Origin of the sequence: Bacteroides salyersiae, from assembly GCF_031172035.1 — a bacterium.
In the GTDB taxonomy this organism is placed as follows: Bacteria; Bacteroidota; Bacteroidia; order Bacteroidales; family Bacteroidaceae; genus Bacteroides; species Bacteroides salyersiae.
This window is the reverse complement of sequence record NZ_CP133452.1, coordinates 3,633,300-3,863,985: the sequence shown is the minus strand read 5'-3', so window position 1 is coordinate 3,863,985 and position 230,686 is coordinate 3,633,300. Positions and strand designations below refer to the sequence as shown.

173 protein-coding genes, 1 tRNA gene and 6 pseudogenes (1 of these 180 running past the window's edge) are annotated in these 230,686 nt (G+C 40.6%); 46 read left to right on the top strand and 134 right to left on the bottom strand.

Annotated elements, in window-relative coordinates:
- Window positions 1–21 precede the first annotated feature (21 nt).
- Window positions 22–1,470, top strand: a pseudogene (locus RB604_RS21475) (ATP-binding response regulator); the annotation flags it as partial.
- Window positions 1,471–1,721: 251 nt separating this feature from the next.
- Window positions 1,722–2,798: an endonuclease/exonuclease/phosphatase family protein gene (locus tag RB604_RS14350; RefSeq protein ID WP_055294643.1), complete on the top strand. Its 1,077-nt coding sequence runs from the start codon at window positions 1,722–1,724 to the stop codon at window positions 2,796–2,798.
- Between the two features lie 95 nt (window positions 2,799–2,893).
- Here RB604_RS14350 and RB604_RS14345 read toward each other — a convergent pair whose 3' ends face one another.
- From RB604_RS14345 to ettA, 3 genes are all read right to left on the bottom strand, one after another.
- On the bottom strand, window positions 2,894–4,294 hold the full coding sequence (locus RB604_RS14345) for a choice-of-anchor J domain-containing protein (RefSeq protein WP_005932254.1): 1,401 nt from the start codon (window positions 4,292–4,294) through the stop codon (window positions 2,894–2,896).
- A gap of 28 nt (window positions 4,295–4,322) precedes the next feature.
- The gene (locus tag RB604_RS14340) at window positions 4,323–7,004 is read right to left on the bottom strand and encodes a TonB-dependent receptor (protein WP_005932256.1); all 2,682 of its coding nucleotides are present in this window, start codon (window positions 7,002–7,004) and stop codon (window positions 4,323–4,325) included.
- Between the two features lie 216 nt (window positions 7,005–7,220).
- Window positions 7,221–8,915: an energy-dependent translational throttle protein EttA gene (ettA, locus tag RB604_RS14335; protein WP_025819076.1), complete on the bottom strand. Its 1,695-nt coding sequence runs from the start codon at window positions 8,913–8,915 to the stop codon at window positions 7,221–7,223.
- Between the two features lie 489 nt (window positions 8,916–9,404).
- On the opposite strand from ettA, the gene RB604_RS14330 reads away from it, so the two are divergent.
- A tRNA-Lys gene (locus RB604_RS14330) sits at window positions 9,405–9,477 on the top strand.
- Window positions 9,478–9,656: 179 nt separating this feature from the next.
- Here RB604_RS14330 and RB604_RS14325 read toward each other — a convergent pair.
- Window positions 9,657–11,945 carry an outer membrane beta-barrel family protein gene (locus RB604_RS14325; protein ID WP_055294641.1) on the bottom strand — a complete coding sequence of 763 codons (2,289 nt, stop codon included), beginning with the start codon at window positions 11,943–11,945 and terminating at the stop codon, window positions 9,657–9,659.
- Window positions 11,946–12,380: 435 nt separating this feature from the next.
- Between RB604_RS14325 and RB604_RS14320 the strand changes: the two genes are divergently transcribed.
- Window positions 12,381–12,599: a hypothetical protein gene (locus RB604_RS14320; protein WP_005932265.1), complete on the top strand. Its 219-nt coding sequence runs from the start codon at window positions 12,381–12,383 to the stop codon at window positions 12,597–12,599.
- Between the two features lie 93 nt (window positions 12,600–12,692).
- On the opposite strand, the gene RB604_RS14315 is transcribed toward RB604_RS14320, so the two are convergent.
- Window positions 12,693–13,394: a sensor histidine kinase gene (locus tag RB604_RS14315; protein WP_005932269.1), complete on the bottom strand. Its 702-nt coding sequence runs from the start codon at window positions 13,392–13,394 to the stop codon at window positions 12,693–12,695.
- 298 nt (window positions 13,395–13,692) lie between these two features.
- Window positions 13,693–15,465: a helix-turn-helix domain-containing protein gene (locus RB604_RS14310; RefSeq protein ID WP_055294639.1), complete on the bottom strand. Its 1,773-nt coding sequence runs from the start codon at window positions 15,463–15,465 to the stop codon at window positions 13,693–13,695.
- 273 nt (window positions 15,466–15,738) lie between these two features.
- Between RB604_RS14310 and RB604_RS14305 the strand changes: the two genes are divergently transcribed.
- From RB604_RS14305 to RB604_RS14290, 4 genes are all read left to right on the top strand, one after another.
- Window positions 15,739–17,085, top strand: coding sequence for an MATE family efflux transporter (locus tag RB604_RS14305; RefSeq protein ID WP_007480789.1), 1,347 nt, complete (start codon window positions 15,739–15,741; stop codon window positions 17,083–17,085).
- A gap of 97 nt (window positions 17,086–17,182) precedes the next feature.
- Window positions 17,183–17,857: an OmpA family protein gene (locus RB604_RS14300; RefSeq protein WP_005932275.1), complete on the top strand. Its 675-nt coding sequence runs from the start codon at window positions 17,183–17,185 to the stop codon at window positions 17,855–17,857.
- Window positions 17,838–18,542 carry a monofunctional biosynthetic peptidoglycan transglycosylase gene (gene mtgA, locus RB604_RS14295; RefSeq protein WP_021937049.1) on the top strand — a complete coding sequence of 235 codons (705 nt, stop codon included), beginning with the start codon at window positions 17,838–17,840 and terminating at the stop codon, window positions 18,540–18,542. Before RB604_RS14300 ends, mtgA begins: the two co-directional genes overlap by 20 nt.
- Window positions 18,543–18,555: 13 nt before the next feature.
- Complete coding sequence (locus tag RB604_RS14290; RefSeq protein ID WP_007480788.1) at window positions 18,556–19,806, top strand: type IX secretion system plug protein; 1,251 nt, start codon at window positions 18,556–18,558, stop codon at window positions 19,804–19,806.
- 161 nt (window positions 19,807–19,967) lie between these two features.
- Here RB604_RS14290 and RB604_RS14285 read toward each other — a convergent pair whose 3' ends face one another.
- The gene (locus RB604_RS14285) at window positions 19,968–21,743 is read right to left on the bottom strand and encodes a hydroxymethylglutaryl-CoA lyase-like TIM-barrel protein (protein ID WP_007480787.1); all 1,776 of its coding nucleotides are present in this window, start codon (window positions 21,741–21,743) and stop codon (window positions 19,968–19,970) included.
- 279 nt (window positions 21,744–22,022) lie between these two features.
- The gene (locus RB604_RS14280) at window positions 22,023–22,526 is read right to left on the bottom strand and encodes an RNA polymerase sigma factor (RefSeq protein WP_005932285.1); all 504 of its coding nucleotides are present in this window, start codon (window positions 22,524–22,526) and stop codon (window positions 22,023–22,025) included.
- Between the two features lie 244 nt (window positions 22,527–22,770).
- Between RB604_RS14280 and RB604_RS14275 the strand changes: the two genes are divergently transcribed.
- Both RB604_RS14275 and RB604_RS14270 read left to right on the top strand, forming a co-directional pair.
- The gene (locus RB604_RS14275) at window positions 22,771–23,331 is read left to right on the top strand and encodes a LemA family protein (RefSeq protein ID WP_055294637.1); all 561 of its coding nucleotides are present in this window, start codon (window positions 22,771–22,773) and stop codon (window positions 23,329–23,331) included.
- 24 nt (window positions 23,332–23,355) lie between these two features.
- Window positions 23,356–24,321, top strand: coding sequence for a M48 family metallopeptidase (locus RB604_RS14270; RefSeq protein ID WP_007480786.1), 966 nt, complete (start codon window positions 23,356–23,358; stop codon window positions 24,319–24,321).
- Window positions 24,322–24,432: 111 nt separating this feature from the next.
- On the opposite strand, the gene RB604_RS14265 is transcribed toward RB604_RS14270, so the two are convergent.
- The gene (locus tag RB604_RS14265; RefSeq protein ID WP_165353988.1) at window positions 24,433–24,846 is read right to left on the bottom strand and encodes a DUF3592 domain-containing protein; all 414 of its coding nucleotides are present in this window, start codon (window positions 24,844–24,846) and stop codon (window positions 24,433–24,435) included.
- 374 nt (window positions 24,847–25,220) lie between these two features.
- Between RB604_RS14265 and RB604_RS14260 the strand changes: the two genes are divergently transcribed.
- Window positions 25,221–28,118, top strand: a complete 2,898-nt coding sequence (locus tag RB604_RS14260) for a M16 family metallopeptidase (RefSeq protein WP_007480784.1) — start codon at window positions 25,221–25,223, stop codon at window positions 28,116–28,118.
- Between the two features lie 186 nt (window positions 28,119–28,304).
- Window positions 28,305–28,790: a DUF4251 domain-containing protein gene (locus RB604_RS14255; RefSeq protein WP_005932302.1), complete on the top strand. Its 486-nt coding sequence runs from the start codon at window positions 28,305–28,307 to the stop codon at window positions 28,788–28,790.
- A gap of 152 nt (window positions 28,791–28,942) precedes the next feature.
- Here the strand turns inward: RB604_RS14255 and RB604_RS14250 are convergent, their stop codons facing one another.
- Window positions 28,943–29,557 (bottom strand): trimeric intracellular cation channel family protein, encoded by a 615-nt coding sequence (locus RB604_RS14250; protein ID WP_055294635.1) that lies wholly within the window; start codon window positions 29,555–29,557, stop codon window positions 28,943–28,945.
- Window positions 29,558–29,663: 106 nt separating this feature from the next.
- Between RB604_RS14250 and wecB the strand changes: the two genes are divergently transcribed.
- Window positions 29,664–30,746, top strand: a complete 1,083-nt coding sequence (gene wecB / locus RB604_RS14245) for a non-hydrolyzing UDP-N-acetylglucosamine 2-epimerase (protein WP_055294633.1) — start codon at window positions 29,664–29,666, stop codon at window positions 30,744–30,746.
- Between the two features lie 17 nt (window positions 30,747–30,763).
- Here the strand turns inward: wecB and RB604_RS14240 are convergent, their stop codons facing one another.
- A complete protein-coding gene (locus tag RB604_RS14240; RefSeq protein WP_005932311.1) occupies window positions 30,764–31,651 on the bottom strand; it encodes a glycosyltransferase family 2 protein in 888 nt (295 codons plus the stop codon).
- Window positions 31,652–31,756: 105 nt separating this feature from the next.
- On the opposite strand from RB604_RS14240, the gene RB604_RS14235 reads away from it, so the two are divergent.
- From RB604_RS14235 to RB604_RS14220, 4 genes are all read left to right on the top strand, one after another.
- On the top strand, window positions 31,757–34,345 hold the full coding sequence (locus RB604_RS14235; protein WP_055294753.1) for a DUF5686 and carboxypeptidase-like regulatory domain-containing protein: 2,589 nt from the start codon (window positions 31,757–31,759) through the stop codon (window positions 34,343–34,345).
- Window positions 34,346–34,834: 489 nt separating this feature from the next.
- On the top strand, window positions 34,835–36,112 hold the full coding sequence (locus tag RB604_RS14230) for a replication-associated recombination protein A (RefSeq protein WP_055294631.1): 1,278 nt from the start codon (window positions 34,835–34,837) through the stop codon (window positions 36,110–36,112).
- Between the two features lie 37 nt (window positions 36,113–36,149).
- Complete coding sequence (locus RB604_RS14225) at window positions 36,150–37,616, top strand: glycoside hydrolase family 140 protein (protein WP_055294751.1); 1,467 nt, start codon at window positions 36,150–36,152, stop codon at window positions 37,614–37,616.
- Window positions 37,617–37,689: 73 nt separating this feature from the next.
- Window positions 37,690–38,646 (top strand): D-2-hydroxyacid dehydrogenase, encoded by a 957-nt coding sequence (locus RB604_RS14220; RefSeq protein ID WP_007480779.1) that lies wholly within the window; start codon window positions 37,690–37,692, stop codon window positions 38,644–38,646.
- A 119-nt stretch (window positions 38,647–38,765) separates the two neighbouring features.
- Here the strand turns inward: RB604_RS14220 and cydB are convergent, their stop codons facing one another.
- From cydB to RB604_RS14195, 5 genes are all read right to left on the bottom strand, one after another.
- On the bottom strand, window positions 38,766–39,914 hold the full coding sequence (gene cydB / locus RB604_RS14215) for a cytochrome d ubiquinol oxidase subunit II (protein ID WP_005932319.1): 1,149 nt from the start codon (window positions 39,912–39,914) through the stop codon (window positions 38,766–38,768).
- 32 nt (window positions 39,915–39,946) lie between these two features.
- The gene (locus RB604_RS14210; RefSeq protein WP_055294629.1) at window positions 39,947–41,515 is read right to left on the bottom strand and encodes a cytochrome ubiquinol oxidase subunit I; all 1,569 of its coding nucleotides are present in this window, start codon (window positions 41,513–41,515) and stop codon (window positions 39,947–39,949) included.
- 59 nt (window positions 41,516–41,574) lie between these two features.
- Complete coding sequence (locus RB604_RS14205) at window positions 41,575–41,802, bottom strand: DUF4492 domain-containing protein (protein ID WP_055294627.1); 228 nt, start codon at window positions 41,800–41,802, stop codon at window positions 41,575–41,577.
- A gap of 188 nt (window positions 41,803–41,990) precedes the next feature.
- Complete coding sequence (locus tag RB604_RS14200) at window positions 41,991–44,312, bottom strand: ABC transporter permease (RefSeq protein ID WP_005932327.1); 2,322 nt, start codon at window positions 44,310–44,312, stop codon at window positions 41,991–41,993.
- 13 nt (window positions 44,313–44,325) lie between these two features.
- Entirely contained in the window at window positions 44,326–45,000 is a 675-nt protein-coding gene (locus RB604_RS14195) for an ABC transporter ATP-binding protein (protein ID WP_007480774.1), read from the bottom strand.
- Window positions 45,001–45,505: 505 nt separating this feature from the next.
- Between RB604_RS14195 and RB604_RS14190 the strand changes: the two genes are divergently transcribed.
- The 7 genes from RB604_RS14190 (at window position 45,506) to RB604_RS14160 (ending at window position 54,118) form a co-directional block, all read left to right on the top strand.
- Entirely contained in the window at window positions 45,506–46,312 is an 807-nt protein-coding gene (locus RB604_RS14190; protein WP_007480772.1) for a metallophosphoesterase family protein, read from the top strand.
- A 22-nt stretch (window positions 46,313–46,334) separates the two neighbouring features.
- Window positions 46,335–46,955 carry a hypothetical protein gene (locus RB604_RS14185; protein ID WP_229103583.1) on the top strand — a complete coding sequence of 207 codons (621 nt, stop codon included), beginning with the start codon at window positions 46,335–46,337 and terminating at the stop codon, window positions 46,953–46,955.
- Window positions 46,956–47,047: 92 nt separating this feature from the next.
- Entirely contained in the window at window positions 47,048–48,388 is a 1,341-nt protein-coding gene (locus tag RB604_RS14180) for a sigma-54-dependent transcriptional regulator (RefSeq protein WP_122282014.1), read from the top strand.
- Window positions 48,385–49,698 (top strand): sensor histidine kinase, encoded by a 1,314-nt coding sequence (locus RB604_RS14175; protein ID WP_055294621.1) that lies wholly within the window; start codon window positions 48,385–48,387, stop codon window positions 49,696–49,698. The genes RB604_RS14180 and RB604_RS14175 overlap by 4 nt, the downstream gene beginning before the upstream one ends.
- Window positions 49,699–49,773: 75 nt before the next feature.
- Window positions 49,774–50,439, top strand: a complete 666-nt coding sequence (locus RB604_RS14170) for a Crp/Fnr family transcriptional regulator (RefSeq protein ID WP_055294619.1) — start codon at window positions 49,774–49,776, stop codon at window positions 50,437–50,439.
- A gap of 406 nt (window positions 50,440–50,845) precedes the next feature.
- Window positions 50,846–52,471, top strand: coding sequence for a hydroxylamine reductase (gene hcp / locus RB604_RS14165; protein ID WP_070102087.1), 1,626 nt, complete (start codon window positions 50,846–50,848; stop codon window positions 52,469–52,471).
- A 201-nt stretch (window positions 52,472–52,672) separates the two neighbouring features.
- Complete coding sequence (locus RB604_RS14160; RefSeq protein WP_005932350.1) at window positions 52,673–54,118, top strand: potassium/proton antiporter; 1,446 nt, start codon at window positions 52,673–52,675, stop codon at window positions 54,116–54,118.
- 162 nt (window positions 54,119–54,280) lie between these two features.
- Here RB604_RS14160 and RB604_RS14155 read toward each other — a convergent pair whose 3' ends face one another.
- Window positions 54,281–56,068: an alpha-1,3-galactosidase-related protein gene (locus RB604_RS14155; RefSeq protein ID WP_055294749.1), complete on the bottom strand. Its 1,788-nt coding sequence runs from the start codon at window positions 56,066–56,068 to the stop codon at window positions 54,281–54,283.
- Window positions 56,069–56,305: 237 nt separating this feature from the next.
- On the opposite strand from RB604_RS14155, the gene RB604_RS14150 reads away from it, so the two are divergent.
- Window positions 56,306–57,970, top strand: coding sequence for a long-chain fatty acid--CoA ligase (locus RB604_RS14150; RefSeq protein ID WP_055294616.1), 1,665 nt, complete (start codon window positions 56,306–56,308; stop codon window positions 57,968–57,970).
- 26 nt (window positions 57,971–57,996) lie between these two features.
- Here RB604_RS14150 and RB604_RS14145 read toward each other — a convergent pair whose 3' ends face one another.
- The 8 genes from RB604_RS14145 to RB604_RS14110 form a co-directional block, all read right to left on the bottom strand.
- Entirely contained in the window at window positions 57,997–59,595 is a 1,599-nt protein-coding gene (locus RB604_RS14145) for a glycoside hydrolase family 31 protein (protein WP_005932360.1), read from the bottom strand.
- A gap of 10 nt (window positions 59,596–59,605) precedes the next feature.
- Window positions 59,606–59,989: a DUF3037 domain-containing protein gene (locus RB604_RS14140; protein ID WP_021937034.1), complete on the bottom strand. Its 384-nt coding sequence runs from the start codon at window positions 59,987–59,989 to the stop codon at window positions 59,606–59,608.
- Entirely contained in the window at window positions 59,967–60,749 is a 783-nt protein-coding gene (locus tag RB604_RS14135) for a HipA family kinase (RefSeq protein WP_055294747.1), read from the bottom strand. The genes RB604_RS14140 and RB604_RS14135 overlap by 23 nt, the downstream gene beginning before the upstream one ends.
- A 269-nt stretch (window positions 60,750–61,018) precedes the next feature.
- Window positions 61,019–61,423, bottom strand: a complete 405-nt coding sequence (locus RB604_RS14130) for a hypothetical protein (protein WP_005932369.1) — start codon at window positions 61,421–61,423, stop codon at window positions 61,019–61,021.
- Window positions 61,423–61,794 (bottom strand): LytTR family DNA-binding domain-containing protein, encoded by a 372-nt coding sequence (locus RB604_RS14125; RefSeq protein WP_044094032.1) that lies wholly within the window; start codon window positions 61,792–61,794, stop codon window positions 61,423–61,425. Before RB604_RS14125 ends, RB604_RS14130 begins: the two co-directional genes overlap by 1 nt.
- A gap of 118 nt (window positions 61,795–61,912) precedes the next feature.
- The gene (locus RB604_RS14120; RefSeq protein WP_055294614.1) at window positions 61,913–62,935 is read right to left on the bottom strand and encodes a WG repeat-containing protein; all 1,023 of its coding nucleotides are present in this window, start codon (window positions 62,933–62,935) and stop codon (window positions 61,913–61,915) included.
- A 679-nt stretch (window positions 62,936–63,614) separates the two neighbouring features.
- On the bottom strand, window positions 63,615–64,028 hold the full coding sequence (locus RB604_RS14115; protein ID WP_309005549.1) for a hypothetical protein: 414 nt from the start codon (window positions 64,026–64,028) through the stop codon (window positions 63,615–63,617).
- A 221-nt stretch (window positions 64,029–64,249) separates the two neighbouring features.
- A complete protein-coding gene (locus tag RB604_RS14110; RefSeq protein WP_117921336.1) occupies window positions 64,250–65,149 on the bottom strand; it encodes an Abi family protein in 900 nt (299 codons plus the stop codon).
- Between the two features lie 627 nt (window positions 65,150–65,776).
- Here RB604_RS14110 and RB604_RS14105 point away from each other — a divergent pair.
- The 5 genes from RB604_RS14105 to RB604_RS14085 all read left to right on the top strand — a co-directional run bounded on the left by RB604_RS14105 (window position 65,777) and on the right by RB604_RS14085 (window position 71,681).
- Window positions 65,777–67,078, top strand: a complete 1,302-nt coding sequence (locus RB604_RS14105) for an ATP-binding domain-containing protein (RefSeq protein WP_181986398.1) — start codon at window positions 65,777–65,779, stop codon at window positions 67,076–67,078.
- Between the two features lie 4 nt (window positions 67,079–67,082).
- Complete coding sequence (locus RB604_RS14100; protein WP_117921351.1) at window positions 67,083–68,846, top strand: lantibiotic ABC transporter; 1,764 nt, start codon at window positions 67,083–67,085, stop codon at window positions 68,844–68,846.
- A gap of 35 nt (window positions 68,847–68,881) precedes the next feature.
- The gene (locus RB604_RS14095; RefSeq protein ID WP_009012760.1) at window positions 68,882–69,073 is read left to right on the top strand and encodes a hypothetical protein; all 192 of its coding nucleotides are present in this window, start codon (window positions 68,882–68,884) and stop codon (window positions 69,071–69,073) included.
- Between the two features lie 59 nt (window positions 69,074–69,132).
- On the top strand, window positions 69,133–70,542 hold the full coding sequence (locus tag RB604_RS14090) for a radical SAM peptide maturase (protein WP_077197364.1): 1,410 nt from the start codon (window positions 69,133–69,135) through the stop codon (window positions 70,540–70,542).
- A 92-nt stretch (window positions 70,543–70,634) separates the two neighbouring features.
- Window positions 70,635–71,681, top strand: a complete 1,047-nt coding sequence (locus RB604_RS14085) for a hypothetical protein (RefSeq protein WP_229111853.1) — start codon at window positions 70,635–70,637, stop codon at window positions 71,679–71,681.
- A 130-nt stretch (window positions 71,682–71,811) separates the two neighbouring features.
- Here the strand turns inward: RB604_RS14085 and mobV are convergent, their stop codons facing one another.
- The 45 genes and pseudogenes from mobV to RB604_RS13865 all read right to left on the bottom strand — a co-directional run bounded on the left by mobV (window position 71,812) and on the right by RB604_RS13865 (window position 113,254).
- A complete protein-coding gene (mobV, locus tag RB604_RS14080; RefSeq protein ID WP_309005542.1) occupies window positions 71,812–73,845 on the bottom strand; it encodes a MobV family relaxase in 2,034 nt (677 codons plus the stop codon).
- Window positions 73,846–74,034: 189 nt separating this feature from the next.
- A complete protein-coding gene (locus RB604_RS14075; protein WP_117921353.1) occupies window positions 74,035–75,057 on the bottom strand; it encodes a DUF6371 domain-containing protein in 1,023 nt (340 codons plus the stop codon).
- 122 nt (window positions 75,058–75,179) lie between these two features.
- Window positions 75,180–76,544, bottom strand: coding sequence for a DUF3987 domain-containing protein (locus tag RB604_RS14070; RefSeq protein WP_117921345.1), 1,365 nt, complete (start codon window positions 76,542–76,544; stop codon window positions 75,180–75,182).
- Window positions 76,545–76,548: 4 nt separating this feature from the next.
- Entirely contained in the window at window positions 76,549–76,920 is a 372-nt protein-coding gene (locus RB604_RS14065; protein WP_007897100.1) for a helix-turn-helix domain-containing protein, read from the bottom strand.
- Between the two features lie 109 nt (window positions 76,921–77,029).
- Window positions 77,030–77,797: a hypothetical protein gene (locus tag RB604_RS14060; protein WP_117921347.1), complete on the bottom strand. Its 768-nt coding sequence runs from the start codon at window positions 77,795–77,797 to the stop codon at window positions 77,030–77,032.
- 366 nt (window positions 77,798–78,163) lie between these two features.
- Complete coding sequence (locus tag RB604_RS14055) at window positions 78,164–79,285, bottom strand: site-specific integrase (protein ID WP_117921349.1); 1,122 nt, start codon at window positions 79,283–79,285, stop codon at window positions 78,164–78,166.
- Between the two features lie 128 nt (window positions 79,286–79,413).
- Window positions 79,414–80,364, bottom strand: coding sequence for a helix-turn-helix domain-containing protein (locus tag RB604_RS14050; RefSeq protein ID WP_117921355.1), 951 nt, complete (start codon window positions 80,362–80,364; stop codon window positions 79,414–79,416).
- A gap of 338 nt (window positions 80,365–80,702) precedes the next feature.
- Complete coding sequence (locus tag RB604_RS14045) at window positions 80,703–81,350, bottom strand: vWA domain-containing protein (protein ID WP_309005532.1); 648 nt, start codon at window positions 81,348–81,350, stop codon at window positions 80,703–80,705.
- Window positions 81,351–81,560: 210 nt separating this feature from the next.
- The gene (locus RB604_RS14040; protein ID WP_055294609.1) at window positions 81,561–82,091 is read right to left on the bottom strand and encodes a hypothetical protein; all 531 of its coding nucleotides are present in this window, start codon (window positions 82,089–82,091) and stop codon (window positions 81,561–81,563) included.
- A gap of 110 nt (window positions 82,092–82,201) precedes the next feature.
- Window positions 82,202–83,248, bottom strand: a complete 1,047-nt coding sequence (locus tag RB604_RS14035) for a YqiA/YcfP family alpha/beta fold hydrolase (protein WP_055294607.1) — start codon at window positions 83,246–83,248, stop codon at window positions 82,202–82,204.
- Between the two features lie 17 nt (window positions 83,249–83,265).
- On the bottom strand, window positions 83,266–83,403 hold the full coding sequence (locus tag RB604_RS14030; protein ID WP_229104178.1) for a hypothetical protein: 138 nt from the start codon (window positions 83,401–83,403) through the stop codon (window positions 83,266–83,268).
- A gap of 19 nt (window positions 83,404–83,422) precedes the next feature.
- The gene (locus tag RB604_RS14025) at window positions 83,423–83,890 is read right to left on the bottom strand and encodes a hypothetical protein (protein WP_055294605.1); all 468 of its coding nucleotides are present in this window, start codon (window positions 83,888–83,890) and stop codon (window positions 83,423–83,425) included.
- 3 nt (window positions 83,891–83,893) lie between these two features.
- On the bottom strand, window positions 83,894–84,328 hold the full coding sequence (locus tag RB604_RS14020) for a YkvA family protein (protein ID WP_005932439.1): 435 nt from the start codon (window positions 84,326–84,328) through the stop codon (window positions 83,894–83,896).
- 67 nt (window positions 84,329–84,395) lie between these two features.
- The gene (locus RB604_RS14015) at window positions 84,396–84,632 is read right to left on the bottom strand and encodes a leucine-rich repeat protein (protein ID WP_007480744.1); all 237 of its coding nucleotides are present in this window, start codon (window positions 84,630–84,632) and stop codon (window positions 84,396–84,398) included.
- Window positions 84,633–85,282: 650 nt separating this feature from the next.
- Complete coding sequence (locus RB604_RS14010) at window positions 85,283–87,595, bottom strand: TonB-dependent receptor (RefSeq protein WP_055294603.1); 2,313 nt, start codon at window positions 87,593–87,595, stop codon at window positions 85,283–85,285.
- Window positions 87,596–87,678: 83 nt separating this feature from the next.
- A pseudogene (locus RB604_RS14005) lies at window positions 87,679–88,809 on the bottom strand (PDDEXK nuclease domain-containing protein).
- 96 nt (window positions 88,810–88,905) lie between these two features.
- A pseudogene (locus tag RB604_RS14000) lies at window positions 88,906–89,406 on the bottom strand (mobilization protein); the annotation flags it as partial.
- A 466-nt stretch (window positions 89,407–89,872) separates the two neighbouring features.
- Window positions 89,873–90,601, bottom strand: coding sequence for an SIR2 family NAD-dependent protein deacylase (locus RB604_RS13995; protein WP_055294599.1), 729 nt, complete (start codon window positions 90,599–90,601; stop codon window positions 89,873–89,875).
- A 286-nt stretch (window positions 90,602–90,887) separates the two neighbouring features.
- Window positions 90,888–91,235, bottom strand: a complete 348-nt coding sequence (locus RB604_RS13990; protein ID WP_005932460.1) for a YkvA family protein — start codon at window positions 91,233–91,235, stop codon at window positions 90,888–90,890.
- A gap of 60 nt (window positions 91,236–91,295) precedes the next feature.
- Entirely contained in the window at window positions 91,296–91,589 is a 294-nt protein-coding gene (locus RB604_RS13985) for a hypothetical protein (protein WP_005932463.1), read from the bottom strand.
- Window positions 91,590–91,810: 221 nt separating this feature from the next.
- Window positions 91,811–92,239 (bottom strand): hypothetical protein, encoded by a 429-nt coding sequence (locus RB604_RS13980; protein ID WP_005932465.1) that lies wholly within the window; start codon window positions 92,237–92,239, stop codon window positions 91,811–91,813.
- Between the two features lie 43 nt (window positions 92,240–92,282).
- Complete coding sequence (locus tag RB604_RS13975) at window positions 92,283–92,786, bottom strand: GNAT family N-acetyltransferase (protein WP_055294597.1); 504 nt, start codon at window positions 92,784–92,786, stop codon at window positions 92,283–92,285.
- The gene (locus RB604_RS13970; RefSeq protein WP_005932471.1) at window positions 92,783–94,012 is read right to left on the bottom strand and encodes a radical SAM protein; all 1,230 of its coding nucleotides are present in this window, start codon (window positions 94,010–94,012) and stop codon (window positions 92,783–92,785) included. The genes RB604_RS13975 and RB604_RS13970 overlap by 4 nt, the downstream gene beginning before the upstream one ends.
- A gap of 11 nt (window positions 94,013–94,023) precedes the next feature.
- On the bottom strand, window positions 94,024–94,203 hold the full coding sequence (locus RB604_RS13965; protein WP_005932473.1) for a hypothetical protein: 180 nt from the start codon (window positions 94,201–94,203) through the stop codon (window positions 94,024–94,026).
- Window positions 94,204–94,220: 17 nt separating this feature from the next.
- Window positions 94,221–95,033: a M48 family metallopeptidase gene (locus tag RB604_RS13960; protein ID WP_005932475.1), complete on the bottom strand. Its 813-nt coding sequence runs from the start codon at window positions 95,031–95,033 to the stop codon at window positions 94,221–94,223.
- Window positions 95,034–95,576: 543 nt separating this feature from the next.
- Window positions 95,577–97,007, bottom strand: coding sequence for a DUF4407 domain-containing protein (locus RB604_RS13955; protein ID WP_007480730.1), 1,431 nt, complete (start codon window positions 97,005–97,007; stop codon window positions 95,577–95,579).
- Window positions 96,997–97,503 carry a hypothetical protein gene (locus RB604_RS13950; protein ID WP_007480729.1) on the bottom strand — a complete coding sequence of 169 codons (507 nt, stop codon included), beginning with the start codon at window positions 97,501–97,503 and terminating at the stop codon, window positions 96,997–96,999. The genes RB604_RS13955 and RB604_RS13950 overlap by 11 nt, the downstream gene beginning before the upstream one ends.
- Window positions 97,503–98,540, bottom strand: a complete 1,038-nt coding sequence (locus RB604_RS13945) for a zinc ribbon domain-containing protein (RefSeq protein WP_055294595.1) — start codon at window positions 98,538–98,540, stop codon at window positions 97,503–97,505. Before RB604_RS13945 ends, RB604_RS13950 begins: the two co-directional genes overlap by 1 nt.
- A gap of 7 nt (window positions 98,541–98,547) precedes the next feature.
- Window positions 98,548–99,984 (bottom strand): BACON domain-containing protein, encoded by a 1,437-nt coding sequence (locus tag RB604_RS13940; protein WP_005932487.1) that lies wholly within the window; start codon window positions 99,982–99,984, stop codon window positions 98,548–98,550.
- Between the two features lies 1 nt (window position 99,985).
- Window positions 99,986–101,407: a zinc ribbon domain-containing protein gene (locus RB604_RS13935; protein ID WP_021937029.1), complete on the bottom strand. Its 1,422-nt coding sequence runs from the start codon at window positions 101,405–101,407 to the stop codon at window positions 99,986–99,988.
- Between the two features lie 6 nt (window positions 101,408–101,413).
- On the bottom strand, window positions 101,414–102,205 hold the full coding sequence (locus RB604_RS13930) for an OmpA family protein (RefSeq protein ID WP_055294593.1): 792 nt from the start codon (window positions 102,203–102,205) through the stop codon (window positions 101,414–101,416).
- Window positions 102,202–102,969, bottom strand: coding sequence for a zinc ribbon domain-containing protein (locus RB604_RS13925; protein WP_055294590.1), 768 nt, complete (start codon window positions 102,967–102,969; stop codon window positions 102,202–102,204). Before RB604_RS13925 ends, RB604_RS13930 begins: the two co-directional genes overlap by 4 nt.
- Window position 102,970: 1 nt before the next feature.
- Window positions 102,971–103,429: a hypothetical protein gene (locus RB604_RS13920; RefSeq protein WP_147398873.1), complete on the bottom strand. Its 459-nt coding sequence runs from the start codon at window positions 103,427–103,429 to the stop codon at window positions 102,971–102,973.
- Between the two features lie 72 nt (window positions 103,430–103,501).
- Window positions 103,502–103,618 (bottom strand): annotated as a pseudogene (locus tag RB604_RS21470) (4-Cys prefix domain-containing protein); the annotation flags it as partial.
- A 31-nt stretch (window positions 103,619–103,649) separates the two neighbouring features.
- Window positions 103,650–104,561 carry a transglutaminase domain-containing protein gene (locus RB604_RS13915; protein ID WP_055294586.1) on the bottom strand — a complete coding sequence of 304 codons (912 nt, stop codon included), beginning with the start codon at window positions 104,559–104,561 and terminating at the stop codon, window positions 103,650–103,652.
- A 1-nt stretch (window position 104,562) separates the two neighbouring features.
- Complete coding sequence (locus RB604_RS13910; RefSeq protein WP_055294584.1) at window positions 104,563–105,831, bottom strand: protein kinase domain-containing protein; 1,269 nt, start codon at window positions 105,829–105,831, stop codon at window positions 104,563–104,565.
- Window positions 105,828–106,778, bottom strand: coding sequence for a protein kinase domain-containing protein (locus RB604_RS13905; protein WP_055294582.1), 951 nt, complete (start codon window positions 106,776–106,778; stop codon window positions 105,828–105,830). The genes RB604_RS13910 and RB604_RS13905 overlap by 4 nt, the downstream gene beginning before the upstream one ends.
- Entirely contained in the window at window positions 106,775–108,502 is a 1,728-nt protein-coding gene (locus RB604_RS13900; RefSeq protein WP_055294580.1) for a protein phosphatase 2C domain-containing protein, read from the bottom strand. The genes RB604_RS13905 and RB604_RS13900 overlap by 4 nt, the downstream gene beginning before the upstream one ends.
- 65 nt (window positions 108,503–108,567) lie before the next feature.
- Entirely contained in the window at window positions 108,568–109,278 is a 711-nt protein-coding gene (locus tag RB604_RS13895; protein ID WP_055294577.1) for a vWA domain-containing protein, read from the bottom strand.
- A 31-nt stretch (window positions 109,279–109,309) separates the two neighbouring features.
- Window positions 109,310–109,999 (bottom strand): vWA domain-containing protein, encoded by a 690-nt coding sequence (locus RB604_RS13890; RefSeq protein WP_204902161.1) that lies wholly within the window; start codon window positions 109,997–109,999, stop codon window positions 109,310–109,312.
- 55 nt (window positions 110,000–110,054) lie between these two features.
- Window positions 110,055–110,867 (bottom strand): M48 family metallopeptidase, encoded by an 813-nt coding sequence (locus RB604_RS13885; RefSeq protein WP_082430608.1) that lies wholly within the window; start codon window positions 110,865–110,867, stop codon window positions 110,055–110,057.
- A 4-nt stretch (window positions 110,868–110,871) separates the two neighbouring features.
- On the bottom strand, window positions 110,872–111,660 hold the full coding sequence (locus RB604_RS13880; RefSeq protein ID WP_055294575.1) for a M48 family metallopeptidase: 789 nt from the start codon (window positions 111,658–111,660) through the stop codon (window positions 110,872–110,874).
- 3 nt (window positions 111,661–111,663) lie between these two features.
- Window positions 111,664–112,011: a hypothetical protein gene (locus RB604_RS13875; RefSeq protein ID WP_021937023.1), complete on the bottom strand. Its 348-nt coding sequence runs from the start codon at window positions 112,009–112,011 to the stop codon at window positions 111,664–111,666.
- Window positions 111,998–112,657, bottom strand: coding sequence for an RNA polymerase sigma factor (locus RB604_RS13870; protein ID WP_021937022.1), 660 nt, complete (start codon window positions 112,655–112,657; stop codon window positions 111,998–112,000). The genes RB604_RS13875 and RB604_RS13870 overlap by 14 nt, the downstream gene beginning before the upstream one ends.
- Window positions 112,658–112,669: 12 nt before the next feature.
- Complete coding sequence (locus RB604_RS13865) at window positions 112,670–113,254, bottom strand: UpxY family transcription antiterminator (RefSeq protein WP_055294574.1); 585 nt, start codon at window positions 113,252–113,254, stop codon at window positions 112,670–112,672.
- Window positions 113,255–114,406: 1,152 nt separating this feature from the next.
- Between RB604_RS13865 and RB604_RS13860 the strand changes: the two genes are divergently transcribed.
- On the top strand, window positions 114,407–115,984 hold the full coding sequence (locus RB604_RS13860; RefSeq protein ID WP_055294571.1) for an AAA family ATPase: 1,578 nt from the start codon (window positions 114,407–114,409) through the stop codon (window positions 115,982–115,984).
- Complete coding sequence (locus RB604_RS13855; RefSeq protein ID WP_172680680.1) at window positions 115,959–117,335, top strand: VWA domain-containing protein; 1,377 nt, start codon at window positions 115,959–115,961, stop codon at window positions 117,333–117,335. Before RB604_RS13860 ends, RB604_RS13855 begins: the two co-directional genes overlap by 26 nt.
- 290 nt (window positions 117,336–117,625) lie before the next feature.
- Here RB604_RS13855 and RB604_RS13850 read toward each other — a convergent pair whose 3' ends face one another.
- The 8 genes from RB604_RS13850 to RB604_RS13815 form a co-directional block, all read right to left on the bottom strand.
- Complete coding sequence (locus RB604_RS13850; protein WP_055294567.1) at window positions 117,626–121,633, bottom strand: DEAD/DEAH box helicase; 4,008 nt, start codon at window positions 121,631–121,633, stop codon at window positions 117,626–117,628.
- 138 nt (window positions 121,634–121,771) lie between these two features.
- Entirely contained in the window at window positions 121,772–122,362 is a 591-nt protein-coding gene (locus tag RB604_RS13845; protein ID WP_055294565.1) for a YIP1 family protein, read from the bottom strand.
- The gene (locus RB604_RS13840; RefSeq protein ID WP_021937020.1) at window positions 122,359–122,643 is read right to left on the bottom strand and encodes a DUF2089 family protein; all 285 of its coding nucleotides are present in this window, start codon (window positions 122,641–122,643) and stop codon (window positions 122,359–122,361) included. The genes RB604_RS13845 and RB604_RS13840 overlap by 4 nt, the downstream gene beginning before the upstream one ends.
- 5 nt (window positions 122,644–122,648) lie before the next feature.
- Window positions 122,649–123,617, bottom strand: a complete 969-nt coding sequence (locus RB604_RS13835) for an alpha/beta hydrolase (protein WP_055294564.1) — start codon at window positions 123,615–123,617, stop codon at window positions 122,649–122,651.
- 206 nt (window positions 123,618–123,823) lie between these two features.
- On the bottom strand, window positions 123,824–125,545 hold the full coding sequence (locus tag RB604_RS13830; protein WP_055294562.1) for a T9SS type A sorting domain-containing protein: 1,722 nt from the start codon (window positions 125,543–125,545) through the stop codon (window positions 123,824–123,826).
- Between the two features lie 101 nt (window positions 125,546–125,646).
- Entirely contained in the window at window positions 125,647–126,993 is a 1,347-nt protein-coding gene (locus RB604_RS13825) for a RagB/SusD family nutrient uptake outer membrane protein (RefSeq protein WP_055294560.1), read from the bottom strand.
- A gap of 6 nt (window positions 126,994–126,999) precedes the next feature.
- Window positions 127,000–130,275 (bottom strand): SusC/RagA family TonB-linked outer membrane protein, encoded by a 3,276-nt coding sequence (locus tag RB604_RS13820; RefSeq protein WP_005932538.1) that lies wholly within the window; start codon window positions 130,273–130,275, stop codon window positions 127,000–127,002.
- 123 nt (window positions 130,276–130,398) lie between these two features.
- On the bottom strand, window positions 130,399–133,029 hold the full coding sequence (locus RB604_RS13815) for a zinc-dependent metalloprotease (protein ID WP_055294558.1): 2,631 nt from the start codon (window positions 133,027–133,029) through the stop codon (window positions 130,399–130,401).
- A 379-nt stretch (window positions 133,030–133,408) separates the two neighbouring features.
- Here RB604_RS13815 and RB604_RS13810 point away from each other — a divergent pair, with 379 nt between their 5' ends.
- Both RB604_RS13810 and RB604_RS13805 read left to right on the top strand, forming a co-directional pair.
- Window positions 133,409–137,032, top strand: coding sequence for a UvrD-helicase domain-containing protein (locus RB604_RS13810; protein WP_055294556.1), 3,624 nt, complete (start codon window positions 133,409–133,411; stop codon window positions 137,030–137,032).
- A 75-nt stretch (window positions 137,033–137,107) separates the two neighbouring features.
- Complete coding sequence (locus RB604_RS13805) at window positions 137,108–140,047, top strand: PD-(D/E)XK nuclease family protein (protein ID WP_007480689.1); 2,940 nt, start codon at window positions 137,108–137,110, stop codon at window positions 140,045–140,047.
- A gap of 10 nt (window positions 140,048–140,057) precedes the next feature.
- Here RB604_RS13805 and RB604_RS13800 read toward each other — a convergent pair whose 3' ends face one another.
- The 23 genes from RB604_RS13800 to RB604_RS13690 all read right to left on the bottom strand — a co-directional run bounded on the left by RB604_RS13800 (window position 140,058) and on the right by RB604_RS13690 (window position 174,000).
- Window positions 140,058–141,290 carry a hypothetical protein gene (locus RB604_RS13800; protein WP_229103575.1) on the bottom strand — a complete coding sequence of 411 codons (1,233 nt, stop codon included), beginning with the start codon at window positions 141,288–141,290 and terminating at the stop codon, window positions 140,058–140,060.
- A gap of 460 nt (window positions 141,291–141,750) precedes the next feature.
- A complete protein-coding gene (locus RB604_RS13795) occupies window positions 141,751–143,760 on the bottom strand; it encodes a glycoside hydrolase family 88 protein (RefSeq protein ID WP_229103574.1) in 2,010 nt (669 codons plus the stop codon).
- A gap of 51 nt (window positions 143,761–143,811) precedes the next feature.
- Window positions 143,812–145,851, bottom strand: coding sequence for a DUF2264 domain-containing protein (locus RB604_RS13790; RefSeq protein ID WP_005932561.1), 2,040 nt, complete (start codon window positions 145,849–145,851; stop codon window positions 143,812–143,814).
- Window positions 145,852–145,928: 77 nt separating this feature from the next.
- Entirely contained in the window at window positions 145,929–147,737 is a 1,809-nt protein-coding gene (locus RB604_RS13785) for a T9SS type A sorting domain-containing protein (RefSeq protein ID WP_227096892.1), read from the bottom strand.
- A 142-nt stretch (window positions 147,738–147,879) separates the two neighbouring features.
- On the bottom strand, window positions 147,880–148,920 hold the full coding sequence (locus RB604_RS13780) for a T9SS type A sorting domain-containing protein (RefSeq protein WP_005932567.1): 1,041 nt from the start codon (window positions 148,918–148,920) through the stop codon (window positions 147,880–147,882).
- 43 nt (window positions 148,921–148,963) lie between these two features.
- Window positions 148,964–150,583 (bottom strand): glycoside hydrolase family 76 protein, encoded by a 1,620-nt coding sequence (locus RB604_RS13775; protein WP_005932569.1) that lies wholly within the window; start codon window positions 150,581–150,583, stop codon window positions 148,964–148,966.
- 203 nt (window positions 150,584–150,786) lie between these two features.
- Window positions 150,787–151,911, bottom strand: a complete 1,125-nt coding sequence (locus RB604_RS13770) for a glycoside hydrolase family 88/105 protein (RefSeq protein ID WP_005932572.1) — start codon at window positions 151,909–151,911, stop codon at window positions 150,787–150,789.
- 18 nt (window positions 151,912–151,929) lie between these two features.
- Window positions 151,930–153,915: a RagB/SusD family nutrient uptake outer membrane protein gene (locus tag RB604_RS13765; protein WP_005932573.1), complete on the bottom strand. Its 1,986-nt coding sequence runs from the start codon at window positions 153,913–153,915 to the stop codon at window positions 151,930–151,932.
- Between the two features lie 12 nt (window positions 153,916–153,927).
- The gene (locus tag RB604_RS13760; protein WP_055294552.1) at window positions 153,928–157,395 is read right to left on the bottom strand and encodes a TonB-dependent receptor; all 3,468 of its coding nucleotides are present in this window, start codon (window positions 157,393–157,395) and stop codon (window positions 153,928–153,930) included.
- Window positions 157,396–157,517: 122 nt separating this feature from the next.
- The gene (locus RB604_RS13755) at window positions 157,518–158,714 is read right to left on the bottom strand and encodes a FecR family protein (protein ID WP_005932578.1); all 1,197 of its coding nucleotides are present in this window, start codon (window positions 158,712–158,714) and stop codon (window positions 157,518–157,520) included.
- A 136-nt stretch (window positions 158,715–158,850) separates the two neighbouring features.
- The gene (locus tag RB604_RS13750; RefSeq protein ID WP_055294550.1) at window positions 158,851–159,447 is read right to left on the bottom strand and encodes an RNA polymerase sigma factor; all 597 of its coding nucleotides are present in this window, start codon (window positions 159,445–159,447) and stop codon (window positions 158,851–158,853) included.
- Window positions 159,448–159,538: 91 nt separating this feature from the next.
- On the bottom strand, window positions 159,539–162,085 hold the full coding sequence (locus RB604_RS13745) for a helix-turn-helix domain-containing protein (RefSeq protein WP_309005505.1): 2,547 nt from the start codon (window positions 162,083–162,085) through the stop codon (window positions 159,539–159,541).
- A 334-nt stretch (window positions 162,086–162,419) separates the two neighbouring features.
- On the bottom strand, window positions 162,420–163,304 hold the full coding sequence (locus RB604_RS13740; RefSeq protein WP_005932587.1) for a F0F1 ATP synthase subunit gamma: 885 nt from the start codon (window positions 163,302–163,304) through the stop codon (window positions 162,420–162,422).
- Window positions 163,305–163,546: 242 nt separating this feature from the next.
- Entirely contained in the window at window positions 163,547–165,133 is a 1,587-nt protein-coding gene (gene atpA / locus RB604_RS13735; protein WP_007480675.1) for a F0F1 ATP synthase subunit alpha, read from the bottom strand.
- Between the two features lie 184 nt (window positions 165,134–165,317).
- The gene (locus tag RB604_RS13730) at window positions 165,318–165,878 is read right to left on the bottom strand and encodes a F0F1 ATP synthase subunit delta (protein ID WP_005932592.1); all 561 of its coding nucleotides are present in this window, start codon (window positions 165,876–165,878) and stop codon (window positions 165,318–165,320) included.
- Window positions 165,879–165,890: 12 nt separating this feature from the next.
- Window positions 165,891–166,388 carry a F0F1 ATP synthase subunit B gene (gene atpF, locus RB604_RS13725; protein WP_005932595.1) on the bottom strand — a complete coding sequence of 166 codons (498 nt, stop codon included), beginning with the start codon at window positions 166,386–166,388 and terminating at the stop codon, window positions 165,891–165,893.
- Window positions 166,389–166,459: 71 nt separating this feature from the next.
- Window positions 166,460–166,714, bottom strand: a complete 255-nt coding sequence (gene atpE, locus RB604_RS13720) for an ATP synthase F0 subunit C (protein ID WP_002560656.1) — start codon at window positions 166,712–166,714, stop codon at window positions 166,460–166,462.
- Window positions 166,715–166,799: 85 nt separating this feature from the next.
- Window positions 166,800–167,903 carry a F0F1 ATP synthase subunit A gene (gene atpB, locus RB604_RS13715; protein WP_055294547.1) on the bottom strand — a complete coding sequence of 368 codons (1,104 nt, stop codon included), beginning with the start codon at window positions 167,901–167,903 and terminating at the stop codon, window positions 166,800–166,802.
- Window positions 167,887–168,318, bottom strand: coding sequence for a hypothetical protein (locus RB604_RS13710; RefSeq protein WP_005932602.1), 432 nt, complete (start codon window positions 168,316–168,318; stop codon window positions 167,887–167,889). The genes atpB and RB604_RS13710 overlap by 17 nt, the downstream gene beginning before the upstream one ends.
- A 43-nt stretch (window positions 168,319–168,361) precedes the next feature.
- Window positions 168,362–168,607, bottom strand: coding sequence for an ATP synthase F1 subunit epsilon (gene atpC, locus RB604_RS13705; RefSeq protein ID WP_005932605.1), 246 nt, complete (start codon window positions 168,605–168,607; stop codon window positions 168,362–168,364).
- Window positions 168,608–168,730: 123 nt separating this feature from the next.
- Window positions 168,731–170,251, bottom strand: coding sequence for a F0F1 ATP synthase subunit beta (gene atpD / locus RB604_RS13700; protein WP_005932607.1), 1,521 nt, complete (start codon window positions 170,249–170,251; stop codon window positions 168,731–168,733).
- A gap of 900 nt (window positions 170,252–171,151) precedes the next feature.
- Window positions 171,152–172,318, bottom strand: coding sequence for a formate-dependent phosphoribosylglycinamide formyltransferase (gene purT / locus RB604_RS13695; protein WP_055294545.1), 1,167 nt, complete (start codon window positions 172,316–172,318; stop codon window positions 171,152–171,154).
- A 164-nt stretch (window positions 172,319–172,482) separates the two neighbouring features.
- Entirely contained in the window at window positions 172,483–174,000 is a 1,518-nt protein-coding gene (locus RB604_RS13690; protein WP_055294543.1) for a DUF4301 family protein, read from the bottom strand.
- A 233-nt stretch (window positions 174,001–174,233) separates the two neighbouring features.
- Between RB604_RS13690 and RB604_RS13685 the strand changes: the two genes are divergently transcribed.
- Entirely contained in the window at window positions 174,234–176,450 is a 2,217-nt protein-coding gene (locus tag RB604_RS13685) for a RelA/SpoT family protein (protein WP_055294541.1), read from the top strand.
- A gap of 112 nt (window positions 176,451–176,562) precedes the next feature.
- Window positions 176,563–176,922 carry a diacylglycerol kinase family protein gene (locus RB604_RS13680; RefSeq protein ID WP_005932620.1) on the top strand — a complete coding sequence of 120 codons (360 nt, stop codon included), beginning with the start codon at window positions 176,563–176,565 and terminating at the stop codon, window positions 176,920–176,922.
- A gap of 26 nt (window positions 176,923–176,948) precedes the next feature.
- Here the strand turns inward: RB604_RS13680 and RB604_RS13675 are convergent, their stop codons facing one another.
- The 3 genes from RB604_RS13675 to RB604_RS13665 all read right to left on the bottom strand — a co-directional run bounded on the left by RB604_RS13675 (window position 176,949) and on the right by RB604_RS13665 (window position 179,721).
- Window positions 176,949–178,136, bottom strand: coding sequence for an MFS transporter (locus RB604_RS13675; protein ID WP_055294538.1), 1,188 nt, complete (start codon window positions 178,134–178,136; stop codon window positions 176,949–176,951).
- A gap of 6 nt (window positions 178,137–178,142) precedes the next feature.
- The gene (panB, locus tag RB604_RS13670; RefSeq protein ID WP_005932625.1) at window positions 178,143–178,964 is read right to left on the bottom strand and encodes a 3-methyl-2-oxobutanoate hydroxymethyltransferase; all 822 of its coding nucleotides are present in this window, start codon (window positions 178,962–178,964) and stop codon (window positions 178,143–178,145) included.
- Between the two features lie 112 nt (window positions 178,965–179,076).
- Window positions 179,077–179,721, bottom strand: a complete 645-nt coding sequence (locus RB604_RS13665) for an HAD family hydrolase (RefSeq protein ID WP_007480663.1) — start codon at window positions 179,719–179,721, stop codon at window positions 179,077–179,079.
- Between the two features lie 127 nt (window positions 179,722–179,848).
- Between RB604_RS13665 and RB604_RS13660 the strand changes: the two genes are divergently transcribed.
- The 7 genes from RB604_RS13660 (at window position 179,849) to RB604_RS13630 (ending at window position 188,177) form a co-directional block, all read left to right on the top strand.
- Window positions 179,849–181,201, top strand: a complete 1,353-nt coding sequence (locus RB604_RS13660) for an MATE family efflux transporter (protein WP_055294536.1) — start codon at window positions 179,849–179,851, stop codon at window positions 181,199–181,201.
- Between the two features lie 153 nt (window positions 181,202–181,354).
- A complete protein-coding gene (locus tag RB604_RS13655) occupies window positions 181,355–182,785 on the top strand; it encodes a TolC family protein (RefSeq protein WP_055294534.1) in 1,431 nt (476 codons plus the stop codon).
- Between the two features lie 78 nt (window positions 182,786–182,863).
- A complete protein-coding gene (locus RB604_RS13650; RefSeq protein ID WP_005932633.1) occupies window positions 182,864–184,084 on the top strand; it encodes an efflux RND transporter periplasmic adaptor subunit in 1,221 nt (406 codons plus the stop codon).
- 85 nt (window positions 184,085–184,169) lie between these two features.
- Entirely contained in the window at window positions 184,170–184,916 is a 747-nt protein-coding gene (locus RB604_RS13645) for an ABC transporter ATP-binding protein (RefSeq protein ID WP_005932635.1), read from the top strand.
- A gap of 207 nt (window positions 184,917–185,123) precedes the next feature.
- Window positions 185,124–186,344: an ABC transporter permease gene (locus RB604_RS13640; protein ID WP_007480655.1), complete on the top strand. Its 1,221-nt coding sequence runs from the start codon at window positions 185,124–185,126 to the stop codon at window positions 186,342–186,344.
- Between the two features lie 28 nt (window positions 186,345–186,372).
- Complete coding sequence (locus RB604_RS13635; RefSeq protein WP_007480653.1) at window positions 186,373–187,443, top strand: sensor histidine kinase; 1,071 nt, start codon at window positions 186,373–186,375, stop codon at window positions 187,441–187,443.
- Window positions 187,444–187,478: 35 nt separating this feature from the next.
- Window positions 187,479–188,177 (top strand): LytR/AlgR family response regulator transcription factor, encoded by a 699-nt coding sequence (locus RB604_RS13630; protein WP_005932643.1) that lies wholly within the window; start codon window positions 187,479–187,481, stop codon window positions 188,175–188,177.
- Between the two features lie 352 nt (window positions 188,178–188,529).
- On the opposite strand, the gene RB604_RS13625 is transcribed toward RB604_RS13630, so the two are convergent.
- From RB604_RS13625 to RB604_RS13605, 5 genes are all read right to left on the bottom strand, one after another.
- Window positions 188,530–189,819, bottom strand: a complete 1,290-nt coding sequence (locus RB604_RS13625; RefSeq protein ID WP_007480651.1) for a DUF4302 domain-containing protein — start codon at window positions 189,817–189,819, stop codon at window positions 188,530–188,532.
- 14 nt (window positions 189,820–189,833) lie between these two features.
- Window positions 189,834–190,757 (bottom strand): zinc-binding metallopeptidase, encoded by a 924-nt coding sequence (locus RB604_RS13620; RefSeq protein WP_007480649.1) that lies wholly within the window; start codon window positions 190,755–190,757, stop codon window positions 189,834–189,836.
- A gap of 36 nt (window positions 190,758–190,793) precedes the next feature.
- Entirely contained in the window at window positions 190,794–192,314 is a 1,521-nt protein-coding gene (locus tag RB604_RS13615) for a RagB/SusD family nutrient uptake outer membrane protein (protein WP_007480648.1), read from the bottom strand.
- A 20-nt stretch (window positions 192,315–192,334) separates the two neighbouring features.
- Window positions 192,335–195,682 (bottom strand): SusC/RagA family TonB-linked outer membrane protein, encoded by a 3,348-nt coding sequence (locus tag RB604_RS13610; RefSeq protein WP_055294741.1) that lies wholly within the window; start codon window positions 195,680–195,682, stop codon window positions 192,335–192,337.
- An 85-nt stretch (window positions 195,683–195,767) separates the two neighbouring features.
- Window positions 195,768–199,559, bottom strand: coding sequence for a T9SS-dependent choice-of-anchor J family protein (locus RB604_RS13605; RefSeq protein WP_007480644.1), 3,792 nt, complete (start codon window positions 199,557–199,559; stop codon window positions 195,768–195,770).
- A gap of 322 nt (window positions 199,560–199,881) precedes the next feature.
- Here RB604_RS13605 and RB604_RS13600 point away from each other — a divergent pair, with 322 nt between their 5' ends.
- Window positions 199,882–201,678, top strand: a complete 1,797-nt coding sequence (locus tag RB604_RS13600) for a tetratricopeptide repeat protein (protein ID WP_007480642.1) — start codon at window positions 199,882–199,884, stop codon at window positions 201,676–201,678.
- Between the two features lie 120 nt (window positions 201,679–201,798).
- Here RB604_RS13600 and RB604_RS13595 read toward each other — a convergent pair.
- A pseudogene (locus RB604_RS13595) lies at window positions 201,799–202,361 on the bottom strand (RimK-like ATPgrasp N-terminal domain-containing protein); the annotation flags it as partial.
- 239 nt (window positions 202,362–202,600) lie between these two features.
- On the opposite strand from RB604_RS13595, the gene RB604_RS13590 reads away from it, so the two are divergent.
- Window positions 202,601–202,822 (top strand): hypothetical protein, encoded by a 222-nt coding sequence (locus tag RB604_RS13590; RefSeq protein ID WP_005932658.1) that lies wholly within the window; start codon window positions 202,601–202,603, stop codon window positions 202,820–202,822.
- A gap of 59 nt (window positions 202,823–202,881) precedes the next feature.
- Here RB604_RS13590 and pgl read toward each other — a convergent pair whose 3' ends face one another.
- Genes pgl through gnd form a run of 3 tightly spaced genes read right to left on the bottom strand, consistent with a single transcriptional unit; the run spans window position 202,882 to window position 206,618 of the window.
- Complete coding sequence (gene pgl / locus RB604_RS13585; RefSeq protein ID WP_007480635.1) at window positions 202,882–203,610, bottom strand: 6-phosphogluconolactonase; 729 nt, start codon at window positions 203,608–203,610, stop codon at window positions 202,882–202,884.
- Window positions 203,607–205,103 carry a glucose-6-phosphate dehydrogenase gene (zwf, locus tag RB604_RS13580; protein ID WP_044093992.1) on the bottom strand — a complete coding sequence of 499 codons (1,497 nt, stop codon included), beginning with the start codon at window positions 205,101–205,103 and terminating at the stop codon, window positions 203,607–203,609. Before zwf ends, pgl begins: the two co-directional genes overlap by 4 nt.
- Before the next feature lie 39 nt (window positions 205,104–205,142).
- Window positions 205,143–206,618 (bottom strand): decarboxylating NADP(+)-dependent phosphogluconate dehydrogenase, encoded by a 1,476-nt coding sequence (gnd, locus tag RB604_RS13575; RefSeq protein WP_007480631.1) that lies wholly within the window; start codon window positions 206,616–206,618, stop codon window positions 205,143–205,145.
- Between the two features lie 114 nt (window positions 206,619–206,732).
- Here gnd and RB604_RS13570 point away from each other — a divergent pair, with 114 nt between their 5' ends.
- On the top strand, window positions 206,733–207,899 hold the full coding sequence (locus tag RB604_RS13570; protein WP_005932668.1) for a dicarboxylate/amino acid:cation symporter: 1,167 nt from the start codon (window positions 206,733–206,735) through the stop codon (window positions 207,897–207,899).
- A 447-nt stretch (window positions 207,900–208,346) separates the two neighbouring features.
- Here the strand turns inward: RB604_RS13570 and RB604_RS13565 are convergent, their stop codons facing one another.
- The 21 genes and pseudogenes from RB604_RS13565 to rfbG form a co-directional block, all read right to left on the bottom strand.
- A complete protein-coding gene (locus RB604_RS13565) occupies window positions 208,347–208,442 on the bottom strand; it encodes a smalltalk protein (protein WP_007480625.1) in 96 nt (31 codons plus the stop codon).
- 127 nt (window positions 208,443–208,569) lie between these two features.
- Window positions 208,570–209,052 carry an HU family DNA-binding protein gene (locus tag RB604_RS13560; RefSeq protein WP_007480622.1) on the bottom strand — a complete coding sequence of 161 codons (483 nt, stop codon included), beginning with the start codon at window positions 209,050–209,052 and terminating at the stop codon, window positions 208,570–208,572.
- Window positions 209,053–209,742: 690 nt separating this feature from the next.
- Complete coding sequence (locus RB604_RS13555) at window positions 209,743–211,125, bottom strand: Tle-like phospholipase domain-containing protein (protein WP_007480619.1); 1,383 nt, start codon at window positions 211,123–211,125, stop codon at window positions 209,743–209,745.
- Between the two features lie 17 nt (window positions 211,126–211,142).
- The gene (locus RB604_RS13550; protein WP_147398878.1) at window positions 211,143–211,757 is read right to left on the bottom strand and encodes a hypothetical protein; all 615 of its coding nucleotides are present in this window, start codon (window positions 211,755–211,757) and stop codon (window positions 211,143–211,145) included.
- 507 nt (window positions 211,758–212,264) lie between these two features.
- Window positions 212,265–212,918 (bottom strand): sugar transferase, encoded by a 654-nt coding sequence (locus tag RB604_RS13545; protein ID WP_007480616.1) that lies wholly within the window; start codon window positions 212,916–212,918, stop codon window positions 212,265–212,267.
- Window positions 212,919–212,929: 11 nt separating this feature from the next.
- Entirely contained in the window at window positions 212,930–214,057 is a 1,128-nt protein-coding gene (locus tag RB604_RS13540) for a carboxylate--amine ligase (protein ID WP_007480614.1), read from the bottom strand.
- A complete protein-coding gene (locus tag RB604_RS13535; protein WP_007480612.1) occupies window positions 214,054–215,280 on the bottom strand; it encodes a glycosyltransferase family 4 protein in 1,227 nt (408 codons plus the stop codon). Before RB604_RS13535 ends, RB604_RS13540 begins: the two co-directional genes overlap by 4 nt.
- A gap of 38 nt (window positions 215,281–215,318) precedes the next feature.
- Entirely contained in the window at window positions 215,319–215,603 is a 285-nt protein-coding gene (locus RB604_RS13530) for a hypothetical protein (RefSeq protein WP_147398877.1), read from the bottom strand.
- Window positions 215,566–217,059 carry an acyltransferase family protein gene (locus RB604_RS13525; protein ID WP_055294532.1) on the bottom strand — a complete coding sequence of 498 codons (1,494 nt, stop codon included), beginning with the start codon at window positions 217,057–217,059 and terminating at the stop codon, window positions 215,566–215,568. The genes RB604_RS13530 and RB604_RS13525 overlap by 38 nt, the downstream gene beginning before the upstream one ends.
- Window positions 217,060–217,067: 8 nt before the next feature.
- On the bottom strand, window positions 217,068–218,513 hold the full coding sequence (locus tag RB604_RS13520) for a hypothetical protein (RefSeq protein WP_007480608.1): 1,446 nt from the start codon (window positions 218,511–218,513) through the stop codon (window positions 217,068–217,070).
- Window positions 218,510–219,733: a glycosyltransferase gene (locus RB604_RS13515; RefSeq protein ID WP_007480606.1), complete on the bottom strand. Its 1,224-nt coding sequence runs from the start codon at window positions 219,731–219,733 to the stop codon at window positions 218,510–218,512. Before RB604_RS13515 ends, RB604_RS13520 begins: the two co-directional genes overlap by 4 nt.
- Complete coding sequence (locus tag RB604_RS13510) at window positions 219,730–220,788, bottom strand: hypothetical protein (RefSeq protein ID WP_055294528.1); 1,059 nt, start codon at window positions 220,786–220,788, stop codon at window positions 219,730–219,732. The genes RB604_RS13515 and RB604_RS13510 overlap by 4 nt, the downstream gene beginning before the upstream one ends.
- A gap of 2 nt (window positions 220,789–220,790) precedes the next feature.
- Window positions 220,791–222,038, bottom strand: a complete 1,248-nt coding sequence (locus RB604_RS13505; RefSeq protein WP_007480603.1) for a glycosyltransferase family 4 protein — start codon at window positions 222,036–222,038, stop codon at window positions 220,791–220,793.
- A gap of 3 nt (window positions 222,039–222,041) precedes the next feature.
- Window positions 222,042–223,064, bottom strand: coding sequence for an EpsG family protein (locus RB604_RS13500; protein ID WP_172680679.1), 1,023 nt, complete (start codon window positions 223,062–223,064; stop codon window positions 222,042–222,044).
- Between the two features lie 101 nt (window positions 223,065–223,165).
- Window positions 223,166–224,236, bottom strand: coding sequence for a polysaccharide pyruvyl transferase family protein (locus RB604_RS13495; RefSeq protein ID WP_007480598.1), 1,071 nt, complete (start codon window positions 224,234–224,236; stop codon window positions 223,166–223,168).
- Window positions 224,236–225,960: a thiamine pyrophosphate-binding protein gene (locus RB604_RS13490; protein WP_007480597.1), complete on the bottom strand. Its 1,725-nt coding sequence runs from the start codon at window positions 225,958–225,960 to the stop codon at window positions 224,236–224,238. Before RB604_RS13490 ends, RB604_RS13495 begins: the two co-directional genes overlap by 1 nt.
- A 20-nt stretch (window positions 225,961–225,980) precedes the next feature.
- The gene (locus RB604_RS13485; protein WP_007480594.1) at window positions 225,981–226,838 is read right to left on the bottom strand and encodes an SDR family NAD(P)-dependent oxidoreductase; all 858 of its coding nucleotides are present in this window, start codon (window positions 226,836–226,838) and stop codon (window positions 225,981–225,983) included.
- Between the two features lie 10 nt (window positions 226,839–226,848).
- Window positions 226,849–227,766 carry a hypothetical protein gene (locus tag RB604_RS13480; protein ID WP_007480592.1) on the bottom strand — a complete coding sequence of 306 codons (918 nt, stop codon included), beginning with the start codon at window positions 227,764–227,766 and terminating at the stop codon, window positions 226,849–226,851.
- Between the two features lie 5 nt (window positions 227,767–227,771).
- Window positions 227,772–228,689: an NAD-dependent epimerase/dehydratase family protein gene (locus RB604_RS13475; RefSeq protein ID WP_007480591.1), complete on the bottom strand. Its 918-nt coding sequence runs from the start codon at window positions 228,687–228,689 to the stop codon at window positions 227,772–227,774.
- Window positions 228,686–229,348: pseudogene (locus tag RB604_RS13470) on the bottom strand (acyltransferase family protein); the annotation flags it as partial. The gene RB604_RS13475 and the pseudogene RB604_RS13470, both read right to left, overlap by 4 nt.
- A 336-nt stretch (window positions 229,349–229,684) precedes the next feature.
- A protein-coding gene (gene rfbG, locus RB604_RS13465) for a CDP-glucose 4,6-dehydratase (protein WP_007480585.1) crosses the window boundary here: on the bottom strand, window positions 229,685–230,686 show its 3' portion. The gene runs 78 nt beyond the window's last position; 1,002 of the gene's 1,080 nt are visible here — the last part of the coding sequence; the start codon falls outside the window, past its right edge; its stop codon occupies window positions 229,685–229,687.

Here is a 230,686-nt window from a genome sequence, read left to right as displayed (position 1 = left end):
TCATCCAGCCGGAAAATATCCAATCAGGAAGTCAGCACGGAAAATGCCATCGGTAAAAACGATTTCGATTATTATCCGCCGGAACTGGCCGAACAGAAACGGAAAGAGGACATGGAAATTGCAGCCACCGGAACAGGCAAACACTGGATATTGGAAGGCAAAGACGAAAACGGCAACCTCCTCATTCTGGACAAACAGAAGATAAAGGTAGACAGCAAAGACTTCTCACCGGTCATCATCAGCATCGAATGGGACATCACCCAACTGGAACTGATGAAACGCGAACTGCAGGCCTCCAAGGAGAAAGCAGAAACATCGGACAAGCAGAAATCGGCTTTCCTTGCCAACATGAGCCATGAGATACGTACTCCGTTGAATGCCATCGTAGGTTTCTCCCGCATCATCGCCGAAAGCGAAGATGCCGATGAGAGGAAAGCATACTACGAAATCGTAGACGCCAACAACGAACGGTTACTGCAACTCATCAACGAGATACTCGACCTGTCGAAAATCGAATCGGGCATCGTGGAGTTCTCCTCCGGCCCCGTGAAGCTGCACAAGCTCTGCAAAGAGATATACGATGCACACATATTCCGTACACCGGACGGAGTGGAACTGATCTATGAACCATCGGACGAGATACTTGTTATCGATTCGGACAAGAACCGCATCTTCCAGGTGATTTCCAACCTGATAGGAAACGCCTTTAAATTCACCAAAGAAGGGAGCATCAGCTACGGATACCGGCGGGAGGGCGAACGGATCGTTTTCCATGTGACGGACACCGGCACGGGCATTGCCCCCGACAAGGTGGGAAAGGTCTTCGAACGTTTCATGAAGCTGAACAGCACCGCACAAGGCACGGGGTTGGGGCTTTCCATCTGCAAAACGATCATCGAACGGCTGGGTGGCGGGATCTCCGTAACCTCGGAGCCGGGCAAGGGAAGCACATTCAGCTTTTGGCTACCGGCAAAGGAGGTAGAGAATCCGGAAGATACCTGTCCGGAGCTATTTGCCGATGCCCCGCCCGCAAACCCGGAAAACGGCAATCCGGGAGGTGTCAATTCGGGAGGTGTCAAGCCTACCCTCCTCATCGCCGAGGATACAGACAGCAATTACGAACTGCTGCATGCCATTCTCGGAAAGGTGTACAACTTGGTACGTGCCCGGGATGGCATGGAAGCCGTTACCTTATTCGATGAAATCAAACCGGATTTGATTCTGATGGATATCAAAATGCCGAATCTGAACGGACTGGAAGCTACAAAAATCATCCGCGAACTTTCTCCAAAAGTGCCTATCATCATGCAGAGTGCATTCGCCTACGAATACGACCGGAATGCCGCCAAGGATGCCGGTTGCAATGAATTCATAACGAAGCCGGTAGCGCAGGACAAGCTGAAGATGATAGTGAAAAGGCTGCTTTATTCAGTCGAAAGCCTTGTTCAGTTGAAAGCCTTATCCAGTTGAAAGTTGAGAGTTGAAAGTTGAAAGTTACTATGCAGCATGGCAGTATTTGTTCAGTTGAAAGCCTTGTTCAGTTGAAAGTTGAGAGTTGAAAGTTGAAAATTACTATGCAGCGTGGCAGTATTTATTCAGTTGAAAATTAGGAGTTGAAAGCTGCCATGCAATATGACAGTATTATTTAGTTAAAAATTAAGAATTAAGTAACGAACATAAAACTTCCCCTCCCTTCGGGGAGGGGGCAGGGGGAGAGGCCCATGGGAAAAAAAGCCGTATCAAAACTATTTTATCACCTATCCATCTTATCAACCTTCCTATTGGCAGGTATCACCCTTGCCGGAGCTTTCTCCGGCCAACTGTCTCCTGCCGGACACATCCGCTTTGCCTTTATCGGCTTGGCATTGCCCGTATTGCTGCTGATCAACTTCGCAGCACTCATCTATTGGGCTATGCGGCTACGTGTCTGGCTACTCATCCCCCTCATCGCCATCTTAGGCAATTGGGGATATCTGAGCCGGGTCATCCGGTTCTCTTCTCCGCCCCCCTCCCTCGCGGCATTCACCATCGCCACTTACAACGTAGATGCCTTTAATGGAGATCAGACCGGATATTCCTGCAAAGAAATAGCCCGGTATATGGAAGAACAGCACGCAGATATCCTCTGCATGCAGGAGTTCGGCAGCAATCGCGAATTCAATGTAGATAGTGTGAAAAAAGCCTTTTCCACATGGCCTTATTACTCTATTCCCCAAGCTCCCGCCGGAACACCGATCCTGCAACTCGCCGTATTCAGCAAGTATCCCATACTCAGCCAGCAACTCATCACATACCCCGACAGTAAAAACTGTAGCATGTGGTGCGACATCGACATCAACGGAAAACGTATCCGGATATTCAACAATCACCTCCAGACAACCGAAGTAAGCAGCAACAAACGGACGCTGGAAAAGGAACTTAAAAAAGACAATACCACCGGAACCGAACATGCCATCCTCAAACTCACCGACGGACTGGAAGAGAACTTCGTGAAACGTGCCGCCCAAGCAGAGCATATGCACAAACTGATAACCGCCTCCCCCCACCCCACACTGGTGTGTGGCGACTTCAACTCCCTGCCCTCGTCATATACCTACCACACCATGAAAGGCAACCGTCTGAAAGATGGTTTCCAAACCTGCGGCCACGGTTACATGTACACCTTCCGCTATTTCAAGAGACTGCTCAGAATCGACTATATCTTCCACAGCGAGGAGCTGGAAGGACTGGATTACTTCTCTCCGGAGCTGGATTACAGCGATCACAATCCGGTGGTAATGCGGATGAAGATCAAGTAAACGGAAAGGGTATCCCAACCCCTTATAAATGAAAAGCCCACGCTACAACTATCTGTAACGTGGGCGATTTCATTCTATGACTCTATGTGAAATCCTTACTTAGGAATGCCTACATATACATTATCAATCTGACAAGTAGTCGTGAGTCCGGTAGCGTTGTCGCCGATATAACGGAAACCGACGTAGATCGTCTGACCGATATACGATGCTAAATCCACACTATACGAAGTAAATGACTTGTCATTTGTTTTGTCTAAGTTGTCCGGAGTGACATCGACCCAGGTAGCCGAAGATATGCTTGACGGATCACCGTTGAAGTCGGTAGAAATCATCAGCGTAAACACATCTCCTGCCAGATATCTGTACTCAAAATCAAAGTTCAATACCATCTCCTTCTGCATGACCAGTGCCGGAGTAATCAACCATGTCTCCAACTCGCCGTTGTTATAGGCTGTGATATTAGCATATCTGTTATTCTGATACGATCTGTACTCCCAAGATTTTTCACCTTTCACCTTGCTGTTGCACCAGCCCTCCAAAACAACATTGTCATAATCTTTCCCTTTCTCAAAGTCTTCATTCACCAAGATATCCGGAATGTCGCTCGGAAGGGTCACAGTCCACGCACTCTTATCATTGTCTACCACCGCACGTGCCTCTTTCACGACAGTCGAAGTCTCTGATACTTCACGGGCAATATGGATGTTGTCCAACTGGATAGTGGTCGTTTTTGTATCGGCAGCACCCGAATATTTGAATGCAATATTGATAGCCTTTCCTTCATATGAAGATAAGTCCATCTCACCGGCAGGCCCTAACTTGCCATAGGCATTGTCCGGTTCTTTAGGGATGTCAAAATTTTCGGTGACATCCTCCCACGTAGTGTATTTGGAAGTCACATCCGAGCTTGAACCGGAAAAGTCTTCGGAGATGAATACTTGTAGACAATCTCCTTTGTAATATCCGACACAGACGTCAAAGCTCAATTTATCCCCTTTTACCACCGTATACTTGGGAGTGATAAGCCAGGCTTCGGTAGTTTCGGCATCACCGTTCGCCATCTGGGTATATGCATTTCCACTGTATATCTTGTTTATCCAAGTCTTCTCACCGGTAAAATAATTCATCCAGCCGTCAATCTCCGTATTGGCCCCATTTACAAAGTTTCTTTGAAAATCTTCATTAAAGCCTACTTCATCAGAATAAGATGTCTTAAGCAGATTATATTTAATGGTCGCTTCCGAACCCTTTTCTGCCGTATAGTAGGTAGAATTCATCCATTTCTCCAGATTTATCTTAGCAGGAGCCGTAGGATCATCGGAATTGTCTTCACCATCAAGAAATCCGCCTGTCGATGTGTAATCACCGGCGTAAGTCAATTCTAATTTCAATACGTTTCCCGGACTATATTCTTTCATTCCGTCAAATTCGGGTTCATGGTTACATGAAACGAATACAAGCGCCAACGCTGCAGTTGCCAATATTATTTTTTTCATACTTGTTATATTCTTTATTATCATAAAATTAGAATCTGATCTTCATACCCATAGACCAAGTACGACCGAAACCATAGAACACAGTTGCGTCTTTCCATCCGTGACCACCGGTCTTTGCACCATTGTCCGTAGCATCGGTAATATACTGCTCATTCAGCAGATTGTTGCAATTGGCTGTCCAGGTTGCATCGATACCGCCAAGATTGAACTTGTAGCTGATACCCGCATCAAAAGTAAAGAAAGAAGGGATACGCCAAGGTTGTGCCACATCTACCGGATCTCCATTCAAAGTGCTGGTAGTAATCAGACCTGCAATATCGTATTCAGAATAGTTACGTCCATTGAATAATCCGCCTACAAAGACACGAAGACCTTTCAGCACTTCATAATTCACATCCAGAGATGCCGTTGTCTGGGCAGCATTACCAATCTTCACCCCTTTTGTATTCATCAGCAACCGTGCATGCTCGTCCGAGCCGGGAGTTACCGGTTTCATACTTTTATCAACGGCCTGGCCTTGTCCGTCATACATATAACCCAATACATTGTCTTTCGTCATAGTCCAATCACCGAAAGAGAACATACCGTTGATTGTCAGCGAACGGACCGGACGCAGAGTGAAGTCCAACTCGATACCCTGGTGCAATTCACCCACACCGTTCAAGTATACGTAAGAACTTTCCTGCGATACCGACAGGCGCTTTTGAATTGTACGGTCGTCCCAAGTGGTACGGTACAGATTCAAATTGGCGGAGAAAATAGAAGAAACGAATCCGTAACCCAGTTCAAAAGAGAAAACACCTTCGTTCTTACAATTAGGATTGAGCGCATTGCTTGTCTGGGAATTAAGGAAAATACCACCTGAGAAATAAGGAGTACGGGAGTAATAGCCGATGTTGGCAAATACGTTATGATGGCTGTCGATATTATAGTTTACACCACCTTTTACTCCATAACCGACTTTCGTTTTCTTTGCAGACTTTTCATTGTCTGTATAGAAATAGCCCTTACGCCAGTTCGAAGCGGCATTCACGTTTCCGGATACGATAACGGATAGTTTATCCTGAGAATATTCAGCCTGTCCGAAAGCACCGTATTGTGCTATATAGCTGTCAAAGTTACGGTAAACAACGTCACCTACCCCTAAGCGCTCGTTCTGCCAGGCGATATCATCCTTTTTATATCCTACATTTTTTCTATCCGGATCGACAATAAAGTCTCCTCCCAACAGATCTACAATTTCAGCTTTGTGTCCGCCGTTATAGTAACGGAGGTCTATACCACCCTGCAGGTTCAGGTAATCATTCACCTGGTTGGTATAAGTTGAAAGAAGTCCGTACCACAAGTGAGTATTCATGTTTTTGGCCAAAGCGACTTTACTTCCATTGTCGGAAGCCGCGTTTTCTTCCATAATAGCAGCATAATTCATCGTTCCGTCTATCCTGCGATAAGTGGTATTCGGGATACCGGCTGTTGCCCCGTAAAGGCTGCTGGTATTACCTACACCCCGATATCCGAAGCCGTCGCCAATAGACATATACACGGAAGAAGAAAGGCTCGACTTGCGGTCGATATCCCAAACGTGATTCAAAGAAATCTGTGGCTTATGGTAAGAGTTATAGCTGGTACCGGTCATGCCTTTACCATTAATGTCATATCCGTAAGCAGCATTATAGCGATAGCCCAAACCTTGATTTACCTTCTTCTGCTTGTCCCACTCTTCGATGGTCAGCTCGTCATAACGCTTATTGTGAGTTTGGGGAGCACCCGTTGCTGTCAGAGACAGAGAATGACTGTCACCGATACGCTTGGATATATTAATAAACCAGGAATATGCGTCAAACTCACATCCTTGGATATATCCGTCACCCCATGTCTTAGAACCTAAAACAGAAAAGGCCCAGCCATCCTTTGTCAATCCGGAAGAAAGACTGAACAATACTTTATTATATCCGTCATTACCCATACCATAGGATAATGTACCGCCTTTTTGCGCATCGGTAGAGTTTGTTATAACATTGATAGAACCACCCACCGACGGGGAAGAAAGCTTAGAAGCACCCAATCCTCTTTGCACCTGCATAGAACGGGTTACATCAGACAAGCCTGCCCAGTTGGACCAGTAGATACCTCCCCATTCCATATCATTCATAGGGACACCGTTAATCATCACTCCTACATTGGAAGTACCGAAACCGCGGACGGTTACACGGGATTCACCAAAACCACCGTTGTCTTTGGAAGCATATACGCCTGGAGTGGATTTCAATATCTCCGGAAATTCTTGTGTTCCCAACTTTTCCGAGATAAATACCGGGTCGACCGTAGATACCGCCACCGGAGTTTTACGTGAAATGGCAATGGACGAAGTAATCGTCACGTCATTCAACATCACTGCATCCTGTTCCAGTTTCACAATACCTAAATCCACAGAAGCGCCTTTCTGCGTTACTTTCTTTTTCAGGTCCTTGAAACCTACATACTTAAATAGTAACGTTGCATTGGGAGCGACACTTTGCACAAAATGACCGTCAAGATCGGTGACAGTTCCTTGTGAAGTACCTTCCACCATAATGGCCGCACCAACCAATGGCTCACCGGTTTCTGCATCCACGACTTGACCTTTCACTGTAGTCTGGGCAAAAGCCGTAGCAGCAGAGCATACTGTCAGTATTGCAACCAGCAGAAAATGAATTAGATGTCTTCTCATAATTCTGTTTGTTAGTTAATAGATTTTATTAATTAATAATGTTTTGAAGCGCAAATATAATTAATAAGATTTAGAACTACATTACATTTCCATTTCAAATTTTAAGGATGGTCAACATTTTATTGCATTCTAAAACAAAAAAAGCCCCGCAGGCGATCTGCAGGGCTTTCTATTTAAAACTGAACGAGTTAGAAATCTATCAAACTGACATCGATATCAATCATTCATTAGCTTTCTATAACGTACACGCTTAGGCTCTTCATTTCCGAGACGTTTCATCTTGTTTTCTTCATATTCAGAATAAGAACCTTCAAAATAGAATACATTGGAATCGCCCTCGAAAGCAAGGATGTGGGTACAGATACGGTCGAGGAACCAACGGTCGTGCGAAATGACCACGGCGCATCCGGCAAAATCCTCCAGACCTTCTTCGAGTGCACGAAGCGTATTCACGTCGATATCATTGGTAGGCTCATCGAGAAGCAGCACATTGCCCTCTTCTTTCAATGCAATAGCCAGGTGCAAACGGTTACGTTCACCGCCGGAAAGCATTCCGCAGAGCTTTTCCTGATCGGCACCGGAGAAATTGAAACGTGAAAGATAAGCACGTGCATTGATATCACGCCCACCCATGCGAATCAGTTCGTTACCTCCGGAAATTACCTGATAAACAGTCTTGTTGGGATCGATATCCTTATGCTGTTGGTCTACATAGGCCACCTTTACAGTCTCTCCTACCTCAAATTCTCCTTTATCCACCGTCTCAAGTCCCATGATAAGCCGGAAAAGGGTAGTCTTACCGGCACCGTTAGGACCGATCACCCCGACAATGCCATTGGGAGGAAGCATAAAGTTGAGATCATCGAAAAGCAACTTCTCACCATAAGCCTTGGCTACATGTTTAGCTTCAATAACCTTGTTTCCTAAACGGGGACCATTCGGAATGAAAATTTCAAGTTTCTCTTCTTTCTCTTTCACATCCTCGTTCAACAGTTTGTCATAAGAGTTCAGACGAGCTTTACCTTTGGCCTGACGAGCCTTAGGAGCCATACGCACCCACTCCAGCTCACGTTCAAGAGTCTTACGGCGTTTGCTGGCAGTTTTCTCTTCCATTTCCATGCGTTTGGTCTTCTGGTCCAGCCAGCTGGAATAATTTCCTTTCCAGGGGATACCTTCGCCACGATCCAACTCCAGAATCCATCCGGCTACATGATCGAGGAAATAGCGGTCGTGCGTTACGGCGATTACCGTACCCTCATACTGTTGGAGATGTTGTTCGAGCCAGTCGATAGACTCCGCATCCAAGTGGTTGGTAGGCTCATCGAGAAGGAGTATATCCGGTTTTTGAAGCAACAAACGACAAAGAGCCACGCGACGGCGCTCACCCCCTGAAAGGTTTTCCACCAACTGGTCTTCGGGCGGACAACGGAGTGCATCCATCGCACGCTCCAGTTTACTGTCAAGATTCCATGCATCCGTAGCATCGATGATATCCTGCAATTCTCCCTGGCGCGCAAAGAGTTGGTCCATTTTATCTTGATCCTCATAATATTCGGGTAAGCCGAATTTCTGATTTATTTCTTCATATTCATTCAGAGCGTCTACAATAGGCTGTACTCCTTCCATTACGATTTCCTTCACGGTCTTCGTATTATCCAAATGAGGTTCCTGAGCCAGATAGCCTACCGAATATCCCGGTGAAAAGACCACCTCACCCTGATATGATTTTTCCAGTCCTGCAATAATCTTCAACAAAGTAGATTTACCCGAACCATTCAAACCGATGATACCGATCTTTGCCCCATAAAAAAAGGAAAGGTAAATGTTCTTCAGCACTTGCTTGTTATTCTGGAAGGATTTACTCACTCCCACCATTGAGAAAATAATCTTTTTATCGTCTACTGTTGCCATACAATATAATAATGTAAAATGTAATTTTGGGCAAATGTACACAAAATCTTCGATATTCATATCCGTCCCACTAAAAACAAAGTATTCTTCCCTACCCTCAAAGCATTCTTCTCCCCTCTCTCATCCACATTAACATCTTTAACAGTTCATCTTAAAAGACATTCCTCTCATTTGCAACAATCTATACTATTGCATAGTAATAATCTATATTTAACACTCCATTAAGTATATACTTTTAATATCTCGGTATAACGACCAATATAAGATGCTATAAATAAACATTTTATATTCAATTCTTATCATTTCCCGTCCAACCATAATCCTAAAAGTGCTTTTGCATCCAATCTGCTTAACTTGCTATTTCAACAACTATAAAATGAATGTATTGTCATAGCTATTCTAAAAAACATTCAAATTATTTTGGTATTTATAAAAAACTATCTATCTTTGCACCCGCAATCAGGAAATAACTGATTTGCAATAAGGATTGATTCAGTAGCTCAGCAGGTAGAGCACAACACTTTTAATGTTGGGGTCCTGGGTTCGAGCCCCAGCTGGATCACTGAAAATTAGAGAGTTACATAATAGTAGCTCTCTTTTTTTATACCTAAATTATGCTGGTTTACACGGGGAAATGTAAAAACGGATCAACGTAAAAACCTGAGGGATTTTCGAATTTACAAAAGTTAATCCCCAAGATTTCAAACTGAACCGAATTCAATCCCCTTGTATCCGTTTAAATTACATGCCGAAACGGGATGTATCTACCTCTTTTATTTCCTTTTTCTTATATCCGCCAAAACGAAAACTGAAATGCACCGTAAAAGTCCGGGAATAAGCAGCACTATTCATATCCAGATACTGTCCTTTGAAACGGACTTTTGTTTTGGGCATTCCTTCATTAAAAATGTCGTTACAGCGTGCCGACAAACTTATTTTATCATTGGCAAAATTCCATTTTACCCCAGCAGTAAGATCGAAAACGGTCCCTATATCAAATGTTCCTTGTATAGCAGGAGTCTGCACATTGCCAATTAACTCGAAAGAGAGGTTTTTATTGATTTTAAACGCGTTGTCCAACGAACTACTGAAGAGCCATTTTCTCCGGTCAAAGGGAATGTCAAAGAAGTTATCGCAACGTTGATGCATTTGCATCCCGGTCATAGTCAAACGGGAATCAAGCCAATTTCCCGCTTTGAAAGGAAGGATAAGGTTCACACCCCACAACTGCATGTAATTCCAATTCGTATTTTTGTAGATCAAGGCCAGTCTCTCCGTAGATTGGTACGGAGCTTGGACAAAATAGTCTGACGTATGCATAAAAAACAAATTGAAGATGTATTTTTGCTTCAAGATATAACTCCCATTTAAATTATAAGCTGTCATCGGTTTCAACCCCGGTGTCCCCCACAACTCCGTATATCCGTTGAGATAACCCACTGAAGACTGCATATCCCAATAACTCGGATAGGTTTTATCCGTAGACAATGAGAGTTGGAATATATGTTTCGGAGTTTTAAGATAAGTCAATGATGCTTGCGGATAAACAGCCCATTTATGATAATTACCAATAGTATAATATTCCCCCGTAGCAGATATGGAAAAGGAAGTTCCCGATGCATAATTCCGGCCTAATGAAACATAAAAACCGGCGGTCTGTTCTTTCAGGTCGGAATAAGTATCTTGCGTATAGATATCACCGGTCACCTGACTGTAAGTCTGAAAATCCCGGTCTTTCGCAAACCGGTAAGACACTCCATATCCCAAATTCCATTCTTTAGATAGCTGATGTTTTTGATCTGCATAAACAGAATACCGCTCAATCCTTTGCCCACCGACCATAGAGAAACGGCTCAGATCGCCATCCGTATAATCGGCCAACAGACTCTGATTGTTATTGGAAATATAACGGGTGTAATCACCACCGATATCAAGCCCAAAGCCCGAATGGTATTGCAACATGATGTTATTCATATGAGTATCAATATATTTGTCTACATTACTGGTCTGATAATTACCATTTGTCCGGCTATTGTTGTATTGGTCGGGAGTGTAGCTGCCGGTATATGCTATATTGATATTATTCTTATCGTCAAAGTTGTATTCAAATGCAGTTCTAAGATTATGATTCCAATATTTACTGCGCAATTGTTCGTTTTGTGTGATATCATATAGTTCGCCTTTCAATGTATGCCGGGAATATAGATCTATATATTCCATGTTTTTCACATTATTTGCCCCATACAATACGTCAAAAGCCATTTTAGGTGTCGATAAGCGAAAATTTCCTTTCATATTGCCACTGTTGAAGTACTTGTTCTTGTAGTCAGCGCTTATTTCCCCTTGAAAAGCGTAATCATTCGAGCGCTTTAAAACAACATTGACAACTGCGCCCCGTACATGATATTCGGGAGGGGCGCTGTACATTACTTCCACTTTCTCTACGCGGTTTATCGGAGTATTCCGCAAAAGGGTTTCAAGTTGCCCGGCATCCATCGTTGTAGGCTTCCCATTCAAGATTACAGTCAGACTTCCTGCTCCCGCCAAAGTCAATGTTCCCCTATCCTCTTGTATTCCCGGTAATCTCGTCAATGCTTCATAGGCATTATTCACCACATGGCTTTCTGCGAGAGCCGTAAGATTATATCCTAAACGCCCATCTTCCACTTTTACAAGAGGCCGTTCCGCTTTTACTACAACTTCATTTAAAGCATAATCTTTGGGCTGAAGCTGAATGATCCCCACACTCTTTCCCTGGCCCGTTATCTGTTTCGTTTGATATAAAAGATGCTGTATAATTAGTCGATATTCCTCCGGCTGGCTATTTAAAAGAAATGTGCCGTCGGCATTGGATATGGATGCACCTACATAGATAGAATCCATCGTTTGCAACACGATAGTTGCACCGTCTACCGGCTGTTGGCTGTCATCTGTAATTTTACCACTGATTGTCTGCCCCCAAACAACTGCCTGAAAATTATCTAAAACTATATACCCTATTATACACAAAATAATTCTGCTTAATCTCATATCCGCTCAGTTAAGTATTCAATATTTTCATCCAAAGCTATAGATTGGTGATGTGTTCTCAAATTTTAGCACAAATATTCGCACAAATATATATTGCATATCCATATATGTCGTGAATTATGCAAAAATAGGAAAGACAATTGCCAATTAAAAGCAATTGCAAAAATAAAACCTCAATAATCACCACTCTTTAAGTAATTTTCGGTTAAGATTATATTAATTATCAATATGCATAGTAGACAGCATGCGAAAGTACCCATTCTACTACACATAAGTAATATCCCTATTGGTCGCCCGGATCATACATTTCGTCATAAACAATAAGGGCGTTCGTCGAAAATAATTTTATAGAAACTTTTATTGATGTATCTTCGCGCCCTGAACAGAAAACAGAACATCCGATAACGAAACGATTCACAACAAAAATGTCCCAATATGCAAAAACAAATTCTGATTTTCCGAACCTCCATAAAGGATAAGCAAGATATGAAGCTCATCCAAACTCTTTTCATCCAATTTCCCCAAATACACAAATGGAACGTGGACTTGGAAGATTGGGAAAAAATCTTAAGAATAGAATGTCATGGAGTGACTTCAACCGATATATTGAATGCATTGCAGACAATTAACATTCATGCAAAAGAATTAGAGTGAATATTTTCTCTGCCAAACCTTTGATCGGGCATTGTGGCAGCAGAAAATCAAAAGAGCATTCATATTACCTGCTTTAAAATATAAATAGCACTTTTACAAGCAAGTGGTATAAGGATGTGTAAACCAAAACCGCGAACCCTTACCCGGTTCGGACTCTACGCCTATATCCCCACCAAATTGTTTTACTACAACCTGACACACAGAAAGCCCTAATCCGGCGCCTTGTGAAAAAGCATCCAATTTAACGAAACGTTCAAAGATCCTTTCTTGCTGTTCTTTTTCAACTCCGATCCCAGTGTCAGTCACATAAAACTCGATGTGTTTATTCTTCAATATATATCCTATCACGATATTTCCCCTAAGAGTAAATTTAATGGCATTAGCTACTAAATTTGTGATAACCTGATGTAATCTTTTCCTGTCAGTCACGATATGGCATTCCGGTAAATCATTCTCCACTGACAACTCAACACCAGCCGGCAATCTGAAAGACATAACACATGCAATATCCTTACATACAGAAGAAATCTCCACATCATCTTTTTCAAAATCAAGTTCTCCGGCATCTATTTGAGAAATATCGATAATATCAGACAGCAAACGTAAGAGTATATCATTGTTTTCGCGGATAATCTGAACGTATTCTTTCCGTTCACCCTCATTTTCAGCATCCACCAACAGATCTGAAAATCCAACGATCGCATTTAAGGGAGTTCTGATTTCATGATTTATATTGGCTAAAAAGGCACTTGTTATGTCAAATTCTTTTTTGTGGCTTTTCTTCTTCTTGTCCATACATTCATCAAATGTAATTATACAATATTATACGTAAAGAAAGTGTATTTGAGACGAATGCGGCTATAATATTTAAAACAAGATATTAAGATTTGTTCTAAAGTTATTAATAAAAATATTAACCTGTTATAAATCAAAGAAATATAAATGAATATTTATAAGATTCAAAGACATACAAATATCATTTTCAAGTATTCGGGCACATTAACGCCCCACGGAATGGGAGCTGATTTCCCGATGCTATTTTATAAATGTATTATCCAGCAACTATAAAAAGACAGCAATATTCTGTCAACAATTATTCCAGTTCGTTTTGGGCTTTTTTAAATTCAAACGGAGTCATTCCGGTTTTCTTTTTAAATAAGATATGAAAAGTAGGCATACTATTAAATCCGGATTCTTCGGCAATGGCCTTTAGTGTATAATTAGGATATTCTTTCAGTAACCTGATCGCATGGGTGATTCGCAAATCATTGATATATCCGCTTAAATTAGTTCCGGTGTTTTCTTTTATCATCTTGGCAAAACGCGCATTATTCATTCGCACTAACGGCACCAGATCTTCTCTGGCAAGTTCTGAAGAAAGATATAATTTCTCCTGCATGATGACTGTATTCAACTTATTGAATAATATTCTATTCTCTTGCTCTTCTTCATTCACCTCTGTATTATCTGATACATTTTGTACATCACTTGTTGATTGAACGGAACTTACAATACATGAAACTTTATCTTCTTTTATATCCACATTGCGATTACCATCCCCGGTCACTTTCTCTTTTTCATCAATGCCGGCAATCCGCTCATTGATAAGTTTGACCAAAGTCTGATTTTTATATTTGATAATACAGGTATGACGCCACATTCGCCATAGTATGAATAGAATCAGAACTGTAATGCAAGTGAAAAAGAAAATCGAGATATTCCTGACTTTCAATTGAAAAGCCTGCTCTTTAATAAACTCTTCCTTTTCATTCATTTTATGGACAGTGCTCAATTCCAATGCTGCGTTCTGTTTTTCACGAGTGTTCATACTATCCACTATTGTCAAAATCGACTCACGCAATTCCGCCACCTTTTTAAAGTCATGCAACCCGAGATAAGCCTTCACTTGTTTCTGCAAAACACTTAAATACTGCAAGTTTATAGTATCCTGATGTTGTAATACAGCCCTAAAATTTTCACATATATCAACAACTCTCGCATATTGTTTATTCAGTAACAGATATGGGGTCGCATCATATTGCCCGTCCGGCGTCAAGGCAGCTTTGGTAGACAGATATCGGTTAAAATACTTCTCTGCCTCCATATATAGCTTTTTGAAATGGCAGATATATGCCAATTTTGAATACACATAAGCATATTGCCGGTCAATATACCCTTCCGGAGTCTGATATAACGAATCTATCGCATGAATCAGTTTCTCCCGTTGCAGTCCTATCGCCAAAGCTTCATCATAGCGGGAGTCATCAAGCAGATACCCCATTTTTATCCCATAAAAATACGACAGCATGGCCGCCCCTTCCCTGTCTTTAATATTTTGCAATAACCGGATGGCCGTATCAAAATGTTCGTAACTTCTTTCTTTTAAAGAGAGCATCCTTTCATTTTCACCGATACAGAAAAGTAATTTACTTTCAGCCTTAATATCATTTTGTCTTTGAGCAAATTCAATACCCTGCATTGCGTACCTCATACTTTCTTTATATTCACTGAGCAGATTTGAAAGTTCGGCTAAGGCTATCGTCATTTGCAGCAAGTGTTCCGGATTATTTTGTGAAACAGAATCGAGGACATACGATTTCCGGGCATAATCAAACGCCAGTTTATTCATATACATATTACGATAAGCCATGCTACGCAAATCGCTAATAAGGTATGGCAACATGGTTCCCCGATTTTCCGCTTCATCCAATAGTTTCAATGCACGTTCCGGTTCTGCTATGTATATCTGCGAGATATATTCTCTTGTATACAACGAATCGTCACTCGCAACGTCTTTTGCCATTGATAATTGACTGTACAAAAACAGAAACGCAAAAGCATAAGATAAGATAGAGATGTATTTCATTAATTTCCATTATTGCGCTTCAAAAATAGAGCATATTTTCCAAATATTTAGTACGATTTGCCCGACCGGCCATTTAAAAATACTTAAACAGCTTGCAATTACCGGAATATTTCAACGCACTTCATCCTACATAAAAAAACATTATTCCATTAAAAAGACATTGTATCCATACTTTGGTATCAATGAAAAAAATCGCGGCAGGAATAGATATATCCGAGCATAGTTTTTCATATCTTTGCGCCTCATTTCATACGACAAGCAAAAGAATCATCCATGCAAGGAATAAAAAACTTAACCCACGGATCCATAAACCGTCAATTATTCAATCTGGCTATGCCTATTATGGCAACCTCCTTCATCCAAATGGCCTATAGCCTGACAGACATGGCATGGGTAGGGCGTTTAGGTAGTGAAGCAGTAGCAGCAATCGGTTCGGTAGGCATACTTACATGGATGTCCGGTTCTATTTCATTATTGAATAAGGTGGGATCGGAAGTTAGTGTCGGACAATCCATCGGAGCGCAAAATCAGGAAGACGCCCGTCACTTCGCTTCACACAATATCACGATCGCACTTCTTATATCCATATGTTGGGGAGCATTGTTGTTTATATTGGCAGGCCCTATTATACGTATCTACGAACTCGCTCCGCATATTACCGACAATGCCGTAACTTATCTCCGGATAGTTTCCACAGCGATGCCTTTCGTTTTTCTTTCGGCGGCTTTCACCGGTATCTACAATGCTGCCGGACGAAGCAAAGTTCCTTTTTATATCAGTGGGACCGGATTAATACTGAATATCGTGCTCGATCCGCTTTTTATTTTCGGATTCGGACTGGGAACTAATGGAGCTGCCTATGCAACCTGGATTTCCCAGGCAACCGTATGCAGTATCTTTATATATCAATTACGTTTCCGTGATGCACTTTTAGGTAGCTTTCCTTTTTTCACTCAACTAAAGAAAAGATATACGCACCGTATTCTGAAATTGGGGCTTCCGGTAGCTACCCTCAACACTTTGTTTGCTTTTGTCAATATGTTCCTGTGCCGCACGGCTTCGGAGCAAGGCGGGCACATCGGATTGATGACCTTTACTACCGGAGGGCAGATAGAAGCCATCACATGGAATACCTCACAAGGATTTTCTACAGCATTGAGCGCCTTCATAGCACAGAACTATGCAGCCGGAAGAACGGAAAGAGTTATAAAAGCATGGCACACCACTTTATGGATGACGGGAATATTCGGTACGTTCTGCACACTCCTGTTTATTTTCTTTGGAAATGAAGTATTTGCCATCTTCGTACCGGAACAGGCTGCTTATGAGGCAGGAGGCGTCTTTCTTCGGATAGACGGATACTCCCAACTTTTTATGATGCTTGAAATTACCATGCAGGGCGTGTTTTATGGTATCGGAAGAACAGTACCGCCTGCCGTCATCAGTATCACATGTAATTACATGCGTATTCCACTTGCCATTTTCTTCGTCCGTTTAGGTATGGGAGTAGAAGGTATCTGGTGGGCAGTTAGTGTAACAACCATTGCTAAGGGATCAATCCTGCTGATGTGGTTCATTATTATACGAAAAAAGGTTCTTTCCATCAACAAAATTGCATAGTTAGTTGTTTTTGAGAGAAAGGAACGACGGCATAACTAAATATTTTTTTATCTTTGTCCTCGTTTTAGAGTTTATCACTAATAAATTAATAAGAAGTATGAAAAAGATTAAGTTTATGGCCTTCTTCCTAAGTATGGCTTTAGTATTCGGAAGTTGTGGATCAATGAACAATACCGCTAAAGGTGGAATGATCGGTGGCGGTTCAGGTGCCGCTTTAGGTGCAATTATCGGTGGTATCGCCGGTAAGGGTAAAGGCGCTGCTATCGGTGCTGCTATCGGTACAGCCGTCGGAGGTACTGCTGGTGCATTGATTGGCCGGAAAATGGATAAGAAAGCAGAAGAAGCTGCCAAAATCGAAGGTGCACAAGTAGAGCAAATCACAGACAACAATGGATTGGCTGCTGTAAAAGTGACTTTTGACTCAGGTATCCTTTTCGGATTCAACTCTTCTACATTGAGCAATGCCGCCAAACAATCTTTGCGTGAATTTGCCGGTGTGTTGAAAAGCGATCCGACTTTAGATATTGCAATCATCGGACATACCGATAAGGTAGGTACGCAGGAAGCCAATCAGAAGGTTTCGAACAACCGTGCTTATGCGGTAGAAAATTACCTGCAATCTTGTGGTGTTCAGCCTTCTCAATTCAAAACAGTAGAAGGTGTAGGTTACTCACAGTATGACGAATCGTTAACAGCTGCTCAAAATCGTCGTGTAGAAGTATACATGTACGCCAGCGAACAGATGATAAAAGATGCGGAAGCCGGTAAGTAAAATACTTCGTATCATACGCAGTCTGCTGCTCTTTTTCTTCCTGTCAACCCTTGTTGCGGTCGTTATTTACCGGTTTGTTCCGGTATATGTTACCCCGCTAATGGTGATCCGGAGTGTGCAGCAGATAGCATCGGGAGATAAACCCACGTGCAAACACACGTGGGTTTCTTTCAATCAGATCTCCCCACATCTGCCTATGGCTGTTATTGCTTCCGAAGACAATCGTTTTGCAGAACATAACGGATTCGATCTCAAGGAAATAGAAAAAGCGATAAAAGAAAATGAAAGTAGAAAGCGAAAACGAGGTGCAAGTACTATCAGTCAGCAAACAGCAAAAAATGTTTTCTTATGGCCCCAATCCTCATGGCTAAGGAAAGGACTGGAAGTTTATTTCACCTTTCTTATTGAAACATTCTGGCCGAAAGAACGGATTATGGAGGTATATCTGAATTCCATCGAAATGGGAAAGGGCATTTACGGGGCACAAGCTGCTGCCCAATATAAGTTCAATACCACAGCCGCCAAATTAACAAAGGGCCAATGTGCATTAATAGCTGCTACGCTACCTAACCCCATACGTTTCGATTCTGCCCATCCGTCGCCTTACATACTAAAAAGACAGAAACAGATCATGAGATTAATGAATCTTGTACCCAAGTTTCCCCCGCCAACTACTCATCACTAAACCTCTTTTGTTTATGATAAAATATTGTTCACTTCTTTTCTCTCTGTTATGCCTGTCAGGCGGAATCAGAGCACAACGCACAGAAATTTACGCACCTCATATTCAGACGGTGCAAGTGGTAGCCAACAATGACATCAACGCTCCTGCCGTCATTACATTGGACAGTAATGATTATATCGAGCTCTCTTTCGATGAACTATCACATGAGTATCACCGATATCAGTACGTCCTCTCCCACTGTAATGCAGATTGGTCTGCTTCCGACCTTTCGGACATCGATTATCTGGATGGGTTCAACAATAATCCGATAGAAGATTACGAAACCTCCATCAATACAACGATGCCTTATACCCACTATCGCCTGACATTGCCCAATAATGAGGTACGCATGAAATTGTCCGGCAATTATCTCATAACAGTTTATGATGATTCGGACACCAGTAAACCTGTTTTCAAAACCTGTTTCCGGGTATTGGACAAGCAAGTCAGTGTATCGGCTACGGTAAGCAGTGATACGGAAATAGATCGCAACAAAGGTCATCAGCAAGTGAGTTTCAATGTCCGGCACAGAGGGTACAATATACGAAATCCACAACAGGAAGTAAAAATTCAGGTAATGCAGAACGGACGGACGGACAATATGGTAACCGGAGTACTGCCTACCTACGTCGGCCCGGACGAACTGCGCTATACACACAATAAAGCCCTGATATTTCCGGCAGGAAACGAATATCGCAGGTTCGAAACAGTCAGTACACGCTATGCTAATATCGGTGTGGAAAGTCTTCAATTCCATGATCCTTATTATCATGCGACGCTGTTTCCAAGCGATCCCCGTACCAGAAATTATAGTTATGACGAAGACCAGAACGGACGTTATCTGATTCGTTACGACGATGCTACGGATAATGAAATCGAAGCAGATTATTTCTTTGTACATTTCAGCCTTCCCTGGGAAGATCCTTTTATGGACGGCAAGTTATACCTGCAAGGAGAGTTTACGTATGACAACTTTAACCAGCAAACGGAAATGAAATATAATAAAGAAACATACGCTTATGAATCGGTACAATTGCTTAAACAGGGTGCTTACAATTATCAATATCTATATGTCCCCAATGGAAGTACAAAAGGGGAAACCGGTCCGGTAGAAGGAAATTACTATGAAACGGAAAACGAATATCTGATTTTAGTATATGCGCGTCCATTCGGCGAACGGTACGACAAATTGATAGGCATGCAACAAGTCAGATTCAGACCTTAGAAACGCTAACTCAATAAAGTATAGACCAAGAATTCTTCTAAGATAAAAAGCCGGAACAGGCTTTATCTTTCATCATTCAGGAGTTAAGGAGCAGCACGATAATCGTATCAGAATCTTTTCTCGATAGACCTTTTGCTTCCCTTAACTCCTGAATCCGATAATCAGGCAAATATATTGCTACGTTCGATATAAGCTATTACATCTCCCTTATTTAAAGTAGCTCCTTGCTGAGCACAAACTTCGACAACGCGGCCTGTAAATCCGGTTAATATTTTCTCATATTCCCCCCACGGAGTAGAAAGGTAACAAAAGACTTCATCATGTTGATATTTACGCCCGATAAACGGTGCGGTGGATGGTCCTTCTACGGAAACCTCCCAAAGTATCTGCCCATTGTCCGGTGCTATAATAGGATCGGCTTTGGCGCGTTTCAGTTTTTTTATTTCTTCCTCCGAATACCCGTTCTTAACCATGGCTGCATCCTTGGCACGTTGCAGATCTTCTTCAAATCGCTTCTTGGCGACACCGGATTTATAATCACGGTATTGCCGGTCATGCATAGCCAACTCGAAAAGTTCCTCGTCATCCGGCCCGTATTCCCAACCATTTTCATCCATCTCCTTTTTATAGTCTTCCAAGGCATCCGGATAATTTTCCTGTGGATCGGTGTCGATAAATTCGTATCCTTTGGAGTGTGCTAATTCGACAATTTCCGGTGCAAGATTACCCGGTAAACGGCCGCTCTTACCCAAAATCATATCCCAAGTATGGTTATCGATCATCGTCCAGCGTTCGTCCCCTTTCACCAACTGCATTAAATTCATCAACGCCACATTCTTCACATACTGGCTGAATGGGGTCACTAACGGAGGATAACCGAGTTTAGGCCACACATACTCCACTTCATCAAAAAGCATCACCAATAGATCATCAATACTCAGCTCCGGCTCGTTTTTACTCTTCAATATCATATTGATACCTGCATGAACACCTTTCAAATCGGCCATCATCGACCCCATCATGCCACCGGGAAGCCCGCATTTCAATAAAAGAGAAGACATCTGCTTATTGGTGGAATCCATGAAATATCCCAAAAAGTCGTCAATGAACTCCTGTGTCATGGCACGCGCTTTCATATAAGCCTTCATATTAATTTCAGGCACATCATATCCTTTGTCCTTGAGCATGGCCTGTACGGATATTACATCCGGATGAACCTTTCCCCACGACATCGGCTCCATAGCCACATCAATAATATCGGCACCATTCTCGCAAACTTCAAGAATGGAAGCCATCGACAGCCCCGGTCCGCTATGTCCATGATATTGGATGATCACTTCGGGATGCCTGTCTTTAATAGCTTTCGTCAACCTGCCCAACATACCGGGACGACCGATACCGGCCATATCTTTCAGACAGATTTCCGGTGCACCGGCCTCTATCAGCTTATCGGCAATATCGGTGTAATATTCTACCGTATGCACCGGAGAATGAGTAATACAAAGAGTAGCTTGTGGAATCATGCCGCCCTCAATTGCGTACTTAATAGAAGGAATTATGTTGCGTACTTCGTTCAGCCCACAAAAAATCCTTGTAATGTCCACACCTTGGGCATGCTTTACTTTATACATCAACCGACGTACATCCGCAGGTACGGGATACATACGCAGCCCATTCAAGCCACGATCGAGCATATGGGTCTGGATGCCGGCCTCATTAAAAGGTTTGGTAAATGCACGCACCGCCTTATTCGGATTTTCTCCATACAAAAGATTCACCTGCTCAAAAGCTCCTCCATTGGTTTCGACACGGGCAAAACAACCCATCTCTATAATCAACGGAGCAATTCGCATTAACTGATCGACACGGGGTTGATACTTTCCGGACGATTGCCACATATCCCGGTAAACAAGACTGAATTTAATTTCCTTTTTCATTGCCGTAATCCATAAAGTGATTTCACATAAAATTGGTTAACACATCTTCTTTCACAAATATATAGACTTATTTGACATAAAGACAATTTTTAGCAAGAAAAAATAAGCCTAATCGGATATGTTTTATATCATATTGTCACAAAATTAAAGGAGCAAAAAGGGGACTTTCCTTCTCACTCCTTACAATTAAGCAATAGCCGTTCCATTTAAAACATTAATTTGATAATTACACGACCGTTTGTCTTTCAGTTTAAAACTATATCTAATTGTACCTATTGATTATACAAAATCTTTCAGTTCCTGCTGTAGCCGTTGGCGTGTGAAAAATATACGGCTCTTTACAGTTCCGAGAGGCAAGCCAAGTTTCTCAGCTATTTCACGGTATTTAAATCCGGAAACATGCATTGAAAAAGGAATTTTATATTCTTTGGGAAGGGCATTGACTACACGATGCATCTCTTTAAGGTCATAGGCACCTTCGGTACTTTCAAAACCGGAATCCTGCGGCAGATTCAAATGGTAAAGATTATCTGTCTGGTCTACAAAAGTCTGGTCACGTACAACCTTACGGTAATTATTAATAAAGATATTACGCATGATGGTATACATCCATCCCTTAAAATTTGTATCCGGGATATATTTTTCCTCGTTATCCAAGGCTTTTAGTGATGTTTCCTGCAACAAATCATTCGCTTCTTCACGGTTAGCAGTCAGTTTATAAGCAAAACGTAGTAACTCTTCTTGAACTCCAATCAAATCCTTTCTGAAACTTAAACTTTTCATATCTAATGGTTTTTACGGTTAATATTTCGTTTTTTTCTCGATGTTGCAAGTTTAAAGGTATTTTCAGACTTCAATAGGGGGAAATCCGTCTTTCTTTGGGGTAAAAACTATCAAAAAACAGTTTTTGGGTGCTTTTTGATAGTTCTCAGGTGCTATTTACGAAAATTATCAGCTGTTTTATTGCAGGAATAGTTACTTTCTTCTACCTTTGGAATATTAATAACTCTAATAAATACACAAAATTATGACTTTATTGATCATTTTAGGAATCATCGTTGTACTTGGAATCATGATCGCCTCTATGTATAACTCACTGGTGAAGTTAAGAAACAACCGTGAAAATGCATTTGCAGATATAGACGTACAGCTTAAACAACGACATGACCTCATCCCACAATTAGTAGATACGGTTAAAGGATATGCCTCTCATGAAAAGGAGACACTCGACCGGGTGATTCAAGCGCGCAACGGTGCTATCAACGCTCGTACAATCGACGATAAGATCAATGCCGAAAATCAATTGACTTCAGCCCTTACCGGTTTAAAAATTACGCTCGAAGCATATCCGGACTTGAAAGCCAATCAGAATTTTCTTCAATTGCAAGAAGAAATCTCGGATATAGAAAATAAGTTGGCTGCCGTTCGCCGTTATTTCAACTCGGCAACGAAAGAGTTGAATAATGCAGTCCAGACATTTCCTTCCAATCTGATTGCCGGAATGTTCGGTTTCCATAAAGAAATCATGTTCGATTTAGGAACAGAACAGCGTGCCAACCTGGAACAAGCTCCCAAAATCAACTTCTAATTCCTCACGGAAAACAGATAAACTATGCAATACGTCGGAATTCAAACACAGCAGAGCAGAAACAATGCACGTTCTCTGTTTCTGTTGTTTCTCTTCCCTTGTCTGGTAGGAGTACTCTCCTATTTGTTCTGTTATTTATTGGTAATGCTCACTCAGGAACAATATGCAGACTACGACCGGATGGATATGATCAACGGAATATTTCTCCAATCCATACCTTATATAATAGGTGGCGTGACAATTTGGTTTCTTATCGCCTATTTTGCCAATACCAGTATTATAAAAGCGGCTACGGGTGCCCAAACCTTGGAGCGTAAAGACAACAAACGGGTCTATAATCTGGTAGAGAACCTCTGCATGTCACAGGGAATGAAAATGCCCAAAATAAACGTTATCAATGACTCTTCACTGAACGCCTATGCCAGCGGTATTAACGAACGGACTTACACCGTAACTCTCTCCCGCGGGATTATTGATAAACTGGACGACCAGGAACTGGAAGGTGTCATAGCACATGAACTGACGCATATCCGTAACCGGGATGTCCGGCTGTTGATTGTCTCCATCGTGTTTGTAGGTATCTTTTCGATGTTGGCGCAGATAGCCATACGATCTATTTATTACAGTTCACGGGCGCGCAGTAGCAATAGCAAAGGGAATGGAGCCATCGTATTAATTCTGATAGCCCTCATCGTTGCCGCTATCGGTTATTTCTTCTCGAGTCTTATGCGCTTTGCCATTTCCCGTAAACGTGAATATATGGCCGATGCCGGTGCTGCGGAAATGACAAAGAACCCGCTTGCTCTTGCCAGCGCCTTACGTAAAATATCTGCAGACCCGGATATAGAGGCTGTGAAACGGGAAGATGTGGCACAGCTCTTCATCGAGCATCCCGGTAAACAAGCTAAAAGTGGATTCAACGGACTTAGCGGATTATTTGCAACCCACCCTCCTATTCAAAAAAGGATTGAGGTATTGGAACAGTTTTAAATTCCGATACAACTAATATTCAGAAGTTATAAGAATATGATGTATGCTTATGCTATAAAAGTTACTCCTGCCAAACATAGTAGCATAAGGACTACTTTCAATATTCCTTTCTTAATTTTTATTTCTTTGAGCTTTTGTAATTACTATGCCTAAAAAAAGACAAAATGTACCAAATATCCACATACTCCCCCATATAAACCCCTCTTCAAAAGGTATTACAACCTCCTCTGTACGGTCAGGATAATACCATAATGAAATTTCACTTCCCTGGAATATAAAAGGATTGTACAATTGCATCCTTACATGACTGCTGTAACGTTTTGTTTTATATTCGATGCGGGCAGTATGCTTGTATCTTACTTTTCGGTTACGATATATTCTCTCCGTTTTCAAATCCGTTACAACTCCTACGGTATGCTCCATTCTGTTTGATTTATCATACAGTCTATAAAGGCTGTATGAACCTGCAATAAATGAAATACTGCCTATAAAAAGCAACAGAAATATAATAACCTTTGATTTCATATACATCACCATTCTTGAAGAGTGTAAAATTACAAAAAAGCCGTGATAATTCATTCAACTTAGGCTTGATCCTTTTTTGACGTAGAATATTTCTTTATCATACATATGAATCAGCAGTTGCTAAGTTAGTTTTGTAACTAACTAATAAACAACAGTATAGTATCCATTCTCCCTCTCCCACGGAGAGGGCTGGGGAGAGGCTGACTGTTTATCAGATTTGAACCCAATATCCGACTACAAATTCGCATTACACATCACTTTCAAACTTATATTTTCAAACAAAATACTATTTTTCCGAACTTTTCGTAGAGGTTATTGTGATTTTTTTATAGCTTTGCCTACATATACATAAAAACACTTTATTTAATTATTTTATGAAACTACTTAAATCTCTCATCCTTTTAGTTGCGATAGCAGTTTCCGTTCCGTCATTCGGACAAGGACTGAAAGCATTCAAGCTAAAAAACGGTCTTTCTGTATATATATGGGAAGACAATACCAAGTCTGATGTCTTCGGATTGGTAGGAGTACGTACGGGAGCAGTAAATGATCCGGCCGAATACACCGGACTTGCTCACTATCTGGAGCATGTAATGTTCAAAGGTACCGATAAAATCGGTACATTGGACTGGGCTGCCGAAGAACCTATTTATAAGAAAATCATCGCTAAATACGATGAAATGGCGAACGAAACCGATCCGGTAAAAAAAGAGGCCATCGGTAAGGAAATCAATGAACTGACTATCGAAGCAGGAAAAGTAAGCGTATCCAATGAATTCTCCAACTTGATGGAAAGCATGGGAGGTAAAAATCTGAATGCTGCAACCGGTATGGATTTAACTTTCTACCATAATTCATTCCCTACATTCCAGATCAATAAATGGCTGGAGATTTCATCACAGCGTTTCCTTAATCCGGTATTCCGTACTTTCCAATCTGAATTGGAGACTGTATACGAAGAATACAATCGCGGGCAAGACAATCCGGGACGCGTACAATACGATTTTATCCAAAGCAAAGCCTATGAGGGGCATCCTTATGCACGTTCAGTGCTCGGTTTACCCGAACATTTGAAAAATCCCCGCTTGAGCCAATTAATCAAATTCTATAATGATTGGTATACGGCAGAGAATATGGTGCTGATTCTGGTAGGTAACATCAATGCCAACCAGATCAGTGGACGAATAGCTTCTACCTTTGGCCGTCTTCCTCAAAGAGCGACTCCCGAGCGTAAAACCTATCCCGACCTGGATATCAAAGGCCGTACACAATATACTGCCAAAGTGGGCCGTTACCCATCCGTATGTTTAGTATACAAAGGAGTACCGGCAGGTCATCCGGATGAAAAGCCTTTGGAAATAGCTCTTTCACTATTAAGCAATAGCAGTGCAACAGGTGCGCTCGATAAATTATCTATTGATGGTGAAATCACAAACGGATATGCATCCTTGGATGCGAACCGCGAACAGGGCCGTTGCAAGATTTCGGTAACCCCGTTGTATGACGAAAACCAAAGACGCTTTGAATCCAACAAGAGTGCAGAGAAAAAAGCACTGAAAGCCATTCAGCAAATTGCCAACGGTGAAGTGGAAGACTGGATTATCGATGCCATTAAAAGCAATATGTGTCGTGAGTTCGACCGCGTCATGGAATCCAATGAGAATAAAGGGCTTATCCTCTTGCAAGCTTTCATTAACGAAGAAGATCTGGGACAGGTTCTCAACTACAAAGATGAGATCATGGCAATCAATATCGACGATATCAAGCGTGTGGCTAAGCAATATTTAAACAATGACTATCTGGCTCTTTATATAGAAAAAGGCAACTTGAGTAAAGATGCTAAAATAAAGAAACCGGGATACAAACCAATCGAACCTCCTGTTGGAAAACAATCTCTTTATGCACAGCAATTCAAGAGTTTACCGATCGGACAGGTGGAAGAAAAGTTTATGGATTTCAGTGAAGTTCAGACGAAACAAATCAACGACCGTTCCAAACTGTTTTACACATCCAACCCGGAAAATGAAGTATTCAGTCTGACTTTAAAATATGGTGCAGGCGAACGTGTTTTCCCGAAAGTCGGCATTGCCGCCAATCTAATGAACAACGCAGGAATCATGGGAATGTATGAACCTCAAGATTTGAAAAAGGAACTTAGTAAACTGAATGTCAGTTGTGATGTATTTGCGGGTGATGATTATCTGTACATATCTATGCGTGGATACGAAAACAATCTTCCGGAAGCCTGTCAATTGCTTGCCCGCCAGATTTTAATGCCGAAGCTGGACGAAAAACAATTAAGCCGTATTAAAGGTAGCATATTAGGATCACGCCAACAGCGTAAAGAAAATGTTCAGACGTTAGGTGCTGCATTGAATCAATATATCCGCTACGGAGAAAAATCTCCTTTCATAGATGAACTGACAGACAAACAAATTCTGGAATTACAGATCTCTGAATTGACCGGTGACATTAACCGTGCCTCAAATTATGAAGCGGAAATCTATTATACGGGTACATTGCCTTTCGATAATGTATACGAAATCCTGAGTAAAAATCTTCCATTGGTAGCTAATGAGAAACCGACAGATTCGCCACAAGTGAAACCGATTGCCCCGGTTACTGAAAACACTGTATATTTCTTACCAAACTCGGATGCAGAACAAGCTCAGATTTATTTCTTTATGCCAACGGCAAATTATGATAAGAAAGATGATGTACTACGTGATGCATTCTATCAATATTTCTCCGGTGACTTTAACGGATTGGTTTTAAGCGAACTCCGTGAAAAACGCTCAATGGTTTATTCGGCATACGGAGTAGTTACCACTCCTGCTCTTCCGGGATATCCGACTACCTTTATCGGGCAGATAGGAACGCAAAATGATAAAGCCAATGAAGCATTAGCCCTCTACATGGATCTGTTGCGCAACATGCCGGAAAACCCGGATCGTATGGATAACATTAAGAGCTATCTGCGTCAGGAAGCATTGACAACACATCCCGACTTCCGTGATAAAGCTCAATACTTCGAACAATACAAGAGAGTAGGTTATACACAAGACCCTGCCATTGAAAATGTACCAAAAATCGATGCTTTGACTTTTGATGATATAATGAAATATTATAAAGAAAATATCAAAGACAAACCGATAGCTATCGGTATCATGGGTAACCCTAAGGATATCAATGTAGACGAACTGAAGAAATTCGGTAAAGTAATAAAATTATCAGAAAAGAAACTGTTCAATTCTAAAGATGCTTTATTCTAAAATCCGGTAGTTTTACCTGATATCGGTTATAATTGATCCCCGTTTGTATGGTGTGCAAACGGGGATTTTTATATTAGCTCCCCTCCTCTTCGCTATGTTATACTTCTGTTTAATTTCATTAAATAAAGTGCAGTTAATCTGTATTTTAGTATCTTTGGACTGTTAGTAATAAAAAAGAGTAGCGATATGAAAACGAATCAACGTATTATTATCATCTTAATGTTCATGATGATGGCCGGCCTATCCGACATTTATGCTCAAAACAAGAGAGAGATAAAAGAACAGAGAGAGCAAGCTATCAAAGAGCAGATCATAGCCGAGAAGTATAAGATCAGTGTAAACACAGCCTACCCCCGTCGAGGGAGAACCGTTCATTTATCATCCCCTTATTCTGTGGAAATAAGGAATGACTCCGTTATTTCCTATTTACCTTTTTACGGACGAGCTTATTCAATTCCTTATGGTGGAGGAGAGGGATTGATATTTCAGGCACCACTCGATGAATACGAGATGGAAATGAATAAAAAAGGAACAGCAAAAGTTAAATTTACAGCTCGTAGCCCGGAAGATAAGTTCACGTTCAATCTTACTATCTATTCCAACGGTTCGGCAAGTATCAATGTCAATATGCAAAACAGAGAATCTATAAGCTTTTCGGGAGAAATGGAGTAAATAATGTGCCAATTTATCAATGTGCCAATGTGCCAATTGGCTGCGCTATCTTCTATTGGTACATTGATCAGATTGGCATATTGGCATATTATATCATTGGCATATTGGCACATTATATCATTGGCATATTGGCACATTATTTCATTGGCACATTATTCCTCCTCTCCTTTCAATATCGGAAGGCAAATTTGATATTTCACAGCCAGAATACGGGTTATGAACACACTGCATCCGCTTATAATTTGTGTGATCACCGTATCTATTCCTAAAAGATGACACAACCAGTAGACAATGCCCCCCACCACACAAGCCATTGCATAAATTTCCTTGCGGAATATCAAGGGGATTTCATTGATAAACACATCACGAATTACTCCACCGGCGGCACCGGTGATACTGCCCATGATAATAGCTACCCAAAAAGGATATCCCAACGCTATACTTTTTCCCACACCGACTACGGTAAATAAGGCAAGCCCTACACTGTCAAATATAAAAAAAGTATTGTGCAGATGAATTAAGTGTTTACCGAAAAAAATAACCCACAACAAAGCCATTCCGGTACAAATTAGATAGACAGGATCCGTCATCCACCCCGGAGTGATGTCCAGCAATACATCACGGATCGTACCACCTCCAATAGCAGTGGCCAACCCCACCACATATGCTCCGAACCAATCAAAACGCTTGGCAGAAGCTAAACGGATACCACTGATTGCAAAAGCAAACGTACCTATAAAATCAAGAATCTGAACAAATGTCGGCATATCTAAAGTTTTTTGTCTACAAAGGAACAAATAATTCCGCAAGAAAGCGTACATTTGTTTCTTGAAAATAGACGGAAGAACGATATAATATAGATAAAAGAACGATATGAAAATAACTATTGTTGCTGGAGCACGCCCTAACTTTATGAAAATAGCGCCTATCACGCGTGCCATCGATGCTGCACGGGCGCAAGGCAGAAGTATCTCCTACCGGTTGGTATATACCGGAAAGCGTGAGGATACCAGCTTGGATGCTTCCTTGTTTGCCGATCTTCATATGAAAGAACCCGATGTATTTTTGGGAGTGACCGACAGCAATGCCACTCAACTGGCTTCCGGCATAATGGTTGCATTCGACAAAGAGCTGACCGAGAATCCGACCCATATCGTTCTTGTGGTAGACGATCTCACAGCAACAATGAGTTGCGCCATCGTTGCCAAGAAACAAGGTATCAAGGTAGCGCACCTTGTTGCCGGTACCCGTTCGTTCGACATGAATATGCCTAAAGAAGTAAACCGGATGATAACGGATGGATTATCGGATTATCTCTTTACAGCCGGTATGGTAGCCAACCGTAACTTGAATCAGACGGGAACGGAAAAGGAAAATGTATATTATGTGGGAAATATCCTTATCGATAACATCCGTTACAACCGGAATCATTTTATCCGCCCGCTTTGGCTTTCCGTATTGGGAGTAAAGGAAGGAGACTATATACTGCTCACCCTCAACAGGCGTGTGCTTCTGAACAATAAAGAGAATCTGCGCCGGCTCATGGAAACGATCTTGGAAAAGGCGGCCGGTATGCCGGTTGTCGCTCCTGTCCATACCTACGTACGTGATGCTATCAAAGGGCTCAGCATTTCGGCTCCGAACCTGCACATCATGCCACCGCAAAGTTATCTTTCTTTTGGATATCTGATGAATAAAGCCAAAGGTATTATTACGGATTCGGGTAATGTGGCCGAAGAATCCACCTTTTTAGGAATCCCCTGCATTACACTTAACAACTACTCCGAACACCCGGAAACCTGGCGCATCGGAACCAATGAACTGGTTGGAGAAGACCCGGCGGCACTGGGCAAAGCAATGGATGTATTGATGCGGGACGAATGGAAACACGGCGAACTGCCCGAACGCTGGGACGGACGGACAGCCGACAGAATTGTACAGATTTTGTTGTCCTGATTCTTGCGTTCACGTCATTAATCAGGTTTCTTTTGAGATAAGAAATTACACAAATAACCTAATTTATAAAAAGCAAAAAGCTTCAACGAAGGTTTTCGGCTGGTAAGATTGCTTACCAGTCTTTTTTCAATCTGCCGGAACAGAAAAGCAACCAAAGGAGCCATTCCTAAACGTTTTACACAAGCATACCACCGCAATAGCTTGACATGCGAATGCATCTGTTCGATATGTCCGTCCAAATTACGGACCGCCCGGCGGATTTTCATCAGAAATTGCTCACTATTCTCTTCCACCAGATGATAGACCGGATTGTCGATGTGCAGAATCTCTACTCCGGCCTGCTCCAGTTGCATGCCAAACAGAGTATCCTCGTATCCCAGATGAAACGTCTCATCAAAACGGACTTTCAGAAAAGCATCCCGGCATATCATAAAATTCATACTGATAAATCGATTGTAAGGTTCCTTGTTTCTCTGCCCGGCAGATTGTTCTTCAACAGCCATTCCGTATTTATAACGCAATATGGCATTGGCAGGAATACTCTTACGCGGATAAATGAATCCGCCACAAACCACCCGGCCGGTACGCGCCACTTGCAGATATTCCTCCAAAAACGAATCCGATACGGGCATAACGTCCGAATCCAGAAACAACAGATAAGGATATCGGGCTTCCGAAGCCAGATAATTACGAATACGTGCAGGCCCTTGATTCTCTTCCTGTTGCAGATAGCGACATCCTTGCCACTCTGTCATTTTGCGATTTTGCTGACGAATGTTTTCGCATGACGCGTCATCTGCCAACAGAATTTCAAAAGGTATTCGCAAAGCGATTGCTTGTTTGTACATCTTTTCGATCAGAGACAAACAAACAGCATTGTAAGTAGGTATCAGTATAGAAATCATTATCAATCATAATTATAGGAGACAAAAGTAATACAAAAAAGGTTATTAAGAACAAACTATTCGAGAGTTATTTACTAACTTTGCCGACTCATGTTGAAGTATATGATGAAACAACGATATAAGAAGCACATTTTACTATTCTTGCTCGTATTTTCTGCCGCATCCTCTTTTGCGCAGTTAAAAGGAGTTATCACCGACTCGATTACGCACGAGCCTTTAATGTATATTTCGGTTTATTACGAAGGAAAAGGCGTGGGCGGAGTATCCAACGCCAACGGCGAGTATCAGATTGAAACGCGAAAAGGATGGAACGAAGTCACATTCTCATCTGTCGGTTACCGCACGAAAGTAATAAAAATCACTCCGGGACAAAAAGTATTGAATGTACAGATGGCTCCGGACGATGTGATGTTGACGGAAGTGGTTGTAAAACCCAAGAAAGAGAAATATTCGAAAAAGAATAACCCGGCCGTGGACTTTATGCGGAAAGTCATCGAGCACAAAAAGGCACAAAGGCTGGATGAGAACGAATATTACCAGTATGACCAATACGAGAAGATGAAGATGTCTCTCAATGACATCACTCCCGAAAAAATGGAGAAAGGAATCTATAAGAAATATTCATTCCTTCTGGATCAGATCGAAGTATCCGAAGCCACTAACAGTCTTATTCTTCCTATCTCGATACAGGAGACTGCATCACAAACGGTATTCCGCAAAGATCCGGAAAGCAAAAAGACAATTATCAAAGGAATGAATTCCAATGGTATCAATGAATTCTTTTCTACAGGTGACATGCTCGGAACGGTATTACAGGATGTTTTTACCAATGTGAACATCTACGATGACGAAATCCGTCTGCTGCAAAGACGTTTTACCAGCCCCATTGCCAAAGAAGGAATCAACTTCTACAAATATTACCTGATGGACACTTTGACGGTGGACAAAGATACGTGTGTACATCTGACTTTTGTGCCGCAAAATTCACAGGACTTCGGTTTCACAGGACACCTGTACGTACTGAAAGATTCTACCTATGCCGTAAAGAAATGCATAATGAACTTACCCAAAAAGACAGGTGTGAACTTTGTAAACCAACTGAACATCGTACAGCAATACGAGCAATTACCCAACGGGAACTGGGTATTGATGGACGACGATATGCTGGTAGACCTTGCATTGGTAAAATCGACGGGGGGGATACAGGTACAACGGGTGACGAAATACAGCAACTATAAATTCGACCCCATTGAGCCGCGTATGTTCCGCCTGAAAGGATCGGTTATAAAGGAGGCAGATATGCTATCTAAGAGTGACGAGTACTGGGCTGAAGTCCGCCAAGTACCGTTGAGCAAGACCGAAAGTACCATGGATGTATTCATGAACCGGATTGAACAGATTCCGGGATTCAAATATATCATTTTCGGTGCCAAAGCTGTGATTGAGAACTTCGTAGAAACTACCGGTCCCAAAAAGCCGAGTAAGTTCGACTTCGGTCCCATTAATACTACCATATCGAATAACTATGTAGACGGACTCCGCCTGCGACTCAGTGGTATGACGACTGCCCATCTCAATCCGCATTGGTTCGTAAACGGATATGGCGCCTATGGTTTCAAAGACCACCGTTGGAAATACAGTGGAACGCTGACTTATTCTTTCAATAAGCGCGACTATGTAGTATGGGAATTCCCCAAGCACTACATTTCCGCCACTTATAGTTACGATGTGATGTCGCCAATGGATAAATTCCTGTTTACGGATAAAGATAATGTATTCCTCTCTTTCAAAACAACTACCGTAGACCAGATGTCATACATGCGTGACATAACCGTCAACTACGAACTGGAAACTCAGACAGGTTTCGGCGTGAAAGGAATGCTCCGCCACCGTAATGACGAGCCGACAGGAAATCTGAAATACTATGCCAATAACAGCAGTGCCGATAAAATGCCACTGCCCGACGAGCAACCTATTCACGATATCACCACCACTGAAGTAAGCGCCACTTTGCGTTATGCTCCGGGTGAAGCGTTTGTCAACTCCAAGCAACGCCGTATTCCGGTATCACTGGATGCTCCGATCTTTACGCTGACGCACACTTCCGGCTTCAAGGGAGTACTTGGAGGAGAGTATAACTTTAACCGTACGGAAGCCAGTATCTGGAAACGATTCTGGTTGCCCTCTTCTTGGGGAAAGGTAGATGTCAGCCTTAAGGGAGGTGCCGAGTGGAATACCGTGCCTTTCCCGTTACTGATATTGCCGGAAGCCAACTTGTCGTACATCACTCAGCGTGAGACATTTTGTCTGATCAATAATATGGAGTTTTTGAATGACCGTTTCGCCTCCCTTTCCCTATCGTATGACATGAACGGAAAACTGTTCAACCGCATACCATTGCTGAAAAAACTTAAATGGAGAGAAATGGTTCGTTTCCGCGCCCTTTGGGGAACGCTGACGGATAAGAACAACCCTTTCAAGAGTGATAATCCCGAATTATTCCTCTTCCCGATGCGCGACGGACAATATACAAGCCACGTGATGGATCCGAAAATCCCTTATATGGAGGCGAGTGTAGGAGTTTATAATATTTTCAAACTACTGCACGTAGAATATGTACATCGTCTGACTTATCGTAATAATCCCGACATTAACAAATGGGGAATACGATTTATGGTGATGATGACGTTTTAAAACAGGCAGAGCCTTTTTCTTAGTTGAAAGTTGAGAGTTGAAAATTGCTATGCAGCGTGATAGTATAAATAATTGCAGACTGAGTGAGTAATTGCAGACTAAGTGAGTTAATTGCAGACCGGGTGACTGAGTAAGCGCTGACATTAGTTTTCAACTAAATGAGAGTTTTAACCGGTTGATGGTTATCTACGTTGCCACGCTGCATAGTAACTTTCAACTCTCAACTTTCAACTAAGGAAAGGACTTTCAACCGGATAAATAAGAGTTTTAACTAAATAAGAGTTTTAATCGATTGATGGTTATCTACGTTGCCACGCTGCATAGTAACTTTCAACTTTCAACTCTCAACTTTCAACTAAGGAAAGGACTTTCAACCGGATAAATAAGAGTTTTAACTAAATAAGAGTTTTAATCGATTGATGGTTATCTACGCTGCCACGCTGCATAGTAACTTTCAACTTTCAACTCTCAACTTTCAACTAAAAAAACGTGCAACCATTAGCAGAACGGCTTCGACCGAAGACATTAGATGAATATATAGGCCAGAAACATCTGGTAGGCCCTGGTGCTATCCTGCGGAAGATGATCGACGCGGGAAGGATCTCTTCTTTTATTCTTTGGGGACCTCCCGGAGTAGGAAAAACAACATTGGCTCAAATTATAGCCAATAAGTTAGAGACTCCTTTTTATACATTGAGTGCGGTGACTTCCGGAGTAAAGGATGTGCGCGAAGTAATCGACCGTGCGAAAAGTAATCGTTTCTTTTCGCAAGCAAGCCCGATACTTTTTATCGATGAGATCCATCGCTTTAGTAAGTCACAACAAGATTCGCTGTTGGGAGCAGTGGAGAACGGTACGGTGACACTGATAGGAGCTACTACCGAGAATCCATCGTTTGAGGTAATCCGTCCTCTTCTTTCGCGCTGTCAGCTTTACGTCTTGAAATCTCTTGAAAAAGACGACTTGCTGGAACTGCTGCAACGTGCCATTGCTACGGATGCGGTGCTGAAAGAGCGCCGGATCGAATTGCGGGAGACAAATGCCATGCTTCGTTTTTCCGGAGGTGACGCACGCAAACTGCTGAATATACTTGAGCTGGTAGTCGAATCGGAAGCAGAAGAGACCGTAGTCATTACCGATGACATGGTGACCGAACGATTGCAGCAAAACCCGCTCGCCTACGATAAAGACGGGGAAATGCATTATGATATCATCTCCGCATTCATCAAATCCATTCGTGGAAGTGATCCCGATGGTGCCATCTACTGGCTGGCCCGCATGGTGGAAGGCGGTGAAGATCCTGCTTTCATAGCACGCCGTCTGGTTATCTCGGCTGCAGAGGACATCGGGCTTGCCAATCCGAATGCCCTGCTTCTTGCCAATGCCTGCTTTGACACACTGATGAAAATAGGTTGGCCGGAAGGAAGGATTCCTTTGGCGGAGACCACTATCTACCTGGCTACAAGTCCTAAAAGTAATTCGGCTTACAGTGCTATCAACGACGCTCTTGCGCTGGTACGCGAAACCGGTAGCCTGCCCGTCCCCCTGCATCTGCGCAATGCACCGACCAAACTGATGAAGCAATTAGGATACGGACAAGAATACAAGTATGCGCATAGCTACGAAGGCAATTTCGTGAAACAGCAATTCTTGCCCGATGAACTGAAAAACAAACGTATCTGGCAACCGCAACATAATCCGGCAGAACAGAAACATGCCGAACGGATGCAACAGTTGTGGGGTGACCGATACAAAGAGAATAAATAAAAAATATCCCGCACTGAAAAAAAATACTAAAAACACCATGAGAATTGTCCGGCTGTTTGCCCTGCTCCTATCGTTTCTGAGCATAACATCATCTGCCTTTACACAAAACAAGAAACAAAAAAACTACATTCCCTGGAGCAATGGAGAACTTTTGGTTTCTGAAGAAGGACGATACCTGAAACATCGGAACGGTACCCCTTTCTTCTGGCTGGGCGATACCGGCTGGCTACTCCCCGAACGATTGAACCGCGATGAAGTTGAATACTATCTGGATCAATGCCAACGTCGCGGATATAACGTGGTACAAGTACAAACCATGAATGATGTTCCGTCCATGAACATCTACGGGCAATATTCCCTACCCGACGGTTTTAATTTTGCGAACATCAACCGGGAGGGCGTTTACGGATATTGGGATCACATGGACTACATAATCCGCACGGCTGCCCGAAAAGGAATTTATATCGGTATGGTATGCATCTGGGGAGGGCCTGTTAAAGCCGGAAAGATGTCGGTAAAAGAGGCACAGGCTTACGGAAAATTCCTATCTGAACGGTACAAGGACGAACCGAATATCATCTGGATTATTGGAGGAGATATCCGTGGCGATGTAAAAAGAGAGGAATGGGAGGCTTTGGCCACTACGCTGAAATCAATCGATAAGAAACACCTTATGACGTTTCATCCGCGAGGCAGAATGACTTCTGCAGAATGGTTCGCTGATACTTCCTGGATGGACTTCAATATGTTTCAGAGCGGACACCGCCGTTACGGACAGCGTTTGGGAGATAAAGAGTATCCCATTGAAGAAAATACGGAAGAAGATAACTGGCGCTATGCAGAACGTTGTCTCGCAACAACTCCTCTGAAGCCCGTCATCGACGGAGAACCGATCTACGAAGAAATCCCTCATGGCCTGCATGACGAAAACGAGTTGAGATGGAAAGATCATGACGTACGGCGTTACGCTTATTGGTCGGTTTTCGCCGGCTCTTTCGGGCATACTTACGGTAATAATTCCATCATGCAGTTTCTTAAGCCGGGGGTAACCGGCGCATATGGCGCAAAGAAGCCTTGGCAAGAGGCTATGAATGATCCCGGCTTCAATCAAATGAAATATTTGAAGAACCTTATGCTTACTTTTCCGTTCTTTATACGTGTACCGGATCAAACGATCATCGCCGGCACAAACGGAGAACGTTACGATCGTGCCATAGCTACACGTGGAGACGACTATCTGCTGGTATACAATTATACCGGACGACCGATGCAAATCGACCTCCGTAAAATCAGTGGAACCCGAAAATCCGCATGGTGGTATACAGCCAAAGACGGCAAATTGGAGTACATCGGAACGTTTGACAACGGCATACATGAATTTCAGCACCATAGCGGTTACAATAGTGGAAACGATCACGTACTGATTGTAACGGACAGTAGCCGGAACTATGTGCAGAAAGAATGGACCGAACTACCGGACGCACAACAAAAATGGATAAAATAATGGTTCAGAATGATCCATTCTGTCCGGAATAAAATATAAACCGACTCGAATAATAACCATTAAACGAACGAATATGAAAATTGTAGTATTAGACGGTTATGCCGCCAATCCCGGTGATTTATCCTGGGAAGGTCTGAAAACGTTGGGCGAATGCACGATTTACGACCGCACTGCTCCCGAAGAAGTATTGGAACGTGCTGCCGGTGCAGAAGCGATCCTTACAAACAAAGTAGTAATCACCGCAGAACAGATGACAGCCCTACCCGATTTGAAATATATCGGAGTACTGGCTACCGGATATAACATCATAGACATCAACGCAGCCCGCGAACGCGGAATTGTCGTTACCAATATCCCGGCATACAGTACCCCCTCCGTGGGACAAATGGTATTCGCCCATATCCTGAATATCACCCAGCAAGTGCAGCATCATTCTGAGGAGGTACGCAAAGGCCGGTGGACGAATAATGCGGACTTCTGTTTTTGGGATACTCCGCTCATCGAATTGCTTGGAAAAAAGATCGGCCTCATCGGTTTGGGACAGACAGGCTATAACACCGCCCGCATCGCTATCGGCTTCGGTATGAAAGTATGGGCTTATACTTCCAAGTCGCGTTTGCAACTGCCGCCGGAAATAAAAAAGATGGAACTCGACCAGATATTCCATGAATGCGACATTGTGAGCCTACATTGTCCACTGACGGAGCAGACACGGGAATTGGTAAATGCCCGCAGACTGGCTTTGATGAAACCGACCGCTATACTTATTAACACGGGACGCGGGCCGTTGGTCAATGAACAAGATCTCGCCGATGCACTTAATAACAACCAGATTTATGCTGCCGGAGTAGACGTATTGTCTACTGAACCACCACGTGCGGATAATCCGTTGCTTACGGCACGTAATTGCTACATCACCCCGCACATTGCCTGGGCTACTACTGCTGCCCGTGAACGGTTGATGGGAATTATGCAAGAAAACCTGAAAGCCTATATAGCAGGAAAACCGGTAAATAATGTGGCAAAATAATAAGTATTTCATCCTTATATTTACACAGACCTTTTACTAAAGGATAAATTACAACAGAAAAAGACGGATAAGCAACTTAGTACATTGCTTATCCGTCTTTTCATAATCAACTCACCTATTTAGTAAGCGTGACCGCCTTCGTCCATCTCTTCGGCATCGATCTTCTTCTTATCAATACTACGCCATGCATAAAATATATAAGCAATGACAAAAGGCACGAGAATAGACACATACGCCATTGTCTTGAGAGTAAACTGGCTGGAACAACTGTTGCTCAACGTCAGCGAACTCTGAATATCAGTAAACGATGGATAATAAGCAGTGTTATTATATCCGGCCGTAAGCAGTAAAGCAAGCACGGTAAGAATCGTACCGATCCCGGCAAACCATATTCCTTTATCAAACCCCTTTTTCAAAAGTGTACGCAAAATACCGAACAGTACCAACACCACTCCTAACAGAAAAATCCCTAAAACAACAGGCATCTCCAAAAAGTTCGTCAAATACTTATACGGCTCCATATACACCTCTTTCGTGTCCGGATTCACCGCATAACCGTCAGCGAGCAATGTGCGGATAACGAATGCCAAGAAAAAGATAAGAAAAAGCGCTGTATTTCCATATATAGAACGACGGCATTTTGCCACCAGCTCCTCATCGGCAATATTATTGATAAAATAAAGTGCACCCAGAATACGTGCCAAGAAAAATACAGCCAGTCCAAGAATAACATTCCACGGATTAATCAATGCATCCAGCCCGTGCCATCCATTACCCCATTGGCTGATGACAGGCATAATTGCATTCCCCATGTTCGCCTTGTTGATATAGAAATCGGAACCGGTAAAGAAAGTAGCTACGGCGCCACCCAACAATAACGGTCCTACCACTCCATTAATTACCAAAAACACCTGATATGTCTTTTTACCCAACAAATTGCCGGCCTTACTCTGAAACTCATAACTGACCGCCTGCAATACAAAGCTGAACAGGATAATCATCCAAAGCCAATATGCACCGCCGAAACTCGTACTGTAAAACAGAGGAAACGAAGCAAAGAAAGCGCCACCAAACGTCACCAGTGTAGTAAACGTAAACTCCCACTTGCGACCGGTGGAGTTAACCATCATCTTACGATGTTTTTCTGTCTTTCCCAAACAGAAAAGCAAGGAATTACCACCCTGCACAAACAACAGGAACACAAGTATGGCTCCTAACAGAGAAACTATCAGCCACCAATAATGTTGAAGAAATATATATGTACTCATACTTTTAGCAGTTAGAATTTAATAGTTAGAACTTAGTAACTGGAATCGTCTTCAGAAACCTTAGGGCCTTTCTTTATCTCACGTAGCATAATCCCTATCTCGGCAATCAGCATGACAGTAAAAAGTATCACAAAGATAAAGAAAGTAGCTTGCACAGACCCGACATCCAATTTAGAGATCGCAGCCGAGGTTGGCAACATATCGCGAATAGCCCAAGGCTGGCGTCCGCATTCAGCTACAACCCAACCGGCCTGTCCGGCGATATACCCCAACGGAATCGTCCAAAGGGCAATATATTGCATCCAACGCATTTTAGATAAATCCTTCTTGTATACAAAGAAAAGAACAACTATAAAAAACAGGATGAAATATCCTCCCAACATCACCATCACACGGAAAGCATAAAAATTGAGAGGGACATTGGGTATCAATTCGTGTACATCCTTAATATATCCATAACCAAAATACGGTACATTTTCCATCAACACGGAATAGGCAACCTTTGCATCCGCTTCATTGCCCACCGCTTTGGCAGCTTTATAGGCGTCCAGTGCGGCAATGGCAGTCCGTCCCCGTTCTATCTTCTCTGCTGCGGAAAGGGCAATCGTACCGTCTTTCTGCACATAACCTCCCTCGATAATATTGTTAATACCGGGTACGAAAGCATTCATCTCACGCTCTGCCAATAAGGAAAGCAATTTGGGGATTTCGATACGGAAAAGAAAAGGATCCACTCCATCGTCATACGATTTCTTTTCGGGATTCAGTATACCGACAGCCACCAGCCCTGCCCCCTCTTGTCCTTCATAATAGCCTTCCACGGCCGCCAATTTCATCGGTTGCGTCTGTGCAATCTGATAACCGGAACCGTCTCCTGTCCATAAAGAGAGTAAAGAAGCAACCAATCCAAAGATTGCACCGATCTTAATGCTCGACATGGCAAATTTCGTATCACGCTTCTTCAAAAGAAACCAACAACTGACACCTACCACAAAAATAGCTCCTAATACCCAACCGCTCAATACCGTATGAAAAAACTTATTGACCGCTACCGGAGAAAAGGCCACCGCCCAAAAATCTACCATCTCATTGCGGACACTATCCGGATTGAACTCCATGCCTACCGGATTTTGCATCCAGGCATTGGCAACAAGAATCCACCAGGCAGAAATCGTAGCTCCCAATCCGGTAAGCCAGGTAGAAGCAAGATGAAAACGTTTGCTTACCTTTTCCCATCCAAAAAACATGACAGCAATGAATGTGGCTTCCATAAAGAAAGCAAGAATTCCTTCGATTGCAAGTGGGGCACCGAAAATGTCGCCTACAAACCAAGAATAATTGCTCCAGTTGGTTCCGAATTCAAACTCGAGTATCAAACCGGTAGCTACTCCGACGGCAAAGTTTATACCAAAAAGTTTCATCCAAAACTTAGCGGTATTCTTCCAGAATTCCTTACCCGTTTTGTAATACAGCGTTTCCATGATACCCATCACTACTGCCAATCCGAGAGTGAGCGGAACAAAAATCCAATGGTACATGGCGGTCATTGCAAATTGGGCTCTCGACCAATCAATCAATGAGGTGTCAATACTTTCAATCATATTATTTTGTAGTTAGTTGTTAAAAATCAGTAGGAAAGGTACAGAAATGACACAACCGTTCAATCCGAAGGAGGAATAGCCCGCCGGATGAGTTCGTCTCCTACATATTCGCTCTTTTCTTTATCCGTGGAAAGATGTCCCAAATAATTAGGGAAGAAGAAGATCTTGAGTATGAAGAACATAATAAATAGTTTCACTATAATAATAAGCCATAGCGTACGACCGAGAGTCATACTGCGAAAGCCTTCAAGATAGAAGTTCCAGATATTCATAAGTGTATTCTTCATATATCAAAGCGTGTAGAAATTGATAACTGTCGCTAAAATACAATTTATATGAAGATTAACAAACAAAAAGAAGAAAAGGTTCAAAAAAATAGTGAGTAGTGACCAGTGATTAGCCGGCTGCGCTGTGATGCTGCATGGCACTAATCACCTATCACTAATCACCATTCCGGCTAATCACTTATCACTACTTATTCATTTTTAATACTGTTCACCGGATTCTCATTGGCAATATGCCAGGCTTTGAGCACCACACAAACGATAATCAATAATTGAATGAACAAAGCTGTACCTATAAAAAGTAACGGATTCAATTCTATTTGTTCAGCAAACTGATCGAGCCAAGCTCGTCCGGCAAAATAAGAAACAGCCGTACCGATTAGAATGGAGAGAACGGAAACATATAAGATATCACGTGTCAGCAAGCGCAACACATGGAAGGCTTCCGCCCCATTGACTTTACGAATGGCTATTTCCTTGCTTCTGCGTTGAGTCTCATCGTTCACATAACCTATTAATCCCATAATCACGATAAGCAGAATGAAACAAGAAGTTATCCAGACAGAATTACGGAAACGGTATACATCTTTATATAGGTCTTTTACCATATGATCTACCGACATGAAATGCAAGGATACATCGGGAAAAGTTTTCTCCATATACTCATTCAAGCGTTTTAAATTCTCATCAAACGGTTCTTTCAAACGGACATCAAATGTATGGTTAGCCTGTTCCTCAGTACCTATCAGGATAATGGGTGACTGAGCGGCATAAAAACTCTCGTTACGGATATCACGGAATACACCGACTACCGTTCCCGCTACATTGTTTACTCTTTTTCCCACAGCGCCATCTGTCCATCTCATCAGGCGTACAAGTTCTTCATTGACCAGCAAATCTCCCCCTTTCTTCATAGGAGTCCCCTCTATAATTTTGATACCCATTACTTCAGGATAATTGTAGTGGCAGTAATTAAAATTAAGCGTGGCAAGACGTTTACCGTCATTACTCATCAATCCTCGTGTCCAATACTGTCCAAGTACACTATGAGTAGCCACGGTTACTCCTTCCACCATCGGCTGTCGTCTCAACTCATCCTTTATATGCTCTACTCTTTCTTTCGGAAGCCAGCTCTCCGCTTCGGTCAACCCGGTTACATCGATTCCCATATCGCGATTCATCAGATGTCCGTACTGCAATAGTGTAACCAGCAACAGGCCAAGTACAAAAGACACCCCGGTGAACTGTACGAATAGCAACGAACGTTTCCATCCCTTCTTCCCGTCGGTATAACGGCGAAACACTTGTGTAACGGGAATACGTGAGAACAAACGTCCCGGAATCCCGCCTGCCAGTACGAAAAGAACAAGGATAGTCAGTAAGGGTACCCATAGCGTTCCCCAAGTGAAAAGGGAAGAAAGACGTACGGAAAGTAAATCTTCGATCATTTCCCGGGCATTAAAAATCAGCAGAAAACTTAATAACACGGAAAGTATTACAAGAATTCCCGTCTCGGCCAAAAACATACTGAAGATATTCGTTGAACTGGCACCGCTACATTTATGTACACCCACACTCTTTGCACGCCGGCTTAAGGTGGCAATAGAAATAAGCATATAGTTCATGATGGCAACAAAGAAGATGGCAAAGCCCAAAAAGCCATAGATAACCAAACGCTTTTGCACATCAGGGGAATCTAAATGGCGCTTCACAAGCGGAATAATACTGTAATCCATTTTCCAGTCGTCAATGGTAGTCTCGGTGTATTTTTCTATCACACGCTGGATGTTGTCATTTACTTTATCCATATCCGACTCACGGCGTAAACGCAGAAAAGTATAGAATACATCATTCCCATTCCAACCATTCCCTGCCTGATATCCTCCATTATTATTATAGATAGATACCACAAAATCGTGGGTCAGCATCGTATTTTCCGGTACATCTTTGTATACACCGCGAATCGTAAAAGTATTCTGTTTGTCGGCAGAGAGTATTTTACCGACAGGATCTTCATCTGCAAAAGTTTCACGGGCAAAACGCTCAGAAACAAAAACGCTTCCGGGAATAATCAAATCCTTCAGATTCCCTTTCAGCAAGGGGATACCGAAAACTTGAAAAAAGCAACTATCCACATAGATATAATCCACATCCGACAGCAACTTCTCTTCATAATAAATATTATACTCTCTCTCCGGAAGAACACAACTTGCATACTCCACCTCCTCAGGCATACTTTCGGCTACCGCGTTAGCTGTCGGTGCAAAGACCGTATAATCATAGTTGGTACCATCATCGCCCATTATCTCCCCTGTGCTAAGATTGGTTATCTGGGCACGTACCATTGCCAACCGTTCTGCCTCCGGGTAACAATTCTCATAACTCAGTTCAAAAACGATCTGTGAAAAGAGTAGAATACCGATGGTCAGCCCCAACGAAAGTGAGATCACTCTTATAAGATTGGAACCGCGCTCACGCAGTAATGTCCGTATACTATAATAAATTTGTCTCATAATATCTTACAATTTAAATGGTTACACTTGCCACGACACTACCATCAAAAAGATGAACCGTGCGATGGGCAAACGAAGCATCATGTTGGGAGTGTGTCACCATGATGATAGTCGTACCTTCTTTGTTGAGTTCCGTCAGCAGATTCATTACTTCGGCACCATTTTTCGAGTCAAGATTACCTGTAGGCTCATCGGCCAAAATCAGCTTGGGATTGGTGACCACCGCACGGGCAATAGCTACACGTTGCTGCTGGCCACCGGAAAGTTGCTGCGGAAAATGTTTGGCACGATGGCTGATGTTCATGCGTTTCAGCATATCCTCTACCATACGGCGGCGTTCGGTGGCCTTGATGCCTAAATAAGTCAGTGGTAACTCTACATTTTCGTACACGTTAAGTTCATCGATCAAATTGAAGCTCTGGAATACAAAACCCAATTTGCCCTTGCGTACACGGGTACGCTCTTTTTCTTTTAATCCGGCCACTTCTTCCCCCATCAGTTTATAAGAACCTTCGGTGGGATTATCCAGCAATCCGAGAATATTTAATAAAGTAGACTTACCACAGCCCGAAGGCCCCATGATAGTAACAAACTCTCCCTCTTTTACATCCAGATTCACATGATTCAATGCAACCGTTTCTACTTCAGAAGTACGGAACACCTTACTAATGTTTTCAATTTGTATCATACTGTTTTTTTATTTATAGGTTTTTATTATTCACTTTTTATACTATTTTCAGGAGCTCGATTGGCAATATTCCATGCTTCGGTAACCACACTCGACAGAATAATCAAAGAGCAACGTTTGAATCACATAATAAAATTGTCTCATATATCTTACAAAGTTAATTGTTCTTTTTTAGAAATAGAGAAGAAACGTTTCACAACGTCCCTCCTCCACCGGCTTATACATGAAGCCAGTTAATCTTAAAGAAATCATATTAATTGTTTATATTCCATTGCTTATTTTAAAGCAGAAAACATGCCAGAAACAGGAACTTTCTCATTTTCAAAAAGATATAAAATCGTAGACTTTAGCAGAGTGTCTAATAATTAGACAACACCCGTCTAATTATTAGACAATACTTCTGCAATATTGTTCTATAACTCTGAATCGGAAAAAAAGAGCATTGCCCATACGTTTGAAAACTATATCTTTGCTGAAAGTTTTCAATACATAAACGAAGTAGATTATGAAAAGAAAGAATATGAATGCCTTTCTGGCTTGTCTGTTCCTGTTTTCCGGATGCGATATAATAGATTACCATCCCTATGATGTACGTATCAAAGGAGAAACGGATATCAATGCCAAAAACATTGAAAAAATAGAAGCCAACTGTAAAGACAAAACTACCATCCGGTTCGTTGCTATGGGAGATTCGCAACGTTGGTATGATGAAACGGAAAAGTGCATAAACTCCATCAATGAAATGGAAGATATCGATTTTGTACTTCACGGAGGAGATGTAAGTGACTTCGGCCTTACTGATGAGTTCTTGTGGCAACGAGACATTATGAACGGTCTGAAAGTACCCTATGTCGTTCTGTTGGGTAATCACGATTGCTTGGGAACCGGTAAAGACACTTACATGAAAGTATTCGGACCGACCAATTTCGCTTTCATTGCAGGAAATGTAAAATTCGTCTGTTTGAATACCAATGCACTGGAATTTGACTATTCCGAGCCCATCCCGGATTTTAACTTTATCGAGAAACAATGGACAGAGCGGCAGGATGAATTCGAAAAGACAGTTGTAGCCATGCATGGCCGTCCGGGATCGGATGTATTCAACAATAATGTATCCAAAGTATTCCAACGCTACATTACCCAATATCCCGGACTTCAATTCTGCATCAATGCGCACGACCATAGATCTACTGCAGACGATCTTTTTGAAGACGGCATCATCTATTACGGAAGCGACTGCATGAAACGCCGCAGTTACCTACTATTTACCATAACCCCCGATAACTATACCTATGAAGTGGTCTATTTTTAAATATGCTCTCTGTGCAGGACTGATGCTTATATGGTTCAGCCCTGAAGTTTCCGCCCAACAAGCACCGACCGAACTAAACAGCAAATATGACAAACGCGTTCACCGTTATCGCAGAAACTGGGAGAAACTGATTCCGACACATACCAAAATCCAGTTTGCCGGAAATATGGGATTGCTCTCTTTCGGCACCGGATGGGATTACGGAAAAAAGAACCAATGGGAAACAGACATTTTCTTCGGTTTCGTTCCTAAATATGACTCCAAACATGCCAAAGCTACCATGACATTAAAACAAAACTACCTGCCATGGAGCTTACATTTAGGAAAAAACTTCTCCACCGAACCACTAACCTGCGGTCTCTATTTCAATACCGTATTCGGCAATGAGTTCTGGGTTCGAGAACCGGACAGATATCCGAAAGGGTATTATAATTTCTCCAGTAAGATACGTTCGCATATTTTCTTAGGACAACGATTAACTTATGACATCGACCCTAAACAACGGCATACAGCAAAAGCAATCACCGTATTTTATGAGCTAAGTACCTGCGACTTATACCTGATAAGCGCCGTTACCAACCGCTACCTCCGACCAAGAGACTACCTAAGCCTTTCCTTCGGGTTGAAACTTCAACTCTTTTAGTGACGAGGATTAGTGATTGGTGATTAGCGGTTGGCACTAATCACTTATCACTAATTATTATTATCTTTGTTCCCGTATTAACTTTCAAACTTATGAACAAACAGGGAACTATTCTTATTGTCGATGACAATAAAGGGGTACTGACAGCTGTCCAGCTACTCCTCAAAAACTATTTCACAAAAGTCATCACACTCGCTTCTCCCGTTACCCTGCCGGCAGTGCTACGCGAAGAAGCACCGGAAGTGGTTCTTCTCGATATGAATTTTACTTCCGGTATCAATAATGGCAATGAAGGTCTTTTCTGGTTGCACGAAATTAAAAAACTGCGCCCTGCTCTCCCTGTCGTACTTTTCACTGCATATGCCGATATCGATCTTGCCGTACGGGGCATCAAAGAGGGAGCTACGGATTTTATCGTAAAACCCTGGGATAACCAAAAACTTGTCGAAACATTGCAGACTGCCGTTACCCATACCAAAAGTGGAAAGAAGAAGAGTACAAATGAAGAAAAAACATCCGGTTCTTCCATGTATTGGGGGGCAAGTAATGCCATGCAGCAACTTCGCCAACTTATCGAGAAAGTAGCCATCACCGATGCCAATATACTCATTACAGGTGAAAACGGTACAGGAAAAGAAATGCTGGCAAGAGAAATACATGCTCTGTCTTCCCGAAAACAAGCAGAAATGGTAGCAGTCGATATGGGAGCCATCACGGAATCTTTATTCGAAAGCGAGCTATTCGGCCATGTGAAAGGCTCCTTCACCGATGCCCATGCCGACCGGATAGGAAAATTCGAAGCAGCCAACCGCAGCACCCTCTTTCTGGATGAGATAGGAAATCTCCCCTATCATCTGCAAGCCAAACTACTGACCGCCATCCAACGACGAAGTATCGTTCGTGTAGGAAGCAATGAACCACTGCCGATAAACATACGCCTTATCTGTGCTACCAACCGCAACCTTCAGGAAATGGTAGACCGGAGCGAATTCCGTGAAGACCTACTCTACCGTATCAATACCATTCATGTCGAGATTCCCCCTTTACGCGAACGGAAAGAAGATATCGTACCTCTGGCCGAACGTTTCATTACCCGTTTTTGCAAACAGTATGATAAAGCACCGATCAACCTTAGCCCGTCAGCCAAAGAAAAGCTGACTGCCCATCCTTGGTACGGGAATATCCGTGAATTGGAACATGCCATTGAAAAAGCAGTCATCATTAATGACGGAACCCTCATTCCCGCAGAGTTATTCCAGCTTCCCCGCCGTACAGAAATGCCCGATACCGCCGCATCGACTCTTGAAGAAATGGAAATGAGAATGATTCAAAAAGCTCTTGAAAAATGTAATGGAAATCTTTCTGCCGTAGCCACACAGTTAGGTATCACCCGGCAAACCTTATATAACAAAATGAAAAAGTTCGGTCTATGAACTCCATATCCAAATTATTAGTAAACCGATATTGGTTTCGCCTCCTGCTGAGTATCTGCCTGAGTGTAACCGCAACTTTATTCGGAGTAAATGGAAACTTTTTCTGGATGGGGCTGAGCATAGGTGCATTGGTCATCAGTATCTGGTGGCAATTGCGTCTCTACCGACATCATACCCGCCAAGTACTCTTCATGATCGACGCACTCGAAAACAATGACAACGCTTTCCACTTTCCCGAAGACCAGGATACAATAGAAAACCGGCAAATAAATCATGCCCTCAACCGGGTAGGTCATATGCTATACAATGTAAAAGCAGAAACGGCCCAGCAAGAAAAATATTACGAACTTATACTTAATTGTGTCAATACCGGATTGCTGGTTCTCAGTGACAGTGGTGCCGTTTATCAAAAAAACAATGAAGCTCTCCATTTACTCGGACTCAATATATTCACACATATACGACAACTCAGCCGCATCGATACCGGCCTTATGGAGCTTATCTCTTCTTGCCAGGCCGGAGATAAGCTTCAAACCACTTTCACCAATGAACGGGAAACGATCAACCTGTCCATCCGTGTATCGGATATAACAGTAAGGAAAGAACATCTCCGTATTCTGGCTCTCAACGATATACATACCGAATTGGATGAAAAGGAAATCGACTCCTGGATCAGACTGACCCGCGTACTGACTCATGAAATCATGAATTCCGTTACTCCGATCACATCACTCAGTGATACGCTACTCTCCCTCTCCAATACAAAAGACGAAGAGATACGCAACGGCCTGCAAACAATCAGTGCCACCGGAAAAGGACTGCTCTCTTTTGTAGAATCCTACCGTCGTTTCACCCGTATCCCGTCTCCGGAACCTTCCTTATTTTATGTCAAAGCCTTTATCGAACGAATGGTGGAACTGGGTAAACATCAAAATCCGGATGGAAACATAACGTTCCAAATAAATATCTCACCGGCCGATCTGATCTTATATGCCGATGAAAAACTAATTTCTCAGGTTGTCATCAATTTACTGAAAAACGCAATACAAGCAATAGGCAATCAGCCCGATGGATGCATCTCCATTCACGCTTACTGCAATGAATCGGAAGAGATTATGATAGAAATCAGCAATAACGGCCCTGTCATTCCGCCGGAAGTAGCCGAACATATATTCATCCCTTTCTTCACTACCAAAGAAGGAGGAAGCGGAATCGGACTTAGCATATCAAGACAAATCATGCGTCTGTCCGGAGGAAGCATCACTCTATTCCCGGGGAAGGAGACAAAATTCGTATTGAAGTTCAAATAGGATTCAATCAAAACGGTATTCAAACAAAAAAGATCTGCCAACTGTTCTATTTATACATTATAAATCATATAACTCATGACATCACTCATCAACAATCCGCTATTCAGTGGTATTTCTGCCGAAGTACTTTCCGATGATCTCAAGGATGTTAATTACCATACTAAGGTTTACCGGAAAGGAGACATTCTTGCCCGGCAAGGAGATATCTGTAACCGCCTTGTCATCCTTACTAAAGGAAGTGTACGCGGAGAAATGATCGACGATTCCGGACGTTTGATTAAAGTTGAAGACATTACCGCCCCAAGAGCTATCGCTCCGCTTTTCCTTTTTGGAAACGAAAACCGTTATCCGGTCGAAGTCACGGCCAACGAAGCAACCGAAGTAATCGAAATACCCAAAACGAGTGTATTAATGTTATTCAAAAAAAACGAGAGATTTCTGGAAAACTACATGAATCTATCTGCCAACTATGCCCATACTCTTTCAGACAAACTCTTCTTCATGTCTTTTAAAACGATCCGACAAAAGTTAGCTTCATATCTGCTTCGTCTGTCCGGACAACAACAAAGCGAACAAATTACCCTCGATCGTTCTCAACAACAGCTAAGCGATTATTTCGGAGTATCACGCCCTTCACTGGCACGAGAACTGGCTCATATGCAAGAAGACCGGTTAATTACGGTTGACCGCAAACAGATAACCATCCTCCGTAAGCAGGAACTAATCCGGTTGATTCAATAGACGCCTCTTGCACAGGAATATCCTGAACAACCCATATTCTCATCTAAAACTGTAAAACCAGAATATTTCCTTTCATATTTAGAGCCAGTTTAATTTTCCCCTTAAGGTTTTATCTGCTTATTTTGAGTATATTTTCGGTCTGTTTCCCTATTTTTTCACTCGTCAGATAGCCCGCTCCCCCCCTCTTAAAAGCAGAAAAACATCCTCAAAAAGAACTCTCAAAATAATGCCGAGCAAAATTTAAACAAGCTTATGCTTTCTTATAAAGCTGAATCACTTTACAAACATAGAAACTTAAACAAAATAAAAAAATCACGAGTTGTAACATTGGTTACAGAACCGCCTCAAACCATTCCTCTACTTTTGCGTTCAATTAATAACCTATAAATACGTAAAAATTATGAGTATGTTCTGTTATCAATGCCAAGAAACGGCAAAAGGCACCGGCTGTACGCTAAAAGGTGTCTGTGGAAAAACGTCCGAAGTCGCTAATCTTCAAGACCTTCTGCTCTTTGTTGTGCGGGGAATCGCCGTATACAATCAAAAATTACGTTGGGAGAAACGCCCTTCCGACGAAGCGGACCGCTTTATTTTTGACGCACTCTTTATCACCATTACCAATGCTAATTTCGATAAAGCTGCCATCATCCATAAAATTAAAGAAGGTTTAACACTGAAACATAAGCTTTCGCAGGAAGTTACTATCGAGAATGCTCCCGATGAATGTACCTGGAACGGCAGTGAAGAAGAATTTGAGGAGAAAGCCAAAACGGTCGGAGTACTCCGTACACCGGATGAAGATATTCGTTCTCTAAAAGAATTAGTACATTATGGTATAAAAGGGATGGCTGCATACGTAGAACATGCTTATAATCTGGGATACGAATCACCGGAGATATTCGCATTCATGCAACAGGCACTTGCTGAACTGACACGCGATGACATTACAGTCGATCAGCTAATCAGTCTTGTACTTGAAACAGGACGATACGGGGTTTCTGCAATGGCACAATTAGATGCAGCCAATACAGAAACTTACGGCAATCCGGAGATTTCAGAAGTAAATATCGGAGTAGGTAAAAATCCGGGTATTCTTATCAGTGGACACGATTTAAAAGACCTCGAAGAATTGCTGCAACAAAGCGAAGGTAAAGGTATCGATATTTATACTCACAGTGAAATGCTTCCGGCACATTACTATCCCCAACTTAAGAAGTACAAACATCTGATCGGCAATTATGGTAACGCCTGGTGGAAGCAAAAAGAAGAATTTGAAAGTTTCAACGGCCCTATACTGTTTACCAGTAATTGTATTGTTCCTCCCCGTCCGGACGCCAGTTACAAAGATCGTATCTACATCACCGGTGCTTGTGGCCTGGAAGGTGCTACTTATATTCCGGAACCCGAAAAAGGGAGTCAAAAAGATTTCTCTGCCATCATCGAACATGCCAAACGTTGTCAACCGCCCGTAGCAATAGAAAGCGGTAAAATTGTAGGTGGTTTTGCTCATGCACAAGTCATTGCACTGGCAGATCAAGTGGTAGAAGCCGTTAAGAGTGGAGCTATCCGAAAGTTCTTCGTCATGGCCGGATGTGACGGACGCATGAAGAACCGCGAATATTATACGGAATTTGCAGAAAAATTACCTAAAGACACGGTTATTCTTACGGCAGGCTGCGCCAAATACCGCTACAACAAACTGCCTTTAGGAGATATCAACGGCATTCCCCGTGTATTGGATGCAGGACAATGCAATGACAGTTATTCACTGGCAGTCATTGCAATGAAATTGAAAGAGGTATTCGGCTTGAAAGACATTAATGACTTGCCCATCATATACAATATTGCCTGGTATGAACAGAAAGCAGTTATCGTATTACTTGCTTTATTGTCTTTGGGCGTAAAGAATATACACCTTGGTCCTACCTTACCGGCTTTCCTTTCGCCAAATGTTAGAAAAGTACTGGTCGAAAATTTTGGAATTGCCACAATCAGCACTGCAGATGAAGATATTATGAAGTTCCTGAGCTGATTCCGGTCATGTAAGAAAAAGCCATACAGATTATACAAATATGCGCAGATTGCTATTCCCGTATCCAATGGAAACAGCATCTGCGCAATCTTTTTTTAGATGAAATACATCCAAAACGTACTTTCATTTGTTATCTAAATTGTGTAACTTCGCAGAGTGAACCCCCAAAGACTAATTTATAACTTTTATAATACATAGCCAATGTTATTCACTGCAGAAAATATCCTACTTGTAGGTTCTATCTTACTTTTCGTTAGTATTGTTGTTGGAAAAACCGGATATCGTTTCGGAGTACCCGCATTGTTATTATTCCTCGTTGTCGGTATGGCATTCGGAAGTGATGGGCTTGGTTTCCAGTTTCACAGCGCCCAAACAGCACAGTTTATCGGTATGGTAGCATTAAGTATTATCCTTTTCTCGGGAGGTATGGATACCAAATTTACCGAAATACGTCCCATACTTACTCCCGGTATTGTATTATCCACTGTCGGTGTGCTGTTAACCGCCTTATTTACAGGACTGTTTATATGGTGGATTTCCGGTATGAGTTGGAGTAATATCTATCTCCCACTTACCACTTCGCTACTATTGGCTTCTACAATGTCATCTACAGATTCCGCTTCCGTCTTTGCCATTCTCCGTTCACAAAAGATGAATTTGAAGTACAGTCTTCGTCCTATGCTTGAGCTGGAAAGTGGTAGTAATGACCCGATGGCATACATGCTCACTATCGTTCTCATACAATTTCTTCAGTCTTCGGGCATGGGAGCAGGTGCCATACTCGGTTCATTTGCCGTACAGTTCCTGGTAGGTGCTGCGGCCGGATACGGATTAGGCAAGCTGGCCATATTAATCCTGAATAAAATAAACGTCGACAATCAGGCACTCTATCCCATCCTACTGCTCTCATTTGTGTTTTTCACGTTTGCCATCACCGACCGTCTGCACGGAAACGGATATCTGGCCGTATACATTGCCGGTATTATGGTAGGTAACAACAAAATCATGTATCGCAAGGAGATTGCTACTTTCATGGACGGATTAACCTGGCTTTTCCAAATTATCATGTTCCTTATGCTCGGTCTGCTCGTCAATCCCCACGAAATGCTTGAGATTGCCTGTGTGGCGCTTCTTATCGGTATATTCATGATTGTTATCGGTCGTCCGCTCAGCGTATTCCTCTGTCTACTTCCTTTCCGGAAAATAACATTTAAATCACGATTATTCGTTTCGTGGGTCGGATTGCGTGGAGCGGTCCCCATCATCTTCGCCACTTATCCGGTAGTAGCCAATGTAGAAGGTTCCAACGTCATATTCAACATCGTATTCTTTATCACCATTGTTTCATTGGTCGTACAAGGCACCACAGTTTCTTACGTAGCCCGCTTACTCAATCTCTCTACTCCACTTGAGAAAACCGGAAATGATTTTGGCGTAGAATTGCCCGAAGAAATTAATTCCGATCTCCGGGATATCACAGTAACACAAGAAATGATTGAAAAAGCCGATACACTGAAAGAGATGAACCTTCCCAAAGGCACCCTCGTCATGATTGTGAAACGCGGTGATGAGTTCCTGATACCTAACGGAAGTCTTAAACTCCATGTCAATGATAAGTTGCTGCTTATCTCGGAAAAAAAAGAATAATAATGTGACAATGTGCTAATATGCCAATGTGCCAATTAGCTGCGCTATCATTCCGCACAGTAATTGGCACATTATTTATTGGCATATTATTTAATTAATACATTATTTGATTAATACATTCTCCAATTGGCATATTGGCACATTGACCAATTGGCACATTATTTACTCTATCTGTGCATTTGTAACCCGTTCCAGAAGGAAACGGCTTTTGTTCCAATGAAACGGTTTATACTCTGTATTTAATCGGATCGTGTTATTACGGAATATAAGTCCGTCCACTGATTTCGCATAAAGAATAGGAGCATCAAATGTATCGAATTCATTCTCTTCAATCACAATGCCTCCCTCAGTACCACCATGAAAATATTTTTGCTGTGATTTCAAGTCCGGTATCTCCGGATAAATGGAAATTACAGCATTGGTAAACTGGAACATATTTGTCAATGCATTGACAAAACGATTTTTACGGATAATCACATTCCGGCAAGCTCCCGTCTCATACCAACCGTTACAATCTCCACACAGCAATATAGCCGTTCCGGATGTATGGTCAAATAAATTATTTTCTGCAACCGTCTTCCTGGGAGTACTGAACAACGCACCCCGTGCACGGTTATTACGAACCACATTATCAGCAAACACAACTTCCGGTGTCCAAGTCAGGTTCTCTATACCAAAGCCACTTTCTTCATTAATAGCCGGATCGACAGGGTCACGAAACGTTATACTAAATTCACGTGCTCCTTGAATATCCTCTTTGTCGTAGGGACGAATATCTGTAATGCTATTCTGTTCACCAATAAGTTCCATTGTCGATGAACGGATAAACTGCACTTCATCTCCGGTTCTTCCCCATTCGAATCCCCAAGCTTGGTCGTGCATATAGCGTCCTATCAAAGTACGGTCATCCACCCGCTTTATCACTTTCAGATAAGTGCCGTGTACATTGATCGCATCATCCATCATCCCTTCATACAATCCGTTTCTTGAAATTATTTTTCCTTTACAGCCCGAGAAGTGAGTAGCATCGGCTTGAGTAGTAAAATAACGGGGATCGTCATTCCCTTTCAGGCAAACACTAAACCCATCCAACGTTATATTTTCACACAATTGTGCCAATAATCCCATCCCTTCGGCATAATGCACTTTCACATTCAATAATCGGGTATCTGTATCATGAGAAAGAAATATTCCGGGTGCAGGCCGGAAATAGGTCCGCAAGGCAATAACCGTTCCGGGCACGAGACGAGTGTCTTTCCAGCTCTTTATATTTAAACGACGCGGTGCCACTTGAACCACCTCTTTATTGGGATAATGCAAATCACTGGTATTATAAACGATATGGCGGCTTTTAGCTTCAAAAGCAATGCCACTGGAAGGCCGTAACATCCAGCCGTCTCCCAATGTCTCAAACACAGAATCCTTACTGACCCGATAATCCACCCATGGAGCTACCTCATACGTTGTTCCATTCTCCGGAGAATTATCTATAATCTGTATCTGCGTTATATGCGGATTTTCAAAATCGATACTAAAGTTTTTCAATACACAGTTCTCCGAGCGTAAAAGAGAAATCGGAAGCATCCGCCCATGAAAAATAAATTCAGAGCCTTGTCCGTCAAGAGTGAAATCCCTCATTTCTTCAATAGCAATTCCTACCTTCTTCGGGTTAGTTTGATCGTGATTGGAAATGTAATATTCACGAATGGTAGCATTTTTCTCATAAAAATGATACTGTCCCGCAGGAAACTGAAGTACAATTTTATCGCCTTCCCGGCAATCCTTTCTGATTCTGTCCAATACTTTCCGCAATACGGGCGAAGCATCTTTTTTTACATTGGCTTTCAAGCCAAAATCGGAAACATTATATACACGATCGGCAGCACAGATATCTACAGAAAATAAAAATCCCAATAAACCGACAGAAAGAAATACAAAAAATGTTCTCATAGCATTCAACATTACTCTTGTTTTGAGTTTAACAATATATTCGGATACAAATATATATTTTTTGTACATAACCCGACTAAACCAATCACTTTTTTTGTCTAAAATCAAGTACAAATGTTCTTTTTTTCGCTATTTCTATTCTCTCGTTAATTAACCGTAAAACTTTTCGAGAGAATGTAGTTTATGTTAATGATATATTAATTTTGCGCAGTTTTAAAATAAATGTGCAAAAACGTAATGGAACAACAACAAGGGTTCATAGACTTTATTGAGCAGAGTATTATAAAAAACTGGGACTTAAGTGCCTTGACGGATTACAAAGGAATCACCCTTCAATACAAGGATGTTGCCCGTAAGATAGCAAAGTTTCACATAGTACTTGAAAGTGCAGGTATTCAACCCGGCGATAAGATAGCCGTCTGCGGACGCAACAGTGCACATTGGGCCGTTGCCTTTTTAGCTACCGTTACTTATGGAGCAGTAATCGTCCCTATTCTTCACGAATTCAAAGCCGATAATATACATAATATTGTCAACCACTCGGAATCTAAATTGCTTTTTGTCGGTGATCAGGCTTGGGAGAATCTGAATGAAGATGCCATGCCGTTATTAAAAGGCATTGCCTCTCTAACAGACTTTTCAGCACTCGTATCCCGTTGCGACAAGTTGACTTATGCATTCGAACACCGAAACGAAATATACGGTCGCCGTTATCCGAAAAACTTCCGTCCGGAACACATTTCCTATCGTAAAAGCGCCCCGGAAGAATTGGTAATCATCAATTATACTTCCGGTACGACCGGTTATTCCAAAGGAGTTATGTTACCCGCCCGCAGTATGTGGTCCAATATCACCTACTGTTATGAAATGCGTCCTTTAAAAACAGGAGATACGGTCGTATCGATGCTCCCATTAGGGCACGTATTCGGTATGACGTATGACTTTCTTTATGGTTTCTCAGCAGGAGCGCATCTCTATTTTCTCACTCGGATGCCCTCCCCTAAAATCATAGCGCAATCTTTTGCCGAAATCAGGCCGAAGTTGATTTCATGCGTACCGTTAATTGTAGAAAAGATCATTAAAAAAGACGTATTGCCCAAACTTGACAATAAAATCGGCAAGCTACTTTTGCGTGTTCCCATTCTTAATGACAAGCTAAAATCAAGGGCACGGCAGGAAGCTATGGAGATATTCGGTGGTAATTTCAATGATATTATTATCGGAGGTGCCCCCTTCAATGCAGAAATAGAAGCTTTCCTGAAAAAAATAGGATTTCCTTATACCATCGCTTATGGAATGACAGAATGCGGGCCTATCATTTGCTCAAGCCACTGGCAAGATTTAAAGAAAGCCTCCTGTGGAAAAGCAGCCAGCCGCATGGAAGTAAAAATAGATTCTCCCGATCCAAACACGCATGCCGGTGAGATTATTTGCAGGGGAACCAATCTCATGTTGGGTTATTATAAAAATCCCGAAGCTACCGCTCAAATCATAGATAAAGACGGGTGGTTGCATACCGGAGATTTGGGTACAATGGACAATCAAGGTTATGTTACGATACGCGGTCGTAGCAAAAATCTGTTACTAAACTCCAGTGGGCACAATATCTATCCCGAAGAGATAGAGAGCAAGCTGAATAACATGCTATATGTCTCAGAATCATTGATCGTGTTACAAAACGATAAGTTAGTGGCACTGATATATCCGGACTTTGATGAAGCTTTTGCCAATGGTCTGCAACAACCGGACATTGAAAAAGCGATGGAAAACAACCGTATCGAGTTAAATCTTCAGCTACCATCGTACAGTCAGATAACCAAAGTCAAAATTCACTTCGAGGAATTTGAAAAAACAGCAAAGAAAAGTATCAAGCGATTTATGTATCAAGAGGCGAAAGGGTAATTCTTCCTTTCGTCTCTTTTTTAGTTTTATTTTATCTTCTCATAATAAGGTAAACGGTTCAAAGGAACATCCGTGTCAATTACTTTCGGACCTTTAAAAATTTGCCCTCTCTCATCTTTCCATTTACCTTTGGGCAGCTTCACCGTACGTTTTACTCCGGGAGTCACCATAGGAGCTACCAGATACTTGTCCCCCAACATATATTGATCTTTACAGTCCGTAAAGCCCTGATGGGGATACTCATACTCCATGGAGCGAACAATCGGCTCACCCGTTTCCGCTGCGCGTTTGGCCAACTCCAGAATATACCCGCTCATTTTCTGATGCAAATGGGCATAATGTGCACAAATATCAGCATTCTCTTTACTTAAAATCCTCCAAGGAGCTACAGAAAATTGCATCATAGGCATTAACGCATGTACCTGGCAAGAACGTACAATCAGTTCTTCATCAAACTCTTTTACATTGAGGAAAGCACTGTACTGCCCGCCCCCAATCATATCGGGACATGTATAATAATACCCCAGCAAACCGGCAGCCAACATATCCGGTATTAACATTCGTGTAGCATTCCATGAGTAATCCTTATCACCCAAACGCTGCACCAATGCCTGCCCCCCAAGCTTCCAGCATGCCCGCAATTCATTGTAAGGAAAACTCAAACCTAACGCTGCCCATTTTTCCATAAAGGTATTAGGAGTGGCATCCTTATCATAAAAATCATATTCTCCGGGCGTCATATAACTGATATCCGCACCATCGAATTTAAAACCGTCTATTCCGTATTTCTCCTGATTGGCACGAAGTTGCTGTTTCAGATACTCCATAGCTTCCGGATTAGTAGTGTCATAGCAGGCACTGAAGCCATTCCACCAATGGATAATGGCAGGCTGCCCCGTATCCTTCTTCTTCAAGAGATACCCTTTCTTTTCCAATATCCGAAATTCCGGACTATCTGCCGATACATAAGGCGCTATCCATAACATCACTTTAAATCCCATCCGGTGCAGCTCATCCGTCATCCCTTTCGGATCCGGAAATTTCTCCGGTTTAAAATCGAAATTACCGTAATACCTCTGCCAGTTATCATCAATCATAAATACCCCTTGCGGAAAGCCATTCTCCACTACCTTATGGGCATATTGCATAATATCCCGTTGATTCTGATCATACATCAGTTCTATCCAAGTGTTGTATTGTGGCAATGAGAAAAATTCCTCTTTCGGTATTTGCCCTGAAGAGGGAAAGTGCTTTTTGGCAACAGCTAATTGAGCTTCTTTCAAAGTCGTTCCGGCAGATACAGGTTCCAGTTTTTCACTATCCGAATAAACGATAAGATCTCCGTTTTTCATTTCAAAACGGAAAGGATTTTCCGCCCATATATATCGTCCGGCAGAAGAAATCATGCAAGGGACAAGCTGGTTATTACGATTGTTACGGGCTAAATCCTGTAATGCCAGCTGCTGTCCGAATGGCATCTGGTGTCCTAAAGCAACCACTCCTCCCCACCATCTTTCGTTTTTAAGCGGAGAAACCACAGTTGTAAACACATTTTGCCCGTACACAGCCAGGCTATTTCCCAATAAAATGAACAGTAATAATAGTAAAGTGTTTTTCTTTTTCATATATGATCAATTAAAGTACCAATTCATTAAATAGCTTGTCCAGTGTTTCCTCCAAGTCAACAGAAAAACCTACATGCGGACGGGAAGTCTGGATACACGAACTTCTCATAGCTGTCAGCCAGCGAAATCGCTCCGGAATATCCAATGCAGCAATTGTTCCTCCCGTTTTATGACCGGAACAGACCTTACTGAAAGCCTCCATATGTTCACGAAAATCGTCTATATCCAACTCCGGAGAGAAGACTCTCAACCTGTTTTCATTAATAGCATAGCGCATCTTTATAAAGTTAGCCTGCTTGGAAAACAGAATAACCCCCACATTGATAAACTCTTCGCGTTCTACTTTCGGTACAATGCGGATTACTGCATATTCATATAAGTGTTTTTCTGGCATCCTCTGCTTCTTTTACAAATATTTCGGAATGATGTATCCTTTCTGTTAGAAATTGAAAATAAATATCTCGTATATCTTGGGGAGTTTCCTCCTTATCTCTCCAATGCAACCAGTCATCGGGTATCAGTTCCACAATCTCACGAAGCTTTTCATCAGTCAATATCTCTTTGCATATTCTATCCGCTTCCTCCAACTCACTCGCTTCGGTCAGCAAGGCATGCTCCTTTATCTGTGTAAAAGGACTGAGCGCATGCTTCCTCCAGTTTACCCACGAATGATGGAAAAACAAAGATGCTCCATGATCTATCAGCCACAATTCTTTGTGCCACATCAACATATTCGTATTTTTTGCCGTACGATCTACATTGGTCAGCAAAGCATCCATCCATACTACCTGTGAGGCCAACTTAGCATCCACTCTGATCACTACAGGATCGAAAGGTAATGCTCCCGAAAGAAAATGCAATCCTAAGTTCAATCCACGGCTTCCCTGCAGGAGGTCTTGTATCTCCTCATCCCCTTCCGAACGGCCGAAAGCTTCATCCAGATTTAAAAAGACAATCTCCGGTAAACGCAGTTTCAGGGCACGCGCCACCTCCCCGCCTATCAGCTCGGCTATAAGGGCTTTTGTCCCATGTCCGGCTCCCCGAAACTTCACAACGTATTTGAATCCGTCGTCCGCTTCGGCAAGTGCAGGCAACGAACCTCCTTCACGCAAAGGCATGATGTATCTGGTTACATTTACAGTGCGTATCTCTATTTCTCTGTTTTTTACTGTCATAGTGTTCCTTTCTCTTCTGTTTGTCAGATATTAAGTATAACAGTCGGTCTTCCGAAAAAGTTCCTGTTAAAAACCAAATGGAATCGGGATACAAATATATAAATAAAACTGTTATTCTTCCCTATAGGCAAAAAGAGAGATGGTAATTGCTATACAACAAATCCTCTATCGGATGCCATATATGGTTCATTGTCCGAATAACGATTCATATAAATAGCTTTCTCACTGACTTTTTTACGCTTCTCAGATTAAACTGTTTCATGAACTTCATTCAATTTTTCTATTCGCAGACATTCATAAATCATCCTGTCAACAAAATCCCGTACGAACTGCTCTCCTTTCTTAAAAGAGAATTGTCTTCTTATCTGGTTAGGAGTACCCACAAAACAGTTCGAAGATGAGTTTCTCTCTCCGGTAAATTCAATATTAATGCAAACCAGGCAATATCCTCCTCTTTTAACTTCTCTAATGTACTGAAAAGAAAGAGAGTTATAACAATCCTCCATCTCTTCATTCTTCTCCACCAACACAATCTCCTTATCAGAAATAAGCCCTTTCCTATCCCGTTTCACAATCTCCAGAAGTCTAGTGTTCAATCGGGATACGATTTCACAAAGACGGGAATAATTAAAGTCATTTTTTCTCCTGTTCATCAGATATTCGGATATTTTTCCATCAGTTTCTTCATAAATGATTTACTAATTTGTAAATCCTCCGCTTTATCGAATGGTGGAAGCATCATACAATTATTTCCCTTTATCAAAACCAGATAACTCACATTTATAATCATTGACTGGCTGATTTGGATCAAATGAGGATGGTAGCTCAATATTTTTTCTGCATTTGTCGTTCTTTTCAATGCCAAAGAACGATGATTACATAAGGCAGCTTCCCACAACCTGTTCACGGAGTTATAACGAAAATAGCCGATATGTTCCAAACGCAATAATTGTATATTTCCGGTCATTGTAGAAGACAGGAATATATTATCCTGGTCTTTCGCTATATTAGTTAAGTATTCCATAATGAATACATCTTCTTTACGCTGCTCTTTCATTGTTTTATTTTGTTGGTTCCAATTTGTTCATACTCCATTTTCCAATTCAATCAATACACTATTCGTATTGTATCAAACTGTAAGCTCAAGATTTTACCACTTCTCCCTTTTCATTCAAAAGTACATCCGACTGTCTGTCAAACAATGTGGCTCTAAATAAATGTTTATTCACTGTACAAATGCCACTATAGTCAGGCGGAGTAACAAGCTTCCCCTTTTCGTCCATCAAGCCACGACAATTACCGACCGTATAACAATACAACCCGGTCGATGCCATTATTTCGGTACCATCGTCAAAGTATTTGCCCGTAGAATAATCCAACCGATCAATCATATCATACAACATTGGATTGAGAATCTCTCCCTTATATGACATCTGCATTCGCGATGCATCCCATCTGGAGACGATTGCATAATCCGAAGCCTGCGTAATATACCTATATTCAGCAGGTATTACGATGTGAAGCGAATCATCCATTAGTCCATACTTATCATTTTGTATAAAAACCCTCTTCCCGTACAATGGATTCTGGATATAGTCATATTGCGGCTTTACGACCCATTCACCTTTATTATTTATAATACCGCATTTACCCTCCTCATCGTACATACTGCAATATCCTTCATGAAACACAAAGTCCACACGCCGGCCATTATCTTTCAGATACGGATATTGAAAACCAATAACAACATCCCCCCGACGATTGATAAATCCTACTTTATCCTCTTTGACCACCGCGGCCAATCCCTCCGAAAATATCCAAGCATGAGTGTATTGTTCCGGAATCACCGCTTCTCCTGTAAAACGGTTAAAATACCCTCTTCTATAATTTTTCGAATAAATGACCAGCGAATCCGTATAAGCATCCGATGCAAACATCCAAGTTATCCCTTTTAGTGTTATTTCACCGGTTCGAAGATTTTTAATGCCATATGTGCCGTCACTATAAGAAATTGAACGGCACTCACTACTATACAATTCCCCCTCGTATTCGCGAACGCGACTTTCTCTATTATACACCTTAACCACAAGGACGGTTATTATGCAAAGACATAAAACGGCAATCGCTCCCAAAACCTTTCCCAATACTTTCATAATCTTTTTCATCGTATTCTGTATTTTTAAATTATAACCATATTATATACCTGTGTCTTTACTACTTTGTTTTCTGTTTTTACCTCTTTCATAATTGTATATTCTTTAAAATGTTATTGATTATATATCTTTATGATTATAGAGTATAAAAAGTAACCTTAATCTATCAGAGTTTATCGGTTTTTATTAAAAAATCCTTTCGGGCTATTTCTTGTTGCTGTAATCTTTCGGAATTATTTTTCCTGGTGCAAAATATATAGATAAAAGTGCGCATTGCAGGTAAAAATTCAATTTTCAAAAGTGCGTATAGGAGAAAGTTATGTGATTCATCCCAAGAATCTGATCGTAAAAGAAGGAGTGGTATATTTTCCTGCTTATATGATTTTCTGTTTGTATTGAAATTTCTTATTATTCCAATCTTTCAGAATTAAATTGACTGAAAGATACTGTTATCCTGGATTTTGTCATTTGCTCATTCACAAGTGTAGATATGCTATTATATCCGGCTTCTATCAATATATTTTTTAGTAACAGTACGTTCTTATCACCATTTATTTTCCTTAACTCGCATCTTCTTGTGTACCCAAACCAATGATTAGTACTCTTTTTGTCTGTACTGTTGCAAGCACAGACAAAAAGAGTATTAAAACTGCCAATATGTAGAGCTTTTACTTCTCAATCGCATTACCATTCAAATGTCATTCCGTTCTTTTGAGTAAGAGCAGAATACCTGTCGCATTTCTTCGTCCTCACAGTTATCTGCAAGTTCATCGAATTTCGCACGAGACATCACAGACCCACGAGCCATTGTAGCAGCTTCAACCAACCGGGCCGTCTTATTACCGGTTTCAAACGGGACGCTGATACCGTTGGTCATTGCAGACAACTCTTTGTACCATGCGGCATTAGTGATGGTTACCGTATCAATCTTTATCTTTTTTCGAGCTGCTTTCTCTGCTTCTTTCCGCCAATCTATCTGGTTACCCACCACATAATTCTCATAGGTATAACCCAAAGGATGGGGATCCGCATCCGAGATAAGCAGTATCGCTCGTGTGGAATTCTCACGCCAGGGAGTCTCTTCAACGATTTTCTTGATAACCAATTCATAAAATTCATCACCATCACCCCCGCTCGTATTTTTAACCTGAGTATCTATTATTAGTTGATTATCAGTGTTATACGCTCTAAACGGTAGAAAAGTGACCGTATGAATTCTGATTAGATACGAAAAGGTGAAGATTTAACGTATTTAACTTTCAATCACATCAAAATTGCAGAAAATATGGGTGATGTGGGGTGGTTAACAGTCTCTTCATATGTCTTTTATTGCCACAGAGGTTCATTTTCCCAACCAGAAGGGAATCCAAGAGCAGCCAGGTCTATCTCTGGAAACTTGCTGAACAAATTGTGCATTTTGTCAAGCATGTCATTGTTGGGAGAGATGATGTCAAGGAAATACTTGATGATGCACATGTTATAATATATTCTTCGCTTGTCCGCAGGAATAGTAATCCAAGGACGAGTCATGCCTCTCATATCATTTGGAATAATCTTGTTGACCTTATTCCAAACACGAGCATGATGACAACACGCATTGCGAGTAAGCGTAATCACAGAAAGCCAAGACTCAAACACTGGAGCATGAAGGCAGAAACGCTTGGCGATCTGCTTTTTGAGTCCTTTATCTTTCAAGTTCCTGTAGTACATATTCACGCTACCCATTGGGAGAAGTTCACCAAGAATCCATGCTGGTGGAAAAGGTTCTGTATATGTTCTTTTGAAGTGTTCTATAAAGTCTTCAGTAGAACGTTCATACTCCTTCGACAACATTGCCATACTATTGACGAAAATGGACTGATCACGAAAATGTGCAGAATTTGTAAGCCAATATATATCACCAGTCCGTTCAGCCGTCATATTCATTACGGCTTCTCTTACAGCAATTTCGATCTTCTCAATCTCGTTAAAAAGGAGTAAGCGCAACTTTTTGTCAAAGCGATAAAGCATCATCACTTTGTTAAATGTAGCACCTTCCTTATACAGATGAAGAATCTTTGGAGTCTTCAACAAAGGATGCATATACGCAGACAATCGATAATAGCCAATGCTCTCCAAATACAATTGAGCCTTTTGCCTATCATTAATTATCAATCCACGATTTTCCAATAAGGTTACAAGTTCTCGTGGAGTCTTGTAATCTTTTCCAAAATTTCTCTTTGTCATAGCTTATAAACAAAAAAGCCCAGCCTATTTAAGCATTGTAAAGAGGCTCGGCTGGAACTAACGCTGCAAAAATACAAATAATCATTGATAATACAAACTTTTTAGCAAGAAAAATCACGCAAAAGTGGAATTCTTTGACATATTTATATTTAATAATGTTAAATCAAACCTTAAAAATCATATTTTACCAGCCCAAAAAAGTGGTTTCCAAGATAAAAGTGTTATCTTTGTAACGTCTATACCCATACCGGAAGCCCCGATGGGCAGAGGTTGGGCAGACATACATATGGTAAAAGGCGTTTTTGTACGCTTTGGTTTTGACGCTATAAGAATCTCGCAAATTCAACGACAAGTCAAGAACAAAGCAACAAAGAACGCCTCATGAGGTGTATTATATACAGCCCTCATTGGCTTCGGACGATTCCATAGTTCGTTGTCAAGAGTGCTTTCTATATACTTACACTGGCGTGGGGCTTTCGGCGTTGCTCGTTTCGACTTGTCGGGCAATGCGAGAGCCTTTATAGCGTGGAACGAGTGACAGAATAGGCTCCGCGCTTTTTCGTATGTATTCAAAACATTAATCAGTCAAACAACACAGAGTGGAGCTGCTGTTCTAATGGAAATGGCATGAGATTAGAAAAGTGGTTTATATCAAACTTAGATGATTCTCAAAGAAAAATCATCGTTCAAAGTATAGACGAAGATATCATAGTACAAGGTGCTGCAGGTAGTGGAAAAACTAATCTTGCTATCCATCGTGCACTACAGGCAAAGAACAAAGGAAGTTACGCCATAGTTATTTTTACTGTGGCTTTGAAAAGAATGATAGCTTATGGAATGCAGGCTCTCGGTTTAGACAAAGAGCGCATTGCATACGAATGGGCTTGGACTCATCGTGGCTTTGACCTGACAGGAGATGTATTTTGGGAAAAAGGCAATAGGAATACCCTCTATCTGGTAAATGACTTAAATGTCAGAAAGTTTGAACGTACCGAAAAGGACAAAACGGCTTATGGAATAGATTTTGCAGATTGGGTGGATTACAAATTTTACTCAGCCTTTGGACGCAGGGTTAGTTGGTTTAAAGAAGTTCCATATCTATCAGGGTTTAGTGTGACTAATACTAATAAGTTCGAGTTGATTCCAAGTGGAACAATTTATAAGCAATCAGAAGATAAAATTGATTATCTTATTATAGATGAGGCTCAAGATTTTAACATCTCAGACTATCAAGGAAGGATAATACCTCATAAGGGGAAGAGTCTTTCTTTATTTGGAGATTCTGTGCAACAAATGAATTTTAAAGGAAGTTCAATAGATGAGATTGCTAACACTTTAGTCTACAAACGTCTCTCTTTGGATTACAATTATCGTCTACCAAAGACAATTGCTAAAGTTGCTCAGCAAATTCAAGATGTCAAGGTGGACTTGTTGACAAATAACATGAAAGATGGTGGCAATAGCGACTATCCTAATTATCCCAAACCGATTGTCACGAAATACTCATCTAGAGAGAAAGAATTGGAAGGCATATTAAATCGAATAAAAATGGAAGATTTAGATGATGTCGCAATTCTTGTTCCTGACGAGAGTGATGTACGTGAAGTAAATGATTTTCTGAATCAAAGAGGAGTAAATACACAAGTTCATTATCGAACTGGAAATGTAGTTCCGTTTAGAACTGTCAACACATTGGACTTTTCAAACAATGACCTACCATGCATCCTGACATACTATGCAGCAAAAGGGTCTGAATTTGATAATGTCTTTGTGCCTTTTGCTAATGAGGCGAACACTTGTAAAAGAAATGCTTTTTATGTGGCATGCACTCGTTCTTCACGCAATCTGTATATCTCCTACACAGGAAAGCGAACATCCTTTTTGAAAGATGTTTCAAAGGAAAATATAGTTGAAATTGAAAATAATTAGACCTATGTTTTATTATATAAGTACAAACTCATGGAACTTACTGGAATCTTTCGTTTCAGAAAGTATATCACCATTCTCTTTCTACCAAGTCAGAGGATATGGGAATAATTTGAGCCGTTATTTAGATGGAACAAATGAAAGGGCTAATTATCTAATTTTGTCAACAAAGGAAATTAATGGTGATTATGTCTTGAGAGTCAATGATGAAATTCTAGACAAATCAAATATAGCTCCTGTCAAAAATAGTAAAACTCTATTTACATACAATAAGACAATCTACTACAAAAAGGGAGCTGTTGCTTTTCTGTTCTCTTCAAGAGATTTACTGGAATCTCTTGTTGCAGAATCGCAAATATTGTTTGAAGTAAAATGTATTGAAAAGTACAAGTCTGAATTTATCGTAAAGACGAGCAATGCGTTGCCTATATCCACAGGAAAAATAGCAAACGCCATATCTTTTCAACTTCAAGAATATGTTGCACAAGACTGTATTTATGACAGATTAAAGGGAATGATTGTTGCCTTTACTCGTGCAATGGCGTTTGCAAAAAATCCCCAAGAACAAAAACTAATGTGTATATTGCGTGATTTAAAAAATTCATTTGCTGGATTAAATACACAAGTTATGGTTTCTGAAATCGCTGTTTCAAATGAGAGTAAATATATTTCTCTAATCCAAACAGCTAAAGGGATATATAATGGTACTGTTAAGACAAGGACAAACTTGTTTGATATTCTTATGCAACATTTCTCTGAAATTGTCAAATTGGCAAAGGCTCGTGCAGAAGAAATATCTCAGAATAAACAAGCAAATAGTACAGACAAAAGAGATTTCTTAATAACACAAAAGGATGCTCTAGAAAGCAAACTTTACAGCATGGAATGTCACGATGGTATTTCTGATTGGATAGAAGAACTTAATTCTATAAAAAAGAAAGAACGTGATAATGGTATCAAAATGGGGAAAAAACGTGAATATTTCAAAAAGGGAACTTGGGAATATGAGCGTAAGAAGTATCTCAAACAAGAAATCAAAAAATACGAAGATGAAAATTACGAATTTAAGTCCATAAAGCAGCAGATCGCAGATATAAAACAACAGATAACGAACATAGAATCAGGTTCATCTATGTATGATACGACTTTAGGAGCTTTGTTTGTCCGTGTTAGTGATATTATGAATGATCTTATCGGTAAAGCAAAAGTATCTGGTGAGGCAAACGGAAACATTGATTACTCTCGTTTCTCGCTAAAGAACTTAACTATAAGCATTGATGTACTGAATTCTGATGAAGAAAAAGTATTTCTTGATATCATAATGAATGAAGCTCTTATGTGCAAACAAAGAGGTTTGTCTGACGAAGTTGTATTGAACCTTATTGTTGAATCAGCCAACAAATATAAGTGCTTAGAATGCTCTAACACAGAAAAAGGTAAGCAAATACTTAGCACTCTTCGGGAATTTTGGTCATACAAGCACAACCAATGCTCATCATTTAGCATTCCCGTCAACTTGGTTGTATTGAAATCCTTGATGGCTTTCTTTATCAAACCTTTTGGTTTTGACCAAATTGACCGATATGCCCAAAATAGAGGCATTGATAGTAAAGAGTATGGATATATGCTCCGAGGGGCATTAATCGGTTATACAGCCTTTCCAAAGACTTTTACCGATGCACTTTATACCAACACGGATATATACATTCCTATGGATGAATATTTAACAGCGATACACAAGCAAGTCGAAACGCAACACCCCTGCGATTGACTTGTACACAACAAAAGGGGTTAAAAGAAATATTTATGGGAGTTTTAAAACTGTCTGTTATAGAAGAGCAGAACAAACAACTCAAAAATAGATTAAGAGTTGTTGGACAAAAAGGACATATTGTTCGCATTAGCAACTGTTATTGTCCTTGTGAGTGTTTCATCAGAGAAGGCGAAGTTACAATGTGCGACGATGTTGCCTCTGCTGGAAGTTGGAACATTGATTAAAGAATCACTAATTAAGGAGAGCCATTGTTTAACACTTTGGCTTTCCTTATTTTATGCATATGGAAGCTATAGTATTTCAAACTCAAAACGAAAATTATTATTTGTATAGTCCTTTGAAAAAGGCAATATTGCCATTATCAAAGAATATGTACGATATAATTTCAAACGACAGAAATGAAGGAGACGAAACCTTTCGTCAGTTAAAGCAATATGGATATCTTGACAAATATACTTCATCATTTGATAGTTATATAACAGGGAATACTATACAAGGAGTATTGGTAAAACTATCACAAATCATATTTGAGACAACAACACTCTGTAATCTTAGATGCGAATATTGTTGCTATAGCGAAGGATATGATACATTTGATAGCCGAAGAGGTATGTTGGGGAATCTGAAATTTGAAACAGCCAAAGGCATAATTGATTATTTGGCAATTCTTTTTCAGAAAGAACCTCTATCAAATGCACCTAAAGAACCTTTTGCCATTAGTTTCTATGGAGGTGAGCCATTGATGAATTTCGCTGTAGTGCGCCAAATTGTAGAATATGCAGAACGTATAGAATTTCGCAACCGTTCATTGTTTTTTACAATGACAACAAATGCAATGCTTCTATCAAAATATGCAGATTTTTTGTCACGTCACAAATTCAAAATGCTAATTAGTCTTGATGGCAACAAGGAAAACGACTCTTATAGAGTAACTCCTAAAGGGAATCCTTCGTTTGACATCGTAATGATGAACTTGAAGTGTGTTGAGAATTTATATTCAGAATGGTTCGCAACATTTCGCTATAATGCGGTTTTCACAAATAAAAGTGATGTAAGGGAAATTGTTGATTGGTTTAAGATGCAATTTAACACAACGCCGAATTTTAGCCCCCTTCATGTTCCTACAGAGGATGCAAAAGATGGAAACAGAATTCTATCTATGCTTAAAACTTTTGAAATTCCAGAGGATATAGAGTTGGTTCCAAGTTTAATCACTCAAAATCCGCTCTTTAATCGAATTTTGGTTTTTACTACAAGGCTGTTGAACAATTCAGTTAGCAAAGAGAGTGAGCTACTCGTAGATGAAAGTATAGAGAATAGCACCTTGCCAACTGGTACATGTATTCCATTTTCAAAACGACTTTTCGTAAGCTATAATGGGAAAATACATCCATGTGAAAAAGTCAATAGGGATTCACCGTTAGGATATATTGATAATAGTGGCTGTGTTCATATTGATTGCAATGAGGTAGCAAATGGATTTATGAAAAGAATCACAGAAGTTTCATCTTTATGCAAGAAATGCTACATGCAATTTTGTTGCACTAAATGTTCTTTTTGTTATAGCAATGGTAAATGTGATGAGTTTACTTCAAAAAGTAAATTCGCAAAACTATTGTCAGATGCTGTATCATACATAGAATCCCATCCTGACATAATAGAAGTGGTTGAAGAAAACATTATAATAAAATGAACAGACTGTACATAATTTTTCCACATTGCTATATCAAGGCAACATCAAAAGAATTGCTCATATATGATACAATAAAGTTTAGTAGCATATATATGAGGAATATTGTCGTCCCATATAAAGCCGTCAATACATTAAATCAGTGCGGTTATATAGATGATTGCGATGACAACAAGACTATTTTGCAAAAAATCGCCAACAACGGAGTCGGATATTTCATACAACCAAACAAGTCAATGCCTTATTTCCCCAAACGAGGATTACAAATAATGACCTCCTTAAATAAAGAAAACAAAGCTTTAGGGCACAACTTGGCATCATATACAAATATGATGTTGAAATCTATCACTTTTTTACTTAATAATACATTGTCTATAAATCTCAATTCATTTGCTTACAAGCAATTAGAGTATCCAAACGTTAATCATACAGAGATTGACATAGACACAATATTACTGCAACTTATTTCTTTTGACCTGGAAAGAATTGTCTTGTCTGGAGAAATTTCATGCGATAAGTTGGAAAGAATTTTAAATCTTGCCCAAACAAGAAACATACTTGTTGTTTTTAGAGTCCATTACTTGGCTTATCCTATTCAACATATACAAGATATGTTACGCAAGTATAGAACAATAATGGTAGAATTGCTTATCGATTCAGCTACCCCCTTAGATATTATAAACCTAAGAGAAGAAAGGTTAATCCTAAAATATATTGTAACAAATAATTCTGATTTAGACAAGCTTACGGGTGCAAAAGAAAATATAGTATTATGCCCTATATTCTTGGATGAAAAGAATATTACCCTACAGCCACAAATGGTTATAACCAAAGACGAGGTTCTTAAAATCAATCAAAATCTAAAAGACTGTTATTTGAAAGATTACATAAATACATCATACTTTGGTCATATAACAATCAATTATGACGGGATGGTCTATTGTGTAAATCAGCAAATTGAGTCTTTACAAAATCGAGACCTTGCTTGTATTATTAATAATTGGGTTGGTTCACAAGAATGCTATTGGTATTTCACACGAAATAAGAAATTGGAATGTAAGGATTGTGCACTTCAGGTTCTATGCCCTTCCATTTCAATTTATGAGCAACTAAAAATATACAAATGTCCTTGTAGGGTTTAGACTTCACTTTATTATACATGAAGCCTTGTTTTAGCAAAAAACGAGGCTTCATGTATTGTTTAGTCCAAATTCTCAGACGTAATATCTATCGTGTTTTTGGTATATAACTTATCCATACAAACAGAATCCTTTATCTTGATTGAGATTTCTTCTTTTCTTTATAGAATATACCCAATCCTAATTTTTGTGTTCCGTCCCAATTCGTAAGTTGGTCGGCGCAGCCATTGGAGCCACCAAGCGAAACGTATGTATCTGCACTACATGACATATGGTCAACAAAAGCGAGAAAGTTGTCAATGGCGTTGTCTGTGAATTGAACTTCATTCGTGGCGAAGAGTTTTGTCCAATTAGTGACACATTCTTGCTTGAAGTCTGTAAAACCATTCCACGACATACCAGATAAGAAACTTTTTGCTGCCGAATCTATACAGGCTTTAGAGTCCAATCCAATATTATGCTTTACAGCAGATGCCATAATGCCATAGTATATGGAAGCCGATTCTGTCTCGTTGAAGTTGACTCTGTCTGTTTTTGCAAAGGATGATAAAGCTTCGTGTCCCTCATGGATGAACTTGTCAAGCACTCCTATGTATCTATTTTGCCGAGCCATGCTTTCACGTTTGGCTTCGGCTTCTTTCCGAGCCTTTTCTTTTGCTTCTTTCTCCTTACGTGCTTCCACTCGTCTCCATGCGTCTGTCATTTCAGGCTCTTGCCAAATGGCATTCCAACGAGCCTTCAAATCATTGTACATTTCCATAAGTGTAGTATTATAACTTTTGGCACTGGCGAGTTCTTCCTTCGCACAGACAAGTTGAGTAGTCACTCGCTCCACAGCCTTCTCGTCAAGTTGAGAGATGCGTTGTTTGACTTTGTTGTTTTCAGTCTTTAGCGCATCATTCTCGGCACGAAGCGACTTGTTCTCCTCTATCTGCTTATTGAGATTCTGCGTATAGTAAGTGTATGTCTTGTTGACAGACTTGCGTACATCTTCATTCTGCTTGTCACGTTCTGCATTGATGGCTGCTACAAGAGCCTTGATTGCAGCGTAGATATTAGCCACACGCTCCTCACGCCATGTCTTTTGTCCTATAAGCGTAGGAATCGGGATAGCAAGTTCTTTCTTTACGGCATTCATCGCTTCTTGAACTGGAGCCTTGATGTTGAGAAAAGGAATGGTCAGTTCCTTCTTGTCGATTGTGGCGAGCACTGCATATTTCTCCACTTTGTCAAGAGCGACTTTCGCCTGACGTTCCGCTTCAAGCACCACCTTGTTCTTATGCTTGCGTCCTCGCTTTTCTTCCTCTGAAAGTTCATCATAGGAGAAGCCTCTTGCCAAGCCATACTTATGTCCTACCTTGTTGTAATAGTCAGTATGCAGTTGGGAAAGGTATTGTGATTTGTCCTTTGCTCGCTCTCCCCACACTTTGGCATAAGAGACCCTTTCAACAACACCCTTTGCCGCTTCCGATTTTGTGTAGTTGTCACGTTCTTCTTTTGGAAGTGCTCTCCATTCTTTGGTTGTAAGAACATTTTCTGGATTATCCTTGTGAATGTACTTGCTTCCGATGCGCCCACGTTTCTTTACTTGTTCAACAGGCACGGTCTGCACATGGGCATGGATGCTTGTCTCGTCACAATGCACATCAAAGCCGATGACATTCTCTTCTCCCCATTTCTCACATGCAAAGCGGTAGGTGTCCAATGCCCAGTCATAGATGCCTTTTTGCAATACAACCTTGCTGTGGTCAGCATTTGGATCTGATGTGTTGAGTTTCTGTTCACCAAAGGCAAGCCTGTTAAGCACATCATGGTCACCACAGAAGATGATGCCGACAGTGCAGTTCGGACTGTTCCTTGAAACTTGGTCGGGACGCTTGGCATCCATATACGGCTTGAAACCAAGTTCATCAAGTCTGTGCTGCAAGCGTTCATGCAACGGCACCGACTGGGAACCAAGAGGCACTATCTTTCCACCCTTGACTATCTCAAAGTTGAGTCTCTTGCGTGAGTAGTTATAATGGTTGTTCTTGTCTATGTCCGCGTTTTTGAGTTGGTAACGCTTCTCGTCCCAACCTCTGCGCTCCGCCTCGTTGCCCACTTGGGACGAGAACGATTTCTTGTCTGTGCCTACATGAATGGCGGCACGTGGTATGTTTCTTTCCATAAGAATTTCATTTGAGCTTGTAACGTAGTTCTTGTATAATTGGAGACAGGTCTCGGGCGGAGCCTGAGCATAATAGAAGGACTTTTTAAGTGAACATCGCAAGCATGTGAATCTAAAAGTCCCTATTATGTTTAGGACTTTTGTGAAAGTCCGTCACGCAAGCGTGCTCGCAGAACCTTACCCACTCTGCTATGACTCTTCCACCAACACCAACCCAAGACTGTCTATTAGATGCTGGAGAGGCGGATGTTGCTTTATCAGCCTTTGTAGCGCCATCTGTGGCGTTTCCGTCATCAGCAGGAAGTCGGCAATGTCAAGACCATTGGTCTTTTGTTCATCGGTGGCATTGTCTTCCAAGATGTTGCTGACAAGAACTTGCTTGCATATTGATTGCAGCAACGGAAGTTTGCTTTTCCACTTATCCGTTGCCCCAAGGTCTGGAACCAAAACAACCTCCCGACCGCTTAGGACTTCGACAGCATCTTTATTGAAACATCCGTTCATGCCTCCAGTAGCCAACCACACGAAATCAGACATGAAGTGTGTGGCAATGATGGCTGTCTTTTCACTCTCCACTATGGCTATAGTCTTGGTCGTGGTTTTATCTGTCAATAGATGTTCGCCAAAGAAGCACTGCCGAAGTGTAAAGTCTGGCAGTTTCAGTTCAGAGTGTACCCAAGTCACCAGGCTGTGTGGTTCCTTGATACGGTGACCTGTCTTGTCATCATACTTCATTATCTTGCCAGTGTGCACATTCCCATTGACATCTATCTGCCAAAAGATAGTTGAACCGCCCCATTTCTTTGAAGTGCCGACCTTGTACAAGGCAAACAGGCGTTCTGTCTCCTCTTTGCCAAAGACCGTTGAAATGTATCGGTACAAAGGATTGACAGAATAGCCATGCAGTGTTTGCTCCACCAGCTTGCTATCAATGAAAGTTGGAAGAGTTTTCTCTTTCCTGCACTCTTTGATTGGTGTTTTATATCTCCAATCATCATTGCAGTTGGTATCGGGATTGTCCTTGAAATAATCAGACGGAGAATAATGGTAGCCACAACTCTGTTCATGGTCACAACGCCCCACATTGTCAGGGAATACAATCTGTCCTTCCTCGTCAATATATCTTGCAAAGCAACGCTTACGCCCACATTGAGGGCAAGCATATCGGTTGCCCAGCTTGTATTTCTGTAGATGGAATCTATACTCACTCATAAGGCTCTGCACTTGTTGCACCTTGCACTTTCTGCACTTTTGCACTTGTTTGGCACAAAATGCAGCATCTTTTGTGCAAGAGTGCAAGAAGTGCAAAGTGCAAACGGTGCAAGGTGGTGATTCTACTTCTGTACTTTCTCATAATTGCCTTGCTTGTCTTTGATGATAAAGTTTCTCTGACAGAAGTCTTTGAGCATATACATGACAGTACGTCTTGCAAAACCGAAATCCGCTCCAGCCTTTACTGCTTCAGCAGTTACGAACTTGTTTCCCAACGAGTCAAGTACCTGTTTCTTCACAGGGTCGGTAGCCTCGGTTAAAACGAGGTCATCCATCCTTTTGTATGACTTCTCAAAGTAATCGCTCATCCGTATGGCTGCATTCACGGACTCCGCATCAACAAAATCCTTGTGAGACTCATCACAAGCCCAACGGAACAGTTGGAATATCAAGGCAAGCCGAGCCGTATTCAAAGGAACTTTTGCAGCACGCGAGTCTATCATTTTTTCATCCGTAATGGCATTCTGCCGTTCTATATCCTCATTCTGCCAATCATAGAATATGTCAATGGCTTCATCAGAGAAGTCAAGAACATTGAAGATGCCTTCCGTAAAAGGAAGAGCCACAGCCTTGTCTATGATCTCTTTCCATACACGGAATGGTCTTTCAATGATTGCAGCATCTTGTTTTGGAACCTTAACCCAAGGAGCAATCTTCAAACCTTTTGGGCATGTGATCAGAAAACGGTCAAGAAAACCATTCTTCTTGAATCCCATATCATAAAGTTCATGCACAATACCAGTCTGGATAGTTCCTACAATCTGTATGCAAGGATAGTCAATGCGTAAAGGACAATCAAGATTACAACGAGATACATCTACTGGCAAGCCATTGTGAGCCGACAGCATCTGTTGTACAAAAGAACTGTTGTTGTATCGGTTGATGGTGTTGAACAGCCCCATTATCTCATCCACCACAACTGCCACACCTCTGAGGTTGGCATCGTGATTGCGCATAAGAATCTCTGGCGTGAAGTCATTCATGATATTCTTATGCAGGACTGGTACAGGAGGTAACGATTCCCATTCCGTCCGTTTTTTGCCCTTGTTCCTCTCCACAATGGCTGCATACTCATTCTTTAGAGCCTTGAACTTATGGTGCTCCTCAGTATCAATGTCGTGCAACGGCTTGTAGGCAAAGTTCAAAGGTGGAGTCTTGCCGACTCCTGGTCTGCCAACAAGAATGACATATAGGATAGGTGAAGTAATCCAATTGCCTTTAATCCGGATATAGCAGGAGTTGCCGACGGCTGCTGCCATAGCGGATATAAGGGAAGTAGCGGTAAACTCAATGGAATAGTTCTCCGTCCTTGCCAAATCAAGAATCATCTGCTGCATCTTCTGGGGGAATACGTCAAGCGGAATTCCAGAAGTGGCTACGCCCGAAGCCTCCGAGCGTAGCTTGTTACAAATTTCAAGCGCATCCATGATATTACCAGTTTAAGGGTTTCGGCTTGCGCTTGTTTCCAGCAAGAATAGCTGCGTTCTCTTCCTCTGCCGTGAGAGGTACAGGATTCTTGCGGTTAGTCTCCAGCCACTTGTCAAGTTCATCTTGATAAAGGCAGTAACGCTTGCCCGGCTTGGTGGCAGGAATGCTGCCGTTGCCAAGTTTCATGTAGAGAGTTGCCATCGGCATTTTCAGGTATGCCGATGCTTCCTCCACACTCATAGGTATGTGCGTGTTCGCCTTGTGTGGCTTGTTCTGTGATTGCAGACTGATGATCATCTGCTTCATGCCCACCACTTCGTCCCGAAGCTGGGCAACGACCATTGGAAGGTCGTTGAAAGTTAATTCCTTTGTCATATACAAGTCATTAAAAAAAACTGGGGCAAAGGAACAGAATGATGCTTTCGTTACTCCCATTCGTGACAGTCATTTGTCATTCACGAAGGAATAACTCTAACAATGGGGATTATTCGGGATTTTCCTCCGTCACATCATGGAAATCATATCCACCATTGGCAGGCTCGTCAATAGGGATTATATCATTGGAACATGGGGCTTTCAGGTTCTTCAATGTGCTGTAGTCCAAGCCTTCAAACGGCTTTGGGAACATAGCTTTGATAAAGGATATTCGCATTGCCATTGTGTAATCACGCTTACCCAAACGCTCTGCGATATTCCACACGAAGTGCCTTAAAGGGATATTCTCAACATTTTCCTTGAAACGGTTTATTGCTGTCGGGGTATAGTTGGTGTCGTTGCTCCATTCCTTGACAGCCTCAATTACCTTGTACAAATCTTCCTCATACAGAAACCTTGACATGGTACGATGCACATAGTCAAGTACGGCTCTCGTTCGTTTTTCCTTTATCTCCTGTGCTTCTTTTTCTTGTGCCTCTACACACTTGGCATAGTCCTCATGACTGTATTGTGCTGATTCTGTTTGTGGTAATGTTTGCTTTGGCTGTTCTTGTTCTGTTGCTGGCTCTGCTTCTACAACGTTTTTCTTTGTCTTGCTGTTGCTACCAATGTTCATCAGTTCATAGGGACAATTCACCATGGAAATGAATATCGCCCAAAGCAGGATGTTGCTCCCTACAAAGATGATTGACTCGACAAACAGACTTTGGTGAAAGTCATTGCCTACATACATAGCCACGACAAGAGAGATGGCGAGAATTGCAGTACCAACAAAAGCGTAGATGGTACAATCTGAAGTTGTCTTGTTTTCTATCATTATTGTATTCGTTTTATTGTTATTCGTTCAAAAACTTCCACAAAGTTAGATGCAGAAGCATGTAAAAACCGCATTTACGTTCTCTGGCACTCTTTCTTTTAGGCTTTATTAGCGTTCTAATATGATATCAGACTCTGAATCATACTTTAAACTACTCATTAGTGTCAGTTGTTGCTGATTGTTGGCTACAAAGGTAAGGGCAAAGAAAAGGGATATTTGCAGTTCCTCTTTAATATCAACAGAAATTGGAATGTATTTGTCGAATTGGTTCTATCCACGACAGCAAATAGAACCAACAAAATGAGAAAAGGACTATTGGAACACTATCATTCCAACAGTCCTTTTCTGCGTGTTATTGTCAAATGGTTACTTCTTCAAGGTGATACAGCCAACCGAAGCACGCTTCTGGGCATCGGAAATCTTGGCATACACCTCTGTTGTTGCCACATTCTTGTGACCGAGATAACGCTGCACAACCGCAATACTTGTTCCTGCGTCCAACTGGAGACAGGCAAAGCTGTGGCGTGAGCAATGATAGGAGATATGCTTGGTGATCCCTGCATCTTTCAGCCAATTTTTCAGCGGTGCCTGTGTCATGGAGTCTTTGAAATCGGGGAACACCTTACCTCGTTTATCTGGTGAATAGCCTATCAGTTCCAAGGCTTCCTCACTGATTGGGTTATGCACGATGTCTTTTGTTTTCTGCATTCGTGTGGTGACATACATCACACCATCGCTGCCGTATGGCTGTATCTCCTCCCAAGTGAGTTTCTTAATGTCGCTCTTTCGCAATGCCGTTAGACAAGAGAACAGAAAGGCTCGCTTCAAGGCAGGAGCAGAGCATGGTGTGGATGCCAAGCGGATAACCTCGTCTTGTGAAAGATGCTCCTTGTCAGTCGGGATTGTCTCGATACGCTCCAAGAAACCGTTCGGGTTCTCCTTTATCTTGCGGTCACGATAGGCTGTGTGGATTGAAGCACGGAAAGTTGACCAGTAGTTGGCTGCTGAGTTTATATGCAGCTTTCTGTTCTTATGCAGTCCCTGTGGTGCTGTCAGCAGATACTCACGAAATCTGTTGCACAAGTCCACGTTTATCTCACCGAAGGTACACTTGCCTTGCGTGAAGGTACGAAAGTGCATATAGACGTGTTGCCACTTGGAGTTCTTCTTGTCTGCCAGTCTCTTGAAGTAGGCGAGGAAATCTCCTTTCATCTTCTCCTTGTCGAAGAAATCATAACGCTCGTTGACGATAGCCTCGAAGCGACGGCAGCGTATCGCCTCGGCTCTTGCCGTAAGGTTGAGGTTGTACTTATGTTCCATCTGGTTCTTCGGCTTGGCATAGATGTAGATGCCAAGCGACTCATGGCGGATGACTTTCATCGTGCTCTCATCACGATAGCCAGGATAATAGTCAAGATAATAGGACAGCATGTGTCCGTCCTTGATTTTGCGTGTACGCAATGATACGGTCTTGCAAATGTTGCTCATAACTGATATGTATTATTGATGATTATTCGTGGTGAAGTGTATCTTCACGGCTACAAAATAACTGAATGATACTTCCGTGACTCCCATTATTTGCAGTCATTGATGGATAATGCTGAAATCATTTGAAATCACAGTCCTTTGGCTGCTCTTTCTGCCATCGCTCGCTCCACATCTGTCTTCAAAAGCAGGTTCTTTACACCCACTTTTACCTTGCTGATATGGTGAACTTTCACTATATGGCAGATATTGGCACTTGTAAGACCATACAACTGCTGTACTTGTTCTGTAGTATAATAGCTGTCATCGCTCATTAAGTCAGTCCTGCGCAGTTCTTCAAGATGCTCCTTTGAGTAATAGGTACGACCGTACTCACGTTTAGTGGGTATCTTATGACGATATGCATATGCCCTGAGTGCCGACTTGCTCATACTGAAAGCATCCTCTACATCATCAGCAGTCACCCACTCGGTGATGCTGCGGATGTCAACGGCAGTACCGAAGAACTCATCAATATGCCGTTTGCTGTAATAGTTCTTGCCAGCGATACGGCACATCGGTATCTGGTTGCGCTTGGCGGATGTATAGAGCCAAGACTTCTTGACCTTATAAATGGACATCACTTCCTCGCCCGAATAATAGTCAAGCACCTCATTCTCCTCTTTCCCTTTTGTTGGTTCCTGGTTTTGTGTTGGCTTTTCTGTTTTTACCTTTTTACTGAGCTTGCTCTTGCTGGCAGGAACCACACGCTTGTAGGGATTACCCTCAAACATCTTCTCTATATCAGCCTTTCTAACTAATGCCATTCTGCTGCTCAATCTTGATGCCTTCAACTTGCCGTTAGCCACAAGTTTGTAGATATACTGTCGGGTGCATCCCATCAGAATGGCAGCCTTGGAGAAGGTAAGATACTCCTGATGTTGCAGTTCCATGATAGGCTCAATACCGTTAATCAAGTCCTGCTGTCTTTTCTTCCTAAGACGTTTTGCCTCTGCCTGACATTCCTCGGAACAGTATTTCTGCATACCGCTTCTTGGCACGAATGTCTTGCCACAAAATTCACATTTTCTTGTCGGTCTCATACTCTTTGATATTGCTATGTTCTCCATACTTTGAGTATTCCACCGATGGAGTAAACGGAAGTGAACCATTGACAACTTTTGTCAACCCAGTCCACGATATAACGCTTTTTGCCTATCAGCTTCAAATCTGTCCTCCATCGTAACCACTCGTAAACCCTTGTCAACTACGTTCACGATATGACAAAATAAAAGCTCCGCAAATTCTCCACGGTAGAAATACGCTGCAAAAATATGTGGAAAATCGGGAACTGCCAAAAAGCACTTAGAAAGTGTTAAAAATCAAAGAGTATTGAAAATCAAGACTTTATGGTTGGTTAGTCATAGTAAGTTATGGTTAGTTATAAGGGGCTAAATACAGTCTCACGAATAAATTTGATAAGATCATTCTCATTATTGGTTAACGTCATACACTGATAAGCATCGCCAAATTCGTGGGCGCTCTTCATGTCGCAATAATCCCCAAAAGCGACGATACCAAGCCGTAAATCGTCATTTTCCTTAAAGAGACGGGGTACGAGATCCGCCACTTCGCTACGTACTGCTTCAATATAAGCCGCCATCGAACCGGTCGTATCGAAAGCAATAACCATATCAAGTTTACCTATCTCCTTAAAAGTGACTTTTTCAAACGCTTTGGTTTCTTCCGTTGTCATTTCTACAGGATAGTTAGTGTCACCTCCCCAATACCCCATCGGGTGCAATTCGTTATTAAGTTTCTTAAAGTTACTACCAATTACCGGCATTGCCTTAAGCTTTTGCATTCTATCCTTTAACTCGGTTTTACTCTTGGCAAAAACAAAATTCCAATAATAACGACTTTCAGATGCATAGTCCTCACTATCGAAACACGGATAACGTTGAGATTCTTCTCCCACATACACACCATCTTTTGAAATACCCTTCAATGCATGCAGAATGATGTCGTTTACACCGTCAAACATCGCGCCATAAACCTGAATTTTTCCGTTGTAGTCAAACTTTTCCATAATCACTTATTTTTAAAATTATTCTATTCCCACAGAAGTGAGTGTATCACTAAGCAAAGCAGCGATGGCAACCGTATCATGCGTCCCTCTCTATTAACAATGCCGATATCATTTCAATTCGTGTTATCTAAAAGTATATTTTGCTATCTAAAATTAATTTCAATGTTTTATGATAAAAGAATACAAGAGGTAACCCGTTTCAATCAAATTTTATCGTTTAAAAAAAGAATTTACGCTTCGCAACACACTTTTCACATCATCCATCGGTTGAAACGGAACGATAATTTCAAGGTTTGTATTGATGATGCAATAAACTTTCTCCTCGTCATTGTCTTCCATACCGAATCCATCCTCATCCGCAAAGTAACGACCATCGGGATAGGTTGTCCAAACAAGAGCACAAAGTCCGTTTTTAAAATCATTGTAACGATTGAATCCGAATTCTACACGTTTACAGTCAACACAACAATGATAGTGATTGTGATGTCGATGGATACTATCATAATCGATGTCTTTATCTTCAACCAAGAGCTGCCCGTCCGCATTTACGAATTCACGTAGTTTGCCGGTCCGCATATTAACAAGTATGAAAGTTTTGCCTTTTCCCCAGAAAGCGGCGATATCGTTACCTAAGTCCCGGCCGTGATTATCACCATCCAAAGCCGGGATACCACAGGCTATGACATCTTTGTTATCTGTTATCTTGAAATGAGATTTAAAGTTCTCCATTTTTTTCTTCATATATCCTTAGATTATAATACACTCATAATTATTACTGTTTATTTTTTACTTATAGAGTACATTTTCTTAATTTATCTATCTTCTGTCGCCTCCATTTTTATTTTCTTTTTCTAACTTTGATGTTTGCCTATACCTATAATAATGAAAGTCTCAATTGTATTTTCAGGAAAGGCGTTATCATATGAAATTACATGTTCTATTTTCTCGGTATTACTGCAACCAACTATACCGAAAAGGAAGTTGGAATATGTTTGTAAAAATTTCTCATATCCAATCTGTCCGAAATTGGTTGCATGTTGTGTGGAAACCAACAAGTATCTACACCTATCACTGTTCTTTATCAATTCTGTTTCTAATTTATGCAACAATGTTTCATGATTGCCATCTTCTACACGTGCATAAATCGCGGTATAATTATCACATAACATCCGTAAATAACAAAGTTTTAAAGGATCGCTGCAGACCATTTTTTCTAAATCCCGAAATTTGGAATAGTATATCCGCTCAATCACATCTTTATCTGAAATAATTTCGCAGGAAAGCGGACTGGTAGCAATTCGTGATTGGATAGCAGCTACTTCATTCAAGATAATACGTTGCTGTTCGATAATCGGCAACACATACTTTCGAATGACATCCTCCGTTAATCGATGCCCCCCGGGAAATGAAAAATATTTAGTATAATGCTCACAATACTCTTCACGGCAATTTACCATATCATCACCTATACCAAATAGTGCAATCGTATTATCTCTCTCCTCATCTGAATAAGCCATACATTGTGTTTGCTCAAGTTCTTCGTAACGGTCACATAACTCCGGTGTAATTTCATATTCAGAAATACCATCCTGCCTTTCACTGAAGAATCTGTTGATGCCTAATTTACACCGCATTGATCGTGACACATGAAGAGATGGATTTACCAAAATCTTATATGTACCTTGAAGTTTTTGGGCAAACATTCCTCCCATGGAGGTACCGATTACGAGATTTATCTTCTCTTCTTTTACAAGTCTTTTCAACATCTCCAATGCCACCATTGGCTCAATAGGAAGGTCTGGAGAAAAGATGGTGTCATTTGGCAATAGGCGGCGCAAATGCTCTGCCGTTCCAGAATTACCGGATGAGGAAAGTCCATGTATATATAAAATCTTCATACTGTTTATACTTTAAGCTATTTGTACCAAAACTTCCGTGTAATTACCGTTACCAAATCGAATCCATTCACCTTTAAATCCCGTACTCCATTTTTACCACGATCATCGATAAGATAATCATCTTTGCATATATCATTCATTACTTTATTTTCCATTGCAGCTATGCTTTTAATTTCAATATCTATTACCACCTCGGTCACCTTCTTCCACACAAATCCTACAAACAAGAGTCTTTTCATCATATAGTTCCAAATCTAGTTGTTTAGGTCTGGAATTGCTCAACATTTTCTCACACCATACCAAGAAAGCACAATATTCATTATCAAATCTAAAGCTATACCAAAGAGGGAGGTTCCTTTTGCTCTCACTTTCTTTTCTCAAATCATCCGGGTTAGGGATTTTGAAATCTTTATCCGTTAACCGGACATATGCTGTATGAGAATAATGGCTGCTTTTTATAACTTCTACGACCTCTTTCCAAGGTGCAGTAAGAGGAAAATGGATGTGTTCATTATATCCTGATGCTTCCGGTCCCCATAAATTCTTTGCCTGACTATTACGCGTTGTTTCCAAGTAGTCAAATATATGCTTTATCTTCTCGATTCTACTGAGTTCATCCCAAGGTATAATAGCTTTCGTCATAAGTCATCCTTCTATTAATTCATACTCAACTCCGAACCATTCGTTTAATGTATCTTCAACCTGGGCATTGATTTCAGGTGTAATCTTATCCTTTATCTTCTTATACACATAGAGAACGGCGACACCTTCATCCAATACACCCAATAGTCGATATACGGCACTTGGTATCAAACTTACCGGAGATACGGTGTAGATGATTGCAGCATAAATCAATACCCTGTCTAATGTGGTCGTTTTTTCATCAACCATCACATAATAGAACTGTAACAGCGGCCGGGTTGCTGTTCGTCCGGCTTTCAGCGCATATGGCCGGATCTTGATATACAATTCATTAATTTTACCGCGCCAATCATAGTTCTTCACTTTCTTCAACAGTGAGTCAATCTCTTTGCCCATAATCCAATAGGCCAAAATCGTAATACAAATAATCGTCAACATATTCTTTCTTGCTTTAGTTTCTTATATAGAGTCTTGTTTATATGGATACCTATCTCCTATAGTCAATTTAATCCCAAAAACCGAATTTATCCAAAGATGTATTTTGCTCAAATACATTTTCCGAAATAACCAACTCCTTCGGTTTCTTTACACTTTGGAAAATCGGATGGCCAGCAAAAGCGGCTTCATCAATACTTACCATAGAATTAAACTCTATTCTACGCATGGATTCATTATGGTAGAAAGCCTCGCAGCCTATCTTCTCTAAAGATTTTGGAAATACGGCAGAACGTAGTTTAGACACTATGTATTTACAACCAGTTGTTACTCAATAATTTGTAAGTAATAAATCTGAAATATGGTCGTAATCTTTAATTGCGCATTCTAAAGGGTGAAGGTTTAACACTTTTATTGATTATTAACTCATTTAGAGCATTCGTATTGGCGGTTTCTTCTCTTTCCCATGCAATTTGCTTCTGATATTCCACTTCAATTTTGGCTTATCGTTTAAGTCGCTGTAAAGGTACTATATTTTGTTTAATCTATTCGATATTCCTTATCTTCGATTGTATTACCGATTTCTCAATATATTAAAGCGAGAGGAAGTGCAGCCCCAATCTATTATTTTGGAGAGAATGCAGTCTGCCGCTTACGAGCTTGCCTTTGTTAAAATAACAGTCCTCAGAAATGGGAGTACGTGCATAATCTGTTCTCGAATTAAGAACTATTATCTTCATTGTTGATTCTTTCTTTTTACCTAACTATTTCGTTGGTCGTTTGTCTCCGTTGCCGAATGGTCATATCAAACCAAGAAATGGAGAAAAGTTTGGGGCTGTTTACTCTCCAGAGGATGAAGAAACAGCCCCAAACACAGTTTACCACACTTGACCTTTATTCATTTAGCAGAACAACTGGTTACTTTGATATTCGACATCGGAAATAGTGGCTATATATTCAATATCTGTTCAATATCCCTGAATCCCTGTCTTTATTTTGCATTTTCAATTTTACATTGGATTTGTTTTTTCCGAATGCAAAGTTGTACACGAGGTTGATATAGACCATATTGGCATTATTAGTGATTCTTTCGGTTTCTGTCCGGTGTAGAAGTGGCGTTCCCGATACGAATGTAACCTGTTTCCATGAATCATAGAACGGGTATCTTATACCTCCAGTAATGGTCAGATTCTTTATCGGTTTATAAGACAATTCTACCGATGCCATGCTTGGAATATTTTCCATAGTCTGTCCGACAAGTGATTTCTTTTGAGTCTGATAGAACAACTGTAATCCCCATTTATTATATGCAAAATACACTGAGGGTATTATCGAATAGCCCGTATGATTCCACTCTGAATCGCCCAATTTATTTGTTTGGTGGAACACCTCAGAGTACAGTCTTAACCGTAGAATATTGTTTGAAAACGGATACCATTGCAGAAACAGGCTGGCTTTCATACTCTGTGCATTATCCAGATTGCCGAATGTCTCGATGATACTCGTGTCATCAGATTGGAAAATCGGAGCGATAGCATCTTTGGTATATGAGTATCTCACTTCCGCATTGATTACAAATTTCTTGAAGCCTTTGAAATAGGACAGCGAGAAATCGTGATTGTTGCTCGGTGTCAAATTGGGATTTCCTGCGAATATATAATTGGGGTCTTTGAAGTAAGGATTGTAAGTCAATGAAGACACTGACGGGTTTTCTGTATTTACCTCATAATTGAACATCAGGTCTGAACTTTCGTTTATGAAATATCCTAATTTCACCTGAGGGCGGAAATAGGTGAAGTTATAGGTCTTGTTTTCAATGGTTGTAAAAATGTTGTTGTTTACACCTGCACTTATACTGTAATTGAATTTTTCACCCATCATTCCAGTTATTCCCAAATAGGAGTAGATTTCATTAGTAGTTATCCGGTTGTTTGAAGGCAAATTGTTTTGAATGCTGTTGTTGTACATATATCTGGTTCCTGCATACAAGTTTTCTTTCTTCATTTTATAGTTATACAGTGCTTCTCCGATAACCGAATACTTGTCTGTATTTATTACCGTTACTGTTTCAAAATCCGTTTTCTCCTCCAGCAATTCTCTGTATTCATAGTCATAGTCGGATTTGTAGTATGTACCGACAAGATTCATTATAAGCTCATGTTTGGAGCCGAATGACTTGCTGAAATACATATCCATAACCGGATTGATGTATTTGTCTTTGTCTGAACTTTCGCCAGTTTTAATAGTTTCCACGCCATTGATTCTTGACATGATGTCCTGTATCGAGGAGCGTCTGCGATTTAATGAATTGAAAGATAGTTTTGCGCTAAACAGATAGTTGTCAATTTTTGAATTGTTGAAACTGATTTCAGCCATCTGCTGTTCGTATGCATACGGACTGTTACGTCCGTTTTTTGTCTTTTCATAATTAGCTCCTCCAACCGAATACGCCATTTCTTCATCCAATACTCGTTTGTCGTAGTTCCTGTAATTGATATTGTAAGTTACACCAATCTGCGAATTTCCCCAATTATATTTGAAGTTGACAACATTGTTGCCAAAACCAGTGGTTACGGCATTTTGGGTGTTGATACCTACCGCACCTCCATTGTGCCTTTCTTTGGTCACCACATTGATGACTGCACCCAATCCCATGTTGGAGTATTGTATGGGAGGTTGTGTATAATAATCTATTTTAGAGATGTTTTCCGGAGAGATAACGGAAAGGTCTGTCGGTGTTGACGGTATGCCGTTTATCAGAATCTTGACAGCTTTTCCGTCCACCGAATTTACATTCTGGTCGATAACCTGTATTTTGGGCAAGTGTTCCAATGCCGCCAATGCGCTGCTGTATTGTTCTTTTTCTATGTTGGTAAGTTTATATTCTTTTTTATCAGCAAACCTTTTGACCATGCTTGTGGTGATTACGACTTCATCCAATTGCATGGCATCTTCTGCCAAAATTATTTCTCCAAGATCAATGGATTGATTCAATGTCAGTTCCTGTCGGTAGTCCGCATAACCGATAAATAATATGTCAATATTGTATTTCCCTTCCTCCATTTCCTTGATTATGAATTGTCCGTTTTCATCGGTAATACCTCCTTTGTAATTCAGAGTATCCTGCACAGAACGCACTATAACATTTGCGCCGATGATAGGTTGTGCTTTCGCATCCTTGACAATTCCTTTAACAATATGCTGGCTCCATGTTGGCACAGAACATAAAAAACAACATAGCATCAGAAAAATGACATTTACTCTTCTCATGATTTTTATCGTTTTATTTGGGCTGTAAAACTACTCAAAAATTCCCGAAACGGGGCTGTAAACTGACTGACAGTTGTCTGACATTATACTGACAAATTGCTGTCAGACTCTAATTCTTTTTCAATTTCTTCAATGGACGGCAGACTACCACGGAAATCACTTGGTAAGGCTTGTCCTAATTCATAGTCGGAGATTCCAATAGGCTTCTGAATATCACGCAAAGCATATTCAGCCTTAATGCAGTCTTTACTCTTGCAAAGCAATAGCCCGATAGTACGGTTGTCTCCTTCACGGCAAAGAATGTCATCCACGGCAGAACAGTAGAAATTCAACTTGCCGATATACTCCGGCATGAACTCCGTGTCTTTCAGTTCAATCACCAAATACCTGTGCAGGAAAACATTGTACATCAATATGTCAATATAGTAATCATCGCCTGACACATTGATGTGATATTGTCGTCCCATAAAGGCAAAACCTGCACCCATTTCTACAAGGAATTTTTCCACATGCTTTACCAGACCGATTTCCACGTCACCGCTCGTTATATTGGTCGGTGAAAGTCAACATGTCGAATATATATGGGTCTTTGAGCATGGATTTCACATCGTTTGCTTCCGGGATTGGCAAAGTCTCCGTGAAGTTGTTTGCCAAAGCCCCATGTTTGCCATAATCATCAAGCCTGATGGCTTCTTGTAAATAGCGTGTATTCCAATGTGATGTGATACACTGCACCATGTACCAATACCGGACACGAACATCCTTGACCTGCTGCAAGAGTATCAGGTTATGGGTCCAGCCCAAATGTTTGATGGGAAGAGTAAAATTATACTTTTCCAATTGCGCAATCACTGATTGCATAATTGGAGCATCCGTCTCTTTCACTATCGTAAGCTCCTGATTATATTCGTTGAAAAACTGTATCATGCACTGCATATTGCGCACGGAGAAACCTTTTATCTCGGTATAATCGTTCCTCAAGTCCACAGCCAGCCGTTGCAAGGTCTTTTTGCCTCAACCGTCGGCATCTTGGCTTTGTTGTAACATTTCGCCGATGTCCCAATACATCCGCAACATCTCTTCATTGGCGGCATAGATTGCCCTTTGCTGTGCAACCAATACCCTTTGCTTGATTTTGCGGAGCAATGCCGCACATAACCACGAAAACTATCCGTAAAGTTTTCAATATCTTGCCTGTCTGTATTTTTAGCCATATTCTACATATATTTTTTACAAAGTTACTCTTTTCATTTGACTATACACCAATAAGCTCTCCGTATTTTGAGTGTATTTCTTCGTGAGGCTATCTTTTATCTTCTCATCGAAAAGCCTCTCTTCTGTTGCCGGTCATACTGCCCTTCCATCACGTTATCGACTTCTCGTCTGGCTTTGATTTGCTCCCGGTTATCCAAATTTCCTTTTTGCTTGGCAATGATATACAAGAAATCTCCGGCTGCACGGTGCGACTGTTTGTCGTCACCGAACAGGTTAAGGGCACTCTTGATGTCCGACACCTGTTCTGCATCAAAGCGTGGTTTGTAATAATCCTTTGCCAGACGGATAATGCCGTGTACTGCCTTGCGGAAGATGTCGCTTGTTTTGAGCAGCAGGAAACTGAGACAGCCGATAATGTGGTTTTGCCACGAAATCCGATTTTTGAGCCTCGTGGTTTCCTCCGTATGCGCAGCCTCCCGGCGGTTGAGTTCCGACAGGTGCTTGGCTTCCAGTTCCATCCGTTCACGGTGATGGTCGTTCTGCATGGTTTGGATTTTACATTGCAACCGCTCAATGGTTTCCTCATGCGTGGCTATGATTCAAAATAAGTATGCGGTTTGTACATATGATTGCCCAGCATAAGATATATTTTACCATTCAATCGATTCAATATACTCTCCCACAATAATATTTTAAGTTCTTTATAATAGAGCACTTATGCTCTTAAATCTTTCAACAACATTATCGCTGACTCATATTTTATTTTTCTATTAGCGAGTCATGCTCACTGCTAATTCAAATATTTCTTGATTGCTTTCATCGTTTTCTCCCGCAAGGTATACAGATGCTATTTCGATCCCCATCTTCCTCAGCCAATTAAAAGATTGTATGGCTGTCTTTGATGTATTCTTTGAAGTTCCTATTTAAATAATAGAACATAAAGACTCCGAGTTTATAACTCACCTCGCAACTTTTTTCATCAACAGTAGCGAACTTGGGTCGAATCTTAAACTCCTTCTCAATGAAGTCTGAAATCTCTTTATAGGTCTTACAGCTTTCATATTATTTAAGTTTTAATGTTGCTTTCAATTGTTGTAATCCGAGGCTTGCTCCGCTTTGGATATGGATACATTCTCGGTTGCACCCCTCAGGCAATGCGACCTCAGAAGGGTCAATAATGTATAATTCACATTTTGGCGGTATCATCTTCAAAAGTTCTGCAGCTGGATAGACCAACATCGTAGAGCCTACTACAATAAAAACATTTGCTTGCTTTGTTGCCTCTACAGACGCTTTCCACAGCCGTAGTTCGATATCTTCGTTGAAGAATATTACATAAGGTCGCAACTGTGAACCATCGGGTGCCTTATCACCAATATGAATATTAGGATTGTTATGGTCAATCTCATACGATTCATATGGATGTAATGTAGAAGCATTCTTCAACGCTTCACCGTGGAGGTGAATTACATTCGTTGAGCCTGCCCGTTCGTGAAAGTCATCGCCATTCTGGGTAATCACTGTCACCTCGTACTCGTCTTCCAACTCTGCAATAATGTAATGTCCTTCGTTAGGCTCTTTCTTCATAATCAAGCTGCGAATGAGATTGAAAAAATCGAGCATCCGCTGCCTCCGTTCGTTGCAGTCACTTCGTCTTCCACAATACCACGAACTGCGTGCGGCTACAGCCTCGATGTTGAGCGTATCCCACAAACCGCCTTTGCCACGAAAAGTGGGTAATCCACTCTCGCGGCTCATACCGGCTCCGGTATAGAAGACAAGTTTACACATACTATTTCTGTGGTTTATGCAACGACATTGTGTAGCCACATCTGATACATTTTGTGCCGGACAGAGGTCTTGCCCCAGGGTAAGTTTCCTCATACATAAAATGGTGGTTGTCTCTCACGTAATCGTGGTTGGGACATTTCAGTCCACGTACTTCTTTTACCTTCTTCATATGGATATTATTTATTGTTACTATACAGAAACTTTTCGCTCGAATTACTAACCCTTTTCTTTTATAGAGTAGTAATCCGAGCGAAATATATCTCTGTAAGAAAATAAATCTTACGATTTATGGAATAAGTGTAAACCATTGATTCAATATATCTTCCACTTGTGTTCTAATTTCAGGTGTCACACGATGCTTAACGCGGTTGTAGGCAATTGCTAAAGTCGCAACATTATCTGCCAAACCTAATATTCCGAACTTGTTTCGGCTCAACAAATCCTTTGGCAAAAGCTGATATGCCAACGCCCCAATGATAATTACTTTGTCTACAACCGGTGTCGTGGGAGCTTTAACCACATAATATAATTCCAAAACAGTACGCGTGGTCTCTCTTCCAGCCTTGACAGCGTATTGTTTAATATATTGCCAGAGTTGTTCTGGACTTCCAAAGACGTTGCTTAATATATCCATATATTCAATGTTTAAATTTCAGTTTACTATATAGATAAAAGAACACTCGGATTTCTATCTTCAGAAATCAAATCCAAGTTTACGACCTTTTCTGCGCCACTCCTCATCATCCTTTTCAAACTGATCAAGCATTTTCTCTGTATTGGAGATAAAATCATCTGTTTGATTGAGTAAAGCAGCAGTACGCAGACGAAGTTCTATACGCTGCCTCACAAACGATGACTCTGATGCACTTGCCCCGATAGCATTCATCACTCTGCGAAAGCAGGCGTCAGAGTTATCCAACTTAACTCCACACTGCTCAATAGCACGGTCTAATGACTTTTGTCTATCTGTCAAAATATTCCAACTCATATCATTTTATCTTTTTATTGTTAATCTAACAATCTTATATAGGCAGTACATCAAATATACCGGGGTTATGAAGAACCCTAAAAATATTGATATTGCAAGTTTAATCAAGAAATGCCCAAATATGGCTTCAAATGTAAACCATACGAATGTCATCGGTGCAAATTATGACAATCTACACATTGGGCTACAGCGGGTCGTGTTGGATGGTAATAACAATTCATTTAATCTATATTTCTTGAAACAACCGGATACCTGGCCAATCTATTAAATTCATTTTGAATCTTATCCATAACCAGTTTATCCAATTTGTTTTGTTGTATCATTCCCCAAAGCTGTGGTATCGCAAAAGGCCACCATACACATACTGTCAATGCCGTAGGGATAGCTTGCTGACCAAATATACCGACACTCGCTTTCACATATACATGTGGGACAGCTGGTGATATTCTGATTTTCAAAGCCGTCTGCAAGCCTAAAACCGCCTTAAACAGATTTCCTTTCTTAATTGAAATATCCCAATCTCCTGAAGGTAATTTAATCCCATCAACTTCATATCCATCATAACGCAAAGAAGACATTAAACTATTTGCAACCGTATCCGAATAAGGTGCTACATCACAGAATAACTTTGTCGATCTAAAAAGTCCCATACTTCGTTTTTTTTCTATTGATGATGTAAAGGAGTGAAATCTATCATTGGCCGGATTGTATCATTCTTTTTAAGAATACTTTATTTTTATCTGAACCGATAATTTCAAAATTCGCTGATTGCAAAAGCTTAATAGATATAACGTTGTCTTTGTAGACTTCACTCTGTATAAAATCACAACTCAAATTTTTCAAAATAAAGCTTACTGCTTCTAAGATGCACTCTTTCATTATGCCTTGTGAACGGTAAGCCGGATGCATAGCATAAAATAACGTCGGTTTGTCAGGTATATCCATTATGGCTATAAACCCCACAAGTTTAGCATTTAAATAAATCCCCCAAAGAAAGCCTTCATTACGAGTCACATAACAACTAAAAGAATATAAGAACTGTTTTATGCCATCTTCTGAAGAAACAAGATCATTCAATTCTCTGAGATAACGTTTGGTCGCATCGTCATCAAATATCTGCCGCAATATTGGAATGTCAGTATTATTGATACAACTCAATACGCATCTATGCGTTTGTATTTTAGGATATGCATTCATTTTATCAGGCCTCTTTCTGCCATCTCGCAATATAAAAACATGAAAATCTGTGCATATACCCGTTCATTATGACACAAGATATCCCATTGTTCATCCGAATATTCAACTGCTGTCAAACACATGTCGCACATTCGAATGGCTGGACAATATTTACAACGTTCAACACGCTTATGATAATATTCCTCTACAATCTCATTTGCACGTTTCCAATCTATACCATTCTTGACATTCCCAATTCGATATTTATCGGCTACTTTTTCACATATCCCAATCTGCATTTGAGAGTCAATATATATCTTTGAATTGATGGGCATACAAGTTGCCATTGGTACTGATTGTCCTGCGTCTATAATTGGACGATCTTTCCAATAAGCGAGGCATTCATCCAAAAAGATTTTAAGAACAACCCAATCTTGATGTTTCTCATATGCGTCTAATATATGTAGATAAAGTTGTTTTGTCTCTTCGTAGTCAACAGTTTTTACCCCATTGATAAAATTAGGGGATAATCCATGAATATTTGAAAGAACGAAACTTTTCAGCAATCCATCGCTATTCCATTCTCGTGCAATTTGGATAATGTCACTAAATGCCACCAATGTCATTTGCAATAACACACATGGAATATATTCAGGATAAGTCTCTTTTATATGGCTCAATGCACTATAAACTCTTTCATATGATCCATTCCCCATGATGTCAACGCGATGTTTATTATGAAAAACTTTAGTCCCATCGATTGAGATTGCCAACTCTACACTATTTATTGAAAGCCATTCAATTTTTTCATTATTTAGCAACACACCATTTGTTGAGATAGAAAAATCCACATTGTTTCCCCAACGCTCGCGCCCTCTTATTATTGCATATTGAATAAGTTGGTATTGCAACAGCGGCTCACCTCCATAAAACGCAATGCGTAAACGTCTATTCCCAGCTATCTGTTGGATAAAATCATATATAACATCAATGTCTCTACCTGTTAATGTATGACTACCGTGAATACGATTGTTTACATAGTCTCCGGAATAGCAACAATATGTACATCTGAGATTACATTGTTCTGTTATACCGATAATAAACATTTCTATTTCAGACATAGTATTGAACTGATTCAGAGGATTGAAACGCCAGGTATAATCACTTTCATCCGCAACTCCTCCTACTATTTCATTCGTTCTACGCAAATAGGAATAGATGTTTCCTCGAATGGTCTGAATATGCATATGAATTAATCTTAACTCCTTCTTCCACATTTATTTGCCGAGCAATGTCCGCATCTTAAACACTTTGCCTGACAGGCAGCCATGCCCATAGCCTGGATAGCTGCTTTCTTCTTATCCTCCTTTATTACATTATTATTAAGAATAGGAAGAATGCCACCATAACTTACTTGATTATTTACTTGTGTGTACATAACTTAATATTTAGTGGTTATACTCGTTTGATGATTCTATCATATTCTCCTGAACTATACCAATTCCATAATTCTCCTGCTCGGACAACTAACCACGGCATAGCTGCCGCATTAATGGATAGATATTTAATTATACTATCCATCATTCCCGAATGATTGTTGTTGAAATCCATTGCCTGCTGAATAAAAGACTTTATATGAATCCGGCCATAGCATTTCTTCGGCAGACCTGCCATTTTTATCATTGTAGTAAGAGCTACATTTATGTCTTGGCAACATAATAGACCTATACGATCCGCCGAAAAATCAGAGATACGATACCAATTTAATAATGGCATTTTTACTAAACTCATCCATATATTCAGATCAGAGTTCGCTATAGGCATATACATTGCTTCTGTAAACATATGGTATGATTTATGACCGCATTTTATATGTCCGAGTTCGTGTCCAATCATAAAATACAGTTCTTCAGGAGAAAGCAAATCCACAGTTCCTGATTGTAATATTATTCTCGGCTTTTGCTCTCCTACGGAAAATGAGCAAATATCATAATCCCAGTCAGTTGAACAGGCCGGTACATTTTTTATCTCAAGTAACCGACAAGCCTCCACAACATGTCTATGTATATTCGGTAAACTTTTATCTGTTACATTTATACCTTCCGCAGAATATTCAATTGCAGCATACTTTTCCATTATGCTACCGACCGTCTTATCAACTATTGATTTAAATCCTGGAATTTTTCTCAATTTATCCAATGTTGATTTGTCCTTAGGATGTAGAATGGCCGAAATATCTAATCCTTTTATTGTAGTTCTAAGTTTCATATCCTGGTGCTTCTATGATTATCAACCTCCACCCATAGAATAGTCTCCTTCAGCATACAATATACGCTTACGACATCGTGAACAACTGATTAAAGTGCGTGTTTCATTGGGCATTTCTGAAAGAGGATTGAGGGTACCACATTCCGGACACACAATGTAGTAAGACTTACAATGCTCACAATAGTGCAAATCTAATGTCCTAAAATCTGCTTTTTGTTTATTAGAGCGCGATTCACCAGACCAAAAATGGTCAACACCATTTATAATCGAACCGCAAATAGCAAGACCAAGTCCCTCTTTTGATTTCAAATCCTTGAACTTTGACCAAGGACGAAGTTCCCGCAAACACTTTTTACATTTGTGTGGCATATTATCTATTTATTTTTTGAATATCATATATAGTAAGTATTGTTCTGCCAATTTTGCGTTCCATACCATTCTTGGTTATAGGTACGCTTGTTTGACGGCTAATTTTCTGTTTAAGTTTGGTTATCCCCAATGCTCGTTTCCACGAGAATGAGGCTCTTGGTATTTTTATTTTGTTCATACTTCTTCAGTTTCAGGTGTAATCGGTTTCACCTTTGACATCTCACTATCTTTCCATTTGGCAATGGTAGCATCAGCAACCTCAATTTGAGCGTTCTTAACTTTTTCAAGAATATCACTCTTCAATTCGAGTTCTATCTGATGCTGTTTTTGAAGTTGTTCTTCACGTGTTTTCAACTCAATATCATGCATGTTACGAATGCGTTCCATATACTCATCAGATTCAAGGTATGCCATCACCTGTTTTTCTTCTGCTTGAATCATTCTATCATAAGAGCCGACAGGTGTAACAATCTTTACTACGGTAGGAAGAATTTCAATAATAAAAAACAGCAGGCGAATCATCCACAAAAAGAATAACTCAGTAGGCAAATTTCCATTCGCATCTCTTTTCCAAACTGCATATTCGAGAATACGATAGTTCTGTATGAAGTGATTTCCTTTATTTGATGTCTGCCGAAAATCCTGAATAATCTTTCCTCTCTCAGTAGCCAAAGAATCACGTGTATCCCGATTATGAGCCAAACGTTCAGATTCCCTTACATAGTCCGTGGTATTTTGAGCAATCTGTCCCTCTGCAATAGAGCGTTCCCCTTCAAGTTCTTTAATCCTTTTATTGATTTTATCATTCCATGCTTTCTTCTCATTTTCCATTGTGCGCCAATGTGGGCGTCTTAAATCTTTTAGACGAGTTATTTCACTAGTATATATAGCAGAGTCTATAGCGTTCTTTGCATTCGCCAGATTCCTTTGTGTGGCATTGATCTGATTATTATAATTGTTGTACTGGTTCTGGGCAGTTGTAAACGTATTTGTTGTTGGTTTATTCAATTTGTTTCGCTCTACCTGAATCTGTGCATTCAATGAACTGACATTGCCCCTTAAACCTATATTTAGGCTATCCAGTCTGCTCATCGTCGAAGTAGACAAATCAATCTCGCCACTCAAAACTCCTTCTTCTCTATGAGCACGTGTACTTTCTGATAGTTCCTTAGCCGAACTTTCATCAAAAAAGAATTTTTGTTCTGCGATGAAGTCCTCGAAAATAACCAACTCTAATGGAATCGATACCATAAAAGCAATGATGCATGCCAATGCAGAACGAGAGAGCAGGGGTACCCAGAACTTCTGTTTCTTGGCTGATGGATCTTTCTTTAATGTAATGACAAGACTCCGGTCGATACAGAAAATCAACAAAGACCATATTAAACCAAACAGCATTGCCCAGCCTAAACTTCCGGAAGATTCGTCGCCGCTCTGTGTAAAATACCACGCTGCAGATGTTCCCGCACAAAAAGCAATAAACGCAGTCATCAGAATTGTCGCACCAATGGCAGAAAACTTTTTATGGTCTGTTCTGCATTTTTCAAGAATATCCAATTCTGCTCCGGCAACAGTCCACAGAAATCTTTGAAATTTATTTCCCATATATCTCTTCCTTTTTATTTATACACAAGTATGTAGTATAACTTTTCTTATATAATTGTATCGTTAATGTCCAATATATCAGACTTACCAATATGCCAAAAGCCAAAGGCAAAATCATATTTTCAATTGACCAATAAATGTCAATTGCTTTCTTACCGTAGTTGGATAAGAGTGTCCAATCTAAATTTAGATAGATATATAGCATTGCAGGCAATAGCCCAATTAAAAGACATAGAAATGCTCCAATCCATTTTATGATTACAAGATGGTCTCTATAATCAATAAAATGTTTAATTGACGTATAAAGCAGCCATACAGATCCTACGCTCATTATCAAACCAATCGAAACAAATAATCTTATTGTCCAACTAGGTGCTATTATCGCAAGAATGGCATTTATACCTATGATAGCAAATAAAACGATGCTCAAAATCACCGTTGCATTGTGCAACAAGGCTTTGTACTCATTCGTAATATACTTATCAGCACTATTCATTATAGTTTTATCTTTAGGGATAAAATATTCTTCAATCTATTCCAAAGTCCCTTTTCAAACATCTTTTTTGTAATACCCTGTTCCGTTGGGGAGAGCATCCATCTATCCAAATCAGTCTCTTTAATAGATGTTATGAGTGGGGTTAAATCTATTTCGCAGTTTGGAATTTGCAATCTTGATAAACTGTCTGATACTTTGACATCAAGTTTCGGAAGTGAGCGTACTCCAACGCTTAACATTTGCTCCTTAATTGATATCGCATTGCTTGCTACCAAACGATATGTTATGGCCCTATTGGGGAATACTTTGATGGAAGTTTGTTGGGTAACATCAATATCATTAGGATAGAGCATTATATTATCTGCATTTGCAACGTTCCATCTTAACTCCACGGGTTGGGACTCTAAGGTGTGTGGCATATCTGACAAGAAATCATTGATAGCAACCTCTCTTAATACTCTAATTGTTATCTCCTTAGAAATTGATATTTGTTCATCAACTGCAAATACAATAAGAGTATATGTTGTATCTTTTGTAGGAGTTACTTCTAATTCGGTAAATATTGATACATCTATCTCATCGACATCAGACTTAAGCAAAATCTTTTTAGCATAATCCACACTCCAAGATAGTCTTGTCGTTTTGCCCGCCTTTATATTAGAGTGAGAAGAAGAAAAACGACGGATGCTTGGAGATGAGTATGGTACAACCTTCACTGATTGTTTTACCAAATCATAATCGTTATATACAATTAGGTAAAGTTCTAATGCCTTCTCAACAACCAGCTCTACATCTTTATACAATGTTACATCTTTGCCAGCCAGTTCAATCTTGGTATAATTTTCGGCATCCCACTCAATGTAGATTTTACTACCTATAACATATTGTAGTTCCTTAATCCGAAAATATTTGATCTCAGGCTTAAGAGATAAACCATTCTTAGTCGCCTCTGAAAACTCGTATCGACATTTGCGACAAAAGTTTGCAGCTATCGGATTTTCGGCATTACATTCGGGACATTTTTTCATTTCGCTCATAATGCCTTTAGTTATTGGTTAGAGTAAAGGAATAATATTGAGATTCTGCGACAGAAATTGCCGATGATGTAGAATATTCCCATATTTTACAATAGAATTTCAAATTGTGCTTACCAGTCCCAACTTCCAACTCATTATATGGCATGAATATTTCGACATCTGTATACGAACTGCTATCATAGTTAGGTTTTATTGTTTTGTGAGTTGCCGCTTGATTATCTGATGTAGCATAACTTCCATTAGTATCTTTGACCCTATTGCCATTCTCATAGTAGAAATATACGGCACAAGAACCATCTATACCCTTCATGTTTTGCACCGAGAAGTCTACAAGAATTTTCATTCCCTTCACACCATTTTTAAATACATTATGCTCAACTGTTACATCCTTAATTTGGCCTGTGATTTTTTGAGCAACCTGAATAAGATTGATTTTGACTTCCATTCCTTCAGATTTGACCTTAAACCAATCTGTACGCTCTGTTCGTTTAGGGTTCTCTTCATATGAAATAGTAAATGACTCCGTGCCTTGAGTAATAACCCTGAACCAAGATGACAAAGAGTTAATTTCGTAACTATCCGCATCTGTATTTACTTGATAAGTGATTTGTCCTGATGAAGCACTGAGGTTGCTATCAACAACTTTCTTATCATTAACCAATAATCGTTGAGGTTTATATACTGCTTGATCCAAGCACATTGTCACCTCGTCATTCCTGGTTTTGATACGAATGTTTGCAGTTCTATTGCTCTGTCTATTTTTAGTTGCCTTAATTATAAAATACGAGTCATTCTTTTCTAATGTGCACCATTTAGGCAAATCCAAGACTTCATATTCTGATGCATTTGTCTTGACATCATACATAAGAGAGGCTCCATGAGTTGGAATATTAACTGTTCGTCCCTCGTTGGAACCATTTATCAATAGATATGACTTATACCCGAAGATATTAGACAAGAATCTTTCTCCACTATAGTTGCGGTCCTCCAATCGATATGCATAATGGAGAGAAAAGGCTGAAATTATTATGAATACTATAAGGAGAATAATAGTAACTACATTTGTTGCTGATGTTACCGTTCTTTCTACGACCTTATCCTTGTAGATGGTTTGAGAATCATATACAACATTGACTTCTTTAACATCGAATGATGTAGTATTATCTACACGCAATAATATCATTTGGCTATCTTTTACAGTCGCGATAAACCTATTTTGTCCTGTTACATCTCGCCCATTAATAGTTACCTTATCCGCGTTTATTGCATTCCATTCAACAAGGAACTTTCCATTAGATTGTTTCTTTATAGCAAAGTTTTCAATATGACACATATGACTTTTCCCGGGCTTGGTATGCTCGGGAAACCGTGTACCACATTTTCTGCAATAACTTGCAGATTCTGGATTGGACGTTTTACATGAAGGACATTCCTTTGATGTCATGTTACTTTAAACTTGATGCAATAGTTTCACAATCCCAGAAGCCATAATTACACTTACGGCAGAAATTGGCATCTATTGGATTTTCCGCACTGCAATTAGGGCATTCTTTAGTGCCATTCTTATCGTTAATCTTGACCTTTTTATGAACTCGCCTCCATTGAGTTAACTCATAACGGAGCTGCTGATTCTTTTTAACAATCTCATCCAATGTTTTAAGTACCTCGGTCAATTTTTCACTATTCTGTTCTGAAGCAGACACACTGTCTTCAGAATGTTTAATGTGCTCCTGCAAAACAGGGATAAGCTTATTCAACTGCTCAACCATTGCTTCATAGTCACCGATAGACTTATTGACTGCCGATACAAGGTTATTTATATCAGCACTCAACGTTGCTGATACCCTTTCCATTGAATTGGATTGTGACTTAAGGCTGCTTTCAAGTAAAGTAATAATTCTTTGTATTTCAGATTGTGTCGTATTAAGAGTGTCTGAGCAATTCTGGCTTGTAGCAGCAGCCAACCTACTTTCAAAAGTACAAACTCTTTCAAGAAGTTGGTTAGTAAATGCATCATTACCCTCCAGTAATTGGTTATACTTCTCAATAATTGCTTTCCGTAATACTTCTATCATTTCAATTTTCATCTCATCTACGCTCTCTGGAACGTTATTCAGAAATGATTTTATATCATTAGCAACTTCATCAAGTTTCTCTTTCTCTGTTTTTAAATATGCTTGCACTGATTCAGAGTGAGAGAGCAATAACGTATTTATACGTCTGTTTATCTCCTCGTTCGTTTCTGCTAACACCTGTGTGACATTATGTACATACTCATCGGATAATATTTTTACCTGCTCTTTGTTTGATTCATATATCCTACTATAAAATGCGTCTAATTGGTGTATATAGTTGTTCAAAAACGATTTTATATTCGCTTCTTGATTTTGGGAAACCTTTATCAACTGTAACAATGATACTTTTATATCGTTCAAAACCAGTTCGGGAGATTTCTCATTGCCTACTGTTCTTCGATAAAACTCATCCTCTTCCTTTTCCTCATATGCGTAGATAATCTTTATAGCGACAGAACAAACTACCGCACCAATAATACCTATTATAGATGTGGTAAATGCTGGTATTATATTTTTCACTAAAGTATCGACATCACTCAGTGAGCTTGTGCCGCTGCTATCCAAGCTGACCACAATCGCAATAAAGGTTCCTAATATACCCAACGATGTCCACACGTTAGGCACATAGTTAAGCAGTTGTTTTGACCTTAACTTTGTAAAATACAATGCAAAGAAAACTGCTGTGATTGATAGTCCTGTTAATGTAACTATAAGATTCAACTCATCATTGATGGTAGAGATGTTTTCTGTTACTGAGTTTGACACTTCTTGTATGTTAATAGTTTCATCCATAGGTCATTACTTTGAGATTATTCTAAATTCAATTCTTCGTGACATTGGGTCTAAAGAGACATCATATATATTATTCTTCTGTACTCGATCTGAGAATGAGTAACCAACACTAATCACTTGCTTCTGGACAAACTCTTTTTGTTCGGAGCTTAAGTTGCAGTTATTAAATATATAACTATATACAAGGTTTGCACGTCCCGATGATAATTCGAGGTTTCGTATGTATCCGTAATCCGTTCCTCTCTCTCCATCCCATAAGGGGTCAGTATGTCCCTCAATGCGTAGCTCTATGTTTTTCCTGTTCTGTTCTTTCCATATTGTCATTGTCTTGGAAATTAAAGATGAACCAATATGTCGCAGATAATTCTTCAATTCTTTTTGCATTATTGGTTCGTTTCTTTGAACGAACAAATCTTTTCTGATATCCCTATTGGTCAATATGATACTACCCCTAATTGTATCAAAAGTGACTTTGACATACTCATCATATACAAATACATCGTGGTATCGTCGGATTAGATTCTTCAAGTTGTTTTGTTTCAGGGAATCTATAATATCCGCCTGTTGTTCCAAATCTAAACTTGCACGTTCGAGCGAAGCCAAAGCTTCTTCGTACAAATCTTGTTTTACAACAGCTTCCTGTTGTGCTTTTTCTGCCTCAGCAACCTTGTCGTTATAATGATTGTAAAGAATAGCACTCAATATAATGAATACAACAAGGAAACCAGACATTAGGTCTGTATAACTCATCCAAAAGTTATGCTCTTCTCCAAAATCTTTCTTAAAAAGTTTCTTCATCGCAATTTATTTCCTTTTACATCATAGTGATGCTCCGTTCCTTGTGTAGTTGCCGATGTTACTGAATTTGAAAATTGAACAATTGAATCGTACAATACTGGAATAATAATCTTACGATAGGTAAGACTATATAGACCTTTCTTGTTGCCTTTGCTAATTTGCAGGTGCTCGTTATCAAACTTCTCTATATTTGAATAACTTGAAGATAAAAGAACCTTATTCTTATTTTTATCAAACAGCCCTATCTTGGATTTACATGCAATGCGTACAATCTCTTTATTTACAAAGTTGCTCTCAATGTAGTCTGCATTGAGTTTATATCGCAACTTCTGTATCCACCACTTTACAATAAAGAGTGTACATAAACCTGCTATTGCTAAGCATCCTAACTCAACTATATATTGATGATATATAAAGACTTCTTCGTAAAACCAGTGGTCTATCTTATAAAAGACTGTTCCTGTTAATCCTGTTATTGTAGCAAACCACAATCCCACAAACAACAGACAAAGAAATAAAACAAATCTGTTCACAAAGCGAATCTTTACAACCGAAACAGGTTGGAACGATATATTCCTAAAAGTATCAAGTGTAAACGCTTCAGTACTTGTATTGTGACTTCTTGTAAATACTTTACTAATAGCTGAACGCATCATTTGCTTATATCTATTTGCAGGTGTAAATGCAGTACCGCATTTCCTACAAAACTTAGCGTTAGCAGGATTCTCTACACGACACTCTGGATTAGGGCATTGTATATTCATTTTATTTTAATATATTTCCTTTTAAATCTATATACGTTACTTCAGTTCCTTTATAACAAGCAAAATACCCATCTGCTTTCTCTATGCGATCATATTCACATGGAATAATTCTATTATAAACATCCTCCTTTCCATACCAGTGTTTTTCAATAGTCCAGTATAAAATACCCAGTTTGCCACCCCTTGCTATAAATAAATATTCAGAATCTTCTGCCTCTGACGGGTCTTCTACATATTCTGGCTTGTTAAACCAAAAGAACAACTTCTCAAACTCTGATATTGGTTTCAAATGCAACTCTGGATGTTTGAGGTGGAACGGTCTTGTATCCATTTCTTGACTAGATTCTTCTATTGTTATAATTGCCGCTCTATTCAACTGTGTACCGCACTTGCAACAAAATTTTGCTTCTATAGGATTTTCAGTTTTGCAAGCAGGATTATTACATATTTTTTTGTCCATTTTTAAAATTGTGAATATATAGTTCAAATTGTTTGATAAAATATATTTGTTATCTTTCAAGCTTGTTAACCTTTAAAACAACAACTGTTTACAAGAAACAATATACATTCTTTTTATATCTTTTGCTGTAAGTGCTATGCCACATTTCCTACAATATTTAGCATTATCAGGATTTTCTGGATTACATTCAGTATTAGGTCATTATATCATTGTCATAGTTTTATTTTATAAATCGGTGTGTATTAGATATAAACTCTAAAGTTGTGTCAAAATACTTCCTAGAAACCTTTATACCTGATTTTTTTATAAATTTTCCATTAATAAATTCATTGTCTGAATCCCAAGTAACATCCATTATTATCCAACGATTAGAATAAAATGCAATTGGAATAATATGGTTAGATTCAGCCATTAAATTTTCTTCTAATTCCCATCCTCCATTTGTTGAAATTCCTAATGAAAAACAACTGAGTCCTTTAGCAGGAATGCCTATAGCCAATAATAAAGCAACCATTAAATTTGTATAGCCTTGGCACACTGTTTTTCTGCTTTTCAAAACGCCCAAAGCAGAATGGTCATTTTTGACATATGTCCCATTATTTAAAGAATCAAAATCATAATAGATTTCTGATGCAACCCAATCATATATTGCAAGTATTTTTTGATAATTAGATAATAGACCAATTGTTATGTTTCTACTTAAAATCGCTATTTCTGGTTCAATAATTTTACTAGTTAAAGAAGGTATTTTAATCTTATTAAATAAATATAAATTATTTACATAAACTACCGTTTTAACAAATCGGTAACTTCCTTTGTAAAAACATATTGGAATATCTTTTCGGAAAAATAACCCAGAATAACTTGTTGTTATTCCTTTTTTTGTAGTTTGCATAAAAATCTGTATAAAATATATACCCTCATTAATCTTGGGAGGAAGATTAAAAATGCCAACACTATTATTTAATGATATAATAATCTGAAATATTTCTAATTGTGTGGAATTACATAATGATACTAAAATACTGGTATTCTTTAAAATAGATTGTCCTAAAGAAATTTTAAACCTATCACCAACAATGCTAAGCTTTGTAGCTTCGCTTTCAAAATATGATGTAATATAGTTTTTCATTTTATACTTTCTTTATACCACAATATGTGCAAAAAGTATCTGAACTTGAATAATATTTCCTACCACAATTTATGCAAAATGCTGAACTAGGGCGCATAGAATACTCGTAAGAACATTTATACTGTGAATTACTAGCAACAATATTTAAACTTAAACTTTCGTTTAGTTTAAATCTTGCAGTATTCTGATTTGTATATACATTGCCATTAATTGTTAAGTTAGAAATATTAGCAGAGAACCATGATATTTCCAAAAAATCTCCAGCAGCTGCTTCGTTAGGAAGTCTAGTTCGTAAAATAAAAATTGGTTTCTTTTTTTCTCTAAAAGGGTTACTCCTTAAAATATCATTATTTATAGATTCTAATAATGTAGCCATCCAATCTTCCATTAGAACACATGATTTATCTAGGTCAAATGTTTGTTCAAATAAATCCTGTATTTTATATGGGAGAAGATTAATGTAATAATGAGGTGGTGGAATAACTCTTAACTTTGATGCATTCTTTCCAAGAGGATATAAGTTATATCGCATAAAGTCTAAACGATCTGAAATTTCATCTCCACCTGGTGTTTTTAAATTTGATGAAGCAATAAAAGGATGTATACTAGTTAACAATTGATACGCGACAATAGCAAAGCTATATGTATCCCAATATTTAGAACAAGGTTTTTTCTGCGAGATATTATTTATTTCTTTCGGATATGCATATTCTTGTGTAAAAGCAGTAGGAGAATATAATAATAAGTCCCCTAACATTATCTGAATTGAGTCTAAGTCAATTAATGAAATCTGTCCTGCATCACTAAATAATAAATTCTGCGGTTTGAAATCTACAATAATATATCCATGATGATGTAGATTGCTAATAGCATTAGCAATATTGAATAATAACTTAAACCTATTTCTAATACCGTAATCCTTACGCCTATCAAAAATGGAATTATCATCTTTCAAGTATAAAGAATACAATGATTTACTACCACTAAAAGCCAGTGGCATTATAAAACCAACAGGTTGACTGTTGTTATAAACAAAATCTGTAGGCCAACATATTTTATATTGAGTATTTGAGGGAATTCTAAGCGGATGATTAATCATGTACTCAAGTTTATCTAATCTACTAAATACCTTATCTCCATGAAATAATTTTACGCAATAATTTTGGTATTTATTTGGAGATATAATTCTATAAACATTCCCTTCTCCACCAGATGCAAAGTAATTACTCTCTATCAGTATAGCAGTATTTTGCGAATCTCTTAATGTCATTTTTTATTCACTAAAGGTTCTAGAAACTTATATACTGTTTCTCCCCATTTACTAGTTAACGGGCGATTCTTTGGATTATTTTCAAAAGCAAGAATAAAAAGACTTTTAATTTCGCTAGGTAATAATAAAAACTTCTTATGAGGCTTTGGTATCACTGCAATTTTGCTTGAATGACAACCAAATGGGAAATAACCATTTATAATATTTTGACAAAGTTCAGTACAAGACGAATCTTTAGCACTTACCATAAAAGGATGGATGCCATATAACAATTGATAAAAAACTACAGCCATAGCAAATAAATCACATGTTACATCTAAAGTGTCCTTTCCTAATTTGGGATTTCTTTGTAGCTCTGGTGGTAAATATTCTACCGTGAATGCTGGAGCCATATATTTAATGCTATTATCTACTATTTGAACAGAGTCCAAATCTATCATTGATATTTTCCCATTTGCTGTAATCATTACATTATTAGGTTTAAAATCTACTAATACATATTTTGATGTATTATGAATATCATATATTGGCGTAACAATATTTACTATTAATTTTAACCGATTTATAAGTCCATCTCTAGAATTTCTATCATAAAACTGATGCCAATCTCTTGATAATGAACCATTAATTTTCCCCTTACATAGTTGATATAACAATTGAGATCCTTCAAAAGCTAAAGGCATAATAAATCCAACGAATCTTTTATTCGTATCATATAGTAAATCAGTAGGCCAACAAATTCTATAATTATTACTTATTAAATTTGCAGGTTTATGGCTAACCATATAAACGATTTTCTTGACCTTCTCATTATTTACTTTACCAGGATGATATAGCTTTGCGCAATAATTAGGCATTGAAGGAATCTTATATACAGAACCTTCACCACCCTTACTTAAAGGTGTATCACATATATTAATTTTCCCTGAGTTGCAATATAAAATCATCGTACTATCCCTATTAATATAGTTTTATCATCAATTTCTTTAGCGAGAGGATTATTATAACTAGTGATAAACTTTAATAGTCTTTTCTCTCTGAGATTAGAAGTCTCATCTATTATCGATAATGCATCATCTAAACCCTTTGAATATGGGACATTTTTTTCTTCTATTCGGAAATCCCCATTAGGTAAATCAACTTTATGATTCATATGCCACAAACCGCATTCACATCCATCAGACATTAACGAAAATGCTTTTATGCTAGTTCTCCCAACATAAGTTTCAGGAACATAAACACCAGACATCTTAAGATTAGGATAATTTGAGAATAAAATTGATGTGCTAAATATTGTTTGATTAGCTTCTTCTCCCTTGTGTGGTGTAATGACAGCTTGCCAACCTTCAGATGTTTTTACAGCTGCTCTACCATCTCCAATATGTGCAACTAAATATCCTTGTTTGGAATATGCAACAATTATAATCGTAGCAGCAAGACTCTTGAACTCAATTGATTGAGCTTCTGCTTGCTTCGACAATTCTATCTGAAACTTATGGAGCATTCCTCTAAATTCAATATCCCATTCTTTATTTTCCGGCAATGAACCATCAGGGTATGACTTTAATAAATAATCTTCTAGGTAATGTGTAAATGCTAAACAGACCGCCTTTGAACCATCAGCTGAGTATTTTGCTGAACCTGCACCATCAGAAACAATTGCAATTGACCAATATTCATTAATTCTTTTATAAGAATGAAAATCCTGGCATGGAGTAAAGTTTCTAATATGACCTTCTCCTTGATAGGAAATTCCTATTGCATATTGCTCATTCGTAAATTGGCGTATTCTTTCTTCTGGAGTAATAATAATCTCTATATATGTAGATACTATATCAGAATCTTTATAACCAGCTTTACATGTAAAAGCGGAAATCTTACAGCTTCTTTTAATAGTAAAAGGCTTTTCATATTTTAAAGAATTACGAGTGGGCAGTGTTCCATCTATTGTATAATATACATCAACTTCTTTATCATTAGGTAATATTGACACCACGCGATTATTCTCATTAATTATTGGTCGCGTCGAAATAAACGAATTAATGTTTTCTACTTTTTCGATACTTATCCCATCATCAAAAAAGCCTTTCCCTGTAATTACACAATTGTGATTAATCGTGAATGGCTTGGAATACTCAATGAATTCTCCAGTTCCAATTTTATATTGAAGCTTAGATTCAGGGTTAGAAATAAGTGTAACTTCAATATTATTGGTCTCTTTTTTATTTATTAAAATATGTAGTTCATGTATAATTTCTTCTCCTTTGCTTAAGTCGATATCTGTTATAGGTTGCTCTTCCTTTTCTACATTTGTTGTATTTGATTCGCTTTCAGTTGTAATAAAATTATTATCTTCAATGGAATGGGAATCTTCTTGTTGATTATCAATACTATCCGTTTGCTCTTCAACTATAAAAGTAGTAGGCATATTCTTATAATTTAATTTATTCTTATTTTTTTGTGACATAGCAATAAACGCAGACATATTTATCTTTATACATTTTTTTACATTAACATTAAAAATATTTATTAATAATGCAACGGCTAACATCAACAGTCCAAGTATGAATAATATAATTCCATAACAATTATAATCATAAATGAATGCCATAATAGATGCTATTATAAAACCTATTGACAAAATTGAAAATATAATATTCTTCTTTTTCATTTTTATATTTTAACAAAAAAGGAGGCTGAAGCATATACTTTTTTTACCTCAGCCTCTCAAATGTATTACTCCGTATCAGTTCCGATAACAAATCCTTGCGCCCATGTCGGCTGAGGAATAGAAACATTGCTATCGGTTAAATCGTCACTATTAACCACCACAGTGGCACTAGCTGAAAGCCATTGAAAAAATTCTGCAAAGTTAACTGCATCCATCCTCATTGCAGGGAATTGTGATGTGGTTAATTTAGACAAAACGTCATCATGTACCTCATTGCCAACACCTATCATAAAAAATACATATTTTTTAGCATCGGCATCTTCCTGAATTTTTTGAGCTATTCCATCAATGTCTTGATTTGCTGGATATGGGTCTCCGTCTGTCATCACGACAATCCAAGGACGATAATATGTTAATCCTTTAGATTTGTAATAGTCTTTTCTGTCCTTAATGACCTGCTGTGCTTCCTCAATAGCTCTAACTAACTGAGTCTGACCTGAAGCCTTAAGGGTCGGCATCTCAATTTCAGAAATTAAAGAAGGCTGTAACTCTACTTTAATTTCGGAGTTAAATGAGACAATTGCTATTTCAAGACGATCCCTTGCAGTCTCATCATTCATAATTTGCGACTTAAAAGTTTGAAGTCCCTGGTTTAATTGCCCAATTGCATTATCTGCATTCATTGAGCCTGATGTGTCCAAAACCAATACACATAAGCATTTCTGCTCATAGTTAATAGGCTCATTTTGCTCATACATTTCTGTTGCTGTTGCCATAATTGTTTAAAAATTAAATGATAAGTAATATTTAATTATTTGTTAACATTTTGTCTAACCATGCATCTGGATTGCCAATGGTCACAGTTCCATCTTGGGAAGATGAAATTGTAGACATACTATTACTTAGCCATTGGAAAAACTCTATGAATTTAACATATTGCATTTTCATTGGAGGGAAAGTCGGAGTTGACAAAATTCTAAGAACATTTTCATTGATATCGTCTCCTACACCTACTGGAATAAACACATATTTTTTTGATTCGGAATCATTATGAATTCTTGACGCAATACCATCTACATCCTGATCGCTATCAGGCTCCCCATCTGTCATCATAACTATCCAAGGACGATAATATGTTATTCCATGTGATTTATAATATAGCTTTCTGTTCTCCACAATACTAATAGCTTCTTCAAGTCCATCTACCATACAAGTTGAGCCATTGGTTTGAAGAGTAGGCATGGTAAATTCAGTTAATAATGCAGGGTCTTGAACAACATTAACTTCACTATCAAATGTAACAATACAAACTTCCAAACGATCTCTAGTGATTTCATCCTTTAGAAGTTCTTCTTGAAATCGTTGAAGACCAGCATTTAACTCTTCAATAGGACCATCATCCATTGAATAAGAGGTGTCCAAAACAAGTACACATAAACATTTTTGCTCGTAATTACTAGGCTCATTAAATTCATACATTTCTGTCGCTGTTGCCATAATCAAAAAATTAGATAAATATTATTAAACGTATTATACTTCACGCTCACCTAGATTAACCTATTATCTGCTTAGGTTCTCCACTTTGCAACCAATTCAATAATTCTGCTGCCCTCATCACTGTCCATGGATGAGAAGAGTCTGCAATGGATATAAATTTGATTATTTTATTCATCGCGTCATAATCCAATGCTTTAAATGTCTTGGCTTGTTCTATAAATCCCTCAACTTTAATATTTTGATATTCTTTTATTGGAAGACCAGCCATCTTTACTAACCCTTTCATTACAGCTGTTGGTTTCTGACAACATAGTAAACCTGCTCTATCTGCTGTAAACTCAGACATTCTATCCCAGTAATAAAGAGCATATTGCAATGGTGCTGCAGCAATACTTCCAAATGGAATGGAATCAATTGCCATATTAATAACCTGTGCCATCATATGGTATAACATATGATTACTTTTTATATGGCCACATTCATGACCTATGATGAACATTATTTCATCATCCTCACAAAGGTCTATCAATCCGGAGTTTAGTACAATTATCGGATTTTCAGATCCAACAGTAAATGCATTTATACCATATCCCCATTGAATATACAAATCTGGCACTTTAGGCAAATCTAAAATCTGGCAAGCATATTGCAAATACTCAAATATTTCCGGATAGTTCTCACTAGTAACTTTGAGATTACTTCCAGTATACTGCACCGTGTAAATTTTCTCAATGGTATGCTTTGTAATGAAATTGCCAACGAGGTCAACACCAGGAGTTCTCTGCAGCGCTCTCAATGCTTTTTGGTCAAATGGATGTTCATATTGTGAATGATCCAAGCCCTTTAGTATTTTTTTATTCTTTATCATACTATTATTGTTGAAGTGAAATAAATTGTTCTAATTGGTTAAGTCTATTATTATACATTGGGTGTATATTGCTCAACTCAAAATATCTTGCGATTTGATTTGTCTCTTTAATATTTGTGTTACATAACCTTGTGAATAAAGATTTAATGTGCAATATACTTTTTACACATATCAACCCAGCTCTGTCCGCAGTATATTCTGCACATCTATACCATTGATTGAGTGGAACATCTATCAAATCAGATACGATAGGCCCCAAAATCTCAGATTTGTTATTTAGATTATCTAATAATCCTTTAATAGTATGACACATTAGGTTCTTCTGAAGAATGTGCCCCAGTTCGTGACCTATCATAAATTTCAATTCCCCATCAGGCAAACTAATCACCGCCTTACAACTGATAAGAATGATTGGAGCATTGTCTGTTCCTACGCTTAATGCATTTATACCTTTGAGTTGATTAGTAATATATACTTCCGGAATGTCCTCAACATTCAAAGATTTATAGCAACTTTGAAGGACATCATATAAGTGTGGATAATTACTTCTGCTGACTAATTGCCCTGTTGATTTTATTTTTTTGATTTGCTCTTTACAGTATTTATCGGCAAATAATTGAAGTGTTTTACGAACCAATCCATTTGAAAGGATTGCATCCATATAATTATCGCAGGGATATGCATATGGAAGAGACATTTCTTTCTTTTGTGAAAGAAATTTTGAGGATTTCACAGATTCTACAATCTGTTCGGCCTTACTCTTTAACTTTGTATATCCTTCGGTTAAGGGCATATCTTACAATAAATCATCTAATTCAGTACTCATTCTACTTAACCTATCATATAATTCGCTTGCCTTGGCTTTCTGTGACTTATTTTTAGGTATGAATAATTTGTTTTGCTCAGGGGCAAATGCCGCTGCTGAATACGCAATTTCTGAGAATGATGATTCATTCATCGGAATGCAATTATCTGAAATTTCTAATTGTTCACCTAAATAATCAACTGTGTCATTGTCCATCAAGCATAGAATATGCTCATACGTTTCCGGGTGTTCGCACAAATATCTTCGAACGAAATTACGCTCTTCAGCGGTTACAGTTCCTTCTACATAACAGGCAATCAGTTCATCACTTATTTTCATACCAGTCTTTTTTAATCTGTTCTACAATAGCTTTGACCTCCTTGAGTGCCCTTGCCTTATTCATATCTACATAGTGAGCATCAGGAACGACTATCTTGCCGTCATAGAAGGTTACTTTATTCTCTTTCTTTCTTTTTGCAACCATCATTTCAGCAATCTCTTTGTGATTATATCCTTCAAGTTCTTTGATAAGTATGAAGCGATAGTCATCATTCTCTAATCGGTTGATGGCCTCCATGAGCATTACCAATTTCTGATTACCAGCTTCCGGTTCAGGTTCTGGCAACGGTTTATCTCCGCCATTTACCACAATAGAGCCATCTTTTCCCCCTAAACCTATCAATTCATCTTTCTTTTCCAAGAATAAATGCGATGCAACAGAGCAGAACCAAGTTCTGAACTTGCATTTCCACTGGAAGGATTTCAATGGTTGCCAGTCACCTCTTTTGCCTTTGAATTGTATGTATAGACAATTAATCAAATCTTCAAGATATGCCAACGAATCGTAATATCTCCACGCATAAAACTTCAAGTCACTCTCGTATCTGTCGTATAGCAGATAGAGCATAGCTTCTTCGTTTCCTGCAATAATGAGGTCAACAATTTCCTTGTCAGTCATGTCTTTGTATGATTTATATAAAATCATTTCAAATATTCTTTATTTAGCAGTTAAACAGTGCTTAGCAATTTTCACACAAGCATATCCTAATCCATCAATTAAAACTCCAACGATAGAATGTTTGTCGTCTGCCTCACTTACCACTCCTTCAAGACCTTTCAAAGAACCAGATGCTACATAAACTTTATCGCCAGCATGCAAGTCACTGATAATTGTGACTTCTGTTTCTGCATTTTCAAGCATAAATTTTAATCTGTCTATTTGATAGTCTGGGATAGAAGTAGCAAATTTTCGTTTGTCTTCATCACTGCCAGGTAAAGCTAAGAGTCTGAAGATATACGATTGATTGCGTAACCATTCTTCTTCGTTTACAGTTGCACGAACAAACACGACCATTGGCATAATAAGACGATTGACTTTTTTCTTTCGATCGCTCCATTGATGTATTTCTTGTTGTGTAGGGATATACGTTTCATAACCAGCCTTGCCCAATTGAGTAGCTGTTTTCTTCTCACAATTCATCTGAACAAGAACAGCAATCCAACGTTTTGGGTGCGCTTCGCGGTCGTTTGTCCCATTGGCAAACGATTTTTCTATCTCGTGGTATACATCTTGGACACCCATATTATTGTCATCTATTCTTCGTTGAAGTGTTTAATAAATTCTTAAAAAAGTCAATAACAAAACACTTGTCATCATTTTGAATCCGACTTTACTGATCCAATCAAAACACAAAAAAGCGCAGACCCAATTGTCATCCGCCTCCAGGTATCGCCAAACACCCACTGCACAAATGAACAATTTTGTCTACGCTTCGTTATATTATAAGAAGAGTCATAGTTACCTCTCATTCTCAGAAAATGAAAGGTAAGAATAGATACAAGTTATAATAATACGAGCTAAACAACCGTTGACTTATTTCTTGTGCAGTCTCATTAAATTTGGCGATTTTAGAGACAAGAATTAGCTTACGCTCGTTAACTAATATTTTTATTTCAAACAAATTCCTTCGAACTTGTCTATGCTCGCAAAATTAGATAAAAAAAAGAATTATACAAATAAAATCCTCATTATATCTAAAAAAATAAAAAAGCAGCATGAAAATTATCTTTCATTATTCATGCAGATGAAAATTCATGCTGCCTAAAAATTGTCCATGTGCAGTACTCTTCAATTTGGCGATTTTAGAGACAAGAACAATTAATTTATTACCATTCAAAAATCAGACACAAATATTAAAACGCTATAAAAGTATAACAAAAAGAAAACATAACAAAACACGATAAAAGCAAAATAGACTTAAACAGTCAAAAAGTGCGCTCAAGCATATCATATTAGTGTATATTCTGCAATAATTATAAAAAGACTATTCTTCAAACAAATGAATAAAACAAGAAAAAGATCGCATTAGTATCAGGTTTCGATAATTGATAAAATATCAACTAACACCATATTCCATCAACGAGAAAAAACGGTAGAAAGAATATACATGATACATGATTTAAGTCATATAATACTATAAATCAACCATTTCATAGAATCTATACCCTACATACAAAACATTAACTTTAACTGTACGTTAAAATTAATGTTTTGTCTTCAAGAAATGCATCTTTTAACTCCTTAAAATATAATTCTTGCCACAAAGAATAGAATAATAGAAAACGGGAATTAACAATGTTAAATGGGAAACACATAAATTCTCTGTAAAGACTACCGGTTTTATTCTTTTTCATCCTGAGTTTATTCTTATTTTTGCATTCAAATTGAAAAAACATGAGTTCGATCAAACCACGTATCCACAAACTTCTCGACGCTCTTAATGAGGGAGTATTTGAGAAAGAACACACCATAGCCCTTTCGTTATTGGCGGCCATTGCCGGAGAAAGTATTTTCCTGTTAGGTCCTCCGGGAGTAGCCAAGAGTTTAGTAGCACGAAGGCTGAAATATGCATTCAAAGAAAACAATGCATTCGAATACCTAATGTCACGTTTCAGTACTCCGGATGAGATTTTCGGGCCGGTATCGATCTCGAAACTTAAAGATGAAGATACCTATGAACGGATTACCGAAGGATATCTTCCCACAGCTTCAGTGGCTTTTCTGGATGAAATATGGAAAGCAGGCCCGGCCATACAGAACTCCCTGCTGACAGTAATCAATGAAAAGATATACCGGAACGGACAGTTTACAGTGAAAGTCCCGTTGAAAGTACTGATAGCGGCTTCTAACGAACTACCGGCAAAGGGAGAAGGGCTGGAAGCACTTTATGACCGCTTCCTTATCCGGCAATTTGTGGGCTGTATCGAACAGGAATTCGCTTTTGACCGGATGATTGCTTCGACAAAGGATACAGAACCGAATATACCGGAGAAACTGCCGATCGAACAGGAAGAATACTGCAAAATGCAGGCGGAGGCAGAGACAGTGACCCTGCATTATACTTTCTTCGAACTGGTGCATACCATCAAGCGGACAGTAGAGCAATATAATACGCAACGGGATGCCAACCTCCCTCCTATTTACATCTCAGACAGACGTTGGAAAAAGATCGTAGGACTGTTGCGTACTTCGGCTTACCTAAACGAATCACCGGCAGTAAACTTTGCCGATTGCCTGCTGATACCTTATTGTATATGGGATGAAGTGAGCCAACTCCCTATTGTGGAGAATATCGTGCAACAGGCTATTACCGAAAGTATAAATACATATCTGTTGGGAGAAAAACAATTGGAGCAGAAACTCGATGCTTTGAAAGAAGATATGAAAGCCGAACATAGCCTGCGGGAAATCAGTGACCCGGCCATTCAGGTGGTCGATACTTTTTATCACCGTATCGAAGGATACCGGATAGCCGGTAACCTGCTAATGTTCGCTTCCGACTACCAGAATCTGAAAAAGGACAGTAACCGGCTGTTTTACATCCAACAGGATAAATTCCGCCCGGTAAACAAGATACTGAAAACATATGATTTCGTAAAAAACCGCAGCATTGCCCAGAAAGACATCTATTCATTGCGAAAAGGAAACCGGTCCGTATTCGTCAACAACGAAGAGTATCCTCTGTTGTGCTATAAAGATTGCGAATCATTGCCCGAACCCAACGAAGAGACAAGCACGCCGTTTGAATTCCGCCTGCAAGAGGTGATCGACTTATTGCAGAACATGGAAACTGAATTCAAGAAACTCTCCGACCGGGAAAACGGATATGCCAGAGAGCATCTGTTTCTGAGCACCAGGCAAAAAGCCGATCTGAAACGTATATTGAACGGAACAGCCCATATCATAGAGAGTTACCGGAACGAGTTGCGTATCATCGCCCATGCCCATGAACAAGAGAACAGGGACTATTAGACTAAAGGAATTGCAAGACAGGTACTATGACCGCCTGCAAGAGATTGCCTACAAGGTGTATGATGAACAATTGCACAATCTCATTATCAGACCCGAAGAATTGGATATGGATATCCGGCAATACTTCCGGTATACGCTTCCCTCCTTGCAAGAGTTCTATTCGCGGTATGCCGCCCAATGGGAGTACTTCCATGAAACGGACGAAGCTTCGGATACAAAGTTTCTGCATTTTCTGAAGAACAGTGCTTATCCGCTTTCTATGAGGTACAATATGGTAGACCTCAATGTAAAATACTATCTGGAACGATTTCAGGCTCTCAAACCACGCTCGAAAGAATGGAAAGCATTACGAACGCTTTTCTTCGATAAATGGCACCGATTGTTATCCAACAATGAATTCAACTATCAAATGGAACATATCAACCGGCTGTCCGAAGAGTTCTACCGGTTACAGATATCGCTCTCCAAAAACCTTCCGATACGCGGCGATTCCCGCTTGGTATGGCTATTGAGAAACCATAAGCAGATAGCCGAACAGATTCTGGAATATGATGAAACAATCAAGAAAACGCCTGCCATACAAGAATTGATAGAGATATTGGGAAAACAACGCCAAGGGAGACAGAAACGCTTTAAAATGACTGCCGGCATTCGCAAAGAAGAAATCGTAACACATTCTACCCGAAGTGATATCACCGGCATCTGCGAAGGCAATGATCTCAACAGCCTGCTTCCCATCGAATATTGTTATCTGGCAGAGAAATCCTTGCAACCGATATTCTTCGAACGGTATGCCGAAAAAAAACTCCGGATGATAGACTATGCATCACGCGAACGACAACCCATGAATGATAAAAGGCTACCGGGCAACCAGGTTTCCGAGGAAGCCGAAGGACCTTTCATTGTGTGTATCGATACTTCCGGTTCAATGTCCGGCAAAAGGGAAAATTTAGCCAAATCGGCCCTGCTTGCCATTGCCGAACTGACGGAACAACAACATCGCAAATGCTACATTATCATCTTTTCCGACGATGTGGAATGCATCGAGATCACAGACTTAGGTACCAGCTTCGACCGGTTGGTAGATTTCCTGTGCCAATCTTTTCACAGTGGCACGGATATCGCTCCTGCCATTGCCCATACCGCCCGCATGATTGAGAAAGAGGGATACCGGGAAGCAGATTTTGTGATGATTTCGGACTTTGAGATGGCACCGATAGACAAAGAGCTATCTGCCGAAATCCAAAAGATAAAAGAGAACCAAACCAGAATATATGCCTTATGTATGGGAGATGAACCTCAACCAAGTTATTTGAACATCTGTGAACGATATTGGATGCTTCCTACATAGAAATCCATATCGTGATTTATGTCTGTGGCATAGAAAGAAATAAAATTGCGGATAAAACATTGGAAAAGAAGTCTCTTATAATTCGGTATAAACTTCCTATTGTCTGGTAGAAAACTTATATTCCCCCGTTTATAATCTACAACCACAAGTTTTGGTTTTATAACTACAAGTTCTGGTTTTACAATCAAAAATTTTGGTTTTACAATCAGAACTTGTGGTTATAGTTTTTCTCTCATTAAAGACTATTTTTCTTTCAATGGTTCGATACTTGTTTTAAGAAGAAGTAACTTTTAAAAGAGAGTGTCTTTTGATAAAATGTCAAGCAAATCCTTTCCGGTAAGCTTATGGCTCATATCAGTCCCCTCGAGCAACGAATCGGCAAGATCACGTTTCGTTTGATGTAAACGCACGATTTTTTCTTCAATGGTATGCTGCGCAATCAAATGGTACACGGTGACATTCTGTTGTTGCCCGATCCGATAGGCGCGATCGGTGGCTTGCTGTTCGATGGCAGGATTCCACCAAGGATCGAGATGAATGACATAGTTGGCTCCCGTAAGGTTCAATCCCAATCCTCCGGCTTTCAGGCTGATAAGGAATAACGGGCATTTTCCCTGCTGGAAATCATCTACCAGATGTTCCCTTTGCTTCAACGAAACGTTCCCGTCCAGATAAAGATATTGCTCTCCTGCTTTATCGAGTTCATGACATATCAACTGGAAAAATGACGTAAATTGGCTGAATACCAGCACCCGGTTGCCGCCTTCTTTTATTTCATTTACTAAGTCAAGGAACAGGCTGATTTTAGAATTCTCACCTTTCCATTGCTTTTCGATTAAGGCAGCACTACAAGCTGCCTGACGCAAACGGGTAATCTCGGCCAATGCATTCATGCTGACAGTGCCGCTTTGTTCCAGCATAGACTCGGCTTTCCGTCGAATTGCTTCATAAATGCCCATTTCGTCTTCAGACAATTCCACCGGTAACACGATTTCCATCTTGTCGGGCAACTCCTCAACTACCTCCGCTTTTGTACGTCTCAACATAAAAGGATGGACGATGCGCTTCAATTGCAACTGTCGCGCCTTGTCTCCCTCTTGTTCGATGGGAACAATATATTTACGATGAAACAGATCGTAGTTTCCTAACAGGCCCGGATTTATAAACCGGAACAGATTCCATAACTCACCCAGATGATTTTGTATGGGAGTACCCGTAAGAAGCAAACGATTAGCTGCCTGCAAACGCATTGCCACACAGGAAGTCTTTGTATCACGGTTTTTGATCGTATGCGCTTCGTCCAGACACACTATGTTCCATTCTTTTGCGGTCAAAGCTTCCATTTCGGTCACTAACAAGCCATAAGTAGAGAGAATCACGTCATACGCCCCAGAAGCTTCGAGCACCACAGACCGTTCGTCAGCTTCATTCAACACCACTGCCTTTAATGTAGGAGCAAATTTCCTCAACTCCTTGTACCAATTAGGAATGACAGAAGCCGGAGCTACAATCAGAGAAGCACCCTCTGCCGCCTTATATAAAAGATACGCAATAGTCTGAACTGTTTTACCCAACCCCATATCATCTGCCAGACAGGCACCGGCCCCCCAATTGTTGAGACGGGCTATCCAGCGGAAACCGTCTATCTGATAATCGCGTAAGGTAGCCTGTAAAGTGGCAGGTATGACAGGAACCAACTCTTTGCTGGCCTCCATCCTTTTCCATAAGTTTTCCAATGCTTCATCATACCCGATTTTCAACTCTCCGTTCCGGATCTCGTCCAACAAACCGGCATGAAAGGCCGACACTTGCATCTTCCCATGTTCTTTCACCGCTACCGATTCAAGCCGTTGCAATTGCTTACGGATCGCATCGCTCAAGCGCAGGTAATCCGTAGCATTGAGACGGATATATTTGCTCTTACTATGCCCCAACAATTCAAGGAACTCCGCCATCGTCATCACTGTTTGATCATCGATACGAACATTCCCTTCTATTTCGAACCAGTTTCCTACTGAATTAAGATGGATGTTCCATCCGGTAGAAGCAGGAGAAGTTTTAAGCCGTATTGTCTCTCCTTCGGGCCATTCTACAAAATAGCTCTCGGGCGATTGCTGTACATAATCAAGCAATGAGAGCAACTCGTCGGGATACAACACCACATTATTATCAGTTATCGACTTATTCATGGAATCTTCAATAAAACCCGTCAAAGCTTCGTAAGCTTCCCGCTCTTTCGAGAGCTTGCGTCTGACCTGATAACGTATTCCCTCTTTCTCATCCACCACAACGGCCAATCCCTTACCGGGTTCGAACAAACCTTTTCCTCCGGGTAATGGTTTGGCAAAGAAATATACGTTAAAACAATTGCCGTGAGGGTGTATCTGCAAACCTATTTCCACCTCTCCTACGATCGTATCGAGTGTGGAACCGCCATCGATGAGCGAAGAATGCACTTCTACCAGACGGCTGATTTTCGGAAAGAAAGCTTTCAGAAGATTTTCCGACTCCAATGGAAAAGACTGCAATGACAACAAGCGGTCATAAAACCTCCGTTGCTGAACGGTCATCGGTATCACAGCGTAATGCGTTGCGTTTTTTTGGATGATAACAGGGTTGGAAGTTGTCAAGTCCGTTTTAGGAACATTAGACGACAATACAAATCCGTTCTCTTTTTTTTCCACAATCAAGTAAGGTTTTTCCTCCGTCACTTTTACCTGTTCGAAAGGAGCGTGCCATCCGGTATAAATCCGGTCGCTCCCGATCAGATTCTCCAAAGCATCTGCTATAGACAAGGCATACCCTCCTCTATTCCGGCATTTTTCCAGAATGATTTTGTCCGTTTCATCCATACAGTCGAGCCCACCGGTTATATAACGATTCCACGACACCGCCTTTCCACTTCCCCACTTTCCGGAATTTAAGCGCAACTGTTCACGAACATCTATCTCTCCTCCAGATCCCCGTATCAGATACATTACACGTACCTGTTTCTCCGGAAGTTTGACTCCATCATTATCCATCTCTTGCAGCAGTTCTGTCATGACCAATTCCCACTTTTGCGCCAACCGGATGGAAGAAAGCACAGGTCGCGTACCGTACACAGCATTCAACGTACGCTTGCACTCCTCTGACAGAGGAATGTAAGCAGAAAGTTCATGCTTAAAAATAAGCTGGTGAGGGATAAATTCTGCCGGATCCAGACTTTTATAATATTCCGGATTAAAGTATTTTGCAAAAAGAAATCCTAAATACCGATAAGATATCTTGTGATAATACCCCCTCTGCTGAGTATGTAACAACCAGTCTATCATATAAATAGGCACTTCCCGGTCTCTACTGGTGCAACATTCGGCTATTATCCGGGCAGGCAAAAGACACAACTCTTCCATTACCACTTTTTTCCGTATAAACTGCCGAAGTTTGTTTTGACTCTCCTCCGACCCTTCACGCACATAGGCCATAATCAGATAAAAGCAGTTCAGGAAATTCATAAAAAGGTTCTTATGAAGCGACTTTTTATTACGCAGTTTCACAGCTGCCCCTAAATATACCAGTGCTCTGCCGTATTCCCCCCAATTAACGGCATGAATTCCTTCAAGCAACAATGCATATAATGTTTTTGGAATCCCTGTTTTATGTGCCTTGTATTCTCCATGCGAAAAATACCTGTAAAGCGCCAACATTTCAGTCAATTCTTTCCGGCAGCTATCCGACAAATCTTTTCTTTCCTCCAACAGTTGGGGAAGTTTATCATTCGTATCGAGAATATCATATTCTTGCAAATAAACGACCATTGCTTCAAAAAATCCGGCAAAAGTCTGTGCAGGAAAGCATCGTATAAGAGGTGTGAAATCCGGTTCCATTCCCACCGGAATAAAATAAGGTATCATGTTGCCGGTAAAATAGAAAGAAGGAATATTGATATCCTCTTTCCGAATACTCTTTTTCAGACCATCATACAGGGTGGAAAAACAAGCAGAACGCTCAATGTTTAATGATTCGAACAGGACCAACCACTCCGCACGACTGACAAACAGGAAATGTAATACCCGGTAATAATGTGCCGGAGTGATTTGGTAAATGTAGTCGTGAGAGCGCCAGTCGAATCCTTCAGACTGCAAAAAACTCCCGTTAGTCAATTCCTTGACATAAGAGGTGACTTTTGTTAATGCAACAGAAGAAATTTTTGCATATTCTTTGAGTGATTGAGGTTCAATGTTTCCACCTATAAAAGCACAAAAACAAAGTAGCTTTTGCCGGCTTTTATCGAGAGCTTCATACTTTTTATAATCCATGTTTTATGTTTTCTTTGTGAAATTGTCAACAAAGTAACAAAAAACATTTAGTAAGAGAGCAACGTAATCTATTTTTTATTATTTGAAACACAAATAAGTCTAAAAAAGATCATAACAGGCTATTCAAAATCAAACAGGTTATGAGTAAAACAGATTGATTGAAAATCGACAAAGTATATCTCCTCCAATGATTCCGACAAGAGCAATAATCCAAAGCCGGGACTGTTTCAAATTACAGGATACTTTGAGAGCCTGAAACATCCAGATAAGAGAAAATATTATAAACGGAAAACCGAGTAATGACAAGAAAATAGCCCAATGCAGATTAGGAATAGCCAGTATCTCAGTAGGTGCCATTGTAGAATCTACTTGTGCGATCGCTTGCATAGGGGGTAATAAATAGATCAGATTCATTCCGATCATCGGTAATTGAGCGAACAGGACAGTTCCGTAAACATCTACCATACGGATTTTGGAATGGGAAAATATCTTTCCACCTATATAAAACAGGGTTGCCGGAACTAACCACACCATCAGATGCTCTGCCCAATAACACCACCAAGCGGGATTGGGAGCAGGTCCGAAGTGTAATAATCCATGATAATGATAACCGGATAACCAACTCAGCAAGGTAGAGACAACCAAACCTAATGCTCCCCATAGTAATGCCTGTGTCCCTGCAATCCGAATAAACGGATTTACCACTTTTTCAATCTTCTGATTTTTCATTTTTCTTCCATTTTAATAAGTTTCTCAATCAAATCATCCAAAACATTCCGAACGGTAGGATAGCTTATTCCCATACTTTTCGCCATGTCTTTTAAGCTACCGCTCGACTTTACAAAAGCAAGAATAAACTGCTGTTCTTTCTCTGACAAACGGGCCAACAAAGGCAATTCAAAATCACCGCAAACTTCGGTACCGCATTCTCCGCAAAACATACGCCCTACTCTCAATGGAGACTCACATGCAGGACATTGCAGTGGCAAACGTTTTTTCAATTCATTCATATCGATTATTTATGCTTGTTTATAAAAGTGCTCAACGAAAAGATCAAGGTAGTATTCACCGGTAGAGAGGAATCAGAATAAGCGACTGACTGCTTCTGCGGATCCATCGTATCACAATCTTTCAGAACATGATTCATGGAGTCGATGAAGAGCAATCCGGCAGCAGGTTTAGCTTTCTTCAACAATTCGGCATCTTGTGTGCTAATTTGAATATCACGTTTACCTTGAACTATTAATACCGGTATTTTCAGAGTCGCAATGACCTCTTGAGGATCATACTTATACCATGAGATCAGATAGGGTTGAACCGAAGAACGGTATAAGGACTGCAAGTACATAGGAACCTGTTCTACCTGTTCCCCTTTTTTAAGAGATTCGTTAATGGCAGACACCTCTCTCCGGATCATTTCCGGCTGTGCGGATACTTGTTCTTCTATAATTTCATATGCCGGACGACCTGCTCCGGCCAATGAGACAAATGCTTTCACCTTTGGCTGATTCCGGCAAGCCAACATACCGATCAATGCCCCCTCACTATGCCCTATCACCGTGATACCGGTAAACCGTTTGTCGTTAGCTAAAAAATTCAACCAACCTTTCACGTCATTTACATAATCTTCAAAACGCAGTAGGGATTCCTCTTTTCCGGCTGCTGCACTGGTTGCTATGCCCCGCTTATCAAAACGAAGTGAAGCAATGCCATTTTCAGCCAATCCTTCCGCTAAATACTTCAATGAATTATTCTTTCCGTGAAGAAGAGGAGAATTACCATCCATATCCGTCGGTCCGGATCCTGCAATAAGCAACACTATCGGACAGTTTCTTTCTGTACTGGGAAGAATCAATTTACCTTTGATCACCCCGTCTTCGGTATTCAAGGTCACCGATTCTACATTCAATGGCATCAATTGTGCCTGACAAAAAAGACAGCAAACAGAAAACAAAATACCGAAAGTCAAGCTTACATGTTTCATATGATTGAAATTTTATATTGATTTACATCTGCAAATGTAGATATACTATTTAAATAATTAAACTATTTATTGAATAATATTAATCATTTCTTTAATTTTATTCAAGAAACATACAATATAACACAGGAATGAGAGAAATAAAAAAGGGCCGCCTTATTTAATTAAGGAGACCCTTTCATTGATTTTATACCAACAATAATAATACTCTACTTCTTAATTACCTTAGCAGTACTTGTACCATCTTCTGTAGTAAGCTTGATAATATATTGCCCACTTATCAAATCAGAAACAGGCAAACTCGAAACATTTTCAGCCTGCTTAACTGTTACTCCCATTAAGTTGATGATAACAACATCACAAGGAGTTGTGAAATTCAATACATCCACTACCGGATTAGGATAAACAGACACGCCAGCTCCCTGCTCAGTAGAAGAAATACCTGTAGCATTGCTAACTTCATTTAATGAGAAGATATTCTCAAGCTTTTGATCAGCAACCTGAGTTTGAGCAATAGCCAGTTTTGTACCGGAAGCTGCTACACCTGTAGCAAGATTTGCAGGGTTAGCTTGAGTCATTGTTCCGTTAGTAGTATCGATCCAGAAAGTAAGAGGAGTTTCAACTGCATGAGAAGCAATAACAGCAGTATGTCCTATCATATAAACATAATCACCACAAACTGTCATTCCACCAAATTCTTCTTTCTTTGAATTCGCATCACCTTCATTGACTTTTGAAGCTACGGCATTGTTCACATCCAAAGTATTTTTGTTTAAAACAGCAACATATAAATCATTAGTAGAAACAGCATCTATATTTTGGTCAAAAGCCAATTTAGCATTAAACGTACCACCAAGCAACAAAACATCACCTTTTACAAGCATTGATTTAATAAAACAATAGTTACCATAGGCATCATGAGTCGTGGAGTATTTTTTAGTCAATGAAGAACTACCATCAGCTAAATCAATAATAGACAAAATATGTCCATATTCAGTTACACCATTTTCTTGAGATAGATCGAATGCTTGTTCCTTAGAACCAATAGTCAATGTTTGCTTACCTGAAGCTACAAAACCGGAATATAATTTTCCCTCAGCAACTGCGAACGAAACAGATTGTACAGAAGATAGATCTGTACTTTTTCCACCTGTTACACCCATATTAGCTAAAATTCCGTCAACCTCTAACTGATCATTCAAAGAAAAGACAGCACCGGAAACTAAATCACCATACCAAAATCCCCCTCCGTCAAGATCAAAATAACCACCTTTAAAAGAGAAACCATTATTCTCTGTCAGTCCTTTATAAGAAGCCGAAGCATACAATTTTCCATCACTATACGCAATATTATTTATATCAAAACGATAATCGCCTGCCTCTGGGAAATATATACCAGTAGCCTCCAATTCCGGCAAAGGTTTAGACACAAAACTCTGTACAGCCTTTAATACACCATTAACATCATACTTGGCTACAAAACCGGCAGCTTGATCAGCAATAGGAGTACCATCCATTTTAATGCCCTCTTTCACTTGGGTATTACCATCCGTACTGCCGAATGTCAATTCATCTGCAAAGTTTCCGGCAATATATACATTCCCGGCACCGTCAGTGGTTATCGTCTTTATTGTTGCAGCACCTGTAAGAGCAACTCCCCATTTTTCAGCACCATCAGTACCATATTTTAATAAATATGAACTGGTAGCAACTGCTTCTATCTCTTTACCGCCAAAAGTAAAACTCTCGGTAAAAAGACCGGTTGCATACATATCTCCCTGTGCAGAAACAGCCACAGGATTACTATTATTTACATTTGCAACAGAGAGAATATCTGTCTGAGATTTCGTCCAACTGTTAGTTACAGTCGGCTGAGCTTGTACTGTCAGCATAGCCGCAGCACAAAAAGCAAGCAGTAATACTTTTTTCATAAAACAATCTTTTAATAATTAAACATATAGATAAATACATAGAGCCATCTTTGTTATGATTGAGAACCAAGTCGTCTCAATCACAACAAAAATGTTTTCTTTTAGTTTGCCAGCCCCGGATTCGCTTCTATTGCTTCACTGGGAATACGAATTGTGTAACGGGAATCGTTTTCTTCCAGAACATAGGTTGTCCCACTGTACGTTTTTTCCAGACGAGGACGGGTTGTCCGTCGTAAATCAAACCAACGATGTCCTTCAAAAGCTAATTCACGAGTACGCTCGTCGTATATTTCCTGCAATAATTCATCACGCCCCATTGCATTAATTGCCGTCTCCTTCTCTGTATAAGCAGCAGCTTTATAACGTTGTTTGATTAACGTCAACAGATAAGTCCGTGCCGCAGGTATAGCAGACTCTCCCGTCATTAATGCAGCTTCGGCAGCATTCAGATAAATTTCTCCAACTCTGAAAGAACAGGAATACTGATTGCTTCCGCCTTTAGCAACCAAAATATTGGAAACGGTTACTTGATTAAAATATTTCGATCTGCGCAAATCGCTCGAAGTATACATTTTCCATAAAGTAGTATTCACTTTCGCAGCACGTACGTATTGAGCAGTCATCACCTGTTCCAATGCCAGAATATTCTCCGGAGAATTATATTCATTCGGCAATACGGTAGAAGAAGACATATCCACCAATTGGTCATTCACCTGCAAAACTGCCTGTGATGCTTCGAGAGACTTTGCCCATTCACCCATATACAAGTACACACGAGAGCGAAATGCATTGACACTTAAGGTATTGAAACGATAGTTATATCCCAAATCCCATTGATCTACATTCAGATATTTTTCTGCCTCTGCAAGATCTGATAAAATAGAATTATACACCTCGGCAACCGTATTACGGGACAAGGTAACCTCCGTATCACTATTCAATTTCAACGGAATAGCTTTTGTAGTAGCGGGATCACAATTCGTGTAAGCTTCACCAAACAAATTGACTAACAAAAAGTGCATATAGGCACGAAGCATATAAGACTCGCCAACCATCTGGTTCACCTCGTCAACAGTCCCTTCCTCAATCATCTCTTTTGATTCAATGACATAATTGGCGATAAACGATGTATGATAGAACGAACGCCAACTGAATGCCGTCGTATTTTCCGACGGACTCACATCATTCCATATCCATATATCCTTGTAAGAATTCAAATCTTCGGCAGCAAGAGTTCCATCCATTATCATCTCGTCCGAACGAAAGGTAGCTAATCCTCTGTCACTTGGTACATAACTATATGCCTGAGTCAATAATGCCCTGAATTCTGCAGCGGTACGGGGAATCACCTTTCCTACCGGTTGTATATCCAGATATTTGTCACAACTGTATAAAGCCGCTATACAAAGCAAGGCACACAGTAGTTTTATATTCTTTAGTATCTTCATAATCTGTTAAAAATTCATGTTAAGACTGAAAGTAAACGACTTAGGTATAGGTTGTGCAAACTGATTACTCATGGTTTCGGGATCCAAGAAATTCTTATAATTAGCACCGAAAACAAACAGGTTGCGACCTTCGAGAGCAACGGTAGCCGAACGGATACCCAATGTATGCATAAGTGTTTCGGGAAGCTTATAACCAACCCGGATATTTTGTAACCTCACATGATCCGAACGCTTCACCCACGTATCCATCATCTGATAAGTGGAAAATATATCATAATGTGAATATTCCGCCGTACGCTTTGTATCAGACAATAATGCCGGAAAATCCGTATTGGTATTTGTAGGTGTCCATCTGTTCAATATATCCCGATTTGTATTCATTCCCCGGTCAAAGCTCGTCAGCGTATAGGACGGAGCTACTCTTGAATACATTTTCAAGTTAAATATAAAATTGACAACCACTTCAAACCTTTTGATATTGAACGTATTCACAAAACCTCCCGAGAACAGAGGATCACTCGAACCGATATATGAATACAAATTACGTTGTTCTTCGGCAGACAAGGTGCTGGCTCCTGCACTATTCAACTTCAACAGTTCTACCGCAGTTACTTTTTCACCCTCCTTATTATAAAACAAAGGATATCCTTCATCGTCCAATCCTGCCGATTTATAAGCAAAGAGTGCCCCTACCGGATAACCTTCACGTCCGGGTGTCGTCTGATTGGATGGTACTGTTTCACGCAAAACTTTATTCTGATTATATCCCAAATTGAAATTTGTAAACCAGGTAAAACCGTTGCGATTTATATTACGGGTGGTTAATGCCACTTCAAAACCGTCATTACGCATACTTGCCCAGTTGACATAAGTCGACATAAAGCCGGTTTCAAGCGGCAACATTTGCAAAGCAATCAAATCTGTACCTTTACGACGATAATAATCTACCGTAATATTCAGTGCATTGTTGAATAGAGCGATGTCCGTCCCGAAGTTCATTGTTTTTGTCTTTTCCCAACGTAAACGTTTGTTGGGCGGAGTTCCCAATACGATCATCTCTTCTGTCACATCCGGTAATATGCTGACATTATTATAATTTCCCATTACATATGACGAAGTACTCTTATCAATATTTCCCTGCACACCATAAGAAGCTCTAATGACCAGATTATCGATCTTCTTAAAGTCTTTCATAAACGGTTCATTGTTGATTCTCCAAAGTCCACTGAACGAATACAACGGCAGAAAGCGATATTTCTTAGAAACCCCGAATATGTCAGAACCATCAAAACGAACACTTCCTCCTACTGTATAGCGTTGAAGTAAGGAGTAAGAAGCCGTTGAAAAGAAAGAAGCATACGCATTTTCCTGATAGGTCTTAGTGTGCAACGGATACGAACGTGCCCAAGATTCATTCGGAAATATCACAGGCTTAGTGGTCAAAGTCTTACGGTCATAGCCATAACCTGTACTCGTCAAAGAACTATACCAGGTTTTCCTGATTTCCGTTCCGACCATCATTTCAAATTCATGAATGTCATTATAAGAATCACGATATTCGGCCTGACTCTTCCAGTTCACCTGAGAATTGCTGCTTGCCGTTTCCGTATGCTTCCCCCCGTCCGGCAAGAAAGACTGGTTGTTGAGAGAAGACATCGTTGTACGTTCTTTATCCTTACGCATTGCATAAGTATCGTGATCGGCAATCGATTCCTTAGATACGGCATCCAATTGCAGACCAACTTGTGATGTAGCTTTAAACTTATCATTAAACCGAAGTTCTACATCGAAAATAGCCGATAAGGCATTAGTGGTCTGTTCATACGAAGTATTATTCCGTTCTTCGAATACATTGAACTTCAAATCCGAATCCCCTTTTCCTTGAATATCGATGTCATAAACGTAATTGCCATCTTCATCAAAAGGCGTTTGATAAGGATTTGCCCTACGTGAATAATACACCGGATTGGAGAAACCATCCGAGTCTGTAAGATTGGATTTGTTAGTTCTGCGATTAGCAAATAAGGACGCACCGACTTTCAACATCTTATTGACTTTATAAGAAGTCTTTAAAACCATATTCAGACGATCGGCTTCCACACCTTTCACATTACCTTTCTCATCATAATATCCCAAAGAAGTATAATAAGTAGCCTTTTCAGAACCACCGGAAAGACTGACATTATATTCCTGATTGAAAGTACCACGGAATAGAATATCATTCCAATCCGTATTTATCGAACGCAAATTGGTAATCTCATTCTGGGCTTGCGTTGACAGTGCACTCCATCCCCCGTTCTTATAGGCATTTGTCAATCCATAACGGGAAATGATACGGGCTACTTCTCCTTTATTTTCACGATACGTATAGTCACTTTGCAACAAATCAAGTTCCAAGTTCACCTTTTCATCCGAAGTCAGCAAATTCAAACGATCGATATCAAACTTAGGAGAATAAGACAACTTGGTAGAGAAAGTAATCTGTGGTTTCCCTGCCCTACCGTTTTTAGTGGTAATCACGATGACACCATTTGCCGCACGTGCTCCATAAATAGCCGTAGCAGCAGCATCTTTCAAAACAGTGATACTTTCGATATCGGCAGGATTCAAACCGGCAATAGCCGACTGATAGATGTTGTCGATATCTTTCAAGTCTTCCATAGTCGGAATCTCCGTTCCTGTCATCGGCACCCCATCGAGCACCCAAAGAGGATCTTGTGTACCGTTCAAAGAAGCAGTACCACGAATACGAATCTTAGGAGCGGCACCGGGAGCACCCGAAGAAGCGATAGAGGACAACCCCGCTACCTGTCCGGAAAGTGCCTGGTCGATACTCATGACCGAACCGATCTTGTCATCGGTAATATCAAGCTTGGTAACTGCCGCCGTCAGTTTACGACGTTCGATAGTCTGGTATCCCGTTACAACAACCGCATCAAGCATATGTGCCGACGGTTGCAGTACAACCTCATAACTGTTTTTTCCGGCTGCCAGATGTATTGTTTGCGATTCATATCCCACATAACTGCACTGAAGGCTGGTCACACCTTCCGGCACATTAATAGTAAACTTTCCATCCATGTCCGTTATCACCCCCAAGGAAGTCTGGCTGCTGCCCGCTTTCTTTAAGTTTTCGGATGACACAAACACAGAGGCACCGATTAAGGGCTCTTTGTAATCACCGGCGATAACTACACCTGTAATTTTTCTTTCTGCCGCACTTGTTCCAAAGGCGATGACACAGCAAAGAGAAAATAGTAAATAACTGATTGTTCTTTTCATTAATACAATATAAGTAGTTAGTAGTCAGTAGTTAGTAGTTAGAATCTATGCAGCATATCAGCATGGTTCTGCTCCCGCCCCGAATGGATTCTAACTTCCAACTCCTATATTCTAATTTCCAATTTAGATTCCCAACGCAGTATTGATGCGCAGGATCATGTCTTTATAATGATACTTCGTAGCTACATCCGATGTTCCCAAACGGCTTTGAAGCAAGTCTTTGATACGAAGCAACTCGCCACGCTTCACAGAAATCGCATCCGATACGCGGTTTATCTGCGAGCCATAGAAATTCACCTCACGACGTGCTCCCATGCGGTCGGCATCCAATGAACGATGGGCGTATTCATCGCAACTGCAAACAGCCTGCTGATGATCCAGCAGGAAATGGTCGTTCATCAACTTCTTACTGAATTTCACACTTTCATTCTCGGCGGCAGCCGTAATCAAAGCATCCAAGAAATTCTTTTGCAAGGCACGTGTCATTACATCGGGAATCGCCCCACGCTCGGTCGTAGCAAAAATAGTACGGTGTAAACCGTCCATCAGTTCTACGGCCGTGAAAGCTTTCTTTCCATTTACCGATTCGTTTTCGAGCATGCGCATCAGACGCGTATTCGACAGCAAATCCCAAAGGATATAAGATTGCGCATTTTTCAGAACTTGTGTAGGCGCATTTTCAACGACTCCCATCGGAGTATTGCGAAGCAGATAAGTATACTCTCCCACCTCAGCATCGAACAGCCATTTCGGATAAGTCAACACTTCATCCAGCAGGAATTTCAATGCGGCCTGTTGCTTCTCTTTTTCTACGAACGTATACGTTTTCTGTCCGTCACCAACAATCGTATTCTCAAGATAAATGCCACCGATATTGGCCATTACATGATAAAGATAGTTGTTCCACTGATTGATAACAGCGTAATACAGACGGGAAGCCTCTTTATACGTCTGCCCCTTCTCACCGGTCGTAGTCCACTTTATTATTTCAGGAACCACACGCTTCAGATTTGCAATACCCAATTGAGAGGAACGTATGGCATCATCTCCCAGATCCTCATTCTGTGCACGCGGGTCTACGGCATCGCGCACATCCTGTGCTTCACTATATTTATAAAGACGGTCCGTATGACGGCTCAGGAAATCATAAAGCAAATCCTTTTCCGCTTCCGGTGTCTCCTTACCATACCAACGGTATCCATATTCAATGGCAAACAGATCATAAGGACCGATATGCGGTGAAAGTGCGGTTACTCCGTCACCCGGTTGAGCCACATAGTTGAAACGGGCATAATCCATGATAGAGGAAGAAGTAGAATTCATACGGTCGGTGAATGTCTTGGAACGCAATGAATCCGTAGGAAATGCCCATGACCCCATCATGTTGTGGCGTAATCCCAAAGAGTGACCTACCTCATGGCATGCTACAAAACGCATGGCGTCTCCCATCAACTCATCAGAGATCTTTACTCCACGGGCTTCGGGACGGATAGCGCCTGTCTGCACGGTAATCCATTCTTGCAACATACCGAGTACGTTGTGCCACCACATGATATCGGCTTCAAGAATCTCGCCCGAACGGGGATCGAGAATAGAAGGCCCCATAGCGTTGGCTTTGGTAGAAGCAGCATAAGTAAGTACGGAATAATTCACATCATCCATATCTATTATCATGCTGTCCGTCACTTCTTTGGCAATAATAGCATTCTTAAAACCCGCACGTTCGAAAGCAACCTGCCAGTCTTCTATACCTTGCTTGATGTATTTACGCCAACGATATGGAGTAGAATTTTCGATATAGAACACGATCGGCTTGGCCGGTTCTACCAACTCTCCACGCAAATAACGTTCGCGGTCTTCCGGTTTCGGTTCCAGACGCCAACGGGTAATGAATTGCTTCTCTTCTACCTTCTGCTGGCCATCGCTATAACTCAACAGCGGATTAGTGAAATATCCGACACGGGCATTATCCAAACGGCCTGTCATCGGCTTTTCCGGAAGCAACATCAGCGAAGAGCTCACCTCTACCGTAACATATACGGAAGTAGTTCCTTCGGTCACTTTCGTCGTCAGTTCGGAAGTAGCCACCACGTTATTTTCAAACGATTTGATGGAAAGAATACGAGACAGGTTCTTTATGGCAGACGTACCGAGATTGATATTGGTAAATACATTATTGATACTCGTCTCCGTCCCGTCGTAAATATCATTCACTTTAATCACCATCGCGGTAGAGTCGTTATTATACGCTTCTACTTTAAAACCGGCTATCAACGGAGAGATATAGTTGTTACGCACCGACTCACTGATAGCATCTTCGGCAGGCGAAAGCGGCAATACGCGACTTTGACGAATCAGCAATTTATTGGTTGCCTTATCGAGTTCAAAGCGCACCATCTGATTTTCATAATTCACTCCGCGATTGACTCCCGCTTCGTTCAGTTCTACGGGAACACGCTGCAATTTGTTCACAACCAACAGATCCCTTCCCAATAAATTCGATGGTACTTCAAAGTAATAATCGTTCTTCTTTTGGTATACATTAAACATACCACGCCGAACAATACTACCGTCTCCGGTCAGCTTTTCATACTCATTTTTAGATTTAATACTGTCGTTGGATTCTGTTTTTTTCTTCTTGCGGAACAATCCCATAGTGTCAGGGGTAGAAGTTCCGGCATACGATACAACGGAAGAAGCACACAAGAAAGTACCTGTGGCCACCGTAATTAGCAGGCTTGTTTTCAGTTTCATCAAGTTAATCTATCAATTATCACTGTTACTCTTTATTCTACTCAAAGAATAAAAGGGGGCTACAAAGATAATAAAACTATCAATATGAATAATTAAACGCGACAACTTTTGACGTTTTTTCTTAATTAAACCGAATTTTGCTTGCATTTTTATTCAAAGACGCACGTTTTCTGTTCACTGTTTAACATACTTTCCGGAAAACAAAGTATAAAAACAGACCCAAGCATACTTTGCGATACATATAATACTCCGCTACATATATTATAAAGTAATATTACATATATTATAAAGCAGCATTACATATATTGGTACTATTTTTACATCCACATGGCAGTAAAGTATAAAGATTTAAGCTATCTTTGTCTCAAATAAACATCGTATGGAACTCTTAGTATATAAAGCTTCCGCCGGTTCCGGTAAGACTTTTACCTTAGCCGTGGAATACATCAAACTACTCATTCTCAACCCTCGTGCTTACCGGCAAATACTGGCCGTGACCTTTACCAATAAAGCGACAGCAGAGATGAAAGAGCGTATTCTCAGCCAGCTTTACGGTATCTGGAAAGGGGACAAGGACTCGGATGCCTATCTGAAACGGATTATCGCAGAAACAGGAAAACCGGTGGAAGAAGTGCGGGAAGCAGCTAAAGTAGCACTGACCAATATGCTGCATGATTACAGTCGCTTCCGGGTAGAGACAATCGACTCTTTCTTCCAGTCGGTGATGCGAAACCTCGCCCGTGAACTCGAGCTAAGCCCCAACCTGAATATCGAATTGAACAACCAGGAAGTATTGAGCGATGCCGTGGATAGCATGATCGAAAAGTTAGGCCCTACTTCCCCCGTATTGGCATGGTTGCTGGATTATATCAACGAACGCATTGCAGACGACAAACGTTGGAACGTATCGGACGAGGTGAAAAGTTTCGGACGGAATATCTTCGATGAGGGATATATAGAGAAAGGAGAAGGACTCCGGCAAAAACTGATTGAGAATCCGGGACTCATCAAAAACTACCGTCGTGAACTGAAAGAGATGGAAACGGAAGCACTCGAACAGATGAAGGGATTCTACGATCAGTTTGAAGGAGAACTGGACGGACATGCCCTCAATGCAGACGATCTGAAGAACGGTTCGCGCGGCATAGGAAGTTATTTCCGCAAACTCAATAATGGCATATTGGGCGATGACATACGCAATGCAACAGTAGAAAAGTGCCTGACGGATGAGAAAAACTGGGCGGCTAAAAGCTCGCCACGCTATCAGGACATTCTTCAATTAGCTTCCGGAAGCCTCATGCCTTTATTGAATGAAGCAGAGAAGTTCCGTTCGAAAAATAATAAGATAGTAAACAGTTGCCGGCTTTCCATGCAACACCTGAACAAGGTGCAACTGCTGGCAAACATAGACGAAGAGGTACGCCGGCTCAATCGGGAGAACAACCGCTTTTTATTATCGGACACCAATGCCTTGCTCCATCAACTGGTAAAGGATGGCGACTCTTCTTTCGTATTCGAGAAAATCGGGACAAACATCCGGAATGTAATGATAGATGAGTTTCAGGACACAAGCCGCATGCAATGGGGAAACTTCCGGTTACTGCTATTGGAAGGGCTTTCACAAGGAGCAGACAGCTTGATTGTGGGAGATGTAAAGCAATCCATCTATCGTTGGAGAAACGGCGATTGGGGAATACTCAACGGGCTGAACGACCGCATAGAACACTTCCCGATACGGGTAGAAACCCTGAAAACAAACCGTAGAAGCGAAACCGATGTTATCCGGTTTAACAACGAAATATTCACATCGGCGGTAAACTATCTGAATGCAGTCTATAAAGAGGAGTTAAAGACGGATTGCGAAGCACTGCAAAAAGCCTATTCCGATGTGGCGCAGGAATCTCCCAAAGAGGAGAAAAAAGGGTATGTCAAAGTATCCTTTCTCGAACCGGATGAAGAGCATGATTACACCGAACAGACGCTTATCGGCTTGGGCGAAGAGGTGGAACGTTTACAGAACTCCGGAGTAAAGCTCAATGACATTGCCATTCTCGTGCGCAAAAACAAAAGCATTCCCCGCATTGCCGATTACTTTGACAAAACACTGCAATACAAAATCGTATCCGATGAAGCCTTCCGCCTGGATGCCTCATTGGCTATCTGTATGATGATAGATGCCCTGCGTTATCTCTCCGATCCGGAGAACCGGATTGCCCGGGCTTCGCTTATTACCAATTATCAGTTGCAGATAAAAGGATACGAAGGCAGCTTGGACAACCTGCTAACCGCTCCGGCAGAGACGCTATTGCCCGAAGCATTCATTAAAAAGATAGGGATATTAAGGTTAATGCCGCTTTATGAGTTACTGGAAGAGCTTTTCAGCCTTTTCGAAATGAACCGTATCAGCGATCAGGATGCCTATCTTTTCGCATTCTTCGATGCAGTGACGGATTATCTGCAAAGCAACTCATCCGAACTGGACGGCTTTATCCGCTTTTGGGAAGAGACGCTATGCGGCAAAACCATCCCCAGTGGAGAGATGGAAGGTATCCGCATCTTCTCCATCCACAAATCAAAAGGATTGGAATTTCATACGGTACTCCTGCCTTTCTGCGACTGGAAACTGGAGAATGAGACCAATAACCAGCTCGTGTGGTGTATTCCGGAAGAAGCCCCTTTCAATGAACTGGATATTGTGCCGGTGAACTACTCCGCACAAATGGGTGCTTCCGTCTATCAGAAAGACTATCAGCAGGAACGCTTGCAGTTATGGGTAGATAATCTGAATCTGCTCTACGTGGCTTTTACCCGTGCCGGAAAAAATCTGATTGTATGGAGCCGGAAAGGACAAAAGGGAACAATGTCCGAACTACTGACGGCAGCATTGCCCGAAGTAGCCCGTAAGAACGGAATTGACTGGAACGAAGACGAGCCCTATGAACAAGGGGAACTCTGCCCCTCTTCGAAGAAAGAAGAAAAAGTTTCGACCAACAAGTTGACGCGGAAGCCGGACAAACTCCCGGTAAGCATGGAATCTATGCGGCACGAAATTGAATTCCGGCAGTCCAACCGCTCGGCAGACTTTATCAAAGGAATAGATGAAGAAGAGTCGGAAGACCGTTTTATCAACCGTGGACGCTTGCTACATACCCTGTTCTCGGCTATTGAAACGGAAAAAGACATTGATACGGCCATAGAAAGACTGATCTTCGAAGGCGTTATCGGTAGCCGCAAAGTGGAAGAAGAGATACGGAAAGTGACTCATAAGGCTTTCTCCATGCCCGAAATACAAGATTGGTATTCGGGACGCTGGCAATTGTTCAATGAATGTGCCATTATATATAAGGAAGACGGGGTGTTGCAAACCCGCCGACCGGACAGGGTAATGATGCAGGACGGGCAAGTAGTGGTGGTGGACTTCAAATTCGGTAAACCGAACAAGAAGTACAACAAGCAGGTGCAGGGATACATGCAATTACTGACGAAGATGGGATACAGTAATATCAGGGGGTATTTGTGGTATGGGCCTCTCCCCCGGCCCCTCTCCGCAGGAGAGGGGGGAGAAGATACTGACTCCGGATGGGAAAAGGGGAAAGTGGTGGAGGTGAAGCTGGAGCCTACATACAAGACTGCATGCTTGAACTCTTATAATTACTTGAAAGAGTTGCAGAAGAAAAACAAATTAAATCCGACAGATGCCGAACGGGTTCTATGGGAATATTTTCGACGAGAACAGTTAGGATATAAGTTCAGACGGCAGCAAGTCATTGATAATTATATAGCAGATTTCGCTTGTCTTGAATCTAAACTGATTATTGAATTGGATGGCGACTACCATTTGACTGCTGAACAAATTCTGAAAGACCGGGAACGTACGGAAAGACTGTCGCTTTTAGGATACAAGGTGATACGTTTTAAAAATGAAGAAGTGATCGATAATCCGGAAACAGTGATTAAACAGATCAAGAATATTCTTATTGCTTCCAATAACGAAGAGACATAGACTCTTAATATTTCTTTGAATGTATGACTCTTATAATTAAACATCATAATAAACCTCTTTATATATAACCCTAACATGCCCTACTCCAATAATCAGACACACTCCCCCCTCTCCCACGGAGAGGGGTCGGGGGAGAGGCCTACCTTTCTCGAACTGGTCGCTCAAGACCTCCATAGTAAAATCGGCAACGATCTCTCACGGGTAGCCATCGTTTTTCCAAATAAACGTGCCAGTCTGTTTTTCAATGAACACTTGGCTGCGCAATCCGATCGCCCTATCTGGTCGCCCGCATATATCAGTATCAGCGAATTGTTTCAACAATTATCCATACAGAAATTAGGTGATCCCATCCGGTTAGTTTGTGAGTTGTATAAGGTCTTTCGCGAAGAGACTAAAAGTGAAGAATCACTGGACGACTTTTATTTCTGGGGAGAATTGCTCATCAGCGACTTTGATGATGTAGACAAGAATCTGGTAGATGCCGACAAGCTTTTTACCAACCTGCAAGATTTAAAAAACATCATGGATGATTTCGACTTTCTCGATGAAGAACAAGAAAGCGCCATCCGACAGTTCTTTCAAAACTTCTCCATAGAGAAGCATACGGAGCTAAAGGAGAAATTTATTTCTCTTTGGGATAAATTAGGTGATATTTACCGCAATTACCGTTCACGGCTTACAACATTAGGCATAGCCTATGAAGGGATGCTTTACCGCAACGTTATCGAAGCACTCGACACAGACACGCTCCGCTATGACAAATATGTATTTGTCGGCTTCAATGTGCTCAACACGGTGGAAACCCGCTTCTTCTCCATTCTGCAAGATGCCGGCAAGGCGCTTTTCTACTGGGATTATGACATTTTCTATACCCGATTGCCCCAACAGAAACACGAAGCCGGTGAATTTATCCTCCGTAACATGAAGTTATTCCCTAATGAACTTCCGGAAGAAGTCTTCGATTGCCTGCGCCACCCCAAGAAAGTACGCTTCATCTCCTCCCCTACGGAAAATGCACAAGCCCGTTACCTACCCGAATGGGTGAGAGGACTGGCACGGGAACACTCTACCCCCGATTCAGAAAAAGAAAATGCAGTGGTGCTTTGCAATGAATCACTGCTACTTCCTGTCCTCCACTCTATCCCGGCAGAGGTGAAGAATGTCAACATTACCATGGGATTTCCTTTGGCGCAAACTCCGGTATATAGCTTTATCAATGCAGCCGTCGAGCTACAAACCACCGGTTACCGGATGGAAACCGGGCGTTACAGCTATGAAGAAGTGCAGGCCATATTAAAGCATCCCTATACCCGTCAGCTTTCCTCCAAAGCGGAACCTTTGGAAAGAGAACTGACCCGTACCAATCGTTTTTATCCCTTACCCACGGAACTGAAACAGGATGATTTCCTCTCCTTGCTTTTTACACCGCGTAGCGGTATTCGTGAACTGTGCCTGTACATCACAGAACTATTGAAGGAGGTCTCTATCCTATACCGGCAGGAATCGGGACAGGAGGACATCTTCAACCAGCTCTACCGGGAATCCCTGTTTAAGAGCTTCACGATGGTGAACCGGCTGCTCAATCTGATCGAAAATGATGAACTTCAAGTACGGATAGACACATTGAAACGTCTGCTCAACCGCATACTTGCCGCCGCCAACATTCCTTTTCACGGCGAACCGGCCATCGGTATGCAGGTAATGGGGGTGCTCGAAACCCGTAACCTCGATTTCCGTAACCTTATCATGCTATCACTCAACGAGGGCCAACTGCCCAAAGGCGGAGGCGAGTCCTCTTTCATCCCCTACAATCTCCGCAAAGCCTTCGGGATGACCACCATCGAGCATAAGAATGCCGTATATGCCTACTATTTCTACCGTCTGATTCAACGGGCGGAAAATATCACGTTAATATACAATAGTTCTTCCGATGGCCTGAACCGGGGAGAGTGGTCACGCTTTATGTTACAGTTCCTTGTAGAATGGCCACACGAAACCAGTTACGAATTCCTTGAAGCCGGTCAGTCTCCTCAAAAAAGCCGGGAGATAACGATCGAGAAAACGCCTGCAATACGAAGCCGCATGCTGAACAGGTATAATTTCAATCAGAATCCGAAGGCGCTCCCGCTCTCTCCATCGGCCCTGAATGCCTATCTGGATTGCAGCCTGCGATTCTATTACCGTCATGTGGCCGGATTGAAAGCACCGGATGAAGTAAGTGCAGAGATCGATTCCGCACTGTTCGGTACCATTTTCCATCGCTCGGCAGAATTGGCATACGGCGAATTAAGTGCTAACGGAAAAGAGATACGGAAAGAGGATTTAGAACGCCTGTTACGGGATGATGTCCGCATTCAAGGATATGTAGACCGTGCATTTAAAGAAGAATTCTTCCACGTCCCCCTTGACGAACGCCCCGAATACAACGGAGTACAGTTGATCAATTCAAAGGTAATCAGTTCCTACCTTCGCCAGTTATTGCGCAATGATCTGGCCTATGCACCTTTCTCCATGGCAGGAATGGAAGAACCCGTAGAAGAACCGTTGGAAATAAACACACCGGAAGGAACCATCAAAATCAAAATAGGCGGAACGATAGACCGCATGGATTGTAAAGAAGACACTCTCCGGATTGTGGACTACAAAACCGGAGGAAGTCCCAAGACACCGGCCAATATCGAGCAGTTATTCATCCCCGCCGAAGGGAGGCCTAATTATATTTTCCAGACATTCCTGTACGCTGCCATCATGAGCAGAAAGCAGTCACTGAAAGTAGCTCCTGCCCTACTCTACATTCATCGGGCAGCCAATGAAAGTTACTCTCCGGTCATTGAGATAGGCGAACCCCGTAAACCCAAAATACCCGTAAATAACTTCGCCTTCTTTGAAGATGAGTTCCGGGAGCGGTTACAGAGGTTACTGGAAGAAATATTCGGAGCGGAAACACCCTTTACACAAACAGAAAACACGAAGGCCTGCGAATACTGCGACTTCCGTGCTTTATGCAAAAGATGAAAAAGCGCTCTTATTTTCCAATCTCTCCTATTTTAAAAGAGATCACTGCATCCCCTTTCTGCAATTTACCAATCAATATCGTAGTAGAAAAAGCAGGAAGGGGAACTGTTTCTGTTGTTTCCGAAAGGATTTGGCTATATACTTCGACTCCGGATAAATTATAAAAGGAAAGACGATATCCGGAAGCATTATGCACCATCAATTTACCATCAGCAATTGAATAAGTCGGTACAGAAGCACCTATGCCTTCTATTCCATCGGGAAAATCGGTGCTATCATAAATGACCTCATCGCCAACATAGCAACGCAATAGCTTATATTCTGAAGCATCCCAGTGATAACCAGAACCTTCCAAATACAACAGTAAGTTCAATGAACCGACATCTTCCAACCATACATGCTTAATCTTTCCTTCCAAAACAATGCGTTTCAGCGATTTTCCCATGCACTGTATCCGATCTGTCCGGGTAACCGTATAAGGTTCATACGTCGGAGGAACATAGTATACCATATTGACATTATGGGATACACAAAGATATATGCGATCAACTTCGGAAAAATCAAATGAATAAAGATATTGATCACAATCCAGTAAATCATCATAATAGCCACCAAAAAGCCAGTAAATAGTCCCATTTACATCATATAAATAACCACCATCATAATGATATGTACCTTTATACACCGGATAGCTCGGATAGCCGTTTATCATCCGAGGTTCTCCAATACTTATCTTATCGATACTATTCGACGGAGTTTGAATTTCCCAAGTCTTGCCCGGCCTAAGAAAAGTTGATTGATAATCGGGATTAATAACCTGTCCTTTATAATAAAGAACAGATTTATCCGAGGCAAATACCTGTGCAAGACTTGTGTTCCTATTAACACCATCGGTTGCAGCTACCTCATAAGCTCCCCAAAATCCTGACGGACTGCCAATACCCTCAATCCATGCATCTTCTCTACAATAATAATCAGCTAAAGCGCTAACTACCATTATTTTCCGTCCACATTCGTAATAAACATCCTCCACAGTCAATGTTATAGGTTCATCAAAAAAATCACAATACGACAAATTACCACCTATATTCCAAGGAATCCTATAAGATTCAATCTTATCCCCCTCCTCTTTAGAGAAATCATATAAAAGTACTCTATCCGGAATATTTACATATTCTTGAAATGGATAATACCACACTTTACGATCTTCTTCTAAAAAAGCTCCAACGAGTACCTTGTCCAAATACAGTTTCTTACAATTCTTATCTCCAAGCAATGTATCTGTCCCTAATTCATAAAAATAATCATCATTAATATATGTATCGTTCCATATACCATAGCAAAAACGATTTACTTTCCATTATGTTCCTGTTTTTGAGAATTCAGTTTGTGCCTGTATATGGCCAGCAAAAACACAAGATAAAATCAATAATAGAATAGTAATATTTCTCATAATATTCACATTTGGTTGAACAATATTCAAAGGTAACAATAAATAACTATAAAGCTATGTTTTATATTAAAAAAAAGATACGATGCATTTCAGGTTTTAACAAATCGGTGCTTGGCGATGGTAAGCATGGTGCTTACCATCGCCAAGCACTATCCATACAATCCGTATGCACCGTGCTAAGTATAACTAAGCACCGTGTCCAAGAGAGCTTTGCACGATGCATAAAAACAGAGCATCCTGTTCCCCCGATTTATGCAATAACCAGTAACTGAGACATTCTTCTTTTACCAAAGGCAACCGAACAAATATACATCCCTTTCATAAGGTATAAATCATTTATTACTATTATATTATCAGTATTTATAAAGGCCTGATGATGAACACAAGCTCCTCCCATATCTATAATTGATAATTCTAATCTCTGGAAGTGATTACCCTCCTCCGTCAAGATTACCAGCCGGCCTTCTTGCAATGAGTTTGTAATAATACAAAAAAGAGAATTCTGATTACGTAAAAGCCCCAAAACAGATTCTGACGTCCCGACTCTGGCTTCTAACACACTATTCCACTTACTTTTACTATTCCCATTAAATTCTATCTTAACGTAACGAGCCTTTTTATCGTTAAAGTCATACCTCTCCAATTGGTCTGTCGTGCCACTTGATTCCCCTTGATATACATCTTCAAAGCATACATTATCAAGAGATAAACTTATCTTAAAATAATTTTTCCGTGTATTCCCTTCATAAAAAGCAAGACGAACGGAATGAAGCACTCTCTCTTCTCCCAAATCAAGCAAAAGCCACCTGCCTACCCCTTCCGAGGACCAGCGAGTGGACATATCACCATCCGTCACCTTATCCGGTGTATTTGTAGTCCCATTCTGATAATCACTGGCTGTAACAGAATGAATCCCCATATATTCAAAAAAAGCCCATGCACCGGCATCCAAAGACTCACCGGCTCTACTCTTCACATTATGCACTTTCAATCGGTAATCTGCAGGAAACAGATCGCTGGTAACCAATACAATCGATCTGGCATTTTCCTTTTCTATCCGTTTTACCTTAACGGCATTATTTATCTCATAATTGGAAATTGAAAGAGCAGACACATCCTCTATTTCCTGATTAAATCTTAATAGAATCCTATTTTTATCAGTCGCTCTTAGATCTACTATATCAAAATTTGAAACCGCAGGCACACTTCCGGAAGCAAGTTTTGCCGTCTCCGCACAAGCCATTAAAAAAACACCTACTCCAAAATCTGCCGTGGAAGCAGAAGTAGCAGGATTTGATGATGGCTTGAAACCAACACCTTGTACATAAGTAAGTAACCCATCGGGCTGCACAGCCAAAGCCGTTAATCCATTCCATGCTTTCGCAATGACAGGCATATAAATGTCCTTATCCAATATCCCCTGATTGACTCCCCAGGATAATCCGAAAAGAAACAAAGACGTGCCGCTTGCCTCCGGCCCTCCGTAGTCCTCCGGATCAATCAGGCTTGGATTCCAAAAGCCATCCTCCCGCTGGCACTCTTTCAATGAGACAGCCATATCTCTGAATACCGTCAGATATTCAGTTCTGTACACACTGTTCACTGGCAACATATCCAACACGCGAGCCAAAGCGCCGAATGCCCATCCATTCCCTCTCGACCAATAAGAAGCTTTGCCATTCGGCGTCACATGGCTTACCGTTTTGTCACGATACCACAAATGATCCTCCGGGTTATATAAATTCCTTTTCGTAACAGAGTATAAATCATGCATCTTATCGAAGTACTTATCATCATTGTATAAAACGCCCAAATGAGTAAAAACAGGCATCGACATAAACAAAGCATCTACCCACCACCAGTCGTCAACATCGGGTCTTGTTACCATTTTATCAATGCCTTCTTTGATAGCGGCAATTCTATTAGTCCGGTTTTCTCCATCCAACTGATATAAATCCAAGTAAACCTGTCCGCAAACCTGGGCATCGGCATGATCTGGCCCAGAACTTCTCAATTTCCAATGATGACTTTCGGCCCATGCCGTAGAATATTCCAAGTAAATCGCTTTAGGGAAATATTTATAGAAACAGGTATTCCCTACATAATAAACAGACCTTGCCCAATCATTATTCCCTCCTTGCGAATGATTTTTGATCCAATAACCATTCACCAGTTTTCCCGTTTCTATAATCTCTGTCTTAGTCGGCAAAAATGGTGAAGCAACTATATAACACATGGACAACAGAGTTCCCACTATCATTGATATACCTCTTTTCAACATTCCCTTATCCGTTTTATATTGCTCATTCCTTTACCATACTACTTCCTTCCGAGTACCGTCATTCAACAAAACTGTAACACTTTTCTTATCGTGCGAAACAAGTACATCCTTTACCGGGAAAAGTCGTTTATTATCGACTTTCATTCCTGCTTTATTCCATAATAGAAGTGTAACAAATATCTTCTCACCGGTAAAAATTTCTTTTGCATTCAGCACCGTACATTCGTCACTTTCGGGATGCAATCCGGAAGTATGTTCGAAACCAACCTCTTTCCATCCATATAAAGGTACCATTGCCAATTGATGTTTTTCATTTTCTATCACATAGGCCGTATACCCATGCTTCTTAATCGTTTTTTCTTTTATCGTATTTGTCAGGTGAGGGAGAGCATAATGCCCCAGATGGGCTTCAACCGGATTCACGGACATAGCTTTATCAACGCGCAAAACACCATCAGGCAATAATATATCAGCCAATTGAAATTCGATGTCGGTATCGTTTCTCAACCAAGCCTCCCGATAATATACCTCTTGCTCGAAACGCTTAAATCGATACACGGACAATGCTTTCCATCCTTCATCCGCTTTCTTAAAAGTATAATTCATTGCCACTTCGCCATTCGCTCCATCTGCCATCCATGGAAATTCACTGCTATAAGACAACCGGTTATAGTTTTCCGAATATCTCCAATCTTCACGCGCATTGGCCGGCATCTCCGTTGAGGTACGAATTTCGCTGATACCGCTTTCCAAATAGTCTGTGATGAGAATCTTTGCACCGTTCTGGAATGTGTTTTTAACCGGATTCTTCCGATCTTTCGTACCCCAAATGCCTTCATTTTCCTGAGCCGACCAAAAAGGATTGGATTCCGGCAATAATAAGCTTAAAAAAGCTTTTCCCATCCAGTACACACTGCCACGACAACTGTATCCTTGAATTGCCGGTTCAAAAGCACCATAAAACCCCAAGGTAGGCACTCCATCCGCCAGCAGATTCGGATTCTGAAGGAATTGCAACAAAGTGCCGGAAGCAATACGACGTAAATGACCATAATTTACAGAATCATCATTCATATATCCCGCCAAAGAAAATGGAGAAACGGCTGCAAAACGATAAGTAATACTGCGTCCCCACATTATCATCTGCCCGTTACGTCCAAACATGAGCGGATACGTCCCGGTCATCTCTTTAAAGTTATCTATAAAGCGTTTCGCATATTCCGGATAGTTTTCTTTTCCGAAATATTCACTCCAAAGAAGACCATACATCTGATAAGCCCACATACTATAATAATCGTAAGAAGAATTGTCTATATACCATCCTTCACCCCGATAATCGGCCAAAGACAGATCCAGAAACTTCTTCATAAGCGGTTCATTTACCTCGTATCCCACACTTTTAAAGAAGCTAAATACAAACAAATTAAAGAAACGCCAATTAGACGGTACAGTAGGACCATCCGCATAGCTCAACATGGTATGAGCCAATGCATCTTTTTGTTGTTGCGACAAGGGATTCCATAAGATTTCGGGTATTGAAAACAAGGATATGGATAAAGCTCCAAATTCCACCAGATTCTGAGAGATGGCATTCTTTGTCCGGGGAGATATATAGCTCGGATGCCCCGGAGTGATAATATTCACTAATTGTTGTCTGTAATAATCTGCGACCTTTATATTATTTAGAACCAGGCCGGGATTTTCTTTTAATAAAGGAGCGGCAATATATAATGTGCGGCAAAGTCCTTCTAATTTCTCTGTGGGAATTTGTTCTTCCTTATTGGGATAACTCTTGCCTTTCTGTTTGGGAAATTTCATTGCATCATTTGTGTCATGAATATAGCCGAAAGCTCCCTCAAGCATGTATTTCGCCGCATCTATCCAATGTTTCCGCGTCATTCCGGTATATGGACTATGAGTATAATCGGGAGTATCCAGCGTAAAAATATGAACCGGTCGATTGGAATCCTGACACAATACTGTATGATGAACCATTAAAAGAAAAACCAGAAGCCAACCTATCTTTTTAGGAGAAAAGCTGATAGCACCATTTAAGAAGAAGAGCTGCATAAATTATCAATTTTATTCAATTTTTAAATAGGGCTTATTTCAATACCCGAATCTTTATTTAATTAAGAAGAAAGAGATCAATACTTGATTACACGTCTTGTCACCGTCTCATTATTCCGGGTCGAGACTCTCAAAAGATAAACCCCTCTGGGAATATCCAGATTCTCTAATCGGCAAATGGAAGTTCCGGTATAGGTTTGTATCAATTTATTTCCGGATACATTATATAATTCAACCGACATTCCATCCTCATCACCTTGGATCATAATATATTTATCAAAAAAAGTTGGATAAACTCTAATATCCTTCCCCCGCTCTCCGGCAATGCCTACAGGAGGAGTATCTACATAATCGCTTATGACATGATAATAATTCCCAAGAGGATTGAAAACTACCTTCATATTAAACGGTGCCAAATCATACCCCTCCCCTCTTCTTTTCGAAGACAATTTAAACTCATTTCCCGTATACTTAATTTCATCAATCGTTTCAAACCAATCATCGATATTGGTTGTTGGAAACAGTTCAAAATAACCGGATGAATTACTATCATCATTCGGAGCAGAAATACTACCTTTCATATATCCGTAAGTAGCCATAGAACCATCTTCCAGATAAAGTCGGATACGATATCTCGGATCTCCCCACGTAGAACCGTTATACTGGAGATTCTCCACTTCGAAAGTGGAGTTTCCAGTATAATTCAAATCGGTTATTATGTATTTCTTAGAAGGGGCAAATAATACGGCTCCGGTTATTTTCTCCATCGTAACCGATGGAATATCATCATCAAAATTTACCCGGATCCGATAAGGAACCGGAACGCCTTCTGTCTCATTTACTGTAATGTCTTCCGATTGAATTTTATCTTCACCATTTTCCGAAGCAGAGAACGAATAACTTCCGGTTTTCAACGATGTAATCAATTCAAAAGTATTGCTCGTTACTAAATTTCCATTATAACTTTCAGGAAAACCTTCCACTATCCGCTGCATTTTCAAGGGAGAAAGAGACTCGGCTAATGCATCCCCTCTCATATACAATTCATTGGGAGTACTTTTAAAGGCTTCATTATCTTCACCGGGATACCAAGTCATATCATCAATATAAAGATAATTATCATGTGTAGGATAGATACCTCCGCCCCCGGGGAACGACTCAAAACAAATACCGGTTATCAAACGATGCTCATCTTTGCGAACAAGAGAAAGCCCCGTCACATCTATTTTCTTTTCATCATTGCACCACACTTCAATACGGGCGTCTTTAGCTTCATAAGAAGTTTCCATAGTGACAGTCAGTTTTATCTTATTCCATACTCCCCGTTGCATATCATATTTCTGATCACCGGGATTACAACCGTATTCTGTGGTCATATCCGAATAATAAACATACAGCTGATTAGAAATACAATCGTCGTGTGCATCAAACTGCAGACGTACACTTCCTCCGTCACCATTCTTCGTAGCCGCATCAGAAGCCCCTCCCGAATACCCTACTCCTAAATTAAAACCAAATTGCTTGCCGTGCAAACCCGATTCAAAATTGTTATCATATTTAATAAGATATTCCATTGTATACTGCTTTAGCTTGGGGGTACTCACAATCACAGCCGCCCCCGTGCCGCCAACCTTGCATCCTTTTTTAAACTTTATCTGATAAGTACTGTCTACGATTGTCGCGTGGTCACGATCCGTGTAATATTTGCCATTTCCAAAATCTTCTAAAAGTAATTGATTGGTATAGGCTCCATTCGGTCTGTTGAACGTAACCTTCTGTTGTTTGTAATACCGCTTTGAATAGGTACCGTTCTGAGCAAATACAAACTGGAATATTCCGATAAGGAGAAGAGAAAAAATCAAACTTTTTTTATAAAATCGTTCCATAATAAATAATGATTGTGCTTCTTCCTGAAATCTTGGAAGAAGAGTATTAGACATTGTTACAAATATAAAAACCAGTTTTACAATTCGTAAAACACAAAAGGGGAGAAAGCTGTATATCTCCACAACTTCTCCCCACTCACTTTTACAATTTAATCACACGTTTCACTGATAAAACGTTGTTATCCTGAACAATTTTTACCAGATACATTCCACTTGCCATATCCAATCCTTCCAAATTCAATACATTTCCGGAAGAATTGACTTTCAGCACCGACACACCGGTTATAGAAACAAATTCGACAGAAAATGCACCTTCGGCAACCGACACAGTGGTGCTGTTGTCAATTATAGTAGGATAAATATTCACATTCTGCATCTTGTTTTCACGAATAGAAGTAGGATCATAATCTCTCAGCTCGTGTGTATAATTTTTAGAAGTGCTAAAAATAACTTTCACGCTGAAAGGAAGCAACGGATTGGCTGTTCTGCGTTTTACAGATAATTTATATTCGCTGCCATAGAATTTTTCTCCGTCTATCGTTTCGTCCCAGCCCTCAATATTGGTAGTGGTATACAAATCAAAATAACCCGGTAATTTTTCATCTTCATTACTATCATTATCAGGAGCCGAAACAGCTCTCAACTTATATCCATAAGTCGTATATTCTCCGTCTTCCGTATAAACCCGGATGCGATATCTTTCGTCTCCCCAATCTGCTTTGATATATTCAACATAGTCGTTGTAGAACGTTGAATTACCTACATACTCCAAATTCGTTATAACATACTTTTTAGAAGGCGCCCACAAAATAACTTCATCCACTTTGAGTACGGATACCACCGGCGTTGCTTCGTCAAAATTAACGCGAATACGATATGGAACCAAACTCTCTCCACCGTCCACTGTGATTGTGGCAGCCTGAATTAAAGCACCACCGTCAGCCGAAGTGGCAAATTCATAACTACCTGTTTTCAATGCAGTAAACAATTCATAAGTGTTACTGATACTTCCCTCGCCCATATAGAACTTTGGAAAATCTTCATTGATACGTTTCATCTCCATTGCTACGGAAGATTCGGCCAAAGCTGTACCACGCACAAATAATTTAGCAGGAACTTCTACTGCCAATGCACTCATGCAAACACTAATCGCTACAATTAAAAAAGATAATTTTGTTTTCATAACTTTAAATTTTTAATATTCATAATATGTAAGATTAACTCTACTAATACTTTAATACTTTTATTATATGGTCATAATCTGGAGATTTTACTGATATCAGATACATTCCTCGTGAAAAAGGAGTCATATCCAATGTATACTGCTCGCCTGGTAGATTTTCACAAAAAACAGAAACGCCACTCAGGTTCAGAACTTTAACAGATGTCTCTTTCCTAAGATTTTCCAAATAAATAAAATCGGAAGTTTGCAATGGATATATTTTCAATGATGCCTTTAGATTTTCTGATTGCATGCCGGTATCATCAATACGGGAAACAACAATGGACTTTACCACATTACGCCAACTTTGTAAATCGGATGACGATTTATACATAACCCGAGAATCACCAGTAAAATCACCCTCTTTATATATGGTTACTTTATAACCGTCTGCAATCTCAATGGACGACAGCGCTGCTTTAAAATTCATTTTGTTATCGGTCATTCCCAAGCGCCATAGATCCTCTTGTGTGTAGTTTCCTACCTCCAGTCCTATACTCCATTGATTATTGAGTTTTCCTTGGTTATAATCCACGTTCTGAAAAAGACCAACAGGAGTAGTAGTTAGGGCTGTTTCAAAAGAAACCGTAGCCAGTTTCAGAAAAGTAGATGCTGCCGAAGCCTGATATAACAATTGTCTTCTACTATCTTGTGAAGTAGTCAGATCGTTCCAGTATTCGGGATAAAAGCCAAGTTCGTCTTTACAATTGTCATGCAAATAAACCGCATAACCCGCTGCAAGATTGAGCCATTTCGGATTTTGATCTATCTTGTAGAGTTCAACATAGGCGTCTGTCATGTCATGACCACCCCATTGACCGGTTTCATTCAATCGGTGAGTTTTCCAATCGATGTAATGAGACTCCATGCCATAAGCCAGCCGGTAAGCATCATCTAAATATTCCTGTTCGCCTGTTATGGTGTATAAAAGCATAGAAGCCTGCATCACAACCGCATTTTCATATCCACGATAACCAGCTCCAATACCCCAACCGGCATCATTCTTCATAAATTTGTATAGACGGATGCCGTCATTCAAATACTTCTGCTGATTAGTAATCTGATATAGGCGCAAGCAACAGACAGCAGTTGGAGCAGTAGCACAAGTAACCCACTTTCCATGTTTCTCATGGTTGGGATTCTCATTAAGCTGAATGCCTCCTGTCGGCAGTTCACCACTCAGACAAAATTTCATGACCACTGTAGCTCTCGTTAAATAGTCACTGTTCTGTGTAACAGCATACAAGTCCAGCAAGTCCTTAACCATCCAAGCATTATCGTCATAATAACGGCTCCCACCCTTTCCACGATAACTGGCGTCATAAGCGTAATAACCATTATAAGAAACATAATAATACTGATTGACATTATCCACCAGTTTCTTGGCATCTTCTATACGCCCGGCATAAATCAAAGCTTTAATCTGGATACTTGTTGGCCATACGAAGGCCGGCGTTGAACTTGAAGCTTTTTCACAATATAGAAGTGTACCTTTATCCGATTTCAAATAGGTATCAATCACTTTCAAGGATTCCTCTCCCCATTGGCGGAATGTTTTTGTATTTCGAGTGTAAGAAGGAAGTCCTACTACAAAAAGTAGAACTATAATTAAAATTTTTCTCATATTTCCATTTGTTTAAGATTCAGCTATTCCCAAATAATCCTGAAATAAAACGCCATTTCTCGGGATTATCAATTATGAATTCAGATGAGTATCAAAACATTTTATGTTCCGTATTTTTTATAATATCTACTGAAAAAGTTTTTTTAAAGGCTACCTGATAAATTTGTACCTACATTCAAGAGGTAACCTTTAATTATTAATACTTATTCGGCCATCTTATATAATTCTGTTCCAGCCATTAAAAAAGCACCAACACCGTATACTTCTGTCATATCTTTAGTTACTTTTTTCGGATCAGCACCAATAGGTTGTACATAACCCAATTTCCCTTCACTATCGATCGTCCCCAGCACTGCTTTCCAAGATTTTAATAAAGTAGGCAGATAAGTAGCTTTGTCCAGTAATCCCTCATTAATGCCGTATGCTAATGCATATATAATAAAGTTTGTACAGCTGGTTTCTGGAGCGGCATAAGTTTCCGGATCCAATAAACTGGCATGCCAGAATCCATCCGGTTGCTGAATCTCCACCATGCGTCCACACATCTCTACGAACAGTTCCTCATAAAAATTACGGTAACTGTTTTTTTTAGGCAAGTCTTTCAACATCTCAGTTAGTCCGCCAAGTACCCATCCATTGCCTCTTCCCCAAAATACCTTTTTACCATTGGCTTCACGTTGATAAAAATAACGGCTATCACGGAAAAACATTTTTTCTTCCAAATCATACAAGAAAATAGTAGAAGCTTTATATTCTTTATCCATAAATTGTAGATATTTTTCATTGCCCGTTTCCTTGTATAATCTGGTGAAAATAGGAGGAGCCATAAACAGAGCATCACACCAACTCCAACGTTCCAGTGTAGTCTGATTGGCATAATCAATTATCAAAGAACCTTTAGAAGGATGATCGATAATCCAATCAATACGTTCGATAGTCGGTTTTAACATGGATTTATCCTTATATCGATTATAGACATCTATGAACATCTGACAAACGGCTAAATCATCTGCATGATACATCCGTTTGTTGGCTTTCCACAAATAACGATTTCCTACATTTACTAACCATTTATAATACTTCTCGTCCTTATCAACTTTATCAGCCAATTCCGCCCATTTGGCCATACCAATATACAAAGTAGCATTTGTCCAGTCTAATGGATGATGCCTTACCTCTCTTTGGTGTTTAATCTGCCAATCGGCAACCTTTTTCATCAATAATTTAATCTCTACTTTAGTATAAGGTATCTTCTCATTAGTGGCAAAAACCGAAACATTTAAAAAGCCAAGAAACAACGATATGATAATAATTATATACTTCTTCATTTTATAATATCAATTTTATTAGTTCCACAATGGATTTTGTACAAGCAAATTACTTTTTTGTATTTCATCATAAGGTACAGGATACAATAGCATCTCCTTATTCCAAACGCGTTTCTCTACAACAACTCTATTGTAATAAGAGCCTTCACCTACTTCATCATAAAACTCAGTTGGAATCTTACTAGAATTAAATTTAGCCGCACGTGAGTTAAGGTCCATTCCAGTACGAACATATGGCTGATCTTCTCCATTCTCATCCAGACAACTCATCCAACGATGAATGTCAAAATAATAATTTCCTTCAGCAAATAATTCTACCATGCGTTCACGACGAATAGCTATTTTCTGTGCTTCATAGTCCCCGACTATATTTTTTATTCCATTGTCTTTCAATTCTTTATATCCTGGTATACCAGCCCTGTCTCTGATTTTATCTATGTATTCTATAATTTTAGGATCAGAAGGATTTATTTCATTACACACTTCAGCATAATAAAGATAAAAATCAGCCAAACGGAACAATATCCAAGGACGAGCCCAAGTTTTCACATTATTTCCGGTATCCAATAAAGTACGGTTCTTAAACTTGTACAATAAATATCCAGCTTTCGGATGATCTTGTGAACTGTTGTCGGAATCTCCCCCCTTACTGAAATATGAACCGTACTCCGCCTTTCCAGAGATAGGAAGATGCCAACTCCTACCCTCATAAGTGACCGTATTATAAAAGCGGGGTTCCCGATTGTGATACATATTAAAAATATGTTTATCATTATGTAAAGTTGAACTACAAACATTCGTCAAATTTCCAAAACCATCCTCATTATATTCAGGATCCTCTTCAATTGTCAGACCATTTTTAGTAAAAAATGCGTCGACTCCTTCCTGATACAAGCCTATATTACAAAAACCATTGGCCCCACGTGGACAAGTACGACGTTCCATATCGTTACCTACAATCCGGTAACTATTATTACCGTTGGCCCAAAGAATCTCATCATTATAATATTGAAACAACTCATATACAGACAAATTAGGATCAGGCAAGCCATTACTACCAGGTTTGGAATAATATAACTTATGCCCTTTAGCTTCAGCAAAAGTAAATAAAGTCTCTAAATGTGTCTTGGCTGTATTCCATTTCGTCTTATCTTCATCTGGAAATAAATGCTTACCATCTTTATTTGTTAATTGTAACGCTTCTCCATACCCTCCATTAAAAAGAGGAGAAGCTGCATAAACCCACAATTTAGCACGCAATGCCAACACTGTTACTTTGGTCGGGCGTACAATTTCTTTCAAATTATATCTATCATTGTTATGTTCGTAATCCAGACTACCGGATGCACTCTCTGTGAACAATGTTTCTGGTAATGCATTCGAATCAAGAACTTCCTGCAATAATCTATCAATATAGTTTACAATCTCATCGACAGAGGCTCTCGGATAATCAATCGTCTTATTCTCCGGGTCTTCTATTTCCGTTATTAAAGGAACTGGACCATATAATTCAAAAAGAGAAAAATAACTATATGCAATCAAAAATTTAGTTTCCGCTTTCAAACGATCCATATCTTTTTTACTGATATATGATACATCTTGTTCCGAACCCATATAGTCTTTGGCATTATCTAAGAAAATAAATCCCTGTCTTATATATTTATATAAGGTAGCCCAACGATGAAACGAAGCGTTCGACGAATTGAACCCTGTCAACATCTGAGTACCGACAGCTGTTGTATTAGCTACTACTTGCCCAGACATTAAATTCCATATACCGGTGAATCCGGTAGTAGCCTCTTTTCCCATTTCCGAATAATTAGGAATACAATTATAAATATTAGCTTGCCAACGCTTTGTATATCCCGGGTTATTGAAAACTTGTTCCAATGTAAGATTCTCCGATAATTCCTTAGATACATCTAAATAATCACATGAGATAAAACTCCCAAGCATTCCACCCGCAACAAGTGCAATATATACGAACTTCTTAACCTCTTTCATAATATTCTATTTTTAAAATGTAACTTCAAGTCCTATTGTCCATGTCCCGCATATCGGGTATTTTGATCCGGAATTAGATCCACCCAACTCGGGATCCCAGTATTCTATATTATCCCAAACAGCCAAATTAGTACCTTGAACATAAATTCTTAAATTCTGCATACTGATTTTACGTAACATCTGTTTATTGAACTGATAACCGAACTCTACATTTTTCAAACGTAAGAAACTACCATTACGATACCACCATGTGCTTCCATATGCATTATGATCGAACTTAGTAGCATGAACACGCGGGAATAAAACATTTTGATTATAAGGATCGTTATTTTGCCAACGGTCTAAGGCCTCCATACGAGCCGAAGAAGCATCTACACCATTGTGAAATGGCATAAAATTACCAGCCGAACTTAAAAGATTGACAGAAGTTTGTCCTACTCCCTGAAAAAATACTCCAGCAAAAAAGCCCTTCCATTCTATATTTAATCCAAAGCCATATACCAACCTAGGGTCTTCCGGATATAGACCGTTTTCATAGGTTTTATCCAATGAATCAATCTTCTTGTCTCCATTTAAATCTTTATATTTGATATCACCCGGAGCAACTTGGGTACCCGGATTAGGCATTCCCTCCTTTAAAGTATAAGTCTTACTTCCATCAGCATTTTCTACAATATCGAAATCATCGGGAGTATACAAACCTTCGGCTACATATACAAACGGTTGGCCGATAGACTGACCTGTATAAGCCTGGTACTGATAAACTTGTGGTACTTCATCATATTCCTCTACCCTATTCTTTGCATAAGTAAGATTACCTCTCACTGATGCAAATACCTGTCCAATCTGTTTCTTTAATATCAAACTAGCATCAAAACCTGTATTAGTGGTTACTCCGAAATTCTGCCAAGGACTATTTCGGAATCCAGCAGCCGAAGGTATTGTTTTTCTGCGCAATAAAATATTATTACGGCGATTGTGAAACCAATCTACAATCAAATCTATACTCCCTCTGAAAAGGCCTAAATCAACTCCAACATTCACTTTACGCTCACGTTCCCATGTCAAATTCGGCGTTGCAAAATCTTGTTCGATAATTCCGGCACCTACAGCTCCAGTTACATCTCCATTTACGCCCGGTGTCAATCCCATATTATATCCGGGACCTCCCGTAGAAAGTGCTTCTCTATAAGGAAAACGAGAACTTGAACCAATTTCATCGTTACCGGTAATACCGAATGAAGCTCTCAGTTTCAATTTACTTAAAATGTTTTCTAAAGGTTCCATAAATTTTTCATGGCTGATATACCAGGCAGCACCGACAGCTGGGAAAATTCCCCATCGATGTCCGGATGCAAAATTTTCACTACCCGTTGCACCAAAACTACCTTCCAACATATAACGATTATCATAGCCATAAGCAGCTCTGGCTACTACACTTTGTTTTCTATAAGGTAATAGTTGTATACCCGTTACATTCTGGTTCTGACTTTCTTTCTGCATATATAATAAAATACCAGACACATCGTGTTTTTCCTGAAATAATCTTTTATAGTTCAAAGATGTTTCAATATAAATTTTCTTTTCACCACCAGAACTTGAATACGTTGGATTACCTAATGCAGTACCTTGCTTTACTTCTGTTTTTATTAGATTACCAGTTTCATCTCGCCCTGTAGCATAAAAAGAGTTAGGAGATTTCTCGCGTTTTATCACAGAATAGGCCGATGCATCAAAACTGACACTTCCTTTCCATGAGAGCCCTTTTGTTATTACATCTAATTTCTGCTCTAAAGAAACTTTAGACTGGGCATTCATGCTCCAACTCTTGGTATATCCATAATGATTCAACATATTATATGGATTGGAACGGGTAGTTGGATCATATGTATAATGTTCCGAAATACTTCCATCAGAATAATACATAGGAATATAATGAGTGGGAAATTGAGTAATCATATCAAAGATAGCATCTGAACTATTTCCTGGATTATTCTTAGTTTTATATTGTCCGCTAAGGTCTACTGATATTTTAGTTGTCGATGTGATATCCATATCTACATTCGTACGTAGATTATACCGATCAAGACCAATATTAGCATCATACTTTTCTATTGGATTGGATTGAAATATACCATTTTCCTTATAATAAGCTCCTGATACAAAAAACTTTGTTTTTTCTGTTCCACCTCTAAAATTCAATGTATAGCGCATATTATGCGTCTGGTCTGATAATAAGTCCATCCAATTTACGTTAGGGTATAAATCCGGATCTACTCCCGTACGATATTTCTCCAATATTTCATCCGAATAAGTTCTGTTAAATGTATTCCAATCAGGATTACCAGCTTCATTCCACTGCCCTTCGTTATACAAAGACAAATAATCATAAGCTGGCAATAATTCCGGCATTCTTGTAGGAGTTACAATACTATATTGTGCTCTAAAACTAATATTTGTTTTTTGTGCTTTTCCCCGTTTAGAAGTTATCAATACTACGCCATTAGCACCTTCTGAACCATACACTGCTGTAGCAGCAGCGTCTTTCAATACAGAAAAAGTTTCTATTTCATCCACATCAATATCATCCATCGAACGTGGAACTCCATCTACCAATACCAAAGGAGAAGTACCTCCGGCATATGAACTCTGTCCTCGAATCCAGAATTCTGCACTGTCATTACCCGGTTCTCCGCTTCGTTGAATAGCAATAATACCAGCTATTTGTCCGGCAATGTTATTTGTAAGGTTACGTTGTGGCATCGAGAGTTCAGCTGGCCCAATAGAGTTAATCGAAGCAACTACACTCTCCTTTTTCTGTTGCCCATATCCGATAACAACTACGTCATCCAGATTTACACTAGACTCTCTCATACGCAGATTACCATTTACTCCAGTTTTTACAAGTTTTTCCTCTGTTTCGAACCCAACAAAACGATACTCCAGTATCTGACCATTTTCTACTTCTATTGAATAATAACCGTTTATATCAGACAAAACACCTGTAGATGTACCTTTTAAAACGACAGAAACACCTACTATCGGATTTCCATCTACATCTGTCAACAACCCTTTTAACGTCCATTTTTTACTTTTTTGTTGGGCGGACGCCGGTTTATCATCTGTTCTTGAAATTACAATTTGCCTTCCTGTAATAGAATAAGTAATATCCGTATCTTTAAAAACTTGGCTTAAGACTTTATCTATTGTCTGATTTTTTAAAAAAACGTTTATTTTTCTATCAACATCAATATTTTGATCCAAAAAGAAAATAATAAATTCACTCTGTTTCTCAATGTCAGCAAATACATCTTTCAAAGTTTTACCTTTGGCCTCAATCGTAATAAGTGTCTGATCGGGAAAAGCATAAGCGGAGGCTGTGCTCCAAATAACTGTCAAAAAGAGTATTGAAATCTTCAATATTCGTAAAAAACGCCCCTGTTCGACCTTGAAAAGGTCAAACGATTCTATATTTTTCATACATTTGAATGATTTTAAGTTAATATCTCGGAGTATAAATTAATTTAAAATGAAGCCGGATAATTCACTATATTATCTGGCTTTTTTCTTTTATGTCACGAATCGTCTTTCATTGTATTTATTCATTCTAAGGGTTTAACACTTATGTATACTTTCTCATTTGTTTCATATATCTCAATATTTGCTGCATTTTTTAAAATTTCCAATACTTCCGAAAGTTCATTCTTCAAGTCTAACTTGCCTGTGCAGGTAAGAGTGGATACCCCTTCTCCACATACAATTTCTTTACCATAATATCTGGATAAATTTTTGAAAATATTATCGAGGCGTTCATGATAATATTGATAAAAACCATCTTTCCACAATATATATCTGCTTGCATCCACATTTTTCACTTGTATCCGATTATTCTCATATGCAAACAACTGATTAGGCTTAAGTAATACCCTTTCTTTCTCGTTTGTCCTAACCTCCACTTTGCCACTGACAAGTACTACACGCTTCAATGCATCATCGTTATAGGCAGTAACATTAAATTTTGTTCCCAATACCCTAACTTGCATATTGTCCGTCCTTACAATGAAAGGTCTATTCTTATCAGGAGCAACTTCCAGATAAACCTCTCCTTCTACATAAATCTCTCGTTGATTTTTTACAAAAGTAGTAGGATACACTAATCTTGTACCAGCATTCACCCAAACCTTAGTTCCATCTGCAAAAGTAATCGACGAATTTTTTCCAAGAGGCACAAACAATTGATTATAGCTGATCTCAACGTTTTTTGCCATTACCTCTGTCGACTTTTCTGTCTTAACACGTATCTGCCCATCTTTATCATAAAGGATGTGCGATTTCTTTGTTCCGATAACGAGCTCTTTTTCGTTAGATAATATTAATTGTACGTCAGTAACAGTTTTATCTGGTTCGGGTAAAGATATAATTGCAGACATCATTTTATCTGCATTTAATTCATACCTGATTGCCATCCACCCTCCAACAATTATAACAGCAAAGCAAGCTGCAATCGACCATCTTTGAATGATAGAAAAAATCTTTTTTTTATTGTAATGTTGATTTTCCTGTTTTATTCGATCCCAAAGTGTATCTATCTCTTCTTCTGAAAGCTTTTTGACCGATTCTTCTCTAAAAGCGGCTATCGTTTTTCGAGCTAATTCTATCTCACGACTTAACTGTGGGAAACGCTTTATTTGGTTATTCCAAAATTTGATGTTTTCTGGTGTCGGATACCGTTCCGACATCACAAAATAATCATCATCCAACAATTGATTAATTTTATATGTACTATAGTCTTTATCCATTTTCACTTATTTCTATAATAGGGACAAGTAAAAATAAATAAAATACTCACTATTTTGAGAAAAAATAAAAAAAATAATTTGTTTATCTAAATAGTGCTACTCGCAGTAAAAAAATACACAAATATAACTATTTCTCTTATAAAGATGGGTGCTTGGCAAAGTAACTTAAAATGAATAAATAGAATGACACAGAGTCATAATTATCCCTTATCTTTCTTAATGCCCGTTGAATCAAATTGTGCGCAGATTGATAATTCAAATTCATAATTTCGCATATTTGATCAAAATCGAGTTCTTCTACAAAACGATAATACATAATTTCCCTTTGTCTGGGAGTTAGAATAGAAAGTATATTCTCCACTTCTTCTTTCTGTAATTTTGCTGCTTCATCAGATAAAAATCTGTCTTCAACAGTTTCACTTAAGATAAAAGGAATAGACTCTAAATCAGTATACCTACACTGCTTATCCAATGCATTCAAAATACAATTTTTCAATGAAATCAACAAATAAACCCTAACATTATCGGGTAATGAGAGTGTTTTTCGATTCTTATATATCCTCGTAAAAACTTCCTGAATACAATCTTTTATCAATTCATGATCCATTGTAAAATGAGAGCCATAATTATATAACAATTGTACATACGTTCTATAAAGCCATGAGTAAGCTTGCTCATCCCCTTGCAAAAATTCTCTCCACTTTACTTCACTACTTTTATTACCTATCTGCATGTTGTATATTATATAATTCAAACACGCGAAACTACAAAAAAATAAAAAATTAAGAAAATAATTTTTTATTTTTTTGTAGTTATACGACAAATCATATCTTGGCCGACTGCAAAGCAGCCATCACCAATCGAATATCCGCATAGGAAACCTCGTCTCCCAAAGCTGATTTTATAAACGTAATGCCACGGGCATCGGCATTCTCCTGCAAATAGCGGGTTATTTTATCCACTTTCTCCCGGGATACCAATTGATCGACTTTAACGGCTCCCGAACGTACATAATGCTCCAGATGTCCCGCAATAGTTCCGGTTACCAACTCGCGCTTCCTGGCAATCTCTTCGATATCCATCCCTTGGCGAAACATGGAATAACTTATCTCTTTTGTATCTATCCGAGGAGTTTTAGCCGCCAAATCTGTAACCACTTCTGTACCCGAACTTTTGGTCTTTTTGGCTCTTTTGACAGGTACTTCCGGCATTTCCGGCTGATGTATTTTATTTTCGGTCACATACCGATTTACCATGTCCAACAGAATATCACCATACTTCTCCGCTCCTTTTTTTCCAAAATAAGGAATACGTACCAAAGAAGCTATATCCCGAGGTAAAAGATTGACGATACCCAATATCGCTTTCTGTTGAATAACCGTATACACAGGAAGCCCGGCCTTAGCTGCTTCTGTATTTCGCCATGCTATTAGCTGTTTATAGAGATCCGGATGAAGAATGTCCGTAGGTACTTCTATCTTTTCTCCCCGATCTGCTTTCGTGGCAGACGAGGATGTACGTGATTTGGAAGCGCCGGTATCTCCCTTTTCGCTTCCCTCGATTGTAAGTACCGCTTTCCGCTTCAAATAGGAAGGCACGGTAAAGCCCTCTTTTTCTGTAAGCAGAAGAGTCCCTTTCTTTATATATAATGCCGATTGAAGCGCTGCCAAAGCTTCGCTGAATTTTTTCTTCAATTCTTTATTATCCGTTTGGATTTTAGTGCCAGCCACCAACGGAGAAAGTATTTCCTCCAACTGCCCGGCAAAATAATGCGCACCGGATATCAGACGCTGTTGCAAGCGATCATCGTGCATATAATCACCGGAAGCATTTACCAACTCCGTATATTGCAATTGAAAAGTATCTCCCACTTTCACAATTTTCGTTTTATATAATTCATCCGCTTCCTTATATCGCTCCAGCAATTTGGGATAAAGCCGGTACAAATGCTCATCCAAGAGACGGAGTACAAGTGCAAAATGACGCTCCAGAGAGTGAAAATCAAATTGTTCGCAAAGTAATTCATAGAAATAACGGTGCTGCAACTTATTCAGTTTTTCCTTATCGGGTGACAGCGCTTCCACCTCACGGGTAAATTCATCAATCGTATCATCACTGATAATCGCCTCTTTCCGAAGCGGAGAACCTAAGACAAGCCCTTCAAGGCTTTTGCAACGGCTTAACGCAACATACACCTGCCCGTGCGCAAATGAAGCATTGGCATCGATAATAGCCCGTTCAAAAGTAAGTCCCTGGCTTTTATGAATCGTAATAGCCCATGCCAAACGGATGGGATACTGCCGGAAACGCCCTTCCACTTCTTCCGTAATTTCCTTCGTTTCAGGATTCAACGTATATTTACTATTGGTCCATTCTTCCGTTTCCAAAAGAAAAGATTCATCATCTCCGTTTCCACGCACCATGATACCGTCTTTGGACACGCTTGTTACCAGACCGATCTTTCCATTATAAAACCGATGTTCGCCGGAAGAATCATTTTTGATAAACATAATCTGTGCTCCCTTCTTCACAGTCAATACCTCATCGGCTGGATAAGCGGATTCGGGAAACGTACCTTCGGTTTTTGCCCGAAAGCTATAAGCCTGTCCCGGTAAGGCTACCAGTTGGCGGTCGTTATATTGCTGGGCTTGATAATTATGGGTGGTCAGACGGATGTATCCCTCTTCTTCCTTCGGACGAAAACCGGGAAGATAACGCTTGTTCAGTTCCGTAAGCACCGAATCGTCAGCGGTATTTTCACGTATCCTGTTCAATAAATTCACAAAGGCAGTATCACTCTGGCGATAGATATGCTTTAATTCGATGGTCACATATTCCGTTTCACGCAAAGTCCGGCTACCGAAGAAGAAAGCCGTGTCATAATACGGTTTCAACAACTGCCAGTCATCCTCTTTCACAACAGGAGCCAACTGCTGAAGATCGCCGATCATCAAAAGTTGTACACCACCAAACGGTTTATACCGGTCGCGATACTGACGTAACACGGCATCGATGGCATCCAGCAAATCAGCACGTACCATACTTATTTCATCAATCACCAAAAGGTCCAAACTACGGATGATATTGATCTTCTCTTTCCCGAATTTATGGAAAGTCTGGGCAGACATAAATTTAGTATCAGGCACATAAGGTGCAAAAGGCAGTTGAAAAAAAGAATGCATCGTTACTCCGCCTGCATTGATAGCAGCAATCCCCGTAGGTGCCACCACTACCATACGTTTCGGTGATTGGGCTTTCAGTTCTCTGAGAAAAGTAGTTTTACCTGTGCCGGCTTTTCCTGTCAGAAACAGATGCGTACCCGTATTTTCGATAAATTGCCAGGCGAGCTGTAAATCCGGATTGTTTTCCATACGATCTATAATTGCTTTGTTTTTCTGCCAAAGATACGGAAAACGATGATTATTTTGCCAAAAGGTGGTTTTAACTTTGTATCTTTTTATCAGTTTCACAACAGATCATTTAATAACCACTTAGACATAAAGCAATATTCTGAAAGAATTTATATCGCGAGAATAAAAAAAAGAGATTAAAACGGAGTGGACACATCATTATAAAACATCACACATCAAAGAAATCTCCACATCAGTTTTAGAAGAATATCTGATAAAAGTCGATAAAATAAAAAAAGAGTCATCTGCTTTTTATAGCGGACAACTCCTTTTCAAATATTTACTTAAGGCAAGATTATTTCATCGATCCCCCGATAATATCCAGCAACTCATTCGTTATCGCCTGCTGGCGTCCCTTATTATACTGCTTGGTCAAATCCTGAATCAGTTCATTCGCATTATCCGTTGCCACTTGCATAGCCAATGTACGGGCAGCATGCTCGGATGCATTAGAATCCATAGCGGCTGTAAAAACCTCCTGGCACAATACTTTCGGAATCAAATCGGCGATAAACTGCTCGACCGACGGTTCGACAATATAATCGTTCATTACCTGATTTCCTTCCATTTCTTCAGCCTGTTCCTCTTCTATCCGGGTAAGATCGATCGGCAAATATTTTTCACGAACCAGTTCCTGTACGCCCATCGATTTGAAATGGTGATAAATCAGTTCTACACGATCGATGTCCTTGGACACGAAAAGTTCCATTAAATGTTCTGCAAGAGCAGATGCCTCTTGATAAGTGGGCTTATCAGCTAACTGCTGATAACTGCCTTTCGGGAAAAAGCCCATCTTCTTCACTGCCTCCTCCACCTTACGCCCGATAGGATAAATCAAGATATTATCCTGACCCAACTTGCGGTATTCACCGATGGTATGCAGAAACATTTTGATAACATTGGCATTGAAAGCACCACACAAAGAACTGTTGGAAGAGAACAAGACAATAGCCACACGCTTTACCTCACGCTCCTCCACATAGGGAGATTCGATCGAAAGATCGCCACTGAGAAAATTATGCAGAATCTTGTTCAGTTGCCTTTGATATGGCAACATATGTTCAATGGCTCCTTGCGCCTTATGTAATTTGGCAGAAGCCACCATCTTCATTGCTGAAGTGATCTTTCGGGTACTCTGTACCGAATTTATTCTGGTTTTTACTTCTTTAAGTGAAGCCATATTGTTTTAGTAGTTAGTAGTTAGAATTTAGTAGTAAGCATGGAGATAGTGAAAATTGGTAGTTAGAAGCTGGTAGTTAGAAGTTAGTAGCTGAAAGTTAGCAGTCAGATACAATGAATAGAAAACACCAGGAATAAAACCGGATCCAACACTCTAAATCATTCCTACTTAACTACTTGACTACTTAACTACTACCTACTTAATCACTACCTACTTAACCACATACCCACTCTACCACCTTATTAATTCATAAATTGTTTCGCCACCATTTCCGCCGTCTCACGAATACCCTTTTCAACTTCTTCATTGATCACACCGGTTTTCAGTACATCGAGAACATCTGCCTGATGGTTAATGGCAAGACTCTCCTGGAAACTGCGTTCAAAATCTTCCACCTTATCCAAAGGTACATTACGCAGCAAACCATGAACACCACAATAAAGGATAGCAATCTGTTTCTCTACCGGCATCGGGCTGTACTGCGGCTGCACAAGCAAACGGGTATTCTTCTGCCCCTTATCAATGATGTGGGCAGTCACAGGATCCATATCGCCACTAAATTTCGTAAACGCTTCCAATTCACGGTATTGTGCCTGGTCTATTTTCAATGTACCGGCTACCTTTTTCATCGCTTTAACCTGAGCATTACCTCCTACACGGGATACAGAAATACCCACATTGATAGCCGGACGGTTACCCTGATTAAAGAGGTCGGTATCGAGGAATATCTGCCCGTCGGTAATCGAAATTACATTCGTAGGGATATAAGCGGATACGTCGCCGGCTTGTGTCTCGATGATAGGTAATGCAGTCAGAGAACCACCTCCCTTCACCATTCCCTTAAGGCTGTCGGGGAGGTCATTCATCTCACGCGCCACTTCTTCCTGATTGATAATCTTTGCCGCACGTTCCAACAAGCGGGAATGCAGATAGAATATATCACCCGGATAAGCCTCGCGCCCGGACGGACGACGCAGAATCAAGGACACTTCGCGGTAGGCAACGGCCTGTTTGGAAAGGTCGTCATAAACCACCAATGCATCACGGCCGGTATCACGGAAATATTCACCGATAGCGGCACCCGAGAACGGTGAGAAGTATTGCAAGGCAGCAGGATCACCGGCTGTAGCAGCTACCACAATTGTGTACTCCATCGCACCATATTCGCGCAAAGTATTCACGATAGAAGCAACCGTAGAGCCCTTCTGGCCAATGGCAACGTAGATGCAATACACAGGCTTGCCTGCCAGATAATTTTCACGTTGATTGATAATGGTATCGATGGCAATGGCCGTCTTACCGGTCTGCCGGTCACCGATGATCAACTCACGCTGTCCACGGCCGATAGGAATCATGGCATCCACCGCTTTCAATCCCGTCTGCAACGGCTGGTTCACCGGCTGGCGGAAAATTACCCCCGGTGCTTTACGCTCCAACGGCATTTCGTATAACTTCCCGCCAATCGTGCCCTTTCCATCCAGAGGTTCCCCCAACGGATCGATCACACGTCCTAACATGCCTTCACCCACACGGATAGAAGCAATACGCCGGGTACGCTTTACGGTATACCCCTCTTTGATCTTATCTGTAGGTCCCAGCAGCACGGCTCCCACATTATCTTCTTCGAGGTTCATTACAATAGCTTTAATGCCATTGTCGAATTCCAGCAATTCGTTTGCTTCGGCATTCCGCAACCCATAAATACGTGCCACGCCATCACTGACCTGCAACACCGTACCTATCTCATCGAGCTGCACACGCGTATCGATGCCTTCAAGCTGACGACGCAGGATATCGGATACTTCGCTTACTTTTATATTTTCAGACATAATTATATTTACGATTTGACTATTTACGATTGAAATTAGAAAATTAGTGAACGGATAACTCTTGATATTTACGATTAGACGATTGACGGATTACGATTGAAATTACTCTGATTCGCGATTTGATTCGGTTTGATAATGCCGAGTACCTCCAATCGTTAATCGTAAATCGTCTAATCGCAAATCCCTACACTATTCTTCTGTTCTTATCAATAAACTGTTGTTTCACACGCTTCAACTGGGTAGCTATGCTGGCATCCAAGCGATAATCATTGATATCGAAAACAAAACCACCTTCAATAGACGGGTCTACCACAGTTTCCAACTCCATTTGCGCATGAAGAATCGCACCGGCAGAATTACGTATCCGTTCTTCCGTTTCCTTATCGACAGGTACCGCCGTGATAAGTTTGCCTACACCGATGTGTTTCAGCTTCCTGTACAAATCCAGAAAAGACAGGCAAATAAATTGCAGGAACTGTTCGCGATTGTTCTTCAGCACCAATGTGATAAAGCGGGAAAAAGTACGGCTTACTCCTTGATCACCGGTAGCAGCCGCACAAATCAACGAATACTTCTCACGGATATTCAGCACAGGATTTGACAGGGCTTCTTTCAAGTTCGGAAAAGCAGAAAGATTTCTCGACAGCATCTTCATCTCTTTGTAAAGCGTATCCTCTGCACGATTTTCTTTTGCATATTCAATCAGTGCTTTCGCATAGCGCATTGAAACAACTCCTATATCCATACTTCATTCCAGTTAATTCTTATTCAATACTTCGTCCAGCATCCGGTCTATCATCTCCATCTGCTCACGTTTGTCATCCAGATTCTTACGGATCACTTTCTCGGCAATATCCACCGAAAGTATGGCAACTTGCCGGCGGATATCACGGATTGCCTCGTCCTTTTCTATCTGGATCTGCTTCTTCACCTCGTCCAGTTCTTTCTGGGCGGCAGCTTCTGCCTGCTTACGGGCTTCGTGAATAATCTTATCACGCTCCTGCATAGCCTCTTTCAAGATACGTCCCTGCTCCTTGTTAGCGGCAACCACGAGCGCTTCGCCCTGTTCCTTCAATTTAGACAACTGGGCATTGGCTTCCCTGGCCACCTCCAGAGACTGGTCGATGTAGGTTTTACGGCCTTCCACCATCTTAACGATGATGGGAAAACCATATTTCGCCAATACAACGAACACAATCCCAAACGAGAGGAACATCCAGAATAACAGGCCACTATCGGGTAATAACAATGACATAAGGCTATTTACAATTAAATGATTTACAATTTACGATTGAGAAATCGATACACATCATTTGTCCCGGCATCTTATAAGAAGAATACCAACAAACAAACAACGACTGCCAACAGAGCCACACCTTCAATCAAAGCGGCAGCAATAATCATATTCATACGGATATCGCCCGAAGCTTCCGGCTGGCGTGCAATAGCTTCCATAGCCGAACCACCGATTTTACCAATACCCAAACCTGCGCCGATTACGGCAAGACCGGCACCAATAGCTGCTCCCAACTTTCCGATAGCAGCACCAGCGGCTGCTTGTAATAAGACTGATAGTAACATAATTTTCAGTTTTAAAATGGTTTATATTATTAATTTAAAATTCAAGAATAACATGACTTCACCCGACCGTTATTTATTCAGCTATTTATTTAGCCACTTCTTCGGCCTTGCTCCCCTCTTGTGCCAAACCGATAAATACGGCAGACAACATGGTGAAAACATAAGCCTGTATGAATGCCACCAACAGCTCAAGTGCATTCATAAAGATATTAAACAAAACCGAAGCAACGGTCAGTGTCCCGTTCAATGCGGGCCCCATACTTGCCGAAATAAAGATCAGACAGGTAAGTACCAACATAGCCATATGCCCCGAAAGCATATTCGCAAACAGACGGATCATCAACGCGAAAGGCTTGGTAAACACTCCGAAAAATTCGATAAACGGCATCATCGGTATAGGTACTTTAAGCCACCAGGGTACATCGGGCCAGAATATATCTTTCCAATAATGCTTGGTACCGAAAATATTGACGGCCAGAAATGTACAAATGGCCAATACCATTGTGATGGCAATGTTTCCGGTCACATTCGCTCCACCGGGAAAGAAAGGTATCAGTCCCATGAGGTTATTGATGAAGATAAAGAAAAAGGCAGTCAGCAGATAAGGAGCAAACTTCTTATAATTAGGTCCTACGCAACTCTTTATCACATCGTCGTGTATCATCATAATGAACATTTCCATGAAACCGACAAAACCACCGGGTGCCAATGCTCCCTCTTCGCGCTTGCGATACCAATGCGCCACGCTCAAAACAATGACCAGCAACAATACACTGTTCATCAACAACGACAAAGTGACCTTTGTAATTGAAATGTCCCACGGACGAACCTGTTCACCGGCCTCATTGTATTCCACGATCTTCCCTTCATACTTGCTTCCGGAAGGAGCAATGGAAAAGCCCTCATACGTTCCTCCGTTCTCTTCAAGCCGTGAGGAAAGAAAAGTGTGCCAGCCGCTATTCGAACTGTACACGATTACCGGCAACGGAATTGTGATATGTGTGTTGCCCCAGGTAGTGATATGCCATTCATATGAATCTCCGATATGCCCGAAAACGATACTTTTCACATCAACCGTGTTCTCTTTTTGTTCGCCGGGTGTGATCTCCTCCTGCGCCAGTGCAGGAAGCGAAACAAGCAGCCCCAACGCGAAGAACAATCCTGTGAATATGTTACGCAACTGTTTCATTTTTTGTTTTATTTTTCTTTTGTCGTTTCTTATTCAGCTCATAGCCTGCAAAGAAGCTTGTCTCAAATACCAGATAAATCAGATAGTTCACGATAAAGGTAAGCAGAAATGCCACCGCCTCTTCCCGGACTACCATGCAATATATCACCAGAACGATTACAGAAAGAAACATCTTAAGCACCTTCATGGCCAGATGAAGCAGCAACATCTTTTCGGGAGCAAACCGCCGGCAAGCATCGAACATATAGATATTGAATACTCCGAAAATATAGAAGAATACCGGAATCAGCGGATAACCTCCAAAATAATGTTCGGGCACCAAAGAGAAATAAGTGACTCCACCCACTCCACTCAACAAAAGAGTGATAAGAGTAAGATAGAGCAGATACTTACGCTTTGTTAGATTTATGCTCATTTTATGTTGCTGTGTTTTTCTGTTTCTAAATTCAATATTATCGTCAGGAGACACAAACGGATACCTTACCGTCACTCATCTCCACAAAACCACCCTGAATATCGAGCGTACATTCTTCATTATCATCGGTCACATAACTCAACTTCCCTTCTTTCAAAGAAGAGACGATCGGAGCATGTTGCGGCAAAATAGTAAACGATCCCATCGCTCCGGGCAGAGTCACACTATTTACTTCTCCATCGAATATCTCTTTTTCAGGAGAGACAATACTCAAATGCAATTCTTTCATTCTCAATAATGTGCTAATGTGCCGATATGCCAATGTGCCAATTGGCTGCGCACAATTAATTATTCAATTTTATGAATGGCCGTCTTACCAATTGGCACATTGGCATATCGGCACATTCATGCATTATTTCTTCGCCTGTTCGAGCAATTGTTTCCCCTTCTCAATGGCTTCTTCAATCGTACCCACATTCAGGAAAGCCTGTTCGGGCAGATCATCCACCTCGCCATCCAGAATCATACGGAAACCTTTGATCGTATCTTCTATGGAGACCATCACACCGGGTACGCCGGTAAACTGTTCGGCTACGGAGAAAGGTTGCGAAAGGAACCGTTGTACACGACGTGCACGATTCACAAGCGTCCTGTCTTCATCCGAAAGTTCTTCCATACCCAAAATCGAAATGATATCCTGCAACTCTTTGTTACGCTGAAGAATCTGTTTTACCCGCTGTGCCACTTCATAATGCTCCTGCCCCACGATATGCGGATCGAGAATACGTGAAGTGGAAGACAACGGATCTACCGCCGGATAGATGCCTAACTCCGTTATTTTACGGTCGAGTACCGTAGTGGCATCGAGGTGGGTAAAAGTAGTTGCCGGTGCCGGGTCGGTCAAGTCATCGGCAGGCACATATACAGCCTGTACAGATGTAATAGAACCGTATCGGGTTGAAGTGATCCGCTCCTGCATAGCTCCCATCTCTGTTGCTAACGTAGGCTGATAACCCACTGCCGAAGGCATACGTCCCAACAATGCCGAAACTTCAGAACCGGCCTGCGTGAAACGGAAAATATTGTCGATAAAGAACAGAATATCCCGTGGTCCGTCACCTTCCGAATGCATATCACGGAAAGATTCCGCTACCGTCAATCCGGACAAAGCCACAGAAGCACGTGCTCCCGGCGGTTCATTCATCTGACCGAACACTAATGATACCTGCGATTTCTTCACCTCCTCATAGTCAATTTTCGACAAATCCCAATGTCCTTTCTCCATGCTCTCTTTGAAAGCTTCTCCATAGCGGATAACCCCGGATTCTATCATCTCACGGAGCAAGTCATTACCCTCACGGGTACGCTCTCCCACTCCGGCAAATACAGAAAAACCATTATGTTTCTTGGCTATATTGTTAATCAGCTCTTGGATAAGCACCGTTTTGCCTACACCGGCGCCACCGAATAAACCGATTTTACCACCTTTTGAATAAGGCTCAAGAAGGTCGATTACTTTGATACCTGTATACAGCACTTCCTGTACAGTGGTCAAATCTTCAAATTTAGGGGGATCACGGTGAATGGAATAAGCCCCCTCACGGCTAAGCTCTTTCATACCGTCAATAGAATCGCCGACAACATTCATAAGTCGTCCTTTAATCTGTTCACCTACCGGCATGGTGATCGGCCCGCCCGTCGGATATACTTTCATACCACGCTGCAAACCGTCGGTACTATCCATTGCAACAGTTCTTACCGTATTTTCACCAATGTGTTGTTGCACTTCTACAATCAGAATTTTGCCGTTCGGCCTTCTTATCTCCAACGCATCGTGTATGCTGGGCAACACCAGTTCGGCCTCCGTACCTTCAAAGTACACATCGACCACAGGCCCGATTACCTGAGAGATATGTCCGATAATCTGTGACATAAGCAATCTTTTTATATATTATTTTCTAAACTTCATAGCATAGCAAGTCGCGTTTTTATCAACTTTACTATTAAAATAACGTCTGAGATTTTGTTTTGTTCACACACCCGTCAATACAAGTAGTTAAACAAACAACTGTGCAAATGTAGAAACAATTGTGATTCATTATTCTCATTTGCTTTTTTTTTGTTTTAGATAACATTCGTTAGGCCTAAAAATACTACTAACAGACCGATAATCACAACAAAAAAAGAGTATTTCTAACCAAAATATTATCTTAAGATTCATTTTATCAGAAAAACGTTTTTACCCAATCGAGTTTTCTGCATTTATCGCAAGAGTCAACTCATTAGATTGCAAAAGAGATAGTAAAGAGGACAACGAGTTTCGTGTCCGAGCACAACAAATTCGCCATAATGATCCGGAAAATGTAAGAAATCATAGCTTCCGGATGATCTGAAAAGATGATTATTAATTTTTGCAAACGATAAAATGTAATTATTATGACCATACGGCCCTGTTTTTCTTTATCGGATGTATGACTGCACGCCTTCACATACTTTTTGTGAAGTTATCAAAATCATAACTATCTCCCATCACCCCATATGAGACAACCGGACACAAGATCACCGGGAAGCATGCATATCATCATATAAAATACTGATATACTGCATTATATAAATCTAATATTTAAGATATAGAAATACGTATTTAAGGGTATGTTAATAACGTATTCTTAGATGCAAAAGATTCATTTTATAAAGGAAAGAAATACATTCTTTATCGGCAAGAATATAATAGCCCTAATGAACTGTTAAGAATGTTAATGAAAAGTGCCCCGTCACATCTATCATAACGGGGCACTTCATCTATGGATATTATTTTCACAAAGTATTTTTATCAGAATACTTCCACTTTTTCTGCTATACGTTTTGCCTTATCACGTAATGTATCCAGATCGGAGCCCAGAGGAGCATAGCAAAGAACAACTCCCATACGACGATTCACACGGGTAAACGGTTTACCAAAAATACGCAGGTAAGTATCTTCTTCTTTAGTCACCTCTTCCATACCACGATATTGCGGACGTTCCTGACTGGCAATCGGAGACAGAATCACTGCGCTCGCTCCTATCCTCTCCTGCTTAATGCCCGGAATAGGTAAGCCCAATACGGCACGCAGATGAAGTTCGAACTCATTCAGATTTTGTGTTCCGGCCAATGTCACCATACCGGTATCGTGCGGACGCGGAGAAAGTTCGGAGAAATATACCCCGTTGTCATGGCTCAAAAAGAATTCCACTCCCCACAAGCCAGCCCCGGTCAAAGCTCTTGTCACCTTCTCTGCCATCTTCTCAGCTTCTTTCAGATGAGCAGGATCGATATGCGCCGGCTGAAAACTTTCGCGATAATCTCCCCCCTTCTGTACATGTCCGATAGGCGGGCAAAACAGCGTCGGACCGTTTTTCTGGGTGACAGTAAGCAAGGTTATTTCGCTATCGAACTTGATGAACTCTTCAATAATAAGTTCACGGATATCACCACGACTGCCGTTGCAACCATACTCCCATGCATGTTCCAATTCGTCGGCGCTCTTCACCAACGACTGGCCTTTGCCGGAAGAAGACATCAAAGGTTTAACCACGCATGGGAAACCGATCTTATCGGCAGCTTCTTTCAATTCGTCCAAAGAAGTGGCATAAAAATATTTGGCGGTTTTCAGTCCCAATTCCTTAGCAGCAAGGTCGCGTATGGCTTTACGGTTCATGGTAAAGTTCACCGCACGGGCACTGGGCACTACCTGAATGCCTTCTTTCTCGAAGTCATACAAACGTTCGGTACGGATAGCTTCGATCTCCGGCACGATAATGTCCGGCTGATGTTTTCTGACCGCACGCTCCAATGCCTCACCATCGAGCATATTAAATACTTCACATTCATCGGCCACCTGCATAGCCGGAGCCCCGGCATACGAATCGCAGGCAATGATATACTGTCCTTTACGCTGAGCGGAAATAACAAACTCTTTTCCTAATTCACCGGAACCGAGTAAAAGTATTTTTTTCATGATTGAATATTTTTTAAATAATATGCAAAAGTAATGTTTTTCGATGAAACTTATTCAAATGACGAAGAGTAAAGATATAAAAAATGTCCCTGACCATCTTCAAACAGACAACCAGGGACTACATAATGAAAAATAAAGTAAAAAAAAATATTAAAGTACAATATTTATTGATGCTGCTCACGCAACAAATCATTCACGGTCTTCACCGGATTGAAAGTAGAAAGCGGCACTTCAACGAATACTGTATTCCAATCACTCATCGCACCGTTCCACAAGCCGGGAAGCTCCAGTGCTTTCAGGTCTTTGCCGTTCTTTGATTTATAAGAGATAAATCCGGTGGCTTTGTCTACATAATTCACCAAATCGAATTTATGTCCTTTATAATCACGCACAGCACATACAAGATCTACCGGATTAAAATGTGTTCCTTTTTCAAACATCTCTTTTGCAGCAGCATTATTCATATCGATCTGCGAGCTTTCCAATATCTGGAGAGAAATAGTACCGTCACTATTGTATGCAAGGAACGGGCCGCCACCGGGTTCGCCCACATTCTTCACCATACCGCATACACGCATCGGACGATTCAGTTTCTTCTTCAAGTACATTGCCAACTCGGAATCTTCAAGATTCTTCGTTTCCGGATTCTTACAGAATAAGCTCTTTTGTACAAACTGAAGGATTTCCATTACCTGATCATGAGAGTAATCACCGCTATCGAGCAATTCCAAATATTCGAAAGTCTGTTTCTGCAAAGCAACCAGCACACCGGCTATCAGCTTCTTATACAATACCGTATCCGCCTTCAATCTGTCCGGCACCACATTATCTATATTTTTTATAAAGATGATGTCGGCATCCAAATCGTTCAGATTCTCAATCAATGCTCCATGACCACCCGGACGGAAAAGCAATTTACCATTATCGCGGAAAGGCTGATTGTCCATATCGGCAGCAATCGTATCGGTACTGGGCTTCTGCTCTGAAAAAGTAATGTTATACTCAACACCGTAACGTTTTGCAAACTCTCCGGCTTTCTCGGCCACCAATACTTTGAAAAGTTCGCGGTGTTCCGTAGAGACTGTGAAATGTACATTTACCTTACCGCTCTTTCCGGCGGCATACATAGCACCTTCTGCCAAATGCTCTTCAAGCGGAGTGCGCGAACCTTCTTCATATTTATGGAATTTGAGCAACCCTTTGGGTAAAGCCCCATAGTTCAATCCAGCTTCTTCCAACAAAGCCGCAACCACAGCTTTGTAATTTCCTTCACCCATCAATCCGGGAATATCTTTTCCTGTCATACGCCGGCAAGCCACATTCAAATCATCATAAAATGCATATTTATCGATACCTTCAAAGAATGCCTGTTCAAACTTCGTCGTAGGCCGTTCATAGTCAGCTCCTAAAAACTCAAACAGATTCTTGAACATACGACTGGCAGCTCCCGAAGCAGGAACAAACTTTACAATCGTCTTATCCGTATTCTTATATGCATCCCATGCTGCAAGATATGCTTCCTGTTCATCTGTGGCAGGAGCCAGAATTCCCTTCTCTACAGACGCTGCCGCATCCAACTTTAAATATGGAAAACCTTTTTCGAAGCAAGCCAGTTGCTCGGCTATCTGTGCTTCCGAAATACCTTTTTTGGCAAGCAACTCTTTGTCTTGTGGTGTTATCATACGTATCTAATTTTATTAATTGATGCCCAAAAATACAAAATGTTATTTAGTTATGCTCTTTTACTAAACAAAAAAAACTACTTTTACAGCAAAATAATAATTAGCCAATGTGCCAATATGCCAATGTGCCAATTGCCATGCGGTACATTTTTTCATAGCGCAGCCAATTGGCACATTGGCATATTGGCACATTGGCTAATTATTCAATTGGTACATTTAAATGATTATTTATCATGGAGAATATTTCATTTTTCACCCCAGAAGAGAAAGCTGAGCTATTCGCTTTATACAAACAACTGATACGGACAGCAGGAGAAAGTATCACAAAGGATGACACCCGGAAATTGAAAAAATACCTTATTCATGCAGCACAGTGTAATCATCTTTGCCGCAATAACTTTGGTATGAATCCTGTAATCAGAGATTTACAAACGGCTGTTATAGTAGCCGATGAAATAGGAATGAAAGGTTCGTGCCTGGTGGGAATCATGTTGCACGAAATCGTAAAAAATAACGTATTACCGCTCACAACCGTACGCAGTGAATTCGGAGAAGATGTAGCAAGTATCATTACCGGGTTGGTAAAGACAAACGAACTTTACGCCAAAAGTCCGGCCATCGAATCGGAAAATTTCCGTAACCTGCTCCTCTCATTTGCCGAAGATATGCGGGTGATTCTGATCATGATTGCCGACCGCGTCAATATCATGAGGCAAATCAAAGACTCCGACAACGAAGAAGACCGTGTTAAAGTAGCCAATGAAGCAGCCTATCTGTATGCTCCACTGGCTCACAAGTTAGGGTTGTACAAGCTAAAATCCGAATTGGAAGACCTGTCACTAAAATACACCAAACGGGATACATATTACTTCATCAAAGACAAACTGAATGAAACAAAAGCGTCCCGCGATAAGTACATCGCATCCTTTATCGAACCGATCAAACGAAAAGTGACAGAAGCCGGCTTGAAGTTCGACATCAAAGGACGCACCAAATCCATTCATTCCATCTGGAATAAAATTCAGAAACAAAAAACATCTTTCGAGGGCATCTACGATCTCTTTGCAATCCGTATCATCATCGATGCGGAACCGGATAAAGAAAAGCAGGAATGCTGGCAGGTATACTCCATTGTGACAGACATGTACCAGCCCAACCCGAAACGCCTGCGCGACTGGCTTTCCATCCCGAAAAGCAACGGTTACGAATCACTCCATATCACAGTAATGGGGCCGGAAGGAAAATGGGTGGAAGTACAGATCCGTACCCGCCGAATGGACGAAATAGCCGAACGGGGACTGGCTGCCCATTGGCGCTATAAAGGAATAAAAGGAGAAACCGGACTCGATGAATGGCTGACTTCCGTACGCGAAGCACTTGAAAACCCGGACAATGATTCACTGAAAGTGATGGATCAGTTCAAAATGGACTTATACGAAGATGAAGTATTCGTATTTACCCCCAAAGGAGACCTTTTCAAACTGGCCAAAGGAGCGACCGTACTCGATTTTGCCTTTCACATTCACAGTAAGCTGGGATGTAAATGTATCGGTGCAAAAGTAAACGGAAAAAATGTACAGCTCAAACAAAAGCTGAACAGCGGTGACCAAGTGGAGATTATGACATCGAACACCCAGACGCCCAAACAAGACTGGTTGAACATTGTAACAACTTCCAAAGCACGCACCAAAATACGCCAAGCCCTGAAAGAGATGGTGGCGCGCCAGCACGATTTTGCCAAAGAGACACTGGAACGCAAATTCAAAAACAGGAAAATGGAGTATGATGAGGGTACGATGATGCGCCTCATCAAACGATTGGGTTATAAAGTAGTAACCGAATTCTACCAGGCCATTGCCGACGGTACGCTGGATGTAAACGACTTACTGGATAAGTATACCGAATTGCAAAAACGTGAAAGTGATACGCACGATGAAATCACCTATCGCAGCGCTGAAGGGTATAACCTGCAAAATCAGATAGAAGAAGGTAATACGAAAGAGGACGTACTTGTTATCGACCAGAATCTGAAAGGATTGGAATTTAAACTGGCCAAATGCTGTAATCCCATCTATGGAGATGATGTTTTCGGTTTCGTTACCGTTTCTGGAGGTATTAAAATCCACCGTGCAGACTGCCCGAATGCCGATCAAATGAGAGAACGTTTCGGATACCGTATCGTAAAAGCGCGTTGGGCAGGAAAGTCGCAAGGCACGCAATACCCGATCACGCTCCGTGTAGTAGGACATGATGATATCGGAATCGTAACCAATATAACTTCGATTATCTCAAAAGAAAACGACATCACTTTGCGCTCAATCGGTATCGATTCGCACGACGGTTTGTTCTCGGGCACAATGACCATCATGGTGGGTGATACCGGACGTCTGGAAGCTTTGATAAAAAAATTACGGACGGTAAAAGGGGTAAAACAGGTAAGTAGAAATTAAATAATGTATCAATGTGCCAATATGCCAATGTGCCAATTGGCTGCGCTATAAAAAAAACATACCGCATGGTAATTGGCACATTGGCATATTGGCACATTAAAAAATTATTTTCATGGAACCATTTAGTATAAAAAAACGTTTGAAAAGTTTCACGTATGCCGGGAAAGGGATTAAGAGTTTTGTCTGCCGGGAACATAACGTATGGATTCATTTGAGCATTGCCTTACTGACAATTATGGCAGGTTTCTTTTTTGAGATACACCGGATTGAATGGATAGCCATCATTATCTGTATCGGCGTTGTCATTGCAGCAGAAGCCTTCAATACGGCTATTGAAAGACTGGTCAATCTTACATCACCGGAATGGAATCCGATAGCAGGCGAAGTAAAAGACATTGCAGCAGGTGCAGTACTGATATGTGCCGTTGCTGCGGCAATTGTAGGATTGGTTATCTTTATACCTTATATATAAGCCTCTCCGCAGGAGAGGGAGTAACCTTAGCCCCCTCTCCCACGGAGAGGGTTGGGGAGAGGCCTCACCCTCTTTCTTTTAAAATAAGGATAAGCCAATAGCACAAAAAATAAAAGTGCTATAGGAGACACAATACGTCCCAAGTGATAAATGGACTCCACTGACGATTCTACACTCATATAACAGGCAACAGCAACTCCCAAAGACATTCCGGTTTCCCATGCCAAAAGATAAGTCGTATTAGCCGTACCGCGCTGACAGTGATGTGATAACTTCACAAATATCAATAGAAACTCCGGAGTAACCAAGCCCAAGCCTAAACCTAATAACATAGCAACAACAGAGGTGGGCAACTCTTCCAAAAGAGTGAAAGAAACCATCATCAAGCTGATTCCCAATATGATTATTCTCAATGATTTTTCCTCCCGGTAGACCAATTTAGCCAATAATACGGAAAAAAGAAACCCCACTCCCACAATTGCAAAAAACGGAATTGTTATCTTACCTATCAAGACATCACTCAATGAGTGATGAAACACCGGCAACAACAATCCCGGAATAAAAGCAATCAAAGCAAAATTAAGAGCGGGCAACCATCCACGAGGCAAAAGGAAACGATCGGACGAACATAGTCTTGTTACGATCGGCGCCCTAAAAGGCACGTATACCCGGGATACAAAGAAAACTCCCACTAACCCGCATATAACCGAAACATACAACAGGATATGAAAATCATACCATTGATAAATCACCACTCCTAATGCAATACCGACCAGCATCCCTATCCGTGCAGCCCACGCAAAAGCGACATTGCCCGAACTGCGCAAATGGGTACCGGTAATATCGATAGCCAATGTAATGCCCGCCGTAGTAGCCATACCGAATGCAATTCCCTGCACCAAACAAAGCAACAACAACTGAGTGATATCGTTTACAAAACCATATCCCGCTGTTGCTGCAATCATAACGGCAAACGAAAAGGCACAAACATATTTACGTTTATAGGCATCTACCAGATAGGCATGAAAAGGCCCGATAGCAAACATTCCCAACGTAAGCAAAAGAAACATTGCTCCGGTTTGAGACACCGGAGCACCTAAACGATCTGCCATCTCTGCCGGAACAACCGGGAAAAGCATATATAAGGATATGAACAATAAAAAATTGGCAATACATATCCGTATAAAATGGATTGTCCACAATCGGTTTCCCATACAGATTTAGTATTGTTCCTTCTCGTTCGGGAAGTCGCAATTCTTCACATCCGAAACGTAACGGCTGATAGCATCCGTCATTACGGTGAACAAGTCGGCATAGCGACGCAGGAAACGGGGGCGGAAACCATTGTTCATACCCAACATGTCTTGAATAACCAATACCTGGCCATCTACATCACCACCGGCACCAATGCCGATAACAGGAATCGTCAATTCACTTGCTACACGCTTGGCCAATGCAGCCGGTATTTTTTCAAGAACCAATGCAAAACAACCGGCTTCCTCAAGCAGATGTGCATCACGAATCAATTTCTCCGCCTCTGCTTCATCTTTGGCACGAACCGTATAAGTGCCATACTTATTAATGGATTGCGGCATCAATCCGAGGTGTCCCATAATAGGAATACCGGCACAAAGAATGCGCTTAACCGTTTCGATAATCTCTTCACCGCCTTCCAACTTCAATGCGTCGGCATGGCTCTCTTTCATTATACGGATGGCGGAAGCAAGTCCTTCTTTAGAATTTCCCTGATAAGAACCGAACGGCATATCAACCACTACCATAGCACGCTTTACAGCACGTACAACCGACTTTCCATGATAAATCATCTGATCGAGTGTAATAGGAAGCGTAGTTACATTACCCGCCATCACATTGGAAGCAGAGTCACCGACAAGAATCACATCCATCCCGGCACCATCTACAATCTGTGCCATAGTGTAATCGTAGGCAGTCAACATAGATATCTTCTCGCCTCTTTCTTTCATTTCTATCAGGCGGTGTGTAGTCACTTTTCTTGTATCATCTGATATATATCCAGCCATGTTTCTATATATTTATGGATTAATAAATAGGCCGCAAAGGTATAACTTTTAATTCATAACGAACAAAAAAAAGGAAAGAATTCATAACCGGACAAGTCAAACAAACTGACTACTAAATGGTCAACAACTTGTCATAAGTCATTCCGGTAAAGTCGTCGATGATGTAATCGGCTTTGCCGGCAATGGCTTCACGAGAATTAGTAGTGGCCAAGCCGATCACCTTGGCACCGGAAGAGCGTCCGGCCTGCAAACCGTGGAAGGAATCTTCAAAAACAAAACTATTTTCCGGAACCGTTCCAAAAATCTCCATTCCAAGCAGGAAACAATCGGGAGCCGGTTTGGAACGCTTAAACATGTCTCCGGTAAGAATACGGTCGAATTGTTCTTTAAATTCGGGATGGGTCCGATAGACGTTTTCCATTTTTTCATCATTGGAACTGGTAACAAGTGCTATCTTGACATTATGGCGACGCAGCTCTACAAGGAAATCCTGTACACCCGGAAGATATTCGTATGCCATATCTTTTTCAAACAGATTGAGATCAGAAGTGATCTGCTCCCGTACACTGACAAGTTCTCCTGCAAAATGCTTATCATAAATCTGTGTCAGAGTCTGTCCTTTAATACCCGGGCCGAAATTCTTCACATGCAGATATTTCTCTCCCTGCTCATTCCAAAAGATGGTATATTGCAGTTCTGTGTCCATGATAACGCCGTCAAAATCAAATAATGCGGCAATTGTTTTCGTAGTGTCCATATAAACTTTCTTTTACCTTTAAACGTTAAACGTTGTATTAACTCGGATGCAAAGTTCAGAATAATCGACGGATAAGACAAATAATTCGTACCTTTGCACCACTTAAAAAACTGTAACGAACCGACATATGGCACAGCAAACCGATCCACGTATCTTAGGAACCGAAAAGATTGGGAAACTCCTATTGCAATATTCCATTCCCGCTATTATCGGAATGACCATCACCTCGCTTTATAATATAATAGACAGCATCTTCATCGGACATGGTGTAGGTGCCATGGCTATTTCCGGACTGGCTATCACTTTCCCGTTAATGAACCTTGTAGTGGCTTTCTGTGTACTTATATCCGCCGGTGGTGCCACTATTTCATCCATCCGGCTGGGTCAGAAAGATATAGACGGAGCTACGGAGGTATTAGGAAATACATTGATGTTGTGCCTTATCAACTCGGTAGTATTCGGAGGAATCGCTTTTCTTTTTCTGGATCCGATATTAAACTTCTTCGGTGCCAGTCCGGCGACTCTCCCGTATGCACGCGATTTCATGCAAGTTATTCTGTTGGGAACTCCCGTCACTTATACCATGATAGGCCTGAACAATGTGATGCGCGCCACCGGATATCCTAAAAAGGCAATGCTGACATCCTTGGTCACTGTTTTGGCAAATGTCATTATAGCTCCTATTTTCATCTTCCATTTTCACTGGGGAATCCGTGGTGCCGCTATGGCAACCGTTGTTTCTCAATTTATAGGAATGGTATGGGTAGTGCAACACTTCCGCAGTAAAAACAGTTTCGTACATTTCCATCACGGATTCTGGCGATTGAAGAAGCGCATCGTAGGAAGCATTTTTTCTATTGGCATGTCGCCCTTCGCCATGAATGTCACCGCTTGTGTAATCGTTATCATCATTAATAACGGTTTACAAAAATACGGCGGTGACATGGCAATCGGTGCCTATGGCATCATGAACCGGCTATTAATGCTTTATGTAATGATTGTAATGGGGCTGACAATGGGAATGCAGCCGATTATCGGCTACAACTACGGAGCGCAAAAACAAGATCGTGTGAAGCATACGTTACGATTGGGAATTATCGTCGGGGTACTGATCACCAGTAGCGGATTTATCATCTGTGAACTGTTCCCGCATGCGGTTTCGGCCATTTTCACCGATAGTGAAGAACTGATAAATATGGCGGCAACAGGTTTGCGTATTTGTATTCTGATGTTCCCTCTGGTAGGTGCTCAGATTGTGATTTCCAACTTTTTCCAAAGTATCGGAAAAGCTAAAATCAGTATCTTCCTCTCGCTGTCGCGACAATTGGTATATCTCTTACCGGGACTTTTGATATTCCCCGGTTGGTATGGTCTGAACGGTATCTGGATAAGCATGCCCGTAGCAGACGGACTGGCATTCATTACCGCAATCATCATCCTGACGGTCTATACCAGGAAAATAAAAAATACGGTTTCATAACCGTTATCTTTTCCGGTAAGGTCTCGCGCTCTCTTATCGACATAAAAACCTCATTCAGCGTCGAAATTTTCCCCAACGTCTATCATTTTTGCAGCAGTTATTATAGGTACGTATCTTCGCATACGTCAAAAAGAATAATAAACTGTAAGAAATATGATAAATGTAAGAAGATTGACAGTGATAACACTCTGCGTAACCGGCAGTAGCATAAGCGGTAATATTCTCCGGGCACAAGACAATCCGGCTATGGATATTTCTGTAACTCCTGCCACAGAACAAACAGTAGAGAACGGTTCTCAGCAGTTCCCTGACGAATGGACGCTACAGAATTGTATCGATTATGCCTTGGAACAAAACATTACCTTGCGCAAAAGCCGTATCACGGCAGAAAGTACCGCAGTCGATGTGAAAACAGCTAAAGCGGCACTCTTTCCTAACCTCTCGTTCTCAACGAGCCAAAACATGATAAACCGTCCGTATCAGGAATCGAGCAGTACTGTAAGCGGATCGGAAATTATCCGTAACAACAGTAAAACCAGTTACAACGGAACGTATGGACTAAATGCCCAATGGACTATTTACAACGGCAGCAAGCGTCTCAAGACCATCGAACAGGAAAAGTTAAACAATCGTGCAGCTGAACTGGACGTAGCAACCTCGGAGAATGATATTGAAGAGACAATCACCCAAACCTACGTACAGATACTTTATGCTGCTGAATCGGTAAAGGTGAACGAATCTACCCTTGCTCTGAGCCAGGCGCAATACGAACGCGGCAAAGAACTCTTTGCTGCCGGAAGCATCTCCAAAGCAGATCTGGCACAACTGGAAGCACAGGTCAGTACCGACCGCTATCAGCTTGTTACTGCACAGTCCAGTCTGCAAGATTACAAACTGCAGCTTAAACAACTCCTTGAGTTGGACGGTGAGGAAGAAATGAATCTCTATCTGCCTACATTAGAGGACAGTAATGTACTATCTCCGCTACCCACCAAAACAGATGTATACCAAGCTGCTCTTGCCCTGCGTCCGGAAATAGAATCAAGCAGACTCAATGTACAAGCGTCGGAACTCAACATCGATATAGCCCGTGCAGGATATATGCCCAGTATCAGTCTGAGTGCAGGTATCGGCACAACCAATACAAGCGGTTCGGACTATACTTTCGCCCAGCAAGTGAAAAACGGATGGAACAACTCTATCGGAGTATCCGTGAGCGTCCCCATCTTTAATAACCGCCAAACGAAAAGTGCCGTACAAAAAGCCAAACTTCAACGTGAAACCAGCATGCTCAACTTGCTGGATGAACAAAAAAATCTGTATAAGGCAATCGAGGGTCTCTGGTTGGATGCCAACACCGCCCAACAGCGTTACGTAGCTGCCCAAGAAAAACTGCGCAGTACACAAACCAGTTATGAACTGGTAAGCGAGCAGTTTAACATGGGCATGAAAAATACAGTAGAATTACTGACCGAAAAAAACAATCTCCTCAGCGCACAGCAAGAAACACTTCAAGCCAAATACATGGCAATATTGAATGCACAACTGTTGAAGTTCTATCAAGGAGAAGAAATTCAGTTATAAAGCAACAATAATGCAAAGTTTAATCAGGCATTATCGGTAGAGAAAAAACAGTAAATAATAAATTATAATATAAACCATATGAACAAGAAGAAAATTATCCTCATCGCTATCGTTATAATAGTGGTGGCAGGTGGTGCAATATGGATATTCAGTGGTTCGAAAGCCAAACACAAGATTTCGTATACCACTGTTACCGTAAGCAAAAGCGACATCTCCAATTCCGTAACTGCTACGGGAACTATCGAACCGGTAACAGAAGTAGAAGTCGGTACACAAGTCTCAGGTATCATAGACAAGCTATATGCCGACTATAACTCAGTAGTAAGCAAAGGGCAACTCATTGCGGAAATGGATAAAGTCACCCTTCAAAGCGAACTGGCATCCGCACAAGCTACTTACGACGGAAACAAAGCAGAATACGAGTATCAGAAAAAGAATTATGAACGCAGCAAGGGGTTGCATGAGAAACAACTTATCAGCGATACTGACTATGAACAGGCACTTTATAATTATGAAAAGGCCAAAAGTCAGTTTGATAGCAGTAAAGCAGCTCTGGCAAAGGCCGAACGTAATCTGTCATATGCCACCATCACCTCCCCTATCGACGGTGTAGTCATCGACCGGGCGGTAGAAGAAGGACAAACGGTAGCTGCCGGCTTCGAGACACCGACCCTCTTTACTATTGCCGCCGATTTAACCCAAATGCAGGTAGTAGCCGATGTAGACGAAGCTGACATAGGCGGTGTAGAAGAAGGACAGCGCGTAAGCTTTACGGTAGATGCTTACCCCAATGATGTATTCGAGGGGCGTGTAACACAAATCCGCTTGGGCAGCAGTAGCAGTACAAGCAGCAGTACAACCAGTACGACCACAAGCGTGATCACTTATGAAGTAGTCATCTCTGCACAGAACCCCGATCTGAAACTTAAACCCCGCCTGACTGCCAACATTACTATTTATACTCTCGACAAACAAGGAGTGCTCAGTGTGCCTTCCAGAGCATTACGTTTTACGCCGGAAGTTCCTTTAATCAGCCCGCAAGATATTGTAAAAGATTGTGAAGGCGAACATAAACTATGGACAAAAGAAGGAAATACGTTCACGGCCCATCCGGTACAAATAGGTATCAGTAATGGTATCAAAACAGAAATCACCAGTGGCATAAGTGAAGGCACTCAAGTTATAAACGAAGCCAATCTCGGTACAGATAACGAGTCACAACCGATGGTAGAGAATAATGGAGAGAACAAGGAGCAAAGTCCTTTCATGCCGGGACGTCCGGGAGGAAAAAAGAAATAATGTGCTAATATGCCGGTTGATTACCCAATTTCATTCACACATGTAATGACAACCGGCATATCGACATATTAAACAATGACCAATTATGGAAAAAAAAGTAATCGAATTACATAACATCAAACGAAACTTCCAAGTAGGAGAAGAAACCGTCCATGCTTTACGCGGCATCTCTTTTACCATCAACGAAGGAGAGTTTGTGACCATTATGGGTACATCGGGATCGGGAAAATCGACCCTGCTCAATACATTGGGTTGTCTCGACACTCCGAGTAGCGGTGAATACCTGCTCGATGGCATTTCCGTACGCACGATGAGCAAACCTCAACGTGCCATTTTGAGAAACCGTAAAATCGGATTTGTCTTTCAAAGCTATAATCTGCTGCCGAAAACGACTGCCGTAGAAAATGTAGAACTTCCTTTGATGTATAATGCAAGCGTCAGCGCTTCAGAACGTCGGCGCCGTGCCATCGAAGCATTACAAGCCGTAGGATTAGGGGATCGTTTGGAACATAAGTCCAACCAGATGTCCGGCGGACAGATGCAACGTGTAGCCATTGCCCGCGCTTTGGTCAATAATCCTGCTGTAATATTAGCGGACGAAGCTACGGGTAACCTTGATACACGCACCTCATTCGAAATCCTTGTACTCTTTCAGAAATTACATGCAGAGGGACGCACGATCATCTTTGTAACCCACAATCCGGAAATAGCTCAATACAGCAGTCGGAATATCGTCCTTCGTGACGGACAAATCAAAGAAGATACTGCCAATCAGAACATCCAATCGGCCGCAGAAGCACTGGCAGCTTTGCCACTGCCGGAGGAGGAGTAAGAAGATGATCGATCCGAAGATGTACGATTAGACGATTTACTATTTACGATTGGAAATACTTTTATTTACGGCTTGTTGATGAAAAGTATACCATTTAGCCAATTAGCCATTTTCTAAAGTAACCTCAATCGTAAATCGTAAATTGTCTAACCGTAAATCTCCCGGTCTTTAGATCGTTTAATCGTTAATTGCCTAATTATAAACAAAATGAATGGAACCAATTTATTCAAAATAGCCCTCCGGGCATTAGCCAACAATAAACTAAGGGCTTTCCTGACAATGCTTGGAATAATCATTGGCGTTGCCTCGGTTATCACCATGCTGGCCATCGGACAAGGTTCAAAACGAAGTATCCAGACGCAAATTGCTGAAATGGGATCGAATATGATTATGATACATCCTGGTGGCGACATGCGTGGAGGGGTACGTCGGGATGCTTCAGAAATGCAAACGTTGAAGTTGGAAAATTACGAAAAGTTACGCGATGAGTCCAACTATCTGGCCGGCATAAGCCCTAATGTCTCTTCTTCAGGGCAACTTGTCTATGGTAACAACAACTACCCGTCATCTGTCAATGGAGTAGGACTGGATTATCTAAGTATCCGGCAACTGACAATTGAAAACGGAGAGATGTTTACGGAAGCAGACATACAAAGTTCCGCAAAAGTATGCATAATCGGGAAAACCATTGTAGATAACCTATTCCCCGACGGAAGTGATCCCGTAGGACGTGTCATCCGTTTTGGAAAAATCCCTTTCCGTGTTGTCGGAGTTTTAAAATCCAAAGGATACAATTCTATGGGTATGGATCAGGATGACATCGTACTGGCACCTTACACAACGGTCATGAAGCGTCTACTTGCCGTAACCTATTTGCAAGGTATCTATGCATCTGCCCTTTCGGAAGACATGACCGACTATGCTACGGAAGAGATAACCAGAATTTTGCGTCGTGAACATAAACTGAAGGATTCGGATGAAGACGATTTCACCATCCGTAGCCAGCAAGAGCTCAGTACCATGCTGAATTCTACCACCGATTTAATGACAACCCTATTAGCCTGCATTGCCGGCATTTCTCTGGTAGTAGGCGGTATCGGCATTATGAATATCATGTATGTATCTGTTACAGAACGCACACGGGAGATCGGTCTTCGCATGTCAGTCGGTGCACGTGGAATCGATATCCTCAGCCAATTCCTTATAGAAGCCATTCTGATCAGTATCACAGGAGGTATCATCGGAGTCATTATCGGCTGCGGTGCCAGTTGGATTGTAAAAAGTGTAGCCCACTGGCCTATCTTTATACAGCCTTGGAGTGTTTTCCTATCGTTTGCCGTATGTACCATTACAGGTGTATTTTTCGGATGGTATCCGGCTAAGAAAGCTGCCGACCTCGATCCGATAGAAGCGATCCGATACGAATAACAGGTGATTTTTATTATCTTTGCACATTATGAAACAATATACCAACAACCACATTCGGTTTGCCGAAGTCCTGACCCATGTCATCGGTTGGGGGATTGTATTCGGATTTCCGTTTTTTATCATCAATCGCGGAGGAGAAGCAATTGACTGGATGGGATACTTGCGCCATAGCGGAGTCTCCCTCTCCTTTTTTATAGTATTCTATCTCAATTACTTCTTGCTTATACCCCGATATTTATTCAGTGGACGCATCCGCGAATATATGTTGCTCAACCTCGCGTTGATCATACTTATGAGTGGCGGTCTTCATCTATGGCAAAGCGTCCTTTTTGGCAATACTCCACCGAAAGCTCCCCGTAAAGATCTGCCTCCTGGTTGGATTTTCTTTGTTCGGGATATGTTCTCAATGGTACTTACCATCGGACTGTCCGCAGCAATCAAAATGAGTATTCGCTGGGGACAAGTAGAAGATGCCCGTCGTGAAGCCGAAAAGAGCCGTACTGAAGCTGAATTGAAGAACTTAAGAAATCAATTGAATCCACATTTTCTACTCAACACCCTGAATAATATTTATGCACTTATTGCTTTCAATACAGACAAAGCGCAATTAGCCGTACAAGAACTGAGTAAACTTCTCCGTCACGTATTATATGATAACCAACAGACCTACGTCTCATTAGGAAAAGAAATGGACTTTATACGCAATTATATAGAATTAATGCGTATTCGTCTTTCTTCTAATGTGACCGTAGAAACACATATCGATATCGCTCCGGATAACCGGACAGAAATAGCCCCCCTAATTTTTATTTCACTTATAGAAAATGCATTCAAACATGGCATCTCTCCCACAGAGCCCAGTTTTATACGCATTTCTTTTTCTGAAGGCAACGGCGAAGTGAAATGTGAAATTACCAATAGCTATCATCCCAAAGCCGAAACAGATAAAAGTGGTTCGGGCATCGGATTGGAGCAAGTAAGTAAAAGACTGGAATTAATCTATCCGGGGCGTTATCAATGGCAACGCGGAACAAGTAAAGATAAAAAAGAGTATTCATCGAAATTAGTGATTAAAGTAGTGATGAGTGAATATCACTAATCCACTCATCACTAATCTCTCTAACCACTAAAATTATGACTCTAAATTGTGCTATCGTAGACGACGAGCCTCTGGCTCTTGATTTATTGGAGAGTTATGTCAATAAAACTCCATTTCTCGCGCTGGCTGGTAAATATTCCAGTGCAGTACAAGCGATGAAAGAATTACCGGGCAATCCTGTCGATCTTCTTTTTCTCGATATCCAAATGCCCGAACTGAACGGTCTGGAATTCTCTAAAATGGTAGACAGCCATACTCGTATCATATTTACCACTGCTTTCAATCAATATGCTATTGACAGTTATCGTGTAAATGCCCTCGACTATCTGTTAAAACCAATCTCTTATGTAGATTTCCTACAAGCTGCCAATAAAGCATTACAATGGTTCGAGCTTGTACAGAAGCCTGAAGAGATTGAAAGTATTTTCGTAAAAAGCGATTATAAACTCATCCAGGTGGAACTGAAAAAGATTCTCTATATTGAAGGATTAAAAGATTACATTAAAATATATACAGAAGACCAACCGAAGCCCATCCTTTCATTAATGAGTATGAAAGCAATGGAAGAATTACTCCCTCCCAACCGTTTCATGAGGGTACACCGTTCGTTCATCGTACAAAAAGACAAAATACGCATTATAGATCGTGGTCGAATTGTTTTTGACAAGACCTATATTCCTGTCAGTGACAGTTACAAACAGCCTTTTCAAGCCTTTCTTGATGAAAGAAGTTGAAAAAAGAGTCGTTTATCGGTAAAAAACGCCGATTTGTCTATTCCTGTTTGTTTAATAAATAATAAATACATATCTTTGTACCGAACAGAAAAGGAGTTGTGAAACTCTGAGAATAGAATAGTTTAGTTAAGTCTAGTTTAGTTTTTGTGTTAAATGGCTTCCTCGTCGGCGGACGAACAAGGAAGCCATTTTTATATAATATTTTAATACTATTTCATATATACAAAAACTGTACCAAAACAAAACACAAGTTCTATGACTTTGTTGGTACAGTTTGAATTCCAATAACCGCACACTGTTTATTCTCAAAAAAGAAATTATCTCATTTCTTTTGGTATGTGGGTTCTTGTTATTAATGAGCTTCCTGCTTCGTTGAAATAATAAACCAATGATTGGGATTAGACACTTTTGTGAATTTTAGCTCTTGAGGATAAATATTATTATCCGCTTCGATAATGAACTCATTTTCTCCTTCTTTAGAGAGGAAAGTAAGTAACGGTTCATAAGCTTTATAATAATATTGTGCACTCATAGCATAGCCCTTCCACAGGATACGGATATGGTCAGTGGTTCCTTCCACTATCTCATACTGAGTTGTATACACACTACCGATATTATCCCGACAAACAGCCAAAACGGCCTGATAATTCTCTTCGGGTTCAAACGGATTGGCATATAAGCCAAGATAGAAATCATTGAACTCGGTGTTAAAATCACTATTCATTATATAAACCATACTGTTCCATAACTGACGAAAACGAGTACTACTGCGCTTATTTGCAAAATACCAAGTATCCGTTGTCTGGTTAAAAATACGGTTAATCGAAAGAGTCCCTATTTCTATTGTATTTTCATCATCCTTATAGACAAGTTTTTGAGTAGTATCGTCCCAAATAAAATGATCAACAGTAACCCCTCCGATAGTGACAGGCTGGGCACACTGTACTCCCTCAACTGTGAGTACAAACGACATTACATGAGTCTCAACTGCTTCGTCAGTCGTATAAGACAAATTGAAACAACGTGCAAATGAGCTCTTAGCTAACATACTCACAGGCTTTCCATTCAAAGTCATATCCAAATATTTGGTATCTACCAAAGTCGCCATCTTATCGATTTTGGACAAATATTCGCTCCAAGATACATCTGTAGATAACCTATGCAATTCCACTCTCTGATAGGTCTTTTTACCTTTGAGTACAATATGGTCAGAAGTATGCTCCATAACATAGAATTCGTAATCACCTCCGAATCCTATTCCATCCGATTGAGGGTCGGAAAACTGATGAAAAATCCTATTATATGTGTCAAATGACAATAAAATGCCATTTTCATGTTTTAATGTATACATGCCCGATTCTTTCCGGGTATTGTCTCCACTCACCGCTTTCTCTGCAGAAAACGTGGCCATGCCGTCCTCGTCAAACGACACAAGCAACTGATATCCTCCATACTGTGAAGCATTGGGAAAATACTCCATTATCCACCCGTTTTCCGCTTCCTGAAGATCCTCACGGCATGCTTTTTCTTCTTCCGTAAGGCGTTCATTTGAATTTCCATCATAAATATCTTTTTCTTCACCTGTACATGAGCCTAAGAAGAAAAGAGTTATGCTAATCAAAATAAATAGTATCTTTTTCATATCGGGTACAATTATCAAAGTGAATCAAGTTCCGTTGAACGTCTTGCAATAGCCTCTCTCAATTTATCTATATCAATATTCCAAGCTGTTTTTAACCATTCACGAGCTATTTTCAGCTTAGAAAGAATGACCGTTTTCCCATTTCCGGTACCGGTATCCTGTTTATCCGGTAATTCGTCTTTGGCTTCTTGATCTGTAAAAGTAGCCTGACGAAGTATTTCGTTCCAATCGGCATCCGTACGAGTCAGATAGTTGGCAATCACCTCCACAAAATCCTCACGTGCCTCACTACTGGCATAATTACCTACAAATCCCATACGCTGGGCTTGCTCATTAGTACGATTCATCCATCCCGTAGGAGAATAATTACTTACAGAAATCTCATTAAATTCAGTAGGATAATTCTTAGTCTGATGCAAAATATGAGCAAATTCATGATGCATCGTACGGAAATAATATAAGTTCAAAAGCTCTATATTGGTTTTATCCAGTGAATTGATTTTGTACAAGGTAACCTTGAGCCCTTTATCGGCAGTACCCAATACCTCTGTCTTTGAATCCGGATTGACAGCCGAAGAACCGATCAAATTAATAATACGCGGTCCGTATTGTTTCATAAAAACTTCACCGCATACTTCATCATAAGCTCCCAGCCAAAGATGCTTAATTAATTTAGCCATCTCTTTCGCTTTATCCAATTCAGCCGGCACCAGATTATAACTCATATCAGTCTCGATATCCTCGAGTTGATATTTTAAATCAATATTATATGGTTGCACATAATTCGCCAATAACCAATTATCGAATTCATTTCGTTCAACAGTCATTTTCCTGAATTTACTGTCTTCCAAATCATCTTCGCCACACGAAGTAAAAAATGGCACAAACACCATGAACAGAAATGAATAAAGGATTGCGTATTTCAAATTTCGTATCATATTCATATATTTCTTTTGTATCATTCAATAAATCTTCTACCTGGGATTGGGAGTAAGCCCTGCACCGATCACATCTGTAGGTATCTGGATGGCCCTTCTCAAATCATCCACTTTCAAAACATCCTCGTTACCACCACTGATATTGTGTGTAACTTCAATACCATAACGTTTGATATCGAACCACCGCAAACCCTCATGAACAGTCTCTATTCGCCGTAGATGCAATATACAATTAACAAAATTAAGCTGCTCCCCATTTTCAATAACAAATTTCGGATGTAAATCTTTTTTTGTCCTTTCTGTAGCCTGACTGCCGTAATACTGATTGATTGCAGAACGTGAAACAGTTGTACCTGAAGCATGTGTATCACACCAAGCTTGTATATCGGCTACAGCACGATCATAATCTTTCTGGTAGATAAATGCTTCGGCACGGCAAAGTAAAAGTTCATCGGTAGTAAAAGCAGTAGTAACAATATGTGCTTGGCCGATACCGGCAACCTTATCAGTATATTCGAAATATTCTATCAGTTTTGGAAATACCAATCCATATTCCTGAGTACCGAATAGCTTATCAAAATATTTCAGTGAACGCTCATTTCCCCAAATACCGGCACTTAACAATGTTTCCAGCATTTTAGCAATAGGATGCCCATAACGCCGATACGACTTATAAACTCCGGTCATACGGGCATAAGCCGATACCGCAGTCTGCAAAAGCAAATTGCTCCCCTCTTCTGCCTTTATATATTGATTCCCAACTTCAAAGTAAGAAGAAAGCGACGGATAGGAAGAATAATCGCGCAACAGACTTACCGGAGAATCACCTAATACTTTATCTGCATATTCTATTACCTTATCGTACTTTCTATAATAGAGATAGAAACGCGCCGCAAAAGCATTGGCCGCCTTACTATTGAAATGATATTTGGACACAGAATAAAGATCATCATCAATAAGCCCTATCCCCTCCTCAATATCCTGTGCAATATTCTCATAAACAGATTTCACAGTACCTCGATCATAATTCTTGCTAACAATAGTTTCCCGTTCTTTTACGTAAGGTATTCCTAAATCAGTATCACTTGTCTGTTCATTATAAGCCTGTGAAAAAACATTGACCAGCATAAAATGACTGTATGCCCGGCATAGTAAAGCTTCTCCACGTTGTGCATTCAACTCGCCTGCATTGTCCGATTTTTCGATGGCTTCCAAAGCCTGATTAGCCACAGCAATAGCCTCATAATATCCTTCCCATAAATGTGTAGGCGAATCTATACTCTTTTGTGTAGAAGATTCCCATCTGTAATACTCCTCCACCACTTGACTCAAAGTTCCATAGTTCACCCCATTGTCTTTTATATTATCCGATGAGGTTTCTCCCAACATACAAATAGAAACGGTAGGGTAAGCCGATACCAATAAATCCGTTATATTATCTTCTGAGTCCAGATTAGCTCTGTTGTCAGGCAATTTATCCAGATAACTGTCACAGGAAGTATTCATCCATAAGAAAGCCAATCCGACAAAAGTATGTATTATATATTTCAGTTTCATATTCAATTCATTTATGTTTTTTATAATCCTAATCTGACTGTAAATGTAAATTGCTTAGGTACGGGGGTAGATACACCACCGGAACGGAAAAACTCCGGATCCTGCCCGTTCAACTTTGAGTCGGCATACAGCAAACAAAGATTAGTTGCCTGTAGTTTAAGTTGTAACTTATTCAACCGAAAGAAGTTAATCACTTTAGCCGGAAGATCATAAGAAAGAGATATCTCTTTCAACCGGATAAAACCACCGTCGGCAATACGTACATCCGAATAATTATAAGCATTATATGCCATATTCAAATAAGCATATTGCTGATTCATTCGTGTACTTACAATAGTCGGTATATTAGTAACATTTTCATCTCCTGCTTTCATCCAGCGGTTCTTAAACTCTTTAGGCATAGCATCCAAGTCAGAATAAGCGTTACTGAAAACGGGATCCAGACGAATTACGTTTCCAAAAGAATAAGTAACGAATACATTCAACTTCAGATTCTTATAAGTCAAAATATTACCAAAACTTCCGGTAATGGTAGGATCGGTAGGACCTTCATATTTCAGAAAATCCAACTTTTCATATTCCTGAAAATTAAAACTTGAAATTGTTTTTTGCCCATCCTGATTAATAAAGGTAGGCAAGCCATCTTCGGTTAACCCTGCGAAAGGTATCGAAAAGAGTCCCCTCACCGGATATCCCTCACGACCAAATCCGTTACCGGAAATCAAGCTCAGTACATTTGCATGTGATTTCAGATCGGTAATCTCATTCTTCGTTTTAGAAAAGATAAAATCGGTATTCCAACTAAAATCTTTGGTCCTCATATTCTTGCTTGAAATCGTCAATTCGATACCGGATGATTTCATCGAAGCAATATTAGCATATTTAGCGATTGTCCCACCGGCTCCCTGGGTATTGATTACTCCGATTAAGTCAAAATTATTGCGCCGGTAGTAATCGGCGGCAAGATTCAAACGATTTTTTAAGAAACCTAAATCGATACCCACATTAAACTCATGTTTCTTTTCATAAGTGAGCTCACTATTTTCAAGTTCGGTAATGCGCATTCCCGATTCTGTAACACTGGCCGAAGGACGCCAAGGTGAGTAACTGTTGAGGATAGCCTGCGAATTAGTCACAAAAGCAGGTCCCCGATCGGCAGTCAAGCTATAAGATGCCTTCAATGTGGCATGCGACAAAACCGGATTTGTGAAATTTGAATAGAATTTTTCTTCGTGTACATTCCATGCACCGGCCACGTTCCAAGTAGGTAACCAACGTGCCGAACGCGACTTTCCTAAACGGTTCGTACCTTCGTAACGCCCAGTTCCCGTCAGAGTATATATACCTTTATAAGAATAAGTTCCCATGAAAAAGAAAGCTACACTGCGAGTGTAAGTTGCCTCATTGGTATAATAATTGGTATTTTCTTCCTTCCCCTGTTTAAATACGTTATAATCATAAAAAGGAGTACCTCCCTTGTCATATTGATATCCCCATCCACGAAACCAACTCCGGGTACGGTCTATAGAACTATTTTCAAAACCTCCGAAAAGGTTGATAATATGTGTATTATCGATACTGGTATTGTAAGTAGCTGTGGCACGTACATCAAGTCCTTTCATACGATAATCCGTACGGGTATAGATACCGCCCTCCGGAAGAATAGTGACAGGCAATGAATTGATCTGATCGGGATCAGTATACAGTAGCGGATTACTGTCACGGATAGTGGCGTCTCCCATAGCGCGATAAGATTCAGCTTGGTTAGAATGATCCTTTATATTATGTTCCTGCCCGGTAGAAGAATATTTGATGGCAGCCAATCCACTCAACTCCAACCCTCTCACAGGTTTCCATTTCAATTCACCTTGGAATTTAAGATCCGCCACATTCAAGTCAATATAATTATTATCCAATTCATGCAGAATATTAAAATCAGCATAGTTACGAGTGTAATACACGTATTTTCCATTTTCATCCGTACACTGCAAAGTTCTTGAAGTATTCAGAGCGTAGCTGTAAGGATTAATATCAAAATCGCGCTTTACCTGTCCGTTCACCACATCCAGTTGTTGACTCAATGTACCGGGAGCTACTTGTTTACGATAAGAACCGCTTCCTAAAATCAGAGCACTCAATTTATCCGACAAATTAAAAGAAGCATTCATATTTGCCGTATACCGATTTACCGAACTTGCCTTTGTCCACCCCGGATCATTATAAAGACTAAGCGAAGCATACATTTTCGCCTTTTCCGAACCGGTAGAAATACTGACAGAGTGTGTCTGAGCTATATTTTTATTGAAAAGGATATCAAACCAGTTCGTATTGCGCATTTCTGCATCTCCCAAATATGCGTATCGTGCCTCAGGAGTATTGGACAACAAATAACCACCAGTATTGGAATCGTAGGTATTTATCATCTGATACATCTTGCCATATATACCGCTGTTGGAAGCACGGGCAGTTTCGGAAAACAGTAGCCATCCCTTGTCCTCCATCTCCTTATATACATCCATCTGTTCCTGGGAGTTCATTATATTGAATTCTGAATAATGCGGAATCATACGATAAGTAAATTCTCCGGTATAATTGATACTGCTTAGTCCGGCCTGTCCTCGTTTAGTTGTGATAACTACCACACCCGCCATCGCTCTGGCACCATAGATCGAAGTTGCCGACCCGTCTTTCAGAATCTGAAAACTCTCTATATCATCGGCACTAAGCCCCGATATAGCTGAACTGATTAATGTAACAGCATCACCCGACGACAAATCATCAGTACTGACATCGACCACATCTTCCATAATTACCCCATCCACAACCCATAATGGCTTAGAGTTACCATAAATAGAGGTTGCTCCACGTACCCGTATTTTAGGAGCAGTACCAAAAGTACCCGAAACATTTTGTACAGATACCCCTGCTGAACGTCCCTCGAGCGAACGACTGATGTCAGGCATACCATCTATACGAGCCTTAGATGCATCGACTTTATCAGCAGCACCGGTAAACAACCGCTTATCTACTTTCGACATACCGGTAACAACCACTCCCTCCAGCATTTGGGCATCCGATTCCATTTCAATTTTTAGATTCGACTTTACTTTTACTTCCTGGGATTTCAAACCGACATAAGAAATTATAAGTTTGGAGGATAACGGTAATCCTTTAAAAATAAATTTCCCGTCAATGTCGGTAATAGCACCTTGTTGGGTACCCTTTACCTGAACGTTTGCCCCTATGACAGGTTCATTATCCTCAGCATAGACAACGATTCCGCTCACATCGATAGTTTGCGCCTGTATCCAGCCGGTATATATAAATAATACACATAAGCAAAGCGGTAACAGTGTTTTTTTACTCATACTGATAATGTCTTTAATATGAATTTTAAGAACAGGGGATGTACCGATGTAAAGATACATCCCCCTTGTAGAAACAAAATGTTAGTTATTTGACAATAAACTTGCCAGTCTTTGTTACAGACCCGGAAGTTAGAGAGAGAATATATACACCACTTTCATAAGTATCCAATTCAATTCTATCTGTATTTCCGGTATGAAGAACCAGTTGCCCGTTTTCATTGTAAATACGAACGGTTTGATAATCACCCGCCAGGCAAAGAGTATGTCCGGCTACATAATATCCGCTTTCTTCCGCTTCTGTATTTTGCATGCCTACATTCGGATCTGTTCCGGTCTTTTCTATTTTAGTAGAATACAGATTGAAAGCCTGTGTACTAACCGGAGTCTCTACCAGATAGCCGAAATAGTAAAGTCCGTCAGCCTGTATCGTTATACTCCCGCTTGCAGTAGCCCTATCACCGGAATTATCATCACCGCTTGCCACCAAAGTCGTAAAGGCATCGGGCATATCTTTATCTGCCATATAAAGTCTGATGTATTGTTCCATACTTTCCGGTGCAGAAGCTTTAATAATGATACTGTAATCAAAAGTAGCTTTAATAATGTCCCCTTTCTTTAAGCTCATAACCGGAGCAACATAAGCTCCCGGACACGGTTTATAAGTAAGCCCCAAACCTGCATCATCTCTGGTGACTTGTGTCTTCATGAAAGTTTCATCACCGATTTTTGCAACAGTCCATTGTTCAAAATGGCTCTCCGAAGGATTATAATGATACCATTCACTTTCTCTGTTAGCAAAATCAGCGACATACGGATCTGTCTCTATACTCAGTCCAGTAGTAACAGGAACTTTGATCGTAAAATAATCCATAAAAATAGCACTACTCATCGTATTCGTCGTTGTACATTTCACTCCGATATAGTAATGTCCATCTTGAGGAATAGTGATCGTATTCACAACTTTTTGATACTGTCTTCCGGGAACAAGAGCATTTTCCACTTTATATACAGACATATTCATAGCATCGGCAACAGGAGAATTACCCAAGAATATTTCAAAGCTCTGTCCGTTCTTTTCCGGTGTCGGATTACCGCTGACTATCAACCAAGTACGATAGAAGAATGCAAAATCATAAGTCCCGGCCGGGATTTCAATACATCCTGAGAATGCCCAATCTCCATCTTTACCAGCAGCACCAGTGTGGCGTATACCGCCCTTACCGGAATAAGATGAGTTAGCACCGGTAAAATTGTTTCCCGTAGCCCATCCACCTTCAAATTTCCACTGAGTACGCTCTAAATCCGTTTCAAGATCACCTACATAAGGAATCGTTGCCGCCTTGTAGTGATTTATGACAGTCGATGAAAATACTTTATTATTATAATCATCACTATCAGACGCATCTTTGACTTCGCCACATAATGAATAAGTGCCTGGAGTAGAAATATCAGCTTTTTCATTAAATGCATATTTTACTGTTGCCCCCGGCTCAATACTCCCAGTATAAATCTCTGTGACAGTTTGAGCAACATTGCTACTTTCCGTACCATCCTTATAAACAGTATAACTTAACGGAATATTTGTTTTTGTTTTCGATCCATGATTCATAAAAGAAATGGTAACCTCCGCATTATTTAAATAGAATCCGTTCTGGGCAGAGGAAACAATACTCTCAATTGCCATATCGTCAGCATCATCTAAACGTACATCATCCAGAATAATATCCCGACCACTACCATCATTATAAAATGCAAGATAATAATTACCGGCTTCTTCTACATCAAGTAAAATATATCCTTGACGATAATATTTAGTATTATCGACCGGAAGCGTAATAGAGGGTGTACTTTTCTTGAAATCAGCATAATAGTCCGTTTTCCCCAAATAAACTTTCAGATTAGAAGTACCCGATGCATATAGAGTAGTATAATAGAAAGAAAGACGTACTTTGCCTTTAGGTAATGTAATAGCCGGAGAAATCAACCAGTCGTCATGAGTCACTCCACTGAAAGAATTGATATAAGCTGCATATAGTCCCTCTTTAGCATAGTTGGTGTTTCCACTGACAACTTGCATCACATCCCAATATACAATATCCTTTTCAGAATTGTAAGTGATCCAGCTTTTCCAGCTTTCATCCTGTTCAAAACTCATCTTGTAGGGGAAACCGAATGCCTCATAAACTTCAACCGTAGTAGTTGCTTCATCATTACTTTTATCTCCGTCCGATTGCAATGCACTCCATACTTTTAATTCATTTGTTCCTAATTCACTAAAATCAGCTTTAGTATCGAAAGTATAACTCACCTCTTCACCTAAAGGGAGTGAAGCAATTACTCCGTCAACCACTTTCCCATTCTTGAACTGATAATGAACAGGCACATTCTGCAAGTCATCCTTACCGATATTCTTAAATACGGCAGCCACTGTTACCGAATTATTTCTCATCATTGCATTGGCATAAGGAGAGGTTATCACTTTGATAGCCACATCATTGTAAGGATCACATATTTCTATATTACGCATCAGAAGTTGTGAAGTGGCAACGTTTACCATTAATCCCAATGAATATTTGCCTAATTCCTTCACATCGACCGTCAATCCTCCTTTAGCCCATTCATAAGCTGAAGCAGGAATCTCTTCGGATATACCGATCGGTTCATAATCAGAATAATTGAAATTACCAAGAGAAGCCGTCGCTTTAAAACCAGAAGCACATTTATATTCAAAATTAATACGCACCTGTCCTTTGGGCAATACGATGCAATTACTTGCCAAAATACTCGTTTTGCTCTGATATGGAGAAAACAGCCAGCTATCTTCTCCGCCTTCGGCCACACTAAACCACTTCCAATAAGCATTCTGTCTGCCTACAGAAGTAGAACTGCGGAAAAATTTCGGAGCATTTTCCGTATTCATCTTATATGGATATTCCATAGAACCAACAATAGTGACTGCAGTAGCCAACGTATCATTATACAAGTTTGCATCATTCGGTGCCTCTACCCACACTTTAATATTGTAAACACTATCCATATTCTGGCGTGGCTCAGTAAGTTTCACCTTTTCATTGAAAATGTATTCTTTCTCCTCACCACTATTCAACGCTTCATTTATATTCTCCCTTACAATCGGATTATCGTCAACCTGATAACACAACTTATAAGAAGAAGACACAAAGCCGGTATTTTTAATAGCTGCCTTTAAAGTTTGTTCCAACTGACACCCATCTGCAACTCCACCAACTGAAAAAAGAGCCACATCCGGCGAAGGAGTTTGGGTGATCCTCACGTGATCCAAATACATTCTATTAGCAAGGAAAGCACCTGCTATACTCGGAGTATGTCCGAAATTCCAAAATGCAATATATACCTTTTTACCGGCATATTTTCTCATATCTATGGTATAATTGCCCCAAAGTAACACATTTTTGGGAGCAATCTGAAAAACCGTATCTGTAAAACAGATTGAATCTGTGGCAGTAGTGGACACCATCACTCGTAATTTGTAAGGTTCTACAGTCGTAGCAAGACCATTAAATGCCGCATTAGCTCCCAACATGAAACTAAGATAATCGTTTTCATCAATTGTAATTTGCGGGGTGATCAACCATGAACTGGTCCATGCAGCCGACATTCCGAATCCGGAACTCTGAGAAAAAGCGGCTTTTCCACCTTTATACCCTGTCAAATAAGAATCATTCGGTTCCATTTGTTTCCATGCAGGAAAATTCGTTAATGAAGGATAATCAATAAAGCGTGTTGTCCAACCTTCAGGCGGAAATTTATCACTCTCAAAGTCTTCATTTAATGATTGTGCATGCATTGTAACTACAGCAATCAAAATGAAATGCACAAATAGTAATACTTTTTTCATTTGAATTGTATTTGAGGATTAATAATTGCTATCTGACACGCTCCGGCGCCATCTAACGTTCACGATGACAAAATGAGCGATTTTTGATTTATTATCATAATATTTTTCCCTGCATAAACTACTTTACTATTTTATTTAAGAAAAAATATACTACGGCACATTTAATTAAAAAACTGATACACAATAAAATATTTTTCTTTTTCAAAAAGAGTTTTTTCATTGTCATAAAGTTATTTTTAAACGCAACCTTTAAAAATAAACGTGAATATTGTTTAAGATGGAACATATAATTATCTTTGCAATAAATACAAAACAAAGAAACATGATACGTAAAATTCTTTTGATCGCACTATTTATACATTGTTTAATTGGAGAAATATTCCCGCAATCCACCGCTATGCCTACCAAAGGGATCGAGAATATTTTAAGTCAATCAAAGGAGATTGCTTTGCAACCATACTTCACCGATACCATATTGGCAAAAAGAATAGACTCCCTGACCCATGCCACACACTCGGATCAACAGTTCTTTGAAATCATATTTCAAACCGGATTATCGCTGTGTAACACCAATCACAGAGAAGAAGCAAGCAAATATTTGAGTTATTGCCTGTCCGTCATAAAAGATATATATCCCAAAATACCACAAAACTCACTTGTCACCTATATCCACATCATGAATCAGATCGGTTTTGTATACAATTGTATGGGATTGCCTGACCTGGCGATGAACTACTATTCAAAAGCACTCGATTTTTCCCAAGAAAATAATTGTAAAGAAGAGGAAGCCATACTTTGCAATAATATTGCTTCCATATTACAAGCACAAAAAAAGTACAGCGAATCTGACTCGCTGTTTAAAAAGGCCATTGTTATTAACGAAGAATTCAAAAACCCGCAAAAACTATTTGTCAATTACAATAATCTTTCAGTCAACTACGCCAAAAGAGAAAATTATACCAAAGCACTCGAATATGCCTTTTTAGCCATGCATCAACTGGACGCAGTCAACGACTCCGATATGGTGATATTAATACAACGAAATATCGGTTCTATCTACTTAAAACAAAAAGAAACCAGATTAGCCCTTCAAATATTGAAACAGGTAGAGAAATATCAGATAAAGCACCATCAAGAATACTATCTGGCAGGAACATACCAAATCATGCATAACATATACAAAGCGATGGATCGTAAAGAACTGGCAATTGAGTATTTGAAAAAAGCACTTGCATTGTCCGAAGAGCATAATAATATCATGGATAAGACAACCCTATTAATAGAGCTTTCCGATTGCTATGCTAAAGAGAAACAATACCATACGGCATTCGCCATGCTGAAACAATCGACAGTTTTAAAAGATTCCATATACAAAATAGATGAAGAAAAAAGGACCAAAAGCTTATCTACTGCATACAATGAAGAACGAGCATTACAAGAGAAACTCATCCAAATAGAGAATGTTCATGACGTAACAATGCAAAAGATCTATATTATAACGGCTTGTGTCATTATCATATTGTTATTAATCGCAGGATGGATAAATTACAGGCTGTCAAAAACGAAAAAGAAAACCAAAAAGACACTATATCATTATGTCCAACAAAAACGCGGACAGATGGAACGTCAAGAAGAAAAAATTATTTCTTTATTAAATGAACAGGAAAAATTGAAACTGGAACTGGAACAAAATGAACGTAAACAAATCTATTATTCACTGCAAGATACCAAGAATAAAGAATTTATAGCCCAACTGACCGACCGACTGAAACAACTTTTACTGGATATGAACCCTAAAGAAATTCAAGTCAAGAAACAGATACGAGATATCATTTCGCAACTGAATCTGCTCGACAGTAGTAATGTATTACAAGATTTTCGCGACTCTTTCGAAAGTATCCATCACCATTTTTATGAAAACCTGAATGAAAAATACCCTAACCTCACAATGAAAGAAATGCGTTTATGCGCATTACTCAGGTTAGGCCTGTCCACCAAAGAAATTGCCGATATAACTTTCAAGGAAGTGCGCAGTGTAGAGTCGGCCCGCAATCGTCTGCGCAAGAAATTACAAATCGACCAGACAGAAGATCTTCAAAAATTTCTAATGAGCTTTTGACCCTCTTTCCTATTGTACATAATGAGTCCAAACAAGCGTTCAGCTCAGAGACAACTGCATGTATAAAGCATCCGCTCCATCATGATAAATCTGTTCAATAATCATAATATCCGGAATATCAGCTATTTGCGGTGCACACCATACTCTTTTGCTAAACAGGTCAAGAGCATCTGCAAAATGATCTTCCTCTTCCACACTCAACTGATTCAAAGATAAAAACTGAATATTTTCTATTTGATTTTTGGAATGGGTATTCATAGCCACCTTTATAAAGGTGCATGATAATTCTCGAAAATAAAACGGGCAATACGTTCCACCCCTTTCTCTTTACAAGTACCGAAATATACATTCAAGTACCAGATATTTTCTCTTATATTATTTTTTTGTATCCATTGATAGCAAATCTTTTGAAGGTTACTATCCATGCGAATCCCCGTTCCTGCCTCTACTTTATTAATAATGTCCACTATGGGAATTACTTTATGCCCCCGTGTCTGTGCCAGCAATGAGCTATAATAACCTTCTGAATTGTAACTGTAATCGTTACTCAAGTTAATAACCAGTTTACGATCTTTACCTTGAGGTTTATACTTCAGATAATCGGAAACTGTCAAAATGCTGTTCGTTTTGGAATAAGGTTTCCAATCGGCCAAGCTGTCCACTAAAACAAGTACATTATTCATTTCATCGTCTACAAATCGCGTAAAAGTAATCAAATAACCCATGTAAAAAAGGAAACAGGAAATAATTATTTTCATAGATAATCAAGCCACTCTTCCCCCTCCCTCAAAACAAACAGGTTTCTCGTTCTGCATTCGGCATCGGAGACAAGAAATATGCTGCAAAATGAATAAAAATCTCATAAAAAAAGTACAATATTATTATTATAACATTACCTTTGCACACACTAAATGCATACGAAATGGATGAAGAAGAACTAATTCTGAATGATACTCTGATTAAGAAATGTGAAGAAGAGGGAATTGTTATAGCTTTAGTTGCTATCAATAGAGAGACAAAAGAAATTGAATTACCTCAAAATTTGAATGACAAAGTAAAAGATCCCAATTACTATGTTTGCTACTGTCATAAAGACAAGAAAGGAAAATATATAATTCAAAAGATAGAAGAAACTGATCTGTAAAGATTAAAAAGCCGGAAGTAAACAGGGAGCTCGTAGAGAGCACCCTTTAGCCGGCTTTATTAATCTGATATTTCCTCCTCATCTATTTTCGATGCGGCATAATCATCCAAAAACAACTCTACGTTTTCGGCATGATGAGCTATATACGCAGCAGGTCCGGTATCACCGGAAGTACACATCTCCTCTACAACATCGGCTTTACTTTTGCCGGTAATCAGGAAAATGACACGCTGCGCGTTTATTATCGGACATCCCGTCATTGCTATACGTTTCTGCCCGTTATTCGGGTTATAGCTCACTTCATATATTTTATCAGAAGACAACAGACTCTCCTGTCCCGGAAAAATAGACGAAGTATGTCCATCCCCTCCTGCTCCCAATAATACCACATCAAACACAGGCCAACCGTCTTTCATCGCTACGTTATTCTCTACCATACGAGAATAACGGACCGCTTCTTTTTCCGGTCTTTCTTCTCCCTTAATACGAAATACGTTTTCATAAGGAATAGGTACCACACCCACCAATAATGAACGCATCATTCCATAATTACTGTCCGAATTCTCAGGAGGAACACATCGTTCATCTACAAAATAAACTCTCATTCTCGTCCACGGAGTAATATCGCTATATTCGTTTGCCCACAAGTCAAACATCAGTGCAGGAGTACTTCCACCGCTAAAGGCAAAATTAAAAGTCTTGCCGGGTTCATCTATCATTATCTTTATCAGATGAAGAATCAATGCGCGTGCCGTCTCCATGGACGAAGGATATATAAAAGGTTTCATAATTCACAATATTGGTCTGTGTTTGTCAAATTTTTACAAGGGTTAGTCCATTCCGCACCATGCTCATGCATCATGGCTTCACTTTCAAGAGGCCCCCATGTGCCGGCAGGATAACCATAGAGCGGTGCATCGGGATGTTCTTTCCAATATTTGAGAATCGGATCGAAAAAACGCCAGGAAGCTTCAACGGCATCACTTCGGGTAAAGAGAGTGGGATCTCCCTGAATACAGTCATCAATCAGCCGTGCATAAGCATCTCCACTGGGAACACCGCCGAGCTGGTCATAGCTGAAATCCATTGTTACCTGCTTCACTTCAAATCCGGCACCGGGCACTTTCATTCCAATCTTCAATACGATACCTTCATTCGGTTGCAAACGCAAAATAAGTTTATTGGCACGGGGACAGTTACCTCCCGCACAATGAAACATCTGATGCGGTGTTTCACGGAAGTGTACCACTATCTCCGTCACTTTTGTCGGCATCTGCTTACCGGTGCGAATATAAAAAGGAACGCCGCTCCAACGCCAGTTACTGATACCCAGTTTCATGGCAATATAAGTTTCGGTACGTGATTCCGGACTCACATTCTTCTCCTCCCTATATCCCTTCTTACTGCCGGAAGCCGTATATTGCCCACGGACAATATGCTCTTCAAAATCCTCTTCGGTCAGCGGTGTTAAAGATTCGTACACCTTTACCACTTCATTCCGGAAAGTATCGGCATTGAACACGGCAGGAGGTTCCATTGCCGTCAAAGCCACAAGTTGTATAAGATGGTTCTGTACCATATCGCGCAAGGCACCGGCCGTATCATAGAAACCGCCACGCTGTTCGATACCTAAATTCTCGACAGCCGTCACCTCTATATAATCAATGTAGTTACGATTCCACAAAGGTTCGAATATGCCATTGGCAAAACGGAAAGCCAAAAGATTCTGTGCCGTTTCCTTTCCCAGAAAATGATCAATACGATAAATCTGATGTTCCTCAAAAACAGAAGCATAAATCCGGTTCAGTTCTTCCGCCGAATAAAGATCGTATCCAAACGGCTTTTCTACAATAATCCGAGCGCGTCCGCGATTAAGATGCGCTTTCTTCAAATGCAAAGGAATCACCCCGTAGAGAGAAGGGGGCGTAGCCAGATAAAACAACAGATTATCCGGTTCTTTCTCATCGGTAATCTCTTGCAAACGTTCCCGAAGCCGCACATACCCCGCTTCTATAGCAGGATCAATCGGCAAATAATAGAGATGCTGTGTAAAACCATCCATCAGTTCTTTATCCTGTTCGTCGGGTTTCACAAACTGTTCCAACTCTGTATAAATATAAGCCCGGTAATCAGCATCCGAGTAAACGGTACGCCCCACTCCTATTACAGAAAAACCTCCTTTTAGACGCTTGTCCCTGTATAAGGAATATAGAGCAGGCATCAATTTACGTTTGGTAAGATCGCCCGAAGCTCCAAATATTATCATTACGAATTTATCCATCATTTCTATTTTTATCACTAATCACTAAACCACTTATCACTAATTGTTGTAAGTACCCGACTTCGTATCACCACCGTGTCCCGTCCAATTTTCATGGAAGAATTGGCCCCGGAGTTCATCTTTTCGTTCAAAGGTATGAGCGCCAAAATAATCGCGCTGCGCCTGAATCATATTCGCAGGCAAATTAGCAGACACCAATGAGTAGAAATAGTTCAATGCCGAAGAGAATGCCGGAACCGGAAGTTCCTCACGCATTGCTTGTGCCACCAGATTTTTCCATCCGGGTAGCAACTCCTTAATTTCATCACGGAAATATGGTGCCAGCAACAGATGTTTCGGCTTATCTTTCGCTTCAAAAGCGGCGGCAATATCGTTCAGGAAAACACTACGGATGATGCATCCGCCACGCCACATACGAGCAATAGACGCCAGATCGAGTTTCCACCCGAAAGCATCGGAAGCGCGCTGTAATACCGCAAATCCTTGTGCATACGATACCAGTTTAGATGCATACAATGCAGCAAAAATGTCCTTTATCATTTCCGGTTTATTATAAACTGCCAGCGAATGTTTACACTGGAACTGACGTGAAGCAGCCTCACGCAAATCTTTTTGTGCCGACAAACTACGCTCAAATACCGCCGTAGCAATCAGCCCCAACGGCATCCCTAACTCCATAGCATTAATAACAGACCATTTTCCCGTACCTTTCTGCCCGGCAGCATCCAGAATTTTATCCAGCAAATAGCCTCCTGCCTTATCTTTGTGGCGCAAGATGTTCGCTGTAATTTCTATCAGATAACTGCGAAGCTTCCCTTCATTCCAACGGGAGAAAACATCCGCCATATCTTCATTGGTCAGATCAAGCAAGTTCTTCATCACCCAATATGCTTCGGCAATAAGCTGCATATCTCCATATTCAATGCCATTATGTATCATTTTCACAAAATGCCCCGAACCTGCCGGGCCGATCCACTCACAACAAGGCGTTCCGTCGGGAGCCTTTGCTGCTATACTCTGTAAAATAGGCTTAACCTCCGGCCAGGCAGCCACCGAACCGCCGGGCATAATGGAAGCACCATTCAAGGCTCCTTCTTCACCACCCGACACACCGCTACCCACGAAAAGAAAACCTTTCGATTCAGCCAACGTTACACGACGGTTTGTATCTTCAAAATTAGAATTACCGCCATCAATCAAGATATCACCCGGAGAAAGTAAAGGGAAAAGTTGTTCCATAAGTTCATCTACAGCACTTCCTGCACGAACCATCATCATTATTTTACGAGGTAAGGCGATAGAGTTGACAAAATCGGCAATATCCGTAAATCCTTCAATATTCAAGCCTTTGGCCCGTCCATTGATAAAACGTTCCACTACCCCTTCTTCTACTCCCGGCACCGTACGGTTGTACACCGAAACTTTCCATCCCTTACTTGCCATGTTTAAGGCTAAATTCTCACCCATTACAGCCAATCCTATTAGCCCAACATCCGTTTTATTCTGTATTGACATAATTGTAATATTTATCTATTTACTTGTTTATTCATATAACACGCACAAGAAGAATTTGTTCGTCTATTTACAGAAAAAATGCTACTTTTGTAGCAAATAAATTAAGTTTCGATTATGAAGAAAATCCATATCGGCCTGTTGCCCCGTATAATTATTGCCATTTTGTTAGGAATCGCAGTCGGACATTTCTTTCCAGCTTCGCTGGTTCGTATATTTGTAACGTTCAACGGCATCTTCAGTGAATTCCTTAATTTCTCTATTCCACTTATCATTCTGGGGCTCGTCACCGTTGCCATTGCCGACATTGGCAAAGGAGCCGGTAAAATGCTGCTTGTCACTGCACTGATAGCCTATGGTGCAACCTTATTCTCCGGTTTCCTCTCTTATTTCACCGGTGCCACCTTATTTCCGTCTTTAATAGAACCGGGCAGGCCGCTCGAAGAAATCAGTGAAGCACAAGGCATCCTGCCTTTCTTTTCCATCTCCATCCCACCGTTAATGAACGTAATGACCTCACTTATACTTGCTTTTACGTTAGGACTCGGATTAGCCACCCTGCATAGCGACTCCTTAAAAAATGCCGCACGCGATTTTCAAGAGATCATTGTCCGCATGATCAGTGCCGTTATCCTCCCCTTGTTACCTCTCTATATTTTTGGCATTTTTCTTAACATGACACACTCCGGACAAGTCTTCTCCATTCTGATGGTGTTCATCAAGATCATAGGAGTCATTTTCGTCTTACATGTCTTTTTACTGATTTTCCAATATTGCATCGCTGCTTTGTTCGTTCAACGCAATCCCTTCAAGTTATTAACCCGAATGTTACCCGCCTATTTTACGGCATTAGGTACCCAGTCATCAGCTGCCACTATCCCTGTCACATTGGAACAAACTAAAAAAAACGGAGTATCAGCCGATATTGCCGGTTTCGTCATCCCCCTTTGTGCCACCATTCATCTTTCCGGCAGTACACTGAAAATTGTAGCCTGTGCACTTGCCTTGATGATAATGCAAGGTATGCCCTTCGATTTTTCCCTCTTCTCCGGATTCATCTTTATGTTGGGCATCACCATGATAGCTGCTCCGGGTGTTCCGGGCGGTGCCATTATGGCCTCTTTAGGCATCCTACAGTCGATGTTAGGTTTTGATGAATCTGCGCAAGCATTGATGATTGCATTATACATCGCAATGGATAGTTTCGGTACAGCCTGCAACGTAACGGGTGATGGTGCCATCGCGCTGATCATAGACAAAATTATGGGAAAAGAGAAGAAATAAAGAATTCGATCCTATCAAAGATACCCTGATTCTTCAGTTCCTGTAAAATTTTCTCTTCATTGCTACTGCAAGCTTTAGATATACCTGCTACGGCACGTATTAAACCGGTATGCAATCCGAACATAAATAAAAGACGCGCACCTCTTTGTACACGTCTTAAAAATAAATCGGGTAACCGCATATACCACTTAGTCCAAAGGTTGTGTCAAATTGTCCATTTATACTTGTATCCTCTTTATTTTCAACAGATTTACATCCATCTAAGATTTAATTCATAACTATGCAAAAAATACGCTCAGATAAACAGCTTTTTTCTGTAACACATGTTTCAAAGCGATGTCAACCGGAATAGAACAACCCATATCCTCTATCACCTATAACAAAAATCTCCCGATTCGTCATGCAACGATCGGGAGACTCCAGAGTTATTCTACTTTAAAATATTTATTAAGCCATTAAAGCTTGTCCGCCAAATACACCAGCCAAAGCACTGGCCACGGCTATCACTACTTTCAGAATTGTATCCCAAATCGTTTTCTTCATATTATTTATTCGTTAGTTGTTTATTACTTGTAAAAAAAATCAGATACTGCGCAGTCAATCCTTAAACGTACATTTTCAATCTTTAATCATGTCATTTCCGACTCTCAATCATCAGCCGGTCACTTCATCAAGCTGCCGGATCTTCTCCTTCTCCGCTACCGCCTCCCGACGGTCCTTCTTCCGAAGTGTCATTTTTCAATAAATCGGCATGCAGAAACTGTACCCCCTGCGTCAAAGCCCTTGTCGTGCCAATGGCAGCCGGGCGTGTATATTCGGGAGTAAACCGACATTTAAGAGCAGTGATCTGATTCGGACTTACCTTATCGGCACTTTCCACCCCCTTCCCTCTTGTGCAGGCTTTCATCGTAAACGTACCCAGACCGTCCAAACGTACCGAACGGCTGTTCAAAAGATATTCACGCATCACAGACATAAGGTTGCGTACCACGTTCTGCACATCACCTGCTGTAAGGGATGACTTCTCTGCTATTACCTCAGCCAATTGCTGGGTAGCTACTGTACCTCCGGCCTTCACCAGATTCAAATGCCACAATTTGGCTCCTGCTTTGTTTGCTATCGGTGATTGCACCGCTTTGTAAAATAAAGGCATAATTAATTCCTCCGTTTAATGTTACTAATCGTTTTTTTCATTCACATATTTTGTTGATCAACAGTGCAAAGATGGAGGTTTATCAATAAATGGCAAAAGAAAAGAAGAGCTGTAAGGTAGTTTTTCTCAGAAAAGTTATAATGTATTATTAATTAATGATTTATAAATGCGCATACATTAATAGGAATCATAAAAAAGAGCCAGACTTCTCCTCATTAACAATGGGGAAATCTGGCTACAACTACACTTGAGATGAAAAATGTAGTACAAAAGAATTACTAGATTTTCAAGAAAAGGTCCTCCTTAAAATTGAGCCACACCTGACTTCATATAAGGAGGACCGCACAAACAAACAATAATATTAAGCAGAATTACTATGATTCACATCAGAGTAATCCGGCATTCCTTACGTCATCTAAATCTTTTTAGTAAGGAAGAAAGCATTGAACGAATTCAATGTTTACTTTATACGGTCGTTTTCTTCTGTTTCCAAACAAAATAGGGAACGCATCAAGCTTATCCAACTCTTGAATATGCCGGTATACCCAATTCAACGCTGTAGAGAAGATATTTGGTATCCACATCTTTAAAGCGATCCACCACACGTTCCGAAGACACTTATCAACCGGAATCCGGGCAACTATATCAAGAACCATACAATGAGCACTTACGGACATTAGGGTTATTTTATTATCTAAAATCCGCAATTTCATCACCATATTTTTCTGCACTTTTACGTATAACATCAAGACCATGCGTTTTTTTAATACCATGATATGTATTAGAAAGCTTAACAGCCCTTCCCAACTGATAAGTTAGTGGTATCTTGAAAATCACATCATTTGGTTGATATAGATGAGAAATGTCATCAATATGGTTAAACCTGCAATTATTCATTGTCTTTATTCCCAATCCTGCTGAGTTATATCCATAACCAAAAATGTTGTTCGCAGTACTATTTGCAATTGAATATTGCATCAACCCACCGCCCAACGAATGGCCATACACATTAATTGGAAAATCTTTAAATTTATGTCTTCTAGCACGACTATCTGATACCGATTGAACTATACCAAGAGCCAGTGTGTAAATTTTATCAGGTCCAAAGAAAAACTGTCTTAGATCCGTAATTAAGTTATGAATATCTTCCGTACCTGCAAATCCAACATATATAGCCTTATTGATATCTTCATCTCTGTATGCCACATAGGTATTTAGGTTTCCCGGTAAATGTTGCTTCCCACAAATATCTATACCGCCTTTGCTCTTAAAGTCCAATTTATAACGTTCCAAATAGACGTCAGCAGATATTCCATTTGCAATATCCACAGATTTAGCAGGAATCGTATAGGCTAAATCTGCATATTTTATACCATCAAGGAGTGTATCCATTGCATGTATTTTCTTTTTCCGATTTGTTTCCCAAAAAATACGAGGTATATGATAACTCTGATAACCACTCAAAGCAGATATATAATCTACAACATGAAATTTAGCCGCAAGCGAATCCGTGATATCCAACAAACGCAAAATTCCAAATAATCCGTAATCTATACCATCATTTATTAGGGTCTTTCCTTTTGAGAACAAACTAACTATAGTATTAAAATACCTCCAGTCTCCGTAGGTTGTCATTTCAATCGATTGCCACATGTGCATCATGGAGTTGTGAAAGCTCAAAAATTCTAAGACCGTGACGTTACCCAGTCTTCCTAAAAATTTAGCAATACGATTGAACAACAAGTTTTGAAGATTTTTTCTGTCATAATCGGACAGTGAATCATAAGGGCCATAGTTTCCTTCTAGAGAGAAACACTTATCTAAAACATGAAGAATCTCAGATACCTCATTAATATATCGCTCCTTCGTCTGATGATCAAGCCTCTGTCGAAGTCTTTCTAGCAAATTCTCAACACCATCATGAATAAATCTATTATCATGTTCATCAAGAAAATAGAATTTCTCCTCATCAATAGGCAAAATTTCATTTAGGAATGTATCCAAATTCTGAAAATGACGTCTAAGTTGCTCAAGAAAACTATGAGAATGATAAGATAGTATAGGATAATCCATATAGTATAAAAGTAATGTCAATGATAAACAGGTACAAACCCTAAACGCTGAATCATTTTCTCCACGTCATCAGGCCAAAGATTTTTCTGATTAACCTTTATCCAAAAAGCATCACTCTCAGTTCGCCAACGCTCTTTTAGCAGGTCATGATGGTTTGCTTCTACTATTTTAAAACTGTCTATTACATAGAGTGTGTATAAAAGGTCATCAGTATCTACGATGAAACAGGAGACAAGTTTGTCAAATATTGGTGATTTAGAATCTAACCGGTTCATAAAAAACCTTAAAGTCTCCTTATACGGAATATCCATATAACCAGCAAGTTTAATCTGATACTTCAACCTTTCATAAACCCCTACCAATATAAACTCGGAAAGCTCAGAAGCAACCTCTATCTTTCCTAATAGATCAATCCAAGAAAGAAGAACAACACATTCTCTGTTGATACAACAATGTTGGGCTTCTGCCGGAATCATCCAAGCCTCAAACCTAACCTCTATAGAGGCCAGTTCGTTCTCAAATGTCTTCTGACAGTCCTCCGAATATAAATCCGGCATGAGGTTTGCTCTTGCACGAATCACACGAAGCTCAGGTTCGCCGACCGCATTGAATGTAAAGCAAAGATGTATCAATTCTCAAGCGGTATGAATACTGAACGAGTATCTGCAGGTACATCTCAGATGTAATCCAAAACAGTACAATCAACTTGTCGCTTATCGGTAATGCACATTTTGAACGGTCGGTTCACATGCGACCGGTATATAACATCCCAAAAGATACCGTTGGGGTTATTATTACTCTTTATGTGAAAAGCTTTGAAGTCCTCATCGTGCCATAGCAAGTAGCGATTTCCTACATGTTCCCGAAACTCCCACAGATCAATACCAAAGAATTTTTCAGAAAGCTCTTTTATTTGCTTCTGGAGAATTCAACTGACAAATTAGTTGTAATTTTAGAACAAGACTTGTGTAGTCCGCTACACTCTATGGAAAAATGATTCCTACGATTGCCTGTTTCTCTGCTATGTCATACAGAAAAGACCACTGCCTTTCAGTCGGAGCAACAGTTAGACTTTCTTTAGTTCCGATAAAAACCTATACAAGTTGAAAAAAGATATTATTTGATTCAATCATCTCAAGTTAAACCTCTTCACCTGCAAACTTCACCTTGAAGCCAAATACTGTGGCAAAGATCATTTCGATATCTTTGATGAAAGAGTACTGACGGTAATAATAACAGTTGAGCCGTACCTTATCAGGGTATATTACGTTATCATTGTACTCCGTGGCAATCTCTTGTATAGGGCGAATATCACCTTCTGCCTGTTTTTTAGCAACATAATCAGATATCATTTCGTCTTCTAAACGATACTTGAGAGTTGCAGGACCAGTAATACCAGGGCGAAGTTTCAGTACATCCCGATCGTCCCCAGCGAGCTTATCCGCATACCCAGGAACATCAGGACGAGGGCCCACAAAACTCATGTTGCCAATCAACACATCCCACAGCCCAGGCAGCTCATCCAGCTTATAATGTCGAAGAATCGCGCCAAACGGAGTGATGCGCGAGTCACCTGCCACCGACACCGTCGAGCCATTGTGATTTACCGTCATCGTGCGGAACTTATGGCAGTCAAACAGCTTTCCACCCTTGCCCACACGCTTCTGCACAAAGAATGCCGGTCCCCCAGACATCTTCACCTTCACCATTATTGCCACTACGAGCAACACAGGCCAAAGAAACAACAAACCGAAAAAAGCAATGATTCGGTCAAATAACCATTTTAGTATCATTTTCTGTTCTCTTACGGATTCAACTTTCCATTCTTCACCAACTTTTCGAAGTAGTAACTGAACTCTCCGAAGATGGCTTTCTTGTCGTCCTTGCAGAAGTCATCGAAAGCATCAAAACCACGGAACGTAAATACACGCGACAACTCCGCAGGATTCCATTTCAGTTTCACAATGCGACCTACCAGCGTAATCACATCGCCCAATATCCACTTCGTGCGAGTACCGATACGCACATTGATAGGCTCCTCGTACTTGCCCTCCGTAGCCAGCTTATACATCACCCAAGGGATGTCAAAGCCTGCTGCCACAGGAGTAGCCAAACCACCCGTAAAACGGACATTCGTCTCAATGTAAGCAATCTTGTTCTTCTCCGGATCATAGCGGAAATCCAGACCGCACACACCATGAAAATCCACCGCCTCCATCAGTTTCATCGCCTCTGCCTCCAGTTGCGGCATATCCACTATCTCGCGTTGGGTCGTAGTGCCGCCACCATCGGTTTTGGTCACGAGGGCATGATAAACTGAAGTTTTGCAGAATCCATCCCAACGCACGCAATCCACACTATAGTCCGTGCCGCCAATCCATTCCTGCAGGAGCGTCTCCTCATCCTTGTGCTCCTCCATCAGTTTCAGTAACTCCTCCTTGCTCTTAGGGAAAAACACACCCTTGGCAGAATTGCCGATGACGGTCTTGAACACCACAGGATAACACTTCACCTCGCCAACCGAATGATAAACCTCCGGAACCGACACACCTGCTTTACGAGCTACCTCCGTACTTGTAGCCTTGTTAGCCAATAGCAACAACTTCTCATCGCTCTCATACGGAATAATCAAGTCGGCAGGAAACTCCGTACGATGGCGCATGATTATCACACTCTCATCGTGAGTAGGCATCAGCACCTTTGGTTTCAGCTCCAATATCTTCTCCTTCAGCACGCGGATGAATGCCTCCTCCTCGGTGAACGGATCGGGATAAGTGAAACTCCCCGTGCAAAACTTCGACATCGAACAGATATTCTTCTTGCTCGTGTCAACAGCCCACACCTTCAGTCCTTTCTGGTGGAGCGACTTCAAAATCGTATAGCCCACACGATTCCAGCAGTAGGTCAAGATTACATCACATTCTTTATTCATAGATGCTTAATTATCGCGTTATAAGTATTTTCTACCAAGAAATTCTTTTTCAGGAACTCATATCCCTTCTCGCCCATCTCCTTCATATCTGATGCCAGTATACGACCGATAGTTTCCGTTACCGCCTTTACATCATTACTTGGAGCATAGTAGCCAAAACCATTCTCCTCGGCCATAGCACCCATATCGCAATTCGGATCGGTAGCACAAATCACAGGCATCTTATATTCCAGATACGAAAGCAGACGGCTTGGGAAGTTCGGGATGGTGAATCGGTAATCGAGGAATATCAATCCCACCTGACACGCCTGCACTATTTTGTCGTAATCCACCTTAGGCAAACCTTTCATGACAGTTACCCCCTTCGGCCTGCGAGCCTTATACCAACCCTCCAGTTTCTGATAGTATGTGCCATCACCCACCACTAGTATGTGGCAGTCCTCTCTATCCGCATTCGCATCCAGACACTCTATCAGGAACGGAATACCCTGAGGAATACCCAAGTTACCGCCATAGATCAGTATCGGCTTGTCTGTCGGCAGACCATACTTCGTGAGAATTTCCTCCCTAAACCCTAAACTCGCAACTCGCAACCGGTCTTCAGTCTCCTCAACCAGTTCCAGTGAATTAGGCGCTATCTCCACCTTCTTCGGATCCACCTGCGGATTATGCTCTATCACGTATCGCACATTGGCAGGGCTCATGCAGCCGATGTAGTCCGACAACTCATAAAGTTTCTCCTCCTTCTTGCGGAACAGTTTATAGAGTAATCCCTTCACACCCGTTGTTTTCAGCATACCCATATCTACTGCATTCTGTGGGAAGATATCCTTCAGCAGCAGATACGACATTGCCTTTGGATTTACTTTCTTTGCATACTCTATCACCTTCGGGAAAGTAATCGGAGGTGTACTGTAGAGTATCAGGTCGAAATCCACTCCAGCAAAGTGCTTCTTTATAGCACGCTTGAATAGCATTTCAATGGACAGCTGCCCCATACCCTTTTCCACAATGTTGGTCTTCTGGAGGTTCAACGTGCGTACATGTAGGATCTTTACATCCTCATCTTTGCTCACATAGGTCTTCTGCCCCATCTTTCGCTCCACCGTACAGACTATGTAAACCTTATGCCCATCGTTACGGAATCTTCGCATCACATCATTATAGATGCCTCTGCGATTGATGTCCATATTGTCGAGCATTGTCAAAAAAAGTACATTCATTTTTTTGGGGGAATATTTGTTTTCTCTTGGATTGAAACCTATCTTCTTTCCAAGAACCTGTTCCAATCCATCAGTTTTGCATAATATTGCGCACCAGCCTTAGTCAAGTGTCGGCAATCCTGACTAATGAATCGTCCATCGTCAGAGAACACCGGCATTCTGCCATCTTGCTTCTGCACCATAGCAATCATATCAATATAAATATCTGCATATTTCTTTCTTAACCTTTCATTCATTTCGTCATATCCGTCTTCCATCTCTACCGTCAGCTGTAGGTAGTCGTCCTCAAACCTGTGGCGATACACCTGTGTTGTTCTCGCCAAAGTTCTTTTCGCCTACCACATAGAGTTTGGTATGATCTTCCAGCATCGACTTCACCTTTTCTATCAGTTCCTCTGTTACACCCTTGGTAGAAATAAAGAGCACATCGACCTCTCTCAATCTGTGTTCTCTATTATCCAAACTCTCAGAGTACCCAATCTCTACCTTATCGGCTATAGGACTCTCAAGGATAATATTTACAAGGTCGCGCCCAAAACTGTTACCTATCACATACCATTTCGTCTTGTCAGTCTCAGGATAATCTCTGTCATACCACTTCACTCTGTCGCAATACTCTGCCCACATCCCTCTGTGAACATTACCCTTCACAACCTCCAGCTCAGGCACATCGCGCACTACACCTGCATTCTTGTAGATATAGAGCGAAGCACCTGTAGTCACTACTAACATCAATCCGGTCAATACCCATGCGAGCTTTGTCTTCTTCATCTGCTCCACATACCTGTACGAAAGAACAGACAAAACGGCTGTTATACCGAAGAAAGCGAGCAAAGGAAGTACTTCCGTCAGTTTGTTGGTAAACGAATAGCGGATAAGTGCCAACACCACCTGATGCCATACGAAGATACTGAAGCTTGCAGTACCAATGGCAGCCACCCATTTGTTTGAAAACACCTTTCCTTTCGCCCATTCCACCCTTGGCATCTGCACCATCAAAACCGATGACAAAGCAACCGTAGAAAGCAACTTTGCAGGACGGGACACGTATTCCGCATCAACAAACAGGAGTGCAACGACAGCCAGATAAACGATTACGAAACCGATATTTGTCCATACGATCTTATCTTGTATTCTCCGGACGTTACCAAAGAGGTAGAACACCAACCCACCGGCACAGAACTCGTACAAGCGATAAGGCAAATAATAGAACTTGGCAGCAGCATTACCTTCTGTCAGATATCCGACCAATGAGGCCATACCCATCAATGCCATTAAGGTGATGTTGACCTTCTTCCTCTTGTCTACATCCTTCACCCATCTGCCCACAGCAAAAAGTAGCATAGGCACGATGATGTAGAACTGCATGATCAGACCTACATACCAAGTGTGCATCAGTGGTTTGTACTCATTCACCACATCCCAATAGTTCTTGGTGGTGATGGATTGCAGAACGTTGTTGCCAAAGAAGTTGGTGGCAACAATAGACTGAGCTGTATTCTCAAAGTCATCGGGCAGCATCATCAGCCAGCCCCACCCCAAGCACATTACACCAGCCAGTAGCAGAAGCGGCCAAAGGCGGAATACTCTGTTTTCAACGAACCACAAATACCCACCCTTATTAACCACATGCTTTTCAACGCTTTGAGATGTAAAAAAGCCTGCTATAACGAGAAATATATCCACACCCAGATAGCCATACTCACATATACCCAGATGGTATAGCACAACCGCAATGATGGCTATCGCTTTCAGTACGTCAAAATATCTGTTTCTCATTTTTTTGTTTATCTACTTAATATCATTCCATAAAGCAAATGCCATTTGTTCTTCAGCAGGCATTTCATTTTTGCCGAAAGAGAATCGTATCTGTGTGGGTTCACAGGCATGTCGAGCGACATACCACTTGCCTTCAGCACTTCACCAAAGAAATGGTAATCGGGCGAGATACGTTCCGAAACCGGCACATCCTTGATCAACTCGAAGTAGGCTCTGACTGAAAAAGGCGTAAACGTCTCGCCAACCACATCCGCTTCATTCAGGCATTCTGCTAACCAACTACCCAAACGATGCTCCCAGTAGAACAAATCCAAAACCGAATAACCGGTTTCAGCTGTATACACCTTGGCGCTTTCAAGCCATTTGCCAATAATCGCCTTTGAGTAATCACAAGATAACACCCCATACAACTTACTCAACACGCGAGTATTCACCTGCCAATCATAGAGAATGCCAGAGCTGTTACGACTCACCTCATTGCACGAGCCCTTCGTCCAGAACCAATCCTCATAACCATAGTCGCGCACACTCTGAGTCATCTGCATCCAGTACTCGTGTGCATTCTCCGAATGTACCTTATATGCCTCTACAAAATCCGTCTCCAGCGACTTGCATGGTAGAGTCTTGTGTATATAGCCATATTTCTCGCAAAGATGCTTCGGGATCTGTATGTCGATATGGCTATCAGCAATGTGGTGGTACTTCAACGTTACCACATCAATTTTCTCCTTCACCTCATCACATGCCGCCAGCACCAGTCGCGAATCCCATCCGGCCGTTAGCGTTACTGCCAGATTTGTGCGGCAGGAAGCCGCCTGTATCATCTTCTTCAAGAGGTCTGCAACAGCACATACTCGCTTCTCCTGTCTCATACCCGAGAAATGCTCCCGAGGTTGGATTCTTTGTATCTGCCCCTTGTCGTAAATATGATTGGGCAGCAGACGCTTTATGTTATTATATGGTGTAACATCCAGTGGCCAAGCGTATTCCTTGTCATTCGCCATCGTCTGCTTGATGTAGTTTTCAGCCTCTACATCAGCCTCGGCATTAATAGCCATGGCCACATATCGGCTTTGCGAACCAAACACATTGCATCCGTGAAACAGTTGCTTCAAACCGCAACAGTCGGTTATTGCCGAGAGGCTGCTACCACGAAGCGAGAATAGCACCCATCGTCCACCCCAATAGAGTGTCTGGTCGGCAAGGTTGCAAAGGTTCTTATCGCAACCTTCATCCAAACGAGTGAGCATCTTCCCCTCATCGTCCTGCGGATGTTGTGCATCTATGGCATAGCCTATCAGCAGCCATTCGCGTTCTACCGACCAAATGTATTTGCATTGAGTCCTCTCGCCCAAAAGCACATGATAATGTCCAAGTTCCAGCATCTGGTCATACTCGAACTTATTTTCCATATCCCATGGGACAATCAGATATTGATTTCTTCCTATTTTCATTCTCTCACTACCGAACGGATCAGGTCTATCACCTTCTCACATTGTTTCTGAATAGTTTTGTTCTCCAATATAAACTGACGTGCCGATGCACCCAAAGCAGTCAACTCCTCATCCGTATGACTGAACACCTCTCGGAGGGCATTCTCAATTCCCTTGGCGCTCACCTCCTCTATGCGATACTGATGCTGACGGTATTCAGGCGCAAAGCTTGGGATGTTCGACACCAATACGGGGGTAGCACTTGCCATATACTCTATAATCTTCGATGGGAACGACATCTTGGCTATCTCGCTGTCTATCGGCCGAGGGTCAACCAACAGAGTGGCAGATTTTTCAAGAGCCAATACCGTATCGTGCGAAACCGTACCCCTGAAGTCTATCTGAGGGTAATTGGCAGCCTTCTCTCTGAGGGCAAGCGTATAATCACCATCGCCACAAAGCACCAATTTCACATCTTTCAGTCCTGCATCCAAGAATCCCTCCACCAGCTTATCCACTCCGAAAGTGCTGCTTATCTTACCTGCATACAGGATGAAGCGTTCTACCGACTTCTCTGCCTTGATTTGGTCAATGGCAGTCAGGTTACAGAGGCCGTCAAGTATCGTCCATGGGCGGTTATGCCGATTTACCACCGGAATCATGAAGGCACTCAGCACCACAAAACCATCTACAGCATCGCGGTACTTCATCGCACGCTTCATGTCCATATCGTTCAACATCTGACGCATCTTCGAGTAGTCCTTGCGGTAGGTGATCATCAGCTCGGGCAAATCAGGCACAATTGCAAACACAGGTACACCATAGCTCCACTTCAACCATTTAGCAGGACGAATCAGACTACGATACAGACCGCTGATCAGGATGACATTCTCCTCATCCTTGCGCATCATCTTCTTTACCGCACAGTAGGCTGACCAACCATATTCATACTCTTTCACGATAGGCAAACTCACCATCGAAGGCACCTTGCACTCGAAGTTACCAATCTTGTATGAGTGAGATTCCTTCCTCAGTTTGCTGAATTTCGGATAACTCGGTATCGGATAAAGCGACACACCGGTTATCTCCACCTGTTCCGACAGCCCCAAAGCCACATTGCGGTCAAAGCCCACACCCGAGAAGGTAGGCTTGAAGCGCTTGCTCTCGCGGACTATCCCATCGTAGATCTCGTCAGACAATGCTGTTGAGAAATAGTATATGTGCAGTTTCTTCTTGCTCATTTCATTCTGTTTACTGCTGCATAGAATACTTCATTCTCCTTTCGGGCAGTCTGGAGGTAAGCATCACAAGTCTCCGATAGCACCTCAAAGTCCAGACTCTGGTGGTAGGTATAGAGGCTTTCAGCCAAGGTTGCAAAGTCCTCTATCACATAGCCAATCTTGCCTTTCGTCACTTCCTTGGCCAGTTGCGTGTTGCTGCTCACCAACATCGGACGGTGGATAGCCAGAGCCGTATAGAGTCGGATAGGCATCAGGGTACTGTTGTCCATAGCATCATTGCCAAAGGCACTATTCACAAAGTCGAACCCCGCCATTATATCCACAGTTGCCTTCGGATCGAATGTCGGCATTGTCTTCACATTCCAGATTCCCTTGCTGTCAGCATACTCTTTCAGTACATCCGAATTGGTACCGCAATACCAGAGCTCAAAGCGCTCATCGTTGGCCAAGGCATCTATCAACTTATAGCTCTCGCGGAAATAACGACAGTTACCCACAAAACCTATCTTGATGGGCTTACCGCTGTTCTGTGGTCTTCCTTTCAGGTTCTCCAGCAGATCTTCGTTCACACTATTCACCTTGATGTATTCCCCCTTGGGCAGGAACGAACGAAAACCATCAGATGAGATAGTCACGAAGAGTACGTTCTTCACCAACCTCTTTAGCAAACTGTGAAAAAACCAGTTATTCTCCACCACATAATCGCGCACGTTCACTACATAGCGGTTCTTGAACCAACGGAGCAGCATATCGGCAAAGAGATAAGCTCCTGTGGTCTGCCAAGTGATGACGTACTCATACTTGTTCTCGCGTAGGATCTTCTTGGTATATCGGCGGAAATGCATGAACATCTTCAATTTACCAATCTTACCCTGGGCGTTTGACTCTGTGTAGCGATACACATTGGCTGCCGTTGTCTTCTCTTCTATGCCATATCGGTCCAGATAAATGATGTCATATGCCATTCCATGCTGGTCAAAGTATTTGGTGTAGAGCGAAATCAGCGAGATATGCTTTATGTTTGATGTACCTATTATACAGATTTTGCTTGCCATAGTTATCCGTTTATTATGGATTTGTAGATGCTTAATGTAGCTTTGAGGTTTGTTGTTTGATCATGACGAGCTATTGCCATTTCACGAACGTGCGTATTATCGAAGCTCTTTGATACCTCGAACATATTGCAAATGCTCTCAGCGAGACCTTCGATGTCATCAAACTCGAAGCACTGACCGCACTCACCATCGGGAATCATATCTGGATTACCACCCCTACGAGAAGCCAGACAAGGCACACCCAATATCTGAGCCTCTGCAATAGAGTTAGAACTGTTTTCGCAAGATGAAGGACAAACATAAAGGTTACTCTTCAAGAGTTCATCCACCATCTCCTGTGCAGACAATAGTCCAGTAAAACTTACTACGCTCTCCAAGTGATACTTGCGGATAAGCTTGTAGATAATCTTACCATAGCCGCTATATTTCATCTTTTCTGCCATCGTCTTATGAAGAGTGATGTCTGTTCCCGCTATCCTTACCTTTACGTTGGGATACTTTGCTATCACCATCGGGAGCGCACGCAATATCTGATGCAGGCCCTTGATAGGATAGTTTGCCTGACTTAGGAAGATGGTATGTGGTGTACATTTCACATATTCCCATTGGCTCTGATAAAACTCTTCGCGAAGAGACTCATTGCAGAAATGATAGTTCAACTCTGGGTTGACTGACATTACATACTGCTTGTCAAACGAAGTTCTGCCAATCACATACTTAGCTTTCTTGAGTGCTAATGTCTCATATCCGGCTCGCTTCTCATAATCTTGTTTCTCTCCGAGTATGGTTTTCAACCTAAGGTCTCGGATGGTGATATTGCGTACAATCTGCCACTTCGACAAACCATCAATGTAGCAATCTGCAATCACTCCGAGTACACCCTGAATAGAGATCAGCACATTCTTCGTAGTGCATGCATTCATATATGCCAGTCCGTAAGGCCATTCTGTTCCGTGAATATGTACGAGATCCGGCTGCACACGCTTGCTCACCTCCTTCATCAGAGACTCATAGTATTCCACCTTGCTGCATCGAGGCAACACATAGTACGTCATTTCCTTGCCCTTCAGTTCGGTTAGTTCCTTCACTTTAGGTGATACAGATACGAGCGAAAGCTTCACCTCACCACTATCTATCAAGGCTTGTGATGAAGACACCAACCATCCGCCAGATCCCTTATGAACAGAATTACCAGTCAAAAGAGCTGTGGTTTCAGGTAGTAAGATATTAGTAATCCAAAGAATATTCATCGGTTACATTGAAAACAGAGTAGTATAGTTATAGTAATGATCAAACCATGTAGGACTATGGAAGAATACCCAATAGCTATACATCATAATCATAATGTATATACCTATAAGTAGATGACGGGGTATTGGTTTAAACCAATAATAGACTATTGGTATAGTAGCCACGCCTACCGCTTGGAAATAGTAAGCAATTCGCGTTATAATCTGAGTTACCTGACCAAAAGGGGAAATTACAGAACCCACACACGCAAGTGACACAAGAATTTTAACTTCTTGTGATGCATCTGACCTAAGCATAAACAAAATTGCTGTAACAAAAGGAATAGAGTTTATTATGAAACCAAGTCCTAACTTAAAAGAATTTTCAACATCGTCCTTAATGTATGTATCAGCGTATTCTTGCATCTCCTCCACATTTGAAACTAACATCAAAGTTTGATCTATTAAGTCCCTACTCATAACAAAGACTCCAAAACACACAGCATAGACTGCAGGAATAATCCATGTCCTACGTTCAGAGAATTTTAAAAAGCCAAAGAAGGCGAATGGAATTAAGAACTTTACAGAAGAGTGTACCGTTGAGAATAATATGAAAATTAGTGCTGTCTTAAGCCATTTCTTTTCTAGAATATATGGTATACAAAAGACAAGCATAGTAATGGTTAATCCTTGTCTTAGCATAGACATATTCAATACATAAAGAGATGTATTAAATAGATAAACAAAAACCGCAAACCATCTATATTCTATTGGCACATAACCCTTTACAAACCTGTAATAAACCCAATTCTGAAAAATGGCTAAGGTTGCCACCATTATAAAGAAACCAGATTCTCCGAATGGCTTAAAAAGAAAATTTATGAAAGTCCATCCTGGTTCGCGAAATATATCCGTTAATTTCTCAATACTAAAACTGAAATCATGACTAATGATAAACAAATATGAACGATAGTAATTCATATAGTCATTACCATAATCATATCTAATTACAGCAAGTATTGTCATTATCACAAAACCAATAGCCATACCATTTTTTAGTTGGCCTTTTGACTCCAAATGTGTCAATAGAATTGTGAATAAACTAAAAAATAGTAATACGTACATACCTTAGTATTATGTCGTGTTTATTATAAAGTCTCAAATATCTCCTTGAGTTTATCGTAGTAATGCTCTTTCATATATGGAGACAACTTGTGATCAAGCGATTTTGCAACAATCTCTTTGTACAGTTTGAATGCTTCGTCAAGATTATTCGCCACATATACATAATCATCATATACTCCCTTAAACCAATCTGCTCCTGTGGTAACTTTATGGTCAGTGGTTTTGATAATGATGACTGGTGTACCTGCAACCAAAGAGAAGATAGTGCCATGGTAACGATCAGTGATTGTAACCTTATAGTGTGAAAATCTCTCGATTTCGCGCTCTATATAGAACTGCTTGTTATTACGAACCTTGATGTAGTTTTCCTTGATTGAGGTATCTGTTACTGTTACCTTGTCAGTTTCTTCAATCTTAGAAACAAGCTTATTCAGTTCCTCGTCAGAATAATATTTCTCCGCGTCATTTCGACGGCATAAGCACACTCCATTTCTTGCATTGTTGAACGACAAAGTACCTATCAAAGTGGTGACAATATCAGGGAAAGCGGCTAACTTAATACCCTTAAACATTGCCCTTGCCTGCTCAAACGAAACGAAGTCCCGGGCAAGGAAGAGCATCCTCTTTGCTTTGCTGTGATTCTCTGCACATCGCTTTCTGTTCTCTTCGTGTTGGAAATAGATGGTCTGAGGCATCATCAAGATATGAGCATCAGGTATAGCATCAATCACCAATCTGTGCATTAACTCATGCTGACCTCCCAAATCCTGAGTAGTGTAACCACTCTGAAACACAATGATGTCTTTGCCTGTATAGGCAGCCTTCAGACACTTGATGAATCCTGCTTGTGAATCAACTACAGTTTTGGCTTCAAACTTCAGCAGTTCGTAATCGAAATAATTCTCTTCAATCCACTTGCAAATACAGTAGTGTTGAGCCATATCACCTAAATTTGAATGAGGTGTGATACCCAAGTAAAAGACTCGACATTTATCCGATGGCTGAACACTGTTTATCAATGCCATCTCAGTTCGGATGACACGATGATAGTTGATTCTGTTCTTAAAGCCGATATATAATCTCTTTATATCCATTATCGCTTGATTACCTTTTTGAGTATTTCAATTCCTTTATTGCCTACCACATTACCTACTATCTGGCGAAGCTTACCTCCTGCAGTTGTTATGGCATTTGTGCGTACGAACGTGACCATTGCAAGCACTTCATCTTCCTCCTTGGTAAACACCTCCATTAAGATAGGTTTGTCAGAAACAGAAGTAAATCCTTCAATTGCATTGTTTACTTCTTCCTTAGTGTTTACTCCTATATAAGTGAAGCCGCAGTTCTCAGCCCAACCTTTTGCAGACCCATTATGACCGTTAGCGGAAATAAAGTTATCCACGCTGACTTTCTCAGCCCAGTTACGTGTCATAATCTTGAACTCTGCACCACCTCCGTTGTTAATGAGTAGCACACGAACATTGTTCTTGATGTGTCGAATACCAAGAGCGTTCATGTCATAAAAGAAAGCAAGATCACCTGTGACAATGAAGCAAAGCTCATCGGTATTCATGCTCTCGCCAATGAGCATTGAGTTGCATCCATCTATGCCAAAAGCTGCCACATTGCCATAGCCTTGAATGGAAGGATCCAATGGAAAATAACTCCAGCAGCGAAGGCTATTGAGAATGGCAAAATTCATGATACTATTGTGTGGAACTCTCTTATGCATCTGTTGTGCTACATACAAATTTGACATAGGCAGTTCTACATCAAAATTGATAGTATCATTAAGCGCCTTCCACTCCTCATAGTACGAATGGCTACAAGTTGAATTCTGAGCCATTTTCTCGAAGAAGAAATAATCTGGGCATTCAAATATTTTGGTTAAATGATCGTATGTATCAACATATGCACCATCCTCAGCAACTCTCCAATGCTCCCCTGCTCCCATATTGCACAAAGCTCCATAGATTGGATAATCGCCGGTCTGACCTCCTATTGTAATGAGTATATCAGGCTTAACTTTGGCAAATCCACCGCAGGAAACAAGCATATTAGCCTGCAGACTATACTTACCCGAACAGTTGGAAAGATGGTTTACATAGACTACTGCATTGTGATTCTCACAGAAACTGTCAAGCGCTGCTTGCTGCCGGTCTGTAAACGGACGATGCTCACCCACCACTACAAGTATCTTCTGGTCTCCAAGATTTGAAGAAGGCCACTCATCCCAAGCCATATAACGATTAAGCAGACGAATTGAAGGTAGTTGAACATCCTCAAATTTTCCCTGAAAGCTATCAACGATTCTAAGATTCAACTGAATTGGGCCAGGGTTTCTATGAGTTGCTTCAAGTATAGCCTCCTTTGCATTATGACATACTTGCAAACGTGTATTCTCATCTGTAACAGGAGGAAGGTCAAAAGATTTCTTTACACAATCCTTAGGCAAAGAGCACTGATCAGGTGCCTGCATATAGTCCTGATACTGGAATCGTTCAAGCTTTGCTGTCGTAAGGGCAATAATTGGAGTATGCTTGTAAAATGCTTCTGTAAGACCAGGAATATAGTTTCGAGTTGCTTGAGCGCTGGTGCATGAGGTCGCAATAACCTCACCGGTCTGCAGATGAAGGCCGATGGCAAAATACATTGCACTTCTCTCATCTGGAACAGAGTAACATTTAAAGAATGGATCATCTTGAATAGCTTGCGCAACAGAGATGTTGGTTCCACCCGGATTAATTACAATATGGCGCACGTTATACTGCTTAAACAGAGAAATAACGATACGAACGTTTTCTTGTATAGTATACATATTTGTATTGTTATAAGATCTTAGAATCCGTACTTTACATCATCAAATGTAAGGTTAGCAGCACCACCCGTCATGAAGATTATCTCTCCCATGATAGAGCGGCTCATGTCGCTAACTAAAACTACTGCCATATTTGCGATCTCTTCTGGAGTAATATACCTACCTAATGGAATTCGATCGAGATTCATATTGACATCATCTCCTTTGAGTAACATTGGTGTAGCTGTTGGACCAGGAGCAATACCATTCACCGTAACGCCATTCTTAGCGAGAGCTTTAGCAAGTCCAAGTGTCAAACCTCTTACCCCCCATTTAGTTACTGAATAAGCAGAATCAGCCGGACGAAATGAAGATGCAGATGCAATATTCAGAATATTGCCTTTAATACCGTTTTTCACAAAGTATTTTCCAAATAGCTGAGAGAGAAAGAATACACCTTTAAGGTTAGTGTCAAGTATCTTATCATACTCTTCTACGGTCGCATTTGGCATTCCTTTACTATTAACACCTGCATTATTCACCAAGATATTAATTTGTGAGATCCCTGCTTTTTTAACCATTTCAAGCATTTCTGTATGCTTGCTTTCAAAAGTGCCAACCTGAGTATTATCTAATACAATACCAAAAGCTTTTCCCTTAGAAAGTTTTGCAACAGCAGCATCTATTCTATCCTGTGTGCGACCCGTAATAATAACAGACGCACCAGAGTTGACAAAAGCCTCTGCAATAGAGAAACCTATTCCACTTGTGCCACCAGTAATCAAAGCGCATCGGCCTTTAAGCATCTCGTTGGAAGCCAAAGATGAGACTGTAACGTTCACTATCTTCTTGGGACGAAATAAGTCTTCAATTTTTTTGTATATCGACGATAGTTTCATATTGAATAATTTATCTTTCAAACAATGAGCTCAATCTGTTCTTCACTCTTTTGAAAAATGATGGTTTCCTCAAAAGTTGGCAGTATGTAAGATAATCGTGTTCAAAATCGGCAAATACGAAAGGTGGTTCTTTGGCTATAACGTATTCCTCAGCACTGGGGTTTGGTTCACAATTATACTGACTCACTTTTGCCTTTGTATGATGCTGACCAGTCACACCTATGTTCTTCACAAGATGTTCCTTAGGTTGTACAGTTAGAGCATGATATTGATCCATACAAAGGCCGAAAATGTAATCCCAACACTTTGTACGATAAAGCATATCCTCCATGTTAGAGAGAGCTTTTTCTTTTGCCTTTGCTTGCTCTTTAGTTTTAAAGAGTCGGTAATAAATATGTTCGTCTATAGTCTCTTTGATATATAGATGATCCCAATTTACCATTCTCCATCTATCTCGCCAAGAAGCCCACCCATACATAGCATGTAGATGAGAAAACATATAGTCATACCCCGAAGGGTTCTGCTTAATAATATTATCTCCACTGATGCACCATACTCTTTTGTCCTCCTTAAACTTCTCTATCATCTGATCAACGAAGCTGAAGAAAGCTTTAGTGGGAACACAATCCTCTTCTAAGATTATTCCTCTCTCTTCATTATCAAAAAGCCAGTCAATGGCACCACGAAGGGAGTCATACACATTGACACACTCTTCACGGAAGAAGATATGCAAATCGCAATCCCAATCAATCTCATTGATATAGGAGCGAATCTCGTTGTTGCGCTCAACCTCACCTTCCTTCTCTGCTCTTCCTTTGTTTGAGTAGAAATAGAGTGTCTTGGGCTTGGTTGCCTTAATGCCCTCCCAGGTCTGACGAGCATAATCCGGTCGGACGAAGGTTACAAAGAGTACGGGAGTTTCTACCATGTTAGTTAGATTTTGAAGATGTCTTCTATTTTTGAATTAGGTAAAGCACCTAACTCGTTCATTAACTTGCTACCATCAATGCGCAGGCTCTTGATATCACCATCGCGACGAATCTCCTGACCAAAGAACTCATCTTTACAAGGAACGTTGTAGATTGCAAAAAGACGCTCAATGAGGTGGCGGATGCTCAGGAACTCGCCACCGCCCATATTATATACGTCTGAAACGATATACTTGCAGACAGCCTTATCAACAGTCTGAATCATTTCCTCAAGAGTAATGAACTGACGAGTCTGGAGACCAGCGCTAAAACTTGGAACCTGAACATTCTTGCCTGCATTGTAGTCCTGCAAATACTGGAGAGTGTAAGGCACAAGACGGGTTCCAGGCTTCAGATCATCCTCCGAGAACATGTTAGGAAGGATGAAATGATAGAAAGTAAAATCTGCCGAAAAATCCATCATGTAACGACTATATAGGCGCTTGCTCAGTCCATAGTCATTGGTAACAGGAAGAGTAGAGCAGATTACCTCTTCTTCGGTAAATGCCTTGCCGTTTTCTCCATTCAGACCAATCTCCATGTACGAACCGAAAGACACATAAATGCCTTTGTAATTGTACTTCTTCAACTGGAGCGTCATTTCGATAGGCGCATTCACGTTGAGCGCATACATCAGAGAGGAATCTGTCTGCAATGCAGCCTGAACACCGGCACCTGAAGCATATACGATAACATCAGAAGCTACAAGCTTATCGTAATCAAGCTTATCTTTCAGGAGGTTCACCTGATAGAAGTTATCGCACTCGTAGCCTTTAGGTACGTCAAGACCATAGACATCTACAGTCACTCCCTTTTTGACATTGTAATATTTTGTGAGTGCAACGGACAGCATTCCGTTAGCACCAATGATTGAAATTTTCATTTATGTTCACCAATTAGATTTGAATCAATTGCTCTAATAATTGGAATAATAGAACAAGTAGCTATCAGAGATACAGATCCTACGACAATAGCCTTAAGGTTATATGATCCTAAATAAAGCGCGATGCCATGAGTATATACCATATTGACTGCACCCACTACAAGAAGATGGAAAGCATATATCGGTAATGTCAACTTACCGTACTTAGCAAACAGTGGATTATCTATCAATAATGCAATCAGCAATGTAGCACTTCCGAGCAAGACTGACGACAATATGAAATAGATATAGTTACCATAACTCCCATAAGACATGGCGGTTAGATGGTTACATCCTCCATTGAGTTCAAAGAAGAGTGTACCCATTAGCATGAGTATGATAATAGCTCCTGAAATTTTGATTTTGTTATCAATGACTTTGGGGGCTTTATCTAATAGTACTCGAATTAGATGTCCAATATACATAAAGGTAACACCTGAACAAGCTACATTGAAACTGAAAGGCATTCCCATCTTTGGAGTTCTTTCATTGCTGAAATAGGCAGAGAAAACGGTTAACAGGACAACTCCTACAGGCATTAACCACTTACGTTTTTCATTAACTATAGATAGAGAATTGTACAGCAATACTGCCACAAAATAGCAAGGAAGAAACCATAGGTGTGTAAGAAGTAATAAAACTCAATGATTGAATGCTTCCATACGCAATATGCATTACGGAACTTGGAGATATTTGAATTCCTAGTATGAATGCAAGCAGAAAGAACGGAAATAGCACTCTATATATCAACAATTTACCACCAACAATTAGATATTCCATCAAACTCTGATTGCTTTTCGTTTTATGCACAAAGCCATACAACATAAAGAATAGTTGAACATGGAATGCAAACAAAAAGTAGCAGATGCTTGATTTCATACAACTATGGGAGATAATCACAAACCATATTGCCAAGAACTTTGCAGTATCTACGTATGATAGTCTGGAGTCCACCATTATCCAATAAACTTGCTAATCTCCTCCACACAGAGGTCATATACATTTTCTGTCTTATAGCGTTTGTACCAATCGGAGGTCAATACAGCAGTCTGTTTTGCGTTCAAGCGAGGATACCAACCGAGGCGGGTCTTTGCTTTATTGATGTTGAGCATCAGGAGATTTGCTTCATGAAGTGCATTAGGAGCAGATACGTCCTTCAACTCACCAAAGCCAAAGTTCTCAATGATGGCAGTTGCTACCTCCCATACGGTTAGAACACTCTCCTGCTCAGGACCGAAGTTCCATCCTTCACAATATTCTGTTGGATTGTCCCACATATTCTGAGCCAATAGCATGTAGCCAAAGAGAGGTTCGAGAACGTGTTCCCAAGGGCGAACAGCCTTAGGCGAACGGATGTCGATAACCTGGGTAGTTTCGAGGGCACGAATACAGTCAGGAATGATGCGATCCTTTGCCCAATCGCCACCACCAATCACGTTACCTGCACGAACCGATGCAAGCGATACGGTATGCTTCTTGCCATAGTCCTCAGGATTGAAGAACGAACGACGCCAGCTCTGGATAGCCACCTCACAAGCTCCCTTAGAAGAAGAATATGGATCGTAACCTCCGAAAGGATCGGTCTCAACATAACCCTCCAACTGCTCGCAGTTGTCGTAACATTTATCGGTAGTAATCATCACACCCACCTTCACGCTCTTGGTGGCACGAATTGCCTCCATAATGTGAATAGTACCCATCACGTTCACTTCATAGGTATCCACAGGTATCTCATAAGAGAGACGAACGAGAGGTTGAGCTGCAAGATGGAAGACAATCTCAGGCTGATACTCAGCAAAAATCTGCTTCATCTTCTCGCCATCGCGAATGTCGGCACGAATATCTGCCTTAATCTTACTGCCGATACCAGAGAGTACAAAGTTGTCACGCTCCGAGAATGGGGCGAGACCTATACCCACTATTTCTGCTCCGAGTTCATGGAGCCAAATGCACAGCCA

Coding starts and splice junctions, on each gene's coding strand:
- RB604_RS13770 (WP_005932572.1), bottom strand. CDS start 151,911: ATGAAGAAGTATATAATTATTATCATATCGTTGTTTCTTGGCTTTTTA.
- RB604_RS13970 (WP_005932471.1), bottom strand. CDS start 94,012: ATGCATATTCAGACCATTCGAGGAAACATCTATTCCTATTTGCGTAGA.
- RB604_RS13995 (WP_055294599.1), bottom strand. CDS start 90,601: ATGTGTAAACTTGTCTTCTATACCGGAGCCGGTATGAGCCGCGAGAGT.
- RB604_RS14300 (WP_005932275.1), top strand. CDS start 17,183: ATGAAAAAGATTAAGTTTATGGCCTTCTTCCTAAGTATGGCTTTAGTA.
- RB604_RS14010 (WP_055294603.1), bottom strand. CDS start 87,595: ATGAGAAGAGTAAATGTCATTTTTCTGATGCTATGTTGTTTTTTATGT.
- purT (WP_055294545.1), bottom strand. CDS start 172,318: ATGAAAAAAATACTTTTACTCGGTTCCGGTGAATTAGGAAAAGAGTTT.
- RB604_RS13605 (WP_007480644.1), bottom strand. CDS start 199,559: ATGAAAAAAGTATTACTATTTGTGCATTTCATTTTGATTGCTGTAGTT.
- pgl (WP_007480635.1), bottom strand. CDS start 203,610: ATGAAACCTTTTATATATCCTTCGTCCATGGAGACGGCACGCGCATTG.
- RB604_RS13525 (WP_055294532.1), bottom strand. CDS start 217,059: ATGAGAAACAGATATTTTGACGTACTGAAAGCGATAGCCATCATTGCG.
- RB604_RS13730 (WP_005932592.1), bottom strand. CDS start 165,878: ATGGATATAGGAGTTGTTTCAATGCGCTATGCGAAAGCACTGATTGAA.
- RB604_RS13905 (WP_055294582.1), bottom strand. CDS start 106,778: ATGATTTTATATTGCAACTCAGGGAAAATTAATATATGTGATACACCT.
- RB604_RS14285 (WP_007480787.1), bottom strand. CDS start 21,743: ATGAAAAAGGAAATTAAATTCAGTCTTGTTTACCGGGATATGTGGCAA.
- RB604_RS14085 (WP_229111853.1), top strand. CDS start 70,635: ATGAGGAATATTGTCGTCCCATATAAAGCCGTCAATACATTAAATCAG.
- RB604_RS13555 (WP_007480619.1), bottom strand. CDS start 211,125: ATGGATTATCCTATACTATCTTATCATTCTCATAGTTTTCTTGAGCAA.
- RB604_RS14065 (WP_007897100.1), bottom strand. CDS start 76,920: ATGACAAAGGAATTAACTTTCAACGACCTTCCAATGGTCGTTGCCCAG.
- RB604_RS13850 (WP_055294567.1), bottom strand. CDS start 121,633: ATGGATTATAAAAAGTATGAAGCTCTCGATAAAAGCCGGCAAAAGCTA.
- RB604_RS13545 (WP_007480616.1), bottom strand. CDS start 212,918: ATGATACTAAAATGGTTATTTGACCGAATCATTGCTTTTTTCGGTTTG.
- RB604_RS13710 (WP_005932602.1), bottom strand. CDS start 168,318: ATGAGCATAAATCTAACAAAGCGTAAGTATCTGCTCTATCTTACTCTT.
- RB604_RS14060 (WP_117921347.1), bottom strand. CDS start 77,797: ATGATAGAAAACAAGACAACTTCAGATTGTACCATCTACGCTTTTGTT.
- RB604_RS13490 (WP_007480597.1), bottom strand. CDS start 225,960: ATGTATACTATACAAGAAAACGTTCGTATCGTTATTTCTCTGTTTAAG.
- RB604_RS14205 (WP_055294627.1), bottom strand. CDS start 41,802: ATGAAGAATACACTTATGAATATCTGGAACTTCTATCTTGAAGGCTTT.
- RB604_RS13510 (WP_055294528.1), bottom strand. CDS start 220,788: ATGGCAAGCAAAATCTGTATAATAGGTACATCAAACATAAAGCATATC.
- atpC (WP_005932605.1), bottom strand. CDS start 168,607: ATGAAAGAATTGCATTTGAGTATTGTCTCTCCTGAAAAAGAGATATTC.
- RB604_RS14040 (WP_055294609.1), bottom strand. CDS start 82,091: ATGAAGAAAAAAATGGAGAACTTTAAATCTCATTTCAAGATAACAGAT.
- RB604_RS14075 (WP_117921353.1), bottom strand. CDS start 75,057: ATGAGTGAGTATAGATTCCATCTACAGAAATACAAGCTGGGCAACCGA.
- RB604_RS13750 (WP_055294550.1), bottom strand. CDS start 159,447: ATGCAGATAGGTAATAAAAGTAGTGAAGTAAAGTGGAGAGAATTTTTG.
- RB604_RS13805 (WP_007480689.1), top strand. CDS start 137,108: ATGCCCTACTCCAATAATCAGACACACTCCCCCCTCTCCCACGGAGAG.
- RB604_RS14340 (WP_005932256.1), bottom strand. CDS start 7,004: ATGAGAAGACATCTAATTCATTTTCTGCTGGTTGCAATACTGACAGTA.
- RB604_RS13795 (WP_229103574.1), bottom strand. CDS start 143,760: ATGATAGTGGGAACTCTGTTGTCCATGTGTTATATAGTTGCTTCACCA.
- atpE (WP_002560656.1), bottom strand. CDS start 166,714: ATGTTACTATCAGTCTTATTACAAGCAGCCGCTGGTGCTGCTATCGGA.
- RB604_RS13930 (WP_055294593.1), bottom strand. CDS start 102,205: ATGAAGAAACTTTTTAAGAAAGATTTTGGAGAAGAGCATAACTTTTGG.
- RB604_RS14260 (WP_007480784.1), top strand. CDS start 25,221: ATGAAACTACTTAAATCTCTCATCCTTTTAGTTGCGATAGCAGTTTCC.
- RB604_RS13820 (WP_005932538.1), bottom strand. CDS start 130,275: ATGAAAAGAACAATCAGTTATTTACTATTTTCTCTTTGCTGTGTCATC.
- RB604_RS13915 (WP_055294586.1), bottom strand. CDS start 104,561: ATGAAAAACTATATTACATCATATTTTGAAAGCGAAGCTACAAAGCTT.
- RB604_RS13565 (WP_007480625.1), bottom strand. CDS start 208,442: ATGAAGAAAACGATTTGGGATACAATTCTGAAAGTAGTGATAGCCGTG.
- RB604_RS13980 (WP_005932465.1), bottom strand. CDS start 92,239: ATGGGACTTTTTAGATCGACAAAGTTATTCTGTGATGTAGCACCTTAT.
- RB604_RS13745 (WP_309005505.1), bottom strand. CDS start 162,085: ATGGAAAACAATCCGGATTTACAGCTCGCCTGGCAATTTATCGAAAAT.
- RB604_RS14055 (WP_117921349.1), bottom strand. CDS start 79,285: ATGAGCAACATTTGCAAGACCGTATCATTGCGTACACGCAAAATCAAG.
- RB604_RS14050 (WP_117921355.1), bottom strand. CDS start 80,364: ATGAGACCGACAAGAAAATGTGAATTTTGTGGCAAGACATTCGTGCCA.
- RB604_RS13495 (WP_007480598.1), bottom strand. CDS start 224,236: ATGGATATAAAGAGATTATATATCGGCTTTAAGAACAGAATCAACTAT.
- RB604_RS13825 (WP_055294560.1), bottom strand. CDS start 126,993: ATGAAGATACTAAAGAATATAAAACTACTGTGTGCCTTGCTTTGTATA.
- RB604_RS13500 (WP_172680679.1), bottom strand. CDS start 223,064: ATGGCTATTGGTTTTGTGATAATGACAATACTTGCTGTAATTAGATAT.
- RB604_RS13590 (WP_005932658.1), top strand. CDS start 202,601: ATGGATGAAGAAGAACTAATTCTGAATGATACTCTGATTAAGAAATGT.
- RB604_RS13880 (WP_055294575.1), bottom strand. CDS start 111,660: ATGCCCTTAACCGAAGGATATACAAAGTTAAAGAGTAAGGCCGAACAG.
- RB604_RS13910 (WP_055294584.1), bottom strand. CDS start 105,831: ATGACATTAAGAGATTCGCAAAATACTGCTATACTGATAGAGAGTAAT.
- RB604_RS14145 (WP_005932360.1), bottom strand. CDS start 59,595: ATGAAAAAGAAAAACACTTTACTATTATTACTGTTCATTTTATTGGGA.
- RB604_RS14310 (WP_055294639.1), bottom strand. CDS start 15,465: ATGAAATACATCTCTATCTTATCTTATGCTTTTGCGTTTCTGTTTTTG.
- RB604_RS14020 (WP_005932439.1), bottom strand. CDS start 84,328: ATGTTGACGATTATTTGTATTACGATTTTGGCCTATTGGATTATGGGC.
- RB604_RS14140 (WP_021937034.1), bottom strand. CDS start 59,989: ATGCCAGAAAAACACTTATATGAATATGCAGTAATCCGCATTGTACCG.
- RB604_RS14110 (WP_117921336.1), bottom strand. CDS start 65,149: ATGACAAAGAGAAATTTTGGAAAAGATTACAAGACTCCACGAGAACTT.
- RB604_RS14350 (WP_055294643.1), top strand. CDS start 1,722: ATGGGAAAAAAAGCCGTATCAAAACTATTTTATCACCTATCCATCTTA.
- RB604_RS14200 (WP_005932327.1), bottom strand. CDS start 44,312: ATGAGACAAATTTATTATAGTATACGGACATTACTGCGTGAGCGCGGT.
- RB604_RS14280 (WP_005932285.1), bottom strand. CDS start 22,526: ATGAAAAGTTTAAGTTTCAGAAAGGATTTGATTGGAGTTCAAGAAGAG.
- RB604_RS13950 (WP_007480729.1), bottom strand. CDS start 97,503: ATGAATAGTGCTGATAAGTATATTACGAATGAGTACAAAGCCTTGTTG.
- RB604_RS13830 (WP_055294562.1), bottom strand. CDS start 125,545: ATGAAAAAAGTATTACTGCTTGCTTTTTGTGCTGCGGCTATGCTGACA.
- RB604_RS13760 (WP_055294552.1), bottom strand. CDS start 157,395: ATGAAAAATATAGAATCGTTTGACCTTTTCAAGGTCGAACAGGGGCGT.
- RB604_RS14175 (WP_055294621.1), top strand. CDS start 48,385: ATGAACTCCATATCCAAATTATTAGTAAACCGATATTGGTTTCGCCTC.
- RB604_RS14240 (WP_005932311.1), bottom strand. CDS start 31,651: ATGATTTCTATACTGATACCTACTTACAATGCTGTTTGTTTGTCTCTG.
- RB604_RS14155 (WP_055294749.1), bottom strand. CDS start 56,068: ATGAGAACATTTTTTGTATTTCTTTCTGTCGGTTTATTGGGATTTTTA.
- RB604_RS13505 (WP_007480603.1), bottom strand. CDS start 222,038: ATGAATATTCTTTGGATTACTAATATCTTACTACCTGAAACCACAGCT.
- RB604_RS14270 (WP_007480786.1), top strand. CDS start 23,356: ATGCAATACGTCGGAATTCAAACACAGCAGAGCAGAAACAATGCACGT.
- RB604_RS14210 (WP_055294629.1), bottom strand. CDS start 41,515: ATGATTGAAAGTATTGACACCTCATTGATTGATTGGTCGAGAGCCCAA.
- panB (WP_005932625.1), bottom strand. CDS start 178,964: ATGGCTGGATATATATCAGATGATACAAGAAAAGTGACTACACACCGC.
- RB604_RS13815 (WP_055294558.1), bottom strand. CDS start 133,029: ATGAAACTGAAAACAAGCCTGCTAATTACGGTGGCCACAGGTACTTTC.
- RB604_RS14275 (WP_055294637.1), top strand. CDS start 22,771: ATGACTTTATTGATCATTTTAGGAATCATCGTTGTACTTGGAATCATG.
- RB604_RS13925 (WP_055294590.1), bottom strand. CDS start 102,969: ATGAATATACAATGCCCTAATCCAGAGTGTCGTGTAGAGAATCCTGCT.
- RB604_RS14195 (WP_007480774.1), bottom strand. CDS start 45,000: ATGATACAAATTGAAAACATTAGTAAGGTGTTCCGTACTTCTGAAGTA.
- RB604_RS14100 (WP_117921351.1), top strand. CDS start 67,083: ATGTTTTATTATATAAGTACAAACTCATGGAACTTACTGGAATCTTTC.
- RB604_RS13785 (WP_227096892.1), bottom strand. CDS start 147,737: ATGGAACGATTTTATAAAAAAAGTTTGATTTTTTCTCTTCTCCTTATC.
- RB604_RS13790 (WP_005932561.1), bottom strand. CDS start 145,851: ATGCAGCTCTTCTTCTTAAATGGTGCTATCAGCTTTTCTCCTAAAAAG.
- RB604_RS14265 (WP_165353988.1), bottom strand. CDS start 24,846: ATGAAATCAAAGGTTATTATATTTCTGTTGCTTTTTATAGGCAGTATT.
- RB604_RS13690 (WP_055294543.1), bottom strand. CDS start 174,000: ATGATAACACCACAAGACAAAGAGTTGCTTGCCAAAAAAGGTATTTCG.
- RB604_RS13520 (WP_007480608.1), bottom strand. CDS start 218,513: ATGAAAATAGGAAGAAATCAATATCTGATTGTCCCATGGGATATGGAA.
- RB604_RS13660 (WP_055294536.1), top strand. CDS start 179,849: ATGGCACAGCAAACCGATCCACGTATCTTAGGAACCGAAAAGATTGGG.
- RB604_RS13665 (WP_007480663.1), bottom strand. CDS start 179,721: ATGGACACTACGAAAACAATTGCCGCATTATTTGATTTTGACGGCGTT.
- RB604_RS13920 (WP_147398873.1), bottom strand. CDS start 103,429: ATGGACAAAAAAATATGTAATAATCCTGCTTGCAAAACTGAAAATCCT.
- RB604_RS13755 (WP_005932578.1), bottom strand. CDS start 158,714: ATGGATAAAGACTATAGTACATATAAAATTAATCAATTGTTGGATGAT.
- mtgA (WP_021937049.1), top strand. CDS start 17,838: ATGCGGAAGCCGGTAAGTAAAATACTTCGTATCATACGCAGTCTGCTG.
- RB604_RS14290 (WP_007480788.1), top strand. CDS start 18,556: ATGATAAAATATTGTTCACTTCTTTTCTCTCTGTTATGCCTGTCAGGC.
- RB604_RS13835 (WP_055294564.1), bottom strand. CDS start 123,617: ATGAAACATGTAAGCTTGACTTTCGGTATTTTGTTTTCTGTTTGCTGT.
- atpB (WP_055294547.1), bottom strand. CDS start 167,903: ATGAAACAGTTGCGTAACATATTCACAGGATTGTTCTTCGCGTTGGGG.
- RB604_RS13940 (WP_005932487.1), bottom strand. CDS start 99,984: ATGACATCAAAGGAATGTCCTTCATGTAAAACGTCCAATCCAGAATCT.
- wecB (WP_055294633.1), top strand. CDS start 29,664: ATGAAAATAACTATTGTTGCTGGAGCACGCCCTAACTTTATGAAAATA.
- RB604_RS13685 (WP_055294541.1), top strand. CDS start 174,234: ATGGAGAATATTTCATTTTTCACCCCAGAAGAGAAAGCTGAGCTATTC.
- RB604_RS13810 (WP_055294556.1), top strand. CDS start 133,409: ATGGAACTCTTAGTATATAAAGCTTCCGCCGGTTCCGGTAAGACTTTT.
- RB604_RS13630 (WP_005932643.1), top strand. CDS start 187,479: ATGACTCTAAATTGTGCTATCGTAGACGACGAGCCTCTGGCTCTTGAT.
- RB604_RS13485 (WP_007480594.1), bottom strand. CDS start 226,838: ATGAAACTATCGTCGATATACAAAAAAATTGAAGACTTATTTCGTCCC.
- RB604_RS13870 (WP_021937022.1), bottom strand. CDS start 112,657: ATGATTTTATATAAATCATACAAAGACATGACTGACAAGGAAATTGTT.
- RB604_RS14030 (WP_229104178.1), bottom strand. CDS start 83,403: ATGGAAAATAAAGTAATGAATGATATATGCAAAGATGATTATCTTATC.
- RB604_RS13955 (WP_007480730.1), bottom strand. CDS start 97,007: ATGGGAAATAAATTTCAAAGATTTCTGTGGACTGTTGCCGGAGCAGAA.
- gnd (WP_007480631.1), bottom strand. CDS start 206,618: ATGTCAATACAGAATAAAACGGATGTTGGGCTAATAGGATTGGCTGTA.
- RB604_RS14070 (WP_117921345.1), bottom strand. CDS start 76,544: ATGGATGCGCTTGAAATTTGTAACAAGCTACGCTCGGAGGCTTCGGGC.
- RB604_RS14235 (WP_055294753.1), top strand. CDS start 31,757: ATGAAACAACGATATAAGAAGCACATTTTACTATTCTTGCTCGTATTT.
- atpA (WP_007480675.1), bottom strand. CDS start 165,133: ATGTCTGAAAATATAAAAGTAAGCGAAGTATCCGATATCCTGCGTCGT.
- RB604_RS13620 (WP_007480649.1), bottom strand. CDS start 190,757: ATGATACGAAATTTGAAATACGCAATCCTTTATTCATTTCTGTTCATG.
- RB604_RS14125 (WP_044094032.1), bottom strand. CDS start 61,794: ATGGAATACTTAACTAATATAGCGAAAGACCAGGATAATATATTCCTG.
- RB604_RS13865 (WP_055294574.1), bottom strand. CDS start 113,254: ATGGGTGTCCAAGATGTATACCACGAGATAGAAAAATCGTTTGCCAAT.
- RB604_RS13990 (WP_005932460.1), bottom strand. CDS start 91,235: ATGGATATATTAAGCAACGTCTTTGGAAGTCCAGAACAACTCTGGCAA.
- atpF (WP_005932595.1), bottom strand. CDS start 166,388: ATGTCATTGTTATTACCCGATAGTGGCCTGTTATTCTGGATGTTCCTC.
- RB604_RS14320 (WP_005932265.1), top strand. CDS start 12,381: ATGCAAAAACAAATTCTGATTTTCCGAACCTCCATAAAGGATAAGCAA.
- RB604_RS14090 (WP_077197364.1), top strand. CDS start 69,133: ATGGAAGCTATAGTATTTCAAACTCAAAACGAAAATTATTATTTGTAT.
- RB604_RS13885 (WP_082430608.1), bottom strand. CDS start 110,867: ATGATAAAGAATAAAAAAATACTAAAGGGCTTGGATCATTCACAATAT.
- RB604_RS13515 (WP_007480606.1), bottom strand. CDS start 219,733: ATGAGCAAGAAGAAACTGCACATATACTATTTCTCAACAGCATTGTCT.
- RB604_RS13570 (WP_005932668.1), top strand. CDS start 206,733: ATGAAGAAAATCCATATCGGCCTGTTGCCCCGTATAATTATTGCCATT.
- RB604_RS13875 (WP_021937023.1), bottom strand. CDS start 112,011: ATGAAAATAAGTGATGAACTGATTGCCTGTTATGTAGAAGGAACTGTA.
- RB604_RS13675 (WP_055294538.1), bottom strand. CDS start 178,136: ATGGGAAACCGATTGTGGACAATCCATTTTATACGGATATGTATTGCC.
- RB604_RS13650 (WP_005932633.1), top strand. CDS start 182,864: ATGAACAAGAAGAAAATTATCCTCATCGCTATCGTTATAATAGTGGTG.
- RB604_RS14190 (WP_007480772.1), top strand. CDS start 45,506: ATGAAAAGAAAGAATATGAATGCCTTTCTGGCTTGTCTGTTCCTGTTT.
- RB604_RS14105 (WP_181986398.1), top strand. CDS start 65,777: ATGAGATTAGAAAAGTGGTTTATATCAAACTTAGATGATTCTCAAAGA.
- RB604_RS13475 (WP_007480591.1), bottom strand. CDS start 228,689: ATGAAAATTTCAATCATTGGTGCTAACGGAATGCTGTCCGTTGCACTC.
- RB604_RS13840 (WP_021937020.1), bottom strand. CDS start 122,643: ATGAATGAATTGAAAAAACGTTTGCCACTGCAATGTCCTGCATGTGAG.
- RB604_RS14345 (WP_005932254.1), bottom strand. CDS start 4,294: ATGAAAAAAATAATATTGGCAACTGCAGCGTTGGCGCTTGTATTCGTT.
- RB604_RS14120 (WP_055294614.1), bottom strand. CDS start 62,935: ATGAAAAAGATTATGAAAGTATTGGGAAAGGTTTTGGGAGCGATTGCC.
- RB604_RS14180 (WP_122282014.1), top strand. CDS start 47,048: ATGAACAAACAGGGAACTATTCTTATTGTCGATGACAATAAAGGGGTA.
- RB604_RS13895 (WP_055294577.1), bottom strand. CDS start 109,278: ATGGCAACAGCAACAGAAATGTATGAGCAAAATGAGCCTATTAACTAT.
- RB604_RS13945 (WP_055294595.1), bottom strand. CDS start 98,540: ATGAGCGAAATGAAAAAATGTCCCGAATGTAATGCCGAAAATCCGATA.
- RB604_RS13540 (WP_007480614.1), bottom strand. CDS start 214,057: ATGAATAAAGAATGTGATGTAATCTTGACCTACTGCTGGAATCGTGTG.
- ettA (WP_025819076.1), bottom strand. CDS start 8,915: ATGGCAACAGTAGACGATAAAAAGATTATTTTCTCAATGGTGGGAGTG.
- RB604_RS14325 (WP_055294641.1), bottom strand. CDS start 11,945: ATGAGATTAAGCAGAATTATTTTGTGTATAATAGGGTATATAGTTTTA.
- atpD (WP_005932607.1), bottom strand. CDS start 170,251: ATGTCACAGATTATCGGACATATCTCTCAGGTAATCGGGCCTGTGGTC.
- RB604_RS13890 (WP_204902161.1), bottom strand. CDS start 109,999: ATGGCAACAGCGACAGAAATGTATGAATTTAATGAGCCTAGTAATTAC.
- RB604_RS13625 (WP_007480651.1), bottom strand. CDS start 189,819: ATGAAAAAGATACTATTTATTTTGATTAGCATAACTCTTTTCTTCTTA.
- RB604_RS13610 (WP_055294741.1), bottom strand. CDS start 195,682: ATGAGTAAAAAAACACTGTTACCGCTTTGCTTATGTGTATTATTTATA.
- RB604_RS13635 (WP_007480653.1), top strand. CDS start 186,373: ATGAAACAATATACCAACAACCACATTCGGTTTGCCGAAGTCCTGACC.
- RB604_RS13965 (WP_005932473.1), bottom strand. CDS start 94,203: ATGTACACACAAGTAAATAATCAAGTAAGTTATGGTGGCATTCTTCCT.
- RB604_RS13775 (WP_005932569.1), bottom strand. CDS start 150,583: ATGAGAAAAATTTTAATTATAGTTCTACTTTTTGTAGTAGGACTTCCT.
- RB604_RS14130 (WP_005932369.1), bottom strand. CDS start 61,423: ATGAACAGGAGAAAAAATGACTTTAATTATTCCCGTCTTTGTGAAATC.
- RB604_RS14160 (WP_005932350.1), top strand. CDS start 52,673: ATGTTATTCACTGCAGAAAATATCCTACTTGTAGGTTCTATCTTACTT.
- RB604_RS13645 (WP_005932635.1), top strand. CDS start 184,170: ATGGAAAAAAAAGTAATCGAATTACATAACATCAAACGAAACTTCCAA.
- RB604_RS14315 (WP_005932269.1), bottom strand. CDS start 13,394: ATGGACAAGAAGAAGAAAAGCCACAAAAAAGAATTTGACATAACAAGT.
- cydB (WP_005932319.1), bottom strand. CDS start 39,914: ATGAGTACATATATATTTCTTCAACATTATTGGTGGCTGATAGTTTCT.
- RB604_RS14095 (WP_009012760.1), top strand. CDS start 68,882: ATGGGAGTTTTAAAACTGTCTGTTATAGAAGAGCAGAACAAACAACTC.
- RB604_RS13780 (WP_005932567.1), bottom strand. CDS start 148,920: ATGAAAACAAAATTATCTTTTTTAATTGTAGCGATTAGTGTTTGCATG.
- RB604_RS14220 (WP_007480779.1), top strand. CDS start 37,690: ATGAAAATTGTAGTATTAGACGGTTATGCCGCCAATCCCGGTGATTTA.
- RB604_RS13855 (WP_172680680.1), top strand. CDS start 115,959: ATGAACAAGAGAACAGGGACTATTAGACTAAAGGAATTGCAAGACAGG.
- zwf (WP_044093992.1), bottom strand. CDS start 205,103: ATGGATAAATTCGTAATGATAATATTTGGAGCTTCGGGCGATCTTACC.
- RB604_RS14255 (WP_005932302.1), top strand. CDS start 28,305: ATGAAAACGAATCAACGTATTATTATCATCTTAATGTTCATGATGATG.
- RB604_RS14170 (WP_055294619.1), top strand. CDS start 49,774: ATGACATCACTCATCAACAATCCGCTATTCAGTGGTATTTCTGCCGAA.
- RB604_RS14150 (WP_055294616.1), top strand. CDS start 56,306: ATGGAACAACAACAAGGGTTCATAGACTTTATTGAGCAGAGTATTATA.
- RB604_RS13560 (WP_007480622.1), bottom strand. CDS start 209,052: ATGCCTTTATTTTACAAAGCGGTGCAATCACCGATAGCAAACAAAGCA.
- RB604_RS14035 (WP_055294607.1), bottom strand. CDS start 83,248: ATGAAGATTTTATATATACATGGACTTTCCTCATCCGGTAATTCTGGA.
- RB604_RS13615 (WP_007480648.1), bottom strand. CDS start 192,314: ATGAAACTGAAATATATAATACATACTTTTGTCGGATTGGCTTTCTTA.
- RB604_RS14305 (WP_007480789.1), top strand. CDS start 15,739: ATGCAAGGAATAAAAAACTTAACCCACGGATCCATAAACCGTCAATTA.
- RB604_RS13975 (WP_055294597.1), bottom strand. CDS start 92,786: ATGAATGCATATCCTAAAATACAAACGCATAGATGCGTATTGAGTTGT.
- RB604_RS14250 (WP_055294635.1), bottom strand. CDS start 29,557: ATGCCGACATTTGTTCAGATTCTTGATTTTATAGGTACGTTTGCTTTT.
- RB604_RS13845 (WP_055294565.1), bottom strand. CDS start 122,362: ATGAAAAATCAGAAGATTGAAAAAGTGGTAAATCCGTTTATTCGGATT.
- hcp (WP_070102087.1), top strand. CDS start 50,846: ATGTTCTGTTATCAATGCCAAGAAACGGCAAAAGGCACCGGCTGTACG.
- RB604_RS13935 (WP_021937029.1), bottom strand. CDS start 101,407: ATGGATGAAACTATTAACATACAAGAAGTGTCAAACTCAGTAACAGAA.
- RB604_RS13860 (WP_055294571.1), top strand. CDS start 114,407: ATGAGTTCGATCAAACCACGTATCCACAAACTTCTCGACGCTCTTAAT.
- RB604_RS14225 (WP_055294751.1), top strand. CDS start 36,150: ATGAGAATTGTCCGGCTGTTTGCCCTGCTCCTATCGTTTCTGAGCATA.
- RB604_RS14025 (WP_055294605.1), bottom strand. CDS start 83,890: ATGACGAAAGCTATTATACCTTGGGATGAACTCAGTAGAATCGAGAAG.
- RB604_RS13740 (WP_005932587.1), bottom strand. CDS start 163,304: ATGGCTTCACTTAAAGAAGTAAAAACCAGAATAAATTCGGTACAGAGT.
- RB604_RS14185 (WP_229103583.1), top strand. CDS start 46,335: ATGCTTATATGGTTCAGCCCTGAAGTTTCCGCCCAACAAGCACCGACC.
- RB604_RS13985 (WP_005932463.1), bottom strand. CDS start 91,589: ATGAGTTGGAATATTTTGACAGATAGACAAAAGTCATTAGACCGTGCT.
- RB604_RS13535 (WP_007480612.1), bottom strand. CDS start 215,280: ATGAATGTACTTTTTTTGACAATGCTCGACAATATGGACATCAATCGC.
- RB604_RS13480 (WP_007480592.1), bottom strand. CDS start 227,766: ATGGTAGAAACTCCCGTACTCTTTGTAACCTTCGTCCGACCGGATTAT.
- RB604_RS13900 (WP_055294580.1), bottom strand. CDS start 108,502: ATGAAAAAGAAGAATATTATATTTTCAATTTTGTCAATAGGTTTTATA.
- RB604_RS13765 (WP_005932573.1), bottom strand. CDS start 153,915: ATGAAAGAGGTTAAGAAGTTCGTATATATTGCACTTGTTGCGGGTGGA.
- mobV (WP_309005542.1), bottom strand. CDS start 73,845: ATGGAAAGAAACATACCACGTGCCGCCATTCATGTAGGCACAGACAAG.
- RB604_RS13655 (WP_055294534.1), top strand. CDS start 181,355: ATGATAAATGTAAGAAGATTGACAGTGATAACACTCTGCGTAACCGGC.
- RB604_RS14045 (WP_309005532.1), bottom strand. CDS start 81,350: ATGGAAAAGTTTGACTACAACGGAAAAATTCAGGTTTATGGCGCGATG.
- RB604_RS13640 (WP_007480655.1), top strand. CDS start 185,124: ATGAATGGAACCAATTTATTCAAAATAGCCCTCCGGGCATTAGCCAAC.
- RB604_RS13600 (WP_007480642.1), top strand. CDS start 199,882: ATGATACGTAAAATTCTTTTGATCGCACTATTTATACATTGTTTAATT.
- RB604_RS13960 (WP_005932475.1), bottom strand. CDS start 95,033: ATGAAACTTAGAACTACAATAAAAGGATTAGATATTTCGGCCATTCTA.
- RB604_RS13680 (WP_005932620.1), top strand. CDS start 176,563: ATGGAACCATTTAGTATAAAAAAACGTTTGAAAAGTTTCACGTATGCC.